Origin of the sequence: Pseudomonas sp. PS02288, assembly GCF_029959715.1 — a bacterium.
GTDB lineage: Bacteria > Pseudomonadota > Gammaproteobacteria > Pseudomonadales > Pseudomonadaceae > Pseudomonas_O > Pseudomonas_O kuykendallii.
Genome location: NZ_JASCPA010000001.1, coordinates 56,194 through 280,611, shown reverse-complemented (window position 1 = coordinate 280,611; position 224,418 = coordinate 56,194). Strand labels below are relative to the sequence as shown.

General features: G+C 64.7%; 212 protein-coding genes, 2 tRNA genes, 1 other RNA gene and 1 pseudogene (2 of these 216 cut by a window edge). 84 read left to right on the top strand and 132 right to left on the bottom strand.

The window, feature by feature from the left end:
* The 4 genes in view from QMX85_RS01335 to sdhC are tightly spaced (at most 11 nt apart) and all read right to left on the bottom strand, a layout consistent with a single transcriptional unit that may run on beyond the window.
* Positions 1-256: the beginning of a succinate dehydrogenase iron-sulfur subunit gene (locus QMX85_RS01335; protein ID WP_090229261.1), read on the bottom strand. The gene continues 449 nt to the left of window position 1, outside the view; the window shows 256 of its 705 coding nt (coding positions 1-256); the start codon lies at positions 254-256; its stop codon lies off the left edge, out of view.
* A gap of 11 nt (positions 257-267) precedes the next feature.
* Positions 268-2,040, bottom strand: a complete 1,773-nt coding sequence (gene sdhA, locus QMX85_RS01330) for a succinate dehydrogenase flavoprotein subunit (RefSeq protein ID WP_282338370.1) — start codon at positions 2,038-2,040, stop codon at positions 268-270.
* Positions 2,041-2,043: 3 nt separating this feature from the next.
* Complete coding sequence (gene sdhD, locus QMX85_RS01325) at positions 2,044-2,412, bottom strand: succinate dehydrogenase, hydrophobic membrane anchor protein (protein WP_090229264.1); 369 nt, start codon at positions 2,410-2,412, stop codon at positions 2,044-2,046.
* Positions 2,406-2,780: a succinate dehydrogenase, cytochrome b556 subunit gene (sdhC, locus tag QMX85_RS01320; protein ID WP_273229346.1), complete on the bottom strand. Its 375-nt coding sequence runs from the start codon at positions 2,778-2,780 to the stop codon at positions 2,406-2,408. The genes sdhD and sdhC overlap by 7 nt, the downstream gene beginning before the upstream one ends.
* A gap of 354 nt (positions 2,781-3,134) precedes the next feature.
* On the opposite strand from sdhC, the gene gltA reads away from it, so the two are divergent.
* On the top strand, positions 3,135-4,421 hold the full coding sequence (gene gltA / locus QMX85_RS01315) for a citrate synthase (protein ID WP_273229196.1): 1,287 nt from the start codon (positions 3,135-3,137) through the stop codon (positions 4,419-4,421).
* 63 nt (positions 4,422-4,484) lie between these two features.
* Here the strand turns inward: gltA and QMX85_RS01310 are convergent, their stop codons facing one another.
* Both QMX85_RS01310 and QMX85_RS01305 read right to left on the bottom strand, forming a co-directional pair.
* A complete protein-coding gene (locus tag QMX85_RS01310) occupies positions 4,485-5,090 on the bottom strand; it encodes an START domain-containing protein (protein WP_282338369.1) in 606 nt (201 codons plus the stop codon).
* Between the two features lie 58 nt (positions 5,091-5,148).
* Positions 5,149-5,400 (bottom strand): YkgJ family cysteine cluster protein, encoded by a 252-nt coding sequence (locus tag QMX85_RS01305; protein WP_273229198.1) that lies wholly within the window; start codon positions 5,398-5,400, stop codon positions 5,149-5,151.
* Between the two features lie 158 nt (positions 5,401-5,558).
* Between QMX85_RS01305 and QMX85_RS01300 the strand changes: the two genes are divergently transcribed.
* Positions 5,559-5,900, top strand: coding sequence for a DMT family protein (locus QMX85_RS01300; RefSeq protein WP_273229199.1), 342 nt, complete (start codon positions 5,559-5,561; stop codon positions 5,898-5,900).
* Positions 5,901-5,946: 46 nt separating this feature from the next.
* Here QMX85_RS01300 and QMX85_RS01295 read toward each other — a convergent pair whose 3' ends face one another.
* Positions 5,947-6,819: an NAD(P)-dependent oxidoreductase gene (locus tag QMX85_RS01295; RefSeq protein WP_282338368.1), complete on the bottom strand. Its 873-nt coding sequence runs from the start codon at positions 6,817-6,819 to the stop codon at positions 5,947-5,949.
* Between the two features lie 97 nt (positions 6,820-6,916).
* On the opposite strand from QMX85_RS01295, the gene QMX85_RS01290 reads away from it, so the two are divergent.
* From QMX85_RS01290 to QMX85_RS01270, 5 genes are all read left to right on the top strand, one after another.
* The gene (locus QMX85_RS01290) at positions 6,917-7,468 is read left to right on the top strand and encodes an exonuclease domain-containing protein (RefSeq protein ID WP_282338366.1); all 552 of its coding nucleotides are present in this window, start codon (positions 6,917-6,919) and stop codon (positions 7,466-7,468) included.
* Between the two features lie 61 nt (positions 7,469-7,529).
* Entirely contained in the window at positions 7,530-7,811 is a 282-nt protein-coding gene (locus QMX85_RS01285; RefSeq protein WP_282338365.1) for a pyrimidine/purine nucleoside phosphorylase, read from the top strand.
* 211 nt (positions 7,812-8,022) lie between these two features.
* Positions 8,023-8,562 (top strand): PAS domain-containing protein, encoded by a 540-nt coding sequence (locus QMX85_RS01280; RefSeq protein WP_282338364.1) that lies wholly within the window; start codon positions 8,023-8,025, stop codon positions 8,560-8,562.
* 8 nt (positions 8,563-8,570) lie between these two features.
* Entirely contained in the window at positions 8,571-10,028 is a 1,458-nt protein-coding gene (locus QMX85_RS01275; protein ID WP_282338363.1) for a methyl-accepting chemotaxis protein, read from the top strand.
* Positions 10,029-10,242: 214 nt separating this feature from the next.
* Positions 10,243-10,419 carry a PA1571 family protein gene (locus QMX85_RS01270; protein WP_175534360.1) on the top strand — a complete coding sequence of 59 codons (177 nt, stop codon included), beginning with the start codon at positions 10,243-10,245 and terminating at the stop codon, positions 10,417-10,419.
* A gap of 56 nt (positions 10,420-10,475) precedes the next feature.
* On the opposite strand, the gene pdxB is transcribed toward QMX85_RS01270, so the two are convergent.
* Positions 10,476-11,618: a 4-phosphoerythronate dehydrogenase PdxB gene (gene pdxB, locus QMX85_RS01265; protein ID WP_282338362.1), complete on the bottom strand. Its 1,143-nt coding sequence runs from the start codon at positions 11,616-11,618 to the stop codon at positions 10,476-10,478.
* 113 nt (positions 11,619-11,731) lie between these two features.
* On the opposite strand from pdxB, the gene QMX85_RS01260 reads away from it, so the two are divergent.
* The gene (locus tag QMX85_RS01260) at positions 11,732-13,120 is read left to right on the top strand and encodes an MATE family efflux transporter (protein ID WP_282338361.1); all 1,389 of its coding nucleotides are present in this window, start codon (positions 11,732-11,734) and stop codon (positions 13,118-13,120) included.
* On the opposite strand, the gene tusA is transcribed toward QMX85_RS01260, so the two are convergent.
* A complete protein-coding gene (gene tusA / locus QMX85_RS01255) occupies positions 13,117-13,356 on the bottom strand; it encodes a sulfurtransferase TusA (protein WP_282338360.1) in 240 nt (79 codons plus the stop codon). The two genes, QMX85_RS01260 and tusA, sit on opposite strands and share 4 nt — an antisense overlap.
* Before the next feature lie 48 nt (positions 13,357-13,404).
* The gene (gene rlmM, locus QMX85_RS01250) at positions 13,405-14,457 is read right to left on the bottom strand and encodes a 23S rRNA (cytidine(2498)-2'-O)-methyltransferase RlmM (RefSeq protein WP_282338359.1); all 1,053 of its coding nucleotides are present in this window, start codon (positions 14,455-14,457) and stop codon (positions 13,405-13,407) included.
* A gap of 256 nt (positions 14,458-14,713) precedes the next feature.
* On the opposite strand from rlmM, the gene acnA reads away from it, so the two are divergent.
* A complete protein-coding gene (gene acnA, locus QMX85_RS01245) occupies positions 14,714-17,389 on the top strand; it encodes an aconitate hydratase AcnA (protein ID WP_282338358.1) in 2,676 nt (891 codons plus the stop codon).
* A 48-nt stretch (positions 17,390-17,437) separates the two neighbouring features.
* Here the strand turns inward: acnA and QMX85_RS01240 are convergent, their stop codons facing one another.
* Positions 17,438-18,139, bottom strand: a complete 702-nt coding sequence (locus QMX85_RS01240) for an alpha/beta family hydrolase (RefSeq protein ID WP_282338357.1) — start codon at positions 18,137-18,139, stop codon at positions 17,438-17,440.
* Positions 18,140-18,192: 53 nt separating this feature from the next.
* Here QMX85_RS01240 and ccoN (QMX85_RS01235) point away from each other — a divergent pair, with 53 nt between their 5' ends.
* The 16 genes from ccoN (QMX85_RS01235) to QMX85_RS01160 all read left to right on the top strand — a co-directional run bounded on the left by ccoN (QMX85_RS01235) (position 18,193) and on the right by QMX85_RS01160 (position 33,463).
* Positions 18,193-19,617, top strand: a complete 1,425-nt coding sequence (ccoN, locus tag QMX85_RS01235) for a cytochrome-c oxidase, cbb3-type subunit I (protein ID WP_090229298.1) — start codon at positions 18,193-18,195, stop codon at positions 19,615-19,617.
* Between the two features lie 12 nt (positions 19,618-19,629).
* On the top strand, positions 19,630-20,241 hold the full coding sequence (ccoO, locus tag QMX85_RS01230; protein ID WP_273229210.1) for a cytochrome-c oxidase, cbb3-type subunit II: 612 nt from the start codon (positions 19,630-19,632) through the stop codon (positions 20,239-20,241).
* A gap of 4 nt (positions 20,242-20,245) precedes the next feature.
* Positions 20,246-20,431, top strand: a complete 186-nt coding sequence (locus tag QMX85_RS01225; protein ID WP_282338356.1) for a cbb3-type cytochrome c oxidase subunit 3 — start codon at positions 20,246-20,248, stop codon at positions 20,429-20,431.
* Positions 20,428-21,366 (top strand): cytochrome-c oxidase, cbb3-type subunit III, encoded by a 939-nt coding sequence (gene ccoP / locus QMX85_RS01220; protein WP_282338355.1) that lies wholly within the window; start codon positions 20,428-20,430, stop codon positions 21,364-21,366. Before QMX85_RS01225 ends, ccoP (QMX85_RS01220) begins: the two co-directional genes overlap by 4 nt.
* A gap of 326 nt (positions 21,367-21,692) precedes the next feature.
* Positions 21,693-23,120, top strand: a complete 1,428-nt coding sequence (gene ccoN, locus QMX85_RS01215; RefSeq protein ID WP_282338354.1) for a cytochrome-c oxidase, cbb3-type subunit I — start codon at positions 21,693-21,695, stop codon at positions 23,118-23,120.
* Between the two features lie 14 nt (positions 23,121-23,134).
* A complete protein-coding gene (ccoO, locus tag QMX85_RS01210; RefSeq protein ID WP_090229313.1) occupies positions 23,135-23,746 on the top strand; it encodes a cytochrome-c oxidase, cbb3-type subunit II in 612 nt (203 codons plus the stop codon).
* 6 nt (positions 23,747-23,752) lie between these two features.
* The gene (locus QMX85_RS01205) at positions 23,753-23,941 is read left to right on the top strand and encodes a cbb3-type cytochrome c oxidase subunit 3 (RefSeq protein ID WP_090230367.1); all 189 of its coding nucleotides are present in this window, start codon (positions 23,753-23,755) and stop codon (positions 23,939-23,941) included.
* Positions 23,938-24,894, top strand: a complete 957-nt coding sequence (gene ccoP / locus QMX85_RS01200; protein ID WP_282338347.1) for a cytochrome-c oxidase, cbb3-type subunit III — start codon at positions 23,938-23,940, stop codon at positions 24,892-24,894. Before QMX85_RS01205 ends, ccoP (QMX85_RS01200) begins: the two co-directional genes overlap by 4 nt.
* Before the next feature lie 115 nt (positions 24,895-25,009).
* Entirely contained in the window at positions 25,010-26,422 is a 1,413-nt protein-coding gene (ccoG, locus tag QMX85_RS01195; RefSeq protein ID WP_282338346.1) for a cytochrome c oxidase accessory protein CcoG, read from the top strand.
* Positions 26,423-26,434: 12 nt separating this feature from the next.
* A complete protein-coding gene (locus QMX85_RS01190; protein WP_282338345.1) occupies positions 26,435-26,932 on the top strand; it encodes a FixH family protein in 498 nt (165 codons plus the stop codon).
* 8 nt (positions 26,933-26,940) lie between these two features.
* On the top strand, positions 26,941-29,394 hold the full coding sequence (locus QMX85_RS01185; protein WP_282338344.1) for a heavy metal translocating P-type ATPase: 2,454 nt from the start codon (positions 26,941-26,943) through the stop codon (positions 29,392-29,394).
* The gene (ccoS, locus tag QMX85_RS01180) at positions 29,391-29,597 is read left to right on the top strand and encodes a cbb3-type cytochrome oxidase assembly protein CcoS (RefSeq protein WP_090229327.1); all 207 of its coding nucleotides are present in this window, start codon (positions 29,391-29,393) and stop codon (positions 29,595-29,597) included. Before QMX85_RS01185 ends, ccoS begins: the two co-directional genes overlap by 4 nt.
* Positions 29,590-30,297, top strand: a complete 708-nt coding sequence (locus QMX85_RS01175; protein ID WP_282338343.1) for a sulfite exporter TauE/SafE family protein — start codon at positions 29,590-29,592, stop codon at positions 30,295-30,297. The genes ccoS and QMX85_RS01175 overlap by 8 nt, the downstream gene beginning before the upstream one ends.
* 227 nt (positions 30,298-30,524) lie before the next feature.
* Complete coding sequence (gene hemN / locus QMX85_RS01170; protein ID WP_282338342.1) at positions 30,525-31,907, top strand: oxygen-independent coproporphyrinogen III oxidase; 1,383 nt, start codon at positions 30,525-30,527, stop codon at positions 31,905-31,907.
* Positions 31,908-32,071: 164 nt separating this feature from the next.
* Positions 32,072-32,806, top strand: a complete 735-nt coding sequence (fnr, locus tag QMX85_RS01165; RefSeq protein WP_090229335.1) for a fumarate/nitrate reduction transcriptional regulator Fnr — start codon at positions 32,072-32,074, stop codon at positions 32,804-32,806.
* Between the two features lie 108 nt (positions 32,807-32,914).
* A complete protein-coding gene (locus tag QMX85_RS01160) occupies positions 32,915-33,463 on the top strand; it encodes an adenine phosphoribosyltransferase (RefSeq protein WP_273229221.1) in 549 nt (182 codons plus the stop codon).
* 8 nt (positions 33,464-33,471) lie between these two features.
* On the opposite strand, the gene QMX85_RS01155 is transcribed toward QMX85_RS01160, so the two are convergent.
* Entirely contained in the window at positions 33,472-34,149 is a 678-nt protein-coding gene (locus QMX85_RS01155) for a TetR family transcriptional regulator (RefSeq protein WP_282338341.1), read from the bottom strand.
* 113 nt (positions 34,150-34,262) lie between these two features.
* On the opposite strand from QMX85_RS01155, the gene QMX85_RS01150 reads away from it, so the two are divergent.
* Together QMX85_RS01150 and QMX85_RS01145 are read left to right on the top strand one after the other, a co-directional pair.
* Positions 34,263-35,804: an NAD(P)/FAD-dependent oxidoreductase gene (locus QMX85_RS01150; RefSeq protein WP_282338340.1), complete on the top strand. Its 1,542-nt coding sequence runs from the start codon at positions 34,263-34,265 to the stop codon at positions 35,802-35,804.
* Positions 35,801-36,682, top strand: a complete 882-nt coding sequence (locus tag QMX85_RS01145) for an SDR family NAD(P)-dependent oxidoreductase (protein WP_282338339.1) — start codon at positions 35,801-35,803, stop codon at positions 36,680-36,682. Before QMX85_RS01150 ends, QMX85_RS01145 begins: the two co-directional genes overlap by 4 nt.
* Positions 36,683-36,690: 8 nt before the next feature.
* Here the strand turns inward: QMX85_RS01145 and QMX85_RS01140 are convergent, their stop codons facing one another.
* From QMX85_RS01140 to prmB, 3 genes are all read right to left on the bottom strand, one after another.
* The gene (locus QMX85_RS01140; RefSeq protein ID WP_282338338.1) at positions 36,691-37,314 is read right to left on the bottom strand and encodes a hypothetical protein; all 624 of its coding nucleotides are present in this window, start codon (positions 37,312-37,314) and stop codon (positions 36,691-36,693) included.
* Between the two features lie 165 nt (positions 37,315-37,479).
* Entirely contained in the window at positions 37,480-38,628 is a 1,149-nt protein-coding gene (locus QMX85_RS01135) for an acyl-CoA dehydrogenase family protein (protein WP_282338337.1), read from the bottom strand.
* 93 nt (positions 38,629-38,721) lie between these two features.
* Positions 38,722-39,642, bottom strand: coding sequence for a 50S ribosomal protein L3 N(5)-glutamine methyltransferase (gene prmB / locus QMX85_RS01130; protein WP_282338336.1), 921 nt, complete (start codon positions 39,640-39,642; stop codon positions 38,722-38,724).
* A 167-nt stretch (positions 39,643-39,809) separates the two neighbouring features.
* On the opposite strand from prmB, the gene QMX85_RS01125 reads away from it, so the two are divergent.
* The 3 genes from QMX85_RS01125 to QMX85_RS01115 all read left to right on the top strand — a co-directional run bounded on the left by QMX85_RS01125 (position 39,810) and on the right by QMX85_RS01115 (position 41,490).
* Positions 39,810-40,403, top strand: coding sequence for a cysteine hydrolase family protein (locus tag QMX85_RS01125; protein WP_282338335.1), 594 nt, complete (start codon positions 39,810-39,812; stop codon positions 40,401-40,403).
* 81 nt (positions 40,404-40,484) lie between these two features.
* Positions 40,485-40,802, top strand: a complete 318-nt coding sequence (locus QMX85_RS01120; RefSeq protein WP_282338334.1) for a hypothetical protein — start codon at positions 40,485-40,487, stop codon at positions 40,800-40,802.
* Between the two features lie 130 nt (positions 40,803-40,932).
* Positions 40,933-41,490 carry a Smr/MutS family protein gene (locus tag QMX85_RS01115; protein WP_282338333.1) on the top strand — a complete coding sequence of 186 codons (558 nt, stop codon included), beginning with the start codon at positions 40,933-40,935 and terminating at the stop codon, positions 41,488-41,490.
* Positions 41,491-41,545: 55 nt separating this feature from the next.
* Here QMX85_RS01115 and QMX85_RS01110 read toward each other — a convergent pair whose 3' ends face one another.
* The 6 genes from QMX85_RS01110 to QMX85_RS01085 all read right to left on the bottom strand — a co-directional run bounded on the left by QMX85_RS01110 (position 41,546) and on the right by QMX85_RS01085 (position 46,947).
* Positions 41,546-42,274, bottom strand: a complete 729-nt coding sequence (locus QMX85_RS01110; RefSeq protein WP_282338331.1) for a proteasome-type protease — start codon at positions 42,272-42,274, stop codon at positions 41,546-41,548.
* A gap of 117 nt (positions 42,275-42,391) precedes the next feature.
* A complete protein-coding gene (locus QMX85_RS01105) occupies positions 42,392-43,219 on the bottom strand; it encodes a transglutaminase family protein (protein WP_282338329.1) in 828 nt (275 codons plus the stop codon).
* Positions 43,216-44,169 carry an alpha-E domain-containing protein gene (locus tag QMX85_RS01100; protein ID WP_090229364.1) on the bottom strand — a complete coding sequence of 318 codons (954 nt, stop codon included), beginning with the start codon at positions 44,167-44,169 and terminating at the stop codon, positions 43,216-43,218. Before QMX85_RS01100 ends, QMX85_RS01105 begins: the two co-directional genes overlap by 4 nt.
* 4 nt (positions 44,170-44,173) lie before the next feature.
* Positions 44,174-45,583, bottom strand: a complete 1,410-nt coding sequence (locus QMX85_RS01095) for a circularly permuted type 2 ATP-grasp protein (protein ID WP_282338325.1) — start codon at positions 45,581-45,583, stop codon at positions 44,174-44,176.
* A gap of 216 nt (positions 45,584-45,799) precedes the next feature.
* A complete protein-coding gene (locus QMX85_RS01090; protein ID WP_282338323.1) occupies positions 45,800-46,516 on the bottom strand; it encodes a type 1 glutamine amidotransferase in 717 nt (238 codons plus the stop codon).
* 89 nt (positions 46,517-46,605) lie between these two features.
* Entirely contained in the window at positions 46,606-46,947 is a 342-nt protein-coding gene (locus QMX85_RS01085; RefSeq protein WP_282338322.1) for a ribonuclease E inhibitor RraB, read from the bottom strand.
* 321 nt (positions 46,948-47,268) lie between these two features.
* On the opposite strand from QMX85_RS01085, the gene QMX85_RS01080 reads away from it, so the two are divergent.
* Both QMX85_RS01080 and QMX85_RS01075 read left to right on the top strand, forming a co-directional pair.
* Positions 47,269-48,162 (top strand): DNA-3-methyladenine glycosylase, encoded by an 894-nt coding sequence (locus tag QMX85_RS01080; protein ID WP_282338320.1) that lies wholly within the window; start codon positions 47,269-47,271, stop codon positions 48,160-48,162.
* A gap of 2 nt (positions 48,163-48,164) precedes the next feature.
* Complete coding sequence (locus QMX85_RS01075; RefSeq protein ID WP_282338319.1) at positions 48,165-48,659, top strand: methylated-DNA--[protein]-cysteine S-methyltransferase; 495 nt, start codon at positions 48,165-48,167, stop codon at positions 48,657-48,659.
* A 2-nt stretch (positions 48,660-48,661) separates the two neighbouring features.
* Here QMX85_RS01075 and QMX85_RS01070 read toward each other — a convergent pair whose 3' ends face one another.
* The 5 genes from QMX85_RS01070 to aroC form a co-directional block, all read right to left on the bottom strand.
* Complete coding sequence (locus QMX85_RS01070) at positions 48,662-48,853, bottom strand: PLDc N-terminal domain-containing protein (RefSeq protein ID WP_282338318.1); 192 nt, start codon at positions 48,851-48,853, stop codon at positions 48,662-48,664.
* A 10-nt stretch (positions 48,854-48,863) separates the two neighbouring features.
* Entirely contained in the window at positions 48,864-49,058 is a 195-nt protein-coding gene (locus tag QMX85_RS01065; protein WP_282338317.1) for a PLDc N-terminal domain-containing protein, read from the bottom strand.
* Between the two features lie 107 nt (positions 49,059-49,165).
* Complete coding sequence (locus QMX85_RS01060; RefSeq protein ID WP_282338316.1) at positions 49,166-49,711, bottom strand: acireductone dioxygenase; 546 nt, start codon at positions 49,709-49,711, stop codon at positions 49,166-49,168.
* Between the two features lie 96 nt (positions 49,712-49,807).
* Entirely contained in the window at positions 49,808-50,962 is a 1,155-nt protein-coding gene (locus tag QMX85_RS01055) for an MFS transporter (protein WP_282338315.1), read from the bottom strand.
* Positions 50,959-52,050 carry a chorismate synthase gene (gene aroC / locus QMX85_RS01050; RefSeq protein WP_282338314.1) on the bottom strand — a complete coding sequence of 364 codons (1,092 nt, stop codon included), beginning with the start codon at positions 52,048-52,050 and terminating at the stop codon, positions 50,959-50,961. The genes QMX85_RS01055 and aroC overlap by 4 nt, the downstream gene beginning before the upstream one ends.
* A gap of 130 nt (positions 52,051-52,180) precedes the next feature.
* Here aroC and QMX85_RS01045 point away from each other — a divergent pair, with 130 nt between their 5' ends.
* The 3 genes and pseudogenes from QMX85_RS01045 to QMX85_RS01035 all read left to right on the top strand — a co-directional run bounded on the left by QMX85_RS01045 (position 52,181) and on the right by QMX85_RS01035 (position 55,203).
* Positions 52,181-53,152: an alpha/beta fold hydrolase gene (locus QMX85_RS01045; protein WP_282338313.1), complete on the top strand. Its 972-nt coding sequence runs from the start codon at positions 52,181-52,183 to the stop codon at positions 53,150-53,152.
* A gap of 43 nt (positions 53,153-53,195) precedes the next feature.
* The gene (locus QMX85_RS01040) at positions 53,196-53,966 is read left to right on the top strand and encodes a hypothetical protein (RefSeq protein ID WP_282338312.1); all 771 of its coding nucleotides are present in this window, start codon (positions 53,196-53,198) and stop codon (positions 53,964-53,966) included.
* Between the two features lie 104 nt (positions 53,967-54,070).
* Positions 54,071-55,203 (top strand): annotated as a pseudogene (locus QMX85_RS01035) (Fic family protein).
* Positions 55,204-55,239: 36 nt separating this feature from the next.
* Here QMX85_RS01035 and recR read toward each other — a convergent pair.
* From recR to QMX85_RS01005, 6 genes are all read right to left on the bottom strand, one after another.
* Positions 55,240-55,839 (bottom strand): recombination mediator RecR, encoded by a 600-nt coding sequence (recR, locus tag QMX85_RS01030; protein WP_090229400.1) that lies wholly within the window; start codon positions 55,837-55,839, stop codon positions 55,240-55,242.
* A gap of 277 nt (positions 55,840-56,116) precedes the next feature.
* On the bottom strand, positions 56,117-56,443 hold the full coding sequence (locus QMX85_RS01025) for a YbaB/EbfC family nucleoid-associated protein (protein WP_090229404.1): 327 nt from the start codon (positions 56,441-56,443) through the stop codon (positions 56,117-56,119).
* Positions 56,440-58,518: a DNA polymerase III subunit gamma/tau gene (gene dnaX / locus QMX85_RS01020; RefSeq protein WP_282338311.1), complete on the bottom strand. Its 2,079-nt coding sequence runs from the start codon at positions 58,516-58,518 to the stop codon at positions 56,440-56,442. The genes QMX85_RS01025 and dnaX overlap by 4 nt, the downstream gene beginning before the upstream one ends.
* A gap of 433 nt (positions 58,519-58,951) precedes the next feature.
* Positions 58,952-60,592, bottom strand: coding sequence for a methyl-accepting chemotaxis protein (locus QMX85_RS01015; RefSeq protein WP_282338310.1), 1,641 nt, complete (start codon positions 60,590-60,592; stop codon positions 58,952-58,954).
* Positions 60,593-61,296: 704 nt separating this feature from the next.
* An RNA gene (ffs, locus tag QMX85_RS01010) (signal recognition particle sRNA small type) lies at positions 61,297-61,393 on the bottom strand.
* Between the two features lie 128 nt (positions 61,394-61,521).
* Positions 61,522-63,156 (bottom strand): methyl-accepting chemotaxis protein, encoded by a 1,635-nt coding sequence (locus QMX85_RS01005; protein WP_282338309.1) that lies wholly within the window; start codon positions 63,154-63,156, stop codon positions 61,522-61,524.
* A gap of 211 nt (positions 63,157-63,367) precedes the next feature.
* On the opposite strand from QMX85_RS01005, the gene QMX85_RS01000 reads away from it, so the two are divergent.
* From QMX85_RS01000 to QMX85_RS00975, 6 genes are all read left to right on the top strand, one after another.
* A complete protein-coding gene (locus tag QMX85_RS01000) occupies positions 63,368-63,646 on the top strand; it encodes an HU family DNA-binding protein (RefSeq protein WP_090229412.1) in 279 nt (92 codons plus the stop codon).
* A 280-nt stretch (positions 63,647-63,926) separates the two neighbouring features.
* Positions 63,927-64,859: a LysR family transcriptional regulator gene (locus tag QMX85_RS00995; protein ID WP_282338308.1), complete on the top strand. Its 933-nt coding sequence runs from the start codon at positions 63,927-63,929 to the stop codon at positions 64,857-64,859.
* 118 nt (positions 64,860-64,977) lie between these two features.
* Positions 64,978-67,116, top strand: a complete 2,139-nt coding sequence (locus QMX85_RS00990; RefSeq protein WP_282338307.1) for an FUSC family protein — start codon at positions 64,978-64,980, stop codon at positions 67,114-67,116.
* The gene (locus tag QMX85_RS00985) at positions 67,106-67,300 is read left to right on the top strand and encodes a DUF1656 domain-containing protein (protein WP_282338306.1); all 195 of its coding nucleotides are present in this window, start codon (positions 67,106-67,108) and stop codon (positions 67,298-67,300) included. The genes QMX85_RS00990 and QMX85_RS00985 overlap by 11 nt, the downstream gene beginning before the upstream one ends.
* Entirely contained in the window at positions 67,293-68,222 is a 930-nt protein-coding gene (locus QMX85_RS00980; protein ID WP_282338305.1) for an HlyD family secretion protein, read from the top strand. Before QMX85_RS00985 ends, QMX85_RS00980 begins: the two co-directional genes overlap by 8 nt.
* A 10-nt stretch (positions 68,223-68,232) precedes the next feature.
* Positions 68,233-69,720, top strand: coding sequence for an efflux transporter outer membrane subunit (locus tag QMX85_RS00975; protein ID WP_282338304.1), 1,488 nt, complete (start codon positions 68,233-68,235; stop codon positions 69,718-69,720).
* Positions 69,721-69,818: 98 nt separating this feature from the next.
* Here the strand turns inward: QMX85_RS00975 and ligA are convergent, their stop codons facing one another.
* The 4 genes from ligA to QMX85_RS00955 all read right to left on the bottom strand — a co-directional run bounded on the left by ligA (position 69,819) and on the right by QMX85_RS00955 (position 77,450).
* Positions 69,819-72,224 carry an NAD-dependent DNA ligase LigA gene (ligA, locus tag QMX85_RS00970; protein WP_282338303.1) on the bottom strand — a complete coding sequence of 802 codons (2,406 nt, stop codon included), beginning with the start codon at positions 72,222-72,224 and terminating at the stop codon, positions 69,819-69,821.
* 88 nt (positions 72,225-72,312) lie between these two features.
* On the bottom strand, positions 72,313-73,119 hold the full coding sequence (zipA, locus tag QMX85_RS00965; RefSeq protein ID WP_282338301.1) for a cell division protein ZipA: 807 nt from the start codon (positions 73,117-73,119) through the stop codon (positions 72,313-72,315).
* 155 nt (positions 73,120-73,274) lie between these two features.
* Positions 73,275-76,763: a chromosome segregation protein SMC gene (smc, locus tag QMX85_RS00960; RefSeq protein WP_282338300.1), complete on the bottom strand. Its 3,489-nt coding sequence runs from the start codon at positions 76,761-76,763 to the stop codon at positions 73,275-73,277.
* A 27-nt stretch (positions 76,764-76,790) separates the two neighbouring features.
* Positions 76,791-77,450, bottom strand: coding sequence for a GntR family transcriptional regulator (locus QMX85_RS00955; protein WP_282338299.1), 660 nt, complete (start codon positions 77,448-77,450; stop codon positions 76,791-76,793).
* Positions 77,451-77,660: 210 nt separating this feature from the next.
* Here QMX85_RS00955 and QMX85_RS00950 point away from each other — a divergent pair, with 210 nt between their 5' ends.
* The 6 genes from QMX85_RS00950 (at position 77,661) to QMX85_RS00925 (ending at position 86,463) form a co-directional block, all read left to right on the top strand.
* Positions 77,661-79,196 carry a sigma-54-dependent transcriptional regulator gene (locus tag QMX85_RS00950; RefSeq protein WP_282338298.1) on the top strand — a complete coding sequence of 512 codons (1,536 nt, stop codon included), beginning with the start codon at positions 77,661-77,663 and terminating at the stop codon, positions 79,194-79,196.
* A 291-nt stretch (positions 79,197-79,487) separates the two neighbouring features.
* Positions 79,488-79,871, top strand: a complete 384-nt coding sequence (gcvH, locus tag QMX85_RS00945) for a glycine cleavage system protein GcvH (protein ID WP_090229438.1) — start codon at positions 79,488-79,490, stop codon at positions 79,869-79,871.
* A gap of 3 nt (positions 79,872-79,874) precedes the next feature.
* A complete protein-coding gene (gcvP, locus tag QMX85_RS00940; protein WP_282338297.1) occupies positions 79,875-82,721 on the top strand; it encodes an aminomethyl-transferring glycine dehydrogenase in 2,847 nt (948 codons plus the stop codon).
* 105 nt (positions 82,722-82,826) lie between these two features.
* Positions 82,827-84,203 (top strand): L-serine ammonia-lyase, encoded by a 1,377-nt coding sequence (locus QMX85_RS00935; protein ID WP_282338296.1) that lies wholly within the window; start codon positions 82,827-82,829, stop codon positions 84,201-84,203.
* 196 nt (positions 84,204-84,399) lie between these two features.
* Positions 84,400-85,524, top strand: a complete 1,125-nt coding sequence (gene gcvT, locus QMX85_RS00930; protein WP_282338295.1) for a glycine cleavage system aminomethyltransferase GcvT — start codon at positions 84,400-84,402, stop codon at positions 85,522-85,524.
* Positions 85,525-85,818: 294 nt separating this feature from the next.
* The gene (locus QMX85_RS00925) at positions 85,819-86,463 is read left to right on the top strand and encodes a response regulator transcription factor (protein WP_090229449.1); all 645 of its coding nucleotides are present in this window, start codon (positions 85,819-85,821) and stop codon (positions 86,461-86,463) included.
* Here the strand turns inward: QMX85_RS00925 and yegS are convergent, their stop codons facing one another.
* The 4 genes from yegS to QMX85_RS00905 all read right to left on the bottom strand — a co-directional run bounded on the left by yegS (position 86,464) and on the right by QMX85_RS00905 (position 92,365).
* Positions 86,464-87,399 (bottom strand): lipid kinase YegS, encoded by a 936-nt coding sequence (gene yegS / locus QMX85_RS00920; RefSeq protein ID WP_282338294.1) that lies wholly within the window; start codon positions 87,397-87,399, stop codon positions 86,464-86,466.
* Between the two features lie 212 nt (positions 87,400-87,611).
* Positions 87,612-89,171: an FGGY-family carbohydrate kinase gene (locus QMX85_RS00915; RefSeq protein ID WP_282338293.1), complete on the bottom strand. Its 1,560-nt coding sequence runs from the start codon at positions 89,169-89,171 to the stop codon at positions 87,612-87,614.
* 24 nt (positions 89,172-89,195) lie between these two features.
* The gene (locus tag QMX85_RS00910; RefSeq protein WP_282338292.1) at positions 89,196-90,773 is read right to left on the bottom strand and encodes a glycerol-3-phosphate dehydrogenase/oxidase; all 1,578 of its coding nucleotides are present in this window, start codon (positions 90,771-90,773) and stop codon (positions 89,196-89,198) included.
* The gene (locus QMX85_RS00905) at positions 90,770-92,365 is read right to left on the bottom strand and encodes an FAD-binding oxidoreductase (RefSeq protein ID WP_282338291.1); all 1,596 of its coding nucleotides are present in this window, start codon (positions 92,363-92,365) and stop codon (positions 90,770-90,772) included. The genes QMX85_RS00910 and QMX85_RS00905 overlap by 4 nt, the downstream gene beginning before the upstream one ends.
* Before the next feature lie 130 nt (positions 92,366-92,495).
* On the opposite strand from QMX85_RS00905, the gene QMX85_RS00900 reads away from it, so the two are divergent.
* The gene (locus tag QMX85_RS00900; RefSeq protein ID WP_282338290.1) at positions 92,496-93,545 is read left to right on the top strand and encodes an AraC family transcriptional regulator; all 1,050 of its coding nucleotides are present in this window, start codon (positions 92,496-92,498) and stop codon (positions 93,543-93,545) included.
* Here the strand turns inward: QMX85_RS00900 and glp are convergent.
* Positions 93,542-94,756 carry a gephyrin-like molybdotransferase Glp gene (glp, locus tag QMX85_RS00895; RefSeq protein ID WP_282338288.1) on the bottom strand — a complete coding sequence of 405 codons (1,215 nt, stop codon included), beginning with the start codon at positions 94,754-94,756 and terminating at the stop codon, positions 93,542-93,544. The genes QMX85_RS00900 and glp overlap by 4 nt on opposite strands.
* On the bottom strand, positions 94,753-95,292 hold the full coding sequence (moaB, locus tag QMX85_RS00890) for a molybdenum cofactor biosynthesis protein B (RefSeq protein ID WP_282338286.1): 540 nt from the start codon (positions 95,290-95,292) through the stop codon (positions 94,753-94,755). Before moaB ends, glp begins: the two co-directional genes overlap by 4 nt.
* Before the next feature lie 67 nt (positions 95,293-95,359).
* Between moaB and mobA the strand changes: the two genes are divergently transcribed.
* The 4 genes from mobA (at position 95,360) to QMX85_RS00870 (ending at position 97,976) form a co-directional block, all read left to right on the top strand.
* On the top strand, positions 95,360-95,965 hold the full coding sequence (mobA, locus tag QMX85_RS00885) for a molybdenum cofactor guanylyltransferase MobA (RefSeq protein WP_282338284.1): 606 nt from the start codon (positions 95,360-95,362) through the stop codon (positions 95,963-95,965).
* A gap of 79 nt (positions 95,966-96,044) precedes the next feature.
* Positions 96,045-96,121 (top strand) — tRNA-Pro (locus QMX85_RS00880).
* Positions 96,122-96,291: 170 nt separating this feature from the next.
* Positions 96,292-97,218, top strand: a complete 927-nt coding sequence (locus QMX85_RS00875) for an ABC transporter ATP-binding protein (protein ID WP_282338283.1) — start codon at positions 96,292-96,294, stop codon at positions 97,216-97,218.
* The gene (locus QMX85_RS00870) at positions 97,215-97,976 is read left to right on the top strand and encodes an ABC transporter permease (protein ID WP_090229473.1); all 762 of its coding nucleotides are present in this window, start codon (positions 97,215-97,217) and stop codon (positions 97,974-97,976) included. Before QMX85_RS00875 ends, QMX85_RS00870 begins: the two co-directional genes overlap by 4 nt.
* 64 nt (positions 97,977-98,040) lie before the next feature.
* Here the strand turns inward: QMX85_RS00870 and QMX85_RS00865 are convergent, their stop codons facing one another.
* Entirely contained in the window at positions 98,041-98,406 is a 366-nt protein-coding gene (locus QMX85_RS00865) for a histone-like nucleoid-structuring protein, MvaT/MvaU family (protein ID WP_282338281.1), read from the bottom strand.
* A gap of 343 nt (positions 98,407-98,749) precedes the next feature.
* On the opposite strand from QMX85_RS00865, the gene QMX85_RS00860 reads away from it, so the two are divergent.
* Both QMX85_RS00860 and QMX85_RS00855 read left to right on the top strand, forming a co-directional pair.
* Positions 98,750-99,199, top strand: a complete 450-nt coding sequence (locus QMX85_RS00860; RefSeq protein ID WP_090229476.1) for a PA2169 family four-helix-bundle protein — start codon at positions 98,750-98,752, stop codon at positions 99,197-99,199.
* A 658-nt stretch (positions 99,200-99,857) separates the two neighbouring features.
* Complete coding sequence (locus QMX85_RS00855; RefSeq protein ID WP_282338280.1) at positions 99,858-100,085, top strand: hypothetical protein; 228 nt, start codon at positions 99,858-99,860, stop codon at positions 100,083-100,085.
* A gap of 69 nt (positions 100,086-100,154) precedes the next feature.
* Here QMX85_RS00855 and moaA read toward each other — a convergent pair whose 3' ends face one another.
* A complete protein-coding gene (gene moaA / locus QMX85_RS00850) occupies positions 100,155-101,150 on the bottom strand; it encodes a GTP 3',8-cyclase MoaA (protein ID WP_282338279.1) in 996 nt (331 codons plus the stop codon).
* A gap of 201 nt (positions 101,151-101,351) precedes the next feature.
* Between moaA and QMX85_RS00845 the strand changes: the two genes are divergently transcribed.
* Together QMX85_RS00845 and QMX85_RS00840 are read left to right on the top strand one after the other, a co-directional pair.
* Positions 101,352-101,993: a TetR/AcrR family transcriptional regulator gene (locus tag QMX85_RS00845; protein WP_282338278.1), complete on the top strand. Its 642-nt coding sequence runs from the start codon at positions 101,352-101,354 to the stop codon at positions 101,991-101,993.
* 89 nt (positions 101,994-102,082) lie between these two features.
* Positions 102,083-102,922, top strand: coding sequence for an ion transporter (locus QMX85_RS00840; protein ID WP_282338277.1), 840 nt, complete (start codon positions 102,083-102,085; stop codon positions 102,920-102,922).
* On the opposite strand, the gene QMX85_RS00835 is transcribed toward QMX85_RS00840, so the two are convergent.
* The 11 genes from QMX85_RS00835 to ccmA all read right to left on the bottom strand — a co-directional run bounded on the left by QMX85_RS00835 (position 102,919) and on the right by ccmA (position 110,858).
* Positions 102,919-103,347 carry a hypothetical protein gene (locus QMX85_RS00835; RefSeq protein WP_282338276.1) on the bottom strand — a complete coding sequence of 143 codons (429 nt, stop codon included), beginning with the start codon at positions 103,345-103,347 and terminating at the stop codon, positions 102,919-102,921. The genes QMX85_RS00840 and QMX85_RS00835 overlap by 4 nt on opposite strands.
* A gap of 94 nt (positions 103,348-103,441) precedes the next feature.
* Positions 103,442-103,870 carry a hypothetical protein gene (locus QMX85_RS00830; protein ID WP_282338274.1) on the bottom strand — a complete coding sequence of 143 codons (429 nt, stop codon included), beginning with the start codon at positions 103,868-103,870 and terminating at the stop codon, positions 103,442-103,444.
* A gap of 32 nt (positions 103,871-103,902) precedes the next feature.
* Entirely contained in the window at positions 103,903-105,105 is a 1,203-nt protein-coding gene (ccmI, locus tag QMX85_RS00825) for a c-type cytochrome biogenesis protein CcmI (RefSeq protein WP_282338273.1), read from the bottom strand.
* The gene (locus QMX85_RS00820; RefSeq protein ID WP_282338272.1) at positions 105,102-105,590 is read right to left on the bottom strand and encodes a cytochrome c-type biogenesis protein; all 489 of its coding nucleotides are present in this window, start codon (positions 105,588-105,590) and stop codon (positions 105,102-105,104) included. The genes ccmI and QMX85_RS00820 overlap by 4 nt, the downstream gene beginning before the upstream one ends.
* Complete coding sequence (locus QMX85_RS00815) at positions 105,587-106,123, bottom strand: DsbE family thiol:disulfide interchange protein (protein ID WP_273229278.1); 537 nt, start codon at positions 106,121-106,123, stop codon at positions 105,587-105,589. The genes QMX85_RS00820 and QMX85_RS00815 overlap by 4 nt, the downstream gene beginning before the upstream one ends.
* Entirely contained in the window at positions 106,120-108,090 is a 1,971-nt protein-coding gene (locus QMX85_RS00810) for a heme lyase CcmF/NrfE family subunit (protein ID WP_282338413.1), read from the bottom strand. Before QMX85_RS00810 ends, QMX85_RS00815 begins: the two co-directional genes overlap by 4 nt.
* A gap of 14 nt (positions 108,091-108,104) precedes the next feature.
* Positions 108,105-108,557, bottom strand: a complete 453-nt coding sequence (gene ccmE / locus QMX85_RS00805) for a cytochrome c maturation protein CcmE (RefSeq protein WP_090229497.1) — start codon at positions 108,555-108,557, stop codon at positions 108,105-108,107.
* The gene (gene ccmD, locus QMX85_RS00800; protein ID WP_273229279.1) at positions 108,554-108,730 is read right to left on the bottom strand and encodes a heme exporter protein CcmD; all 177 of its coding nucleotides are present in this window, start codon (positions 108,728-108,730) and stop codon (positions 108,554-108,556) included. The genes ccmE and ccmD overlap by 4 nt, the downstream gene beginning before the upstream one ends.
* Positions 108,727-109,482: a heme ABC transporter permease gene (locus tag QMX85_RS00795; RefSeq protein WP_090229502.1), complete on the bottom strand. Its 756-nt coding sequence runs from the start codon at positions 109,480-109,482 to the stop codon at positions 108,727-108,729. Before QMX85_RS00795 ends, ccmD begins: the two co-directional genes overlap by 4 nt.
* 72 nt (positions 109,483-109,554) lie before the next feature.
* Positions 109,555-110,226 (bottom strand): heme exporter protein CcmB, encoded by a 672-nt coding sequence (ccmB, locus tag QMX85_RS00790; protein WP_090229505.1) that lies wholly within the window; start codon positions 110,224-110,226, stop codon positions 109,555-109,557.
* On the bottom strand, positions 110,223-110,858 hold the full coding sequence (ccmA, locus tag QMX85_RS00785; protein ID WP_282338412.1) for a cytochrome c biogenesis heme-transporting ATPase CcmA: 636 nt from the start codon (positions 110,856-110,858) through the stop codon (positions 110,223-110,225). The genes ccmB and ccmA overlap by 4 nt, the downstream gene beginning before the upstream one ends.
* 210 nt (positions 110,859-111,068) lie before the next feature.
* Here ccmA and QMX85_RS00780 point away from each other — a divergent pair, with 210 nt between their 5' ends.
* On the top strand, positions 111,069-112,628 hold the full coding sequence (locus QMX85_RS00780) for a flagellar hook-length control protein FliK (RefSeq protein WP_282338265.1): 1,560 nt from the start codon (positions 111,069-111,071) through the stop codon (positions 112,626-112,628).
* A gap of 10 nt (positions 112,629-112,638) precedes the next feature.
* The gene (locus tag QMX85_RS00775) at positions 112,639-112,965 is read left to right on the top strand and encodes an EscU/YscU/HrcU family type III secretion system export apparatus switch protein (protein ID WP_090229510.1); all 327 of its coding nucleotides are present in this window, start codon (positions 112,639-112,641) and stop codon (positions 112,963-112,965) included.
* On the opposite strand, the gene QMX85_RS00770 is transcribed toward QMX85_RS00775, so the two are convergent.
* The 15 genes from QMX85_RS00770 to flhA form a co-directional block, all read right to left on the bottom strand.
* Entirely contained in the window at positions 112,955-113,383 is a 429-nt protein-coding gene (locus QMX85_RS00770; protein WP_282338264.1) for a rhodanese-like domain-containing protein, read from the bottom strand. The genes QMX85_RS00775 and QMX85_RS00770 overlap by 11 nt on opposite strands.
* Positions 113,384-113,519: 136 nt before the next feature.
* On the bottom strand, positions 113,520-113,921 hold the full coding sequence (locus tag QMX85_RS00765) for a DUF2802 domain-containing protein (RefSeq protein ID WP_282338263.1): 402 nt from the start codon (positions 113,919-113,921) through the stop codon (positions 113,520-113,522).
* A complete protein-coding gene (locus tag QMX85_RS00760) occupies positions 113,921-114,400 on the bottom strand; it encodes a chemotaxis protein CheW (protein ID WP_090229518.1) in 480 nt (159 codons plus the stop codon). Before QMX85_RS00760 ends, QMX85_RS00765 begins: the two co-directional genes overlap by 1 nt.
* A gap of 94 nt (positions 114,401-114,494) precedes the next feature.
* On the bottom strand, positions 114,495-115,385 hold the full coding sequence (locus QMX85_RS00755; protein ID WP_282338261.1) for a CheW domain-containing protein: 891 nt from the start codon (positions 115,383-115,385) through the stop codon (positions 114,495-114,497).
* Between the two features lie 93 nt (positions 115,386-115,478).
* Positions 115,479-116,267, bottom strand: a complete 789-nt coding sequence (locus QMX85_RS00750) for a ParA family protein (protein WP_090229523.1) — start codon at positions 116,265-116,267, stop codon at positions 115,479-115,481.
* Positions 116,264-117,202: a flagellar motor protein MotD gene (gene motD / locus QMX85_RS00745; protein ID WP_282338260.1), complete on the bottom strand. Its 939-nt coding sequence runs from the start codon at positions 117,200-117,202 to the stop codon at positions 116,264-116,266. Before motD ends, QMX85_RS00750 begins: the two co-directional genes overlap by 4 nt.
* 3 nt (positions 117,203-117,205) lie before the next feature.
* A complete protein-coding gene (locus QMX85_RS00740) occupies positions 117,206-117,946 on the bottom strand; it encodes a flagellar motor protein (protein ID WP_090229528.1) in 741 nt (246 codons plus the stop codon).
* On the bottom strand, positions 117,946-119,070 hold the full coding sequence (locus tag QMX85_RS00735; RefSeq protein WP_282338259.1) for a chemotaxis response regulator protein-glutamate methylesterase: 1,125 nt from the start codon (positions 119,068-119,070) through the stop codon (positions 117,946-117,948). The genes QMX85_RS00740 and QMX85_RS00735 overlap by 1 nt, the downstream gene beginning before the upstream one ends.
* 39 nt (positions 119,071-119,109) lie before the next feature.
* Positions 119,110-121,335, bottom strand: a complete 2,226-nt coding sequence (locus QMX85_RS00730) for a chemotaxis protein CheA (protein ID WP_282338258.1) — start codon at positions 121,333-121,335, stop codon at positions 119,110-119,112.
* A 181-nt stretch (positions 121,336-121,516) separates the two neighbouring features.
* Complete coding sequence (locus tag QMX85_RS00725) at positions 121,517-122,311, bottom strand: protein phosphatase CheZ (RefSeq protein ID WP_282338257.1); 795 nt, start codon at positions 122,309-122,311, stop codon at positions 121,517-121,519.
* A gap of 19 nt (positions 122,312-122,330) precedes the next feature.
* A complete protein-coding gene (locus QMX85_RS00720) occupies positions 122,331-122,705 on the bottom strand; it encodes a chemotaxis response regulator CheY (protein WP_175534363.1) in 375 nt (124 codons plus the stop codon).
* A 79-nt stretch (positions 122,706-122,784) separates the two neighbouring features.
* Positions 122,785-123,534, bottom strand: a complete 750-nt coding sequence (gene fliA, locus QMX85_RS00715; protein ID WP_282338256.1) for an RNA polymerase sigma factor FliA — start codon at positions 123,532-123,534, stop codon at positions 122,785-122,787.
* Positions 123,531-124,364 (bottom strand): flagellar synthesis regulator FleN, encoded by an 834-nt coding sequence (gene fleN / locus QMX85_RS00710; RefSeq protein WP_282338255.1) that lies wholly within the window; start codon positions 124,362-124,364, stop codon positions 123,531-123,533. Before fleN ends, fliA begins: the two co-directional genes overlap by 4 nt.
* Before the next feature lie 52 nt (positions 124,365-124,416).
* Positions 124,417-125,742 (bottom strand): flagellar biosynthesis protein FlhF, encoded by a 1,326-nt coding sequence (gene flhF, locus QMX85_RS00705; protein ID WP_282338254.1) that lies wholly within the window; start codon positions 125,740-125,742, stop codon positions 124,417-124,419.
* Between the two features lie 12 nt (positions 125,743-125,754).
* Positions 125,755-127,878, bottom strand: a complete 2,124-nt coding sequence (gene flhA, locus QMX85_RS00700) for a flagellar biosynthesis protein FlhA (RefSeq protein ID WP_282338253.1) — start codon at positions 127,876-127,878, stop codon at positions 125,755-125,757.
* A gap of 219 nt (positions 127,879-128,097) precedes the next feature.
* On the opposite strand from flhA, the gene sodC reads away from it, so the two are divergent.
* On the top strand, positions 128,098-128,619 hold the full coding sequence (gene sodC / locus QMX85_RS00695; protein ID WP_282338252.1) for a superoxide dismutase [Cu-Zn] SodC: 522 nt from the start codon (positions 128,098-128,100) through the stop codon (positions 128,617-128,619).
* A 27-nt stretch (positions 128,620-128,646) separates the two neighbouring features.
* Here the strand turns inward: sodC and flhB are convergent, their stop codons facing one another.
* The 43 genes from flhB to QMX85_RS00480 form a co-directional block, all read right to left on the bottom strand.
* Positions 128,647-129,783: a flagellar biosynthesis protein FlhB gene (flhB, locus tag QMX85_RS00690; RefSeq protein WP_282338251.1), complete on the bottom strand. Its 1,137-nt coding sequence runs from the start codon at positions 129,781-129,783 to the stop codon at positions 128,647-128,649.
* A gap of 3 nt (positions 129,784-129,786) precedes the next feature.
* The gene (fliR, locus tag QMX85_RS00685; protein WP_090229558.1) at positions 129,787-130,563 is read right to left on the bottom strand and encodes a flagellar biosynthetic protein FliR; all 777 of its coding nucleotides are present in this window, start codon (positions 130,561-130,563) and stop codon (positions 129,787-129,789) included.
* Between the two features lie 2 nt (positions 130,564-130,565).
* Entirely contained in the window at positions 130,566-130,835 is a 270-nt protein-coding gene (fliQ, locus tag QMX85_RS00680; protein WP_282338250.1) for a flagellar biosynthesis protein FliQ, read from the bottom strand.
* Positions 130,836-130,878: 43 nt separating this feature from the next.
* On the bottom strand, positions 130,879-131,643 hold the full coding sequence (fliP, locus tag QMX85_RS00675) for a flagellar type III secretion system pore protein FliP (protein ID WP_282338247.1): 765 nt from the start codon (positions 131,641-131,643) through the stop codon (positions 130,879-130,881).
* On the bottom strand, positions 131,643-132,074 hold the full coding sequence (fliO, locus tag QMX85_RS00670) for a flagellar biosynthetic protein FliO (RefSeq protein WP_282338246.1): 432 nt from the start codon (positions 132,072-132,074) through the stop codon (positions 131,643-131,645). Before fliO ends, fliP begins: the two co-directional genes overlap by 1 nt.
* Before the next feature lie 2 nt (positions 132,075-132,076).
* Positions 132,077-132,535, bottom strand: coding sequence for a flagellar motor switch protein FliN (gene fliN / locus QMX85_RS00665; protein ID WP_282338245.1), 459 nt, complete (start codon positions 132,533-132,535; stop codon positions 132,077-132,079).
* 45 nt (positions 132,536-132,580) lie between these two features.
* A complete protein-coding gene (gene fliM, locus QMX85_RS00660) occupies positions 132,581-133,552 on the bottom strand; it encodes a flagellar motor switch protein FliM (protein WP_090229570.1) in 972 nt (323 codons plus the stop codon).
* Positions 133,553-133,562: 10 nt separating this feature from the next.
* Positions 133,563-134,090, bottom strand: a complete 528-nt coding sequence (fliL, locus tag QMX85_RS00655; protein WP_282338238.1) for a flagellar basal body-associated protein FliL — start codon at positions 134,088-134,090, stop codon at positions 133,563-133,565.
* Between the two features lie 251 nt (positions 134,091-134,341).
* Positions 134,342-135,664, bottom strand: a complete 1,323-nt coding sequence (locus QMX85_RS00650) for a flagellar hook-length control protein FliK (protein WP_282338235.1) — start codon at positions 135,662-135,664, stop codon at positions 134,342-134,344.
* Between the two features lie 112 nt (positions 135,665-135,776).
* Positions 135,777-136,130 carry an Hpt domain-containing protein gene (locus QMX85_RS00645; protein WP_090229576.1) on the bottom strand — a complete coding sequence of 118 codons (354 nt, stop codon included), beginning with the start codon at positions 136,128-136,130 and terminating at the stop codon, positions 135,777-135,779.
* Between the two features lie 29 nt (positions 136,131-136,159).
* Positions 136,160-137,848 (bottom strand): fused response regulator/phosphatase, encoded by a 1,689-nt coding sequence (locus QMX85_RS00640; protein WP_282338232.1) that lies wholly within the window; start codon positions 137,846-137,848, stop codon positions 136,160-136,162.
* Positions 137,849-137,854: 6 nt separating this feature from the next.
* The gene (locus QMX85_RS00635; protein ID WP_090229581.1) at positions 137,855-138,160 is read right to left on the bottom strand and encodes an STAS domain-containing protein; all 306 of its coding nucleotides are present in this window, start codon (positions 138,158-138,160) and stop codon (positions 137,855-137,857) included.
* A gap of 82 nt (positions 138,161-138,242) precedes the next feature.
* Positions 138,243-138,692 (bottom strand): flagellar export protein FliJ, encoded by a 450-nt coding sequence (fliJ, locus tag QMX85_RS00630; protein WP_273229305.1) that lies wholly within the window; start codon positions 138,690-138,692, stop codon positions 138,243-138,245.
* Positions 138,693-138,695: 3 nt separating this feature from the next.
* Positions 138,696-140,051 carry a flagellar protein export ATPase FliI gene (gene fliI / locus QMX85_RS00625; RefSeq protein WP_282338221.1) on the bottom strand — a complete coding sequence of 452 codons (1,356 nt, stop codon included), beginning with the start codon at positions 140,049-140,051 and terminating at the stop codon, positions 138,696-138,698.
* Positions 140,041-140,820: a flagellar assembly protein FliH gene (fliH, locus tag QMX85_RS00620; RefSeq protein ID WP_282338219.1), complete on the bottom strand. Its 780-nt coding sequence runs from the start codon at positions 140,818-140,820 to the stop codon at positions 140,041-140,043. Before fliH ends, fliI begins: the two co-directional genes overlap by 11 nt.
* Positions 140,821-141,834 (bottom strand): flagellar motor switch protein FliG, encoded by a 1,014-nt coding sequence (fliG, locus tag QMX85_RS00615; protein ID WP_090229590.1) that lies wholly within the window; start codon positions 141,832-141,834, stop codon positions 140,821-140,823.
* Positions 141,827-143,635, bottom strand: a complete 1,809-nt coding sequence (fliF, locus tag QMX85_RS00610) for a flagellar basal-body MS-ring/collar protein FliF (protein ID WP_282338215.1) — start codon at positions 143,633-143,635, stop codon at positions 141,827-141,829. Before fliF ends, fliG begins: the two co-directional genes overlap by 8 nt.
* A 19-nt stretch (positions 143,636-143,654) precedes the next feature.
* Positions 143,655-143,987 (bottom strand): flagellar hook-basal body complex protein FliE, encoded by a 333-nt coding sequence (gene fliE / locus QMX85_RS00605; RefSeq protein WP_282338213.1) that lies wholly within the window; start codon positions 143,985-143,987, stop codon positions 143,655-143,657.
* Positions 143,988-144,241: 254 nt separating this feature from the next.
* Positions 144,242-145,636, bottom strand: coding sequence for a sigma-54-dependent response regulator transcription factor FleR (fleR, locus tag QMX85_RS00600; protein WP_282338211.1), 1,395 nt, complete (start codon positions 145,634-145,636; stop codon positions 144,242-144,244).
* 2 nt (positions 145,637-145,638) lie between these two features.
* Positions 145,639-146,841: an ATP-binding protein gene (locus QMX85_RS00595; protein WP_282338209.1), complete on the bottom strand. Its 1,203-nt coding sequence runs from the start codon at positions 146,839-146,841 to the stop codon at positions 145,639-145,641.
* Between the two features lie 163 nt (positions 146,842-147,004).
* Positions 147,005-148,477 carry a sigma-54 dependent transcriptional regulator gene (locus QMX85_RS00590; protein ID WP_282338206.1) on the bottom strand — a complete coding sequence of 491 codons (1,473 nt, stop codon included), beginning with the start codon at positions 148,475-148,477 and terminating at the stop codon, positions 147,005-147,007.
* A gap of 162 nt (positions 148,478-148,639) precedes the next feature.
* Positions 148,640-148,933, bottom strand: coding sequence for a flagellar protein FliT (locus QMX85_RS00585; RefSeq protein ID WP_282338203.1), 294 nt, complete (start codon positions 148,931-148,933; stop codon positions 148,640-148,642).
* Positions 148,934-148,935: 2 nt separating this feature from the next.
* On the bottom strand, positions 148,936-149,340 hold the full coding sequence (fliS, locus tag QMX85_RS00580; protein WP_282338201.1) for a flagellar export chaperone FliS: 405 nt from the start codon (positions 149,338-149,340) through the stop codon (positions 148,936-148,938).
* Positions 149,341-149,549: 209 nt separating this feature from the next.
* Positions 149,550-151,049 (bottom strand): flagellar filament capping protein FliD, encoded by a 1,500-nt coding sequence (gene fliD, locus QMX85_RS00575; RefSeq protein ID WP_282338199.1) that lies wholly within the window; start codon positions 151,047-151,049, stop codon positions 149,550-149,552.
* A gap of 65 nt (positions 151,050-151,114) precedes the next feature.
* Entirely contained in the window at positions 151,115-151,483 is a 369-nt protein-coding gene (locus QMX85_RS00570; protein WP_282338197.1) for a flagellar protein FlaG, read from the bottom strand.
* A 73-nt stretch (positions 151,484-151,556) separates the two neighbouring features.
* Positions 151,557-153,002, bottom strand: a complete 1,446-nt coding sequence (locus tag QMX85_RS00565) for a flagellin (RefSeq protein WP_282338195.1) — start codon at positions 153,000-153,002, stop codon at positions 151,557-151,559.
* A 229-nt stretch (positions 153,003-153,231) separates the two neighbouring features.
* Positions 153,232-158,403 (bottom strand): glycoside hydrolase family 99-like domain-containing protein, encoded by a 5,172-nt coding sequence (locus tag QMX85_RS00560; protein WP_282338194.1) that lies wholly within the window; start codon positions 158,401-158,403, stop codon positions 153,232-153,234.
* Positions 158,403-159,698 (bottom strand): NTP transferase domain-containing protein, encoded by a 1,296-nt coding sequence (locus tag QMX85_RS00555; RefSeq protein ID WP_282338193.1) that lies wholly within the window; start codon positions 159,696-159,698, stop codon positions 158,403-158,405. The genes QMX85_RS00560 and QMX85_RS00555 overlap by 1 nt, the downstream gene beginning before the upstream one ends.
* A 26-nt stretch (positions 159,699-159,724) precedes the next feature.
* Positions 159,725-160,399: a TylF/MycF/NovP-related O-methyltransferase gene (locus QMX85_RS00550; RefSeq protein ID WP_282338192.1), complete on the bottom strand. Its 675-nt coding sequence runs from the start codon at positions 160,397-160,399 to the stop codon at positions 159,725-159,727.
* A gap of 95 nt (positions 160,400-160,494) precedes the next feature.
* Positions 160,495-161,736, bottom strand: a complete 1,242-nt coding sequence (locus QMX85_RS00545) for a methyltransferase domain-containing protein (protein ID WP_282338190.1) — start codon at positions 161,734-161,736, stop codon at positions 160,495-160,497.
* Between the two features lie 186 nt (positions 161,737-161,922).
* Positions 161,923-163,557: a flagellar hook-associated protein 3 gene (locus QMX85_RS00540; protein ID WP_282338188.1), complete on the bottom strand. Its 1,635-nt coding sequence runs from the start codon at positions 163,555-163,557 to the stop codon at positions 161,923-161,925.
* A 14-nt stretch (positions 163,558-163,571) separates the two neighbouring features.
* Positions 163,572-165,605: a flagellar hook-associated protein FlgK gene (gene flgK / locus QMX85_RS00535; protein WP_282338186.1), complete on the bottom strand. Its 2,034-nt coding sequence runs from the start codon at positions 165,603-165,605 to the stop codon at positions 163,572-163,574.
* A gap of 10 nt (positions 165,606-165,615) precedes the next feature.
* Positions 165,616-166,875 (bottom strand): flagellar assembly peptidoglycan hydrolase FlgJ, encoded by a 1,260-nt coding sequence (gene flgJ / locus QMX85_RS00530; RefSeq protein WP_282338185.1) that lies wholly within the window; start codon positions 166,873-166,875, stop codon positions 165,616-165,618.
* Between the two features lie 15 nt (positions 166,876-166,890).
* Positions 166,891-167,991: a flagellar basal body P-ring protein FlgI gene (locus tag QMX85_RS00525; RefSeq protein ID WP_090229636.1), complete on the bottom strand. Its 1,101-nt coding sequence runs from the start codon at positions 167,989-167,991 to the stop codon at positions 166,891-166,893.
* Positions 167,992-168,002: 11 nt separating this feature from the next.
* Positions 168,003-168,698: a flagellar basal body L-ring protein FlgH gene (gene flgH, locus QMX85_RS00520; RefSeq protein ID WP_282338183.1), complete on the bottom strand. Its 696-nt coding sequence runs from the start codon at positions 168,696-168,698 to the stop codon at positions 168,003-168,005.
* A gap of 20 nt (positions 168,699-168,718) precedes the next feature.
* On the bottom strand, positions 168,719-169,504 hold the full coding sequence (gene flgG / locus QMX85_RS00515; RefSeq protein ID WP_090229641.1) for a flagellar basal-body rod protein FlgG: 786 nt from the start codon (positions 169,502-169,504) through the stop codon (positions 168,719-168,721).
* A 44-nt stretch (positions 169,505-169,548) separates the two neighbouring features.
* Positions 169,549-170,292, bottom strand: a complete 744-nt coding sequence (gene flgF / locus QMX85_RS00510) for a flagellar basal-body rod protein FlgF (protein WP_090229644.1) — start codon at positions 170,290-170,292, stop codon at positions 169,549-169,551.
* Positions 170,293-170,471: 179 nt separating this feature from the next.
* A complete protein-coding gene (locus QMX85_RS00505) occupies positions 170,472-171,974 on the bottom strand; it encodes a flagellar hook protein FlgE (RefSeq protein WP_282338178.1) in 1,503 nt (500 codons plus the stop codon).
* Between the two features lie 25 nt (positions 171,975-171,999).
* A complete protein-coding gene (gene flgD, locus QMX85_RS00500) occupies positions 172,000-172,698 on the bottom strand; it encodes a flagellar hook assembly protein FlgD (RefSeq protein WP_090229648.1) in 699 nt (232 codons plus the stop codon).
* Between the two features lie 13 nt (positions 172,699-172,711).
* Positions 172,712-173,155, bottom strand: coding sequence for a flagellar basal body rod protein FlgC (flgC, locus tag QMX85_RS00495; RefSeq protein WP_282338175.1), 444 nt, complete (start codon positions 173,153-173,155; stop codon positions 172,712-172,714).
* Positions 173,156-173,157: 2 nt separating this feature from the next.
* The gene (gene flgB / locus QMX85_RS00490; protein WP_282338174.1) at positions 173,158-173,586 is read right to left on the bottom strand and encodes a flagellar basal body rod protein FlgB; all 429 of its coding nucleotides are present in this window, start codon (positions 173,584-173,586) and stop codon (positions 173,158-173,160) included.
* Between the two features lie 246 nt (positions 173,587-173,832).
* Positions 173,833-174,660, bottom strand: a complete 828-nt coding sequence (gene cheR, locus QMX85_RS00485; protein ID WP_090229656.1) for a protein-glutamate O-methyltransferase CheR — start codon at positions 174,658-174,660, stop codon at positions 173,833-173,835.
* A 42-nt stretch (positions 174,661-174,702) separates the two neighbouring features.
* Positions 174,703-175,635, bottom strand: coding sequence for a chemotaxis protein CheV (locus tag QMX85_RS00480; RefSeq protein ID WP_282338169.1), 933 nt, complete (start codon positions 175,633-175,635; stop codon positions 174,703-174,705).
* Positions 175,636-175,710: 75 nt separating this feature from the next.
* Between QMX85_RS00480 and flgA the strand changes: the two genes are divergently transcribed.
* The 4 genes from flgA (at position 175,711) to QMX85_RS00460 (ending at position 178,270) form a co-directional block, all read left to right on the top strand.
* Positions 175,711-176,469, top strand: a complete 759-nt coding sequence (flgA, locus tag QMX85_RS00475; protein WP_282338167.1) for a flagellar basal body P-ring formation chaperone FlgA — start codon at positions 175,711-175,713, stop codon at positions 176,467-176,469.
* A gap of 143 nt (positions 176,470-176,612) precedes the next feature.
* Positions 176,613-176,942 (top strand): flagellar biosynthesis anti-sigma factor FlgM, encoded by a 330-nt coding sequence (gene flgM, locus QMX85_RS00470; RefSeq protein WP_282338165.1) that lies wholly within the window; start codon positions 176,613-176,615, stop codon positions 176,940-176,942.
* Positions 176,943-176,993: 51 nt separating this feature from the next.
* Complete coding sequence (locus QMX85_RS00465) at positions 176,994-177,461, top strand: flagellar protein FlgN (RefSeq protein ID WP_282338164.1); 468 nt, start codon at positions 176,994-176,996, stop codon at positions 177,459-177,461.
* A 74-nt stretch (positions 177,462-177,535) separates the two neighbouring features.
* Positions 177,536-178,270, top strand: coding sequence for a flagellar brake protein (locus tag QMX85_RS00460; protein WP_282338161.1), 735 nt, complete (start codon positions 177,536-177,538; stop codon positions 178,268-178,270).
* A gap of 10 nt (positions 178,271-178,280) precedes the next feature.
* Here QMX85_RS00460 and QMX85_RS00455 read toward each other — a convergent pair whose 3' ends face one another.
* From QMX85_RS00455 to QMX85_RS00440, 4 genes are all read right to left on the bottom strand, one after another.
* Positions 178,281-179,579, bottom strand: a complete 1,299-nt coding sequence (locus QMX85_RS00455) for an MFS transporter (RefSeq protein ID WP_282338159.1) — start codon at positions 179,577-179,579, stop codon at positions 178,281-178,283.
* A gap of 53 nt (positions 179,580-179,632) precedes the next feature.
* Positions 179,633-180,874: a glutamine synthetase family protein gene (locus tag QMX85_RS00450; RefSeq protein WP_282338410.1), complete on the bottom strand. Its 1,242-nt coding sequence runs from the start codon at positions 180,872-180,874 to the stop codon at positions 179,633-179,635.
* Positions 180,875-181,134: 260 nt separating this feature from the next.
* Positions 181,135-181,209, bottom strand: a tRNA-Arg gene (locus QMX85_RS00445).
* Positions 181,210-181,294: 85 nt separating this feature from the next.
* Positions 181,295-184,762: an indolepyruvate ferredoxin oxidoreductase family protein gene (locus tag QMX85_RS00440; RefSeq protein WP_282338156.1), complete on the bottom strand. Its 3,468-nt coding sequence runs from the start codon at positions 184,760-184,762 to the stop codon at positions 181,295-181,297.
* Between the two features lie 166 nt (positions 184,763-184,928).
* Here QMX85_RS00440 and QMX85_RS00435 point away from each other — a divergent pair, with 166 nt between their 5' ends.
* A complete protein-coding gene (locus tag QMX85_RS00435; protein ID WP_090229680.1) occupies positions 184,929-185,396 on the top strand; it encodes an Lrp/AsnC family transcriptional regulator in 468 nt (155 codons plus the stop codon).
* 4 nt (positions 185,397-185,400) lie between these two features.
* Here the strand turns inward: QMX85_RS00435 and phnN are convergent, their stop codons facing one another.
* The gene (gene phnN, locus QMX85_RS00430) at positions 185,401-185,964 is read right to left on the bottom strand and encodes a phosphonate metabolism protein/1,5-bisphosphokinase (PRPP-forming) PhnN (RefSeq protein ID WP_282338149.1); all 564 of its coding nucleotides are present in this window, start codon (positions 185,962-185,964) and stop codon (positions 185,401-185,403) included.
* 317 nt (positions 185,965-186,281) lie between these two features.
* On the opposite strand from phnN, the gene QMX85_RS00425 reads away from it, so the two are divergent.
* Positions 186,282-186,608 (top strand): Arc family DNA-binding protein, encoded by a 327-nt coding sequence (locus QMX85_RS00425; protein WP_282338147.1) that lies wholly within the window; start codon positions 186,282-186,284, stop codon positions 186,606-186,608.
* 72 nt (positions 186,609-186,680) lie between these two features.
* Here the strand turns inward: QMX85_RS00425 and QMX85_RS00420 are convergent, their stop codons facing one another.
* The 3 genes from QMX85_RS00420 to QMX85_RS00410 all read right to left on the bottom strand — a co-directional run bounded on the left by QMX85_RS00420 (position 186,681) and on the right by QMX85_RS00410 (position 193,888).
* Positions 186,681-188,828 (bottom strand): ATP-binding protein, encoded by a 2,148-nt coding sequence (locus QMX85_RS00420; protein ID WP_282338146.1) that lies wholly within the window; start codon positions 188,826-188,828, stop codon positions 186,681-186,683.
* Positions 188,825-189,430, bottom strand: coding sequence for a biliverdin-producing heme oxygenase (locus QMX85_RS00415; RefSeq protein ID WP_282338145.1), 606 nt, complete (start codon positions 189,428-189,430; stop codon positions 188,825-188,827). The genes QMX85_RS00420 and QMX85_RS00415 overlap by 4 nt, the downstream gene beginning before the upstream one ends.
* A 63-nt stretch (positions 189,431-189,493) precedes the next feature.
* The gene (locus tag QMX85_RS00410; protein ID WP_282338144.1) at positions 189,494-193,888 is read right to left on the bottom strand and encodes a DEAD/DEAH box helicase; all 4,395 of its coding nucleotides are present in this window, start codon (positions 193,886-193,888) and stop codon (positions 189,494-189,496) included.
* A 141-nt stretch (positions 193,889-194,029) separates the two neighbouring features.
* Here QMX85_RS00410 and QMX85_RS00405 point away from each other — a divergent pair, with 141 nt between their 5' ends.
* Entirely contained in the window at positions 194,030-194,341 is a 312-nt protein-coding gene (locus QMX85_RS00405; protein ID WP_282338142.1) for a hypothetical protein, read from the top strand.
* 327 nt (positions 194,342-194,668) lie between these two features.
* Here the strand turns inward: QMX85_RS00405 and QMX85_RS00400 are convergent, their stop codons facing one another.
* A complete protein-coding gene (locus QMX85_RS00400; protein WP_282338140.1) occupies positions 194,669-196,132 on the bottom strand; it encodes an MFS transporter in 1,464 nt (487 codons plus the stop codon).
* 209 nt (positions 196,133-196,341) lie between these two features.
* Here QMX85_RS00400 and egtB point away from each other — a divergent pair, with 209 nt between their 5' ends.
* Both egtB and egtD read left to right on the top strand, forming a co-directional pair.
* A complete protein-coding gene (gene egtB, locus QMX85_RS00395) occupies positions 196,342-197,634 on the top strand; it encodes an ergothioneine biosynthesis protein EgtB (RefSeq protein WP_282338138.1) in 1,293 nt (430 codons plus the stop codon).
* 2 nt (positions 197,635-197,636) lie between these two features.
* Positions 197,637-198,599 (top strand): L-histidine N(alpha)-methyltransferase, encoded by a 963-nt coding sequence (egtD, locus tag QMX85_RS00390; RefSeq protein WP_282338136.1) that lies wholly within the window; start codon positions 197,637-197,639, stop codon positions 198,597-198,599.
* A gap of 53 nt (positions 198,600-198,652) precedes the next feature.
* Here the strand turns inward: egtD and QMX85_RS00385 are convergent, their stop codons facing one another.
* Entirely contained in the window at positions 198,653-199,030 is a 378-nt protein-coding gene (locus tag QMX85_RS00385) for a transcriptional regulator (protein WP_282338134.1), read from the bottom strand.
* A gap of 169 nt (positions 199,031-199,199) precedes the next feature.
* On the opposite strand from QMX85_RS00385, the gene QMX85_RS00380 reads away from it, so the two are divergent.
* Positions 199,200-200,942 carry a S8/S53 family peptidase gene (locus QMX85_RS00380; RefSeq protein WP_282338132.1) on the top strand — a complete coding sequence of 581 codons (1,743 nt, stop codon included), beginning with the start codon at positions 199,200-199,202 and terminating at the stop codon, positions 200,940-200,942.
* Between the two features lie 57 nt (positions 200,943-200,999).
* Positions 201,000-201,275: a hypothetical protein gene (locus QMX85_RS00375; RefSeq protein WP_282338130.1), complete on the top strand. Its 276-nt coding sequence runs from the start codon at positions 201,000-201,002 to the stop codon at positions 201,273-201,275.
* An 85-nt stretch (positions 201,276-201,360) separates the two neighbouring features.
* On the opposite strand, the gene QMX85_RS00370 is transcribed toward QMX85_RS00375, so the two are convergent.
* The gene (locus QMX85_RS00370; protein WP_282338129.1) at positions 201,361-202,683 is read right to left on the bottom strand and encodes a DEAD/DEAH box helicase; all 1,323 of its coding nucleotides are present in this window, start codon (positions 202,681-202,683) and stop codon (positions 201,361-201,363) included.
* Positions 202,684-202,769: 86 nt separating this feature from the next.
* Complete coding sequence (gene rarD, locus QMX85_RS00365; RefSeq protein WP_282338128.1) at positions 202,770-203,669, bottom strand: EamA family transporter RarD; 900 nt, start codon at positions 203,667-203,669, stop codon at positions 202,770-202,772.
* A gap of 354 nt (positions 203,670-204,023) precedes the next feature.
* On the opposite strand from rarD, the gene QMX85_RS00360 reads away from it, so the two are divergent.
* The 6 genes from QMX85_RS00360 (at position 204,024) to gloA (ending at position 211,507) form a co-directional block, all read left to right on the top strand.
* Positions 204,024-204,281, top strand: a complete 258-nt coding sequence (locus QMX85_RS00360; protein WP_282338127.1) for a type B 50S ribosomal protein L31 — start codon at positions 204,024-204,026, stop codon at positions 204,279-204,281.
* Between the two features lie 97 nt (positions 204,282-204,378).
* Entirely contained in the window at positions 204,379-206,343 is a 1,965-nt protein-coding gene (locus QMX85_RS00355) for a TonB-dependent receptor (protein WP_282338126.1), read from the top strand.
* 34 nt (positions 206,344-206,377) lie between these two features.
* On the top strand, positions 206,378-210,259 hold the full coding sequence (cobN, locus tag QMX85_RS00350; protein ID WP_282338408.1) for a cobaltochelatase subunit CobN: 3,882 nt from the start codon (positions 206,378-206,380) through the stop codon (positions 210,257-210,259).
* Positions 210,256-210,732, top strand: a complete 477-nt coding sequence (locus QMX85_RS00345; protein WP_282338125.1) for a MotA/TolQ/ExbB proton channel family protein — start codon at positions 210,256-210,258, stop codon at positions 210,730-210,732. The genes cobN and QMX85_RS00345 overlap by 4 nt, the downstream gene beginning before the upstream one ends.
* Positions 210,732-211,055: a DUF2149 domain-containing protein gene (locus QMX85_RS00340; RefSeq protein WP_282338124.1), complete on the top strand. Its 324-nt coding sequence runs from the start codon at positions 210,732-210,734 to the stop codon at positions 211,053-211,055. The genes QMX85_RS00345 and QMX85_RS00340 overlap by 1 nt, the downstream gene beginning before the upstream one ends.
* 65 nt (positions 211,056-211,120) lie before the next feature.
* Positions 211,121-211,507: a lactoylglutathione lyase gene (gene gloA, locus QMX85_RS00335; RefSeq protein ID WP_282338122.1), complete on the top strand. Its 387-nt coding sequence runs from the start codon at positions 211,121-211,123 to the stop codon at positions 211,505-211,507.
* Positions 211,508-211,624: 117 nt separating this feature from the next.
* Here gloA and QMX85_RS00330 read toward each other — a convergent pair whose 3' ends face one another.
* Both QMX85_RS00330 and QMX85_RS00325 read right to left on the bottom strand, forming a co-directional pair.
* A complete protein-coding gene (locus tag QMX85_RS00330) occupies positions 211,625-212,842 on the bottom strand; it encodes an argininosuccinate synthase (protein WP_282338120.1) in 1,218 nt (405 codons plus the stop codon).
* 117 nt (positions 212,843-212,959) lie between these two features.
* A complete protein-coding gene (locus QMX85_RS00325) occupies positions 212,960-213,907 on the bottom strand; it encodes an OmpA family protein (protein ID WP_282338118.1) in 948 nt (315 codons plus the stop codon).
* A 184-nt stretch (positions 213,908-214,091) separates the two neighbouring features.
* Here QMX85_RS00325 and pyrC point away from each other — a divergent pair, with 184 nt between their 5' ends.
* The 4 genes from pyrC (at position 214,092) to bfr (ending at position 217,003) form a co-directional block, all read left to right on the top strand.
* Positions 214,092-215,138 carry a dihydroorotase gene (gene pyrC, locus QMX85_RS00320; RefSeq protein WP_282338116.1) on the top strand — a complete coding sequence of 349 codons (1,047 nt, stop codon included), beginning with the start codon at positions 214,092-214,094 and terminating at the stop codon, positions 215,136-215,138.
* On the top strand, positions 215,135-215,809 hold the full coding sequence (rnt, locus tag QMX85_RS00315; RefSeq protein ID WP_090229730.1) for a ribonuclease T: 675 nt from the start codon (positions 215,135-215,137) through the stop codon (positions 215,807-215,809). Before pyrC ends, rnt begins: the two co-directional genes overlap by 4 nt.
* A 311-nt stretch (positions 215,810-216,120) precedes the next feature.
* Positions 216,121-216,336: a bacterioferritin-associated ferredoxin gene (locus QMX85_RS00310; protein ID WP_282338112.1), complete on the top strand. Its 216-nt coding sequence runs from the start codon at positions 216,121-216,123 to the stop codon at positions 216,334-216,336.
* Positions 216,337-216,532: 196 nt separating this feature from the next.
* Positions 216,533-217,003 (top strand): bacterioferritin, encoded by a 471-nt coding sequence (gene bfr, locus QMX85_RS00305; RefSeq protein WP_282338110.1) that lies wholly within the window; start codon positions 216,533-216,535, stop codon positions 217,001-217,003.
* A gap of 99 nt (positions 217,004-217,102) precedes the next feature.
* Here the strand turns inward: bfr and grxD are convergent, their stop codons facing one another.
* From grxD to QMX85_RS00280, 5 genes are all read right to left on the bottom strand, one after another.
* A complete protein-coding gene (gene grxD / locus QMX85_RS00300) occupies positions 217,103-217,429 on the bottom strand; it encodes a Grx4 family monothiol glutaredoxin (protein WP_090229736.1) in 327 nt (108 codons plus the stop codon).
* 94 nt (positions 217,430-217,523) lie between these two features.
* Positions 217,524-219,632, bottom strand: a complete 2,109-nt coding sequence (locus QMX85_RS00295; protein ID WP_282338107.1) for a molybdopterin oxidoreductase family protein — start codon at positions 219,630-219,632, stop codon at positions 217,524-217,526.
* A gap of 156 nt (positions 219,633-219,788) precedes the next feature.
* Positions 219,789-220,163, bottom strand: coding sequence for a response regulator (locus QMX85_RS00290; RefSeq protein WP_282338106.1), 375 nt, complete (start codon positions 220,161-220,163; stop codon positions 219,789-219,791).
* Positions 220,164-220,303: 140 nt separating this feature from the next.
* Positions 220,304-220,549: a hypothetical protein gene (locus tag QMX85_RS00285; RefSeq protein ID WP_282338105.1), complete on the bottom strand. Its 246-nt coding sequence runs from the start codon at positions 220,547-220,549 to the stop codon at positions 220,304-220,306.
* A 5-nt stretch (positions 220,550-220,554) separates the two neighbouring features.
* Positions 220,555-221,022 carry a response regulator gene (locus QMX85_RS00280; RefSeq protein ID WP_282338104.1) on the bottom strand — a complete coding sequence of 156 codons (468 nt, stop codon included), beginning with the start codon at positions 221,020-221,022 and terminating at the stop codon, positions 220,555-220,557.
* 297 nt (positions 221,023-221,319) lie between these two features.
* Here QMX85_RS00280 and QMX85_RS00275 point away from each other — a divergent pair, with 297 nt between their 5' ends.
* The 4 genes from QMX85_RS00275 to QMX85_RS00260 all read left to right on the top strand — a co-directional run.
* Complete coding sequence (locus tag QMX85_RS00275; RefSeq protein ID WP_282338103.1) at positions 221,320-221,670, top strand: hypothetical protein; 351 nt, start codon at positions 221,320-221,322, stop codon at positions 221,668-221,670.
* A gap of 90 nt (positions 221,671-221,760) precedes the next feature.
* Positions 221,761-222,063: a hypothetical protein gene (locus QMX85_RS00270; RefSeq protein WP_090229753.1), complete on the top strand. Its 303-nt coding sequence runs from the start codon at positions 221,761-221,763 to the stop codon at positions 222,061-222,063.
* A 348-nt stretch (positions 222,064-222,411) separates the two neighbouring features.
* Positions 222,412-223,332 carry an ornithine carbamoyltransferase gene (argF, locus tag QMX85_RS00265; protein WP_273228614.1) on the top strand — a complete coding sequence of 307 codons (921 nt, stop codon included), beginning with the start codon at positions 222,412-222,414 and terminating at the stop codon, positions 223,330-223,332.
* A protein-coding gene (locus tag QMX85_RS00260) for an ABC transporter ATP-binding protein (RefSeq protein ID WP_282338101.1) crosses the window boundary here: on the top strand, positions 223,329-224,418 show its 5' portion. The gene runs 8 nt beyond the window's last position; only the first 1,090 of its 1,098 coding nucleotides appear in the window; the start codon lies at positions 223,329-223,331; its stop codon lies off the right edge, out of view. Before argF ends, QMX85_RS00260 begins: the two co-directional genes overlap by 4 nt.

The following is a 224,418-nucleotide window of genomic DNA, read 5'->3' as shown; positions in this document are numbered from 1 at the left end:
GAGTGTCGCCTTTCACGACTGCGGACAGCGGCGTGATGCACGCAAGGCCGTTCTTGCCGTTGATGTTCATCCCGTCCGAGCCGCAAACGCCTTCGCGGCAGGAGCGGCGATAGGAGAAGGTCACATCCTGTTCCTTGATCAGCGCCAGAACGTCAAGGACCATGATGTCCTTGCCGTCGGTGTCGACCTGGAACTCCTGCATGTGCGGAGAGGCATCCTGCTCGGGGTTGTAGCGATACACACTGACTTTCAACATGGCAGCCACCCTTAGTAAGTCCGAACCTTGGGTTCGAATGGCGGAACGGTCTTCGGCGCGAAGTTCACCGCGCGCTTGGTGACACGCTTGTCACCCGGGAAATACAGCGAGTGGCACAGCCAGTTCTGATCGTCACGATCTTCGAAGTCCTCGCGGGCATGAGCGCCGCGGGATTCTTTGCGCTCTTCGGCGGCGATGGCGGTAGCTTCGGCCACTTCCAGCAGGTTCTGCAGCTCCAGCGCCTCGATACGCGCGGTGTTGAACGCCTGGCTCTTGTCGGCGATCTTCACGGTAGAGATACGCTCACGCAGGTCGGCCAACTGGGTAATGCCCTTCTGCATGTACTCGCCGGTGCGGAACACACCGAAGTAGTTCTGCATGCAGTTCTGCAGTTCCTTACGCAGCGGCGCAACGTCTTCACCCGAGGTGCGTTCGTTGAGGCTGTTGAGGCGGGAAAGCGAGGATTCGAGATCGGTTTCGCTGGCGTTGCGATAATCGATGCCTTCCTTGAGCGCTTTCTCCAGGTGCAGACCTGCGGCGCGGCCGAAGACGACCAGGTCGAGCAGCGAGTTGCCACCCAGACGGTTGGCACCGTGTACCGACACGCAAGCGACTTCGCCCACGGCGAACAGACCCGGGATCACGGTATCGACGCCATTGGCGTCCTGAGTGATCGCCTGGCCATGAATGTTGGTGGCAACGCCGCCCATCATGTAGTGGCAGGTCGGGACGACCGGAACCGGAGCGACGACCGGATCGACGTGCGCGAAGGTCTTGGACAGTTCACAGATACCTGGCAGGCGACTGTGCAGCACTTCCTCGCCGAGGTGATCGAGCTTGAGCATTACATGGTCGCCATCCGGACCACAGCCGTTGCCGGCAATGATTTCCTTGACCATCGAGCGCGCCACGACGTCACGACCGGCGAGGTCCTTAGCGTTGGGCGCATAGCGCTCCATGAAGCGCTCGCCGTGCTTGTTGATCAGGTAACCACCTTCACCACGGCAACCCTCCGTGACCAGTACACCGGCCCCGGCGATACCGGTCGGGTGGAATTGCCACATCTCGATGTCCTGCACCGGCACGCCAGCACGCAGCGCCATACCCACCCCGTCGCCGGTGTTGATCAGGGCGTTGGTGGTGGAGGCATAGATACGTCCAGCGCCACCCGTGGCAAGCACGGTAGCCTTCGAGCGGATGTAGGCGGTTTCACCAGTTTCGATGCATATGGCGATCACACCGACGATCACGCCGTCCTGGTTTTTCACCAGATCCACGGCATACCACTCATTGAGGAACGTGGTGTTGTTCTTCAGGTTGGCCTGATACAGCGTGTGAAGCAGGGCGTGACCGGTACGATCGGCAGCCGCGCAGGTACGAGCCGCCTGGCCGCCCTTGCCGAAGTCCTTGGACTGACCACCGAACGGACGCTGATAGATGCGACCCTGCTCGGTACGGGAGAACGGCAGACCCATGTGCTCGAGCTCGAACACGGCTTCCGGCCCTACGGAACACATGTACTCGATGGCGTCCTGGTCACCGATGTAGTCGGAGCCCTTGACAGTGTCATACATGTGCCAGCGCCAATCATCGTTCGGATCGGACGATGCGATGGCGCAGGTGATGCCGCCCTGAGCGGAAACAGTGTGCGAGCGAGTCGGAAAAACCTTGGTGACTACTGCTGTCTTGAAGCCGGACTGAGCGAGCTGCAGCGCAGCGCGCATACCGGCACCGCCGCCGCCAACGATGATGGCGTCGAACGAAAGCGTACGAATGTTAGCCATGAATCAGATACCCCAAAGAATCTGCACACCCCAGACGAAGTACGCGAACATGGCAATGCCGCAAACCGCCTGGAACAGGAAACGCACGCTGGTGGCCCATTTGCCGATGGCCATGGCGGTCAGGTAGTCGGTGGAGATCGTCCACATACCAACCCACGCATGAACCCCGAGCGCAACCAGAGCCAGCAAGCTGAAAATGCGCATCCAGTTATGGGAGAACAGACCGTGCCAATCCGCATAGCTCAGATTGGGATGGAAAAGCAGGTAACCAAGCAGAAAAAGAAAATAAGCCGCAAGAACAACGGCAGAAACGCGCTGCGCCATCCAGTCATAGAGACCCGAACGCGAAAAGTTCGTAACGTTAGTTACCATATCCACACCCCCGCCAGAACGATGAGCACCACCGAGACGGCGATGACAATCTTCGAGCCCGCTTTGCCGCCTTCCAGTGTCTCACCAACACCGGTATCCATGACCAAGTGGCGCACGCCGGCCACCAGGTGATACAACAAGGCTGACAGCAGGCCCCAAATCACGAACTTAGCCAGCGGACTGGTCAGGTACATCTTCACGTCGGCGAAGCCTTCCTCGGACGAAAGCGACTTGTCGAGCACGAAAAGCATGACGGCAAGGCCTACGAAAAGGATGACACCGGAGATGCGGTGAAGAATGGACGTATAAGCGGTGATAGGGAGTTTTATGGTCCTAAGATCTAGGTTTACAGGTCGTTGGCTATTCACGGCTGTTTTTTCACGCTGAGGCCCCAACAATCAGGGCAAGTTGTAGGGAAGTGCGCTGGTCAGGTCCCACTACCCAGGGAGTGACAACCCCAGAATACAGGCCTTAAAGCCCTGGCGGTCGGGCATCGAGTATAGACAGTTAGGACACTAATGACAACGCAATCACCTGCCCCAAAGAGCGGATTGCGCTGACCTCACAAAAGGCGTAAATAGCCGATTTTCAAGACCCTTAATCACCCTCAAAGCCGTCTACCGCCTAGCCTCCACGCAAATTGACTTTCGGATTTATCACTCTATAGTGATGCGGGCCCTGCATGGGGGCAGGATGATACCAAGCATAAAATAGGAGGCCTCATGGCTGACAAAAAAGCGCAGTTGATCATCGCAGGCTCTGACCCTGTAGAACTGCCCGTTCTGACCGGCACTGTTGGTCCCGATGTAGTTGACGTACGGGGCCTCACCGCCACGGGTCGTTTCACCTTTGATCCTGGCTTTATGTCCACCGCCTCTTGCGAGTCGAAGATCACCTACATCGACGGCGACAAAGGCATCCTTCTTCATCGCGGCTACCCGATCGAGCAGCTTGCCGAGAAGTCCGACTATCTGGAAACCTGCTACCTGCTGCTAAACGGCGAACTGCCGAATGCCGAGCAGAAGGCCCAGTTCGTCGGCACCGTGAAGAACCACACGATGGTTCACGAGCAGTTGAAGTCGTTCTTCAACGGTTTCCGTCGTGACGCTCATCCGATGGCGATCATGTGCGGCGTGGTCGGTGCGCTGTCGGCCTTCTATCACGACTCCCTGGACATCAATAATCCCAAGCATCGCGAAATCTCCGCGATCCGGCTGGTTGCCAAGATGCCCACCATCGCCGCCATGGTTTACAAGTACTCCATGGGCCAGCCGATGATGTATCCGCGCAACGATCTGAACTACGCGGAAAACTTCCTGCACATGATGTTCAACACCCCGTGCGAGATCAAACCGATCAGCCCGGTACTGGCTCGCGCGATGGACCGGATCTTCATCCTCCACGCCGACCACGAACAGAACGCGTCCACGTCCACCGTTCGTTTGGCCGGTTCTTCGGGTGCCAACCCGTTCGCCTGTATCGCTGCCGGTATCGCCGCCCTCTGGGGCCCGGCGCATGGGGGCGCCAACGAGGCCGTGCTGGCGATGCTCGACGAGATCGGTGACGTATCGAACATCGACAAGTTCATCGCCAAGGCGAAGGACAAGGACGATCCGTTCAAGCTGATGGGCTTCGGCCACCGCGTCTACAAGAACTTCGATCCGCGCGCCAATGTGATGAAGAAGACTTGCGACGAAGTCCTCGCCGAGCTGGGCATCCACGATCCGCAACTGGAACTGGCGATGAAGCTGGACGAGATCGCGCGAAACGACCCTTACTTCAAGGAGCGCAATCTGTACCCGAACGTCGACTTCTACTCGGGGATCATCCTCAAGGCGATCGGCATTCCGACCAGCATGTTCACGGTGATCTTCGCGCTGGCACGCACCGTGGGCTGGATTTCCCACTGGAAGGAAATGCTTTCCAGCCCGTACAAGATCGGCCGTCCCCGTCAGCTGTATACCGGCTATCCGCAGCGCGACTTCACCGGACTGGACAAGCGCGACTGACATCTGGCGAACAAGAAAAAGGCTGCCGAGGCAGCCTTTTTCTTTGCCCGGAAGAAAGGCTTACTACTTCTCGGCGCGCTCGCGTAGCCCTTTCAGGGTATTGAACGGCGCATCGACCACGAAGCTGTTGGCCAGCCACGAAGGCACGCTGCCACCCGGCTCGGTCTGCACCTGATAGGTTACTTCGGTCTGGCCAGGGCCTTTGGGCGTCAGCTTCCACAGGCCTTCAACCTTGGCTACGCGTACATAGCCCTTTTCCTCGGGCAGGTAATCGGCCACTCCCTCCAAGGTACGCGTCAGGCTACCGTCGGCATCCTGTGTAGTCGTGATGTGCAGGATCGAATCACGCGCAGTGACGGGCCACGGAGGCGTGAAGTAGGTGTGTGTCCAGGCCTGATCGCCCTCCTGCTTGAGCAGCTTCTGCTCCTTGCACTCGAAGATCCACGCGCAGGAACCGCTGACATCCTCTTGCAGCGCACGGATGGTGGCGATGTCCGCCTTGACCGTGGTGACGCCGCGATAAGCCTTGTACTTGGAGCCGGCTACCGGGCTAAGGTAGATGCTTATGCCCGCCTCTTCCTTCTCTAGCTTCCAGTCATCGGCATAAACGATCATAGGCAGTACGGCCGTGAATCCGCAGGCCAGCGCCAGTTGATGCAAAAGCCTCATTTATTTTTCTCCTTATCAAAGACTCGAGCGACTCGACGGCTCATCCGTCGAACGCACGTTAAGCGGTTGCCTGCTCCAGCCAGCCGAGCAAGCTGATCGCCTCTTCACGGTTGCTCCCGCAAACCGAGGGCTCGGCCTGGAACTGCGAGCACACGGGCGGCCTACCCGGAGCGCCGAACAGCGCGCACAGGTAGTCGACCGAAAGATGGATGCAACGTTCGCCCGCGGGCTTGCCCTGGGGCATACCTGGAATGGACGAACTTATCGAAGGGGCGATGCAGCAGGCACCGCAACCGGGACGGCATTGCATGGAGACAGGCGACCTCGTAAAACGGGACCAAGGGTTCTACGGGCGGCGATATTACCTGTACGCCACACGGATGGCAGCCATCCAATTGATGGTGGCAAGACTTGGCGGCGCGACAGGCAGGCAGTAGGCTCAGCGGCCGACATTCCGGAGCTTCGCCGATGCCGATCTGGTTGCAGACTGCTGCCTTGTTGAGCCTTTCCAACATCTTCATGACCTTCGCCTGGTACGGCCACCTGAAGACGCTGCACAGCAAACCATGGTTTATCGCCGCACTGATCAGCTGGGGGATCGCACTGTTCGAATACATGATCATGGTGCCAGCTAACCGGATCGGTTACACGACGATGTCGGTGGGCCAGCTGAAGATCATGCAGGAAGTGATCACCCTGTCGATCTTCGTGCCATTCAGCGTGTTCTACATGCAGCAGCCGCTCAGACTGGACTACCTGTGGGCGGGCCTTTGCCTGCTGGGCGCGGTGTACTTCATCTTCCGCGCCTAGAGCTCAGTGAAGTGGGCGGACGGCCGAACGGCCGCCCGCATCGCCATCACTTGGTCGGCTTGAGCCGCGCCAGCAGGCTCGAGGTATCCCAGCGGTTGCCGCCCATGGCCTGGACTTCGCCATAGAACTGATCGACCAGTGCCGTCATCGGCAATTGCGCGCCGTTGCGACGGGCCTCTTCCAACAGGATCGACAGGTCCTTGCGCATCCAGTCGACGGCAAAACCGAAGTCGAACTCGCCGGACAGCATGGTCTTGTGGCGGTTTTCCATCTGCCAGGACTGCGCGGCACCTTTGCCGATAACCTCCATCACCGCCAGGCCGTCCAACCCGGCCTGCTGCGAGAAGTGCACGGCTTCCGCCAACCCCTGTACGACACCCGCAATGCAGATCTGATTGACCATCTTGGTCAACTGGCCGCTCCCTGCCTCGCCCATCAGTCGCGACATCCTTGCGTAGCTCTGGATCACCGGCTCGGCGCGCGCGTAGGTCTCCGCTGCGCCACCGACCATTACCGTCAGCACGCCGTTCACCGCGCCCGCCTGGCCGCCGGAAACCGGCGCATCGAGAAAGTCCAGGCCGCGTTCTTTGGCGGCGGCTGCCAGTTCGCGCGCGACCGTTGCCGACGCGGTGGTGTGGTCCACCAGCACGCTGCCCACAGCCATTCCGGCAAAGGCACCCTCGTCACCGAGGACCACGCCGCGCAGATCATCATCGTTACCGACACACACCATTACCAGCTCGGCGCCTTCCGCCGCTGCACGGGGGGTGGCGCCGCTGGTGCCGCCATGTTCTGCAACCCACTGTTCTGCCTTGGCCGCCGTGCGGTTGTACACACGCACCTCGTGCCCCTTGCTTGCCAGATGCCCGGCCATGGGATAACCCATGACGCCCAAGCCGATAAAAGCAACTTTCGCCATGACACACCTCTAAATTTGCGGTGTCGAAGCCTAGCACGGCACCCCTGCCGTTCTGAACGCCCGATGAGCACGCCTACCCGATCACTGGAGAAAGCCTATGGGACATTGGCTGGTACTCGATCTGGAAGCCACCACGGAAGAAGGTGGCTGGCCGGTCGAAGAAATGGAAATCATCGAAATCGGCGCCTGCCTGGTAGACGCCAAGGGACGTGAAATCGACCACTTCCAACGCTTCGTGCGCCCGCTCCGCCGCCCATTGCTGACCACGTTCTGCCGCGAACTCACCCATGTAACGCAGAACGACATAGATGCCGCGCGGCCACTGAGCCAGGTCTGGCCCGCCTTCGAGCGCTGGCTGGAGCCGCATCACCCACGACTGCAGGGTTGGGCGAGCTGGGGCGATTACGATCGCCAGCAGTTGCACCTGGAGTGGCAACGTCAGCACCTGGACAGTCATCTCTCCAGCCGTGCCCACACCGATCTCAAGCGCCACTTCGCCAAGGTCCGTAAACTGAAACGTCCGGTAGGCCTGCATGCCGCGCTGGCGCTCGCCGGCATGAGCTTCCAGGGCCAACAGCATCGGGCCCTCGACGACGCCCGCAATACTGCGCGCCTGCTGCCGCTGGCGTTCGACGGCCGAACGGGATGACGCCCCGCAGCGGCTTGGGCATACTGGCCGCCCAATTTGAATCCCCCTTCGAGGAGCCCGCATGTTCAAGGTAAACGAGTACTTCGACGGTACCGTAAAATCCCTTTCCTTCGAGCTGAACCAGGCCCCGGCCACCGTCGGCGTCATGGCCCCCGGCGAATACGAGTTCGGCACCAGTCAACTTGAAGTCATGCACGTGATCGCCGGAGCGCTGACGGTTAAGCTGCCAGGCAGCGATGCCTGGGAAACCTTCGACGCCGGCACCCGCTTCACCGTACCGGCGAACAGCAAGTTCCAGCTCAAGGTGTCCGGGGATACCGCGTACCTCTGCGAATACCACTGACCCGCCCTCGACCCCGCAACCGGGCGGGGTCTCCCTCCCACCCTCGTCACCGCGCTCACCAAATCCTGAAACGCCGCCCTGCGGCTCCGCGCTAAAAAAGCAGCTCTGCACCCTATCCTTGAGCCCGTCTCTACGATGCCGAATTGATCCCGAGCATTCGGCGGCGTATTGGGGTGCGGCAAAGTACAGCACTCACCAGGGGAGTGCGCGGATGAAGAACAGCATCAAGCCGACGGGAAAAGAAGTCCGTTTCAATGATCGGGAAATGATCATCTCCAAGAGCGATCTCAGCGGGCGGGTGACGTACGCCAACCGCTGCTTCATGCGTGTCGCCAACTATTCCGAGACCCAGGTGCTCGGCCAGCAGCACAGCCTCATCCGCCACCCGGACATGCCGCGTGGCGTGTTTCGGCTGCTCTGGGACACCCTGCAGCAGAACCGCGAGTTCTTCGGCCTGGTGAAGAACATGAACTCGGACGGCGACTTCTACTGGGTCTTCGCCAACATCACCCCGGATCGCGACCTCCAGGGCAACATCACCGGCTACTACTCCGTGAGGCGCCCGGCGCCGGCCTCGGCGGTGCGCATCATCGAGCCGGTGTACCGCCGGATGCTGGAGATCGAACGCAGCGAACCGAAGAACGAGGCGCCCCTAGCCTCCCTTGCCTATCTGATGGAGCTGCCGGCGCAAGAAGGCCTCGGCTACGACCAGTTCATCCTCAACCTCTACCAGCAAGGGGAACGGCAATGAGCCAGGCCATGCGCAGTCAAACCAGCCGACACAGCCCCTTCCTCAATCAGAAATTCATCATCTGCTGCACGGTCTTCGTCACGCTCAACCTGCTGCTGGCCGGCTGGCAGATGCTGACCCTGGGTTTCAGCTGGCCGCAGGTCCTGGTGCCCTGCATCTCGATCGCCTTCAGCCTGTACGCCATCGCCCACAGCAAGCGGCCGATAGCGACGCTCAACCAGATGGCGCGGGTGATCCTCTCCTGCCGCGAGGGCGATCTGCACCAGCGCATCACCCACACCGCCGGCCTCGGCGAAATCGGCAAGGTCGCCTGGGAGCTGAACGAGTTCCTCGACCTGGTGGAAACCTACTTCAAGGAAATCAACACCTGCTTCGGCATGGTCGCCGAGCGCAAGTTCTACCGCCGCGCCCTGTCGGCCGGGCTTCCGGGTGAGTTCGCCACATCGCTCAGCCATATCAACCAGGCAATCACCGCGATGGAGGAAAACACCCGCTACGTGATGCGCAACCGGCTGTCCTCCAGCCTGCATGCGCTGAACACCTCCAACCTGCTGACCAACCTGCGCGGCAACCAGAACGACCTGAACGTCGTCGCCGCGGAAATCGAATCGGTTGCGGCGATCGCGGAGCGCAATCGCGACAACGCGCATGACAGCCGCCAGGAAGTCGATCAGCTCAACGACTCGCTGGCCCACATCAACGACCGCATGCAATCGATGGCCGAGTCCGCCGACGCGCTGGGCAACGCCAGCGGCAGCATCGGGCAGGCGCTGCGGATCATCGCGGAGATCGCCGAGCAGACCAACCTGCTGGCCCTCAACGCGGCGATCGAGGCGGCCCGCGCGGGCGATATCGGCCGCGGCTTCGCCGTGGTCGCGGACGAGGTGCGCGCCCTGGCACACCGCACCAAGCAGGCCACGGGCGAGATTTCCGGAATCATCGGCGGGTTCCGCGAGCGCGTGGGAGTGATGGTCGAACAGACGCTGAGCACCGGCCAGCAGAGCGCCCAGGTCAGCGCACAGGTGGACGCCTTCCGCAGTCGCTTCAGCGAATTCGCCAGCAGCTCGCAATCCACCATCGAGCAGCTCAGCCGCGCCAAGGACCTCTCCTTCGCCTCGCTGGTCAAGATGGACCACATCATGTTCATGCAGAACGCCTACGCGCGCGTCGAAGGCACCGACGGCCAGCACGGCATCGACGAGGGCAGCCCGCGGGACTGGTATCGCAACGGCACCGGCCAGGCCATGTTCGGCCAGACCAGGGCCTATCGCGACCTGGAGCGCCCACAGTCGGACATGCATCAGGCCGTGGCCAGGGCCATGGACCTGTCCGCCCAGGACTGGGAGAGCGACGAGCGGGTGCACGATGGCATCGTCAATGCCTTCAATAGCGCCGAAGGCGCCAGCCGCGAGGTGATCCGGCAGATCGGCAACATGGTCGACGAAAAGCACCGGGCTCAGGCGTGAGTGCCGGCCTGGCGCAGCGACCGCAGGTCGAGAACCACAGGTGCGCGCTTCATTTCGCGAACTCCGCGCCGACAAGCAAGGTCAACCACGAGAGCCGGGCGGACGCGATTGCGGATAAGCCGGCCTTCGTTTTCTGCGCCTCGACAGGTGCCCAATGTCACGGTGCGTTCATCTGGGTTGCCTAGACTGCGCGCGAACCGATGAGGAGACAGCGATGAATCAACCCCATGACGACAATGAACCCCGCGTGGTCCATGTCGACCCGCAACAGCCGGTCGGCGGCGCCATCATCGATGCTCACGGCCAGGAAGTGCCGATCACCGAGAAGATGATCCAGCACGCCTGCGAGGAGCTGGATGACGAATGGTTCCTGGCGCCCGCCAAGAACTGAGCCTCCGCACACAATGAAAAAGCCCGGCACGAGCCGGGTTTTTCATCGATGCCGGATCAATCCGGCGTGCAGCCCAGGGCCCGAACCCAGCGAGCCAGTTCGTCGGCCTCCCCGCCCACGGAAACCCGCAGGCCATCGATCTCGCGGCGCAGTGGGTAATGCTTGCGCAGCGCATCGAAGGCGCTGCGACGCGACGAGGGATCACCGTGCAGGCTGCGGCGGAAATCCGCGTCGTCCCGCCGGGGGTCGTACACGGCGCGACAGAGCGCAGCCAGTGCCCATTCGGGATCGGCGTCGGCCTGCAAGGCGAGTTGCGTCAGCCAGGGCGTGGGTAGCAGGGCATCCAGGCTCACTTCGACGGCAACACCCAGCCACTCGCAAAAAGCGCCATGGATCTGCGCCGTGCCACGCAGCTTGCCGTCCAGGCTGTAGCCGGCGATGTGCGGCGTAGCGAGGCGGCACAGCGCCGCCAGCTGCGGGTCGGCCAGCGGCTCGCCTTCCCAGACGTCGAGCACGGCGTCGAGATCCGCTCGCCGCTGCAGGATGTCGCTCAATGCCGCGTTGTCGACCACCGCGCCCCGCGCCGCGTTGATCAGCCAAGCCCCCGGCCTGAGCGCCGCAAGCTGCTCGCGCCCCATCAAATGATGGGTTGGCCAGGCGCCCTCGCGCGTCAGCGGCGTGTGCAGGCTGATCGCATCGCACTCGCGCAGGATGGTCGGCAGGTCGACGTAATCGCCGCCCTCCAGCGCCTGCCTGGGCGGATCGCACACCAGCACGCGCCAGCCCATCCCGCGCAGCACGTCGAGCAGGCGCCCACCGACCTGGCCGGCACCGACCACCCCGTAGCAACGCTCGCGCAGCGAGACGCCGTGGTGCTCCGCCAGGGCGAGCAGGCTGCCGAGCACGTAGTCCACCACGCCGCGTGCGTTGCACCCCGGCGCGCTGGCCCAGGCGATGCCGGCTTCATTGAAGTAGTCGAGATCGAGATGGTCGGTGCCGATGGTGCAGGTGCCGACGAAACGCACGGCGCTACCCTGCAACAACGCGCGGTTGACGTCGGTCACCGAGCGCACCAGCAGTATCTCGCTGTCGCCCAGCGCAGCGCGATCGATGCCGCGGCCGGGCTGACGGCGAATGGGGCCGAAGGCGCCGAAGAAGGCATCGACCAGGGGAATGTTTTCGTCGGCGAGGATTTGCATGCACTGGCTCCAGTTCGAGGCGGCCATTCTAAGCCATGCGACGACATCCGGGTTTTCCGGCCCTTCGTCGCTGCGTACACTACGCGGCCTTTCCGCACCCGCTCAGGATCACCATGTCGTTGAAATCCCGCTGGGGCCGGGTGCGCCAGGAGCTTGGCGCGCTGTTCCGCCTCGCCACGCCGATCATCATCGCCCAGTTCACCCATACCGCCATGGGCTTCACCGATGCGCTGATGGCCGGACGGGTGAGCCCACGCGACCTCGCCGCGGTGGCGCTGGGAAACTCGATCTGGGTGCCGCTGTACCTGTTCATGACCGGCGTGATCCTGGCGACCACGCCCAAGGTTGCCCAGCGTTTCGGCGCAGGCCAGCCGCAGGAGATCGGCCCGCTGGTTCGCCAGGCGTTGTGGCTCGCGCTGTTCCTCGGCTGCAGCGCCGCCACGCTTCTTTGGCATGCGGACGTGGTCCTGCGCGCCATGGGCGTCGAGAGCAGCCTGATGGAGCCCAGCATGGGCTACCTGCGCGCCATGGCCTTCGGTTTTCCGGCCGTGGCGATGTACCAGGCGCTGCGCTGCTTCAGCGACGGTATCGGCTATTCCCGGCCGAGCATGTTCCTCGGCATCTTCGGGCTGCTGATCAACATCCCGGCAACCTATGTATTCGTCTTCGGCAAGCTGGGCCTGCCGGCGATGGGCGGCGTGGGCTGCGGCTGGGGCACGGCGCTGGTGATGAACTGCATGCTGCTCGGCCTGCTGGGCTGGATCAAGCTGGCGCCGCGCTACCGCCCCAGCCAGCTGTTCGCTCACTTCGAGACCCCGTCGTGGCAGCCGATACGCGGCCTGCTGACGATCGGCCTGCCCATCGGCATCGCGATCTTCGCCGAGTCGAGCATCTTCGCCGTGATCGCGCTGCTGATTGGCGGGCTGGGTGCGACGGTGATGGCCGGCCACCAGATCGCGCTCAATTTCTCTTCGATGATCTTCATGCTGCCGCTGTCGCTGGGGATCGCCGTCACCGTCCGGGTCGGCCAGGCGCTGGGCCGCGGCGAGCCCCGCGAGGCGCGCTTCTGCGCCGGTGTCGGGATGTTCTCGGCGCTCTGCTATGCCTGTTGCTCGGCGACGCTGGTGATGCTGCTCAGCGAGCATATCGCACGCATCTACACCGAGGATTTGGCGGTGATCGCGGTGGCCGGCAGCCTGCTGTTCTACGTCGCGCTGTTCCAGTTCTCCGACGCCATCCAGGTCACCGCCGCCGGCGCGCTGCGCGGCTACCAGGACACCCGTGCGACGATGATCTTCACGCTGCTGGCCTACTGGGGCGTCGGGCTGCCGGTGGGTTACGCGCTCGGCCTGACCGACTGGCTGGGCGAGCCGTCCGGGCCACGCGGGCTTTGGCAGGGCCTGGTGGTCGGCCTGAGTTGTGCGGCGGTATTGCTGGCCACGCGCCTGGCACGCAGCTCTCGCAAGAGGATCTACAAGGCGGCGCGGCGCGCGAGGGCCTAGTCGGCCCTCTTGCGTATCCAGTAGAGGTAGGTGCCGCCCTCCTCCTGCTGTTCGATCAGATCGTGGCCGAGAAAGACGCAGAACTTGGGGATGTCGCGCCGCGTCGACGGATCGGTGGCGATCACCTTGAGCAGCCCGCCGGCGGGCAGGTCACGCACCTGGTTGTGCAGCATCATCACCGGCTCGGGGCAGTTGAGACCGGTGGCATCCAGAACGGCATCGTGTTGCAGAGACATCTAGGTACTCCAGAAAGGCTGGCGGTCATTGTCGCTGATGCGCCGCGCTCAGCACAGGCGGCGCAGATGGCAGGTCACTTCCTCGCGGTCGTGATAGAGCTGTTTGCAGGCAATCGAGACCTTGATCCGCCGCGCGGCGAAACCCTCTTCCAGGCGTTGCAGCAGGCGCCTGACCTCAGCGTAGCGCTGCTTCATCGGCAGTTTGAGGTTGACCACCGCCTCGCGGCACAAGCCCTCGCCGATCCAGGTTTCCAGCAGCGCCGCATTGCGTGCCGGCTTCTCGACGATGTCGCAGACCATCCAGTCGACCGGCCGCTTGGGTTTCCAGGTGAAGCCGTCGACCATCAGGTGCTGGACCAGTCCGGTATCCATCAGGCTTTGCGCCATCGGACCGTTGTCGATGGCGGTCACCAGCATGCCGCGACGCACCAGTTGGTAGGTCCAGCCACCGGGAGCGGCACCGAGGTCGACGCCGGTCATGTCGTCCGCCAGCCGCTCATCCCACTGCTCGCGCGGAATGAAGGTGTGCCAGGCCTCCTCCAGCTTCAGCGTCGAGCGACTCGGCGCCTCACGGGGGAACTTCAGCCGCGGGATTCCCATCGGCCAGAGCGCGCTGTTGCCCGCGTCGGCGATGCCGAGAAACACCTCCCGTCCGCTCCGGAACGTCAGCAGCAGGCGCGGCTTGCTCGCATCCTCGACCAGCCGACCGGCCTGCAGCAACGCCTTGCGCAGCGGCGCCTCGAACTTCCTGCAGAAAGTCGACAGTTCCTTGCCTTCGTTGGTATCGAACACTTCCAGCCACAGGCTGCCGCACACCGGGTAGCCTCGCAGTTGCTCGAGCAGCACCTCGATACGCTTGGCCTCGGGCAGTTGCTGGTACTCACCGCGCGCCCACTGGCGAGGAAAGATCAGCTCGGAAAACGCCAACTTGTGCATCAGCTTGGCGCTGCCGCCGGCCTCGCTGCAGACGAACTCGGCATAGGCGCTGTTCGGTTTCGCCTTCGAATAGCCCGCCACCTGCAGACGCGCCGCATGTTCGGCGATCTCGGCGCAGACTTCGTTCTCGAAACCGGGGCGGCAATGCAGCAACAGGGTATCCACGTGACGCTCTCCAGAAGCGGGCAACCGCGTGATGCGGCCCCCGGGCGGGGCGCGCATGATAGCCGACGCGGGAACCGGGGGCGTATCGGTCTGTCCAGTGAATGGCGGCGTGAGTAAAGCTGGCCCATCTTCCACAGTCGGCCGCACGCGGCTTCGACAGGCCAGTATTCGCCGCACCCGCTACCGTACTCAAGGCGCCGGCTCGATCCGGCACCACCGCAACGCCCTCGACCATGGGCCGCAAGGAGATACGCAAATGCCCTCCCTGGATAGCCTCAACTGCCGCCGCAGCCTCGATGTGGGCGGCCGTACCTACCATTATTTCAGCCTCCCGGAGGCAGCCAAGCGTCTCGGCGATATCAGCCGCCTGCCGGCGTCGCTCAAGGTCCTGCTGGAAAACCTGCTGCGCTGGGAAGACAACCAGACCGTGCGTGGCGAAGACCTCCACGCCCTGGTCGACTGGCTGAAGACACGCAGCTCCGACCGCGAAATCCAGTACCGCCCCGCGCGCGTGCTGATGCAGGATTTCACCGGTGTGCCGGGCGTGGTCGACCTCGCGGCGATGCGCGACGCGGTGTCCAAGGCCGGCGCCGATCCGCAGAAGATCAACCCGCTGTCGCCGGTCGATCTGGTGATCGACCACTCGGTGATGGTCGACCGCTTCGGCGACGACCAGGCCTTCGGCGACAACGTAAAGATCGAGATGCAGCGCAACGGCGAGCGCTATGCCTTCCTGCGCTGGGGACAGCAAGCCTTCGACAATTTCCGCGTGGTACCGCCGGGCACCGGCATTTGCCATCAGGTCAATCTGGAATACCTGGCCCAGGTGGTCTGGACCCGCGAGGAGAACGGCGACACCTACGCGTACCCGGACACCCTCGTAGGCACCGACTCGCACACCACCATGGTCAACGGCCTGGGCGTGCTGGGTTGGGGCGTAGGCGGGATCGAGGCCGAAGCGGCCATGTTGGGACAGCCAGTGTCGATGCTGATCCCGGAAGTCGTGGGTTTCCGTCTGGTCGGCAAGATGCGCGAAGGCGTTACCGCCACCGACCTGGTGCTCACAGTCACGCAGATGCTGCGCAAGCAGGGCGTGGTCGGCAAGTTCGTCGAGTTCTACGGCCCCGGCCTGGACAGCCTGCCCCTCGCCGATCGCGCCACCATCGGCAACATGGCGCCCGAATACGGCGCCACCTGTGGCTTCTTTCCCGTGGACCAGGTCACCATCGACTACCTTCGCCTCTCGGGCCGCGACGAGCAACGCATCGCGCTGGTGGAGGCGTACAGCAAGGCTCAAGGCCTATGGCGCGATGCGGACAGCCCGGAGCCCGTGTTCACCGCCAGCCTGGAGCTCGAACTGGACAGCGTGCAGCCGTCCCTGGCTGGACCGAAACGTCCTCAGGATCGCGTCAACCTGCCGGACATCGGTGCCAGCTTCGATCTGCTGCTGGAAACCAGCGGCCGCCTGCAGCAAACCGATACCGCCGTGCCCGTGCAGGGCGAGTCATTCAGCCTTAGGCATGGCGCCGTGGTGATCGCGGCGATCACGTCCTGCACCAATACCTCCAACCCCAGCGTGCTGATGGCCGCCGGCCTGGTGGCGAAGAAGGCCGTCGACCTTGGCCTGCGTTGCCAGCCGTGGGTGAAGACCTCCCTCGCCCCTGGCTCCAAGGTGGTGACGGACTATCTGGCGAAGGCTGGGCTCACCCGGTACCTGGATGAACTCGGCTTCAACCTGGTCGGCTATGGCTGCACCACCTGCATCGGCAACTCGGGGCCGCTGCCCGAGGCGATTGGCGAAGTCATCGTCGACAACGACCTGATCGTTTCCTCAGTGCTTTCGGGTAACCGCAACTTCGAAGGTCGCGTTCACCCCATGGTGAAAGCGAACTGGCTGGCCTCGCCGCCGCTGGTGGTCGCGTTCGCACTGGCCGGCACCACGCGGATCGACATGAGCAAGGACCCGCTGGGCGTGAACGGCGAAGGCAAGCCGATCTACCTGAAGGACGTCTGGCCCAGCAATGCCGAAGTGGCGGCAGCCGTCAGCGCGGTGGATGGCGCCATGTTCCGCAAGCAATACGCCGACGTGTTCAGCGGCGACGCGAACTGGCAGGCGATCGAAACCAGCGCCGGCGACACCTACGAGTGGGACTCCAGCTCGAGCTACGTGCAGAACCCGCCGTTCTTCGAGGACATCGGCCAGCCGCCGAAAGCCCCCGAGAACATCGCGGGAGCGCGAATACTGGCGTTGTTCGGGGACTCGATCACCACCGACCACATCTCGCCCGCGGGGAACATCAAGGCCAGCTCGCCGGCCGGGCTCTACTTGCAGGGGCTTGGTGTGGCGCCGGAGAACTTCAACTCGTACGGCGCCCGACGCGGCAACCACGAAGTAATGATGCGCGGCACCTTCGCCAACATCCGCATCCGCAACGAAATGCTCAGTGGCGAGGAAGGCGGCAACACGCTGTTCCAGCCCGAAGGCAGCAAGATGTCGATATATGACGCGGCCATGCGCTACCAAGCCGAGGGCACGCCCCTGGTGGTCCTGGCGGGCAAGGAATACGGCACCGGATCGAGCCGTGACTGGGCGGCGAAAGGCACCACCCTGTTGGGGATCAAGGCCGTGATCGCCGAAAGCTTCGAACGCATCCACCGCTCCAACCTCATCGGCATGGGCGTGCTCGCGTTGCAGTTCGTCAACGGCCAGACCCGCACGAGCCTGGGGCTGACCGGTTCGGAGGTGTTGTCCATCAACGGCCTGTCAGCCGACATCAAGCCGCATCAGATGCTGTCCGTGGGAGTTACCCGCAACGATGGCACATCGTTCGAATTCGACGTGCTGTGCCGCATCGACACGCTCAACGAGGTGAAGTACTTCAAGGCCGGCGGAATCCTGCACTACGTTCTGCGCGAATTGATCGCCAAATAGGGGACCCAATGCCGGCCGGCATCGAGTGGCCGGCGATTGGGCAGCCGGTCAATCAGCGACTGTCGCAGCGACGCGCTCCAGAAAAGCGGCGACTGCGACAGCCGTCCTCTCCAGATAGTCAGCGTGGGTGAACCCCGACACCTTCGTCGGCTTGAGATCGTGATCGCCGGACTCCAGCCAGAGCACCTCGACACCCGGCGCAAGTGCATAGCCTTCGACCTCCGCCGCCGCGCCCGTGCGATCGCGCGTCCCCTGCACAATCAGAGCCGGCGTTCGAAGCTCCTCCAGATGCGCAACACGCAGTTTGTCCTGCTTGCCTGGCGCATGGAATGGATAGCCCAGACAGATCAGCGCATCCGCACCCAGCTCGTCCGCCAGCATGCTCGCCATGCGCCCCCCCATGGACTTGCCACCTATTGCCAACACGCCTGTGACCTGGCGTCGCACACTGGCATAGACCTGACGCCACGAATCAAGCAGCTGTGCCTGTGGATAGGGGGGACGCCGGATCCCGTCCTGGCGGCGTGCAGCCATGTACGAAAACTCGAAGCGCACAACCGCCACACCCCGTACCGCTAAGTGCTGAGCCATCGACTCCATGAACGGGCTATCCATCGGCGCTCCCGCCCCATGGGCGAGCAGCAACGTCGCATGCGACGAGGCGCCCGAAAGCGTCCAGATCCAAGGCTCAGAAGCACCGTCCTGAAGACGTTGATCCGTATCAATACCCCTCCCGCCCCCTTTCACCATCCTTGCCCCGCTTTATTAGAAATCTGCCCAAAACCGTGGATGGAAGCCCATACATGAACACAGCAACCAGTACCGCCTACAACTACAAGGTGGTCCGCCAATTCGCCATTATGACGGTGGTTTGGGGAATCGTCGGGATGGGGCTCGGCGTATTCATCGCCGCCCAATTGGCCTGGCCGGAACTTAACCTTAATCTTCCCTGGACCAGCTTCGGTCGTTTGCGACCACTGCATACCAATGCGGTGATCTTCGCTTTCGGCGGTTGCGCATTGTTTTCCACCACCTACTACGCAGTGCAACGCACCTGCCAGACGCGCCTCTTCGCACCGAAGCTGGCGGCTTTCACATTCTGGGGCTGGCAATTGGTGATCGTTCTCGCAGCGGTAACTCTGCCGCTGGGTTACACGACCTCAAAAGAATACGCCGAGCTGGAATGGCCTATCGACCTGTTGATCACGGTAGTGTGGGTAAGCTACGCAATCGTCTTCTTCGGCACCCTGATCACCCGAAAAACCACCCACATCTACGTGGGCAACTGGTTCTTTGGGGCGTTCATCCTGACCGTCGCCCTGTTGCACGTGGTGAACAACCTGGAAATCCCGGTTACCTTCACCAAGTCCTACTCGCTTTACTCGGGTGCGACCGATGCAATGATCCAGTGGTGGTATGGCCACAACGCAGTAGGCTTCTTCCTCACTGCAGGCTTCCTCGGGATGATGTACTACTTCGTACCGAAGCAAGCCGGTCGCCCAGTTTACTCCTACCGCCTCTCGATCGTGCACTTCTGGGCACTGATCGCCGTTTACATCTGGGCAGGTCCTCACCACCTGCACTACACCGCGCTCCCGGACTGGGCCCAAAGCCTAGGCATGGTTATGTCGCTGATTCTTCTGGCTCCGAGCTGGGGCGGCATGATCAACGGAATGATGACGCTGTCTGGTGCCTGGCACAAACTGCGTACAGACCCGATCCTGCGCTTCCTGGTCGTATCGCTTGCCTTCTACGGCATGTCGACCTTCGAAGGCCCGATGATGGCGATCAAGACCGTCAACGCGCTCTCTCACTACACCGACTGGACGATCGGTCACGTACACGCTGGCGCTCTTGGCTGGGTAGCGATGGTCTCCATCGGTTCGCTCTACCACATGATTCCGAAGATCTTTGGCCGCGAGCAGATGCACAGCGTCGGCTTGATCAACGGTCACTTCTGGCTCGCAACCATCGGCACCGTACTCTACATCGCCTCCATGTGGGTAAACGGTATCGCCCAAGGCCTGATGTGGCGCGCAGTCAACGAAGACGGAACTCTGACCTACTCCTTTGCTGAAACGCTGGTAGCGAGCCACCCAGGCTTCGTAGTCCGCGTTATCGGTGGCGCGATCTTCTTCAGCGGCATGCTACTGATGGCCTACAACACCTGGCGCACCGTGCGTGACGCCGAGCCGGCGCAGATCGAAGCTTCGGCGAAGATGGCCTAAGGAGAGCTCGCGATGAAAAAGCATGAAATTCTTGAGAAAAACGTCGGCTTGCTCGCCCTGTTCATGGTTCTAGCAGTAAGCATCGGCGGCCTGGTTCAGATCGTGCCGCTGTTCTTTCAGCAGGAAACTACGCAGCCGGTCGAGGGCCTCAAGCCCTATACCGCACTGCAGCTGGAAGGCCGCGACATCTACATTCGTGAAGGCTGCGTAGGTTGCCATTCGCAAATGGTCCGTCCGTTCCGCGCCGAAACTGAGCGCTACGGCCACTACTCGGTCGCCGGTGAAAGCGTATGGGATCACCCCTTCCTCTGGGGCTCCAAGCGTACCGGCCCGGACCTGGCTCGTGTCGGCGCTCGCTACTCTGACGATTGGCACCGTGCGCATCTGTACAACCCGCGCAACGTCGTCCCCGAATCGAAGATGCCTGCATATCCCTGGCTGGTCGAAAACCGTCTCGACGGCAAAGATACCGCAGCGAAACTAAAGGCCATGAAAACCCTGGGTGTTCCTTACACCGATGACGACATCGGCGCCGCTGCCGACTCCGTCAAAGGAAAAACCGAGATGGACGCGTTGGTCGCCTATCTGCAGGTTCTGGGAACCTCACTGAAGAATAAACGGTAACGCTATGGATATCGGGACTCTACGCGGGCTGGGCACGGTGTTGGTGTTTGTAGCTATCGTCGGCGTCGTGCTTTGGGCCTACAGCAGTCGGCGTAAGCAAAGCTTCGATGAAGCCGCCAATTTGCCTTTCGCTGATGAGCCCAAAACCAAAGCGCACGACCAGCAAGATTCTAGGAGTAACAACGAATGACTTCTTTCTGGAGTTGGTACATAACCCTCCTGACCATCGGCACGTTAGTGGCGCTGCTCTGGTTGGTTTTCGCCACTCGCAAGGGCGAACAAAAAGGCAGTACCGATCAGACGCTGGGACATTCCTTCGATGGCATCGAGGAGTATGACAATCCGCTGCCGAAATGGTGGTTCCTGCTTTTCGTTGGGACTATCGTCTTTGCAATTGTTTACTTGGCACTCTATCCGGGCCTTGGTAACTGGAAAGGTGTACTCCCGGGTTATGAAGGCGGCTGGACTCAAGACAAGCAATGGCAGCGTGAAGTTGACAGAGCCAATGCCGAGTACGGCCCCATCTTTGCCAAGTACGCATCGATGAACATCGCCGATGTTGCTAAGGATGAGCATGCTCTGAAGATGGGTGGACGCCTCTTTGCAACCTACTGTTCGGTTTGCCACGGATCGGATGCCAAAGGCGCGGTTGGCTTTCCCAATCTCACCGATAGCAACTGGCGCTGGGGCGGCGACCCCGACACCATCAAGACCAGTATCCTGCAAGGTCGCATTGCCGCCATGCCAGCATGGGGCGAGATCCTCGGCGAAGATGGCGTGAAGAACGTGGCGGCCTACGTTCGGCAAGAGCTAGCCGGACAAAAGCTGCCGGAAGGTGTCCAGGTTGACATAGCGGCAGGCCAGCAGGTTTTCAATGGAAACTGTGCAGCTTGCCACGGGGCAATGGGCCAGGGTACGCCTGTGATGGGCGCACCTGACCTGACACACCCTGCAGGCTGGATCTATGGCTCGAGCCTCGCTCAAATACAGCAGACAGTGCGCTACGGCCGTAACGGCCAAATGCCGGCCCAAGCAGATCACCTTGGTAACGATAAGGTTCATCTGCTTGCTGCTTACGTGTACAGCCTTTCGCAACAGCAACCTGAACACGTAGCAGGTAAATAAGCCACGACCTGATGGCGGCGCGAAAGCGTCGCCATTTTTCTTTCACGAAACCAATATGCGACCAAGCGTCGCACTACCCATCTACTCTCTCCCCTCCTCCCCAAAGCCATCCGCTAAGCTAAGGCTCTTGCGGCGCCGGCTGCCCCCCGTGCTCATGGGCTATACCCACGAGCCAACCCCCTACTAAAGAGCAGATAGTCGGCCAACACAACGCCTAGCGGTAGATCAGGTTGCCGGCAACATCATTGCATTGGCTAGGGGCTTTCTACATACTGCCGCCGCTTTTTTGCCCCTTTGATTCCTCCATTAACCGTGGAACCCCTAGCATGAGCACAGCAATCCATCAAACTGCTTATAACTACAAGGTGGTCCGCCAGTTCGCCATTATGACGGTGATCTGGGGGGTCGTTGGAATGGGACTTGGTGTCCTGATTGCTGCGCAGCTAGTGTGGCCGGAGCTTAATTTCGACACGCCATGGGCCAGTTTTGGCCGCTTGCGACCGCTTCATACGAACGCAGTAATTTTCGCTTTCGGAGGATGTGCGCTCTTTGCTACGTCATATTATGTCGTGCAGCGGACATCGCAAACGCGCCTTGTTTCTGACGGCCTGGCTGCGTTTACATTTTGGGGATGGCAGGCGGTAATAGTACTAGCAGTGATAACCCTGCCGCTGGGTTACACTTCTTCGAAGGAATACGCTGAGCTTGAATGGCCCATCGACATACTGATCACAATTGTATGGGTCAGTTATGCGATCACTTTTTTCGGCACGATAGTCAAACGTAAGACTAAACATATCTATGTTGGAAACTGGTTTTACGGCGGATTCATTTTAACGGTCGCGTTGCTCCATGTCGTGAACAACATGGAACTGCCTGTAGGTGCCTTCAAGTCTTACTCCCTTTACTCGGGCGCTACCGATGCGATGATCCAATGGTGGTATGGCCATAACGCGGTCGGTTTCTTTCTGACTGCGGGCTTTTTGGGAATGATGTATTACTTTGTCCCCAAACAAGCCGAGCGCCCTATCTACTCCTATCGTCTCTCAATCGTGCACTTCTGGGCATTGATCTCTGTCTATATTTGGGCAGGTCCGCACCACCTGCACTACACCGCGCTGCCGGACTGGGCACAGAGCCTGGGCATGGCGATGTCGATCATTCTACTGGCGCCGAGTTGGGGCGGCATGATCAACGGGATGATGACCCTGTCTGGGGCCTGGCACAAACTGCGTACCGACCCGATCCTGCGCTTCCTGGTCGTATCGCTTGCCTTCTACGGCATGTCGACCTTCGAAGGTCCGATGATGGCGATCAAGACCGTCAACGCGCTCTCCCACTATACCGACTGGACCATCGGCCACGTGCACGCCGGCGCGCTCGGCTGGGTGGCGATGATCTCAATCGGCTCGTTGTACCACCTGATCCCCAAGGTTTTTGCTCGTCAGCAAATGCACAGCGTGGGATTGATCAACGCACACTTTTGGCTCGCAACGATTGGCACGGTGCTCTATATCGCATCGATGTGGGTTAACGGCATCACCCAAGGTTTGATGTGGCGTGCAATCAACGAAGACGGCACTCTCACCTACTCCTTCGTCGAGGCACTGGAAGCCAGCCATCCAGGTTATCTGGTTCGCATGATTGGTGGCGCGTTCTTCCTCAGCGGCATGTTGCTGATGGCATACAACACATGGCGCACTGTGCGCTCAGCCAAGCCGGCGGAATATGAAGCTGCCGCTCAGATTGCCTAAGGAGCCGACGTAAAATGAAGCAACACGAAATAGTCGAGAAGAACGTCGGTTTGCTGGCGCTGTTCATGGTCTTGGCGGTGAGTATCGGCGGTCTCGTTCAGATCGTTCCGCTGTTTTTCCAGGCCGAGACCAACACGCCCGTTGAGGGCATGCAGCCACGGACCGCCCTCCAGCTTGAAGGCCGCGACATCTACATCCGCGAAGGCTGCGTGGGCTGCCACTCGCAGATGGTTCGCCCGTTCCGCGCCGAAACGGAGCGCTACGGCCACTATTCGGTAGCAGGCGAAAGCGTATGGGATCACCCCTTCCTCTGGGGTTCCAAGCGCACCGGCCCGGACCTCGCTCGGGTAGGCGGACGCTACTCGGACGACTGGCAACGTGCGCACCTCTACAACCCCCGCAACGTCGTTCCCGAGTCGAAAATGCCGGCCTATCCGTGGCTGGTCGAAAATCGCCTGGATGGAAAGGACACCGCCCGTAAGCTGGAAGCTATGCGCACCCTGGGCGTGCCCTATACCGACGAAGATATCGCTGGAGCCAGGGATGCCGTTAAAGGCAAGACCGAAATGGACGCGCTCGTCGCGTTCCTGCAGTCCCTGGGCACCTCAATCAAGAACAAACGGTAACGCATGATGGACATAGGGACTATTCGTGGGCTGGGCACCCTGCTGGTGTTCGTCGCCTTTGTCGGCCTGGTGATCTGGGCCTACAGCAGCAAACGCAAAAGGAGCTTCGACGAAGCTGCCAACCTGCCTTTCGCCGATGAACAGACCCCGTCCGCAGAGCGCGACGAGCAAGCTTCTAGGAGTAAAAGCGAATGACCACTTTCTGGAGTTGGTACATCACTCTGCTGACCTGTGGGACGATACTGGCCCTGCTGTGGCTGATCTTCGCGACGCGCAAGGGCCAACGCCCCGAGGCGACAGAGGACACCGTGGGCCACGCGTTCGATGGCATCGAGGAATATGACAATCCGCTGCCGAAATGGTGGTTCATGCTGTTCCTCGGCACGATCATTTTTGCCATCGGCTACCTGGTGTTGTATCCCGGGATGGGCAACTGGAAAGGCCTTCTGCCAGGTTATACCGAGGTCAAGGAAGGCAAGCCGTTTGAAAATGGCCAAGCCGGTTGGACGGGCGTGCACCAGTGGGAAAAGGAGATGGACCGCGCCGATCAACAGTACGGACCGCTGTATGCGAAGTACGCGGCGATGCCGGTAGAGGAAGTCGCCAAGGACCCTCAGGCATTGAAAATGGGCGGGCGTCTGTTTGCCTCCAACTGCTCGGTCTGCCATGGTTCTGATGCGAAGGGAGCTTATGGCTTCCCGAATCTGACTGATAACGACTGGCTATATGGCGGCGAAGCGGCCACGATCAAGACCACCATTCTAAAGGGTCGCCAGGGCGCCATGCCGGCTTGGCTGGCAGTTATCGGTGAGGACGGCATCAAGAACGTGGCGGGTTACGTGCGTAGTCTTTCCGGGCTGAAAAATCCGGACGGAATCGACCTTGCCGCAGGTCAAGAGATATTCAAAGCCAACTGTGTAGCCTGTCATGGACCTGAAGGGAAAGGCACCCAAGCCTTGGGCGCCCCGAATCTCAGCGACAAGATTTGGCTGTATGGCTCAAGCTTCAATCAGGTTCAGCAGACTCTGCGCTATGGCCGTAACGGCCGCATGCCCGCTCAGGAAGAGCACCTCGGCAACGACAAAGTGCACCTTCTGGCCGCCTACGTTTACAGCCTTTCGCAACAACCTGCTGGCGCGGAGAAGTAACGCTCAGGCGCGATCCTGCCGGACATCGACAGGGCCACGCATGACATACGCGGCAGGAAAACTGACCCAGGCCGGCATGTACCGGTCTGGGCATCCTTAAAGCCGTGGTATGAGTATGACTGAGCAGATCCCCGTTCGAGATGTCACCCCACCGGTCAAAGCCGTCGACAACGTCGACCTTTACGCCAAGCGTGAAAAAATCTACACACGAGCCTTCACCGGGTTGTTTCGCAACCTTCGCCGTGTAGGCGGCGCGCTGCTCTTCCTTCTCTACTTCGGTACTGCGTGGATCAACTGGGGCGGCCATCAGGCGGTCTGGTGGAACCTGCCGGAGCGCAAGTTCTACATCTTCGGCGCCACTTTCTGGCCGCAGGACTTCGTTCTGCTCTCCTGGCTACTGATCATCTGCGCCTTCGGCCTGTTCTTTATCACGGTGTTCGCCGGGCGCGTATGGTGCGGGTACACCTGCCCACAGAGCGTTTGGACCTGGATATTCATGTGGGCGGAAAAGGTCAGTGAAGGCGACCGCAACCAGCGCATGAAACTGGACAAGGCGCCGATGAGTGCCAATAAGTTCTTCCGCAAGCTGGCCAAGCACAGCATTTGGATTGGCGTCTCGCTGATCACCGCCATCACCTTCGTCGGTTACTTCACACCGATACGCGAGCTCGTACCTGACCTGCTCTCATTCAACATAGATGGCTGGGCGCTGTTCTGGGTTGGCTTCTTTACCTTGGCGACTTATGGAAATGCCGGCTATCTGCGTGAGCAGGTCTGCGTCTACATGTGCCCCTATGCGCGCTTCCAGAGCGTGATGTTCGACAAGGACACCCTGATCGTGTCCTACGACCCACGCCGCGGCGAAACACGCGGGCCGCGCAAGAAAAGCGTCGACTACAAGGCCCAGGGCCTGGGCGATTGCATCGACTGCACCATGTGCGTCCAGGTGTGCCCCACCGGCATCGACATCCGCGACGGTCTGCAGATCGAATGCATCGGCTGCGCCGCCTGCATCGATGCCTGCGACACCATCATGGACAAGATGAACTACCCCCGCGGGCTGATCAGCTATACCACCGAGCACAACCTTTCCGGACAGAAGACCAACCTGCTGCGCCCTCGCCTTATCGGCTATGCGGTCGCGCTGGTGGCGATGATCGTTTTGTTCGCCTATGCGATCTCGGCGCGCCCGCTGGTTCAGATCGATGTGCTCAAAGATCGTGTGCTGTACCGCGAGAACGAGGAAGGCAGGATCGAGAACGTCTACACGCTGAAACTTATGAACAAGGCCCAGCATGACGTGACCCTGGTGATCGAAGCGGACGGTATCGAAGGCCTGCAGTATCAGGGCAAGGCGGAGGTCCGAGTCGCGGCAGGCGAGGTCCTCTCGATTCCCGTCGAGCTTTCCGTCGACCCAGAGAAACTGCCATCGAGCACCAACAAGGTCATGTTCCGCATCAGATCCGCCGATGACCCCACCCTCGAAAACGAAGCCGACAGCCGATTCATTGGCCCGAGCGTTCGCTAACTAAGGATTCTTATGCAAGCCGAAGTAGTAAGCAGTTGGTACAAGCAACCTTGGGCGTGGTTCGTCATCGCATTGCTGGCATTTTCCGTAGTTCTTGGGCTTTCCCTGCTGACGATCGCAATCCGCAACTCCGACAGTCTCGTGGTGGACAACTATTACGACGCAGGCAAAGGCATCAATACATCGCTGGACCGTGAGGTGCTCGCGCGCCAGTTGAAGATGAGTGCTGAGCTGATGATGGACGAAAACACCGGCGTCGCTGAAATCCATCTCAAGGGCATCAGCCAACCACAGCAGATCGTGCTCAACCTGATCTCGCCCACCCAGCCGGAAAAAGATCGGCGAATTGTGCTGCAACCGCAGGGCGACGGCGTCTACCAGGGGCAAACCCAGGAGCCGATCGAAGGTCGTCGCTTCGTTGAGCTGCTTGGCACGGAGGGCGGCAAGGACTGGCGCCTGTTCGAAGAAGAGGAAGTCGCTCCCGGTCGGCAAATCCTGCTCGGCGACTGAGCCGCCGCATGAGCAGTACGCCCGTATCCTGCTATCACTGCGGCCTGCCGGTCACCACCGGCGACCGCTTCCAGGCCCGCGTGCTGGGCGAGACGCGGGCCTTGTGCTGTCCAGGTTGCCAGGCGGTCGCCGAAGCGATCATCGCTGGCGGACTGGAGAGCTACTACAAGCACCGCAGCGAAACCTCGGCGAACCCGGAATCCCTGCCCCGCGCCCTCACCGATGAACTCGCGCTGTACGACCGCAGCGACGTACAGCAGCCGTTCGTGCGCCACGAGAATGATCTCGCCAGCACCAGCCTGATGATCGAAGGGATTAGTTGCGCGGCCTGCGGCTGGCTGATCGAAAAGCATCTGCGCGGTGTCGATGGCATCGCCGAGGTGCACCTCAATCTGTCCAACCAGCGTCTACAAGTGAGCTGGGACGATGCCCGAGTTCCACTGAGCCAGTTGCTTCAGGAGTTGCGTCGGATTGGCTATGCCGGCTACCCGTATCAGGCCGACGCAGCCGCCGAGCGACTCAATGAGGAAAACCGCCGTGCGCTGCGGCAGCTGGGACTGGCCGGGCTGCTGTGGATGCAAGTGATGATGGCGGCCATGGCTACATGGCCCGAGTTCAACCTCGATCTGTCGCCAGAGATGGACAAGATCCTGCGCTGGGTCAGCCTGTTCCTCACCACGCCGATCGTCTTCTACTGCTGCGGCTCGTTTTTCCGCGGCGCACTACGCGACCTGCGCACCCGTCACCTGACCATGGACGTCTCGGTGTCGCTGGCGATCGGTGGCGCCTACTTAGCCGGCATCTGGTCGACGGTGACTGGGGTCGGCGAGCTGTACTTCGATGCCGTTGGCATGTTCGCCTTGTTCCTTCTCTCCGGCCGCTATCTCGAACGCCGCGCCCGCGAACGCACCGCCGCCGCCACCGCGCAACTGGTCAACCTGCTGCCGGCCTCCTGCCTGCGATTGGATTCGGCGGGCCAGAGCGAACGCATTCTGCTCAGCGAGCTGGCGATCGGCGATCGGGTGCTGGTGCCGCCCGGCTCGCTGCTGCCTGCCGACGGGCGCATTCTCGAGGGTCAGTCGAGCATCGACGAATCGCTGCTGACAGGCGAGTACCTTCCCCTTGCACGCGCCCAGGGCGACAGCGTTACCGCCGGCACGCTCAACGTCGAAGGCCCCCTGAAGGTCGAGGTTCAGGCCTTGGGCGACGATACCCGTCTTTCGGCGATCGTCCGCTTGCTGGAGCGTGCCCAGGCGGATAAACCACGGCTCGCGGAACTGGCCGATCGTGTGGCTCAGTGGTTCCTCCTGATAGTGCTGGCCATCACGGCCGCAGTCGGCCTCTACTGGTGGCAGATCGATCACCAGCGTGCCTTCTGGATCGTCCTCGCCCTGCTGGTCGCCACCTGCCCCTGTGCTCTATCGCTCGCAACGCCTACCGCGCTGACCACGGCCACCGGAAGCCTGCACAAGCTCGGCCTGCTGCTTACCCGTGGGCACTTCCTCGAAGGCCTGAACCGCATCGACACGGTGATCTTCGACAAGACGGGAACGCTCACCGAAGGTCGGCTGACCCTCGGCGGGATTTACCCGCTGCGTGATCTCGATGCCGACACCTGCCTGGCCCTCGCCGCCGCGCTGGAGAACCGCTCCGAGCACCCGATCGCCAAGGCGTTCGGCCGCGCCCCCCAGGCCGCCGAACGGGTCGAAAGCGCCCCGGGGCTTGGGCTCGAAGGCTGGGTCGAGGGCCACCAGCTGCGCATCGGTCAGCCCGCCTTCGTCGCCTCGCTCTCGGCCGGGCCGCCTCCCGAGATACCGGGTGATCAGGGCCAATGGTTGTTGTTGGGTGACAACCTGGGGCCGCTCGCCTGGCTGGTGTTGAACGACCGTCTGCGCGCGGATGCTCCCGCGCTCGTCAACGCCTGCCGCGCGCGCAACTGGAAGGTACTGCTGCTCTCCGGCGACAGCTCGCCGATGGTAGGCGAGATCGCCGCTCAACTCGGCATAGACGACGCCCGCGGAGGACTTACCCCCGAAGCCAAGTTGACCGTTCTTCGCGAGTTGCGCGAAAACGGCAAGCATGTGCTGATGCTCGGTGACGGGATCAACGACGTACCGGTGCTCGCCGCCGCGGACATAAGCGTCGCCATGGGCTCGGCTACTGACCTGGCAAAGACCAGCGCCGACGCCGTGCTTCTCTCCAACCGCCTCGATAGCCTGGTTCAGGCGTTCCGTATCGCCCGGCGCACTCGACGCATCATCATCGAAAACCTCGGTTGGGCATGCTTGTACAATGGCTGCGTCCTGCCCTTCGCGGCGGTTGGCTGGGTGACGCCGCTGTGGGCGGCGTTGGGCATGTCGCTGAGTTCGCTGCTGGTGGTGCTGAATGCCTTGCGCCTGTCCCTCGCGAGCGACGACATCCGGCCCGCCCGGCCTGAGACCGTCCAAATGGAGCATCCATGACCGCGCTGTACGTAATGATTCCAATCGCCGTGATAGTCGTCGGCCTCGCCATCTGGCTGTTTTTCTGGGCCGTCGACTCGGGCCAGTACGACGATATGGAAAGCCCGGCACACAGCATTCTTTTCGACGACGAAGACCCACGCCACCAAGCGGGCATCGACGAAGCCGAAGGACGTCCTGCCAAGGAACGCCCGCTTGACTGAGTTGCTGCCACTACTGGTCTCCGCGTTCATCCTCGGCCTGCTAGGCGGCGGTCACTGCCTGGGCATGTGCGGCGGCCTCATGGGGGCGCTGACCATGGCCACCCCACCCGCGCAGCGCGGACGCCGGCTACAGCTGCTGATTGGCTACAACCTCGGACGGATACTCAGCTACGCCAGCGCCGGACTGCTGATCGGCAGCGCCGGCTGGGCAGTCGCGAACAGCCCGGTGGCCCTGGGCATGCGCATTGCCGCGGGCCTGCTGCTGATCGTCATGGGGCTTTACCTAGCCGGCTGGTGGAGCGGCCTCGTCCGCATCGAGGGCCTTGGCCGGCGACTCTGGCGCTACCTCCAGCCGCTGAGCAAACGCCTTTTGCCTGTCAACAGCCTGCCACGCGCGCTACTGTTCGGCGCGTTGTGGGGCTGGCTGCCCTGCGGGCTCGTCTATAGCACACTGCTGTGGTCGGCTAGCCAGGGCAACGCGCTGCATAGCGCGCTGTTGATGCTGGTCTTCGGACTTGGCACCTGGCCCGTGCTGCTCGCCACCGGCCTCGCAGCCGAGCGCCTGACCGCCCTGCTGCGAAAGCGCGGCGTGCGCATCGCCGGAGGGCTCTTGGTCATCCTCTTCGGCATCTGGACCCTGCCCGGCCCACACCAGGCCCTGCTGATGGGGCATGCTGGACACACTTCAAGCCAGCATTGACACAGCTTTGGGCACCATGTGTCAGCCGTGGCAGCGGCACCATCGCGCGCGCTGAACGCGAGGCAGCTCATCCCTGTATCGATAGCGAATCCAGACCGAAAGACCTCGCCAACCGACCGCTCGGAACGTACGAAAAGCCCACTGCCAGAGCAGGTTGATGCAGGTCAAGGAGGCCCATGGCCGCGCCTCCTAGACTTGCCCGACCTGAATGCTACGGTACCGCCGCAATGCACAACTCCATCTGCTGGGACACCAATCTGATCCGCCGCTACGACATGGCCGGACCACGCTACACCTCCTACCCAACGGCAGTGCAGTTCAACAACGGCGTCGGTTCGTTCGATCTGCTTCATGCGCTTCGCGACAGCCGCAAAGCCATGCGCCCGTTGTCGCTTTACATCCACGTGCCGTTCTGCGCCAACATTTGCTACTACTGCGCCTGCAACAAGGTGGTCACCAAGGACCGTGGTCGCGCACTGCCCTATCTCGAGCGGCTGGAAAAAGAGATCGAACTGATCGCCTGTCACCTAGACCCGCAACAGACCGTGGAGCAGCTGCATTTCGGCGGCGGCACGCCGACGTTCCTTAGCCACGACGAACTGCGTCGGCTCATGGGCCATCTGCGCAAACACTTCAATCTGCTGGATGACGACTCAGGCGACTACGGCATCGAGATCGACCCGCGCGAAGCCGACTGGTCGACCATGGGTCTGCTCCGCGAACTCGGTTTCAACCGCGTGAGCCTGGGTGTTCAGGATCTCGATCCTGACGTCCAGCGCGCCGTGAACCGTCTGCAGAGCCTCGAAGAAACGCGCGCCATCGTCGATGCCGCACACACCTTGCAGTTCCGCTCGGTAAATATCGACCTGATCTACGGCCTGCCCAAGCAGGACCCGGAACGCTTCGCCCGGACAGTCGAAGAAGTCATCGCCTTGCAACCGGATCGCCTGTCGGTGTTCAACTATGCGCACCTGCCGGAACGCTTCATGCCGCAGCGGCGGATCAACGCTGCCGAGCTGCCAAGCCCGGCGAAAAAACTGGAAATGCTGCAGACCAGCATCGACCAGTTGACCGCGGCAGGCTATCGCTACATCGGCATGGACCACTTCGCCTTGCCGGACGACGAGCTGGCCATAGCCCAGGAAGATGGCACCCTGCAGCGCAACTTCCAGGGCTACACCACCCACGGTCACTGCGATCTGATCGGTCTTGGCGTCTCGGCCATCAGCCAGATCGGCGATCTTTACAGCCAAAACAGCAGCGATCTGAACAACTACCAGCAGAGCCTGGACAGCAACCAACTGGCGACACTGCGCGGACTGCAGTGCAACGAGGATGACCGGGTCCGCCGGGCGGTCATCCAGCAACTTATCTGCGAGTTCCAACTGGACTTCGCCGACATCGAACGAGCCTACTCGATCGATTTCCGAAACTACTTTTCCGAAGTCTGGCCGCAGCTGCAGCAGATGGCACGCGACGGGCTGATCGACCTGACGGAGGAACGCATCGAGGTTCGTCCCTCGGGCCGCCTGCTGGTACGTTCCGTCTGTATGCTGTTCGATCATTACCTCGCACAGCAGAACACCCAGCGCTACTCGCGGGTCATCTGACGGCGCATGCCTCTGCGGCATCGCAGAGGCACGCTCGGCACGCTACACCTCCCTGCGCCCCCTGCCCCGACGCCCTTGTAGCGGGGGCGGACATCTGTCGACTGGCCCTTGTTCCCCGGCTGGAGTAACCTTGCCGCTGAATTCGTCAGACCAGGTACCCCCTCATGTCCGAGTCGATCAAGGTTCGTGGACAACATCAGGCTCACTGCAAGGATTGCAGCCTGGCTCCGCTGTGCTTGCCGCTATCGCTGAATATGGAAGACATGGACGCGCTCGACGAAATCGTCAAGCGTGGCCGTCCGCTCAAAAAGGGTGAATTCCTGTTCCGCCAGGGAGATGTCTTCGGTTCCGTGTTCGCGGTGCGCTCCGGGGCGTTGAAAACCTTCAGCGTGACCGACGACGGCGAAGAGCAGATTACCGGCTTCCACCTGCCCAGCGAGCTGGTCGGCCTCTCCGGCATGGATACGGAACTCTATCCGGTCTCCGCGCAAGCGCTGGAAACCACCTCGGTTTGCGAGATACCTTTCGAGCGTCTCGACGAGCTTTCGGTACAGTTGCCGCAGCTGCGTCGCCAGTTAATGCGCGTGATGAGCCGCGAGATCCGCGACGACCAGCAGATGATGCTGTTGCTGTCGAAGAAGACTGCCGACGAGCGCATCGCCACCTTCCTGGTCAACCTGTCCGCGCGTTTCCGCGCCCGCGGCTTTTCCGCCAGCCAGTTCCGTCTGTCGATGTCGCGCAACGAGATCGGCAACTACCTCGGCCTGGCGGTCGAAACCGTCTCCCGCGTGTTCACCCGCTTCCAGCAGAACGGTCTGCTGGCTGCTGAGGGCAAGGAAGTTCACATCCTCGACCCAATCGAGCTGTGTGCCCTGGCCGGCGGCAATCTGGAGGGCTGATCCTCCCCTCCGATCCGATTCAAACGACGCGCCTGCGGCCTCCTTGCCCAGGCGCGTTTATCTTGGCGCGCCATGGCGCCAGTTCCCACTCAAGTCACAGGTTCCTCGATGATCTTCGACGAATTCGCCATCAAATCCGTTATCCGTCCGGTCGTGGACTTCCCCAAGCCGGGCGTGGTGTTTCGCGACATCACGCCGCTGTTCCAGTCGCCGCGCGCGTTGCGAATGGTCGTGGACAGCTTCATCCAGCGCTATGTGGAAGCAGAATTCAGTCACGTCGGCGCCCTCGATGCCCGTGGCTTCCTGCTAGGCCCCATCATCGCCTACGAGCTGAACAAGCCGCTGATCCTGTTCCGCAAGAAGGGCAAGTTGCCGGCCGATCTGCTGGTGGAAACCTATTCCACCGAATACGGCGATTCGGTCATCGAAGTGCAGCGCGACAGCCTGTGCGAGGGCGACTCCGTGTTGCTGATGGATGACCTTATCGCCACCGGCGGGACGCTGATCGCCGCCGCCAACCTGGTCAAGCGCATGGGCGCCAGCGTCTACGAAGCCGCCGCGATCATCGACCTTCCGGAACTGGGCGGCTCGACCAAGCTGAGCGACACCGGTATCTCTACCTTCACCCTCACCGCATTCGCCCTCGACGAACGCTGAATCGCGGCTCAGGTGCGCCGTTCCAGGCCGTCGAGCAGGCTCGCGCCGATGAACAGATCGATGATCATCTCTTCCGCCTCGGCACTCAGCGCGGCGCGCCGATCCACCTGCTCCAGATAGTCCAGTGACGACTGGAACAGGTGGCGACTGACCAGCGAAGACAGCCGCAGCAGCGTTTCCCCCTCGAGCCCGCCAAGAAGCCCGAGCTCCAGCATATCCTCGGCCATGTCACGGGCGAACGCCTCCATCACCTCGCGCAACGCGGCGCGCAGGACCGGGGAAGCACCGTGCAACTCGCGGACACCCACGATGAAACCGCTGGGATTCTGCTCGACGAAACGGAAGTACAGGCGAACCGTTTCGCGGCACACCAGGCGACTGTGCCCCAGGTCGCCCCCCAGCACCATCGGCCCTATCGGTCCGTTCGCTTGCGCGCGCTGCGCGGCCTCCCGACGCAATTCGCGCAGCGGCTGGCGCAAATGCTCGGAGAGGTCCTGGATAAGCGCCAGCCCCAGCGCATCGAGACTGTCGAAATGCCGATAGAAGGTATTTGGATTGAGCCCCGCTTCGCGCGCGAGCTCGCGCAAACCCAAGCTGCCCAGGCTGCGCGACCCCGCCACCAGGCGTAGCGCCGCCTGCATCAACTGTTGCTTCCCCACTGCCCTTTCCTGCTGAAGCCGAACCATCGTTTGCCTCGCGACGTGCACCCAACGGAGGTTAGGTTGCGCTATAGGTATACAGTTGTCTACCTTTCGTGGAGTCGCTCTCGATGGCGACGAACTACAAGAGGATTCCAGCCATGACGCTCCCCGCGGCTACAACACCCATCACGCGCTGCAAGATCGCCATCATCGGCACCGGGTTTTCCGGCCTTGGCATGGCAATGCGCCTGAAACAACGCGGCGAGCAGGACTTCCTGCTGTTCGAGAAGGACCAAGGTGTCGGCGGGACCTGGCGAGTCAACAACTACCCCGGTTGCGCCTGCGACGTGCAATCCCACCTCTACTCGTTTTCCTTCGAGCCGAACCCGAACTGGACACGGATGTTCGCCCGCCAGCCGGAAATCAGAAGCTACCTGGAAGCCTGCTGGATGAAGTACGGCCTACAGGAGAAAACCCGGCTGAGCTGCGAAATCACGCGCCTGAGCTGGGACGAGCCCGAACAGCGCTGGCGGATCGAAGATCGCCATGGCCGACACTACAGCGCGCAATTCGTCGTTTCCGGCATGGGCGGCTTGTCCACGCCCGCTATTCCGACGTTGAACGGGCAGGAGAACTTCGCCGGCGCCCGGTTCCACTCGCAGCAGTGGGACCACGACTACAACCTCACCGGCAAGCGCGTGGCGGTGATCGGCACTGGCGCCTCGGCGATCCAGTTCGTGCCGCAAATCCAGCCGCGGGTCGCGCACCTGGACCTCTACCAACGCACGCCGCCGTGGATCATGCCCAAGCCGGACCGAGCGATCAGCGCGCGCGAGCAGGGGCGTTTCAGACGCTTTCCCTTGCTGCAGAAGGCCTGGCGCGGTGCGCTCTACGGCATGCTGGAAAGCCGAGTGATCGGCTTCTCCCTCAGTCCTCGACTGATGAAGTTCGCCGCGGAGATCGCCAAGCGACACCTTCACAAGCACGTCCAGGACCCGACGCTGCGGGCCACGCTCACGCCGGACTATGTGATGGGCTGCAAGCGCGTGCTCATTTCCAACGACTACTACCCCGCGCTGACCCGGCCCAACGTCACCGTGATCAGCAGCGGGATCCGCGAGATCCGCGCCAACAGCATCGTCGATCTGGACGGAACGGAGCGACCCGTCGACGCGATCATCTTCGGCACCGGTTTCACGCCCAGCGATCCGCTGCCGCGCGGGGTTATCTTCGGTCGCGACGGCGTCGACCTGCTCGACACCTGGCCGCTCGGCCCGGAGGCCTACAAGGGCACGCTCACCGCGGGCTTTCCCAACCTGTTCTTCCTGATGGGCCCCAACACCGGGCTCGGGCACAACTCGATGGTCTACATGATCGAATCGCAGATCGGCTACGTGCTCGGCGCTCTGGAACACCTGCAGCGCGACGGGCTGTCGAGCCTGGAGGTCAGGGCCGAGGCACAGCGCCGATTCAACGGAACGCTGCAGAACGACCTCGGCAATACGGTATGGAATTCCGGCGGTTGCAAGAGCTGGTATTTGCACCCCCTCAGCGGTCGCAATTGCACGGTGTGGCCCGGATTCACCTGGCGTTTCCGCCAATTGACCAGGCACTTCGACGCCGACGCCTACCACTTCGCGAAACCGCAGCCAGTCCTCGCGCCTCGGCCTGCCGTTCAACCGCAGGAAGTCGAAGCATGAAGACGTTCGCCAACAAGGTCGCCGCCATCACCGGCGCCGGTTCCGGCATCGGCCGAGCGCTGGCCCTGGACTTGGCGCGTCGCGGTTGCCACCTGGCACTCAGCGATGTGAACGAGGACTCGTTGCGACATACCGCCGAACAGGCCCGCACGCTTGGCGTGCAGGTGAGCGAATCCCGCGTGGACGTCAGCGATGCCGTCGCCATGCAGCTCTGGGCGGGCCAGGTAGCGGCCGAACACGGCAGGATCAACCTCATCTTCAACAACGCCGGGGTCGCCCACGGCGGCACGGTCGAAGGCAGCGAACTGTCCGATTACGAATGGGTCATGGGCATCAACTTCTGGGGAGTGGTGCACGGCAGCAAGGCGTTCCTGCCTCACCTGCGCGCCTCCGGGGACGGACATGTCATCAACGTCTCCAGCGTCTTCGGCCTCTTCGCCCAGCCAGGCATGAGCGCCTACAACGCCAGCAAGTACGCGGTGCGCGGCTTCACCGAATCCCTGCGCCAGGAGCTGGACCTCGCGGCCTCCGGTGTATCCGCCAGTTGCGTGCACCCCGGCGGGATACGCACCAACATCGCGAAAACCGCGCGGATGAATGACAGCCTGGCGGCGATCACCGGCCAGGACAGCGAGAAGGCGCGCCAGCAGTTCCACGACCAGTTGCTGCGAACCACACCTGAGCGGGCGGCGGCGGTGATCCTCGACGGCGTGCTGCGCGATCGCCGGCGTATTCTCATCGGTTCGGATGCCCGTGCTGCGGATTGGATGCAGCGGCTGCTGCCGGCGCTCTATCAGCGGCTGGTCACGGCGGCGACGCGCCTCGGTGCGCGCAGGTCGAGCAGGACGGGCAACAAGATCGGCGGCGTCACGGACTGATCGTTCGCTCAGAGCGGCGCGGCGATCCAAAACAGCGGACGCTCCAGCAACGGCACGCTGGTCTTGTGCTCGCTCTCGAAGACCTGCCGTACGCCCGCGCATTCGTGCACGAAGGCATAGGCGGCCAGACGATGGCTGCCGTCCACCAGGTAGGCGTTGCGCTGATCGCCGACCACAACCGGCGGCTCGGAAAAGTCGCCCGTCGAAAGCAGGCAGCGGACCTCGCGCCAGAAGCGTTGGCGGCTGTCCTCGCCAATGAAGCGACTGAGGAAGGTCTCCTCGTTTCCGGCGTGGGTCCGCACCAGATCGAGCAGGCCGTTGACGGTTTCCTCGGAGAACACGAAAGCCGATGGTCGCAGCGCCTCGCTCCGCCATTGGATACGGTTCCACTGCGCCACTGGCGCATTGAACACCCCTTCCAGCCGGGCAACCACCGTGGCCATTTCACTGCCCGGTAACGGAGGCCAGCCGTTATCGCCGGCGGCAAAGGGAATACAGGCGGAAATCACCGGCGCGGGGAAATTCGGCAACTCGGCCTGAACCATCGCCGCAAGTCTGTCGCGGATCATCGTCGAGTCGTTCGGCACGAAGGCCGTCCGATCCTGGGAGTGCGGGCTGGCGCTGAACATCATGGCTATCCGGATCGCTGGAATTGCATGACATCAGCAAGCTCCGAGCCAGCTTACAGAATCCGAGGCCCCCTTACGAAACAATGACTTGCATCGGACTGCCGGCATTGTCGAGTTTCAAACTGCATGAATGCCCCAGGGCCGGGTTGCAATTTGCCCGCCTGCCGACTAAAGCCCCATCTGCTTGGCGATGATCTCGTTCATGATCTCCCTCGAGCCGCCGCCAATCGAAAGAATCCGCACGTCCCGGTACAACCGCTCCACCAGGCTTTCGCGCATGTAACCCATGCCGCCCAGAATCTGCACCGCGTCATGGGTGATGCGCTCGGCGGCGTCGGTGGCGATGTTCTTGGCCATGGAGATTTCCTTGATCACCGACTTGCCCGCGGCCATCTTCGTCGCCTGGCGGTAGGTGAACTCGCGCGAGCCCTCCAGCTGCGTGGCCATTTCCGCGAGGCGGTGCTTGAGTACCTGGAACTTGCCAATCGGCTTGCCGAAGGCACTGCGCTCGCGCGCCCAGCGCATCGCCTCCTCCAGAGCCATCTGCGACGTCATGTTGGCCATGATCGCCAACGCCAGTCGCTCCGACTGGAAGTTCGCCATGATGCAGGCGAAGCCGGCATTTTCCACGCCGATGAGGTTTCCCCGGGGCACCCGGCAATCCTCGAAGAACAACTCGGCGGTATCCGATGCCCACCAGCCCATCTTCTTCAGCGGCTGCCCGACCCGGAATCCAGGTGTGCCCTTCTCGATCAGCAGCAGGCTTATCCCGCCAAATCCCACGTCGCCGGTGCGCACCGCCACGGTGTAATAGTCCGCGCGCGCGCCACTGGTGATGAAAGTCTTGCTGCCGCTGACCCGATAGAAATCCCCCTCGCGCACCGCGCGGGTCTTCAGATTGGCCACGTCGGAGCCGCCAGAAGGCTCGGTGACCGCCAGGGCGATGACCTTTTCCCCCGCCAGGACGGCTGGAACCACACGCTCGCGCAGCGCCGGAAGCGCCCAGCGCAATACCGGCGGCAAGCCGATGTCGAGCGAGCCCAGGCCGGCCACCAGGCCGCCAGAGCCGCAGCGCATCAGCTCCTCGCTGGCGGCCACCTTGGCGAACAGGTCGCCTTCATGGCTGCCGCCGAATGCCTCCGGATACCCGATGCCGAGGATTCCCGCCGCACCCGCCTGGCGATAAAGCGCCAGGGGAAAGCTGCCCTGCTCTTCCCAGACGTCGACCTGAGGGAGGATTTCCCTTTCGACGAAGCGCCGCACCGAATCGCGCACCAGTTGGTGGGAGGGCTCGAAGTATTCCTGGCAGGCAGACATGGCATCGCTCCGGTAGGGTCAGCGACGACCTTACCTAGCGCTTGCTTGGTTTTCAATCAGCCAGTTGTGCCACGCGCGATGGCATTTGCGCCGTCAGCCAGAAACCCGCGAGCGGAACAGGGCCTGGTGCTCGCGGCACTGGGCGGCGCCGAGAAGGAATACGCCGTGGCCGCCCCGGGCGAATTCCAGCCAGGTGAAACGCACTTCCGGATACAGCGCCTCGACATGCACCTGGCTGTTGCCGACCTCGACGATCAGCAGACCGCGCTCGGTCAGATGATCCGCCGCCTCGGCGAGCATTCGCCGCACCAGATCCAGGCCGTCATCACCGCAGGCCAGCCCCATCGCCGGCTCGTGGTGGTACTCGGCGGGCATGTCGGCGAAATCCTCGGCATCGACATAGGGCGGATTGGAGACGATCAGGTCGAAACGCTGACCCGGCAGGCCGTCGAAGCCATCGCCCTGGACCGTATGCACGCGCGCCTCGAGGTCATGCCGCTCGATGTTCTGGTTGGCGACTTCCAGGGCATCGAAGGACAGGTCCGCCAGCAGCACTTCCGCCTCCGGAAAGGCATAGGCGCAGGCGATGCCGATGCAGCCGGAACCGGTACAGAGGTCGAGGACGCGTTTCGGCTCATCCGCCAGCCAGGGCGTGAAATGCCCGTCGATCAGTTCGGCGATGGGTGAGCGCGGCACCAGGACACGTTCGTCTACCAGGAACGGCAGCCCGCAGAACCACGCTTCGCCAAGCAGGTAGGCGGTCGGCACGCGCTCCTCGATGCGCCGCCGCAGCAATTCCTGAAGGGCGTCGCGCTCGTCATCCTCCAGCCGACAATCGAGGTAGCTGTCGGCGATTTCGTAGGGCAGGTGCAATGCACCGAGGACCAGTTCGCGTGCCTCGTCCCAGGCGTTGTCGGTGCCATGCCCGAAGAACAGTTCCTCGGCATGGAAACGGCTGACGGCCCAGCGAATGTGATCGCGCAGGCTGCGCAGGCAGGAAGACGAAGCGGTCACGGCGGTGCTCCAAGGCAAAAAAGCGCAAGTTTAGCCCAAGGCCGGCGCTGAAACACCGCACGGGAAAGCCCTGAAACGGCGCGGACCGGGTGCCGGGGTTTTAACGATTCACTTCCGCGGGCCAGCAGGTGACAATTGGCAGATGTTGCATTAAGAGGATTCCCGCCATGTCCATGCCGCAAACCCTGTTCCAGCTCAGCGGCCGTGGTTATGCACCGGCCACCCTGAGTAACGCCACGCTGTTGATCATCGATGCGCAGGAAGAGTATCGCAGCGGTGCGATGGTCCTGCCCGGCCTGCAACCGGCGGTCGAGGAGATCGCCAGCCTGCTCGCCGCCGCGCGCCAGCTCGGTCGTCCGGTCGTCCACGTGCGCCACCTGGGCATTCCCGGCGGCCTGTTCGACCCGCAGGGGCCGCGCGGCGACTTCCTGCCAGGGCTGGCCCCGCAGGCCGGTGAAACCGTGGTCGAAAAACGCCTGCCGAACGCATTCGCCGGCACCGACCTGCATGACCGCCTGCTCGCCATCGGTCATCTGGATCTGATCGTCTGCGGGTTCATGACCCATTCCAGCGTCAGCACCACGGTGCGTGCCGCCAAGGATTACGGTTACCGCTGCACCCTGGTGGACGGTGCCTGCGCAACCCGCGACGTGCCCATGGGCGCGTCCTGCCTCTCCGCCGCCGACCTGCACAAGGTCGAGGTCGCCGCCCTCGCCGACAACTTCGCCACCGTGGTTGCCGACGCCAAGGCCCTGGTCTGAATCGGACGCGCTGCGGCGCGCCGAGGAACCCGACCGCCCCAGGCGAGTCATAGGCCGATATTCGAAAGGAAAGGGTTCTGAATGAAGTTAACCGATAGCTACGCCCGCACTCTGCGGCCACGCAAGCCCAGCCGCTGGCTGTGGCGCTTCGCGGCCTTGCTCGCGTTGCTGTTCGGCATCGTCGGCCTGCTGATGGGGTTCACCGGCGCGGCCACCCTGCTCGGCCATCCCTTGGTACTGGGCGAATTCAACGACACCACGAGCGAAGCCGGCGTGCTGCTCGGCGGCGGCCTGTTTCTCCTGTTGCTGGCGATCCAGCTCTGGCGCAAGTGCCGTCGCAGTCTGCAGGCCGGCAACGACCTGAGCATCGCCCCGCACCTCCTGAAGAAGCGCGGCTGACGTCGGTCACGCCAGGCGTGAGATCGCGGGCGCCTTCCGATCTCCGCAAGTGTTTCCAACCCTGGCGCCCGCGCGACGAGCGACTGGGCGAAGGGCCGCTGATAGACTGCGCCGTCCCAAGGAGGACGACATGCAAGACGACGACATCGACCTGTTCGCCGCGCAGATGCGCGGCGTCAGGCGCATCCAGGTGGACATCGCCGATACCGGCAAACCGCGGGCCGATCGCCTGCAGGTGGCCAGCCGGCGGCACAACGCGATCCAGCCCAACGACCGGGTCAAGGTGGACGGGCTGTCCGACCAGTTCGTCATCGATGTGGGCGCCGAGGACGAACTGTATTGGGCGCGCGACGGTGTCCAGGAAAGCCAGATGCGCAAGCTCAAGGCCGGACAGATCGAGTTCGAGGGCAGCCTGGACCTGCACGGCATGCGCGTGGAAAAGGCGCGGGAAATCCTCTGGGAGTTCCTCGCCGAAGCCGCCAAGCACGAAGTGCGCTGCGCCCGCGTCACCCACGGCAAGGCGGCGCGCGTCGATGGCAAGCGGCCGATGATCAAGAGCCACGTCAACACCTGGCTACGCCAGCATCCGCAGGTGCTCGGCTTCGCCTCGTGCACACCGCGGCATGGCGGAACGGGCGCGATCTACCTGCTGCTCAAGCGCACGATGATGGAAGGTCGCGACGAGTGAGGCCGCCGCGGCGGTGCTCACCCACCAAAAGGGCCGCAGCGCGGCCCTTTTTCATTCACTCGCGGTAGTCGTCCGGGGTTTCCGGCAACTGCCCAAGCAACTCGCGCAGGCCCTCGCCCCACTGCCCGCGCACGCCCTCGAAATAGGCGTCGCCCTCCTCCACGCGATAACCCTTAGGCACTTCCAGGCTGTCCGTCCGGTACACCAGTAGGTCCAGCGGCATGCCCACCGAGAGGTTGCTGCGGATGGTCGAGTCGAAGGAGATCAGCGCGCAGCGCAGGGCTTCGTCCAGCGGTGAGTGGAATGTCAGCGCGCGGTCGAGGATCGGCTTGCCGTACTTGCTCTCACCGATCTGGAAATAGGGGGTATCCGGCGTTGCGGCAATGAAATTGCCCTGCGGATAGAGGTTGAACAGGCCCGGCTCCTGACCTTTGATCTGCCCGCCGAGAAGGAACGAACAGCTCATGTCGACGCCGCCATCCTGGCGCGAATCGTGTTCGCTCATCTCGCGAATCGTCTGGCCGACCAGCCGCGCGGCGTCGAACAGCGTCGTCACGTTGTACAGGTGCGGGCAATCGCCATTGAGCCGCTGGCGCAGCAGGTTGACCACCGATTGCGAGGTCGCCAGGTTGCCGGCGGTCTGCAGCACGATCAATCGCTCGCCCGGCACGCCGAACACGTAGAGCTTGCGGAAGGTAGCGATGTGGTCGACGCCGGCATTGGTGCGCGAGTCGGAGACGAAAACCAGGCCATCGGCGAGGTTCATGGCGACGCAGTAAGTCATGAATGAGTGATCTCGAGTTGATTGAGCGCCAGGTTGTCGGTTTTGCACAGACAGCCTGGAGCACTCATTTTACAACTTGAGCAGCGCGCATCGTCGCCGATTGCGCGCGGCGGGCCCTCACTGCTGGGTCTGACCCTGCGATTGCCCCTGGGATTGCGATTGCGACAGGGTCGGCGACACCAGCACCTTGGCGTGCATCTGCTCGACGCCGCCGCCACGGCGCATGCCGCGTACCGGGCAGGCATCGAGGTAATCCAGTCCTACGGCGAGTTTCAGGTGGCGCTCCGGGCGCGACAGGCCGTTGGTCACGTCGAAACTGTACCAGGCGTCGTTCAGCCAGGCTTCCGCCCAGGCGTGACTGGCCAGGTGGCCGGCTTCCTCGGTGTAGATGTAGCCGGAGACGTAGCGCGCCGGAATGCCCAGGCTGCGCGCGCAGGCGAGGAACGCGTGGGTATGGTCCTGGCAGACGCCGCTCTTGCCGGCGAAGGCTTCGGCGGCGCTGCTGTCCACCTTGGTCGAGCCGGGGGTGTAGACGATCCGTTCGCTCAGTGCATTCATCAGGCGGATCAGCGCATCGCGATCGCGGTGGCTGTTGCACTGCTGGTGGGCGAACTCGCGCAGCGCCTCGTCCGGCTGGGTCAGTCGGGTGAAGCGCAGGTATGGATACGCCGACTGGTCGTCGTGCTCCGCTTCGCAGTGCTCGTCGATGTCGACTTCGCCGCTGGCGCTGATGATCAGGTCATCGTGCGGTTCGTCCACAGTCAGCACGTGAAGGATGTTACCGAAGGGATCGAGCTGCGCGCGCACCGGGCGCGGCAGGCTGAGCTGCCAGTTGAGTACGTGCTGGCGCTCGCTGTCGTGGGGCGTCAGGCGCAGGTACTGGATGCTGGTGCGCACCTGATCATCGTAGTGATAGGTGGTGTCGTGGCTGATGGACAGTCTCATGCCGCCTCCAGATAGGAAATATGGATGGCGCTTCCGAGCTGGCCCACCAGTTGGATGAACTCGGTGATCCAGCCGTGCAGGCCTTCCTCGCCGTTGAGCACTTCTTCGATGCTGCTGTAACGCAGGCGGGCGTCCATTTCCGCGGCCAGTCGTTGTGCGGGCCGGCCGTTGTCGCCGGGCAGGCTGGAAAGGATCAGGTTCAGCTCTTCCAGGCAGGCGCGCAGCGAGCGTGGCACGTCCGGACGCAGCAGGAGCAGTTCGGCGACTTTGCGCGCATGCGGCGAGCCGCGGTAGATCTCGGCGAAGGCCTCGAACGAGGACAACGCGCGCAGCAAGGCGCTCCACTGATAGTAGGCGCGCGCCGAGCGGTCATCGATGTCGTCTTCCTCGCCGAGCAGCTCATAGCGCGCATCGAGCAGGCGCAGGGTGTTGTCGGCGCGCTCGATGAAGGTTCCCAGGCGGATGAAGCGGTAGGAATCGCTGCGCATGATGGTGCCGAAGGTGGCGCCACGGAACAGGTGCGAACGCTCCTTGACCCACTCGCAGAACCGGCTGATGCCGTAGCCGCCAAGGCCCTGCTGGGCGATGCCGCGCATTTCCAGCCAGGTGGCGTTGATGTTTTCCCACATGTCCGCGGTGATGCGCCCGCGTACGGCATGCGCATTGGTGCGTGCGGCGCCCAGGCAGCTGTAGATGCTCGCCGGGTTGTTCGCATCGAAGGCGAAGAAGTGCAGCATGCGCTCGGCGTTGAGCTGGCCATGCAGCTCGAGGTAATCGTCGAAGGTGCCGGTGATCAGCAGCGGCATCGCCAGTTCGTCGAGGCCGTCGCCGCGTCCGTCGTGCGGCATCAACGACAGCGAGTAGCTGACGTCGAGCATGCGCGCGAGGTTCTCCGCGCGCTCCAGGTAACGTGACATCCAGTACAGGTCAGAGGCCGTTCTCGAAAGCATTCCCTTAATCCTCCACTACCCAGGTGTCCTTGGTTCCACCGCCCTGCGACGAGTTGACCACCAGCGATCCCTCGCGCAAGGCCACTCGGGTAAGACCGCCGGGAACCAGCTGCGTTTCGCGGCCGGTCAGGACAAAGGGGCGCAGGTCGATGTGGCGCGGCGCGATGCCCTTCTCGACGAAGGTCGGGCAGGTCGACAGGCTGAGCGTTGGCTGCGCGATGTAGGCCTCCGGCCGGGCGATGATGCGCTGGCGGAAATCCTCGATCTCGGCGCTGCTGGCAGCCGGGCCGACCAGCATGCCGTAACCGCCGGAACCCTGGGTTTCCTTGACCACCAGCTCAGGCAGGTTGGCCAGTACGTGGGACAACTCGGCCGGCTTGCGGCATTGCCAGGTCGGCACGTTCTTCAGGATCGGCTCCTCGCTGAGGTAGAAGCGGATCATGTCGGTGACGAACGGATAGACCGATTTGTCGTCCGCCACGCCAGTGCCGATGGCGTTGGCCAGCACCACGTTGCCCGAGCGATAGGCCGACAGCAGCCCGGGCACGCCGAGCATGGAGTCCGGGTTGAACGCCAGCGGGTCGAGGAAGGCATCGTCGAGGCGGCGGTAGATCACGTCCACCGGGCGCGCGCCGGCGGTGGTGCGCATGAATACCTTCTCGTCGCGGACGAACAGGTCCGCACCTTCCACCAGTTCCACGCCCATCTCGCGGGCGAGGAACGCGTGCTCGAAGTAGGCACTGTTGAAGCGGCCCGGCGTCAGCACTACGACGCTGGGGTTATCCAGCGGGCTGGAGCACTTGAGGGTGTCCAGCAGCATGTTCGGGTAATGGCCGATCGGGGCGATGCGTTGCGCCGAGAACAGCTCGGGGAACAGCCGCATCATCATCTTGCGGTCTTCGAGCATGTAGCTGACGCCGCTCGGGGTGCGCAGATTGTCTTCCAGCACGTAGTAGCTGCCGTCACCGTCGCGTACCAGGTCCACCCCGGCGATGTGCGCGTAGATATCGCGGTGCAGGTTCAGCCCGCGCATCGCCAGCTGGTAGCCCTCGTTCGCCAGCACCTGCTCGGCGGGAATGATCCCGGCCTTGATGATGCGCTGCTCGTGGTAGAGGTCGGCGAGGAACATGTTCAGCGCCTGGACGCGCTGAATGCAGCCCTTCTCGACGATGCGCCATTCGCTCGCGGGAATGCTGCGGGGAATGATGTCGAAGGGAATCAGTCGCTCGGTACCCTGCTCGTCACCGTAAAGGGTGAAGGTGATACCGGCACGGTGGAACAGCAGATCGGCTTCGCGGCGGCGCTGCGCCAGTTGCTCTTCAGGCGTTTCCGCCAGCCAGCGGGCGAACTCCCGGTAGTGCGCCCGGCAGTCGCCGTTCGCATCGTGCATCTCGTCAAAAAAATTGCGGGACATGCCGTACTCCTTGTCCGGTCAGCAAGAGCATCGCAAGCCTCATGCCAGCGGTAAAAACCAATTAATTCAATGAGTTGAAGAACAACTCAAATATCCTTGCACCAAACCTGCGCACGCACGGCAATACCTGATCAGCACGACGCCCCATTTGAAAGCGTCTGCGGCGGACGGGGCAGCTCCTGTTCATCCCCACCTTGCCGACCTATTTCCTCCCCATCAGACGGTTTCCCGCAGAGCCAGTTTCAACCAGTGACGATAGAAAACGTCGGCCACCCGATTGAGGGCGCCCACGCGAGCAGAAAGGTTTTCCAGCATCTGAGCGCCGCTTTGCTGACTGGGTTGGCGGCTGTCGAGCAGGTGGCCCCAATCGCCCACCCACAGGCGCACCAGTTCCTCGGTCATCTCGGGGTGCCCCTGCAGGCCCAGCACCTTGTCACCCCAGGCGAAACCCTGGTTGCCGCACCAGTCGCTGGCGAACAGCCGTTGCGCACCGGCCGGCAACTCGAAGGTGTCGCCATGCCACTGGAACACCTCCACAGAGTCGGCCAGCCCGTCGAGCCATGGGCTGGCACGCTCGCCATCGCAGCGGCGCAGGGTCTGCCAGCCGATCTCGCTGTAGGGCATCCGCATGACGCGGGCACCGAGCGTTTTCGCCAGCAGTTGCCCGCCCAGGCAATGGCCGATCAGAGGAATGTCGCGCTCGATGAAATGCCGCAACGCAACGTCTTCGGTGACCAACCAGGGCAAGGGGTCGTTGACGCTCATCGGTCCGCCCATCACCGCTACGGCGCGTGGACGGTCGAGGTCGTAGCCGTCCAGTTCGCCCTGATCGACGCGCAGCACGTCGAACGCCAGGCCCTGGGCATCGAGCGTTTCGGCCAGGTGGCCGGGTGAACAGAAATCAGCGTGGGTAAGAATCAGGATATCGCTCATGGCCCCTCCAGTTTGTCGCCAGTCTGGCGGAAGGGTCGCGACAGGTCGAGCGCGGGGCACCGACCGAGGCCGGCGCCCGCGTGCGTGGATCAGGCGCCGGGGGCGGACAGCTCCTGAGTCACGCCCCAGCCATCGAGTACGCCGCCCAGAGGCTCGACGACGGATTCGAGCCCCTGCTCGAAGTCGTCGATGCCCTCGTGGGTGGCGTACATCACCTTGCTGACCTGCAGGTGCCAGATACCGTCATCCAGCGGGGAAATCTGCGTATTCAGGGATTCGCCACGAAAATTCGTGGCGGCCGAACGGGCGCCGTCCTCGTCGGGGAACAAGGCGTAGAACTCGATCGGATGGACGCGGGCAAAGTCGAAGCCGCCTTCTTTCATGCGGCGCAGTACGGAGGTGCTGACATCATCTTGGAAGGTTGTGCTCATGCAATGAACTCCTCTCAGGCGATGGCTCGATTGACCTTCTCGTCGTGAGGCGAACGCCTCTCGGCACGCGGCGATGCCGTACGGAATCAAGCGGGGCGTGAAGCGCGGAGCGACCGGTTGGCGGACGTTCCCGGGTGGCATGCCGTGGGGCGCATGCCGAAGCCCGTTCCTGCAGGTTAGCGTCATCCCGCGAACCCTGCCGCCGCTTCATTTCAATGGACCTTGCGGCGACGCCGGCGTCCTCGCCTTTTGTCGGACGCGCGCAAGTATGAAAGCGCGTTTCGTTGCAGGCGAGCCGCGCCACGCTGCTACAGTCCGCCCATGAACGACCTCTCCAACCACCACCAAACGTTGCGCCTGCCCTATCTGCCCCCGTGGCACTGGCAGCATTTCCAACGCTTCTTCGCCCAGCGGCTGCTGCCGGGCGTCGAGCTACTGGACGAGCAACGCTACGCCCGCAGCTTTCGCCTGGGCGAGGTGCGTAGCTGGTTCGCCGTCAGCCCGCTGCCCGACGAGCACGCCCTGGCGCTGACCGTCGGCGCCGAAGCCCGCGAGCTGACCCAGGCACTGGTGCCCAAGGTGCGCCGGATGTTCGACCTGGACGCCGACCTCGGCAGGATCGCCGCGCACCTGGGCAACGATGCGCTGCTCGGCCCGCTGCTGGCGGGTCACCCGCCGCTGCGCCTTCCCGCCGCGTTCGATCCGTTCGAGCAGGCGGTGCGTGCCATCGTCGGCCAGCAAGTCACCGTCAAGGCGGCAGTGACCATCACCCGGCGACTGGTGGAACGTCTCGGCGAAACGCTGCCCGACGCGCCGGCTGACCAGCCACAGCGGCTCTTTCCCACGCCCGCCGCGATCGCCGACGCCGACCTCGCGCTCATCGGCATGCCCGGCAAACGGGTGCAGACACTGCAGCGCTTCGCCGCTGCAGTTGCCAAGGGTGCGCTGCGATTGCATGTGGAAGACGGCCCGGAGGATCTGGTGAGGCGCCTGCGCGAACTGCCCGGCATCGGCCCCTGGACCGCCGAATACATCGCCCTGCGCGGCTTCGGCGCGGCGGACGCCTTCCCCGCCGCCGACCTCGGCCTGCTGAACGCGCCGTTGTGGGGCGCGTCCGGCATCAGCGCCCGCCAGCTCCAGGCCCGCGCAGAGGCCTGGCGCCCCTGGCGAGCCTATGCGGCGCTGCACCTCTGGCACAACTATTCGGGAGCCTGACCATGCACTACCGCTACCTCGACAGCCCACTCGGTCGCTTGCTGCTGGTCGGCAGCGACGCCGGACTGAACCTTGTGCACATGGACGAGCAGACGCATCTGCCGCCGCAGACGAGCTGGACGCAAGCGGAACGCCAGCTGGATGAGGCGTGTCGGCAACTGGACGAGTATTTCGGCGGCCGGCGGCGCCGTTTCGACCTGCCGTTGGCGCCGCGGGGCACGACGTTTCAGCGGGCGGTGTGGCAGGCGCTGCTGGAAATCCCCTTCGGCGAAACCCGCAGTTATCGCCAGCAGGCCGAACGCATCGGTCGGCCCAGCGCCGTTCGCGCGGTCGGCACAGCCAATGGCGCCAATCCGCTCGCCGTGATCGTTCCCTGTCACAGGGTGATCGGCAGCGACGGAAGCCTGACCGGGTACGCCAGCGGGCTGGCGCGCAAGGCACTGTTGCTGGAGCTGGAAGGCGCCAGCCTGCCGGCGCAGGCCAGACTGGCGTTCTGAGGTCAGCGCGCGAGGCGATGCGCCCGCGGTCCCATCACGAACCAGTTGAACAACCCCAGGACGGGAAACAGGGCGATCAGCACAATCCATATCACCTTGACCCGTCGCGCCGAGTCGCTGCTCAGCACCTGGTAGATGGCCCACAGGTGCAACGCCAGGAGCACCGCACCGATGGCGCCGTAGGTCATTCCCATGTCGGGCTCCTCAGAGTCGCGCGGAGCCGCTGCCGCGCGGGCCGGCGACGGCCCAGATGATCAGCCCCAGCACAGGCAGGATCACGATCAGCAGAATCCAGAGGATCTTCTTGCCGGTATCCGTACCGCTGCGCAGCACGTTGATGATCGCCCAGATGTCCAGGGCAAAGATGATCAAGCCAAGCACACCACCAAACGCATCCATGAGATTTCTCCTAATGATCGGTCTCATTAGGATCGCGACAGGCGGTCAGAGGTTCAGCACAATCCACGAAGCAGGCGCCCTCACCCACCGGCAGTGGCCGCCCACCGTCAGTACTCCAGCGGCGGGAACTGGCTGGCAATCGAGTCGCCGGTGAAGGACGCCTGCCAACCCTGCGGGTCGTTGAACAGGCGAATGGCGATGAAATCCGGCTCCTCGCCCATGTCGAACCAGTGTCGGGAGCCGGCCGGCACCGAGATCAGGTCGTTCTTCTCGCAGAGCACGGCATAGACGTAGTCGTCGATATGCAGGTTGAACAGGCCGCGGCCGGCAACGAAGAAGCGCACCTCGTCCTCGGCATGCCGATGTTCCTCGAGAAACCGGGCGCGCAGCTCGGCCTTATGCGGGTGGTCACGGTTGACGCTGACCACGTCCACGGCGAGGTAACCGCGCTCGCTCATCAAGCGGTCGATCTGCACCCGGTAGGCGGCGATCACCGCGTCCGGTTCGGCGCCGGGGCGAACCGGCTGCGTGGCCTCCCAGCGCTCGAAGCGCACGCCGACCGCATTGAGGGTCGAGGCGATGTCCTCGAAGTGGCTGAGCACCTTGTTCGGCGACTGGGGATTCGACAGGTGGTAGACGGACAGGCGGCTCATGCAGTTCTCCAGCATCGGGGAGCGCTCGGCGCAGCAGCGCACGGGGCAGCCAGTGTAACGGCCGGAGCGGCGGATCAGGTAGACGGAGGGCCGGCCTCAGCCCGGCGTCGATCTGGTCGGCAGCGCGATGATCGCCGCCGCGCCCAGCGCCGCCAGGCTGGCGATGGCGAAGGTCCAGAACGCGCCCAGGGTGTTCCAGGTGTAGCCCGAATACACCGCGCCAAGCGCGCCACCGATGCCGGCAAGGGCAGCGTACAGCGCCTGGCCCTGGCCCTGCTGGCGCGGCCCGAAGCTGCGCTGGACGAAGTGGATCGCCGCGGCGTGGAAGGCGCCAAAGGTCGCCGCGTGCATCAGTTGCGCCAGCAGCAACACCCACAGGTGTCCGGCCAGCCCGCCCAGGAGCAGCCAGCGCAGCGCAGCCAGCAGGAAGCAGGCGAGCAGCACCTGGCGCAGCGAGAAGCGCCCGAGTATCCGCGCCATACCGATGAACAGAATGACCTCCGCCACCACGCCCAGCGCCCACAGCTGGCCGATGGTCGCGCGGCTGTAGCCGAGCGTTTCCAGGTGGATGCTGAGGAAGGTGTAGTAAGGGCCGTGGGACAGTTGCATCAGCCCCACGCAGAGGTAGAACGCAGCCACGCCGGGACGCCGCAACTGGGCGATGAATCCCCCCTCGCCCAGGCTCGGCCCGCGAAACTCGGGACGCGCATCCGGCACCCAGAGGCTGCTGGCGAGAATGCCGAGCATGATCACGATCAGCGCCCAGGGATAGCTGTCCAGGCTGAACCGGTCGAACAGCTCGCCCAGCCCGACCACCGTGCAAATGAAGCCGATGCTACCCCACAGGCGGATCTGGCTGTAGCGCGCCGCCTGCTCGCGCAGGTGCGCCAGGGTGATCACCTCGAACTGCGGCAGCACCGCGTGCCAGAAGAACGCGTGCAGCGCCATAACCAGCGCCAGCCAGGCGTAGCGCTTGTCGAACAGGATCAGCGCGAAGCCGGCCAGCGTGCACACCGCGCCGAACCGCACGATGGCCAGGCGCCGTCCGGTCACGTCGCCCAGCCAACCCCACAGGTTCGGGGCGATGCAGCGCATCAGCATGGGAATCGCCACCAGCTCGCCGATTCGCGCCGGAGAAAAACCCAGATGGGCGAAGTACAGACCCAGGAACGGCGCCGTACCCCCGAGCAGGCAGAAATAGAAGAAGTAGAAGCCTGACAGCCGCCAGTACGGCAATACGGCGGCGGTCACAGCTGGCCGAGTACCGGCGTGGCCACCCGGACGTCAGCGTTCTGCCCACGATGACGGAGCAGGTGATCGAGCAGCACGATGGCCATCATCGCCTCGGCGATCGGCGTGGCGCGTATGCCGACGCAGGGGTCGTGGCGGCCCTTGGTGATGACCTCGACCGGATTGCCGTCGACATCGATCGAACGGCCCGGCGTGGTGATGCTGGAGGTCGGCTTGAGCGCCAGGTGCGCGACTATGGGTTGCCCCGAGGACACGCCGCCCAGCACGCCACCGGCGTTGTTGGACAGGAAGCCCGCCGGCGTCAGCTCGTCGCGATGCTCGGTGCCGCGTTGGGCGACGCAGGCGAAACCGGCGCCGATTTCCACGCCCTTCACCGCGTTGATGCTCATCAGCGCATGCGCCAGCTCCGCGTCGAGGCGATCGAAAATCGGCTCGCCAAGCCCCGGCGGCACGCCTTCGGCGACCACGGTGATCTTAGCGCCGACGGAATCCTGATCGCGGCGCAGCTGGTCCATGTAGGCCTCCAGTTCTGGCACCTTGTCCGGGTCGGGACTGAAGAACGCGTTCTGCTCGACGCTTTCCCAACCCTTGAAGGGAATTTCGATGGGCCCCAGCTGGCTCATGTAGCCGCGCACCGAGATGCCCATCGTCGCCAGGTACTTCTTGGCGATGGCGCCCGCGGCGACGCGCATCGCCGTCTCGCGCGCCGAGCTGCGACCACCGCCCCGGTAGTCGCGGATGCCGTATTTGTGGTGGTAGGTGTAGTCCGCGTGGGCCGGGCGGAACAGGTCCTTGATCGCCGAGTAGTCCTTGGACTTCTGGTCGGTATTGCGGATCAGCAGGCCGATGGAGTGCCCGGTGGTCTTGCCCTCGAACACGCCGGAGAGGATTTCCACCTCGTCGGCTTCCTGGCGCTGGGTGGTATGCCGACTGGTGCCGGGCTTGCGCCGGTCGAGGTCGCACTGCAGGTCTTCCAGGCTCAGTTCCAGCCCCGGCGGGCAGCCGTCGACGATGGCGACCAGCGCCGGGCCGTGGCTTTCGCCGGCGGTGGTGACGGTGAACAGCTTGCCGAAGGTATTGCCGGACATGCAGGGCTCCTCGATGGCCTGAAACGAAAAAGGGCCGGCAGTATAACCGAGCCTGCGGCGGTTTCGCCGCCCACCCGGCTCGCGCATACTGCCCCGCCACGCCCTGACCACCCTCGCGGAACGGACCCCGATGCGCTCATTCCTCTGCCTGTTGCTGACCATGCTCACGCCTCTCGCCTTCGCCCAGACCATCCTCAACCGCAGCGTCGAGCTGGACACCCCGAGCGGCACGCTGCACGGCAGCCTGATGCTGCCCAAGAGCGACCAGCGCCTGCCCGTTGCGCTGCTGATCGCCGGCTCCGGGCCGACCGACCGCAACGGCAACAATCCGCAAATGCGCAACGACAGCCTCAAACGCCTGGCGCAGGTGCTGGCCAGGAACGGCATCGCCAGCCTGCGCTACGACAAGCGCGGGATCGCCGCCAGCCAGCCCGCGGGGCCGGACGAGCGCAGCCTGAGCGTCGAGCGCTACGCCGAGGACGCCGTCGCCTGGAGCCGGCAGTTGAAGGCCGACCCGCGTTTCGGCGCGCTTATCCTGATCGGCCACAGCGAAGGCGCCCTGATCGCCAGCCTCGCCGCGCAGAACGCTGGCGCCGATGCGCTGGTATCGATCTCGGGCAGCGGCCGACCGCTGGATGCACTGCTGCTCGAACAGCTGCAAGGCAAGCTGCCGCCCCCGTTGCTCGCCTACAGCCAATGGCTGATCGCCGAACTCAAGGAGGGTCGCGAGCACGACGATGTGCCGCAGCCGCTGCTGGTACTGTTCCGCCCCAGCGTGCAGCCGTACCTGATCTCGATGTTCCGCCAGGACCCGGCGAACGCTTTCGCCAGCGTGAAAGTGCCGGCGCTGATCGTGCAGGGTACGCACGATATTCAGGTCGCCGTGGAGGACGCCGAACGGCTGCAGGCGGCCAAACCGGACGCCGAACTGCTGCTGGTGCCGGGAATGAACCATGTGCTGCGCATCGTCCCGGCGGCTCGCGAGCGGCAACTGGGCTCGTACAACGACCCGCAGCTGCCGCTGGCGAATGCCTTGGGCAATGGCATCGTCGAGTTCATCAGGCGCACGCTCGCCTTAAGCAACGCGCAGAGCGGCCGATAACCCTCGCAGGCCAGAATCGCTGACAGCAGCCACGGACGCCGCGATGAACGACACCCCCTCCCAGCCGCCGGAGAACGAAACCACTAGGGCGCGGCCCTGGGCGGGCCTTGCGGCTGATCAGTTCCGTCTGCTGCGCCTGGCGCCCTTGCCGACCGACCGCCTCAGCGGCCCGCGCCCGCTACGCTTCGTCCAGCTCGGCCGGCTTGAACGGCATAGCCGCGAGCAAAGCCTGCTGCGGCTGACGCTGCAGTTGCCGAACCAGATCGTGCACAGCGATCAGAACGTACTGGAAGTCTGGGCCGACCATCAGCGCAAGGTGGTGTACCTGGGGCACGACGACCTGCAGGTCGAACCGCAGAATCGCGGCCTCGGTCGTTTCCTGCTCGCCCAGGCGATCGGTTGGGCGAAGCAGCGCTGGAGCCACTATCAGATCGCCGCCGGCACGCTGCCGCTCAAGGACGTGCTCAACGACGAGCTGCGGCAGCGCCGCGACCATTTCCTGCGCAGCCAGGGTGTAGACGTGCAGTATCCGGACGCGCTGCAGCTCAAGGCCGGCTACGCCGCCGCCCAGGTTGGCGATCTGCTCGGTGACTGGAATCAGGAAAAGGTCCAGATCATCGAGTTGCTCGACGCCGCGGCGATGCTCCAGCAGGCCGACCAGAACCTTCGCGAGCAGGATGTGAAGCTGCGCAAGCAGGAAGAAAACATCAGTGCGATGAAGCGCGAGGACGGCACCCTGCGGTTCACCGTTTCCTGCCTGGCCGTGTTCGTGGTCTTCCAGGCCGGCCTGCTGATCTGGATCGCCACCCACTAGCCTGCACGCGCGCTGGTCGGTGAGCCGAATAGCGACGACAATCGGCTCACCGTATGAGCCAATTAACCCCTCCAATCGGCTCGGCGCAACCAGGCAGAACCGCCATGAGTACCCCGCGCGGGATCTGGGAACAGCCCGATTGGCCGCATTTTCGCTGGCAGTCTGAGCGATTGACGCCGCTGCTGCGCGAATGCGCCCAGGCGCAGGGCAGGCTGCTCGGCATGGCAGGCGCGACGGCCAGTTCGCTCGGCGCCGAGAATGAACTGGATGTGCTGCTGCAGAACATCGTCACCTCCTCGGTGATCGAGGGCGAACAGCTCAACGTGGGCTCGGTTCGCTCGTCGCTGGCCCGCCGACTCCGCCTGGAGGCGGACCGGGACGGCCGCGTCAGCCCGCGCAGCGAGGGCCTCGCCGAACTGATGCTGGACGCCACCCAGCACGCCGGACAGCCCCTCGACGAGGCCCGCTGTTGCGCTGGCACGGGTTGCTGTTCAGCGAGCAGAGCGCCTCGCCGCGTATCCGTGGCCGGGTGCTGCGCGGGGACGAACCGATGCGGGTGGTATCGGCGCGCATCGACCGCCCCACCGTGCACTTCGAGGCGCCGCCGCGCGACGGCCTGGAACGGCAGCTAAGCGAATTTCTCGCCTGGTTCGCCAGTAGCCGGCAGGATGCGGGCCTCGATCCACTGCTGCGCGCCGGCATCGCCCACCTGTGGTTCGTTACGCTGCATCCGTTCGACGACGGCAACGGCCGCCTGACCCGCGCCCTCACCGACCTGGCGCTGGCGCAGGCGGAGAGCCAGGCCATCCGCTTCCACGCGATGTCCGTCAGCATCCTCGAGGATCGCGTTGGTTACTACCGCGCACTGGAGGGGCCCCAGAAGGCCGATCTGGATATCAGCGCCTGGCTCGACTGGTTCCTGCGTACCCTGCTCGCCAGCCTGCGACAGGCGCTGGCGCGCATCGACCGGGTGCCGGCGAAGTCGCGCTACTGGCAGCGCCACCGCCAGCACGCGCTGGGCGCAGAACAGCTCAAGGTGCTCAATCGCCTGCTGGATGGCGGCGAGCGCGGCTTCGAGAACGGCATCAGCGCCGCGCAGTACCAGAGCGTCGCCAAGGTTTCCAAGGCCACTGCCACACGCCATCTGGGCGATCTGCAGGAGAAGGGATATCTGCAACACCTGCCCGGCGGCGGGCGCAGCACGCGCTATCGAATCGCCGACGGGGAAATCTCGTAGCGTGGAGGGAATTGCAATCGAGCTACGAGAGCGGAGCTAGAGCGTAATGGCCTTGCGGCCATTGAAGGCATGCGCCAGGGTGCCGCCATCGACCAGGTCCAGCTCGCCACCCAGCGGCACGCCGTGGGCGATCCGCGAAACGGAGAGGCCCTTGGGAATCAGCAACTGGGCGATGTAGTGCGCGGTCGCCTCGCCTTCCACCGTCGGATTGGTAGCCAGGATCACCTCGCTGAACGCGCCCTCTGCGATGCGCGCCAGCAGCTCCGGCACGCCGATCGCCTCCGGGCCGAGCCCGTCCAGCGGCGACAGGTGCCCCTTGAGCACGAAGTAACGCCCGCGAAAGCCGGTCTGATCCACCGCGAACACGTCCATCGGCGCCTGCACCACGCAGAGCAGGCTGTCGTCGCGATTGGGATCGGCGCACTGCGGGCAGAGCTCTTCCTCGCAGAGCGTGCGGCAGCGTTTGCAATGCCCGACCCGCTCCATCGCCTCGTTCAACGCATGCGCCAGCCGCAGCGCACCGCTACGGTCGCGCTCGAGCATCTGCAGCGCCATGCGCTGCGCGGTCTTCTGCCCCACACCGGGCAGGATGCGCAGGGCATCGATCAGTTGGCGAATCAGCGGACTGAAGCTCATGGACATTACCGAAGTGAGTGCGAACGGACGAAAGAAGGTACAGCGCTGTAACAGCTCTCACGCAGGTGAACGACACCTTGCGTTACACCGGCAGCGCCGTGGTGGAGGGGTTAAGCGACATCCACCCCAGGTTCAGGCGAAAGAATGGAACGGGGCGCTCAGGGGCGGTAGCGGACAAGCCGCCGACGGACGAGGAACCGGAGTGTGCTGTTGCACATGAGGATTCCGAGTTCGTCGGCAACGCCGGCCGGTGCCGTCCATGGGTGGCACGAACAAACTAGAAGGGCATTTTGAAACCGGGGGGCAACTGCATCCCCGCCGTCATACCCGACATCTTCTCCTGGCTGTTCTGCTCGATCTTGCGCACCGCATCGTTCACCGCGGCGGCGATCAGATCTTCGAGGATGTCCTTGTCTTCCTGCATCAGGCTGTCGTCCAGGCTGACGCGCTTGACGTCATGGCGACCGGTCATCACCACGCTGACCAGCCCGGCGCCGGATTGCCCGGTGACCTCGGCATTGGCCAACTCTTCCTGCATCTTCTGCATTTTTTCCTGCATCTGCTGGGCCTGCTTCATCAGGCCGGCCATGCCACCTTTCATCATGGGGTCACCTCGGTATTCAGGGTTTCAACGGGTTCGATCGTACCGTCGCGGATCACCGCGGCGAATTGCTGGATCATCTGTTGCACCAGCGGGTCGGACTGGATCGCGACCTCCGCCAGGTGCTGGCGCTCGGCGCGCTTGCGCGCGGCCATTTGCGCGGGGGTTTCCTGCTCGGGCTTGCGCACCTCGACCTCGAGTTTGAGGGTGCGGCCCAGATACTGGTTCAGCGCATCGTTCAGCCGGCGCTGCTGGTTGGCGTTGAACAACGCGCTCTGCGTCGGCTCCAGGTGCACGCGCCAGACGTCGCCTTCCACCGCCACCAGGCTGCAGTTGGCGCCGATGCTGCCGGTCAGCCCGCTCAGGCCGAGACGCGGGAACAGTTCGAGCCACTCCGCCGCCAGCCCCGTGGCGGGTTGCACATCGGCCAGACTCTGCGCGTCGGTGGCGCTGTCGTCGGCCGCTTCGTCGCCGAGCGACTCCAGGTAATCGAACGCTTCGCCATCGACCTCGTAATACTCGTCGGCCGGCGGCGGCTCGTCGTCATCGTCATCCGCGTCGGTCTCGACATCCAGCACCTGGGCTTCGCTGGCGGCCGGATGGTCGACCGGTTCGCTCACTTCCGCCGACTGGATGACCGGCGCATCGGCGGCCCCGGCGCTGACGGATGACGGTGCCGCTAACGGCTCGGCGGCGACAGCGGTTTCGACCGGCCCGGATTCTTCCCAGGGAGGACTGATCTTTTCCGCGGCGGCGGGCGCGGCGGGCGCGGCAGGCGCAACCGGCGCGGGCGGAGGGGCGGCAACCGCTACCGGCGCAGGCTCGGCCGGCGCAGGCGGAGTCAGGTCCACCGGCGCTGGCGCAACGGCGGCGGGCACGGATTGCACGACCGGCGCGGCAATGGCGGCGCCGGCCACCGGGTTGGTCGTGGAATCAGTGGTGGCCCTGCTGATTCCCGGATTCTTTAGCGGCGTACTCGGCGCGCCGTCGGCATCCGCCGGACGGAACGCCAGCATGCGCAGCAGGGCCATCTCGAAACCACCACGCGGGTCTGGCGCCAGCGGCAGGTCGCGGCGGCCGATCAGGCCCATCTGGTAGTAGAACTGCACGTCCTCGGCGGCCAGCGCCTGGGCCAGATCGAGCACCCGTTCGCGGTCACCTTGGCCGTTGTCCACCGCATCCGGCAGCGCCTGGGCAATGGCCACGCGGTGCAACACGTTGAGCATCTCGGCGAGCACGCCGTTCCAGTCCGGGCCCTGCTCGGCCAGGTGGCGTACCGCTTCGAGCATCGCCCGCGCATCGCCCTCGATGAGCGCATGCAGGACACCGTAGACCTGGCCGTGGTCCAGCGTGCCGAGCATGGCGCGCACGTCGGCGGCCAGCACCCTGCCCTCGCCGAAGGCGATGGCCTGGTCGGTGAGGCTCATGGCGTCGCGCATCGAGCCATCGGCGGCGCGACCGAGCAACCAGAGCGCGTCGGCCTCGAACGGCACGTTCTCGGCGGAGAGCACGTGGGTGAGATGCTCGACCACCCGCTCAGGCGTCATGTTCTTCAGCGAGAACTGCAGGCAGCGCGAAAGGATGGTCGCCGGCAGTTTCTGCGGATCGGTGGTGGCAAGGATGAATTTGACGTAAGGCGGCGGCTCTTCCAGGGTCTTCAACAGCGCGTTGAACGAGTGGCTGGAGAGCATGTGCACTTCGTCGATCAGGTAGACCTTGAAGCGCCCGCGGCTCGGCGCGTACTGCACGTTGTCGAGCAGTTCGCGGGTGTCCTCGACCTTGGTGCGGCTGGCGGCGTCGATCTCGATCAGGTCGACGAAACGCCCCTCGTCGATCTCCCGGCACACCGAGCAGGTGCCGCAGGGCGTCGAGGTGATGCCGGTCTCGCAGTTCAGGCACTTGGCGATGATCCGCGCGATGGTGGTCTTGCCCACGCCACGCGTGCCGGTGAACAAATAGGCGTGGTGCAGGCGCTGGTTGTCCAGCGCGTTGATCAGGGCCTTGAGCACATGGGTCTGGCCGACCATTTCGCGGAACGAGCGCGGACGCCATTTTCGTGCAAGAACCTGATAACTCATCGAACCGTCGCAGGAGGGTAGCGGAAGGAGGGCTAATGCTAGCGGAGCACCGGGCAAATTGCATCCGGCTTGCCGATAGCGGATGTATCCACTCGCCAGGCGCGCACGGACGGAGGCAACCGCCGTCTGCAGCGGGAAACACCCGAGCGTCGCGGCGAAGGCAGCCTTGAGTATGCGCGCCATGGCACGCTGCGGGTCGAGCCGCGGTTGCTTTCCACCCAGGGCCTAAGGGTGCGACGGGTAACTGGGGGCTTCGCGACCTGCGCATCCCGGGCGGTGCCGGCAGATCAGTGCAAAAGCCGATGTTCAAAACACCGATACCAATCTTTAATGCCAGGGCCCTCGGGAAACATGAATGCGCCCTGGCTCAGCCGTCAACGACTCCGACAAGCCTTCGCTCCAGGCCGCGGATGACCCCGGCCAGCCGTTGCGGCTAGATTTTGAATCGGCCGATCAGAACGCCGAACGATGTCGCCAGACGTGACAGCTCGAAACTCGAAGCATTGGTCTGATTTGCCCCCGCCGCTGTTTGCGAGGAAAGATCCTGGATATTGACCAGATTACGATCGACTTCACGTGCAACCTGCGCCTGTTCTTCGGCCGCACTGGCGATCACCAGGTTCCTTTCGTTGATGATTGAGACCCCTTCCGTGATCCGATCGAGTGCCTGACCAGCCTCGACAGACTGGGCGCGCGTGTCGGCCGCCAGCGCTTTGCTTTTGTTCATCGCGAGCACAGCCTCTTCAGCGCCCGAGCGGACCTGCTGCATCATCGACTCGATGTCCGCCGTCGATGCCTGGGTACGGTGGGCAAGCGCGCGTACTTCGTCCGCCACGACAGCGAAACCTCGCCCCTGCTCACCCGCTCTGGCTGCTTCGATGGCTGCGTTCAGCGCAAGGAGGTTGGTCTGCTCGGCAATGGCCCTGATCACCTCGAGTACCTGGGTAATCTCGTTGACACGGGTCGCAAGCACCTCGACCTTGCCGGTTGAGTTTGCGATTTCATCCGCCATGGCCCCGACCGAAGCAACCGCTCTGCGCACCTGGTCGCGTCCTTGCACGGCACTGAGACTGGTCTGTTCGGAGGCTTCCGAGGCACCGGTGGCGTTCCGGGCGACCTCCTCCACGGCAGCCGTCATTTCGTTCACGGCTGTTGCCGCTTGCTGAATCTCATCGTTCTGCCGCGCCAGTCCGCGCGAGCTTTCCTCCGTAACGGCATTGAGCTCCTCGGAGGCAGAAGCCAATTGGTCAGCAGCGCTCCGTATCTCTTTTACAGTCACGCGGAGATTGCCCTGCATCTTACTCAGCGCATTCAACAGTACGCTGACGTCATCTTGCCCAGTGATCTCGATGTTCTTGGAAAGATCACCCTCCGCTACTTCCTCGGCGCTGCGTATCGCGGTGGAAAGCGGTCGCGTTATGGAGCGCGTGATAATTATTCCTAAAACAATAGCTGCTAGGAAAGCTATGCCTATACCTATGGCCAAAACCCAAGAGGCATTAGCAATGGCGATGTCCGCCGCGTCCGAGGATTCACCGCTTTGACGGTAGTTGGAGGTAACAATGTCTTGAAGATCATCAATGATACCTTGGAAAGCCGGCGAAACTTCCTGCTGCAATAAACGCGCTGCGCGATCGACGTCGCCGGCCCTCGCCAACCCGATTACTTTGTTTGCCCCTTGTACATAAGGTGGCCAGGCTTTTTCGAATCGATCGCCCGCCACGCGCTCATCATCGGCGAGAGGTGTCTGCCGGTAAGCCTTGAAAAGGCGATCGACCTCTTTCTGGTTATCGGCCATGGATTGCACAGCCGCTTCAAATTTGGCCGGGTCGCCCTGGGAGTATTTGTTTAGCAGGGCACCATGCATGGCCCTGGAAAATGCATAGGCGCTCGCGCGAGCGCTGCCGGTGTTGTAGACCGACAAAAGGTTGTTGCTGACTATGCCTTCGATCGTAGTTCCAAGCGTATTGATACCCGAGCGGCCGAGGAGACCAACTCCCAATGTGATGACTGCACAGACTACGAATGCGGCGATTAACCGGGTAGATAGTTTGATGCTACGCAGCATGTCCATGAGTCACCCACTTGATATTCGATTGGCATACCCAACGGATTTGGGCCTTAGGTATATCTGAAGCAAACACAATTACTTTAGTCGATCACGTATGTTTTTCTGGCGGCATGTTGTTAGCTGGCTTGCTAATAGTTATTAAGTAGGCTCGCCAGCCATAATTGGGGTGAATGCAGAAAAACGAGAAAGGGTAAAAAACTTATGAAGGAGCGCGGTAAGCGATATTTATGTCCGGCACGAGCCTGTCGAAGTCATCCGATTGTGGCAAAGAGTGCCGGGCGAGCGTCAGGGCAGACTGCCGTCTGGCTCCCTTCGTTGAAAGAACGGGCAAGCGCCCTCCCGCCCGGTACCATCGTTTCACTGCGCTCGGGCGTACAGCCACCTTCCAAATACCCCGAACGAGCGGCCATCGGCACGCAAGACGACACTGACTGAGCCCGCGCCAACAGCACCAAGCGAAGCCGGCTATCTGTGGCGACCTCAGAATGAAGACGAAGCCACGCCGGAGAATCACGCTTCGCGCCTGCGCAAACCTGCGAAGAACGTCGTGTTTCGACATGGGGAACAACGGACGCGTGACCGCCTGCCCTACGACCCTGAAAGGGAAGATCGGAGTGACACAGGGGAGTACGCAAGACACGCTGGATCACTGGCGTGATCAGAGCGAAAAACCGTTAAAAATCAATGATATACGTTATGGAGGTGGACCCTACCAGCCACACCCCGGCACACGATGTCACCGCTGCGGCTGCTCCCTTCCGGGCCTGACCGGGTTCACGGCTGATCGTTGCGGGGGGACCGGCAGGGCCACCATAACGACGCCCACCTGGCGATGGGCCGCGCCATTGTACCGACTCGCCGGCAACTTACAACCGGCAGCGGCCGTTAAAGAAAAACTATCCCGCACAAGCACTTGGCACGCGTCACCGGTCTCACACACGGAACCGGCCGACCAGTTGTGCAAGCCCTTCGGAGAGCGCCGAGAGGTGCTCGCTGGCCCGCGTGCTTTCCCCGGACGTCTGCGCCGCCTGGTTCGACAGGTCGCGAATTTCGCTGATGTTGCGGGCGATTTCCTCGGTCACGCTGCTCTGTTCCTCGCAGGCGGTGGCGATCTGCGCGGCCATGTCGTTGATCCGTTGCACCGACTCGCCGGTGCGCCCGATCGCCTGGTCGACGCCCGCGGCACGCTCCACGCTGTCGCGCGCCTGCTGGCTGCCGGCCTGCATCGCGGTCACGGCGTTGTGCACGCCCTGCTGCAGCCGTTCGATCATCTGCTGGATGTCGTTGGTCGAGTTCTGCGTGCGCCCGGCCAGCGCGCGGACCTCGTCGGCGACCACGGCGAAACCACGGCCCTGCTCCCCTGCCCTGGCCGCCTCGATGGCCGCGTTCAGCGCCAGCAGGTTGGTCTGGTCGGCGATGCCCTTGATCACCGCCAGCACCGCGCCGATCTGCTGCGCCTCATGCTCCAGGGTGCGAATGCGCTCGGACGCGCTTTCCACATCGCGCGCCAGCGTCCGGATCGAACCGATGGTCGAATCGACCACTTCGGCGCCCTGGCGCGATTGCTCCTCCGCCTGCTGCGCGGCCTCGGCGGCGTTCTGCGCACTACGGGCGACCTCGTTCACCGCCGCGCTCATCTGCGTGGCCGCGGTGCTGACCTGATCCACCGCCAGATGCTCGCGGCCGATCAGTTGATCATTCGCCGCCGCCATGCCGGAAAGCTGCCGGGCGGAATCGGCGACCTCGCCGGTCACCCGACCGACTTCGCGAATCAGCGGCTGCAGCTTGTCGAGGAAGCGGTTGAACGCCACGCTCAGGCGGCCCAGCTCATCGCGGGAAGACACCTCCAGGCGCGGTCGCAGGTCCCCGTCGCCATCGGCGATTTGCTCGATGCGATGCAGCAGCGACTGCAACGGCCGGGTGACCAGCGAGGGAAACGCCAGCACCAGCACCAGGCAGAGCGCCAAGGCCAGACCGACCACCAGACCCTGCTGCCAGAGGCCGCTTTGGCTGTTGGCGTCCGCCTGCTCGCCCTGCTGATTGGCCGCCTGCTCCTCGAGGTTGCCGAGTTCGTCGATCGCCTCGCGCATGCTCCCGAACTGGCTCTCGCTGTCGCCGAAGCTCAAGGCGCGCGCCGCGCCGGGATCGCTCGCCGCCAGTTGCACCACCCGCAGCGATGTCGCCTTCCACAGCGCGAAGCCCTGCTCGAAGCGCGTGATCAGCGCCTGGGCCTGCGCTGTCGGCTGCATGGCCGCGTAGGCATGCACGCGGTCGTAGCTCTGCTGCAAGTTTTCCGCGTGCGACTTGCGCAACGCGTCGCCCTGCTGGCCGTTTTCATCGCTCAGCAGGCTGCGCTCCGCGACGAAGGCCTGATAAAGGTCGCGGTCTGCATTCAGCAACAGGGTGATCGCCGGCAAGTGATGCCGGCTCAAGGTTTCGCCCGCCGACGCCACCGAGCGGATCGTCTGCATGCCCAGCGCACCGGTGATGATCAGCAAGGCCGCGAGCAGGAGAATGGGCAGTGCGATTTTCCAGCGGAAATTGAGGTCGGCGAAGGATTGCAACATGAACAGCTCCTTACTTTATTGTCATCGCGGGTCGCTATCGCTTCGGCCGGATGCCTCGTGCACCGGCATCACCGATGCGTTCAATCTAGCAGCGCCACGTAAGAGCCGCTAAACCGCGACACCCCCGCTGCGACCATCCCGCGATGGTTGGCGCGCGGCCTGGCGGGTTAGACTGCCGGCGCACTCACGCACCGCACTACGGAGCAGCACAATGGCCCTGACCAAAGACCAATTGATCACCGATATCGCCGAAGCCACCGACGCGCCCAAGGCAACCGTCCGCGCCGTTCTCGAGCAGCTCGGCGAAATCGTCAGCGACGCCCTGGAAAACGGCAGCGAACTGACCCTCCCGGGCATCGGCAAGCTGAAGGTCGGCGACCGTCCGGCACGCACCGGGCGCAACCCGCAGACCGGCAAGGCCATCGAGATCGCCGCGAAGAAGGTGGTGAAGTTCGTGCCGGCCAAGGCACTGAGCGACGCGCTGAACTGAGTGTCAGCGAAACGAAAGAACCGGCCGAGGCCGGTTTTTTCATTTCTCCAGCAGCACAATTTGCTGGGCGACCCGACGTAGGCCGGCGCGTTCCCGGAACCTTCCCATCCCTCGTGCGGCGGCTTCCCATGAGTCATCACGTGCTCATCAGGTCCGCCCTCGAACGGCGCAAAGCCGTGGCCGGCCTCGCGGAGGCTGAGTTCCAACCGCTCCTGCATGCTTTAGCCGTTATCCAGAAAGCCCTAGGATTGCATGCAGGTAAATATCAAGAGGGCAACCCGTGCCACGTCCCGATCTCAATCTCCTACTGGCGCTGGACGCCCTGCTGGACGAGGGCAGTGTCATCGGCGCCGCGCGCCGCATGCACCTGAGCGCGCCGGCGATGAGCCGCACCTTGAGCCGCATCCGGGAGGCGCTGGGCGACCCGGTGTTCGTCCAGGTCGGCCGCAAGCTGATGCCCACGCCCAAGGCGCTGGCACTGCGCGAGCAGGTGCGGATGGCGGTCGAACAGGCCTCGCAGGTGTTCTCGTCCGGCGCCGAGATCGACCTGAAGTCGCTGGAACGGCGCTTCAACGTCCGCGCCACCGATGAGTTCGTGAGCATCCATCTAGGCCATCTCCTCGACGCGATGGCGCGGGAGATGCCGCGCGCGATGCTGCGCTTCTCGCCGGAGGAAGACGACGTGGACGACGAGGCGCTGCGCAGCGGCCGCATCGATCTGTTCATCAGCGCCTCGCGCACGCTCGGGCCGGAGATTCGCGTGCAGTCGCTGTTCACCACGACATTCGTCGGCGTCGCGCGCGCCCACCATCCGATTTTCGACGACGAGATCACGCCCGAACGCCTCACGCGCTGGGAACACATCAACGTGTCGCGGCGCGGCAAGGCCGTCGGGCCGGTCGATGCCGCGCTGGAAGCGCAGGGGCTGCGCCGGCATGTCGCCCTGGTGGTGCCCAATCCGTACACCGCGCTGTTCGCGCTACAGGACTCGGACCTGCTGCTGCCCCTGCCCCGACACCTGGCCAGCAGCGCGCTGGCCGCTGGCCTGCACATTCGCCTGTTCGAGCTGCCGACGCCCCTGGAAACGGTGCTGCTGACGCAGGCTTGGCACCCGCGCCTGGAGAGCGACCCGGCCCATCAATGGCTGCGACAGACCATTCATACGCTTTGCAACGAAAGCCAGGCGCAGACGGCGAAGCGCGCCAAGCCATAGCGCACGGCCTGCTCCTATGCGTGCGTTTAGCGCACCCATGCGAGTGCAATAAATTCACTTTTCGGAATGGTTTGCCCTGCCTACGGTGATGCGCATCGGTCACTGCAGGAAGGGTTGAATGATGCATTCGGCGAATGTGCCTGAAGCGGATTCGGGCGACGTTCCACCCCGCTCGCGGCTTTGGGAAAGGCTGGCACGTGGGCTGCCGTATCTGGATCTGACGACACCCCGTGCAACCTATGTGATGCGTTCGCTGCTGGCCGCCTGCCTGGCCCTGGTGGTGGCCTATCTACTGAAACTGCACGCATCCTACGCGGCGGCTTCCAGCGTGCTGCTCGTCATCAACCCTATTCAGGGTGGCGTGATCGGCAAAGGAACGTGGCGGGTCCTGGGCACGCTGGTCGGCATGCTGGCGGCCTTCGTGCTGATGAGCGCCTTCGGCCAGATGCCCTGGCTGTTCCTGCTCGGCTTTGGCCTGTGGCTGGGAATCTGTGTGGCGGGCATGACGCTGCTGCGTCATTTCCGGGCCTACGGTGCGACGCTGGCCGGCTACACCGTGGGCCTGGCAGCTTACGGTGCCATGCAGCATCCGGAACTCACCTTCGACCAGGTGATGGGGCGCGGCGCTTCCGTGCTGATCGGCGTGGTCTGCCTGGCGCTGGTCTCGGCCCTGTTCAGCAGCCGCAGCGTGCACAGCCGCCTGGCCACGCTGCTCGACCGCCTGGCGACCACCACGGCGGGCGTGCTGGCGACGCATCACCAGGCCATGCAGGGCGGCGCGGAGCCGGGCGCCCGGCCCCTGGATGCCGCACGGCGCTCGCTCATCACCGAGGTGTATGGCGTGGACGACCTGCTGGCGCTGGGAAAGGCCGAGTCCGCCGATCTCGCCCACCGTGCCGGTACGGTGCGACACACGATGGTGTCGCTGTTCTCCGCCCTGGTGGGGGGCGCGCCGCCCCTGCGCGAACACCGCGCCGGCCTCGCTGCGCTGGGCGCATTGCAGCCGGACTGGGAACAGACATGGCGGGAGGTCGGGCAGGTGCTGGAGCGGGAACCCGGCCCGGCCGGAAGGGCGCTTGCCATCCTGCGGCTGGCCGAGTTGCGCGCCCGGCTGGTGGCCGCGCTCACCGCGACCTCGATGGACGACGCCGACGGGCAGGCCGCGCTGATGATCGCGGGCGATCGCCTGATCGAGCAGCTCGACGATTACCGCCAAGCCCTCGAGGGCATCGAGCGTTTCCACCAGCCCAGGCCGACGCCGGCGCGTGTCTCCGTGCCATTCCACCGCGACACCGCAGCAGCCCTGGAGAATGGCATGCGCGCGTTGCTGACCGTGATCATGGGCGGCGCCTTCTGGATCGCCACGGGCTGGACCGACGGCAACATGATGCTGGCTGGATTGGCAGCCGCCTGTGCACTGTTGTCCACCGCGCCCAACCCCGTGCTCGGCGCCATCGAATTCATCAAGGGCACGGCGGCCGCCGTGGCGATGGCCTTCCTGTGCACCTTCATCGTGCTGCCGCCGCTTTCCGGTCTGCCGCTGCTGCTGGTGGTCCTGTGCCTGTTCTGGCTGCCCGGCGTATATGCCACGACGATGCCGCGGCATGCCTTGGCCGGCGTGGCCTACCTGGTCGCATTCACATCGCTGGCGGCGCCGGACAACCCGATGCGCTACGACTTCGCGCTGTTCCTCAATAGCGCCGTGGCCTGGATTCTGGCGACCTGTTTCACCCTGCTGGGCTTCAGGATCGTGCTGCCGCGCAATCCGATGCGCGACATCACGCGCCTGCGCCAGCGCATCCGCGACGAAGCGCTAGGCACCTTGCGCGGCGAGCCGGCCGATGCCCAAGGCTGGCAATGGCGCCAGCAGCACCGTATCGCGCAACTCGGTGCCTTGCTCAGGACGCAGCCGCAGGCGATGGACCGCGCCATCGCCCAGGCACTGAACAGCCTGCATCTGGGTCGAGAAGTCCTGCGCCTGCGCCGCGGGCTGCGCGAGGCGCAACAGGATGCCGAATGGCCACGCGTGGTGGCGCGCACGCTGCGCCATATGCGCCAGCTGGCCGGCGATCCCGCTCGGGCCGCGCGCCATGCCCGTCGCGCGGCGACCTCCCTGGCGCGTTCGCCGGCGCGCGCCAACACCGCGACGGATGACGTGCGACGCGTAACGGTCGTGTTGCTCGACATCGCCGCGCTGCTGGAGCGCCATGTGGATGCCGTCGTACCGACCTCTGAAGGCCACGCCGATGCTCAGTGAGTTCTCCTTCGCCGGCATCTACCTGCCGCCCTTCTTCGTCTACGCCTGCCTGGCCCTGCCCATCCACCTGGGCCTGCGCTTCGTGCTCGCGCGCAGCGGAGTGCTGCGCCGGGTGTGGCATCCGGGCCTGTTCGAGTTCGCCATGTCCCTCTGCCTCGTTTCCCTTCTGGTGCTCTATGTCTGAACGCTCTTTCCCCGCCAAGCTGCTGCTACGGGCAGGATTCACCCTCGCGACGGCCGTCGCTGCCGGCCTCCTGGTCAGCGCACTGTGGCGCGCCTACGTCGTCGCCCCCTGGACCCGCGATGGCCGGGTCAGCGCGCAGATCGTGCGCATCGCCCCCGAAGTGCCCGGCACCGTCGCCGAGGTTCCGGTCACGGACGATCAATACGTCAAACAGGGCGACGTGCTCTACCGCATCGATAGCGCCAGCTTCGCGCTTGCCTTGGCCCAGGCCGAGGCGCAGTGGGCGGCGGCCGAGGTGTCCTGGCGCCAGAAGACCGAGGAGGCGCGGCGCCGCCGGGGCTTGGAACGCCTGGTGCCCGCCGAGGACATCCAGCGCACGAACCAGGCGGTGGCCATCGCCCAGGCGGACCTGCGCAGCGCGCAGGTCGCCGTGGACAGGGCGAAGCTGGACCTGGCGCACACCGTGCTGCGCGCACCGACCGATGGCTACGTCACGCACCTGCGCTTGAACAAGGGCGACTACGCCGTGGCGGGCCAGCCGAACATCGCTTTGATCGACGCCCGCAGCTTCTGGATCACCGGGTATTTCGAGGAAACCAAGCTGCACGGCATCCAGCCCGGCGCGGCGGCGCGCATCCGCCTGATGGGCTTCGACCCGGTGTTACAGGGGCGAGTGGCAAGCATCGGGCGGGGCATCACCGACAGCAACCAGCAGGCCGACGCGCAGGGCCTGCCGAGCGTGGAGCCCAGCTTCAGTTGGGTCCGGCTGGCGCAGCGCATTCCGGTGCGTGTCGAGTTCGAGCATGTCCCGCATGAGATTGTGCTGGCGGTCGGCATGACCGGCAGCATCGAGGTCACGCCCTCGGCAGGCGCGCCGGTGCCCCAGGGCCGGCTGATCTCGCTGCTGCACCGCTGGATGTGAGGGCGAGTCCATGCATGCATCCCTCCCTCGCACGCCGCCACGCCTTCGGCAGGCACTGCTGGCCTCGCTGCTGACCGTCCTGGCCGGCTGCAGCACCGTGGGCCCGGACTACCAGACGCAAGCGCCGGACGTGCCCGCGCACTGGATCGAGGCCGACGCCGCCCCGCCCGATGGCGACCACGACGACCTGCGCACCTGGTGGCGCGCCTTTCAGGATCCCTTGCTCGACCGCCTGGTCGATCAGACCCTGGCGCACAACCAGGACCTGGAAATCGCCCTGGCGCGCCTGCGCCAGGCCCGCGCCGAGCGCGTGCAGATCGCCGCGGCCGGCCTGCCCGAGGTCTCGCTTGGCGCCGCCGGCGAGGCCGTACGCGGCAGCGAGGCACTGGGCTCACAAACCGGCGGACAGGCGCGGACCTGGCACCTGGGCTTCGACGCCAGTTGGGAGCCGGACCTGTTCGGCGGCACGCGCCGCGCGGTCGAGGCCGCCGATGCCGGCATCCAGGCGCTGGCCGAGGACCGTCGTGCGCTGCAGGTGAGCCTGGTGGCCGAAGTGGTGTCCGATTACGTCGGGCTGCGCGCCGCGCAACAGCGCCTGCTCATTGCACATGACAACATCCGCACGCTGGTCGAAGCCGAGCACTTGGCCGAACAGGCGCAGCGCAGCGGTCTGGGAGCGCCGGCCGATGTCACCCAGGCTCGCGCCGAGCGAGAAATGGCCGAGGCGCAGCCACCTCTGCTGCATGCGGACGTCGCCCGCTTCAGGCATGCCATAGGCGTGCTGACGGGCGGGTTTCCCGGCGACTGGCACGCCGCCCTCGCCACGCCCGCGCCCGCCCCCGCGTTGCCCATGCCAGCCGATTTGCCGCTGTCGCTGCCTTCGGACGTCATTCGCCAACGCCCCGACCTGCGCGCGGACGAACGCCGCCTGGCCGCCGCCACCGCGCAGATCGGCGTGGCCGAGGCCCAACGCTTCCCCAGGTTCCGCATTCCCCTGGGGTTCGGCACCAGCGCCAGCGTCATCCACGACCTGTTCTCCGGCGCCAGCCTGGCATGGTCGGCGGCGATGCGGGGCGGCCAGTCCCTCTACGACGGCGGCCACGCGCGGGCAGGCATAACCGCGGCACAGGCCAACGCCGACGCCGTGCGTCGCGTCTACGAGCGGGACGTGAGTGTGGCGCTGCGCGACGTGGAGGACGCCTTGACCGCCTGGACCAGCGAACGTCAGCGGCAAGCCGCGTTGCAGAAGGCCGTGGCCGACAGCCAGCAGGCCCTGCAACAGGCCAGCCAGCTATATACGCGAGGACTGAGCGCCTACCTGCCGGTGCTGGTGGCGCAGCGCAGCCTGAATCAGGCGCGCGATACGCTGGCCCTCAGCCAACTGGCGCAACGGCGCGGGGAAATCGCCTTGTACAAGGCGCTGGGAGCAGGCGGGGCGGACAACGCGCAGGGTGTTACCGACCATCGCAACGCCGCGGAGACGACGGCGACTCGGTGACGCGCAGAAGGCGCCTGGCGGAGCGGCGTCATCGCCTTACGTGCAGCGGCCGAAGCCGTCACACCTCGCCCGCACATCGGGCAGCAACGACCACCGGCCTACTGCTGCAGCGCTTCCAGCTCGGCGATGAACTGCGCTTCGTCCAGCACCTTGAGTCCCAGCTCGTTGGCCTTGGTCAGCTTGGAGCCGGCGCCCGGCCCGGCGACGACGCAGTGGGTCTTCGCCGATACCGAGCCGGCGACCTTGGCGCCCAGCACCTCCAGCCGCTCCTTGGCCAGGTCGCGGCTCATCGCCTCCAGCGTGCCGGTGAGCACCCAAGTCTGGCCGGCCAATGGCAGCCCGGCGGCGGCTTTGCGCTCGCTGTCCCAGTGCATGCCGAATTCGCGCAGTTGTTTCTCGATGGCAAGCGCGCGCTTGGCGTTTTTCTCTATGGCGAACCACTCGCGCACCGACTGCCGAGCGCGCTCGTTGATGCCTTTGGTGGTCGACAGGTCGACCCAGTCGCGGGCCAGCGCGATCACCTCGGCAACGCCGGGCACGCCCTTGGCACGGGTGGCGGCTTTTTCGGCGAGCCTATTCGCACCAGTGGCGGCGATGAAGGCAATGTTCAGCTTGTCGATGAAACCGGCCAGGCTAGCGCAGGCAGCGAATTCGGCGTGCAGCTCGCCCTCCTCCTGGAACCTGACGCCGCGCTCGCGCAACTGGGCGATCACCTCGCGGTTGTGCGCGTCCCCGAAGAAGCTGTGGATCTCGTGGGCCACTTCGCCGCCCACGTCCGGCAGGTAGGTGAGCACCTCGGGCAACGCCTTGCCGATGCGTTCCAGCGAGCCGAGCGCGCGGGCCAGCAACTTCGCCGTCTCCTCGCCGACATCGGGAATGCCGAGGGCGAAGATGAAGCGCGCCAGGCTGGGCGTGCGGCTCTTGTCGATGGACGCCAGCAGGTTCTTCGTCGACAGCTCGGCGAAGCCTTCCAGCTCGACGACCTGTTCGTAGGTCAGCGTGTAGAGGTCCGCCGGCGACGCCACCAGGCCCTTGTCGACCAGTTGCTCGACGATCTTGTCGCCCAGGCCGTCGATATCCATGGCGCGGCGCGAGACGAAATGGATGATCGCCTGCTTGAGTTGCGCCTGGCAGGCGAGCCGCCCGACGCAGCGATAGATCGAGCCTTCGCTGACCGATTCGCGGCCCTTGCTGCGCTTGATCAGCTGGGTGCGCTCGACGGCCGAGCCGCACACCGGGCAACGCTCCGGGACATGCACCGCGCGCGCATCGGCCGGGCGGCGCTCGGCGATCACACCGAGAATCTGCGGAATCACGTCGCCGGCGCGACGGACGATCACGCTGTCGCCGATCATCACGCCCAGGCGCGCCACTTCGTCCATGTTGTGCAGGGTCGCGTTGGACACCGTCACGCCCGCCACCTGCACCGGTTTCAGCCGCGCTACCGGGGTGATCGCGCCGGTGCGGCCAACCTGGAACTCGACGCCCAGCAGCTCGGTGATTTCCTCGCGCGCCGGGAACTTGTGCGCGATGGCCCAGCGCGGCTCACGGGCGCGAAAGCCCAATTCACGCTGCTGGGCGAAGTCGTTGACCTTGAACACCACGCCATCGATCTCGTAGGCCAGCGCATCGCGTTTCTCACCGATCGCCTGGTAGTAGGCCCGGCATTCGGCGATGCCCTTTGCCAGCTTCAGCTCGCGGCTGATCGGCAGGCCCCAGCCCTTCAGCGCCTTGAGCATGTCGATGTGATTGCCCGGCAAACCGCCGTCGCTGCGCCCGACACCGTAGGCGCAGAGTTCCAGCGGCCGCGACGCGGTGATCCGGGGATCGAGTTGGCGCAGGCTGCCGGCGGCGGCGTTGCGAGGGTTGGCGAAGGTCTTGCCGCCCTTCTCCAGCTGCCGCGCGTTGAGCGCCTCGAAGCCCGCCTTGGGCATGTAGATTTCGCCGCGCACTTCCAGCACCGCCGGCCAGCCGCTGCCGTGCAGCTTGAGTGGAATGTTGCGCACGGTGCGCACATTGGCGCTGATGTCTTCGCCGGTGCTGCCGTCGCCGCGCGTGGCGCCGCGCACCAGCTGGCCGTTTTCGTAGAGCAGGCTCACCGCCAGGCCGTCGAGCTTGGGCTCGCAGCTGTACTCCACCTCGGCGCCGCCGCCGAACAGATCGCCGGCCGGCAGGTCCAGGCCTTCGCGCACGCGGCGGTCGAAGTCCAGCAGGTCCTGTTCCTCGAAGGCGTTGCCCAGGCTGAGCATCGGCACTTCGTGGCGCACCTGGCCGAACGCCGCCAGCGCTTCGCCTCCGACACGCTGGGTTGGCGACTCGGCGGTAACCAGTTCGGGATGCTCGGCCTCCAGGGCGCGAAGTTCCTTGAACAGGCGGTCGTACTCGGCGTCCGGAACGCTCGGCTCGTCGAGGACGTAATAGCGGTAGTTGTGCGCATCGATCTCGCTGCGCAGGGCGGCGATGCGTTCGGCGGCCTGCTGGGCAGGTAGGGCGGCGTCGGTCATTCTCGTGTCTCGAAAAAGCAAAAGAGCAGCCACGGCTGCTCTCTTTGACTGGCGGCGAGGAGCGCGAGGTCCCTGGCCAGGAAACGAATCAGCGTCTCATCGTCAGCCCGCGGCGCTCGAACTCGACGATGCGCTGGCGGTAGTGCTCGATGGTCTGCGCGGTCAGCACGCTGCGCTGGTCGTCCTTCAGCTCGCCGTTGAGCTCCTGGGACAGTTTCCGCGCGGCGGCGACCATCACGTCGAAGGCCTGCTTGGGATGACGCGGGCCTGGCAGGCCGAGGAAGAAGCTCACCGCCGGCGTGCTGAACAGGTCGATATCGTCCAGATCGAAGGTGCCCGGCTTGACCGCGTTGGCCATGGAAAACAGCACTTCGCCATTGCCGGCCATGCTTTCATGACGATGGAAGATGTCCATCTCGCCGAAGCGCAGGCCGCTTTCGAGGATGTTCTGCAACAGCGCCGGGCCCTTGAAGCCGAGCGCGTCGCGGGAAATCACGTTGATCACCAGCACTTCCTCCACCGGCGGCAGGTCGCGGGGTTCGCCTTTGCCGGCAGCGAGGTCTTCGTCGACGGGGCTGAGCAGGGTCGGCACCGGCTCTTCGCCGCCCAGCTCCAGGTCGCCCTGGCGCGGCTCGCCGCGACGCTTGCCGTCACGCGCGCTCATGGACGGGAGATCGCCTTCGTCCAGCTGCGGTTCGTTGTGCGCGTTGCGCTCGATCACCCGCGGCGGGCCGAGCAGTTCGGGGTCGCCTTCGTCATCGGGCAGGTTGGAGAAACTACGGTCGAGCTTGAACTTGAGTTTGCCTTTACCGCCGCGCATGCGCCGCCAGCCATCGAACAGGATGCCGACGATTACGATGATACCGACAACGATCAGCCAATAGCGCAGCTCCATGAAATCCTATGACCCCTACCTTGAAATATGAAAAATGAAGAAGGGCATCCTGCCCCTTGAAACGCGGCAACTGTATGTTCTTACAGGTGTTTTCCGCGCATACTGAAATGGGTCCCTAAGCTAGCACGACGAACGGTTAAAGTGCAGTGCCTCGCTCAGGCTTCGACCAACGCAACTGCCTCTTCGACGTCCACCGCCACCAGTCGCGAACAACCCGGCTCGTGCATCGTCACCCCCATCAGTTGATCGGCCATTTCCATGGCGATCTTGTTGTGGGTGATGTAGATGAACTGCACGGTTTCCGACATCTCCTTGACCAGCCTGGCATAGCGGCCAACGTTGGCGTCGTCCAGCGGCGCGTCCACTTCGTCGAGCATGCAGAACGGCGCGGGATTGAGCTGGAAGATCGCGAACACCAGCGCCAACGCCGTGAGTGCCTTTTCGCCGCCGGACAGCAGGTGAATCGTGCTGTTCTTCTTGCCCGGCGGGCGCGCCATGATCGCCACCCCGGTATCGAGTAAATCTTCGCCGGTTAGTTCCAGATAGGCCTGGCCGCCGCCGAAGACTTTCGGGAACAGCGCCTGCAACCCGCCGTTGATCTGGTCGAAGGTTTCCTTGAAGCGGTTGCGGGTTTCCTTGTCGATCTTGCGGATGACGTTTTCCAGGGTGTCCAGCGCTTCGACGAGGTCGGCGTTCTGCGCATCCAGGTAGCGCTTGCGCTCGGACTGCTGCTGGTATTCGTCGATCGCCGCCAGGTTGATCGGCCCGAGACGCTGGATACGCGCGGCGAGCCGCTCCAGTTCCTCCTCCCAGCCCTTTTCGCTGGCCTCGGCGGGCAGGCTGCCGAGCACGCCGTGGAGGTCGTAGCCGTCCTCGAGCAGCTGCTCCTGCAGGGCCTTGCGACGCACCGTCAGCGCCTGCCATTCCATACGCTGCTGTTCCAACTGGCCGCGCAGCAGTTGCGCCTGCTGTTCGGCTTGGGTGCGGCGCTTCTCGGCGTCGCGCAGCTCGCGGTCGGCGTCTTCCAGCGCCAGGCGCGCCTGCTTGAGCTCTTCCTCCACGCCCATGCGTCGTTCGAGCAGTTCCTCGAGCTTGATGCGCAGTTCCTCCAGCGGCGCCTCGCCCTCCTCAAGATTGAGGCTGAGCTGCTCGCGGCGTTCGATGACGCGCTCGAACTGCTGCTCCAGACGCTCCAGCGCCTGCCGGGTGGAATCGTGCTGGGCCCTCAGCGAGCCGGCTCGCACCGCCAGCTGATGGCTGTTGTCCTTGTGCTGGCGGGCTTCCTGGCGGACGCGGTCGAGGCGCTCGCGCAGGGCGTCGCGCTGCGCCAGCAGTTGCTCGCGCTGCTCGCTGTCCGTGGCCATCGCGTCCAGCGCGTCCTGCAACTGCAGGCGCGCTTCGCCGAGTTGCTCGTGCTCCAGCGCGCGCTGCTCGTCCAGTTCGCCGAGTTCTTCTTCGAGGCGCCGGCGACGCAGGGTCAGTTGTTCGAGCCTGGCCTGGCGCGCGGACAGCTGCGCCTTCAGTTCGCCCTGTTGGCGCGCTCCGTCCTGCAGCAAGCGACGCTGGCGCTCGCGGCTGTCCTCCTGGCTGCGTTGCTCGTCGCGCAGCTGCTGCAGGCGCTCGTCGAGTTGCTCCAGGCGCGCGTCGCGCTCGCCGCGTTCGGCCTGCAGGCGCTCCAGTTCCTGGCCGCGGGCGAGCAGGCCGCTTTCCGCCTCGCTGGCACGGCGCACGCGTAAAAAATGCCGGCCGACCCAGTAGCCGTCGCGGCTGATCAGGCTTTCGCCCTCGCCCAGCGCAGCGCGGCCGGCGAGCGCCGCGTCGAGGTTCTCCACCGGCCGCACCCGCGCCAGCCAGGGCGCCAGATCGACCGGCGCCTCGACCTTGTCCAGCAGGCTGCCCGGATGGCGTGCGGAGGGTTTGCCCGGATCGAGCAGGCGCAGGTCGCCCTGCTGAAAACCCAGCAGGTCAAGCCTGGTGAAGTCGTCCAGCAACACCGCCTGCAGGTCGGCGCCGAGCACGGTTTCCACCGCCAGCTCCCAGCCCGGCTCGACGCGCAGCCCCTCGGCCAGGCGCGGATGGCGATCCAGATGCTGCTCGCGCAGCCATTCGGCGGTGCCCTTGCCCGGGTCCAGCGCCGCCTGCTGCAGCGCTTCCAGGGATGCGATGCGACCGTCGAGGCGTTGCAGGTCGCCCTGCGCCTGCTGCTGCTCGCGCGTCGTCTGCTGCAGCTCGCCGCGCAGTTGCTCGAGCCGTTCGGCCAGCGCCTGCTCGGCGGCCTGGAGCTCCTCGAGGTGCATGTCGCTGACGGCCAGTTGCTCGCTCAGTTCGAGGATCGCCGCATCGTCCGGGTCGGCGGCAAGCAAGGCGCGCTCGTCATCCAGGCGACGGCGGCGTTCGGCGAGCCGTTCCAGGCTCTGCTCCAGCTGCAGGAGGCGCGCCTGCAGCACTTCGGCGGCACGGCGCGGCTCGGCGCTGCGCTGGTTGAAGCTGTCCCACTGTTCCTGCCAGCCGTGCATGCCGGCCTCGGCGTCTTCGAGCATCGCCGCTGACTCTTCGGCCGCGGCAATGGCCATTTCCTGATCGGGTTCGAGGACCGCCAGTTCTTCGCCAAGCGTCGCCAGCAGCGTGCGGTCGTGGCCCAGGTGGGATTCGGTTTCCAGGCGCGCGCGCTCGGCTTCGCGGAGGTCGTCCTGAAACTGGCGCAGGCGCTGCTGGCCGTGCTGGATGCTCTGCTCGACGCGGGCGATGTCGCCACCCACGGAATAGAAGCGACCCTGGACCTGATTGAAGCGCTCGGACAGCTCGTGGTGGCCGTCGCGCAGGCGCTCGATGCTGGCGTCGGCGTTGCGCTGCTCGGCGACCAGCGCCTCGAAGCCGACTTCCTGATCGCCGATCACCGCTTCGCGCTGGCCGACCTGTTCGTTCAGCGCACGCCAGCGCAGGCCGGCGAGCTGGGCCCTGAGCTGACGCTCCTCGGCCTTGTATTCCTGGTATTTCTCCGCCGACTGCGCCTGCCGGTGCAGGCGTTCGAGCTGGCGTTCCAGCTCTTCGCGCAGGTCGGTCAGGCGGGCGAGGTTCTCGTGGGTGCGGCGGATGCGGCTCTCGGTCTCGCGGCGGCGCTCCTTGTACTTGGAGATGCCGGCGGCTTCCTCGATGAAGTTGCGCAGGTCCTCGGGCTTGGCCTCGATCAGCTTGGAGATCATCCCCTGCTCGATGATCGAGTAGCTGCGCGGGCCCAGGCCGGTGCCCAGGAAGATGTCGGTGATGTCGCGGCGACGGCATTTCACGCCGTTGAGGAAGTAGGTGTTCTGCGCGTCGCGGGTGACCCGGCGGCGGATGGAGATTTCCGCGAAGGCGGCGTATTCGCCGGTCAGGCTGCCGTCGGAGTTGTCGAAGATCAGCTCGATGCTGGCCTGAGTCACCGGCTTGCGGGTGTTGGAGCCGTTGAAGATGACGTCGGTCATCGACTCGCCGCGGAGGTTCTTCGCCGAACTCTCGCCCATCACCCAGCGCACGGCGTCGATGATGTTCGACTTGCCACACCCGTTAGGCCCGACCACGGCGGCCATGTTGCTGGGAAAGCTCACGGTGGTCGGGTCGACGAAGGATTTGAAGCCCGCCAGCTTGATGCTTTTCAACCGCATGTGCCGCCTCGCCCCCCGGGGATTCGTTCAGCGCCTGGCCAGAGCGGCCAGCACCATTTGGCAATTATGCTGGCAATAGCGGGCGACTACCTCACGAATACGCGGCGGATTGCGATCGATCACCGCCTGAAACAGGTGGCCGAAGGCGTCCATCATTTCCTTCATCTCCTCCGGATGCCCGTCGATCGCCAGGTGATAGGTGCGCGCGATCGCCGGCTGCAGGTTCTCGATCACGCTTTGCAGGTAGGGGTTGTCGGCGAACGGGAAGGTGGCGGCTATGGCATCAATGCTGGCCTGGATGAATACATCGGCATCCTCGTGCTGCATGCCCCGCATCAGGCGCTGCTGCACCTCGACGAAGGGCTGCAGCTCTTCCGGGCGCCGCCAGCGATCGGCAACGGCGTCGCTGAGCAGGATGTACAGCTCGGTCACCAGCGCATACAGGGACTTCACGTGATGCGGAGTCAGCTCGCAGACCTGGGCACCGCGTCGCGGCAGGATGTCCACCATGTGCCGACGCTCGAGAATCAGCAGCGCCTCGCGCACCGAGCCGCGGCTGACATTGAGCGCCTTGACCACCTTGATCTCCTGGATACGCTCGCGCTCCTTGAGTTGGCCATGGATGATCCGCTCGGCGATATGCCGCGCTATCTGCTCGGACACGCTGTCCGGGGCTGTGAACGTCATGATTTTCCTTCGAAACAGAATGCCGAGCGACGGGGTACAAGGTGACTCGGGGAGGCAGGCATCGCCTGCAGACCGGCGCCTGGGAGCCGGCCGGGCGCCGATTGTAGCATAAGGCCACCCCCCACAAAGCCGCTCCCGATGGACTACATGGCGTCGCACCGGGGCGACGTAGCGGGCATAATTCGCGCTCGTTCACGAACCCGGATTTCCATGCGCATCCACGTCACCTTCATCGATCGCGTCGGCATCACCCAGGAGGTGCTGGCCCTGCTCGGCGGGCGCAACCTCAACCTCGACGCCGTCGAGATGGTGCCGCCGAACGTCTACATCGATGCGCCGACCCTGAGCGCCCAGGTGCTCGACGAACTGCGCGGCGCGCTGTTCAACGTCAGCGGCGTGCAGGCGGTGAACGTGGTTGACATCCTGCCCGGCCAGCACCGCCGCCTGCAGCTCGATGCGCTGCTCGCCGCCATGGCCGATCCGGTGCTGGCGGTGGACGCCAATTGCCGGGTGCTGCTGGCGAACCCGGCACTGATCGCGGTGTGCGGGCGTCAGCTCGAAGGCGAGACGCTGGGCGAGCTGTTCGCCGACGCGCAACTGCAACAGGCGCTGCTGGACGAGGACTTCCGCCTCCCGCTGCGCGAAGTCACCCTCAACGGCCAGGCGCTGCTGCTCGACGCGATGCCGATCACCGAGGCCGTCGAAGCCGACCAGCGCCATCTCGCCGGCGGCCTGCTCACGTTGTATTCGCCGAGCCGCATCGGCGAACGCCTGGCGGCGCTGCACCACGACCACGCCGAGGGCTTCGATGCCCTGCTCGGCGACTCACCGCCGCTGCGCACGCTCAAGGCGCGCGCGCAACGGGTCGCGGTGCTCGACGCGCCGCTGCTGATCCACGGCGAAACCGGCACCGGCAAGGAGCTGGTGGCCCGCGCCTGCCATGCCGCCAGCAGCCGGCGCAACGCCCCCTTCCTCGCGCTGAACTGCGCCGCGCTGCCGGAAAACCTCGCCGAGAGTGAGCTCTTCGGCTACGCCCCCGGCGCCTTCACCGGTGCAGCCCGCGGTGGCAAGCCGGGCCTGCTCGAGCTGGCCAACAAAGGCACCGTGTTCCTCGACGAGATCGGCGAGATGTCGCCCTACCTGCAGGCCAAGCTGCTGCGTTTTCTCAGCGACGGCAGTTTCCGCCGGGTCGGCGGCGAGCGCGAAGTGAAGGTCGACGTGCGCATCCTCAGCGCCACCCATCGCGACCTGGAAAGGATGGTCGGCGATGGCAGCTTTCGCGAAGACCTCTTCTACCGCCTCAACGTGCTCAAGCTCGACGTGCCGCCCCTGCGCGACCGCGGCCAGGACATTCTCCTGCTCGCCGGGCATTTCATGGCCCAGGCCTGCGCACAGATCCAGCGTCCGCCCTGCCGCCTGGCGCCCGGCACCTTTCCAGCGCTGCTGGCCAACCGTTGGCCGGGCAACGTGCGCCAGTTGCAGAACGTGATCTTCCGCGCCGCCGCGATCAGCGAGAGCCACCTGGTAGACATCGACGACCTGGACATCGCCGGGACCGAGGTGGCGCGCCAGGGCGAAGGCGAGATCGGCAGCCTGGAACAGGCGATGGGCGACTTCGAGCGTGCTCTGCTGGAAAAGCTCTACGCCAGCTATCCCTCCAGCCGGCAGTTGGCGCAGCGGCTGCAGACCTCCCACACCGCCATCGCCCAGCGCCTGCGCAAATACGGCATCCAGCGAAAGGGCTGACCACCGACGCCTCGTAGCGATTTCGCAACAGCGTATCGATATCGCTACAATCGGACCGCCCGACACGGCGCGCGCAGCCTCTGGTCCCTGAATTCTGTGAAAACCTCCGGCCATGTATCGATTTCGCTACAGCGCGGTGCATCCTGCCGCCCCACCAGTAATCTATCTTATTGATAAATAACGATATTTATATAATGGCACCGGGCTTGCTATGACCTGCCCAGCCGCGCCCCGTGCTTGGGCGCATCGTTTTTCCCGCACCGTAGCGGGAAGTCGCCAACAGGAGTTCACATGAGCGAGTTGCGTTTCACCGTCGATCACGAATGGCTGCGTCTGGACAGCGATGGCCTGGTTACCGTCGGCATCACCGCGTTCGCCCAGGACGCACTCGGCGACGTGGTCTTCGTGCAACTCCCCGAGTTGCAAGCCTATGAGGCCGGCGCCGAAGTCGCGGTACTGGAATCGGTGAAGGCGGCGAGCAACATCGTCATGCCGCTGGCGGGTGAAGTCGTGGAGATCAACCCGGAGCTGGAAGCCAGCCCGGAACGGGTCAACGAGCAACCGCTGGAGGGCGGCTGGTTTTTCCGCTTCCGCCCGTCCGATGTGGATGCGGTGGCCGGCCTGCTCGACCAAGCTGCCTACGACCGCCTGCTGAAAGCCAACGCCGAGGCCTGATCCATGACCGAACTGAGCACGCAGAACGAATTCATCGCCCGCCACATCGGCCCGCGCGAGGCCGACACAGCCGCCATGCTGCAGAGCCTGGGCTACGACTCGCTGGAAGCGCTGTCCGCCAGCGTGATCCCGGAAAGCATCAAGGGCACCAGCGTGCTCGACCTGCCGGCCGGCCAGAGCGAAGCCGCGGCCCTGGCCGAGATCAAGGCCATCGCCGCGAAGAACCAGCTGTTCACCCATTACATCGGTCAGGGTTACTACGGCACCCACACGCCGGCGCCGATCCTGCGCAACCTGCTGGAAAACCCGGCCTGGTACACCGCCTACACCCCGTATCAGCCGGAGATCTCCCAGGGTCGCCTTGAAGCGCTGCTGAACTTCCAGACGCTGATCATCGACCTCACCGGCCTGCCGATCGCCAACGCCTCGCTGCTCGACGAAGCCACCGCCGCGGCCGAGGCGATGACCTTCTGCAAGCGCCTGGCGAAGAACAAGGCGAGCAACGCCTTCTTCGCCTCCCGGCACTGCCTGCCGCAGACCCTCGACGTGCTGCGCACCCGTGCCGAGCCACTGGGCATCGAGGTGGTGGTCGGCGACGAGCGCGAGATCGACGACGCCAGCGCCTACTTCGGCGCGCTGCTGCAGTATCCCGGCGCCGACGGTGACATCTTCGACTACCGCGAGCTGGTCGAGCGCTTCCACGCCGCCAACGCGCTGGTGGCGGTCGCCGCCGACCTGCTGGCGCTGACCCTGCTCACCCCGCCCGGCGAGTTCGGCGCCGACGTCGCCCTGGGCACCGCCCAGCGATTCGGCGTACCGCTCGGCTTCGGCGGCCCGCACGCCGCCTACTTCGCCACCCGCGACGCCTTCAAGCGCGACATGCCGGGGCGCCTGGTGGGCGTCTCCGTGGACCGTTTCGGCAAGCCGGCACTGCGCCTGGCGATGCAGACCCGCGAGCAGCACATCCGTCGCGAGAAGGCCACCAGCAACATCTGCACCGCGCAGGTGCTGCTGGCCAACATCGCTAGCATGTACGCCGTCTATCACGGCCCGCAGGGGCTGACGCAGATCGCCAGGCGCGTGCACGGCCTGACCGCGATCCTCGCCGCCGGCCTGGTCGAGATGGGCTACGCCGTCGAGCAGGAGAGCTTCTTCGATACCCTGACGCTGGCCACTGGCGACAAGACCGCCGCGCTGCATGCCAAGGCGCGCGAGGCGCGGATCAACCTGCGCGAGATCGACGCCGGACGCCTGGGCCTGTCGCTCAACGAAACCACCACGCCGGCCGACGTCGAGGCGCTCTGGGCGATCTTCGCCGACGGCGCGCTGCCGGACTTCGCCGCCCTCGCTTCCGCCGAAAGCCGCCTGCCGGCCGCGCTGTCGCGCCAGTCGAGCTTCCTGCAGCACGCGGTGTTCAACCGCTACCACTCGGAAACCGAGCTGATGCGCTACCTGCGCAAGCTCGCCGACAAGGACCTGGCGCTGGACCGCACGATGATCCCGCTTGGCTCCTGCACCATGAAGCTCAACGCCGCCAGCGAAATGATCCCGATCACCTGGGCGGAATTCGGCAGCCTGCACCCGTTCGCACCGGTCGAGCAGAGCCAGGGCTACACCCAGTTGACCGACGACCTGGAGCGCATGCTCTGCGCCGCCACCGGCTACGACGCCATCTCGCTGCAGCCGAACGCCGGCTCCCAGGGCGAATACGCCGGCCTGCTGGCGATCCGCGCCTACCACCACAGCCGTGGCGACGTGCAGCGTGACATCTGCCTGATCCCCGCCTCGGCCCATGGCACCAACCCCGCCACCGCCAGCATGGTCGGCATGCGCGTAGTCGTGGTCGCCTGCGACACGCGTGGCAACGTCGACGTCGATGACCTGCGCAAGAAGGCCGAGGAACACCGCGCGCGCCTCGCCGCGCTGATGATCACCTACCCATCCACCCACGGCGTGTTCGAGGAAGCGATCCGCGAGATCTGCGCGGTGGTGCACGACAACGGCGGCCAGGTGTACATCGACGGCGCCAACATGAACGCCATGGTCGGCCTCTGCGCACCGGGCAAGTTCGGCGGCGACGTGTCCCACCTGAACCTGCACAAGACCTTCTGCATCCCCCACGGCGGCGGCGGCCCGGGCGTTGGCCCGATCGGCGTCAAGGCACACCTGGCGCCGTTCATGCCCGGCCACGGCAAGATGCAGCGCAAGGAAGGCGCGGTCAGCGCCGCGCCGTTCGGCAGCGCCAGCATCCTGCCGATCACCTGGATGTACATCCGCATGATGGGCGGCGAAGGCCTGACTCGCGCCTCGCAGATGGCGATCCTCAACGCCAACTACATTGCCCGTCGCCTGGAAGAGCATTACCCGGTGCTCTACAGCGGCAGCAACGGCCTGGTCGCCCACGAGTGCATCCTCGACCTGCGCCCGCTCAAGGAAACCAGCGGCGTCAGCGTCGACGACGTCGCCAAGCGCCTGATCGACTTCGGCTTCCACGCCCCGACCATGTCCTTCCCGGTCGCCGGCACGCTGATGATCGAGCCGACCGAGAGCGAATCGCGCGAGGAACTCGACCGCTTCTGTGACGCCATGATCGCCATCCGCGAGGAAATCCGCGCGGTGGAGAGCGGCGCCCTGCACAGCGACGACAACCCGCTTAAGAACGCCCCGCACACCGCGGCGGAGCTGGTCGGCGAATGGAGCCACCCGTACAGCCGCGAGCAGGCGGTGTATCCGCTGGCATCGCTGGTGGAGGCCAAGTACTGGCCGCCGGTCGGTCGCGTCGACAACGTCTTCGGTGACCGCAACCTGGTCTGTGCCTGCCCGTCGATTGAGGCGTACCAGGAGGCCTGATCGCCCTGCGCAATCGACGGTCTTCCGCCAGCAACCCTCTTCCACGGGAGAGGGTTGGCTAACGAGGTGTCCCGCGGCTCACCGGCCATAACCGAAGAGTGATTCATGTCCCTCAGCGTTTTCGACCTGTTCAAGATCGGCATCGGCCCCTCCAGCTCGCACACCGTCGGGCCGATGCGTGCCGCCGCGCGCTTCGCCGAAGGGCTGCGGCGCGACGGCCTGCTGGACGCGACCACCGGAGTAAAGGTCGAGCTGTACGGCTCGCTCGGCGCCACCGGCAAGGGCCACGGCAGCGACAAGGCGGTGCTCCTCGGCCTGGAAGGCGAACAGCCGGACAGCGTGGATACCGGCTCCATCGAGCGCCGTCTGGCGGTGATCCGCTCCTCCGGCGAGCTGAAGCTGCTGGGCGAGAAGCCGATCCGCTTCGTCGAGAAGGAACACCTGGCGATGATCCGCAAGCCGCTGCCGTTCCATCCGAACGGCCTGGTGTTCCGCGCGTTCGACGCCGCCGGCATGCAACTGCGCTCGCGTGAGTACTACTCGGTGGGCGGCGGTTTCGTCGTCGACGAGGAAGCCGCTGGCGCCGATCGTATCGTCGAAGACCGCACGTCGCTGCGCTACCCCTTCACCACCGGTGCCGAACTGCTCGCCCACTGCGCTGAATCCGGGTTGTCGATCAGCCAGGTGATGCTCGCCAACGAAAGCGCCTGGCGCCCGGAGCAGGAAACCCGCGCAGGTCTCCTGCGCATCTGGCAGGTGATGCAGGACTGCGTCGCCGCCGGCTGCCGCAACGAGGGCATCATGCCCGGCGGGCTCAAGGTCAAGCGCCGCGCCGCCGCGCTGCACCGACAGCTGTGCGCGAATCCGGAAGCCAACCTGCGCGATGCGCTGAGCGTGCTCGACTGGGTCAACCTCTACGCCCTGGCGGTGAACGAGGAAAACGCCAGCGGCGGCCGTGTCGTCACCGCCCCCACCAATGGCGCCGCCGGCATCGTCCCCGCCGTGCTGCATTACTACATGCGCTTCATTGCCGGCGCGGACGAGGACGGCGTGGTGCGCTTCCTGCTCACCGCCGCCGCCATCGGCATTCTCTACAAGGAGAACGCCTCGATCTCCGGCGCCGAAGTCGGCTGCCAGGGAGAGGTCGGCGTGGCCTGCTCGATGGCCGCCGGCGCGCTCTGCGAAGTCATGGGCGGCAGTGTCCAGCAAGTGGAGAACGCCGCCGAGATCGGCATGGAGCACAACCTCGGACTGACCTGCGACCCGGTCGGCGGACTGGTCCAGGTGCCCTGCATCGAGCGCAACGCGATGGGCTCGGTGAAGGCGATCAACGCCGTGCGCATGGCCCTGCGCGGCGACGGCCAGCATTTCATCTCGCTGGACAAGGTGATCCGCACCATGCGCCAGACCGGCGCCGACATGAAGAGCAAATACAAGGAAACCGCGCGCGGCGGACTGGCCGTGAACATCATCGAATGTTGACCTGCCTTCTCCCCTGGCCCCTCTCCGGTGAACGGGCGAGGGCAGAAAAGCCGCGACCAGCCCCTGACCGGTCGCCGGCAAAGGATGGGAAGGAACAGTCGAAGCAACACACCGATCAATCCCTTCTCCCGCTTGCGGGAGAGGGCCAGGAAGAGGGGTTCTCCCCTCCCACCACTCTTGTTCAGGAACACACGACATGACCAGTGAAACCCTGGCGAAAACCCCGCTACACGCCCTGCACCTGGAACTCGGTGCGCGCATGGTGCCGTTCGCCGGCTACGACATGCCGGTACAGTACCCGCTCGGGGTAATGAAGGAGCACCTGCACACCCGCGAGAAGGCCGGCCTGTTCGATGTTTCGCACATGGGCCAGATCCTCCTGCGCGGCGCGGATGCCGCAGCGGCGCTGGAAAGCCTGGTGCCGGTGGACATCCTCGACCTGCCGCAAGGCATGCAGCGTTACGCGCTGTTCACCGATGACAACGGCGGCATCCTCGATGACCTGATGGTCGCCAACCTCGGCGACGACACGCTGTTCCTGGTCGTCAACGCCGCCTGCAAGGAGCAGGACCTGGCGCACCTGCAGCAGCGCATCGGCGCGCGCTGCGAGATCGAAAGCCTGTTCGACGCGCGCGCCCTGCTCGCCCTGCAGGGGCCGAAGGCTGTGGACGTGCTGGCGCGCCTGGCGCCCGAGGTCGCGGGCATGACCTTCATGCAGTTCCGCCGCGTACAACTGCTGGGCGTCGACTGCCTCGTCAGCCGCTCCGGCTACACCGGCGAGGACGGTTTCGAGATTTCCGTGCCGGTGGAACACGCCGAAGCGCTGGCCCGCGCGCTGCTCGCCGAGGAAGAAGTACAACCCATCGGCCTCGGCGCTCGCGATTCGCTACGTCTGGAAGCCGGCCTGTGCCTCTACGGCCACGACATGAGCACCGCCACCTCTCCGATCGACGCCAGCCTGCTGTGGGCGATGTCCAAGCCACGGCGTGCCGATGGCGCCCGCGCTGGCGGCTTCCCCGGCGCCGAGCGGATCTTCGCCCAGCAGCGCGACGGTGCGCCGAACAAACGCGTCGGCCTGCTGCCGCAGGAGCGCGTACCGGTGCGTGAGGGCGCCGAGATCGTCGATGCCGAAGGCCAGGTGATCGGGCAGGTCAGCAGCGGCGGCTTTGGCCCGAGCCTGGGCGCGCCGGTCGCCATGGGCTACGTACAGAGCAGCCACGCGGCGATCGACACCCCGGTCTGGGCCATGGTGCGCGGCAAGCGCGTACCGATGCGCGTCGCCAGGACGCCCTTCGTAGCGCAACGCTACTACCGCGGCTGAGGCTTTGTCCGGCAGGTCCGCGACGCTCGTCGCGGGCCCTGTGTCCCCTGAAAATTCGCTCAAAATTGTCGACAATCGACACTAATTCCCCCCCAAAAGGCGCAACTCGGCGGCCATCCTGAACCACTCTGTCTATTATCAATCACTAGATAACAACCAGATCGACGCCACTGAGCAGTGATCCGTACAATCCGTGGCGCTTGCGACAACCCAGCCGGGAACGATGGACATGACTCTTGCATCCGCTGTTAGCCTCACCGCGTCCCTTTGCATCAGTGACGCCGGAGCAGGCCGATGACTTGCCGCCTGCTGCTGGCTGACGACCATGCCCTGATCCGCGCGGGCGTGCGGGTAATGATCAGCGATCTGGAAGGTTACGAGGTGGTCGGCGAGGCCGAGGATGGCGGCCAGGCTGTGGAGATGGCCCGCGAACTGGAACCGGACATCATCCTGCTGGACGTTTCGATGCGCGACGTCGGCGGCCTGGAAGCGCTGCAGCTGCTGACCAAGCACGCGCCCGGCTGCAAGGTGCTGATGCTGTCGATGCACACCGATCCTGAGACGGTCTTCCAGTCCTTGCAGAAGGGCGCCGTCGGCTACCTGCTCAAGGATGCCGCGATGGCCGAATTGCACCTCGCGCTGCGCGCGGTCGGGCGCGGTGAGCGCTACCTGAGTTCGGCGATCGCCCAGCATGTCATCGAGCAGGCCCTGGCGCGTACGCCGGTTCCGCCAAGCCTGATGTTGACCCAGCGGCAGATCGAGATCCTGCGGCTGATATCGCGTGGCGCCTCTACCCGCGCCATCGCCAACGGCCTCGGCCTGAGCGTGAAGACCGTCGAGGCGCATCGCTCGCAGATCATGAAGCGCCTGGAGATACACGACGTGCCGGGCCTGGTGCTCTACGCGGTGCGCGAAGGCATCATCAGCCCGGACGACTGATCACTCGGCCGTTGCCGGTGCCAGCGGCACGGTCTGCGCCTGGCTGCCGAGCAGCGGCGAATCTGCAGGCAAATGCACGCGCAATGCCTTCGGCCGGACGCTCAGGCGCAGCGTCCGGACCTCTATCGGCTCACCGTCCAGGTTCAGGTCCAGCCCTTCCGGCGCCTCGATCTCGACCCAGGGCAGCCGCGCACTGACCGACACCGACTCCAGGCCGCGAATACCGCCGGTGAGCATGGTGGTCAGCGTACCGACCACATCGGCCGGCGCCGGCACGATGCAGATGTCCAGCAGGCCGTCGTCCGCTAGTGCCTGCGGGCACAACTGGTGACCGCCGCCGGCCTGGCGGCCGTTGCCGATGCCGAGCGCGAGAAACTCGCCCTCCCAGCTGAAACCCGGCCCCTCGAAGCGGCCGAAGGCGGAGTGAACCTCGGGAAACTTGGTCAGGCCGGTGAGCAGATAGGCACTGCCGCCGAGGATCTTCTTCAGGTCCTCGGAGGTGTTGGCGGTGACCTTGGACCCGAAACCGCCGGTGGCCATGTTGAGGAACAACTGCCCGTTGGCATCGCCGATATCCACCGCACGCGGCGCGCTGTCCAACTGGCCGAGGGCTTCGTCCGGCGGCAGCGGCACGCCGGCGGCACGGGCGAAGTCGTTCGCCGTGCCCAGCGGGAGCAGCGCCAAGCTGGCGTCGGTCTCCTTCTGCGCCATCGCTTCGGCCACGTCGCGCACCGTGCCGTCGCCTCCGCCCGCGATGATGATCGGGTAACCGGCATCCAGCGCTTCGTCGACCAGGCGCTGAGCATCGCCGGGCTCCCAGGTCACCCGCACCGTCAGCTCCCAGCCTTCCTTGCGACGCGCCATCACCGCGGCACGAACCTCGTCGTTGGCGGCCTGCTTGCCATGCAGAATCAAGAACGCCCTGCGCTCGCTCATCACCGGTTCCCCTGGAATATCCACTGCGCGACGGCCGAATGGGCGCCCGCCTAGATCGGATCGACTGGCTCGGGGAAAGTTTCTGCGCGGATGGCCTGCGCGGCGGCCGGTTCGTCGCCAGATGGCCTCGGCTCAGAGCCGCCTGCTGCTCCCGGCTATCCGGTAGCCAACGCTGGCGCTTCGGCACGCCCGGCGAAGCATCGCCAACCCGTCTAGCCCGGATAGCCGGTGATCTCGCTGATGCTGCGGTACAGCGGCTCGAGCCGCCGGTACATGCGCTGGTAGACCTCGCGATACAACCGCTGGTAGATCGCCTGCGCCTGCGGGTCGGGTTGGAAGACCTGGCCCACGCGGGTCATCGCGGCGATCGCACTGGGGAAATCCGCATGCAGACCCAGGCCCACCGCGCAATCGATGGCCGCCCCCAGGCCGGAGGTCTCGTACAGGTGCGGGCGTTCCGCGGGCAGGCCGAAGATGTCGGCGGTCAGCTGCATCGCCGCATCGCTCTGCGAACCTCCGCCGGATACGCGCAGGCGGGTGATCGGCGTGCCGGAGCGCTTCTCGATGCGCTCACGGCCGTCGCGCAGCGCGTAGGCCAGCCCCTCGAGGATCGCCCGATACAGGTGCGCCCGCGTGTGCACGTCGCCGAAACCGATGATCGCGCCCTTCGCCTCGATGCCCGGCTCGCGGATGCCGGGCGTCCAGTAGGGTTGCAGCATCAGCCCCATGGAACCCGGCGGGACCGCTCTCACCAGTTCGTCGAACAGCGCCTCCGGCTCCACGTCCAGCGCCCTTGCGCGCTGGGTTTCCTCCAGGCCGAACTGCTGCTTGAACCAGCTGACCATCCAGTAGCCGCGGTAGATCATCACCTCGCTGTTGTAGTGATCGGGAATCGCCGCCGGGTAAGGCGGGATCAGCGACGTCACCTCCAGGTAGCGACTGCGCGTGGTGTTGATGGTGGCCGTGGTGCCATAGGACAGACAGGCGATGTTCGGTGCCACGCCGCCGGCGCCGATCACCTCGCAGGCCTTGTCCGAAGCCGCAGCGATCAGCGGCAGGCCTTGCGGAATGCCGGTGTGCGCACAGGCTTGGGCGCTGATCGTGCCGAGCGTTTCGCCGGGTTTGTAGAGCTCGGCGAGCTGCTCGCGGCGCACCGGCATCGCCTGCCACTTCCAGTCGCGCGGACCGGCCCAGCGCAGGCGCTTGTAGTCGAACGGCAGGTAGCCGACGGTGCAGCCCACCGAATCGACGAAACGCCCGGTGAGCCGGTGCGTGAGGAAGCCCGAAAGCAGCAGCAGCTTGTGCGTCTTCGCCCAGATGTCCGGCTGGTTCTGCGCGATCCAGTTGACCTCGGCCTGGGCACGCACGTGGTCCACCGTCGTCTGCGCACGCACCATCTTGAACAGCCAACCCCAGGGACCCTTGATGCGCTCACGGACCTCGGCGCGCCGCTGGTCGAGCCAGAGGATCGCCGGGCGCAGCGGCGTGCCCTGCTCGTCGACATTGATCAGCGTGCCGCGCTGGGTGGTCAATGCCACGCCGCGAATCAGCCGGCGGTCGATGTCCGTGCTGCTCCAGAGCTTCTGGCAGGCCTCGCCCAGGCTCGCCCAGAAGTAGTCCGGGTCCTGCTCGGCCCAGCCCGGCTGCGCCGAATAGTAGGGCTCCAGCTCGACCTTGCCCTTGCCGAGCAGGTTGCCGGACAGGTCGAACAGCAATGCGCGGACACTCTGGGTGCCGTTGTCGATGGCGAGCAGGTAGCTGGGTTCGTTCACGATGCGCTCACTCGTCTCATGTCTTTATTCCCGCCGCAGGCGATAGCAGCCCTGCCACAGGTGCAGGTAGTCGCCCACCTCGCGCTGCCAGCGCTCGTCGCTCCAGCCCAGCCGCGCCTGGCAAAGCGCGCGGATGCGCGGCAACTCGGCCTCGGCGCCGTTGGCGAGCAGCAGCCCGAGACGCGTGCGGCGCAGCAGCAGGTCGTCCAGATGCAGCACCAGCTCGTTCTGCGCCGCCCAGGCCAGCTCCGCCCAGAGCGTGTCGGTGGCGCCCACCCGCTCGGCGCCGACCTCTTCCAGCAACGCCAGCACGCCGGGCAGCTCGCGTCCGTGCCGGCCTGCCAGGCGCCGCTGCTGGGCCGGCGATAGCGCGGGCATCGGCTGCGCAGGCTGCGGGCGAAACACCGGCGCGCCACGGTCGTCCAGCTCACGACCGACGAAACCGGCGCAGGCCCGCAGCACTTCCAGCGCCAGCAGGCGGAAGGTGGTCAGCTTGCCGCCGGCCAGGGTCACGCAGCCGGGTTCGACCCACAGCAGGTGTTCGCGCTTCTCGTCCGAGGGCTTGAGCGTGGAACCGGCCGCGCAGACCACCGGACGCACGCCGGCCCAGGTCGACAACACGTCCGCGGCGGCGATACGCGCGCCGGGGAACTGCTGGGCACACGCCGCGAGCAGGTAGTCGGCCTCGTCGGCGCTGATCCGCGCCTCGCGATCCAGCGACTCGGCGTGGTCGAGGTCCGTGGTGCCGACCACGGTGGCGCCCTCCCAAGGGAAGACGAACACCGGGCGCCGGTCCTGGTCATGCAGGAAGCTGAACGCATGCGCCACCGGCAGCCGCCAGGCCGGAAGCAGCAGGTGGCTGCCGCGCAACGGGCGAATCCGCACGTCGTCGCCCTGACGGAACCGACCCGCCCAGGCGCCGGTAGCCTGCGCCACGGCACGCGCGCGAAACCGCAGGCGCTGGCCGCTCTCGCGATCCTTGCCGAGCAGGCCGACCACCCGGCCCTCCTCGCGCAGCAGCTCGACGGCTTCGATGCCGTTCAGCGCCTCGCCACCCTCGCCGCGCGCCTCGCCGAGCACGCGCATCACCAGCCGCGCATCGTCGGTCACCGCATCGAAGAAACGCGTGCCGCCGAGCAGGCCGTCCTCCTTCAGCCCCGGCGCCAGGTAGCGCAGCTGCTGCAGCGAATGGAACAGGTGGTTGCGCTTGCCGGCCAGGGCGTCATACACCGCGAGCACCCCGCCGAAGACCTTCGGCCCGGGAAAGGTGCCGCGGTAGTGCGCCATGATGAAACTCAGCGGGTCCACCAGCCCCGGCGCCTCGGCGAGCAGGCGCTGGCGTTCGCGCACCGAATCACGGGTCAGGCCGAACTGGCCCTTGGCGATGTAGCGCAGGCCGCCGTGGACCATCTTCGACGAACGGCTCGAGGTGCCCCAGGCGAAATCCCGCTGCTCCAGCAGCAGGCATTTCCAGCCGCGTCGGGCCGCTTCGCGCAGGATGCCGGCGCCGCTGATGCCGCCGCCGATGACGATCAGGTCCCACTCGCGGGCCGCCAGCTCGGGCAGCGCGCGCTCACGCCAGGCGGCGTTCCAGGCGCTCATTCCGGCAACAGCACGCCGGGAGCCAGGCGGCCTTCCGGATCGAAATGAACCGCCAGCGCACGCAGCGCGGCCATGCCCCGCTCGCCCTTCTCCAACGCCAGGTAGGGAGCATGGTCGCGACCGACCCCATGCTGGTGGCTGATGGTGCCGCGGTTGTCGACGATGCAGCGGCTGGCGGCGTGCTTGAGCCGTTGCCAGCGCTCCAGCGCCTGCGCGTAGCTGCCGCCCGGCCGATACACGTAGGTGGTGTAGATGCTGCAGCCCTCGCCGTAGACGTGGGACAGGTGGGTGAACACGTGGACCCGCTCGCCTGCATCGACAAGGCCGTCGCGCAGGCTGGCCTCGAGCATGTTCAGCAGCGTGTCGACGTTGCTCCAGTCGGTGGCGGTTTCCAGCGTGTCCACCAGGTAGCCGGCGCTCCACAGGCCGTGGCGCAGGTAGGGGAAACGGAAGCGGTTCTGCGCCCATTTGCGGCCCAGCAGCGTACCGGTGAACACGCCACCGAAGCCACGCAGGAGCTTCCTCGCCTGGCGCAGCGAAGCGGCGTTCTGCACGCGGCTGCCGGTGACGCCGAAGGTCAGCATGCATTTGTCGCCCCGCGCGCCGCGCAGCGCCAGGTACTTCTCCAGCAACGCGATCTGCCCCGGATGACCGGCCAGCGCCAGTTGGGTGCGGGTCTCGACGGCATTGGACAGGCGCAGCATCGACAGCGGCACCCGCGCCTGCGCCAGGCTGCGGATCGCCTCCAGCGCGCGCGGCCAGTCAGGCAGGAACACCGCGTAGAAGGTTTCCGCATCGGGAAGACGGCTGATGCGCACCCGGACCTCGGAGATCACCCCGAAGCGCCCTTCCGAACCCAGCACCATTTCGCGCAGATCGGGACCGGCCGCCGACGCCGGAAAACTCGGCAGCTGCAACGGGCCGGCGAAGGTTTCCAGCGTGCCGCCGGCGAACAGTTGCTCGATGCGCCCATAACGCAGCGACTGCTGGCCGCTGGAGCGAGCGGCCACCCAGCCGCCGAGGGTCGACAGCTCCCAGGATTGCGGGAAGTGACCGAGGGTGTAGCCCTGCGCACGCAGTTGGCTTTCCACCTGAGGGCCGTTGGTGCCGGGACCGAAGGTGGCGATCAGGCTTTCGGCATCGATTTCCAGCAGGCGGTTCATGCGCTCCAGCGAGAGCGTCAGCACCGGCCGTTCGCCGTGCTGGGGATTGATGTGGCCGGCCACCGAAGTGCCGCCGCCGTAGGGGATCAGGACCACGTCCCGCTCCGCCGCCCAGGCCATCAGCTCGCGGATCTGCCCGGCGGTTTCGGGAAAGGCCACGCCATCGGGAAACACGCCGAAGTCGCCCGAGCGCATCGCCAGCCAGTCCGGCAGGCTCTGCCCGCGGGCGTGGCGCAGGCGATCCTCGGCGTCCAGACTGACCCGCGGATGCGCCGGCAGTCGCGACGCGGGCACACGGGCCAGCACCTGTTCGAGCGTCGCATCGGCCAGCGGCTCGCCGGCACCGATCAGCGCGTGGAGAAATTCCGCCCCGTGCGCCGGCAATTCGACCTCGGTGGTGTCTTCGCCCCAGCCATTCCAGCGTCGCATTCCGCCCTCCCTCGTCCGGTATTCCGGAGCTTGTTGTTCGCTGCCTATACTAGCCGGCAGCCGCTCCGCGTCACTGTCGGATCGGGACAGACGAGCTCGCCAAACGCGCCATCAGAAGAACAAGAAACCCATGCGAAACCTCGGCTACACCTCCGTGCCGGTCCTGCTGAAATACCTGCGCTACGCCGAACACCTCGGCCTGGACTGCGCGCCCGCGCTCGCCGCCTCGGGCGTTTCCCGCCAGGCGCTGGCCGACAACGGCGGACGCTTCCCAAGCGAGGTCCACGAAATCCTCCTCGCCGAACTCGCCGAACGCTCCGCCGACCCGCTGTTCGGCCTGCATGCCGCGCGCTTCGTGCAGCCCGGTTCGTGGAGCGTGCTCGGCTACATCACCATGAACTGCGCGACCCTGGGCGAAGCCATGGCGCGTATCGTGCCCTACGAAAAACTGGTCGGAGACATGGGCACCAGCCGCATCGAAAACGACGGCGGGCAGATCCGGCTGAGCTGGAACTGCCGGCATCGGCACGGTGAGGTGCGGCGGCACATGGTGGAGAACGTGCTGGCGTCCTGGCTGCTCTACGCGCGCTGGATCGCCGACCTGCAACGCTCGCCGAGCGAAGTCTGGTTCGAGCACGGCCAGCCGGCCGGCACCACGCAGGCGGATTACCAGGCGGTGTTCGGCTGCCCGGTGCGCTTCGAGCAGCGCTGCAGCGCCCTGCTGGTCCCCTGCGAATACCTGGGCGTTCCGCTGCGCCAGGCGGACGCCAACCTGCTGCGCACCCTGGAGGCGCACGCGCTCGCCCTGATGGCCGAACTGGATGTGGACGAACCGTTGCCGCTACGGGTGAAGAACGTGCTGCGCCAGTCGCTGCGGGACGGGATGCCGAGCAAGGAACGCGTCGCGGAGAAATTCCACCTGAGCCTTCGCACGCTGCAGCGCCGGCTGCAGGAAGCCGGCACCAGTTATCAGCAGGTGCTCGACGAATTGCGTCGGGAGCTGGCCGAACGCTACCTGCTGGGCAGCGACCTGCCGATCCAGGAGATCGCCGTCTACCTCGGCTTCAGCGAGCCACGCTCGTTCCACCGCAGCTTCAAGGCCTGGACCGGACACACGCCGGGGGAATTCCGTGAGTGCCGGCGCGCCCCGCAGGAAACGGAGCTGCCGGCGCTCGACTAGCCGAGCAGCTCGCTGAACGGGATGAAACGGACCGGATCGCCCTCTTCCAGCATCTGGCCTTCGCGCACTTCCACCAGGCCGTTGGCCCAGGCGGCGCTGCTCAGCACCCCGGAACTCTGGTTCGGGTGCAACAGGGCGCGGTTGTTTTCCAGCCGCGCGCGGAGGAATTCCCGACGCGTGCCCGGCTTGCGCCAGACGAAACCGGCAGCCACCTTGAAGCCCAGTGGCCCGACCTCGACCACGCCCAGGCGCCGCAGCAGGTAAGGCCGCGCCAGCAGGGCGAAGGTCACCAGCGACGACCCCGGATTGCCCGGCAGGCCGATCACCGGGACGCCCTGGCAATGCCCGACGGTCAGTGGTTTTCCCGGCTTGAGGGCAAGTTTCCACAGGGTCAGCTCACCCTCTTCGCGCAGCACTTCGCCGAGGAAATCCGCCTCGCCCACCGACACGCCGCCGGTGGACAGGATCAGGTCGACATCGCCGAGATTTCGCAGCGTCTGCCGCGTCAGTTCGAGGTCGTCGGCGAGGATGCCGGCGTCCACCACGACGCAGCCCAAACGCTGCAACCAGGCGATCAGCAAGCGGCGGTTGCTGTTGTAGATCTGTCCGGCGCCCAGCGGCTGGCCGGGCTCGACCAGCTCATCGCCAGTGGACAGTACGGCGACGCGCGGACGGCGCCGAACGCTCAGTTGCGCGGCGCCCAGCGAGGCGGCAAGGCCAAGCTCGATCGGCCCGAGCCGGGTGCCGGCCGGCAGCACGCTGTCGCCGACGCGGGTCTCGTGGCCTTGCAGGCGGATGTTGCGATGGGCCCGCAGCGGCTCGACGAAGCACACCCGGCCGTCGTCCAGCACCTCGGCGTTCTCCTGCATCTCCACCGTGTCGGCACCCGCCGGCACTGGCGCGCCGGTGAAGATGCGCGCGCAGGTTCCCGGCTGCAGCGTCGCCGGAGCGCTGCCGGCGAGGATGCGCTGGCTGACGACCAGCGGTTCGCCGGTCCAGTCGGCAAGCGCCAATGCGTAGCCATCCATCGCGCTGTTATCCCACGGCGGCAGGTCGAGACCGGACACCAGCGCCTCGGCCAGCACCCGACCGTCGGCCTCGGCGAGTCCGACCTGCTCCACCTCGTTTATCGGGCAGGTCTCGGCCATCGCCAGCAGACGCGCCAGGGCGTCCTCCAGCGGCAACAGGCCGGGATGGTCGCAGCCACTCATCCGCGGCTCTCGCAGGGTTCGGCCTGTTTTAGATGCGGCACGAAATTGCAGGGACGGAAACGCGCGTCCAGCTGCTCGGCGAGGATGCCGTCCCAGGCGGTGCGGCAGGCGTTGGTCGAACCCGGCAGGCAGCAGACGAGCGTGCCGTTGGAGAGTCCGGCCAGGGCGCGCGACTGCATGGTGGAGGTGCCGATATCCGCCACGGAAATCTGCCGGAAGACCTCGCCGAAGCCATCCACCTGCTTGTCCAGCAGGCAGGCGACCGCCTCGGGCGTGCTGTCGCGCTCGGTGAAACCGGTGCCGCCGGTGATCAGCACCACCTGCACGCGGTCATCGGCGATCCAGGCAGCGACCTGGGCGCGGATCTTGTAGAGGTCGTCCTTGAGCAGCACGCGTTCGGCCAGGGCATGGCCGGCGCTGGTGAGGCGGTCGACGAACAGCTGGCCGGAGGTGTCGGTTTCCAGCGAACGGGTATCGCTGACGGTCAGAACGGCGATATTCAGCGGTACGAACACCGCGTCAGCCTTGTGGCTCATGGCAGTTTTCCAGTTGTCGGGGAAGAAGGGCCGGTGTTATATCACAGCCCCGTTTTGGAGGTCCCCGATGCCATCAATGCCGCCGGTTCCCTGCTCCGTACTGCTGCTTTCGGGCGGCCGGGGACAACGCATGGGCGGCCGCGACAAGGGCCTGATCGACTGGCGCGGTCGGCCGCTGATCGCCTGGCTGCACGCGTTGGTACGACCGCTGACCGACGACCTGATCATCTCCTGCAATCGCAACGCCGAGCGCTATGGCCGTTACGCCGACCAACTGGTGAGCGACGACAGCGCCGACTTTCCGGGCCCGCTGGCCGGCATCCGTGCCGGTCTGAAGGTCGCCCGCCACGATCACCTGCTGGTGCTGCCCTGCGACGCGCCGCTGCTGGATCGCGAGCTGCTCGACGCGCTGCTGGCGCAGGCCGGCGAACACCCGGTGATGCTGCATCGGGGCGGCTACTGGGAGCCGCTGTTCGCCGTGCTGCCGACCCGGCTGAAAGAGGTCGTCGAACAGGCCTGGCTCGCCGGCGAACGCAGCCCGCAGCGGATTTTCCGCGAACGCTCGCCCGTCGCGGTCGAGTGCGCCATCGACGATCCGCGCCTGGCCAACCTCAACAGTCCGGAACTCCTGGCGTCCGCCGCCGAAAACGGGGATCGGCCGCGCACCGATTGAACGGCACCCGCAGGCGCAAAAAAAGCCCGCCCTAACCCCTTGTGCGGCAAAACTTTTTCGGTACAATGCGCGCCATTCTCGGAGCGTAGCGCAGCTTGGTAGCGCGTCTCGTTCGGGACGAGAAGGTCGCTGGTTCGAATCCAGTCGCTCCGACCAACACAAGGTTTCCAGGCACATCGTCCCGCCTGAAACCACCGAAAAGCCCGCCTCGCGCGGGCTTTTTCGTTTCCGGTCGCCGGGCATCCTGCCCCGGACATTCCGCCAGGTCGGCTCCGGCAGCCGTTTGCGCCTACAATCGCGCATCCGCCCTCTCTCAAGGAGTCCCCGTGCAACCGGCGATCTCGATCCAGCAACTGACCAAGTCCTATGCCTCCGGCCACCACGCCCTGAAAGGCATCGATCTCGACATCCAGAAGGGTGAAATCTTCGCTCTCCTCGGCCCCAACGGGGCCGGCAAGACCACCCTGATCAGCATCGTCTGCGGCATCGTCAATCCCGGCGGCGGCAAGGTCAGCGTCGACGGCCACGACATCCTCGACGACTACCGCCTGGCGCGGGCGAAGATCGGCCTGGTGCCGCAGGAGCTGTTCAACGACGCGTTCGAAAGCGTCTGGGCGACCGTGAAGTTCAGCCGTGGCCTGTTTGGCAAGGGGCCGAACCCGGCGTATCTGGAGAGACTGCTGCGCGACCTGTCGCTGTGGGAGAAGCGCGAGGCGCGCATCTTCGAACTGTCGGGCGGGATGAAACGCCGGGTGATGATCGCCAAGGCGCTGTCCCACGAACCGGACATCCTCTTCCTCGACGAACCCACCGCCGGCGTCGACGTCGAGCTGCGCCGCGACATGTGGGAGATGGTCCGCGGCCTGCGCGAACGTGGGGTGACCATCATCCTCACCACGCACTACATCGAGGAGGCCGAGGAAATGGCCGACCGCATCGGCGTGATCAGCAAGGGCGAGATCATCCTGGTGGAGGACAAGGCCGTGCTGATGGACAAGCTCGGCAAGAAACAGCTCCGGCTGATCCTGCAGCGCCCTCTGCAAAGCATCCCGCCCGCGCTGGATGCCTACGCGCTGGAGCTGTCCGCCGATGGTAACGAGCTGGTCTACACCTTCGATGCGCAACGCCAGCACACCGGCATCGCCGAACTGCTGCGCCATCTGGGCGAGCACGGCATCCACTTCAAGGACCTGCAGTCCAGCCAGAGTTCGCTGGAGGACATCTTCGTCAATCTGGTAAGGGGCCGGGCATGAATTTCTATGCGATCCGCGCGATCTATCTGTTCGAGCTGGCACGCACCTGGCGCACGCTGATGCAGAGCATCGCCACGCCGGTGATTTCCACCTCGCTGTACTTCGTGGTGTTCGGCTCGGCGATCGGCTCGAGCATGGTGCAGATCCACGGCATCGATTATGCCGCCTTCATCGTTCCCGGCCTGGTAATGCTGGCGCTGCTCACCGAGAGCATTTCCAACGCGGCCTTCGGCATCTATATGCCCAAGTACTCGGGGACCATCTACGAAGTGCTGTCGGCGCCGATTTCCTCGTTCGAGATCGTCGTCGGCTACGTGGGTGCGGCGGCCACCAAGTCGGTGATCCTCGGCCTGATCATCATGCTCACCGCGCGGCTGTTCGTGACCTTCGAGATCGAGCATCCCTTGTGGATGCTGCTGTTCCTGGTGCTCACCGCGGTGACCTTCAGCCTGTTCGGCTTCATCGTCGGCATCTGGGCCGACGGCTGGGAGAAGTTGCAGATCGTCCCGGCCCTGATCGTCACGCCGCTGACGTTCCTCGGTGGCAGCTTCTACTCCATCAGCATGCTGCCGCCGGTGTGGCAGAAGATCACCCTGTTCAACCCGGTGGTCTACCTGATCAGCGCCTTCCGCTGGTGCTTCTATGGCGTGTCGGATGTGAACGTCGCGGTCAGCCTCGGAATGACGCTGCTGTTTCTCGGCGGTTGCCTGGCCATCGTCTTCTGGATGTTCAAGACCGGCTACCGGCTGAAAAGCTAGGTAACTGGAGCCAATAAAAAGCCCCGGCTTGCATGACAAGCCGGGGCCTTTTTATTAACGGCGCTTATTGCAGCCAGCTTTCCACGGTTTGTGCGCCGTGCTGTTCTTTCCAGGCTTTCAGGACTTTGTGGTTGCCGCCCTTGGTTTCCACCAGTTCGCCGGTTTTCGGATTCTTGTAAACCTTCAGCACGCGCTCCTTGCGCTGGCGTGCAGCCGCCTTGGGCGCACTGCGCGAGTTGCTGCTGGCGCCCACGTCGAGCAGCTCGACGATATCGCGCAGGCCTTTGTCATAGTGAGCCATCAGGGCCTTGAGCTTTTCCTCGAACTCCATTTCCTTCTTCAATCCGGCATCGGACTTCATAGATTCCATCTGCGCCAGTTGCTCGGCCAGTTTCTGTTCGAGCGCGCGAAATTCGGCAAGTTTTGACATGTTCATTAGTCCCCGGATTAGTTGTGGTGAGTGTTTTAATCCACCGGTTGTTTTTTTTCAAGTGAATTACGATCACCGCGGAACTAACGAATGCTCCTGCGCACTTATCGCGCTCGTTATAAACAGCCCGAGCTCATCTCAACTTCCCTTTGCCCTTTAGCGTTTCGCAGCATTGCAGGGTCGCTGTGTACCGTTCGAGTTGCCAGCCCCCACGAAAAAGTTCCGCCACAGTTGTCGAAAAACGCACGCCTACCGTTCGTAACCTTCCCTGAACTTTGCAAAAAAAACGTCCCTCCTAATCCATGCGAATTATGTAAATCCATGAACGAAGAGGAAATCCAGCATGGACAATAAAGAAGTCATCTCCGTACTCAACGACCTCATCGAAACCAGCAAAGACGGCGAAGAAGGCTTCCGCACCTGCGCCGAGGACATCAAGAACGCCGAGCTGAAGGCGCTGTTCGTCAGCCGCTCACAAGCCTGCGCCAGCGCGGCTGCCGAGCTGCAGCAAGTGGTCCGTTCCCTGGGCGGCGACCCGGAAACGAGCACCAGCGTCAGTGCGGACCTTCACCGCCGCTGGGTAGACCTGAAGTCGATCATCACCGGCAAGGACGAAGAGTCCATTCTCAATGAGTGCGAGCGCGGTGAAGACGTCGCGATGAAGAGCTACAAGAACGCGCTCTCCAAGGATCTGCCGGCGAATATCCGCTCGATCGTCGAGAAACAGTTCGAAGGCGTTCAGCGCAATCATGATCAGGTGAAAGCCCTGCGCGATATCGCCCGCGCCAGCTGATTCCCGACCGGCAGTTAGCGCTACGAAAATAACGCCACTTGCTGGCGTTATTTTTTTGGCCTTTTTTATCGGTCTAACACCATCGACACGCGTCGTCGGCGCGATTTGAATGGTTATCCGAAATGTTAAAAACCCTTCACGAAATTTTCACAGGGCCTGTTCTAAGGTGAATCTCAGCTGAAGGAACAGCGCCCCGTCAAAGCCCGCTCCGGCGGGCTTTTTCTTTACCGCACGGAAAGTAGCGATGCAGCATCGATCCAAATCCCTTTCATCGTTAACGAGCCGATCCATCGAACTCGCTACCGATGATCACCCCATCAGGACAGGCATCGCACCGGCTGTTACACTGCGCGCCTCCTTTCCTTGCGGGAGAGGACCCTCGGTAAGACCGCCCGCTGCACTCACAGGCAGCCGCAGCCCTTCCCCACTCCGATGTCTGGTAGCCACGTCTTCGCAAGAAGGTGTCTCGTTTGGCTCGTTACGGCTCATGGTCAATTCGAACCTGCCGATACACGTCAGCCAACCCCCTGCATCGGGCGGAACTTTCTCTCGCCCTTTCAGCTCCGATAAGGATCATTCGGCCACCCCATTTGGGCGGCGACTGCGGAGCTTCTAGTCAACGGCCCACGCCGTATTCGTTCAGGAACATATAAGAACCATGTCGATTCATCATCACGCACAAAACGCCATGAGCGCACTCACCGCGGCCTTCGCCCCGTTGAGCTGCCAGATCATGGCTCTCAGCTGCAAAGGCAACTTCAGTTTCACGCTGGTCAACGAGCACGGCATTGCCTGCCACACCGAACGCCTCTACCCCGATCAGTACATGGGCAACGAGCGTTTGCAGAACGTGATCGAGCGCACCCGCAAGGCAATGACTGCCTGACGCGGACGACGCGCACAAAAAAGGCGGTGGAGAAATCCACCGCCTTTTTTTATGCCGCCAATACCGTGATCAGCCGCCCGTGACGCTCATGAAGCGGACCACTTGGACCTGCTCGTCGTTGCGGAAGAAATGCCGCTCCGGCTTCAGATGCAGGGCCTCGACCAGCGCATGCCGCAGGCGTTGTGCGTCCCCCGGATGCCGACGCATCAAGGCCTTGAGGTCCAGTGCGCCCTCGTGGCCAAGACAGAGCACCAGCTTGCCTTCGGCGGTGACCCGCACCCGGTTGCAGTCGCCGCAGAAGTTGTTGCTATGCGGAGAGATGAAGCCGACCCGCGTGGCGCTGCCCGCCACCTGCCAATAGCGCGAGGGCCCGCCCGTGGCATGACTGGAGCGCACCAGCGCGTGGCGCTGCTCGATGCGTGCGCGCACCTCGTCGCTGGAGCAGAAGGTGATCTCGCGACTGTGGCTGGAAACGCTGCCCAGCGGCATCTCCTCGATGAAGCTGATATCGAGGTCGCGGGCCATGGCGAATTCCACCAGATCCAGCACCTCGTCATCGTTGCGGTCCTTCTGCACCACGCTATTGAGCTTGATCCGCGAAAAACCGGCGGCGCGCGCGGCGTCGATGCCGGCCAGCACCTGGTCGAGGCTGTCGCGCCGGGTGAACTCGGCGAAGCGCTTGCGGCGCAGCGAGTCGAGGCTGATGTTCAGCCGTTTGACGCCCGCGGCGCGCAGCTTCCCGGCCAGGTGCGGCAACTGGGATCCGTTGGTGGTGATGGAGAGGTCTTCCAGCTCGTTGCGCGCACCGAGCTTTTCCAGCAGCCCGACTACGCCCTTGCGCACCAGCGGTTCGCCGCCGGTGATGCGGATGCGTTTGACGCCGAGGCCGATGAAGGCATCGGCCACCGCATAGAGTTCTTCGAGCGTGAGTATCTGCGCCCGCGGGGCGAAGACCATGTCCTCGCTCATGCAGTAGGTGCAGCGAAAATCGCAGCGGTCGGTGACCGACAGGCGAAGGTAGGTGATGCGGCGCCCGAACGGGTCGACCAATTGTTCGTCCGACATGGCGGATACCTGATACGGCAGGAGTCTTCGGCTTGGCCGCCGATGAAACCAGAAATGAAGGTGCGGGTACACCATTAACCTCTGGCCGGCGCGCCCTCTTCAATCCGACTGCCCCCGCCTTGAGGGGTTCAGGAGGCCGGTGCTAGCATGCGCCGACCGGTTTGCCGCCATCTGCTGCGGCGGCCCTGGACCGAGAGCGCCATGAGCAGTATCCGCGAACGCAACAAAGGACTGATCCTGCGCGCGGCCAGCGAGGAGTTCGCCGACAAGGGCTTCGCTGCCGCCAAGACCAGCGACATCGCGGCGAAAGCCGGCCTGCCCAAGCCCAACGTCTACTACTACTTCAAGTCCAAGGAAAACCTCTACCTGGAGGTCCTGGAAAGCATCGTCGAGCCGCTGCTGCACGCCTCGTCGCCGTTCAACCAGCCCGGCCGCCCGGCCGAAGTGCTGCGCGACTACATCCGCTCGAAGATCCGTATTTCCCGCGAACTGCCACACGCCTCGAAGGTATTCGCCAGCGAGATCATGCACGGCGCGCCGCACCTCACCGTCGAACAGATCGAGCAACTGAACAACCAGGCGCGACACAACATCAACTGCCTGCAGGGCTGGATCGACGAAGGCCTGATGGCGCCGGTCGATCCTCATCACCTGCTGTTCAGCATCTGGGCCGCGACCCAGACCTATGCCGACTTCGACTGGCAGATTTCCGTGGTAACCGGCAAATCCACCCTCGACGACAGCGACTACGATGCCGCGGCGGACACCATCATTCGCCTGGTACTCAAAGGCTGCGAGGTGGACGAGCGAGACGCCCAGGCGAGCCTGATCAAGCGCGCCTGAAACGCAAAACGCGCCCGCGTCGCACCCACAGCGACCTGGGTGGTCCATCTGTGATGGACGAGCCGCAGGCTCGCAGCATCGAGAGAGCCATGGAAAACGTCAGCCGCCGCGAACGCCTCAATCAAATCATTTTCTTCAGCGATACGCCCGCCGGCAAGCGCTTCGACAGCTGGCTGCTGGGGATCATCCTTGCCAGCCTGGTGGTGGTGATGGTCGACAGCATCCAGCCGCTGCATCAACGCTTCGGCACGCTCCTGCTGACGCTGGAATGGGGCTTCACGCTGATCTTCGCCGTGGAGTACGTGGTACGCGCCGCCGTACATCCGAAACCGCTGCGCTACATGCTCAGCTTCTACGGGCTGATCGACCTGCTGGCCGTACTGCCGGCGTTCCTCACCCTGATCTATCCGGATGCCCACTACCTGATGATCGTCCGCGTGGTGCGCATGCTGCGGGTCTTCCGCGTGCTCAAGCTGACGCCCTATCTGACCCAGGCCAACTTCCTGCTGGTGGCGCTGCGCGGCAGCCGGCAGAAGATCGTCGTGTTCCTGCTCAGCGTGACCACGCTGGTGATCGTCTTCGGCACGCTGATGTACGTGGTCGAAGGGCCGCAGCACGGCTTCACCAGCATTCCCATCAGCATCTATTGGGCGATCGTCACGCTGACTACTGTAGGTTTCGGCGACATAGTCCCTCGCACCATAATGGGCCAGGCACTGGCGGCACTGGTGATGATCACCGGTTACTCGATCATCGCGGTGCCGACCGGGATCTTCACGGCCGAGCTGGCCAACGCCATGCGTGGCGACACCCTGCAGAAGCCCTGCCCGGCCTGCAACAAGGAGCTGCACGAAGCCAACGCGGCGTTCTGCAGCCGCTGTGGTAGCCAGCTGTTTACGCCGCAGCGCGAAAAGGACGACCGAGCCTAGCGTTCCGCGGGCAGCGAACCGGATAACGGCGTCACTGATCCCGCGGTATCCCGGTCGGCGGCGTTGGCGAAGCCGGTGGTCAGCACCCGCGGCCTGTTCGCCTGCGGATAGCGCGCAGCCAGCAGGTCCGGAACCCCCGCCCGGTCGACCTCGACCCAGGGCCCGCTCGGGCGATCGCTCCAGTGCCAGGTGTCGGCGAAGCGGTAATAGACCTGACCTCGGTAATAGAGATCGCGGTCATCATTCATGACGAACACCTTCAGCTGCGGGTCCCAGCGGCCCTGGCCGAAACGCGGCGGCGGGCCGGCCTCGGTGGGAAGTTCGACGGCCGCTGGATAACTCTGAGCGACGCAGCTTTGCCGATCGATCATCGAGCAGCTGGCCAAGGGCAGCAGCAATCCCAGGCCGAGAGAGCGAAGGTTCATGCGGAGTCCTCCTCGTCACGCCGCGCGCACATCCGCACGGCGTGAACATGGGACTGTCCGAAGCTCGCTAAAGGTCCGAGCGATTGGCGCCAGATCAGGGATGGCGGCTGCGCAGGCCCGGCGGGACGCTGGGGCCGTCGACGCTTTCCCAGGGGCCATCGATGCGCCCGGCGCAGTACCAGCCCTGATCCCAGCGGTAATAGAGCCGTTCGCGGTAGTACAGCTCCTTGTTGTCGACCACGTAGACGCCCAAGCGCGGGTCCCAGAAGGCGTCGCCCTGTGGCGGTGGAGCGTAGCGCGGGTGGGTCTTCATCACCGCCGGAGGCGCGGGAACCTTCGGTGCGGGCGGCGGCGCAGGCGCCTGGGTCGTGCCGGAAGGCAGTTGTTCCTGCGGCAGACGCGGCAACGGCTGGTCGTCAGAGGGGGCGTTGCGCCCGGCACAGGCGCCCAGCAGCAGGGCCATGCCCAGCACGCCGGCCAGGCGAGGCAGGCGGCTTTGCCGGCCTGGTGGAAACTCGTTCATCGTCACTCCACGGCCGGCTATTTCCGGCGGGTTCAGGGGCTATCGGGGCTGTCGACGGTCAACTGCTGCACGTCCCTGGTGGAGGTATCGAGCGCCTTGCTGCGACCGATCCACTCCCCGGCGGTGGCATTGCCGGCGCGGGAAACCCGCGCCACCAGTTCGACCTTCGGAAATTTGGACAATTGCAGTTGCGGCATCATTGCATCCGAATCGCGCAAAGTTACTTCGCTGGGCAGGTCGGCCACCGTCAGGCGCTTGGCCGCCAGCGGCATGGGCGGGCCGGATACCGCGCGGGCGAAGACGAACACGACGTCGCCCGGCTCGACCTTGGCCTTCAGCGCCTCTGACAGCTGCACGCGGACTTTCAGCGCCACGCCCGTTTCAGCCACCGCGGGAGCCCCTTCCTGCGGATGTTCGGCGAGCTGTTCGCGGGCACGCTGGATGCCGCCCTGCAACGCCGCACGCGAGGGGTCTTCGGGGGGAAGCACGTTGACCAGGCGCTCCCAGTAGCTGACGGCGTCCTGGAAGCGCTTGCCCTCGAACGCCGAGATGCCCAGCAGACCGAGACTGGTGACTTCGTTCGGATCGCTTTTCAGCGCTTCGTCGGTGAGGTCCTGGATCGACGCGCTCCATTGCTTGCCACCGGCGAAATACAGCGCCTGCGCCCATTGCCCAAGCAGCTCGGGCTGGCGGCCGGCCAGTTCGACGGTGCGACTGAAGGCTCTAACCGCATCGTCCGGGCGACTCTGCGCCATGTAGCTACGGCCAAGGAAGTACCAACCTTCGGCGGAATCCGGCTGCGCCTTGACCGCCTGTTCAAGGCGGGACGTCATCTCGGCGAGGCTGCGCGGCTGCTGGGAAAACTCGCGGGCCAGCTCGACCTTGTCGCTGGCGCCCCAGTGCAGGTACAGCGCGCCACCGAGCAGCGGCATCAGCACAGCCATCACCAGCGGCACCGTACGGCCAAGGCGGGCGCTGCGCGCGTGCTCGCTGCCCTCGGCATCGGCGAGCAGCTCGCGCCCGGCTTCGGCGCGGCCGGCTTCCAGTTGATCGTCGGTGAAGATGCCGGCCGCGTGCTGGGTGACCAGTTCGGCCTGGCGCTCCTCGTAGAGCGCGACGTTGAGCGCGGTGCGATCTTCTTCGGTCTGGGCGCGGCGGCCACGGATCGCGGGAATCAGAAGAAAAGCCAGGGCTACCAGCAACAGCAGGCCGGCGGCGAGCCAGAAATCGGTCATGGGGCGTTCTTATCCAGCGGGTCTTTGGTCATGAGGGCGGAAAGGCGCGCCTGCTCGTCGGCGGACAGCAATGCATCCTGCGGGCGGGCATCGACACGCCGGCGGCGAACCACGATCACCGTGATCGTCAGCAGGCCGCCGAGCAGCAGGGCCGCAGGGCCGAACCAAAGCAAGGCGGTACGCCCTTCCAGCGGCGGCTTGTAGCGGACGAAGTCGCCGTATCGGGCGACCATGTAGTCGACGATGTCGGCGTCGCTCTTGCCTTGCTGCAACTGCTCGTGGATCTGCTTGCGCAGGTCAGCGGCGATCGGCGAGTTCGAGTCGGCGATGTCCTGGTTCTGGCATTTCGGGCAGCGCAGCTCCTTGGTCAGCAGGCCGAAGCGCTCGCGTTGCGATTCGTCGGCGAACTCGTAGGTATCGATCGCCGCGTGGACGAAGCCGGCCAGCAGCAGGCCGACCAGCCCGATGAAGGATTCGCGCTTCATTGCCCGCCCTCCTCGCTGAGCTGCGCCCACAGCGGCGCCAGTTGCTCGCGCCAGACACGCTCGTTGATCTCGCCGACGTACTTGTGCCGGATGATCCCGTTGCGGTCGACGAGGAAGGTTTCCGGCGCGCCGTAGACGCCCAGGTCAAGGCCCAGGCTACCCTCGACATCGCTGACGTCGAGGCCGTAGGGGTTGCCGTACTGCGCCAGCCAGCGCTGTGCGGCCGCGGTGTCGTCCTTGTAGTTGATGCCGTGGATGGTCACGCCCTGCTCCGCCAGCTTGTTCAGCATGGCGTGCTCTTCGCGGCAGGTCGGGCACCACGTGGCCCAGACGTTGACCAGCGACGGCTTGCCCTTGAACACGGCTTCGGTCAGCGTGCTCTGGCCGTCCACCGAGGGCAGCGAGAACGCCGGGAACGGCTTGTCGATCAGCGCCGAAGGCAGCTCGGTGGGGTTCAGGAACAGGCCGCGGTAGAGGAACACCGCGACCACCAGGAAGATCGCCAGCGGAATCAGCAGCAACGCGCGCCTCATGCGGGAACTCCTTCGGTCTGCGCGCCACGCACCCGGGCGCGCACCTTGACACGGTAACGCTTGTCCAGCGCCGCGAGTGCTCCGCCCAGCGCCGTCATCAGGCCACCGAGCCAGATCCAGCGGATGTACGGTTTGACGTGCACCCGCACCGCCCAGGCGCCGTTCTCCAGTGGTTCACCGAGGGCGACGTACAGGTCGCGGGTGAAGCCGGCATCGATGCCCGCCTCGGTCATCATCGAGTTCTGCACGCTGTAGAGGCGCTTCTCCGGATGCAGGAGCGCGATTTCGCGGTCGCCGTCGAGCACCCGGATACTGGCCCGGTCGGACGTGAAGTTGGGACCCTGGAGGTGCTTGGCGCCCTCGAAGACGAAGCGATAGCCGCCCAGTTCGACGGACTCGCCCGGCGCCATGCGCAGGTCACGCTCGGCGTTGTACTGGCTGGATAGCACGATGCCGAGGGCGCAGAAGGCGATGCCGAAATGCGCGAGCTGCATACCCCAGTAGCTCCGCGTCAGGCCGCGCACGCCGGCGACGAGACCCTTGTGGCGGGTCTTGTCGAACAGGTCGCGTACGCCGGCGAGCACTACCCAGGCCGACAGCATGCAGGTGGCGAGAACCGCCCAATGGAAATCGCCGAGGAGAAACGCCGCCAGTGCGCCGACTACGGCGCTGCCGATCAGCACCGGAGTGAGCATGCCGACCAGCCAGTTCACCGGCGTGTCCTTCCAGCGCACCAGCACGCCGACCGCCAGGGTGAACATCACCAGCGCCATCAGCGGCAGGAACAGCGCGTTGAAGTACGGCGGGCCGACCGACAGTTTGGCGCCACTGATGGCATCCAGCAGCAACGGGTAGAGCGTGCCCAGCAGGATCATCGACGCGGCCACGATGAGGATCAGGTTGTTCGCCAGCAGCAGGGTTTCCCGCGACCACAGGGCGAAGCCCACCTGGCTCTTGACCACCGGCGCGCGAATGGCGAACAGCGTCAGCGAGCCGCCCACCACCGCCAGCAGGAACATCAGGATGAACACCCCGCGCTCGGGATCGGCGGCGAAGGCGTGCACCGAGGTCAGCACCCCGGAGCGGACCAGGAAGGTGCCGAGCAGCGACAGCGAGAACGCCGCGATCGCCAGCAACACCGTCCAGCTCTTGAACACGCCGCGCTTCTCGGTCACCGCCAGCGAGTGGATCAGCGCGGTACCGACCAGCCACGGCATGAAGGAAGCGTTCTCCACCGGGTCCCAGAACCACCAGCCACCCCAGCCGAGTTCGTAGTAGGCCCACCAGGAGCCGAGCACGATGCCGATGCCGAGGAAGGCCCAGGCGACGATCGTCCACGGCCTCGACCAGCGGGCCCAGGCGGCGTCCAGGCGCCCGCCGAGCAGCGCTGCGATGGCGAAGGCGAACGCCACGGAGAAGCCGACGTAGCCCATGTAGAGCATCGGCGGGTGCACGATCAGGCCGATGTCCTGCAACAGCGGGTTGAGATCGCGGCCGTCCGCCGGGGATTGCGGCAGCAAGCGGTCGAACGGGTTGGAGGTCACGATCAGGAACAGCAGAAAACCGATGCTGATGATGCCCATCACGCCCAGCACGCGGGCCAGCATGTCCTCCGGCAGTTGCCGAGAGAAGATCGAAACGGCGAAGGTCCAGCCGCCGAGGATCAGCGCCCAGAGCAGCAGCGAGCCCTCGTGGGCACCCCACACGGCGCTGAACTTGTAATACCAGGGCAGCGCGCTGTTGGAGTTGCTGGCGACATAGGCGACGGAGAAGTCGTCGTTCATGAATGCCCAGGTCAGGCAGCCGAAGGAGAACGCCAGGAAGGCAAACTGCCCCCAGGCCGCTGGCTGCGCCAGGCGCATCCACTGGCGATCGCCGCGCCAGGCGCCGATCAGCGGCAGGCTCGACTGCACGATGGCCATGCAAAGCGCCAGGATCAGCGCCAGGTGGCCCAGTTCGGGAACGATCAACGCAGCGCTCATCACTTGGCTCCCTCTGCGGACGACATCTGCCCGCTTTCCTTCAGCGCCTTCGTGACTTCCGGCGGCATGTATTTCTCGTCGTGCTTGGCCAGCACCTCGTCGGCGACCAGCACGCCATCGGCATCCAGCTTGCCGAGCGCGACGATGCCCTGCCCTTCGCGGAACAGGTCCGGGAGGATGCCGCGGTAGCGGATGGTCACGTTGCGGGCGAAGTCGGTGACGACGAACTGCACGTCCAGCGAGTCGCCGGAACGCTGCAGCGAGCCTTTCTCGACCATGCCGCCGGCACGGATGCGGGTATCCTTCGGCGCCTCGCCGTTGGCGATCTGGGTCGGCGTGTAGAATAGGTTGATGTTCTCCTGCAAGGCGGAGAGCGCCAGCGCCACGGCGATACCGACCCCGGCCAGGATGGCGAGGACGATGTAAAGGCGCTTCTTGCGCAACGGTTTCACTTGGATTCCTCCCGGCGCATACGGCGCGCCTCATCTTGCAGGTAACGCCGGCGCGCCAGGATCGGCAGGCCGAGGTTGAGCAACAGCACGCCAAGGCACACGCCGTAGGCCGACCAGACGTAAAGGCCGTGATGGCCCATGGCGAGAAACTCGCCAAACGAGGAAAAACTCATCGCACGCCCTCCACCCGAGCCCGAACTTCCGCCTTGGCCCAGCTGCTGCGGGCTTCGCGGCGCAGCACTTCCAGACGCATGCGCATCAGCAGCACACAGGCGAAGAAACAGTAGAAGCCGATCACCATGATCAGCAGTGGCACCCACATTTCCGCCGGCATCGCCGGTTTCTCTGTGAGCTTGAAGGTGGCGGGCTGGTGCAGGGTGTTCCACCACTCCACCGAGTACTTGATGATCGGGATGTTGACCACCCCGACAATCGCCAGCACCGCACAGGCCTTGGCCGCGCTGTCGCGGTTACTGATCGCCTGGCCGAGGGCGATGATGCCGAAATAGAGGAACAGCAGGATCAGCATCGAGGTCAGCCGCGCGTCCCAGACCCACCAGGCGCCCCAGGTCGGCTTGCCCCAGACGGCACCGGTGAACAGCGCGATGAAGGTCATCCAGGCGCCGATCGGCGCGGCCTGCTGCACCGCGACGTCGGCCAGTTTCATCTTCCAGATCAGTCCGACCGCGCCGGCCACGGCCAGCATGATGTAGCAGGACTGCGCCAGCAGCGCCGCCGGTACATGGATATAGATGATGCGGAAACTGTTGCCCTGCTGGTAATCCTGCGGCGCGAACGCCAGCGCCCACACCGTACCCACGACCAACAGCAACGCCGCGGCGCAGGCCAACCAGGGCAACCAGCGCCCGCTGATCTCGTAGAACCACTTGGGCGAGCCCAGTTTGTGAAACCAAGTCCAGTTCATCGCAGCACTCATCGGTCTTCGGGGTGGCAATCGAGCGTCGACTCGCGCCCCGCCAATCGGGTTGTTCTTTTCTTATTCGCCGACGCTGATGGTCAGGCCCGCGGCTATCGCAAAGGGTGTCAGGGTAACCGCCAGAGCGGTCAGGCTGGCCATCCATAGCAGGTAGCCGGTGGTCGGCAATCCTTGCAGGGCCGCCTGCAGCACGCCGCTGCCAAGAATCAGCACCGGGATGTACAGCGGCAGAATCAGCAATGCCAGCAGCAGGCCACCGCGTTTGAGGCCGACGGTCAGCGCCGCGCCCACCGCGCCGAGCAGGCTCAGCACCGGCGTGCCCAGCAGCAGCGAGACCAGCAGCACCGGCAGGCAGCGGCCGGGCAAGCCGAGCATCAGTGCCAGAAGCGGCGCCAACAGTACCAGCGCCAGACCTGAAAACGCCCAATGCGCGAGCACTTTGGCCAACACCAGGAGCGACAGCGGATGCGGCGAGACCACCCATTGCTCCAACGAACCGTCCTCGAAGTCGCTCCGGAACAGGCCATCCAGAGAGAGCAGCACGGCGAGCAGCGCGGCAACCCAGACCAGGCCGGGCGACAGTGTCTGCAGGAGCTGCGTTTCCGGACCGACGGCGAGGGGAAAGAGTGCGATGACGATGGCGAAGAACACCAGGGGGTTGGCCAATTCCGCCGGGCGCCGACACAAAAGGCGGGCTTCCCGGACCACGAGCAGGGTAAAGACGTTGCTCATGCGACGCGCTGCCCCAGGTCAAGGTCGCGATATCCGCTTGGCCGCAGCCCCAGAGTATGGTGCGTGGTCAGCACGACGAGGCCGCCCTGCTCGCAGTGCCGCGCCAGATGCGCCTCCAATTGGGCGACGCCATGCTTGTCCAGCGCGGTGAAGGGTTCGTCGAGAATCCATAGCGGTGGCGGCGCCAAATAAAGCCTGGCCAACGCGACGCGGCGCTGCTGGCCGGCGGAAAGCGTGTGACAGGGAACATCCTCGAAGCCCTTGAGTCCCACTTCGGCAAGGGCGGCCCAGATCGACGCGCGGGAAGCGGGATGGTGCAGCGCACTCAGCCAGGCGAGGTTTTCCTCGGCGCTGAGCAGCCCTTTGATGCCGGCGGCGTGACCGATCCAGAGCAGGTTGCGCGCCAGCTCGCCGCGTTGCGCATCGAGTGGCTGGCCTGCCAGGCGGACTTCACCGGATGTGGGCTGCATCAGACCGCAGAGCAGACGGAGCAGGCTGGTCTTGCCGCTGCCGTTGGGCCCGGATATCTGCAGCATCTGGCCGGCATGCAGTTGCAGGTCGAGGCGCTCGAAGAGCATCCGCCAGTCGCGCTCGCAGGCCAGGGATACGGCTTCAAGGAAAGGGCTGGTCACCACATCGCTACCATGGACGTTCAAGAAGGCGAGATCCTTGCCGCTATACTGCAGACCCGTCGCGACGGATCGCTGTCGTTCTGGCCAGGGATGTTCCGAACTCGACGCGCTACCGGCGGGACGCCGCACACGCTGGTCTGGACGGGGCGGCATTATACATGCGAGACCTGACCTCCAAAGCTGGCTTTTTCGACAGGTTGTAACCCGTTCATGACCGAGATCAGCGGACCGGCTGCCGTATCGACTGTTGCGCCCGCCGTGCGTCCAAACGCCACAGCCGGCGAAGTGGCCCTCAGGTTGCTGCAACCCCTCGAAGGCCTGCTGCTGCCTGGCGAAAGCGCCGACGCCGAAGTGCTCGCGGTCAAGCAGACCAGCGAGAGCTTCCAGGCCCTGCTGCGCCTGACTCTGGAAAGCGGTCGGCAGACCATCCTCGCCACCGCTACCAACCGTCCGCTGGAGTTGGGGAGCGCCTTCGGCGTCACCGCCCTATCCGAAACCAGCCTGACCGCCGCCTTGCAGAATGCCGCGAAGGGCGCCGCCGGGCAGCCGATGATCATGCTCGACCTCGACGAGCTGCCGCCGGGCACGCTGTTGCAGGGCAAGGTCACCGCGAGCCAGCCACTGCCGCAGACGGCCGGTGAACCGCAGGCGTTCAAGGTCATCGTCACCCTGCTCAACACCGCGCAGGCCGGCAGCAAGCTGGTCATCGAAACCAATCTGCACCTGGGTCTGGGCAGCCTGCTCACCGCCGAAGTCAAAGGCAGCCAGGAGCTGAACTTCCTGCCGCTGAGCGGCCGCCTCGACCAGCTCGAACTGGGCCAGCAACTGACCACTCAGGCCGCCCGCCAGGGTTCGCTGGACAATCTGGCGCGGGCGCTGTTCAACCTCAGCAGCCAGCCGGATCTGCCGGAAGCCCTGAATGCCAGCGTCGACAAGCTGCTGGCGAGCATGCCGGACATCCAGGAACTGACCGATCCGAAGGCACTGGCCAAGGCGCTCGACGCCAGCGGTCTGTTCCTCGAAGCGAAACTGCTGCAGGGCCAGGGCGGCGCCCTGCCCCTCGACCTGAAGGCCAACCTGCTGCGCCTGATCGCGCAACTGGCGCCGGGGCTGACCCCGGACAGCCCGCAATTGGGACCCAACAGCGGCGCGATGATGGCGCAGGCACTGCCCGCCTTCGTCCGCAATGCGTTGGGCGCACTGGGGCAGGCCGGCGCGCGCCAGCAGGCGACGGGCTTCCCGCTGCCCTCCGGCCTGCTGCAATCGCTGGAGGACGAGGACGACCTGGAAAGCCTGCTCAAGCTCGCCGCCGCTGCGGTGTCGCGGCTGCAGACGCATCAGCTGTCGAGCCTCGCGCAATCCCAGGTGCTGCCGGACGGCACGCACCTGACGACCTGGCAGCTCGAGTTGCCGATGCGCAACCAGCAGAACCTCGTGCCGCTGCAGATCAAGCTGCAGAAGGAAGAACTGCCGTCGCCGAAAGGTCGCCAGGAGGACGGGGAAAAAATCTGGAAGGTCGAACTGGCCTTCGACCTGGCCCCGCTCGGCCCGCTGCAGGTACAGGCGCAGCTGATTCGTGGCGCGCTCTCCAGCCAGCTGTGGGCGGAACAGGCACGCACGGCCGAACTGATCGACCACGAATTGGGGCATCTGCGCGAGCGCCTCGTCGAGGCCGGCCTGCAGGTCAGCGAACTGGCCTGTCGCAAGGGCCAGCCGCCCCGGGGGCCCCGCACCACGCTCGAACAACGCTGGGTGGACGACACCGCATGAGGACATCGAGATGAGCGGACGCCAGGCGATCGCGCTGAAATACGACGGTCAGAGCGCCCCGACGCTGAGCGCAAAGGGTGACGACGAGCTTGCCGAGGCGATTCTCGCCATCGCCCGCGAATGCGAGGTGCCGATCTACGAGAACGCCGATCTGGTGCGGATACTGGCGCGGCTGGAACTGGGCGATGCGATCCCCGAGGCGCTGTACCGCACCATCGCCGAGATCATCGCGTTCGCCTGGTACCTCAAGGGCAAGGCGCCGCAAGGCTTCGGCGAGCGCCGGGAGCGCGAGTTCAGCAATCCGCCGCTGCGCCTCGAAGGCCCCATCAGGGACTGAACGCGACCACCTCGCCCGCCAGGCCCTTGCCCTGCGGATAATCCTGCAGCATCCAGGCGAAGTAGCCTTCGCGGAAGTAGAACACCTGCTTGTATCCCCACTTGACCGCTAGCGCGGAGGCCACTGCCCCGCGCGGGCAGACATCGCTGTCGCAGTAGATCACCAGCGGGACCTCGCGCGGCCATTCGGGGCGTGCAAGACCGGCGAAACGCTCGGAGAGGTCGAGGTGCACGGCGCCATGCACATGCCCCCAGCTCCACTCGCTGACCGGACGCACGTCGATGAACACAGCACCTAGGTCGAAAAGACGCTTGGCCTGCCCCACGTTCACGGTCATAGCACCGGCGATGCGCTCGGGCGCCTCTTGCGCCTGCACGTAACCGGTCGTCAGCAGCATCAGCAGGAATATGCACAACATGGCGGCCTCCGAGGTTCTCGGACGAGAACCCTCAGCGAAAGAAACGCGCGCAAATGAACGCCGTGAGCATGAGCCGCGTAAATGTAGGAGGGAAAGCGTGCGGATGGGTTCCGGGGAGAGAGACGAACGGTGTGGCTCAGCCCTTGCGTTGCGACTGATGGAGCTTGGCGACCAGTTCCGCTTCGGCTTTCGACAGCCCGCAGGACTGGGTCAGGTCATCGACGCTCGCACCCAGCCCGACCAGCCGCGCCGCCTGGGTGAAGGAAAGGCTGGAGGGATCGCGTTGTTCGATCTGGGTGAGCTTGTCGGGCAACGGGGCGACGGTGCGGCGGAGCTCGTGCAGCTCCTCGCCCATGCGGATGCTGCCGGTGAGGTAGGCATCCAGACGCTTGTTCAGTTCCTTGATGCGCTGGTCGCGCGCATTATCGCGCTCGGCCTGCTGCCGCGCCTGTTGGCGCTGGCCCTGGGCCAGCCACCAGCAGACATAACCCAGCCCGACGCAGACCAGGGCGAGAAAGACCAGCGCGGCTTCCAGCATCAGATGCTCTCGAGCTCCGACCACTCTTCCTCGGACATCATCTTGTCCAGCTCGACCAGGATCAGCAGTTCGCCGTTCTTGTTGCAGACGCCCTGGATGAACTTGGCCGACTCGTCGTTACCGACGTTGGGCGCGGTCTCGATTTCCGACTGACGCAGGTAGACCACTTCGGCGACGCTGTCGACGAGGATGCCCACGACCTGCTTGTCCGCTTCGATGATGACGATGCGGCTGTTATCGGTGATGGAGGCCGAATCCAGGCCGAAACGCTGGCGCGTGTCGATCACGGTGACCACGTTGCCGCGCAGGTTGATGATCCCGAGCACATAGCTGGGCGCGCCCGGGACCGGAGCGATCTCGGTATAGCGCAGCACTTCCTGCACCTGCATCACGTTGATGCCGTAGGTTTCGTTATCCAGGCGGAAGGTCACCCACTGCAGAATGGGATCTTCGGAGCCTTGCGCAGATGTCTTCTTCATATCCCAGCCTCTTCAATCACCGCAGGCGCGGTATGCGCGGGTTGCTTCCCGCCGTTGTCGTTGTCGCTCGCGCCAATCTGCGCGAGCCGTGGAATCAATGCAACTGCCCGTTGTTCATGCGCTTCACCGCACCGCTGGCGATGAGTTCGGCAAGGGCCGATACGTCCAGCAAGGCGCACATGTGCTCGATCACCGTGCCGGCCAGCCAGGGACGCTGGATGCGCTGGCTGCGCCATTTTATCTCGCTCGGGTCCAGGCGTATCGAGCGACTCACCTGATGCACCGCCAGGCCCCACTCATACCCCTGCACCGAAATCACATACTGCAGGCCCCGGCGAAAATCGTCGCGATAACGGTCGGGCATCACCCAACGCGCGGTGTCCAGCACCTTCAGGTTGCCGGCCTGCGAAGGCAGGATGCCGAGGAACCATTCCGGTTGCCCGAACAGCGGCGTCAACTCCTGATCCACGAGCGGGTAGATCGAGCCCAGGCAAACCAGCGGCACCGCCAGGGTTAGCCCGGCAACGTCGAACAGCAGGCACTCGAAGGGCTCCTCTGCCCAATCGGGACGCTCGTCGAAATTCAGCGGCGCCGGTACACGCTCGGCACGCTGCTCTAGCTGCAGATCGACCACCGGCTCGACCACGATCACCGGTTCGATCACCGGCGTCTCGATCACCGGCGGCGCCTCCACGACCGCTGCCGGCGGGAGCAGCTCGACGGTCGGCAGCACCAACGGCCGAGGCTCGGCGAAGTCCAGACGCGCAATCGGCGCAGGTGCGCGGGCCGGAGCCACTGCGGGCGCCGGCTGGCGCGCATCGCGGACCTGCTCCTCGAGCACGGCCGCCTGGAATTCGTCGATGGCGACGCTGCTTTCCGGCGCCGTCCCAGGCTCCAACTCGAGCGTGGCTTCCTGCAACAGACCATCCAGGTAGGACTGGAGAGCCAGTTGGGAGCGTGTTGACGTGGCAGCCGAACGACTCATGAAAAGAATCCGGAGGAATGGGAATAGTCAGTAAAGCCTATCGGCCGCCCTGCCCGCCTACTTGAGCCGCGACGATGAATAAACCCTGGCATATCAGGCAACCTGCGCCGCCGCCTGATGCTCGAGCAGATGCTTGAGCAAGGCGCGATAGGCGATGACGCCACGACTCTTGGGGTCGAACTGCGACGGCGTGAGCCCCGCGCGACTGGCATCGCGCAGGCGCGTATCGACCGGAATGTAGGCGTGCCACAACTGCTCGGGATAGGCATGGCGCAGCGTGCGCAGCGTCGACATCGACGCCTGCGTCCTGCGATCGAACAGCGTCGGCACGATGGTGTAAGGCAACGCCTGCTTACGCGAACGGTTGATCATCGCCAGCGTATTCACCATCCGTTCCAGGCCTTTTACGGCGAGGAATTCGGTCTGCACCGGAATGATCAGCTGCTGGCTCGCGGCCAGGGCATTGACCATCAACACGCCGAGCAACGGCGGGCTGTCGATGATCGCGTGGTCGAAATCCTGAAAAAGCTGCGCCAATGATTTGGCGATCACGAGGCCCAAACCGCCCTTGCTTGGAGATTGCCGCTCCAGGGTCGCCAGTGCGGTGCTCGAGGGCAGCAGGGAAATGCGCTCGTGGCTGGTCTCCAGCAGCAGTTCGCGCGGCAATCCCTGCGGGACCGTGCCCTGATGCAGGAACAGGTCAAAATTGCTGCGATCCAGCGTGTCCGGATCATGCCCGAAGTAGCTGGTCATCGAGCCGTGCGGATCGAGGTCAACGACGACCACACGCTTGCCGGCGTCGGCCAGCAGGCCCGCCAGGGCGATGGATGAGGTGGTCTTGCCGACCCCTCCTTTCTGATTGGCTACTGCCCAAACTCTCATGGCTGATTTCCTCCCGGCGCGGCTTGCACCGCGCCGAGATTGGCACCGCCCGGTGGCGGCGACGAAGGATTGACGGCTTCACCAATGGAAGCCCGCGCGTCCTGAGTATTAGCAGGTTGCGTGCCAGCCCGCTTGAGCGCCGCATCCGGTTGCGCCTTGCCGCTGCCGGAACCACTGACGCTACGGCGCACATCGAGGTTGCGCGACACCACCAGAACCACCCGACGATTGCGCGCACGGCCATCCGCAGTGGCGTTGTCCGCGACCGGCTGGAACTCGCCGTATCCCACCGCCGCCATCCGCCCGGGCGCCACGCCCTCCATCGCCATCATCCGCACGATGCTGGCGGCGCGCGCCGCCGACAGCTCCCAGTTGGTGGGGAACTGCGCGGTACGAATCGGCAGGTTGTCGGTGAAACCTTCGACATGCACGGGGTTTTCGTAGGGCGCCAGGATCTTCGCCACCTTCTCGATGATGGAGAAGGCGGCGTCGTTGGGGATCGCATCGCCGCTCGGAAACAGCAGGCTCGAATTGAGGGTGATCTCGACCCACAACTCGTTGCCCCGCACGGTCAGCTGCTCGGTCTTCATCAGGTCGCCAAAGGCGTCGCGAACATCGTTGGCGATGGTTTCCAGGGGATCGGCAGGCCCGCGCACTGACGATGAGTCGCTGCCTTCGATATCGTCGATCAGCGAGCGATCGGGTTCGGTGGTGCGCGGGCGTTCGTCGCCGATCGGAATCGCCTTGATGGAGCGGTCCGGCTGATTGAACGCGCCGACCATGCTGTCCGAGAGCACCTTGTACTTGCCCTCGTTGATCGAGGAGATCGAGTACATCACCACGAAAAAAGCGAACAGCAGCGTGATGAAGTCGGCATAGGAAACCAGCCAACGCTCATGATTCGCGTGTTCTTCGGGGCGACGGCGGCGTGCCATGGGTCAATCCATGAAGCCTTGCAGCTTCAGTTCGATGGAGCGCGGGTTTTCGCCTTCGGCGATGGAAAGGATGCCCTCAAGGATCAGCTCGCGGTAGCGCGACTGGCGCATCGCAACCGAGCGCAGCTTGTTGCTTATCGGCAGGAGCAGCAGGTTGGCGAAGCTCACCCCATAGATGGTGGCGACGAACGCCACGGCGATCCCGCTGCCGAGCTGCGCGGGGTCCGCCAGGTTGCCCATGACGTGGATCAGGCCCATCACCGCGCCGATGATGCCGATGGTGGGCGCATAGCCGCCGGCGCTCTCGAAGACTTTCGCCGCCTGGATGTCGCGGTCTTCCTGGGTCAGCATGTCGACCTCGAGAATGCCGCGGATCGCCTCCGGCTCGGCGCCGTCGACCAGTAGCTGCAAGCCCTTGCGCGCATAGGGATCGGGCTCGGCATCGGCGATCGGTTCGAGCCCCAGCAGCCCCTCCTTGCGCGCCGTCATGCTCCAGCCGACCACACGATCGACGCCGCCGAACAGGTCGATGCTGGGCGGGAAAATGATCCAGCGCGACACCACCAGCGCCCGTTTGAGCACACTCATCGGGGTCTGCAGGAAGGAAGCGCCCAGCGTGCCGCCCACGACGATCAGCGCGGCCGGGCCGTTGAGCAGCGCACCGATGTGCCCGCCCTCGATGTAGTTGCCACCGACGATGGCCACCAGCGCCAGGACGATCCCGATGAGACTCAGTGCATCCATCAGATGACGGCCTCGGCCAGATGCCTGCCGATGTCGTCGAGGCCATAGACGGCGTCGGCCAGGTTGGCTTTGACGATCGCCATCGGCATGCCGTAGATCACGCAGCTGGCTTCGTCCTGCGCCCACACCTGACTGCCGGCCTGCTTGAGCATTCGCGCGCCTTCGCGACCGTCGGCGCCCATGCCGGTCAGGACCACGGCCAGCACCTTGTCGTTGTACGAGCGCGCGGCCGAACCGAAGGTGATGTCGACGCACGGCTTGTAGTTGAGGCGCTCGTCGCCCGGCAGGATTTTCACCGCGCCACGGCCGTCGACCATCATCTGCTTGCCGCCCGGTGCCAGCAGCGCCAGGCCGGGGCGCAGCAGGTCGCCATCCGCCGCTTCCTTGACGGATATCCGGCAGAGCTTGTCGAGACGCTCGGCGAAGGCCTTGGTGAAGGCCGCCGGCATGTGCTGAATGAGCACGATCGGCGCGGGGAAGTTGGCGGGAAGCTGGGTCAGGACCCGCTGCAGCGCGACCGGCCCGCCGGTGGAGGTACCGATGGCCACCAGCTTGTAGGAGCGCCGCTTGGGCGTCGGGCTGCTCGCGCTCGGCGCGGCGGGCGCAGAGTGCGCTGGCGCAGCGGACGGACGAGCAGGCGCCGGTGCGGGATGAGGATGCGCGGACGTCGTGGAGCCGGGTGCGTGGGAATGCACCGGCGCCTGGGCGAAACTGCCCAGCCGACGGTTGCTGCGCGAGATGGTGTGGATCTTCTCGCAGAGCATCTGGCGGATCTTCTCGGGGTTGCGCGAGATGTCCTCGAAGTTCTTCGGCAGGTAATCCACGGCACCGGCGTCAAGCGCATCCAGCGTAACCCGTGCGCCTTCGTGGGTCAGCGAGGAGAACATCAGAACGGGCGTCGGGCAGCGCTGCATGATCGTCCGCACCGCCGTGATGCCATCCATCATCGGCATCTCGTAATCCATAGTGATCACGTCCGGCTTCAGCGCCAGCGCCTGGTCGATCGCCTCACGGCCGTTCGTCGCAGTGCCGACCACCTGAATGTTCGGGTCCGCCGAGAGGATTTCCGTCACCCTCCTGCGGAAGAAACCGGAATCGTCCACCACCAGGACTTTTACAGCCATAACAACTCCTCATGGAACGGGCCGTGACCCGCCCCGAAATCAGATGCGCCGCGCGTAACGCTTGAGCATGCTCGGCACGTCGAGGATCAAGGCGATACGTCCGTCACCCGTGATGGTCGCACCGGCCATGCCGGGCGTTCCCTGAAGCATCTTGCCCAGTGGCTTGATCACCACTTCTTCCTGGCCGACCAGCTGATCGACGACGAAGCCGATCCGCTGAGTACCCACCGACAGGATTACCACGTGCCCCTCGACCTGCTCGTCCTGGGCGGCGCGCGGCACCAGCCAGCGCTTGAGGTAGAAAAGCGGCAGCGCCTTGTCGCGGACGATCACCACTTCCTGACCGTCGACCACGTTGGTGCGCGACAGGTCGAGATGGAAGATTTCGTTGACGTTGACCAGCGGGAAGGCGAAGGCCTGGTTCGCCAGCATGACCATCAGCGTCGGCATGATCGCCAGCGTCAACGGCACCTTGATGACGATCTTCGAACCCTGGCCCTTGGTGGAGAAGACGTTGACCGTGCCGTTGAGCTGGGAAATCTTGGTCTTCACCACGTCCATGCCGACACCGCGGCCGGAGACGTCGGAAATCTCGGTCTTGGTCGAGAAACCGGGGGCGAAGATCAGGTTGTAGCACTCGAGCTCGGTGAGCCGCTCGGAAACGTCCTTGTCCAGCAGGCCTTTCTCGACGGCCTTGGCGCGCAGGACGTTGGCGTCCATGCCTTTGCCGTCGTCGGTGATCATCAGCAGGATGTGGTCGCCTTCCTGTTCAGCCGACAACACCACTCGGCCGGTGCGCGGCTTGCCGGCAGCCTCGCGCTCTTCCGGGGTCTCGATGCCGTGGTCGACGGCGTTGCGCACCAGGTGGACCAGCGGATCGGCCAGCGCCTCGACCAGGTTCTTGTCGAGGTCGGTCTCTTCACCGACCAGTTCCAGGTTGATCTCTTTCTTCAGGTTGCGGGCGAGATCGCGAACCAGCCGGGGGAAGCGTCCGAAGACCTTCTTGATCGGCTGCATGCGCGTCTTCATCACCGAGGTCTGCAGGTCGGCGGTGACTACATCCAGGTTGGAGACGGCCTTGGACATGGCTTCGTCGCCGCTGTTGAGACCCAGGCGCACCAGGCGGTTACGCACCAGCACAAGTTCGCCGACCATGTTCATGATTTCGTCGAGCCGCGCGGTGTCCACGCGCACGGTGGTTTCCGCCTCGCTGACCGGGCCGGCCTTGTCCGGGTGCGCCGTGGCCGGAGCGGGAGCTGCCGCCGCGGCGGGCTTGGGCGCGGGCTTCTCGGCGGGCTTTTCAACCGGTTTGGCGGCAGGGGCCGCCGCGGGCGGCGGCGCGGGCTTCGCCGGCGCAGCCGCTACGGGGGCGGCCTCCACGGGCGGAACGAACTTGCCCTTGCCGTGCAACTGGTCGAGAAGCGCTTCGAATTCGTCGTCGCTGATGTTGTCGCTCGCGCCGGCGGGCGCGGCCTCTGGCGCAGGCGCAGCGGGTGCGGCATCGACGGGAGGCACGAACTTGCCCTTGCCGTGCAACTGATCCAGCAGGGCTTCGAATTCATCGTCGCTGATGTCGTCGCCCGATGGGGCGGCAGCGGATGCTACGGGCGCGCTCGGTGCGGCGGGCGCAACGGCGGAAACCGGCTTGTCGCCGTGTAGCTGGTCGAGCAGGGCTTCGAACTCGTCGTCGGTAATTTCATCGCTGGCGCTGGCGACCGGAGCCTGGGCGGGTTCGCCGATCGCGCTGAGCAGCTGCTCGAACTCGCTGTCGGTGATGTCGCCCGAAGGCTCTGCAGCCGACGCCTCGGCCTGAACCACGGGCTCGACTTCGGCGGCGGGCTCTTCAGGAGGCGCTTCGGCCGGCGCTGCGGCAGAAGCCGGGGCGGCCAGACGAGAAAGCGCGGCGAGGAGTTCGCGCGGCGCCGGCGTCGGCGCGGTTCGCTCGCGCACTTCGGCGAACATCGCGTTCACCGCATCGAGCGCCTGCAGCACCACATCCATCAGCTCGGCATCCACGCGGCGTTCGCCCTTGCGCAGGATGTCGAAGACGTTCTCGGCGATATGGCAGCACTCCACCAGCTCGTTCAGCTGCAGGAAACCCGCGCCGCCCTTGACGGTGTGAAAACCGCGAAAGATCGCATTCAGCAGGTTCATGTCGTCAGGGCGGCTTTCCAGCTCCACCAACTGCTCCGACAGCTGCTCGAGAATCTCGCCGGCCTCTACCAGGAAGTCCTGGAGAATCTCTTCATCGGCGTCGAAGCTCATTTCCACCTTCCCATAGGATCTGTTGACGTTTCGTCGCGAACCGCGTTGAGCCGCAGGGACGGGGCGCGTTTTTCGCAGGCCGGCGTCACTCGTCGTTCATCTGGAGCAACCAACTTCTCTCCTCCTTCCTTGCCCTGCGAAAACGCCTAGGTCGTGGCCGTAACCAAAACGTCGACGGGTCCTAGAATCCAAGACTGGATAGCAGATCGTCGACATCGTCCTGACCGGATACGACGTCATCACGCTTATCGGCATGAATCTGCGGACCTTCACCCCGGGAGGACTCTTTTTGTTGTTTTTCTTGCTCGGCACGCAGCCCTTCGTGGTCGTGCTTGATGCCGGCGAAACGATCGACCTGGCTGGCCATGAGCATCAGCTTGAGCAGATTGCTCTCGACTTCGGTGACCAGGGTGGTGACACGCTTGATCACCTGACCGGTGAGGTCCTGGTAATCCTGCGCCAGAAGAATGTCGTTCAGGTGGCCGGAGAGCTTGGCGCCGTCCCGCTCGCTGCGCGCGAGGAACAGCTCGACACGCTTGGCCAGCTCGCGAAAGGCGTCAGCCCCGATTTCGCGGCGCATGAAGCGCTGCCATTCGACGCTCAGGCTCTGGGCCTCGTCGGCCATGCCGTTGACCACCGGCGCGCACTCTTCCACCAGATCCATCGTGCGGTTGGCCGCACGCTCGGTCATCGTCACCACGTAGGAGAGACGCTCGGTGGCATCGGAGATCTGCGACACTTCCTGCGCGTGCGGAACACGGGGATCGAGCTGGAAGTTGACGATGGCATTGTGTAGCTCGCGGGTGAGCTTGCCGACTTCCTGGTACAGACCGCGATCGCGGACCTGATTCAGTTGATGGATGATTTGCACCACATCAGCGAAGTTGCCTTTTTCGAGGCTTTCGGTCAGCTGACGGGCATGGGACTTCAGGGTCGACTCGAAGTCATCGCCCATAGAGATGTTGTCGTGATCCATAGCGCCCTCGAGGCGAACATCAGCCGTTGACCCGCTCGAAGATCTTTTCGATCTTCTCTTTCAGTACCTGGGCCGTGAAGGGTTTGACCACATACCCGTTCACGCCGGCCTGGGCCGCCTCGATGATCTGATCGCGCTTGGCTTCAGCAGTCACCATGAGCACGGGAAGGTGCTTGAGTCGATCATCGGCGCGCACCGCACGCAGCAGATCGATCCCGGACATGTTGGGCATGTTCCAGTCGGTGACCAGGAAGTCGAAGCTGCCGCTGTGCAGCATCGGTAATGCCGTGGTGCCGTCGTCGGCCTCCGCGGTATTGGTGAACCCCAGGTCACGCAGGAGGTTCTTGATGATCCGTCTCATCGTGGAGAAGTCGTCCACGATGAGGATTTTCATGTTCTTGTCCAAGTCGACCTCCGTACAATCCCAAACGCCGCCTCGCAGCGCGCGCCTCGCAAGCGTGAAACCGGCTGCCTCAGTGCGCGCGCCATTCAACCAGACGTGCCCGCAAACGCGCGGCACACTGGCTGTGCAACTGGCTGACGCGCGACTCGCTGACCCCCAGCACCTCGCCGATTTCCTTCAGATTCAGTTCTTCGTCGTAGTACAGCGAAAGAACCAGCCGCTCGCGTTCCGGAAGATTGGCGATGGCGTCGGCCAAGGCCCCCTGGAAGCGGTCATCCTCCAGATCGCGAGCGGGTTCGTAATGGGTGAAGCTACCGTCCTCGTGCAGGCCCGAACCGTGCTCGCCTTCCTGCAGGAGGTCGTCGAAGCTGAACAGTCGGCTGCCCTGAGTGTCGCTCAGGATGCCGTAGTACTCTTCAAGACTCAATTTAAGTTCGGCCGCAACCTCTTGATCTTTAGCGTCTCTGCCCGTTCTCGCCTCGACGGCGCGGATGGCGTCGCTGACCATGCGGCTGTTGCGATGCACGGAACGCGGAGCCCAGTCGCCCTTGCGCACCTCGTCGAGCATCGCCCCACGGATACGGATTCCGGCGTAAGTCTCGAAACTGGCGCCCTTGCCCGAGTCGTACTTCTTGGCAGCCTCGAGCAGGCCGATCATTCCGGCCTGCATCAGGTCCTCCACCTGCACGCTGGCCGGAAGCCGGGCCAACAGGTGGTAGGCGATCCGCTTGACCAACGGTGCATAACGCTCGATGAGCTGAGTTTGCGAGTCCTTCGCCTGCGATTTGCTGTACATACGAAGTCCACTGGCGGCTGTCATACGGGTGAGTCTGCGGTAGTCGGTTTAACCAGACGCTCGACGAAAAACTCGAGGTGACCGCGCGGGTTGGCCGGCAATGGCCAGGTGTCGACTTTCTGCGCGATCGCCTTGAACGCCAGCGCACACTTGGAGCGCGGAAAAGCTTCATAGACAGCGCGCTGCTTCTGTACGGCTTTGCGCACCGACTCGTCGTAAGGCACGGCACCCACGTACTGCAGGGCGACGTCGAGGAAGCGGTCGGTGACCTTGGTGAGCTTAGCAAACAGATTGCGACCTTCCTGGGGGCTGTGCGCCATATTCGCCAGCACCCGGAAACGGTTCATGCCGTAGTCGCGGTTGAGCAGCTTGATCAGCGCGTAGGCGTCGGTGATCGAGGTCGGCTCGTCGCAGACCACCACCAGCACTTCCTGGGCGGCACGGACGAAGCTGACCACGCCGTCGCCGATGCCGGCCGCGGTGTCGATGACCAGCACGTCGATGTTGTCGCTGATGTCGCTGAACGCCTGGATCAGGCCGGCGTGCTGCATCGGCGTCAGCTGCACCATGCTCTGGGTGCCGGAAGCGGCGGGCACGATGCGCACGCCGCCAGGGCCTTGCAGCAGGACGTCGCGCAGGTCGCACTGGCCGTCGATGACATCGGCCAGGGTGCGCTTGGGCGAAAGACCGAGGAGCACGTCGACGTTGGCCAGACCCAGGTCGGCGTCGAGCAGCATCACCCGCCGGCCGAGGTCGGCCAGGGCCAGCGACAGGTTGACGGACACGTTGGTCTTGCCAACGCCGCCCTTCCCACCGGTCACCGCGATCACTTGAACTGGATGCAAACTAGCCATTTCTCTTACACCTTGTCTGCGACTGAGCAGGCAACTGTCTCTCGACGGTCAATTAGCCGACGCGACGCGCCGAGTTGTTGTAGAGGCCGGCGAACATGTCGGCCATTGCATCTTCACTGGGTTCTTCCGGGGCTTGCAGGGCGACGGCGCGGCTCACCAGCTGATGGCTGCGCGGAACGTGCAGATCATCCGGGATTCGCGGGCCATCGGCCAGATAGGCTACCGGCAGACGCTGGCTGATTGCCAGCCCGAGCACTTCGCCGAGGCTGGCCGCCTCGTCCAGCTTGGTCAGCACACAACCGACCAGGCCGCAACGCTTGTAGCTATGATACGCGGCCTTGAGCACCTGGCTCTGGCTGGTGGCCGCCATGACGAGGTAGTTCTTCGACTTCAGGCCGCGGCTGGCGAGTGCTTCGAGCTGCATGCGCAGGGCCGGATCGTTGTTCGGCAGGCCGGCGGTGTCGATCAGGATCACGCGCTTCTTCGCCAGCGGGGCGATGGCCTGGGTCAGCGAGCTGCCCGGATCGACCTGGGTCACCGAGACGTTGAGGATGCGGCCGAGGGTCTTGAGCTGCTCCTGGGCACCGATGCGGTAGCTGTCCATGCTCACCAGCGCCACATGCTGGGCGCCGTACTTGAGCACGTAGCGCGCCGCCATCTTCGCCAGGGTGGTGGTCTTGCCCATGCCGGCCGGGCCGACCAGGGCGATCACGCCGCCCTCTTCCAGCGGTTCCTGGGCCGGAGTCTTGATCGCGTGGGCCAGGTAGGCGAGAACCATGCGCCAGGCCTGACGCGGCTCCTGCACCTGGCCGACCTTGTCCAGCAGCGCGCGGGCGATTTCCGCCGGCAGGCCGAGGCGTTGCAGGCGACGCCAGAGGTTGGCCTGCTGCGGACGCTGACTCTGCATCTGGGTCCAAGCGAACGAGCCGAGCTGCACTTCGATCAGTTCACGCAGGCCATTGAGTTCGTGGCGCATGGCATCCAGCGCGCGCGAATCGCCGGCCGGAGCGGCGGTGACGGCGGCCGGCTGTACCGGGGCCTGCGGACGCGCGGTGACCTTCGAGGTCGGCAGCTCCGGGGCAACCAGCGGCTCGTTGGCGAACAGCTGGCGGTCCTTGACCACTTCGCCAGCGGCGCGCACGGCCAGTTCGGCGTGGGCCGACGCGATCTTCGCCTGGGTCTTGCGCAGCTCGGCCTCAAGCTCGGCGTTCGGCTGGCGAACCGGCTCGGACGGCATCTGGTAGTCGAGCGCGGCAGTCAGCTCCACGCCGCCGGCAACCCGGCGGTTGGCGATGATCGCGGCATCGGCCCCGAGCTCATCACGAACCAGCTTCATGGCTTGACGCATGTCGGCGGCGAAGAAGCGTTTCACTTGCATGGCCTGTTAACCTCAATTTTGTCCCACGGTGGCGACGATGGTGACCTGCTTGTTGTCCGGGATTTCCTGGTAGGCCAGTACGTGCATGTTCGGCACGGCCAGTCGAGCAAACCGCGAGAGCATCGCCCGGATCGGACCGGCCACCAGCAGGATCGCCGGCTTGCCCATCATCTCCTGACGCTGCGCCGCTTCCACCAGGGAACGCTGCAGCTTCTCGGCCATGCCAGGTTCGAGGAGGATGCCATCCTCGGAGCCCTGACCGGCCTTGTGAAGACTATTCAGCAATATCTGTTCCAACCTTGGGTCGAGCGTGATAACAGGCATCTCCGGCTCTAGTCCCACAACGGTTTGCACGATTGAGCGGGCCAGCGCGACGCGGACCGCTGCAACCATGGCGGCGGGATCTTGACTCTTCGCAGCGACGTTAGCGATGGCTTCGGCGATGGTGCGGATGTCGCGTACCGGAACCTGTTCGTTAAGCAGCGCCTGCAGCACCTTGAGCAGCGTGGACAGCGAGATCATCCCCGGCACCAGCTCTTCGGCCAGCTTCGGCGAGCTCTTCGCCAGCAGTTGCAGCAGTTGCTGGACTTCTTCGTGACCGAGCAGCTCGTGGGCATGCTTGTTCAGCACCTGATTGAGGTGCGTGGCGACCACGGTGCTGGCGTCGACCACGGTGTAGCCAAGCGATTGCGCCTGGTCGCGCTGGCTGGGGTCGATCCAGACCGCCTCCAGGCCGAACGCCGGATCTTTGGCGGCGATGCCGTTGAGGCTGCCGAATACCTGGCCAGGGTTGATCGCCAGTTCGCGATCGGGATAGATCTCCGCCTCGGCGACGCTGACGCCCATCAGGGTCAGGCGGTAGGCGTTGGGCAGCAGGTCGAGGTTGTCGCGGATGTGCACGGACGGCATGAGGAAGCCCATCTCCTGGGAGAGCTTCTTGCGTACCCCCTTGATCCGCGCCAGCAGCTGGCCACCCTGGTTGCGGTCGACCAGCGGAATCAGCCGATAACCCACTTCCAGACCGACCATGTCCACCGGGGTGACGTCGTCCCAGCCGAGCTCCTTGGTTTCCTGCGCGCGCTGGGCGGGGATCAGCTCCTGCTGGCGGGCGGTTTCCTGGACCTCGGCTTCTTTGGCCTTGTTGGCCTTGTTCCAGATCATGTAGGCGCCGCCGGCGGCGATCAGGCCCAGGCCTATGAACGGAACGTGCGGCATGCCGGGAACCAGACCCATGGCGACCATGATCAGCGCCGATACGGCCAGCGCCTTGGGCGAGGTGAACATCTGCCGGTTGACCTGCTGACCCATGTCCTCGGAGCTGGACACGCGGGTCACCATGATCGCGGCGGCGGTCGACAGCAGCAGCGACGGAATCTGCGCGACCAGACCGTCACCGATGGTTAGCAGCGCGTAGATGCGACCGGCGTCGCCGAACGACAGATCGTGCTGGAGGATGCCGATGCCCATGCCGCCGATCAGGTTGATGAACAGGATCAGCAGACCGGCGATGGCGTCACCACGCACGAACTTACTGGCACCGTCCATCGAACCGTAGAAGTCGGCCTCCTGGCTCACTTCCTGGCGACGCAGCTTGGCTTGCGCCTGATCGATGATGCCGGCGTTGAGATCGGCGTCGATGGCCATCTGTTTGCCCGGCATGGCGTCGAGGGTGAAGCGCGCGCTCACTTCGGAAATACGCCCGGCACCCTTGGTGACCACGACGAAGTTGATGATCATCAGGATCGCGAACACGACCACGCCGACCACGTAGTTGCCGCCGACCACCACGTCGCCGAAGGCCTGGATCACCTTGCCGGCGGCGGCATGGCCGTCCTGCCCGTGGAGCAGCACCACGCGGCTGGAGGCCACGTTCAGCGCCAGGCGCAGCAGCGTGGAGACCAGCAGGATGGTTGGGAATACCGCGAAATCCAGCGGTCGCAACGCGTACACGCTGACCAGCAGAACGACGATCGACAGGGCGATGTTGAAGGTGAAGAACACATCCAGCAGGAAGGCAGGCACCGGCAGAATCATCATGCCGAGCATCACCAGTACCAGCAGCGGCACCCCTAGGTTGCCACGGCCGGCGCCGATCGCATTCATTCGCATGTTGTTGAACAGCTGAGTGCGTTCCACCCGATTCTCCTAGCCCGATCCAAACAATCTTTTGACGCCAGTGGGCGTGCGCCAATGCCAGTGCAAGAGCCCGGCCAACTTGGAGAACACAATGAGGATCAACGGTTTGCGGCTGGTGCGAGCCGCTGGTGGGCGCTACGGAGAACCGCGCTGACGGCGGGGAGTCAGAACACTGTCGGCGGGCAACGACGCGCGCCGCAGGTTGCGAGGAGCCACTTCATGAAGAACTGGATGATCGCCGCACTCGTCGGCGGCTGCGTATTCAACGCCCAGGCGGAAAGCCTTTCGATTCCGATGAACATCGTTAGCGGCAACGGCATCGGAGAAAAGGTCGGCACGGTAAGCGTCGAGGAAACCCCGTATGGCCTGGTGTTCACGCCGCAACTGGCGGGGCTGGCGCAAGGCATTCACGGCTTTCACATTCACGCCAAGGCGAGTTGCGACGCCGCCCTGAAGGATGGCAAGCCTTCCGCGGCAGAAGCCGCCGGCGGCCATTGGGACCCGAAGGAAACCGGCAAGCACGGCACGCCCTGGGGCGATGGCCACCTCGGCGACCTCCCTGCCCTGCTGGTGACCGCCGACGGCAAGGCGATGCAGCCGGTGCTCGCCCCCCGCCTGAAGAGCCTCGCGGAGATCAAGGGTCACGCATTGATGATTCACCAGGCCGGAGACAACCACTCCGACCATCCGCAGCCACTGGGCGGTGGCGGCGCGAGAATGGCCTGCGGGGTAATCCAGTAACGCAATGAAACGTGGGAGCGGACTTCGTCACTCGTCGCGACGCAGGTCCGGCGGGATCGGCAGATCGGGCAACGGCGTCGGCCGCTTGCCCTTGCCGGAGCGGAACTGCTTGAGCTGGTAGACGTAAGCCAGCACCTGCGCGACCGCCAGGTACAGGCCTGCCGGGATTTCCTGATCGACCTCGGTGGAGTAGTACACCGAGCGCGCCAGCGCCGGTGACTCCATCAGCAGCACCTTGTGCTCCTGGGCGATCTCGCGAATCTTCAGCGCTAGGAAGTCGCCGCCCTTGGCCAGTACGACCGGCGCCGTACCCTTGGTCGGGTCGTATTTCAGGGCGACCGCGAAGTGGGTCGGGTTGGTGATCACCACGTCGGCCTCCGGCACCGCCTGCAACATCCGCCGCTCGGCCATCTGCCGCTGCATCTGGCGAATCTTGCCCTTGACCTCGGGCTTGCCCTCGCTGTCCTTGTACTCGTCCTTGACCTCCTGCTTGGTCATCATCAGCTTCTGCTTGTTGTCCCAGAGCTGAAACGGCACATCCACCGCCGCGATCAGGATCAACCCGGAAGCCATCCACAAGGCGCTGTTGCCAAGCACCTTGACCGCATGGCCAAGCGCCGCTTCCAGCGGCTGGCCGGACAGCGCCAGAAGATCGTCACGGTCGTTGGAAAGCACCACGATGCCGACCGTGAGGGTGATGCTGAACTTGGCCAGTGCCTTTACGAGCTCGATCACCGACTTCTTGGAAAACATCCGCGCCAGGCCGGGACCGGGATTCATCCGGCCGAACTTGGGCACCATGGTCTTGGTGGAAAACATCCAGCCGCCGAGCGCGATGTTGCCGACGATCGACGCCGCCAGCAGCACCGCCAGGATCGGCGCCAGCGCCTTGATCGCCATACTGCCCGCCTTGAGCAGCAGCAGCGCCATGCTGCCGGTGTCCATCAGCGTGTCGCGGTTGATGCTCAAGCAACCGCGCATGAGGTCGACCAGTGCGCTGGCCAGGTCGCCGCCGTAGATCATCACCGCGATCACCCCGGACATCACCACCACCAGCGTGCTCAGCTCCCGGGAGCGGGCGATCTGCCCCTCCTCCCGCGATTCGCGCAGGCGTTTCTCGGTGGGTTCCTCGCTTTTGTCGGCGCCGCTCTCGCTTTCAGCCATCGCTCACCTCGCCTGCGCCAGATCGCGCAGCATCGCCAGCGCCACGCTGGAGAGATTCTGGTACTGATTGAGGGTATCGGCCATGCCGATCCAGACCACTACCAGGCCGAAGGTCAAGGTCAGCGGAAAGCCGACGGAGAAGATGTTCAGCTGCGGCGCTGCGCGGGTCATCACGCCGAACGCCAGGTTGACCACCAGCAGCGCGGTCACCACAGGCAGGGAAATCAGCAGCCCGGCGCCGAGCACCCAGCTGAGCTTTCCGACCAGTTCCCAGTAGTGTCCGACCAGCATTCCGCTGCCCACCGGCAGCGTCACGAAGCTCTCGGTGATCACCTCGAAGACCACCAGATGGCCGTTCATGGCGAGAAACAGCAGCGTGGTGAGCATCGTCAGGAGCTGGCCCAGCACCGGCACGGAAATCCCGTTGGCGGGGTCGACCATCGCGGCGAAGCCGATACCCATCTGGATTGAGAGAATCTGGCCAATCACCGTGTACACATGGAAGAACAGTTGCAGCATGAAGCCGAACATCGCGCCGATCAGCACTTCCTGGGCGATCAGCAGCAGCGAGCGCAGGTTGAGCGCATCGACCTCCGGCATCGGCGGCAGGGTCGGCACGATGACCACGGTGATCGCCAGCGCCAGGTACAGCCGCACCCGGGTCGGGACCAGTTGGGTGCCGAAGATCGGCATCACCATCAGCAGCGATGAGATCCGGAACAGCGGCAGCAGGAAGCTGGAGATCCAGCCGCCGATCTGACCGTTGGAAAGCTCGAGCATCGCTAGCCGATCACCAAGGGAATGTTCTGGATCAGCGTCGTGGCGTATTCCATCAGTTGCCGGACCATCCACGGCCCGCCGACGATCAGCGTCAGCAGCATCACCAGCAGGCGCGGCAGGAAGCTAAGGGTTTGTTCGTTGATCTGCGTCGCCGCCTGGAACATGGCGACGACGAGGCCCACCATCAGGCTCGGCAGCACCAGGATGCCCACCATCACCGTGATCATCCACAGCGCCTCGCGAAAGATGTCCACCGCCACTTCGGGTGTCATGTGTGCCTCCTGGCCGCCGGGCGGCCGAAATGTGCCGCTGCCGCTAAAGGGTGCCGAAGCTGCCCGCCAGGGTGCCGATGATCAGGCCCCAGCCGTCGATCAGGACGAACAGCATGATCTTGAAGGGCAACGAGATGATCATCGGCGAGAGCATCATCATGCCCATCGCCATCAGCACGCTTGCCACCACCATGTCGATGATGAGGAACGGAATGAAGATCATGAAGCCGATCTGGAACGCCGTCTTCAGCTCGGAGGTAACGAACGCCGGCACCAAGATGGTCAAGGGCGCGTCCTGCGGGCTGGCGATGTCGGTACGCTTGGAGAGGCGCATGAACAGGTCGAGATCGCTCTCCCGCGTCTGCCCGAGCATGAAGTTCTTCAGCGGCCCCTGCGCCTTGGCAATCGCATCCTGGGCGGTCATCTGCTCGTTCAGGTAAGGCTGCAGCGCCTCGCGGTTCACCTGGTCGAACACCGGCGCCATGATGAACAGGGTAAGGAACATCGCCAGGCCGATGAGAATCTGGTTCGACGGCGTCTGCTGCAGTCCCAGTGCCTGACGCAGGATCGAGAAGACGATGATGATGCGGGTGAAGCTGGTCATCAGCATGACGAACGCCGGGATGAAGCTCAGCGCGGTCATGATCAGCAGGATCTGCAGGCTGACCGAATACTCCTGCTGCCCTTGCGGGTTGGTCGACAGCGTGATCGCCGGGACCGATAGCGGATTGGCGCTACTCACGGCCTCCTGACCGAACGCCAGGGGCGCCGCGATCAGCACGAACAGGGTCAGCAACAAACGCCACATCAATTCTTATCCTTGTCCTTGTCTTTACCGAGCAGTTCCATCAGGCGCTGGGCAAATTCCGGCGACGCCGGCTCGGCATCGGCGACCAGCACCGGCTCGGCGAGCACGTGCAGCGGCGTGATGCGGCCGGGCGAAATCCCCAGCAGCACCTGCTCGCGGCCGACCTGCACCAGCACCAGACGGTCGCGCGGGCCGAGCGCCTGGCTGGACACCAGCTTGATCGCCTGGCTGCCGCGCGGGCCGATCTGCTGCACGCGACGCAGCGCCCAGGCGAGCAGGAAGATCAGCCCGATCACCAGCAGCAGGCCAAGCAGCATCTGCCCGATCTGGCTGCCGAGGCTGCCGTTACCCGGCAACGCGGCGCTGCCCGTTTCGGCGGCCAGCGCTGAGAGTGGCAAGCCGAAGAGTACGGCGAGGGCGGTTCTGGTCATGCTCAGCTCAGCTTCTTGATGCGTTCGCTGGGGCTGATCACGTCGGTCAGGCGGATGCCGAACTTCTCGTTGACCACCACCACTTCGCCATGCGCGATCAGCGTTCCGTTGACCAGCACGTCGAGCGGCTCGCCCGCCAGGCGATCCAGCTCGATCACCGAGCCCTGGTTCAGCTGCAGCAGGTTGCGAATGGTGATGTCGGTGTTACCGACCTCCATCGAGATCGACACCGGAATGTCGAGGATCACGTCCAGGTTCGGACCGTCCAGGCTGACCGGCGCGTTGGAGCGCGGCACGCTGCCGAATTCCTCCATCTGCGCCCGCGGCGCGGGCGGCGCCGCGCTCTGCGCGAGCATGGCGTCGATGTCTTCCTGGTCGGCGTCGCCGGCCTCGGCAAGTGCCGCGGCCCATTCATCGGCCAGTGCTTTCTCCTCGGGGGAGGTATCTTGATCGTCTGCCATCGGTGTTCCTCGGCTGGCTCTGAAAAGGGAATGGAGACGCCCGCCTCAGCGGGCGCGGCCTATCGGCTCGAGCACCTGCAGGGACAGGTTGCCCTTGTGCGCGCCGATCTTGACCTTGAACGCCGGCACGCCATTGGCGCGCAGGACGATGTTTTCCGGCAGTTCCACCGGGATCACGTCGCCGGGCTGCATGTGCAAGATGTCCCGGACCTTGAGCTGGCGCCGCGCCACCGTGGCGCCGAGCGGCACGCTGACGTCGAGGATGTCCTCGCGCAGTGCCTTCACCCAGCGCTCGTCCTGATCGTCCATGTCGGACTGGAAGCCGGCGTCGAGCATTTCCCGGATCGGCTCGATCATCGAGTACGGCATGGTGATGTGCAGGTCGCCGCCGCCGCCGTCCAGTTCGATGTGGAAGGTCGAGACCACCACCACTTCGCTGGGGCTGACGATGTTCGCCAGGGCCGGGTTGACCTCGGAGTTGATGTACTCGAAGTTCACGTCGAGCACCGCGTGCCAGGCTTCGCGAAGGTCGTTGAAGGCCTGGTCGATGACCATCCGCACCACGCGCAACTCGGTCGGGGTGAACTCGCGGCCTTCGATCTTGGCGTGACGGCCGTCGCCGCCGAAGAAGTTGTCCACCAGCTTGAACACCAGCTTGGCGTCGAGGATGAACAGCGCCGTTCCGCGCAGCGGCTTCATCTTCACCAGGTTGAGGCTGGTCGGCACGTACAGCGAATGCACGTATTCGCCGAACTTCATCACCTGCACACCGCCGACCGCCACGTCCGCCGAGCGGCGCAGCAAGTTGAACATGCTGATACGGGTATAACGGGCGAAGCGCTCGTTGATCATCTCCAGCGTCGGCATGCGACCGCGAACGATGCGGTCCTGGCTGGTGAGGTCGTAACTCTTGACGCTGCCGGGCTCGACGTCGGTTTCGGTCTCGACGGCGCCATCGTCCACACCGTGTAGCAGGGCGTCGATTTCGTCCTGCGACAGCAGGTCTTGTACAGCCATGGACGGGCTCCTACTGCAATACGAAGTTGGTGAAGAGAACCTGCTCGATCACGGTCTTGCCGACCTCTTTCTGCGCCAGCTCCTGGACGCTGGCGGTCGCCTTCTGGCGCAGCATTTCCTTGCCGACGGCGCTGGTCAGGCTTTCGAAATCCTGGCTGGAAAACAGCATCACCAGGTTGTTTCGCAGGACCGGCATGTGCACCTTCAACGCGTCGAGGGCCCCCTGATCACGGGCCATCAGCGCCACCGTGACCTGCATGTAGCGCTGCCGGCCGTTGTAATTGAAGTTGACCACGAAGGCCGGCGCCAGCGCTTCGTAGATGGCCGGCTGCTTGACCGGCGCGGCGGCGTGCTCCTCGGCCGCCGGCGCCTCCTCCTTTTTCATGCTCTTGCTGAGAAAGAACCAGGTCGCGCCGACGGAGCCGCCTATCGCCAGCAACAGGGCCAGCACGATCACGATGATCAGTTTGAGTTTGCTTTTGCCCGCAGGTTTCTCGGCCCCCTCGGGGGCGGGCTGCGGTGGAGCTTTCTTCGCCATGCCAATATTCCGTCGCGCGTCAGGGATCTTTACAGCCATCAATGGCTTAGGAGCAAGTGCTATGCCAGCTTATAAGTAAAAGGTCTTCCCGGAAAACTCTTTCGCCGGGCATCTTCGACCTCGCGTCGCGCGCTGCATAGTCCCTGGGTTGGCCGACCGCCGAGAAACACCGCAGCGCCGGCGGGAGCGCAAACGAAAAAGGCCCGACGGGACAGAGCCGATCGGGCCTTTCACTTTTTCGAAACGCCGCGTCAGGCGTAGTAGTCGACCAGCCCGCGACCCGCCTTGAGCGGCGTGCTGGAGATCTCGACGCTGCCGATGACTACTTCGTCCTCGGAACCGCCCGAGCCGCCGCGCGACGATGAACCGCCGCGGCCCTGCCCTTCGCTCCCCTGCCCCTGCCAGCCGCGTGCCAGCGACTGGTCGGAAACGTTGACGTCGCCCAGGTTCATGCCCTGCTGGGTGAACATGTCGCGCAGCCGGTTCATCTGGCCTTCCAGCGCCTCGCGGACCGCGGCATGCGGGCTGGCGAAGGCGATCTGGGTCTGATCCTGGTTGAGGCTGATCTTCACGTCCAGTCGCCCGAGGTCCTGCGGGTCGAGCTGTATCTCCGCCGACTTCAGATTCTGGCTGGACATCCACATTACCCGATCGACCACCGCCTCGGACCAGCCGTTCTGCTGCATGGGCACCGGCTGCCCCGGCACCACCGCGGAACGCTGGGTCGCGTTGACCTGCTGGGTCATGGCCTGGTTGAGCGAATTCAGTTTATTGGCGAAGTTTTCCGCGCGCAGTTCGCTGACACTGTCCTTCAGGTCACCCGAATCGGCTTCGAGATCGCCTGGCTTCAGTGCGGCAAGCGCCTCGCCATCGACCGGCAACTGCTCGACCAGCGGAGCGGCGAGCGCCGGATCGAGCGGCGCCTTGGCGGCCTCGGTGCTCACGGTCTGGACCGCGACCGCCTTGGCCTGCTGCGCCAACACGGGCTGGGCGGCCTGGAAATCCTCCGGCAACGTCAGGCCGGGCGGCAGAAGGTCTTCGACACTGCCCGTAGCCTGCGGCTCCGGCTCGCCCTGCGTCGGAGCGGCCAGCGGAACGGCCGGCACCTCGACGGCGGCAACGTCCGTCGCCAGTACGGCAGGCGCCTCCACGGCCGGCTCCGGCACCGCCGGAACGACGGGCTGCGGCACCAGGCCCATCAGCACCAGCGGGTCGATCGGCTGGCCGGTCGGCTGGTCAGTCGCCTGCCCCTGCTCATCGGTTGGTTCCGCGTCGTCAACCGCCTTCTTGCTCGGCAAGGCTTTGCCGCTATCGGCAACCTCCGGCTTTGCCTTGGCGGTCGTGTCGTCACGCGCGTCGTTGCGCTTGTTGTCCGCGGCCTTCTCATGGCGCGCCTTCGCAGGCGCGTCGCTGCGGTCAGCGGACTTGGGCTGGCGTTCCTTGGCATAGACGTCGGCGAAGCTGGAAGCCTCGCGCTTGCTGGTGTCGTCGGTCTTTACCGGGGCTTTCACCGCGGGCAACTTCATCCGCGTATCGGACGCGGACTGAAGAAGCAGATCGGGGGCGACGGACATGGGGCACTCTCCGCTCGGATGGGTCGTGCCTGAAATAAGCAAGTTAGGGGCCAGCTTTGGTAAAGCGCCGGTTTACGCGGCTTTGCGTCGGGAGAAGGGTCTTCGCAGTCACTCAACCGCGAAAACGTTGACGCTCCGACTTCATCAGGATGCGAACAATGGCGAATTCACGGTTGATCTGCTCGACCAGAACGGCGGCGCTGTCAAACGACTGCCGCTCGCTTTGGTCTTCGAGCTGCTTGCACAGGTCCGCCAGCGACAGGGCGCCCATGTTGCTGCAGCTGCCCTTGAAGCTATGCGCGGTCAGACGCAGGAGCTGCGCATCCTTGACCTGCAAAGCCCCGGCCAGCAGGCGCACGCGCTCTTCGGAATCGGCCAGAAAGGTATCCAGCAGAACCGGGTACTCGGCTTCCATGAGGTCCTGCAGTGAAGCGAGGACAGTACCGTCGAGATGCGCGTCTGACACTTGCTCACTCCATGATCAAGGGGTGGGAATTATGCCTGAGCGGACCAGGAAAATTCCACGCTGACGCCCCGTCCATCGTTCTCCCAGTCACTCTTCTCGGCCAGTTGGCTGACCAGTTTCAAGCCACGCCCGTGCAGTTGTTCAGTGGATTGCTCGCAGGCCCTGGCCGCCGCCAGGTCGAATCCGCCGCCGCTGTCCTCGACCCGCATGATCAGGCGCCCGCCTCCGTGCTCGGGGCGCAGCTCCAGGTGAAAACGCACGAAGCCTTCCTCCAGCCGGGCGAGCCGCTCCCGGCGTTCGCCGTAGTACTGGGCGAAGCCTTGCACGTCGCGCTTGAGCGACGAGTCCAGGCGCAGCACGCCGTGCTCCAGGGCGTTGGAGTAGAGCTCGACCAGCACGGTGTAGAGCGCCCCGACCTGAGGGCGCAGGCCCTGCACCTCCAGCAGCAGTTGCAGCAGGTAGGGCAGCGGGTTCAAGTGCTTGAGGGTTTCCGCGCGGAATTCGAAACAGGCCGACCAGTCCAGTGGCGTGTCGTTACCGTCGTTGGAGAACGTCAACGGCGAGGACCTCGCCTCCTCAATCAGGCTGAGTTCGATCAGGCTGACGTCGTCCTGGGTTTCGCCGCGGAAGGCGCTCAGGGCCTGCTGCACCTCGTCGAACAGCTGGCCGCGCTGCTCGTTCGCCGCCATCAGGTCCAGCAGGCGCTGTTCGCCGAACAGCTCGCCGGCATGATTGCGCGTCTCCAGCAGCCCATCCGACAGCAGCAGCAGACGGTCGCCCTCCAACAGTGGGTAGACCTCGTACTTCTCGTCGAACACCGCCGGCTCCAGCACGCCGAGCGGCAGGTGACGGGAAACCAGCGGAATACGTTCGTTGCTCCCGCCGCGCAGCAGGTAGCCGTCCGGCAGGCCGCCGTTCCACACCTCGACCACGCGCCGGTGGAAACTCAGGTTGATCAGCGTCGCGCAGCAGAACACCCCGACCGGGAGGATGCGCTTGAGCTTGGCATTCACCTCGCGAAGGATGTCGGCAAGCCCGTAGCCCTTGGTGGTCATGCCGTAGAACACCTCCGCCAGCGGCATCGCCCCGATCGCCGCGGGCAGTCCGTGGCCGGTGAAGTCGCCGAGCAGCACATGCATGCCGCCAGAGGGTTTGTACGCGGCGAGCATCAGGTCGCCGTTGAACAGCGCGTAGGGCGATTGCAGGTAGCGGATATTGGGCGCGTTCAGGCAGCCCGAGTGCGCGACCTTGTCGAACACCGCCTTGGCCACGCGCTGCTCGGCAACCAGGTGTTCGTTGTGCTTGGCGATCAGGTCGCGCTGCTCCAGCACCGTCTGCTGCAGGCGGCGAAGGCGGTCCATCGCGCGAATCTTGGCGCCGAGGATCACCCGGTTGTAGGGCTTGGCGAGGAAATCGTCGCCGACCTCGAGACAATGCACCAGGGCGTCGTTCTCGGTCAGGGAGGTGAGGAAGATGATCGGGACGAGCGTCTCGCCAGCGGCGAGCTTGATCAGCCGCGCGGCCTCGAAGCCGTCCATCACCGGCATCAGCGCGTCCATCAGCACCAGCTGCGGCCGTTCGCGGCAGAACAGCTCCAGGGCTTCCTGCCCGTCGGCGGCGGTCAGCGCGCGATGGCCCTCGCGGGTGACGATGGCCGAGAGCAGCAGGCGATCGGCGGCGTTATCCTCCGCGATGAGGACCGACAACCGCTCAGACATACCGCCTCAACTGATCCGGAAGAGCTGTTCGAAATTGGAGATGGTGAGGATCTTGCGCACGTCCGGACTGCAGTTGATCAGGCTGATCGCGGCACTCTCGCCGCCGGCGTGATCGCGCAGCAGCAACAGCATGCCGAGCGCGGAACTGTCCAGATAAGTCGCACCCTTGAGGTCGATCACGTAGCGCTTGGGCGAGGTGCTTATGCGTTCGTAGGCGTCGCGGAATTCCTGGTGGGCACCGAAATCGAAACGCCCCTGGATGAGGATGGTCAGCTCCTGACCGTCATCGGAGGCTTGCGAGGTTATAGCCATGAATTCTCCTTATGCGCCGGGAAAGACTGCAGGCGGCGCCTGATCAAGATGTAGCACCGACTCGCCAGGGGAGCAACCGCAGTCAGTCGGTACGCCGCGCGGACAGCCGGGCGGCAAGCTCGTCGAGCTGCTTCTGCTCGCGCTTCTCGTCCGCCGCCCGCGCTTCCTCGATGTAGCGCTGGACCAGCTTGCGCAGCCCTTCGAGGCGCGTGTAGCAGGCCTGCCAGGCGTCACGCGCCTTGCGCAGGTTCTCGCGGTGAAAATCGACGTTGCGCTGCTGCTGGGCGACCGCCGTTTCCAGCTGCGAAAGAAAGCGCTGGTAGTTGATCAGCCATTGCCCGGAAACGCCCTGCTGCCCCTGATTGACCAGTTGCTTCTGGTAGTCGCCGCGATACCGGTGCAGTTCGTTGAGCTGGTTTTCCACCTGGCCGAGCTGCGTCTGGCAGCGGCCAAGCATGCGCGCGGCCTCGCGCTCGGCCTTTTCCGCCATGTCCACCACCGGCACCAGCCGGGCCGCTCTGCTCTGCGCCATCTATCAGCCCTTGCCGGCCTGCAGAACCGCAGCCAGGTTCGCCGACGCCTGCTCCAGGCTCTTGCTTTCGCGCAGGCCCTGGCGCAGGTAGGCGACCATCAGCGGCTGCTTGGCAATGGCCATGTCGGTCTCCGGATCGCCGCCGGCGACGTAGGCGCCGACGCTGATCAGGTCGCGACTCTGCTGGTAGCGCGACCACAGCTGCTTGAAGCGCTGGGCGTTGCGCAGGTGTTCGGGGCTGACCACCTGCGGCATCACCCGGCTGATGGAGGCTTCGATGTCGATCGCCGGGTAGTGGCCCTCTTCCGCCAGGCGCCGGGACAACACGAAGTGACCGTCGAGGACCCCGCGCGCCGAGTCGGCGATCGGGTCCTGCTGGTCGTCGCCCTCGGAGAGCACGGTGTAGAAGGCAGTGATCGAGCCGCCGCCGGCCTCGGCGTTACCGGCCCGCTCGACCAGCTTGGGCAGACGAGCGAACACCGAGGGCGGATAACCCTTGGTCGCCGGCGGCTCGCCGATGGCCAAGGCGATCTCGCGCTGGGCCTGGGCGAAACGGGTCAGCGAATCCATCAGCAGCAGGACGTTCTTGCCCTTGTCGCGAAAGTACTCGGCGATGCGCGTGCAGTACATCGCCGCGCGCAGACGCATCAGCGGCGCTTCGTCCGCCGGCGAAGCCACCACCACCGAGCGCTTGAGGCCTTCCTCGCCGAGGATCTCCTGGATGAATTCCTTCACCTCGCGGCCACGTTCGCCGATCAGCCCGACGACGATGATCTCGGCCTCGGTGAAGCGCGTCATCATGCCCAGCAGCACGCTCTTGCCCACGCCGGTGCCGGCGAACAGGCCGAGGCGCTGGCCGCGACCCACGGTGAGCAGGCCATTGATGCAGCGGATGCCGACGTCCAGCGGCTCATGGATGGGCTCGCGATTGAGCGGGTTGATGATCGGGCCGTCCATCGGCACCCAGTCCTCGGCCTTCATCCGGCCCTTGCCGTCCAGGGCGTTGCCGGCGCCGTCGAGCACGCGGCCGAGCATGCTCATGCCCATCGGCAGGCGGCCGGTATCGGGCATCGGCACCACGCGGGCACCGGGCGCGATACCGGCCAGGCTGCCAACGGGCATCAGGTAGATCTTGCCGTTGGAGAAGCCCATGACCTCGGCTTCCACCTGGACCGGCTGGTAGCTGCCGTCATTGATCACCAGGCAGCGACTGCCAATGGCGGCGCGCAGCCCCTCGGCTTCGAGGGTCAGGCCAACCATTCGCAGCAGACGCCCTTCCACCAGCGGCTGGCTGGGAAGCTGCACGGCCTCGACATAGCCTGCCAGACGCCGGGCGAGGCTGGTGCGCTCAAGACGCATCGGGCGTGCTCAGGTCGACGGCGACATCGGCAGCCGGCGGGTGCACCTTCTGCTCGCGCTGGTGTTCGAAAATCTGGTTCATTGCCTGGGCCAGGCGCGTCTCGATGCTGGCGTCGATCTGGCTGTGCTCGCTTTCCACCTTGCAGCCTCCGGGCAGCAGGTTCTCGTCTTCCAGAATCCGCCACTTCTCCTCGTTGCGTTCGCGCAACGCCTTGACCAGGTCGAAGTCCTGCGGATTGACATGGATACGTACGTTCTCGGCACCCATCGGCAGCAGTTTGAGGGACTCGCGGACGACCTGGCGCAACTGGCTGGAATCGGTCACCATCTCGCGCTGGATGACTTGGCGAACGACGTGGCCGACCATTTCCACGAGCGTAGCCTCGAGCTGCTGGTCCTGCTCACCGATGGGCTCGAACAGCTGTGACATCAGCTGTTCGAGCCGTTCGAGCTTGACGTTCAGCAGCGCGTCGGCCTCCTGCTTGGCCTTGATCTGGCCCGAATGGAAGCCGTCCTTCTCGCCGGTGGCGAAGCCTTCGTTGTAGGCGTCCTGGCGGATCGCCTCGAGTTCGTCGAGCGTCAGCGGCTTGACGGCCTGATCGGAGATGTCCTCGATCAGGTTCTGCGCGCTCTCCTCGCTCGGCTCCGGCACCGCGGGCTCGCTGCCCGGCAGCGGCGGCGGGTCGAAACTGGGCAGCGACCAGCTCTCGAAACCACTGCCACGAACGTCGCGCGCGCGGATCAGGTCGCTGGGCTCTTCCTTCGCCATTTAGATCATCTCTTCGCCGCCCTTGCCACCCAGGACGATTTCCCCGGCTTCGGCCATCCGGCGGGCAATGGTAAGAATTTCTTTCTGCGCGGTCTCGACGTCGCTGACGCGCACCGGGCCCTTCGCTTCCAGGTCGTCGCGCAGCAACTCGGCAGCGCGTTTGGACATGTTCTTGAAGACCTTTTCCTTGATCGCCTCGTCGGAGCCCTTGAGCGCCAGGACCAGCACGTCGGACGAGACTTCGCGCATCAGCGCCTGGATGCCGCGGTCGTCGACGTCGGCCAGGTTGTCGAAGACGAACATCAGGTCCTCGATTTGCGAGGACAGGTCTTCGTCCATCTCGCGGATCGAATCCATCAACTGGCCCTCGGACGAGCTGTCCAGGTAGTTCATGATATCGGCCGCACGCTTCACGCCGCCCATGGTAGCGCGCGAGGTGTTCGAACTGCCGGAGAACTGCTTCTCGAGAATCTGGTTGAGCTCCTTCAACGCCGCCGGCTGCACGGTGTTCAGCGAGGAAACGCGCAGGATGATGTCCAGGCGCACCTTGTGGTCGAAGTGGCTGAGCACTTCGCCGGCCTGGTCGGGGTCCAGGTAGGCGACCACGATCGCCTGGATCTGCGGGTGCTCGTAGCGGATCACGTCGGCCACGGCGCGCGGCTCCATCCACTTCAGGCTGTCCAGACCGCTGGTGCTGCCACCGAGGAGAATCCGGTCGATCAGGCTGCCGGCTTTGTCCTCGCCCAGCGCCTGGGTCAGCATCTTGCGGATGTAGCCGTCGGCGCCGACGCCGAGGCTGGTCTGGTCGCCGACGATGTCGACGAACTCGCCCATCACCTTCTCGACCTGCTCGCGGTGCACGTTGCGCATCTGCGCCATGGCCATGCCGACGCGTTGCACTTCCTTCGGTCCGAGGTGACGCAACACCTGCGCGGCGTCGGTTTCACCCAGGGACAACAGCAGGATGGCTGCCTTGTCGACCTTGTTCAGCTTGGTGGGGGCGCGCTCATTCATCGGCGTTGATCCAGTCTTTCACGACCTGGGCGACACGGCCCGGGTCTTCGGCCACAAGGTTCTTGATGGCGTTGAGCTGCGCATCATAACCCTCGGACGGGCTCGGCAGCATGATGCTCTGCGGGCCACCGAGGCTAACGCGATCGTCCGACAGCTCACCTTCAAGCCCACCGTTCAAGCCTCCGGCTACGCCACCCGCGGCACCAAAGGCGCCCAGCTCCTTGCCCTTGCCGCCGCCGCTGATGTTGTTCAGCACCGGACGCAGGACGAACCACACAAGGACCATGATCAGCAGTGCCGGGAACAGTTGCTTGAGCGTGCTCATCAACATGCTAAACCAGGTCTGCTCGTACCACGGAATGTCGATGGCCTCGATGCCGGTGTCCGGAGCGAAGGCGTTGTTGATCACGCTCACGCTGTCGCCACGGCTGGCGTCGAAGCCTACGGCGTCCTGCACCAGGCGGGTGAAGCGCGCCAGTTCGTCGGCGTTCCACGGTGTGTGGGTAACTTCGCCATTCTCAGGGTTGACCTTGATCTGGTCGTCCAGTACGACCGCAACCGACAGACGGCGCAGACGGCCCTGCTGCTGCTTGGTGTAGCTGACGGAACGGTCCAGCTCGTAGTTGCGGGTAGCCTGCTCGCGCTTGTCAGCCGGGAACGGCGCCAGCATCGGCTGACCGGTGGCCGGGTCCATGATCTGTGCGCCATTGGCGTCGAGCAGCGGCTGGCCGGCAGCAATCGGGCCGGCGGGTGCGGCAGCGGCCTGGCCGGTCTGCTGCGGTGCGCTGGCGGGGCCCGGAGGCTGGTTGGACAGCGCGCCCGGCACGCCACCGCTGCTGGAGCTGGTGCTGCGTTGTTCGTTGACCGATTGCTCGCTGCGCAGCGCCGGCTGATCCGGGTTGAAGGTTTCGGAGGTGGATTCCACCGCGCTGAAATCGACGTCGGCGGAGACTTCGGCCTTGTAGCGGCCGTTACCGACCACCGGCTGGAGGATGTTCTGCACGCGCTGGGTGAACATGCTTTCCATGCGGCGGCTGTAGTCGTACTGCTTGCCGGCCATCGACAGCTCGGACAGCTCCTGCTGGTCGGACAGCAGGTTGCCCTTCTGGTCGACGACAGTGACTTGCGACTTGCTCAGCTCCGGCACGCTGGTGGCGACCAAGTTGACGATCGCCATCACCTGGCTCGGCTCGAGGCTGCGCCCCGGATACAGCTCGACCAGCACCGAAGCGGTCGGCTTGCGCTCGTCACGAACGAATACCGAGCTCTTCGGGATCGCCAGGTGCACACGGGCAGCCTTGATGTTGTTGAGGCTGGCGACGGTACGGCCCAGTTCACCTTCCAGGCCGCGACGATAGTTGGTCGCTTCCATGAACTGGCTGGTGCCGAGGGCCTGCTCCTTGTCGAGGATCTCGAAGCCGACGTTGCCGTCGGTCTGCTGGATGCCGGCGCCGGCCAGCTTGATGCGGGCGCGGGCGACGTCGTCGGCCTTGACCAGCAGCGCGCCGGAGTTCGGCTCGATCTTGTAGGGGATGTCGGCGGTGGTCAGCGCTTCGATCACCTGATTGGCGTCCATGCCGGTCAGGCTGCCGTACAGCGGGCGGTAGTCAGGCTGTTGCGACCAGAGCACCACGGCGAAGCCGATGGCCACGCTGGCGGCCAGACCAACCAGCAGCCCGATCTGGCGCAGCATGCTCATCTGCGACAGGTTGCTGAGGAAGGCGAGACCCAGCAGCGGCTTCTTAGGCTCCGAAGCGTCGGCGGGGTTGCGGGCGGGAACGTTCATAACAGCATCGGCCATGTCTTGATCCTACCTGCCCTTAAACCGGCATCTGCATGATGTCTTGATACGCCTGAACCAGTTTGTTACGCACCTGGGTCATGGCCTGGAAAGAAACGCTCGCCTTTTGGGATGCGATCATCACGTCGGTGATGTCCACTCCGCTCTTGCCTATCTCGAACGCATTGGAAAGCTGGCTGGAGGCTTGCTGGGTTTCATTCACCTTGCCGACGGCCTGACCGAGCATGTCGGCGAAGCTTGGCGCGCCCACTGCGGCGGGCTCGCTGGCCGCCGGTTTGGCGCGGGCCATCGCTTCCGTCTGCATGGAACGCATTTCCAGCATCAGTCGATTGAATTCAATACCCTGGCTCATCGCACTCTCCGGCTTCCGCAGCTTTTTTGACGCTTGGCGGCTTCTTGAACAGGAGATTGCAACTAGGGTGCCAAAACCTGAACGGCGTTGGCATACGGGCTGAGGCGCGCGGGAGACGTGGCCTGCAGCGATGCAGGCGCTTTCATCAGGTCAGTTTTTCGATACCCGCGCGAACGAAATCCGTCGAGACGCTCGACGGGTTCGACAGTTGGACGCGCCGCCGGCGGATTACTGGCGGGATGCTGCGGACGACCTCAGCTGGCGTAGAGATAAGCCTCCACATCCATCCCGGCGTCGCGCATCTGGGCCAGCTTGTAGCGCAGGGTGCGCGGGCTGATCCCCAAGCGCTCCGCCGCCTCCTTGCGTCGGCCGCGCTCGCAGCGCAGCGTCTCGATGATCATCTTGAACTCCCGCCGGCGCAGGTCTTCGCTCAGGTCGCCAGCGGCCTGCGCCGCGGCGGGCGGCGGACTGACCAGCATTGGCGCGGCCACCGGCACCGGCACCGGCACCGGGGCATAGCCGATGGGCGAGGTCAGGCACAGGTCATGCGGCTGGATGATGCCGCCCTGCTGGAGGATCAGCGCGCGCTGGATGGCGTTGTCCAGTTCGCGCACGTTGCCCGGCCAGGGGTGCGCGGTCAGGCAGGAGCGCGCCTGCTCGGAGAAGCGCACGGCGGCATGGTTCATTTTCTTGACGTGCTTGCCGAGCAGGCGTTCGGCCAGCGGCAGGATATCGGCGATCCGTTCGCGCAGCGGGCGCCAGGCCAACGGAAATACCGAGAGCCGGTAGTAGAGATCTTCACGGAAGCGCCCCGCCGCTACTTCCGCTTGTAGATCGCGGTTGCTGGTGGCGAGCACGCGGATGTCCAGGGCGATCGGCTTGCGCGCACCGACGCGTTCCACTTCGCGCTCCTGCAGCACCCGCAGCAGTTTGGCCTGCAGGCCAAGCGGCATTTCGGAAATCTCGTCGAGCAGGAGGGTCCCGCCCTCCGCCAGCTCGAACTTGCCCGGCTGTGCGCTGACCGCGCCGGTGAAGGAACCCTTCTCATGGCCGAACAGCGTGGCCTCGAGCATGTTGTCGGGAATCGCCGCGCAGTTGATCGCGATGAACGGCTTGGCGGCACGCGGCGACTGCTGGTGGATGTAGCGTGCCAGCACCTCCTTGCCGGTGCCGGATTCGCCGGTGATCATCACCGTCGAGTCGCTGCGGGCCACACGGGCCGCCAGGTCGAGCAGTTGCAGGCTGGCCGGCTCCAGTGCGACCGGACCTTCGTCGCTGACACCAGGGCGGCCGAGCGCGTGGCGCCCGACGAGCTCCAGCAGCGTGTTCGAATCGAACGGCTTGACCAGGTAATCGACGGCGCCCTGGCGCATTGCGTCCACCGCGCGCTCGACGGCGCCGTAGGCGGTCATCAACAGCACCGGCAATTGCGGATAGCGCGAACGGATGAGACCGAGCAGGTGATGGCCATCCATGCCCGGCATGTTCACGTCGCTCAGCACCAGGCTGAAGGCGTGCTCGTGCAGCGCGGCGAGCGCCGCTTCGGCGCAGTCCACGGCGACGAAATCGTGACCGGCCAGCGCCAGGGTGTCGGCCAGGGCCTCGCGCAGGGCGCGGTCGTCTTCGACGAGCAGGATGTTCGCGGTCATGGTCACTCCGGAAAAGCAGTGGGCGCCGCAGCGATCAGCGGCAGATCGAGAATTGCGCAGGTACCGAAGCCAACCCGCGAACGCAGTTGCAGCGAGCCGCGATGCGCACGCGCCACGGCCTTGACCACCGCCAGCCCGAGCCCGGTGCCGGTGGTCCTGGTGGTGAAGAACGGTTCGCCCAGTCGCGCCAGGGTCGACGCATCGATGCCAGGGCCGTTGTCGCTGACACACAGGCGCAGGCGGTCGCCGCGCACGTACAGGTGAATCTTCAGGGCGACACCGCGCCCGGCGGCCTGGAGAGCGTTCTCGATTAGGTTGATCACCGTGCCGACCAGGGTGTCGCGGTTGCACAACAGTTCGCCCACCCGCGCGTCGCACTGCCAGCGCACATTCATCCCATCGATATGGGTCTCCGCGGCGCGGCGCAACGCGTCGAACAACGCCACCGGTGCCAGTCGATCGGTCATCGGCAGCTCGCCACGGGCGAACACCAGCATGTCGCGGACCTGGTGCTCCAGCTCATGCAGCCGTTCCTTGAGACGCCCGGCGAAACGTTGTTGCTGCTCGGGAGGCAGCACGCGCTCGTTCAGATGGCTGGCATAGAGCATCGCCGCCGCCAACGGCGTACGCACCTGATGCGCCAGCGAGGCGACCATCCGGCCGAGCGCGGAAAGCCGCTCGTGGCGGGCCAACTGGTCCTGCAAGCGGCGGGTTTCGGTAAGGTCGGTGAGCAGCACCAGCTGGCCCGGCTCCCCATTCAGCGAACGCGTCGCGATGGACAGCCGCCGGCCATCCTTGAGCGACACTTCATGGCCATCGTCCTGGCGCGGCGCGAAGCAGCGGACGATCACCTGGCGCCAGAGCACCCCGACCAGCGGCTGGCCGAGCAGTTGCCCGGCGACCGGATTGGCTTCGCGGACCAGGCCCTGGCCGTCGATGACCACGACCCCGCCGGGAAGCAGGTCGAGCAGGCTCTGCAGACGCTGCGCCAGACGCTCCTTTTCCGCCAGTTCCTGCATGCGCTGGGCGCTGATCAGTTCCAGTTCGCCGGTGAGCTGATCGACGCGGGCCTGCAGCGATTCGTAGGAGTCGCTGAGCCGTTCGGACATCTGCTCGAACAACGCATACGCCCGGCCGAGCTCATCGGCGGAGCGATCGCTCGGCGGAACGGGGTCGATAGCGGCGCTCTGGGCGACTGGCTTCATGTGAATCTCTCGCGTGGCGACCGTCAGAGAACGGTCGTGTTGAGAGACGAATAGCAATCCCCGTGCCCATAAAAAAACAGCCCGCTTTTCAATGAGTTGAGAAGCGGGCGTCAAACTTTTGGAAGGGAAACCCGTGAAGCGGGCATGAGAGACGAGAAGCGCGTCAGCCCTCGTCTTCATCCTCGCGGCGGCTCATGCCGTACTTGCGCATTTTCTCCACCAGCGTCGTGCGGCGGATGCGCAGGCGCTCGGCGGCGCGTGCGACCACGCCGTTGGCGTCGTCCAGCGCCTGCTGAATGAGACCCTGCTCGAGGTTGCCCAGGTAATCCTTGAGGTCCAGACCCTCCGGCGGAAGCATGCTGCCGGAGTCGATGCCCACCGGAAGCTGGCTGGTAAGCGCGGCACGCTCTTCGAGTTCCTCGCGCAGGCTGGCGGTGAGGTTCTCGTCCTCGTCGTCGACGTAGCGGAATTTCTTCGGCAGGTCAGAAACGCCGATCACCCCGTACGGATGCATGATCGCCATGCGCTCCACCAGGTTGGCCAGCTCGCGGACATTGCCCGGCCAGTCGTGCTGACACAGCGACATGATCGAGCCAGAGTTGAAGCGGATCGAGCCGCGCTTCTCGTGCTCCATGCGCGAGATCAGCTCGCTCATCAGCAGCGGAATGTCCTCGACGCGCTCGCGCAGCGGTGCCATCTCGATGGGGAAGACGTTGAGGCGGTAGTACAGGTCCTCGCGGAAGCTGCCCTCCTCGATCATCTTCTCGAGGTTCTTGTGGGTGGCCGCGATGATGCGCACATCGGCGCTCTGGGTCTTATTGCTGCCGACTCGCTCGAAGGTGCGCTCCTGCAGCACGCGCAGCAGCTTGACCTGCATCGGCAGCGGCATATCGCCGATTTCATCGAGGAACAGCGTGCCCCCGTTGGCCAGCTCGAAGCGCCCCGCCCGGCTGGTGATGGCACCGGTGAACGCGCCCTTCTCGTGGCCGAACAGTTCGCTTTCCAGCAGCTCCGCCGGGATCGCCCCGCAGTTGACCGGCACGAACGGCCCTTCGCGACGCTTGGAATGGTAATGCAGGTTGCGCGCGACCACTTCCTTGCCGGTGCCCGACTCGCCGAGGATCAGCACGCTGGCCTCGGTGTCCGCGACCTGCTGCATCATCGTCCGCACGTGCTGGATGGCGCGACTGGTGCCCACCAGGCTACGGAACAGGTTCGGCTCGCGCTGACGGCCCCGCTCGCGGGCCTCGTCGTACATTTCGCGATAGACCTGGGCGCGGTGCAGCGAGTCGAGCAGCTTGTTGTAGCTGGGCGGCATCTCCAGCGAGGCCAGCACGCGGCGGCGCAGCTCTTCGGGGCAATCCGCGGCGAGCGACTCTCCGATCATCAGCACCGGGAGGAACTCGTCCCAGGCACCGATCTGCTTGAGCAGCTCGCTGCTACCGCCCTTGGCGCTGACTTCGCCGAGCAGTACGCCAAGCACGTCCCGACTGGAGTTCAGCGGTGCGATGCAGTCCCGCCACTCCTGGCTGCGACAGGCCAGGTGGTCCTCGCCAAGAAAATTGAGGATGACCGCCAGGTCGCGACGACGGTCGTCATTGTCATCAATCAGGAGAATCTTGGTTTCACGCCACATAGAGGTTGGCTTCTAGGTCGGACGGAGAAAAGGCCACACGGCTCTAACGCGGTAGCAATATGCCGCTAGTAAAGTCAAAAAACGGTCGCCAGTCAAATTTATGGCACAAAAAAAGCCTGGATTTGACTCAGGCTTGCTTTGTGTCACTTCACCAGCGAGGTCTCAGCCAAACATCTTGTATATCTTGGCGCCCTGATGGGCCTTGTTGACCTGCGCCATTTCCTCGCCGAGGCGCTCTCGCACGCTTCTGCAGGAAGTGACCAGATCACGGTAGATCGCCAGGATGTCCTGCAGCGTCATCTTCAGGTCGCTGTCGCGCTCGACTTCGCGCATGGCGTCATCGACCGCTTCGCGGCACTGCTGATCGAGCAAGCCGATAGCCGCCCAATCCTGATTGGTCAGCGCATCCCGCAAAGCTATACCGGTAGTTTCGAGACGCTTAACGGCAGTGTTCATGATCACGCACCTTGAATGGGAGCAGGAGCCGGCGCGATGCCGTCCCAGCCATCTTTGACCTTGCGCAGCAGGGAAGAAACCAGTTCCAGGGAGGTGGGGTCGTTCTTCAGGTTGGCCTGAAGCAGACGCTGGCTCATGAATTCGTACAGGCCCTCGAGATTGTCGGCGTACTCGCCGCCCTTGTCCTTGTCCAGTGCCTGACGCAGGCCATTGATGATATTGATGGCCTTTCCGATCAGCGCGCCTTTCTCCCCGGTCTGCCCGCGCGCCATGGCACCCTGGGCTTGGGCGATCCGGTCCAAAGCTCCCTCGTAGAGCATCTGGATCAGACGGTGAGGACTTGCTTCAGCCAGTTGCGACTGGGTGCTGACTTGCTGGTAATTCCTGAGGGCAGAGGCTGAGTACATGCCGGCGGCTCCTAAATGAGACGAATGAAACCTTCTGATTTAGTTATCGGGTCAGCCGGTGGAATCTTTAGCGTGGAACGCAAATTTGCTCGGAGAAAGCGGGGCGGGAAGACACAAGGCGACGCCAGTACGGAGCGTGCCGATCGCGGCAAATGCCCCGATACGCGTGCTCCGTTTCAGGTGGCGGGTGGGGTGGTATCCCCGGGACATCAGTTGTCCTTGTTGTTCAACGCGTTGAGCGTTTCGAGAATGCTCGAGCTGGTCGCGTTGAGCTGGGCCACCAGGGCATCCATGGTGTTGTACTTCTTGTAGAGGCTGGTCTGCAACGTCTCGATCCGCCGATCAAGCGATTCCTGCTGGTCATCCAGTTTGTCGAGCGTACCCTGCAGCGAGTTTTGCTTGCTTTCAAGAAGGCCACCCTTGGCGGTGTACACCGAGGTGACATCGCCGAGACGCGAAATCAGCCCGTCGTCTCCCGTGAAAAAGGACTTGACCGAGTCGTAGTTGGCTTCGACGCCGGCGGTCAATGCCTTCTCATCGAGCTTCAGGGTGCCGTCCTTGTTCGTCGATACGCCCAGCTGGGCCAGGATGCTCAGGCTGCCACTGCCCGTGGACGGCTGGACCATTGCACTGCGGACCGAGTTCATCATGGTCCGCATCGTCGCATCACCGACCAGAGCGCCTGCGTCCGTGGTGCTGCCATCGGCGGACACGGTGACCTTGGTGAGCGCGTTGGTCACCGTCATCAAGGTGTTGTAGGCGTTGACGAAGGTCTCCACCGACGACTTGATGCCATCGGTGTTGGTCGACATCGAGATCGTCGACTCGCCCTTCCCCTTCAGGGTGATGGTCAAGCCGCTGAGGGCGGACGTGGTGTTGGTCGAGCTGGACATCTCCAGCCCGTCGAGGGTGAACTTGGCATCCCCGGAAAGGGTGATGTAACCGGCACCGGTACCGCTCTGTTTCTGCAGGTTATGCGACACGGTGGTGACGCCGTCGTCGTCGGTGGTCGACGTGACGTTGACATTCAGCGCGGCCAGATCGCCGGTCCCAGACATGAAGATGTCGGTCTTCTCGCCGGTGGTCTCCGACGACAGTACGAGGCGTGAACCCGTGGAGTCCGTAACGATGTTCGCGGAGATACCCGCACTCGAAGACAACTGCGAGTTGATCGAGTCACGGATGCTGCTCAGCGAGGCGCCAGCAGACACGTTCACCGAATAGTGGGCATTGTCACCCACGTCGATCTTCAGCTTCCCACCGGACGCAAAGGTGGTGGCGCTGCCGCCACTGAGACTCGCGGTAGCAACCTTCGAGGCGGTGGCAAGACTGGTGACGTTGAGCGCGTAGGAACCCTCCACCGCACCCGACTTGGAAGTGACGGTGGCGACCGTCTCGGTGGACGACTTGGCACTGAGCCCGTCGAAGCTGGTGCTCTTCGATGTCAGCGCGGTCAACGAGGCCTCGAAGGCCTCCATTGCCGCCTTCAAGGTGCCCACGGCAGACAAACTGGTTTCGGTCTTCGCGGTAAGGCGATCGATCTGCCCCTGCTTGGGCGCCTTTTCGGCATTGACGGTGGCTTCTACCAGCGCATCGATATCCAGCCCGGAACCCAGGCCGGTGATCGACGTTTTGGTGGACGACGAGCTGGTGGTGGTAGCCGGCGTCGGCGTAGACGTCGTTCCCGTCGTAGAAGTTGTAGTCACCATCGTTGCTATCCCCTATGCCATTTTAGTGGCGCTGATACGTCCCTTTTAGCAAAAACCGCGCCAGATCAAGCCTGTTCGCGAAACAGCAAGCTGCGCATACCGTCCAGATTAGCCGCCAGTTCCAGCGCTTCCTCCGAGGGAATCTGGCGAATCACTTCACCGGAGTCGCTGGCGACCACCTGCACGACCACACGGCCACTGGAGTCGTCGAGGTGGAAATCCAGATTGCGTTTAATCGACTGGGCGTAGTTCTGCATGCTCGCTACCGCCGAGTCCAGCTCGCCACGATCGATCGATTCATCCGCACTCACCGCGCTTTCGGCCTTCCCGGTCGCCACGCTGGTTACCGCCTCCGACGAAGTCTTGCCCGACGTAGCGGACGTGGACGTGGTCGTGGACGGGACATATTGCACATTCGGAGTCGTGATGTTCATTTGGAAATCACCTCACAACGGGAAAAGGGGGAAGGCATCAATGCACTTCCCCCTCCACCCTATTTGGTATCGATTACTGGAGCAGGCTCAGTACAGCGGACGGCAGCTGATTGGCCTGGGCCAGGATCGCTGTCGACGCTTGTTGCAGAGTTTGCTGCTTGGTCAGCTCGGCAGTTTCCGATGCGAAGTCAGCGTCCTGAACGCGGCTACGTGCAGCCGTGGAGTTCTCGGAGATGCTCTGCAGGTTGGAAACCGTGCTGTCGAAGCGGTTCTGTACGGCACCGAGGTCGGCACGCTGGGCATCGATGTTGGAGATCGCCTTGTCGATGACCGAGATCGCTTTCTGCGAGCCGCGAGCCGAGGTGATGTCGGTATCGGTGACGCTGGTCAGCTCGGACTTGGTGGTGCCGCTACCGAACACGGTGGCCGCTACAGTACCGGTCTTGTCGGTGAGGCTGTAAGCCTTGGCCGAGTTCAGATCCACGGTACCGCGGACGGTCTGGCCGTCGGCCACCTGAGTCCCAGCACCGAACTCGCCGTCGGAATCCTGCACCGCGACCTTCACGCCCGCTGCGGAAGCCGTGTTGCCTGCGGCCACGTCGAAGGAGATGTTCTCGCCGGTGCTGGAGGTGATCGACAGCTCGCCGCTTTCTTCGTTGTAGTTGACGGAGATACCCAACGCCGAGGCGTTCGAGCTGAGCTGGTCGGCCAGGTCGGAGGTCGAATGGGCACCCACGATGCTCGCCGAGGCAGTGCCGACGTTGACGGTGAACGAAGCACCGCTGGTTGCCGCGCCGCTACCGGTGTCGATGCTCAGTTGAGCGGTCGTGGAAGCGGTGGCGCTCAGGCCGGTGATCGAGTTGTTCAGGCCCTTGGCGATGTCCTTGGCGGATGCGCCGGCTTCGATATCAACGTCTTTGGTCTTGCCGCCACCAGTAACGGTGATGGTGCCTGCACCGGCAGCCGAGCCGCTGGCGACGACGGCCGCGTCGGCGGAAGCCTGCTGCGAACCGATCTTGTTGGCCGAAACGTTACCCAGAGTCAGGTTGATGGTTTCGTTGGCGTTGGCGCCGACCTGGAAGCTGGAAGTACCGAAGGAGCCGTCGAGCAGGTTACGACCACCGAAGGTGGTGGTGCTGGCGATACGGGTCAGTTCAGTGGTGAGCTGCGAGTACTCGGCCTGCAGGGAGTTGCGGTCTTCGTCGCTGTTCGAGCCGTTGGCCGATTGCAGAGCCAGCTCACGCATACGTTGCAGGATGTTGGTGGATTCCTGCATGGCGCCTTCGGCGGTCTGTGCGATGGAGATGCCATCGTTGGAGTTCTTGACCGCTACGTCCAGGCCGTTGATCTGGCTGGTCAGGCGGTTGGAGATCTGCAGGCCAGCCGCATCGTCTTTGGCGCTGTTGATTTTCAGGCCGCTGGACAGACGTTGCATGGTAGTCGACAGAGCGTCAGAAGACTTGTTCAGGTTCTTCTGGGTATTCAGTGCGGCAATGTTGGTGTTGACGGTAAGAGCCATGACGAGAACCTCGTGGTGTGGGCTTGTACGACTCCCGGCCTTGGCAACCGCCGGGATTGGCCTAGAGAGCTTTCGTGATGTTTATCGTCGTGCCGGCAGAAAGCTTTAACGTTTTTTAAAACTTTTTTGCTGTAGGGCTTGACCGCCCTCGCGAGACTCCGAACATCACCACGGAGCCACGTCTTCAGGCATCCGGGTTATCGGTTCGGGCTCGCGAAACTTTAACGGTTCAGTCAGGCAGCCAGGCATTGCGCCATGCAAGCAGATTGTCGCCTTCGAGCATCCATTCGGTACGCACCTTGGTCTGCAATGCCGCACCCATCGCCGCCGCCGCATCCAGGTCCTGCAGGTGTGCCCGGATCGCATTGAGCCAGTCCTTGTAGCGGTTCTTCACCAGCGTCACCGGCAGGTCGCACCGATAGGGTTCGATATCGCTGCAGACGACAGGGAAACCACAGGCGCCGTACTCCAGCAGGCGAAGATTGCTCTTGCACTCGTTGAAGCGGTTTTGCTCGAGCGGCGCGAGGGCCAGGTCGAGGTCGAGGCTTGCCAGTCTTTCGGGATAGCGGTCGAACGGAACACCGGGGTGGTACTCGGCCATGAACGGCAACAGCTCGTCCGGGCACATACCCATGAAGACCCAGTCCACCTCGCCAGCCAGCGCCCTGACCAGGTCGGCGATCATTTTCAGATCGCCGCCATGACCGAGCCCGCCAGCCCAGCCCACCCGGGGCTTCGGACCCGACCGGCGCTGCCCCTGCAAACCTTTCCACGACTCGGGAGCGAGCGTGTTCCTGACGACGCGAATGTCCGAATGCATGCCGGCCAACGCCGCCGCCAGCGGCTCCGTCGATACGACGAAACGGTCGCACAGGGAAAGGACCTTGCGCAGCGAACGCACGACTTCACGGGAAAAGTCGGCACGGTGCTGGCTGCCGAGCGGAAGTTCGATGATGTAGTCGTCCAGCTCATAGACCTTGAGCGCCGTTGAGAAAGCCTTGAGTCGGCTGACGTAGTTGATCTGCGGTTCCAGCAACTGCCGCTGGAGGATCACCGAGTCCGGCTTGAAGCGCTCGACCTGTGCAGGCGTCAGCAGATAGCGGCTGTATCCGCCCTGTGCGAGCCCCGCCTGCGCCAACGCGTTGTACGGCTGGAGAACACGGTACTGCCCGCCGCCATACGCATCCGCGGCATGGCACAGAATCGACGGCACGGCTTTCTCCGCGAACGGCTGCCAATAGAATCGCTCGCTCTCGGCAGCCAGGGAAAAGCCTCCCGCGTACAGCGTGAGGTTCTTGTTGTAGGCGGGGTCTTCCGCAATCTGCGGGAGCCAGCGGGCATACATCGCCAGTTGCTCGCTGTTGAAACGCTCCTTCTTCGACGACGCGTACTGCGAATCCAGATTCCTCTGGCTGACGCTGCCCTCGTGCACCAGGACCGCATAGGGCGTCCACACCGTCAGATAGCCGGCGTAACGCACCTTGAGGCCAAGATCGACATCGTTGTACGAGACCTTGAAATCGTCTTCGTCCAGGCCACCGACCTCGGCATAGACCGAGGCACGGATCATCAGGCAGGCCGCGGTGACCACCGTGTAGTTCTGATCGACCAGCAGCCGATGCATGTAGCCGGGAGCGTCGGCCGGCTCCCCGATGAACGGATGATCGGCAGGGCCACCCAGGCCCAGAACGACGCCGCCGTGCTGGATGGTCCCATCCAGGAAGTGAAGCTTCGCACCGACGATTCCCACTTCAGGGCGCCGGGCGTGGTTCAACAGGGCATCCAGCCAACCGGCTTCTATGATCGCGGTGTCGTTGTTCAGCAGAACCAGGTACTCGCCCCGCGCCTGCTCCGCGGCGAAGTTGTTGATCGCCGAATAATTGAAAGGCTTGGGATAACGCAGTATGCGCACCTTGTCGCTACCGAGCTGCTCCATGCCGGCCAGCCAGGCGATGGCCTCGGGGGTCTCGCTCGCGTTGTCGACGATCAGCAGTTCGTAGTTCGCATACCGCGTCTTCTCGATGAGGCTTTCGACGCAGCGCTGCAGAACGGGAAGTTGGTCGCGGGTGGGAATGATGATGGAAACCAGCGGCTGGCTGGCGTTGTGGTAGGCCACCCGATTGATCATCGGCAAGGCGCCCTGGGTAATGCTGTGGGCAATGCCCAGGCGAGTCAGGTGATTGGACGTCAGCCGCGGTGCGTTCGCGATCACCTCATCCTCGGCCAGCCAATGCCCCATATGCCTGTCGCAGTGCACCAGCACTTCGGCGATATGACCAATCGAGCCCAGCCCCCGGTTTTCCACCAACCTGAACATCACATCGTGCGGGCTCAACTCGCCAAAGGAAGAATCGAATCCGCCGACGGCCAGGAAGGCGTCCTTCTCGAAAGCCAGCGTGCGGCCGCAATAGGGATAGCTGCGCAGGAAGTCGAGGTTGAAATCCGGTTTGAAGAAAGGATCGCGATAGTGCGCGCCGTCCAGCGCGTCCTCATCGGCATAGATACTCGATAACGAGGGCTCGGCGTTGAGGCGGTCGTTCAGCAACACCAGTGCGTGCGCGTCCAGTACGTCGCCCGCACGCAGCAGATAGAACCAGTCGGCCTCGACGGACGGAATGACGTCGTTGATTCCCGACCACACGGAATCACTCTCGAGCCAGAGGATACGATCGGACAGCTCGCCCGGCCTTCTCTGCGCGGAAAACACGATGATGGACCCGGCGTGATAGCACTGCTCATCCACGCTACGGAGGGTTCGACCCAGAAGCTCCGGCGAGCCGTCGTGATCGCTGATGACGACAGCGAAGCGCAAGGCGGCTGCATAGCCTTCGATGCGGGCGGGCAGATTGTCCGCCTCGCCGACCGACAGCGTTCTGCCGGCGACCCAATGCCCGTAATCGGCTACGAACGAATCAAACGCCGGATCGGGCCGCACTGCTATCTCTCCGGCTACGCTGGCGGCTTCGTTGACGGCCTCGCGGGTTGCCTCGAGGTAGGCCAGGCCGTGCTTGACGTCGGGCTCGAGGTGGCAGCCCTCGCCCCACTCGTTCCAGGCGTTGATGAAGACCAGACGCTCGTCACCCTCGAATTCCTCCAGGGTCTTTCTCAGCGTAGTGCCCAGCCAGTCCTTGTAGGCCTCGGGGCTCGCATTGACCAGCATGGTCGCCCCACCCTTGCGGCGCCGCGCGCTGTTGTCCCAGCTCGGCACCAGCCCGCGGAAGCGCTTGTATTCCGCGCGAGGGCGGGACGACCAGAAGTCGGCAAGCTTTTCGTAATCGCCGATGGACTGGATGTGCTGCCGGGGGTGCGTCAACGGGCCTTCCGGCGCGAGCACGGAAAAATCGACCTGGTGCGGCAGGAACTCGCAGTTGGCGTCGAAGCCAGCCTCGCTGGGGGAGAAGAACTTGAAGCTTTCCACGCCGACCAGATAGGCCTCGCCAATCCCCGCGTCCCGCCAGGTCTGGCGCCAGGTTTCGAGCGTCGTCTGGAGGTCCGGGATGATGTCGCTTCGATAAACGAGAAGCACCGGCTTGCCCTCGACCCGGATGTAGCGCGGATCGGAGAAGTACGGAATCAGGTCTTCGGCGAACTTCTCGCTCAACTCCGGCGAGTAGCTCTGCGCGATCAATATCTCCTTGTCTCCGCCATCCCAGCGGCGGGTCCAGTTTTCATTGGCCCAGCACAGGCAGAACGGCAGATCGATGTCCGGATTGGCCAACAGCAAATCCACGGGCTTTTCGAGAAGCCGTTTCCTGTCGAACCAGTAGTAGTAGAAACAGAAGCCATACACGCCGTGACTGCGAGCCAGTTCGGCCTGGCGACGAAGGGTTTCGACATCGAGAAGGTTGTAGTAGCCCAGGTCCTCGGCAGGGACATGCGGCTGGTAATGCTCGTCGAACAACGGCCGCCCGAGCTTGACGTTGTCCCACTCGGTGAACCCCTTGCCCCACCAGGTATCGTTCTCGGGGATCGCGTGAAACTGCGGCAGATGGAATGCGATCAGGCGCAACAGATCGTCGGCCCTGGGAGCCGGCTTGCCGGGCGCCACCGGGGCCAACGCGGTTGACTTGGATTCGGGCGCCTGCCGGTCGATTTCGACCGCCGCGCTCGCCACCACCGCGGCGAGCGTCGAGCTTTCCCCCAGGCTGCCACGCAGGACACCTTCCAGGTTCGGCTTGTCACCTGTGAGATAGGCATCGTGAAGTTGCGCCAGCGTGTAGACGGGACGCTCCTCGTCGAAAACGCCCTGCCCTACGGACAGGCAGAACGACTTGAACCAGTCGCCGTCGTAGATCGATTCGAACAACACGTAGTAATGGCTGAACAGCCAGTACAACGCATGATCACGCGCCGCATCGAAGCCCTTGGCCAGAACGTCGTCCAGGCATTCGAGGCGATGGGCATCGGCGAACGGCGTCATGTAGGAGTCACCCAGCGCAATCAGCGGGCGCTGGTAAAACAGGGCATGCATGCCGACCGAAGAGGTGACGGTAACGACGGCATCGCACAACAGCAGGACCAGCTGCGAGCAGGCGTAGATATCACGACCGCGCGCATCCCAGATCAGGTTGGGATGCCTGGCTTTCAGGTAGCTGTAAATCTCGTCCGTCACCGCCGGGTTCTCGGGGTGCTCGGTGACCACCACCGCGATATCGGGAGATACGTTGCGCAGGACGTGCTGCAGGTAATCGAACTGCGAGGAGAACTCGCAGTTGGCGTCGAAGGCGTAATAGTCGGAGAACTGCAGCGGCAGCAGAACGCTGCGGGAAAACGCGTTCAACCGCTCGCCGTAGATGTCCTCGGCGATCGGCAGCAGCTTCCTGAGTCCGTCGTCCAGATAGCGTTCGCGCAGTTGCGAAATGAAATGCAGCGCCTCCGGCCCGGCACGAAAGGCGTTGATCGCAGCGGCATGTCGGCATAGGTAGCTGTCCCGGAACATCCCGCAGGCATCGAAATACAGCGTCATCGGGAAGGGCTTGCGGGAAAACATCCCCACTTCGATGTTCAGAATCTGCGCGTCAGGGAACACTCCCTTCAGAAACGGCGCGGGCGAAAAGGAAAAAATCACATCGGGCTTGTAGTCGCCCAGAAGACGCTCGGCATACGCCGCGAATACGTCGAGGACGTCACCGTCCTCTCCGTTGTACCAGCGGGAGGTGATATCGAGATAATCGCGGCCGACCTTGCCAATGAATGGCTGATAGTCGGCGATATACAGCTCTTCCCGGGCAAACCCTCTCTTGAGCGCCTCCGACTCCAGAGGCTCGCCGATCAACAGGCGAAAATCGCCCCCCACTTCCTTGAGCGGTTTGGCGAAGGTTTTCGCGAAGTCCAGCCAGCCCGCTTTCCAAAAGGGCCTCTGCCGTTCGATGAAGGGTTCGAGGTAGTACAGAAAATTCATCAAAACTCCCCAATCGAACTGAAGATTTCCTGGGCCGGAAGCCCCATCGCTACCGCCCTGCCGACGCGCCACTCCTTGTCGATGCCCTGCAGCACGGCGGCCTTGACCTCAGCCCATTTCTCCCGCGGAACCACGACGATTCCGTCTTCGTCGCCGAACACGTAGTCGCCGTTGGCCACGCGTACTTCACCGATCAGAACCGGCTTGTTCATCGAACGGACGACCCCGCGATACTTGATGTCGGAGCAGTAATGGCCCTGGGAGAACACCGGAAAATCCAGGTTGCGGACGGCGTTCACATCGCGGGTCAGGCCGTTGATGACGGCGCCGACCGAGCCGGCGCGGGACGCGAGCCCAGCGTTCAGGTTGCCGAAATAGGCGCTGTCCGGAACCGGATTGTTGACCACGATGACATCGCCCGGACGGACGAACTCGTAACTGCCCAGGGCGTCATAGATGCCCTCCCAGGACTCGCCGGGCTTGCAATGATCGAGCTGCAGGGTCTTCGCCAGGCCGAACACGCGCCGGCCCATGTTGGGCTTCAGCTCTTTCGGCAGCGTGCAGTCGAACCCAAGTTGCCGGGTGATATCGGAGAGGATTGCGGACGACAGGAAGGGTTTGAGCGCCTGCATCGCCAGGTTCTCCTGGGCGCGCTTGCCGGCGGAGACGGTCTCGGCCAACTGCAGGTCGGCGGGCCAGTTCACATCCAGGCTTTCTTCGGGGCTGAGCTCGAAAAACGTCGGCTTCTCGGTGAAACGCCGGGTGATGGGGGCGTCACCTCGCTTGACCATGTACAGGCTCATCGCCTCGATGTAGGTGGGCGGCAGATCCACGCTGTTGGGAATGCGCCCCGTGCCGTAGTGAGGGCCGTCCTCCCCCCAGGTGTATTGCTTTTCCTTGCGGATGGCGATCAGCGAATCCGCCCCGCTCTCGCGCAACTGGCGAAGCGCGCGGCCGATGCACTCGGCATCGACGAAGGGCGCGGTGCAAAGCGTCTGGATGTAGATGTCGGCCTCGACCTGGGCGCATTCGTAGGCGAACAGCTCATGCCCGTCGGTTTGATTGCTCGCCAGCTCGCTCGGGCGTTTCAGGAACTTGACGGGCAGATCATCGACCAGCGCCGCCAGCTCGTCCGAATCGGTGTCAAGATAGACCTCGTCGATCTCCTTGCAGTCGAGCAGTTGGCGAAGCTTTCTCTTGAAGAGGTGCTCACCGTCCAGAACGGCCAGGTTCTTGTTCTTGATTCGTTCGCTGCTGCCCTTCGCGGGCATGATGGCGACCACTTTTCCGGACATATCTGGCTCCTGTACCGAGCATTCGCTCAGAGGCAATCGAATACGAAGGCACGCCCGTGCCAGCCGTAGGATGAGAGTTCGTTCAATTCGAATCCGGGATTGGCATTCAGCCATTCCGCGGTGGCCCGGCGCTCGCCAAAGCGGTTGGAGGCGTTGAAGCAGTTCCAGTCGTCGAACAGCATCACCACGCCGGGCCGCACGTGGCGGGTGACGGCCTGCAACACCCAGCTGCAGGACTCGTAGAGGTCGACATCGACATGGATGACGGCCACCGGTGAGTCGCCCAGCGCACAGGTGACTTCGTCGGCAGTATCGGGTCCGAACCAGCCTTTCACGAACGAGACGGGTGCGGCATCCGCCACCCCGTAGCGTTCCAGGAAAGCCTCGACGGCGGGCTGGTCGAACGCGTAGTCGCCGCGCTGGAACTGGCGGGAGCCCACGTCGACGCCGGTCAGCTCGGGCAGGCCCTCGAAGGAATCGCAAAGGATGTAGCGGTCGCACACGTTTTCACGACGATAGGCCCGCAGCGCCGACACCGCCGAGCGGCCCTTGCCGACGCCGAATTCCAGATAGGCCCCATGGATGCGACTGTCGGAGAGGAACTTCGCCGCCAGACTGTGTATGTCGACCCGCCCCGTCACCGAAAGCAGACTGGGATAGCCCTCCGCGTAGGGCAAGGGATCCAACTCATCGCGACGCATGTTTCCTCCGGACGTCAAGGCAGCCCACCTGTTTTTCATACCCATTGCGTGGCGCCTTGCGGCTGCCCCGACCCGCCCATGAAGCCATATGTCGATCAGGCATGTTCGAATACTCGTTCATTGCGGCGCAGAACGAAAAGCGCCTGGGGCAGACAGGAACGGCTGTCGACGAAATCCACCAGGTCGAAATACTTCAGCCAGTGCTTCTCGATATGCCCCTTCGGCACCAGCGTTTCGCCGTACGTACCACCATACTGGCCGAAGCCCGCATGCAGCAGCACGCCGTTGTCGTAATCCCGGTAGCTCGCCTCAACGTCGACGAACGAATTGATGAGGGATACGAACCACTCGTTGGAACGGTCGTTACGCCGTCTTATGTCAGCGCAGTAATCGATGAACGAGCGCCCCTGGGTCGTCATCATGACCAGGCCACCCGGCCGGGTAATACGCGCGAACTCTTCGATCCAGGCGTTCGCGCAGTCCGGCGCCAGGTGGGAAAACACCGAGTAGCCGAATGTGAGATCGAGCAGCCCGTCGCGCAGATCGCAGGGCGGGAAAGCCTCGACTTTCAGGAAGTTGCCCAGGCCGAACGCCTTGCGACAATGTTCCACCATGCCCCTGTTCACTTCGAGGCCGTAGATGTTGTCCGGGCTGGCGTACTTGAGCAGGAAACGCGTGTAGCGGCCCCAACCGCTGCCGAAGTCGGCGATCTTGGTCTTGTCGTCGAAGGCGATGCCATTCGTCCTGGCGTACCGGAGCACGACCCGCATGAAGCGCATTGCCTCCTGAAGTGCCGCCCCGCCCGAAGATCCTACGAAGACCGCCTGATCGGTCGCGCTGATGAAGCCGGGGAGAAAATGGTCCAGCTGAACGGGATCATCGACGCTTTTCAGAATGACCTTGAACCACTCCTCGTCTTCCAGCGCGGCGGCGGCCCTGTGCAGCGCGTACGGGCTGTCCTTGCGCCAGATTTCGAGGGCTTGGCCGGTCAGGCTGCGGCCCAGATCGGCGAAGGCGGATGAGACGGCGGATATCGGCGTGGGCGCGGGCGCGGGCGCAGCGGGCTTGAGGGCCGCGCTCTTCACCTGTTCGTCGAGGATTTCGATCGCGTTCACCGCGAGGAAATCACCGCCGCCCAGGCTCAGGGAATGACGAAACTTCTCGACGGCCTTTTCCGTCTGCCCCAGGCGGTAGAGAACGACGGCAATGTCGTTCGCCAGTTCGGCGTCCTCCGCTTCGCTCTCCAGTTGCCGGAAAAGCGTCAGCGCCTCATCGAAGTTGCCCTGGCTGAAATGCTCATACGCTTGCTGCCGAACGGCTTGTGCCTCTTCCATCATCGTCGCTGCCTCTATGCGCTCAACCGCGTGGCGGTTTTTTGGCGGATGCTTAGGTTGTGCCTGAGGTTTGCAAGCTTGATGCCTGTTTCCACCGGGCTTGCTCGTCAAAACAGCATAGAACGAACGAAAGCGCGCCGTTTCGGGCGCGCTTTTTCGTAAGCGAGGAAGGGAATTGCCGGCGAAGGCTTACATCTTGTCGAACAGGCTCAGCTGGCTGATCTTGATGAAAGAGGCCTGGGCGGCTTCGAGCATGGTTTGCTGCAGGACCAGTTGGGTGGTCGCGGCGGCCATGTCGGTGTCGCGGATGTCCGACTGGGTGGATTTGTTGGTGATGGAGAGGGTTTCGTTCTCGGTGCTCAGCACGTCGATGGTGTTCAGTCGTGCGCCGATCGAGGCCTGTGTGGCGAGGACCTGGTTGGAACCCTTGTCGAGGTTGGTGATCGCCGAGGCGACGGCGTCGCGCAGGGCGAGCTGCGCCGCGGTATCGCCCGAGGTCGGCGTCTTCAACGCGGCGGTCAGGTTGGAGATGGTTTCCAGGATGCCCTGGGTTTCCTGCGACTTGGGCTGCAGGGTGAACTGGTCGCCGTTGGCCGGCACGGCGCTGATGGTCATGTCCACGCCGCCCGCAGTGATGGTCTGCGGGAAAGCTGCGCCAAGGGTGCCGGTGGAAATTGCCGCATCGCCCGCCTTCATCGGCTGCGCGTACACCGAGTACGCGGTCGCGCTGCTGAACTGGACGATCACGCCGTTGGCCGGGAACTGCGTGGTGTAGGTGCTCTGGTTGGCGACGCTGGCGGTCATCTGCGCGCTGGAGGTGTTGGTCGCGCTGCGGGTCACGGCGAACTCGTCGGGCGCCATGCCGAAGTCGAAGCTGTAGCCGGTCAGCAGGTTGTCCAGCGAGGTGTCGGAGGAGTTGTCGTTCTCCTTGAGGGCGACGTCCAGCTCAAGGCTGACCCCGCGGAAGGTCACGGTGTTGCCGTCGATCGCGGTCGGATCGAAGCTGCCGTTTGTGGCGGACGCCTCGGACGTGACATCTACGCCGGCGCTGTCGGTGATCCTGAACTGCGTGCTGCTGACCAGCTCCAGGGTGTACGGCGAGCCGGCGCGGAAGCTGTCGTTGTACTTGCTGTCGTTTTGCACCAGCCCCTGGGAAAGGAACACGCGCTGATCGCCCGCGGCGACGGGGCCGGTCACGGCCACGCCGGTGTCCGGATCGGTGTAGTCGCGGGTGGGCGCATCCGAATAGGTCCGACTGGCGTTGGTGACGTTCTCGAACACGCTCCAGCCGCTGTCGTTGATCGACATCCGCGTCGAACTGGCCACCTGCAGGCCCAGCGCGCCCTGGTCGCCCTGGTAGGTGTAGGTGCCATCGGGATTCTGGATGTAGGGCTGGGTGCCGCTGTTGGAACCACTGAACAGGTACTGCCCGCTGGAGTCCTTGCTGTTCATCAGGTTCATCAGCTGGGTCTGGATCTGCTCCAGTTCGCTGGAGATCGAGGTGCGGTCGTTGTCCGACAGCGAGCCGTTACCGGCGCGCACCGCCAGCTCGCGGGCGCGCTGCAGCACGTTGGTTACGGAGGTCAGTACGCCCTCCTCCTGGGTCAGGCTGTTGGTTGCCGTGGTCAGGTTGGTGCTGTACTGGCCGAGTTCGGAGCTTTGCTGCTCGAGCTGCAACAGGCGCGCGGCGCCCACCGGGTCGTCCGCCGGGGTCTGGATGCGCACGCCGCTGGACAGCTGCTGCTGGGTCTTGACGATCTCCGAGTACCCTTTCTGGTAACCGGAGACGTTGGAGGTGAACACCTGCGAGGTGGAAAGACGCATTTCTCAGCCTCCGCTTAAAAGCTGTTGATCAGGGTATCGAAGGTACTGCGCGCGATCTGGATGATCTGTGACGACGCGTTGTAGTACTGCTCGAACTTGATGAGGTTGGCGGCCTCCTCGTCGAGGTTGACCCCCGAATAGGAATCCCAGCTGCCCTTCGCCTGGGTCAGGATCGCCGAGGTCGCGCTGGCATCCAGCTTGGCCTGGTTGGTCTTGGCGCCGACCTGCTCGATCAGCGAACTGTAGGCGGCGACGAAACTCTTGCCCGAGCTGCTGCCGCTGGAACCGATGGTGGCCTTGGTCTGAAGGTCCAGCAGGCTCTGCGCATTGCGGTTGTCGGCGGTGCCATTGGCGTTGAACGAGAAGGTGAAGCTGTCGCCGGCACCCGGCTTGCCGCTGATGGACGTCTCGAAGCTGAACGCGGAGGGCACGCTGGGCGGGTTGGCCGCCACGTTGACCGTCACGGTGTTGTTGTTGCCCGGCACGATGGTGCCGGTGCCGATGTTGTTGCCGGCCGAATCGTAGAGGTTGTAACCCTGGGTTCCGGCGCCGGCGGCGTCGAACACCATCTTCACCGGCATGCCGCTCTTCAGGCTCGCCTGCATGTTGGCCTGGGCGACGGGGTCGGTGATGTCGATCTTGGTGGTCAGCGTGGGCTGGGTGATCGCCCCGGAACCGTAGTTGCCGGTGGTGACCACGCCGGCCAGCGGCGCGGCGAACGCCAGTTGCCCGGCATCGGTCAGCGAGGTGCTGATCGAACCGGCCGCGGTACGCGTGGGAATGATGGTGAAGGTGTCGCCCGCTGCGGCGTTGCCGCCGGTGAGCTGCAGGGAAAATCCATCGACCACCGGCGCGGGATTCGTCGCGGTGTCGAAGGTGCCGTTCCCGGACGGGAACTTGGCGCCGTCGGAGGAGCGGGTCACCGTGTAGTGCGTGCTGTCGGTGAAGGTGACTTCGTAGTCGCTGGTGGTCAGCGCGCCGGAGTCCTTGATGGTGACGTTGAAGTTCGACGTCGCGCTGCTGTTGCCCTCCTGCGCGAGGCTGCGCTGGGCGATCAGCGTGGCGCTGTTGATGTCGCCGAACAGCGGAGCGCCGAACTCGCCCTTCAGGTCCAGGCCCTGGCCGAGCTGGCTGTTGACCGCATCGGAAACGACCAGCGCCATGCGCCCGAGCTCGTTCATCGTCGAGTCGAGCACGTCGGTGCGGTAGCGCAGCAGGCCGCCGATCTCGCCGCCGGTCACCGCGGAGGTCACGTCGCGGGTCGCCGAGCCCTGGGTCAGGGTCAGCGCGTAGCGTGTCGGGTCGTCCTGGCTCGGCGTGGCGTTCAGCGTCGAGGCGCTGTTGCCGACGACCAGCGGCTGGCCGGAGCCGATGTACAGGTTGTAGTTGCCATCCTGGTTCACCACGGACACGCCAATCAGCTCGTTGAGCTGGCGAACGGTCTCGTCGCGGGCATCGAGCAGGTCGTTGGGCGTGGCACCGGTGGACGCGGCCTGGGTGATCGCCAGGTTGTACTGGGCGACGTTGGAGGCCAGCTTGTTGACCTGGTTGGTCATGCTGCCGAGCTGCTCGTTGATGTAGCCGTTCTGGTCGGCGAGCTGGTCGTAGATGGCGTTGAAACGGCTGGACAGCGCGTTGCTCTGGGTCAGCAGCAGTTGCCGCGAGGCGGCATCGGTCGGGCTCGCGGCAGCGGTCTGCAACGAGGTGAAGAAACTCTGCAGCACGGTGCTGATGCCCGTGGTGCTGTCGGCCAGCAACGAGTTCACCTGCTGGATCTGGGTGTAGTACGACTGCGAGTCGCTGCTCAGCGAGGTGCTGGTGTTCACCTGGGTGCCCAGGTAGCTGCTGTACATGCGTCGCACGTCGGTGAGCGTGGTGCCGCTGCCGATGTAGACGTTGCCGCTGCGCTGCGACGGCGCCGCCACCTGCTCGGTGGTCTTGCGCGTGTAGCCGGCGGTGTCGGCGTTAGTGATGTTGTTACCGGTGACGTTGAGCGCCGCCTGGCTGGCAGACAGCCCGGAAAGACCGATGGAAAGTAGGTTCGCCATGGCTCAGGCCTTATATACGAGTGGTGCCGGAGCCGACCGAGGCCAGCGTCTGGATCGAGTGATAGGTGTCCATGCTGCGTGCGATCTGGTTCACCTTGCGGGCGTAACGCGGATCGGTGGCGTAGCCGGCTTCCTGCAGCTCGGTCATGAATTTCTCGGAGTTGCCGTTGGTCTTCAGGGCGTCGCCGTAACGCTCGTTGGTCTGCAGAAAGTCCACATAGTCGTGGAAGCTGTCCGCGTAGGAGTCGTAGGTGCGGAACTTGGCGACTTCCTTCACTTCCTTGCCGCCGACGTACTCGTTGGTCACCGCGTTCACCGAACCGCCCTTCCAGCCGTGCGACTTGATGCCGAACAGGTTGTTGGCGTTGCTGCCGTCGGCCTGGCGAATCATGTGCTTGCCCCACCCGGTTTCCAGCGCGGCCTGGGCGACCAGGTAACGCGGGTCGACGCCGATGCGCTTGGCGGCGGCTTCGGCCATCGGCAGCATGGTCTGGATGAAGTCTTCCTTGCTGCTGAAACGGGTCTTCTCGCTGGTGGCGGCGACTGCGTCGGCCTTGCTGATCGACGCCGGCGCGGCGCTCTTGTCGAGGCCGGCGATGCGGTTCTGGAAGGGGTTGGCGGCCGGGGTCTGCGCGCGCTGCTGAACCTGCTTCCAGTCGCTGCCGATCTGCTCGGCGATGCTGGCGACCGCAGCGGTCTTCTCGGCGCTGTCCGGGACGATGCCGGCGGCGATGCGCTGGGAAATCGACGCGGGCAGCGACAGGCGACGCTGATTGATCAGCTTGGAGTCGTCGCGGGTCGGATCGACGGCGGCGAGCTTCTTCGAGGACGACGGCCACACCGCGCTGTTGGGCTGGGTCTTGCCCTTCTCCGCGCTCGCCGCAGCGGTCGTGCTCTCGCCGGCCTGCGCGAACGGATTCTTCCGCCCGGCGTTGCTGGTGGTGTGGCTGAGTTGGCGCTCGAGCACGCCCGCCAGGCCGATGCCGCCCTCTTTGGACAGGTTCATCGCCAGCTGCTGGTCGTGCATGTCCTGGTACTGCTTGCTGGTCTGGCTGGAGAACGGGCTGTCCTTGTCGGCCAGCACTTCGTTCGCCGAGCGCATGGACTTCATCATCTGGCTGAGGAACAGCGACTCGAACTCCTGGGCGACTTTCTTGACGTTTTCCGCGCTGTCCCGGTTCTTGCCTTTCATGGCAGCGAGACGGTTCAGATCGGTGACCGAGCCCGAGTCGGTGTTGCTGCTGTAGTTTCCGCCCAGGCGTGAGTCCATCGCTGTAATCCCCGCTTAGATGACGATCAGATCGGCCTGCAAGGCGCCGGCCTGTTTCAGAGCTTCGAGGATGGCCATCAAATCCCCCGGTGCCGCGCCGACCTGGTTAACCGCACGGACGATCTCGTCCAGCGTGGTACCCGGGCCGAACTTGAACATCGGCTTGGCTTCCTGTTCCGCCTTGATCTTCGAATTCGGTACCACCACCGTTTCGCCGCCCGCCAGCGCGTTGGGTTGGCTGACGATCGGGTCTTCGCTGATGGTTACGGTCAGGCTGCCGTGGGTCACCGCTGCGGGTGAAACCTTGACGTTCTGGCCGATGACAATGGTGCCGGTACGCGAGTTGATGATGACCTTGGCAACCGCCTGACCCGGATCGATGTCGAGGTTCTCGAGAATCGATATGTAGTCGACGCGCTGGTTCGGATCCAACGGAGCATTGACGCGTACAGAGCCTCCATCAATGGCTGATGCAACGTCCGGGCCAAGCAGCTCGTTGATCTTGTCGACGATGTGCTTCGCGGTGGTGAAGTCCGAACGGTTGAGGTTCAGCGTCAGGCTGTTGCCCTGGTCGAAGCCGCTCGGCACCGGCCGCTCGACGGTCGCGCCACCCGGAATGCGTCCGGCCGACGGAACGTTGACGGTGATCTTCGAGCCGTCGCGGCCTTCGGCGTCGAAGCCGCCGACCACCAGGTTGCCCTGAGCCACCGCGTAGACGTTGCCGTCGATCCCCTTGAGCGGGGTCATCAGCAGGCTGCCACCGCGCAGGCTCTTCGAGTTGCCGATCGAGGAGATCGTCACATCGATGGTCTGGCCCGGCTTGGCGAACGCCGGCAGGTCGGCATGGATCGACACGGCGGCAACGTTTTTCAGCTGTACGTTGCCGCCAGCCGGCACTTTTATGCCGAACTGCGCGAGCATGTTGTTGAAGGTCTGGATGGTGAACGGGGTCTGCGTGGTCTGGTCGCCCGTACCACTGAGGCCGACCACCAGGCCGTAACCGATCAACTGGTTGCTGCGCACACCCTGGATGCTGGCGATGTCCTTGAGCCGCTCGGCGTGAGCGGCGGTGGCGGACAACAGCAGAGCGATCCCGACGAACATCGACTTGAACATGATCATGCGCCTCAGAAGGGCCACAGCGGACTGGTGAAGAACTGGCTCAGCCAGCCCGGCTGACTGGCATCGGCGAACGCGCCGGTGCCGGAATAGGTGATGCGGGCGTCGGCCACGCGGGTCGACACGACGGTGTTGTCGGTGGCGATGTCATCGGCGCGAACCAGGCCGGAGATGCGCATCAGCTCGTTACCGGTGTTCAGCGTCAGCCATTTCTCGCCGCGGACGGCAAGCACGCCGTTGGGCAGCACTTCGGCGATGGTCACCGTCAGCGAACCGGTCAGGCTGTTGCCCTGCGCGGCCTGGGAGTCGCCCTTGTTATCGCGACTGCCGGAGAACTGGGCACTGAGGTCCATGCTGTTCTTGGTCAGCGGGTTGGTCCCGGACACCGCGCCGCCGAACAGCGAGGTCAGGCCGAGGTTGGCCGAGCTGTCCTTGGAGATGTCGGAGCTGGCGTTCTTGCTCGCCTGGGTACGTTCCTGCAGCGTGATGGTGATGATGTCGCCGACGCGGAACGCCTTGCGGTCGCTGTACAGGTTCTGCTCGAAACCCGGCTGGTAGATCGAGCCGTTGGTGGCGGCGGCCGGCATCGGCGTGCGCGGCATCACCGGCGCGTAGTACGGGTCGTTGGGCTTGGCCGCCGGGGCCACGCATCCTGCGAGAAAAAGCGCTCCGAGCACGGGGACGATAACGGTAAGGCGGATCATGGAGCGCTACCTCGCGGGTATTACAGGTTCTGGGTGACGAAGCCGAGCATCTGATCGGCGGTGGAAATGACCTTGGAGTTCATCTCGTAGGCACGCTGGGTGGTGATCATGTTCACCAGTTCCTCGACCGTGCTGACGTTGGAGTTCTCCAGGGTGTTCTGCAGGACGGTCCCGAGGCCGTTGAGGCCCGGTGTGCCGGTCTGCGGCGCACCGCTGGAGGCGGTCTCCATGAACAGGTTGTTGCCGGTGGCCTGCAGGCCGGCCGGGTTGATGAAGTTGGCGGTCTGGATGTTGCCGATCACGGTCGGCGTCGAGCTGCCGGCCACGGTGACGGAAACGGTGCCGTCCTCGCCGACGGTGAAGGTCTGGGTTTCCGGCGGAACGACGATCGCCGGCTCCAGCGGGAAGCCGTTGGCGGTCACCACCTGGCCATCGGAGTTCAGGTGGAAGGTGCCGTCGCGGGTGTAGGAGACGGTGCCGTCGGGCATGGTCACCTGGAAGAAGCCGTCACCATTGACCGCCATGTCGAGCGGCTGGTCGGTGGTCTGCAGGCTGCCTTCGGTGAAGTTCTTCTGCGTGCCGACGATGCGCACACCGGTACCCAGCTGCAGGCCGGACGGCAGCTGGTTGTCCTGGGTCGCCTGGGCGCCCGGCTGACGACGAACCTGATAGAGCAGGTCCTGGAACTCGGCGCGGTCACGCTTGAAGCCGGTGGTCGAGACGTTCGCCAGGTTGTTGGAAATGGTCGTCAGGTTCATGTCCTGGGCGGACAGACCGGTCTTCGCGACCCAAAGTGCAGAAAGCATGTGGCTTCTCCTCGCGTCGGTTTTTCGACGCCTCAATCACTTATTCAGCTGAATTGCAAAACCTTGGCCAAGGCGGCCGAGTCGTCCTCGGCGGTTCGCATCATCTTGATGTGCAGTTCGAATTGGCGGGACAGCGCCAGGATCGAGGTCATCTCCTCGGCGGCGTTGACGTTGCTCGCCTCGACGAAACCGGAGGCCACGCGCACGTTGGCATCCACGTCCGGCGCGGGCTGGCCGGCCTTCATGTGGATCAGGCCGTCGGTGCCCTTCTCCATCTGCTTCTGGTCCGGGTTGACCAGCTTGAGGCGGTCGACCTGGGCGATGACGTTGGCGCTCTGGCCCTGGGAGCGGATGCTGATGCTGCCGTCCTGACCGATCTCGATCTTGGTCGCCGGCGGTACGGAAATCAGTCCGCCGTTGCCCAGGACCGGAAAGCCGCTGGCGGTACGCAGGATGCCGACGGCGTCGACCTCGAGGCTGCCGGTGCGCACGTAGGCCTCGCCACCGCTGGGCGCCTGCACGGCCATCCAGCCATCGCCTTCGATGGCGACGTCGAGATCGCGGCCGGTTTCCTGCAGCGCCGCCGGGGTGAAGTCAGTGGCCGGACGTTCGCTCATGGCGTAGACCCGCGACGGCATGCTCTCGCCGAAGACCTGCATGGAGCGCGCTTGCTCCAGGTCCTTGCGGAAGCCGGACGTCGAGACGTTCGCCAGATTGTTGGCGTGCGCGCGCTGGGCCATCTCGTTCTGGCTGGCACCGGTCATGGCGACGTAGAGAAGTTTGTCCATGAATCACCTCGAAGCGACGGAGGAGCGCCGTCATTGAATCGTTCGAGAGTGATAAAGCAAGCGCTATGCCAAAAACAGAATAGCGCTTTAGGCAATTGATTTTAAAAGAAAAAGCCTCGAAAGAGGCTTTTGTGCAGCGAAGCAAGCGGCAGTTATCTGCCGCCTGCTGCTGAAGCGGATCAGGTCATCTGGATAATGGTCTGATTGATCGTGCTCTCGGTCTCGATGGTCTTGGCGTTCGCCTGGTAGTTGCGCTGGGCAACGATCAGGTTGACCAGTTCGGCAGTCAGGTCGACGTTGGAGTCTTCCAGCGAACCGGACGCCAGCGTGCCCAACGTGCCCGAACCCGGCACGCCGATCACCGGCTCGCCCGAGGCGAAGGACTCGGCCCAGTCGGTGTTGCCGACCGGCGTCAGGCCCTGCATGTTGGCGAACGTCGCCAGCACGGTCTGGCCGATCACCTTGGACTGCCCGTTGGTGTAGGTGGCGAACAGGCTGCCGTCGTCGGCGACTTCCAGGCCGGACAGCTGACCGGTGGTGTAACCGTCCTGGCTCACGCTGTTCACCGCGAAGTTAGTGTTGGTCTGGGTCGAACCGCGCATGTCCAGGGTCAGGCCCGTGGCGTTGGCGGTAGCGCCGTTGCTGCCCCAGGTAACCGGATTGGTGTTGCGGTTGGTGATGGTCGCAGGCACCCAGTCGGTCAGCGAAAGAACGCCGGCCGGAGACGTGGCGACACCGTCGAAGCCGGTTGCGCCAACCAGGTTCCCGGAGGCATTGAAGGTCAAGTTCGAAGCGTAGGGCGCGGTGCCCAGCGCTTCGGAGGCCGCGGCCACGGCCGAAGCGACGCTGGCAGCAGTGGCGCCGGTGGCGGCGGCGGCAGCGTTGGCGGCCGCGGTCACGCTGGCGTCGGTGCCGGCAGGCAGCGAGGCGACCACGCTGGCCGGCGTCGAGCCGGCGGCGTTAGCGGCGGTCTGCGCGGCGCCTACGGCAGCGCTGTCACCGCCCGGGTTGCTCGGGTTGCGTCCGTCGACGGTCACGTACATGGTCCAGCTGTTCGCGTCGTTCTTCACGAAGTACTGCGACATGGTGTGCGAGTTGCCCTGGGAGTCGTAGACGTCGACCGAGGTGGACCAGTTGTAGCTCGCCGAGACCGACGGATTGAACGGCGTGGTGGTCGGAACGGCCGCGGTGGAGTTCAGCGCGACGACCTGGTCGATATCGGTGGTGGCCTTCGGCAACTGGTTGGTGGTATCGATCTTCAGGTCGGTGATCACCCCGTTGACGATGTTGCCGCTGGCATCGACGCCGTAGCCCTGCAGCCTGTTGCCCGAGTTGTCGATGACGAAACCGGCGCTGTCCGAATGGAAGGTGCCGTTACGGGTGTAGACCCGGGAGCCATTGTCGCTGAGCACGAAGAAGCCGTTGCCGTTGATCGCCAGGTCCAGGCTGCCACCAGTGGAGGTGATGTTGCCCTGGGTGAACTGCTGCGAGACGTTGGCGGTGAGTACGCCGCTGCCGGTGGTGTTCTTGCCGGAGCCGAACATCGAGGTGGCGTATACGTCGGCGAACTCGGCGCGGGAGGCCTTGAAGCCGGTGGAGCCCACGTTGGCAATGTTGTTGCCGGTCACGTTGAGGTTCTTGCTGGCGGCGTTGAGGCCACTCAGGCCGATATTGAAAGACATGAATTTCTCCTTCCGGCGCGCCGGCTTACTGGCCAATCACCTGGACTTGCGACAGCTTCACGCTGCCCATCCCGGCTAAGTTGAGGGTCATTTCTCCGCCGTCCTGTCCCAGCGTCACGCTGCTGACAGTCGCCGGCATGTAGGTCGAAAGAGCGGTCTTGGTGTCATCGATGGTGGCGGTCGCCTTGAACGTGTAAGTGCCGGCCGCGAGCTTCGTGCCATTGGTGTCGGTACCGTCCCACTCGAAAGTGACGTTGCCGGCCTCCTGGGCGCCGAGATTGATCTTCTTCACCACGGCGCCGGCGGAGTCGTACACGCTGACGGTGGTTTCGGTGCCGGCCTCAGGCAGCTTCACCGCGCCGGTGATGCCGGTAGAGGTATCCACGACCGCCTTGTCGGTTTGCGCGATCACCGAACGACCGACCAGCGACGAGGCCTGCAGCGCCTGCGAGGACTGGAAGCCGCTGGTGATGGTGTTGACGGACGCGTTCAGGTTCTCCATGCCCTCGACCTGGCTGAACTGCGCCAGCTGGGCGACGAACTCGCTGTTGTCCTGGGGATCGAGCGGGTTCTGGTTGTTCAACTGGGTAACCAGCAATTGCAGGAAGTCGTTCTTGCCCAGCGAGCTGGAGCTGCTGGACGAACTGGTGCTGCTGGAATCTTTCGGCTTCGTGGTACTGGACAGTCCGGCCAGTACGTCGGAGGCGCTATTGACAGTGCTCATTGAAGTTCTCCGCTTACTGACCCAGCGTCAGTACTTTCTGCATCATTTGTTTGGCGGTGTTCATGATTTCCGCGTTGGTCTGGAACGCACGGCTGGCGGAGATCATGTCGGCCATTTCCTCGACGACGTTGACGTTGGGGTAATACACGTAGCCGTCCTTGTCCGCGGCCGGATGGTTGGGCTCATAGCGCGCCTGCAACTCGCTCTGGTCCTCGACGATTCCGGTCACCTGAACGCCTACGCCGGCCTGGCCCTGGTCCTCGAACAACGAACCGCCACCAGCGCCCTGGGCGCCATCGAGCATGGTGGCGAACACCGGATGCCGCGCGCGGTAGGTCTGATCGACGCTGGAGGAAACGGTGTCAGCGTTGGCGATGTTGCTGGCGACGGTATTCAGGCGCGTGTTCTGCGCACTCATGCCGGTACCGGCGATATTGAACAGGCTACTGAGTGACATGCTTATTCTCCGCGAATGGCCTCGATCAGCCCTTTGAACTTGCTATTGAGAAGCGTGAAGCTGGCCTGGAATTCCAGAGAGTTCTGGGCGTAGGCGGCCTGCTCGACCTGTTCGTCGACGGTGTTCTGGTCCAGCGACGGCTGGGTCGGAATGCGGTAGCGCAACGACGCGTCGGTGGTGGTCATGGCAATGCCTTCCGCCTCGATGTGGCGACTGCTGGTGGTCGTCAGCGTCGGCATGTTCGAGCTGGAGCCACCCTTCGCCATCTTGTCCGCCTGCTCGGCGAGCACCGCGCTGAAGTCCAGGTCGCGGGCCTTGTAGTTGGGCGTATCGGCGTTGGCGAGGTTATTGCCTAATACCTCGGCGCGTTGTGCACGGAAGGCCAGGGCTTTCTCGTGGATACCGAGGGCGTTGTCGAAACTGATGCTCATGGTCACGGGACCTATGCGGTGTGCTGTATCAGCGATAAAGCAAGCGCCATGCCATGAATTTTCTTGCTTATAGATCAGCGAGTTGCAAAGCCGCGACAAAAACCGGATGCGAAAACGGCAATTAATTTCCGCTTTCGGAGGTTCTCTTCCGGAGGGGGCGGCAAAACTTTGGCGCCGTGGGCGGCAAGCCATGCCAGGGAGCGGCAAGCGCTTTCCGCCGCGGAAAGCGCTCAGGAGGAAAAGGCCTTACTTGACCTTGTAGATGATGCCGGGGCTGCACTGAACCATCTGGTAGAGGTCGGGCAGCCCGTTCAGCGCTTCGGACGCGCCGAGGAACAGGTAGCCACCCGGTTTCAGCGTGGCGTGGATGCGCGTGAGGATGTCCTTCTTCACTTCCGCGGAGAAGTAGATCAACACGTTGCGGCAGAAGACGATATCGAACTTGCCAAGCACCGAATAGCTGTCCAGCAGGTTCAGCGCGCGGAACTCGATCCGGTTGCGGATCGGCGCCTTGACCGCCCAGCGGCCCGGCGCCTTCAGGTCGAAGTAACGCTGCAGGCGCTCCTGCGAGAGGCCCCGCCCCATCGCCAGGCTGTCGTACTCGCCGGACTTGCAGGCGGTGAGCATGGTCCCGGAAAGGTCGGTGGCGACTATCTGCACGCCGGCCTTGAGCTGCCCTAAGTTGGTCCGCTCGAACTCGTCGATCGCCATGGACAGCGAATAGGGCTCCTGCCCCGACGAACAGGCGGCCGACCAGATTCGCAGCCGTTGCCCACCGGCGTTCTTGATCATCTCCGGAAGAATCCGGGACTTCAGCACCTCGAACGGGTAGGCGTCGCGAAACCAGAGGGTCTCGTTGGTCGTCATCGCGTCGACCACCTGCTCGCGCAGGCCGCTGCGCGGCTGACTTTCGATACGCTGGACCAGCTCGCTCAGGGAACGGATGGATTGCTGCTCCATCAGTTTGTTGAGGCGGCTGGATACCAGGTACTGCTTGTTGCTGCCGAGCAGGATGCCGCAGGTTTTCTCCAGGAAAACCCGAAACTGCTCGAAGTCCAGATTGCCTGAAGACACGGGTGCTGCCTCTCCGATCCGATGGGCTGCCAAGAGTATTCCTTAGCCGTTGGCTGATTGTTTGACACGCTCGACGACCCGCGAAGCGAGGTCGTCGGGGCGGAACTTGGCGAGAAAATCGTCGGCGCCCACTTTCTTCACCATGGCCTGGTTGAACACGCCCGACAACGAAGTATGCAGGAGAATGTGCAGCTTCTGCAGGCGCTGATCGGCGCGGACCTCCGCGGTGAGCGTGTAGCCGTCCATCTCCGGCATCTCGATGTCGGAAATCATCATCAGCAATTCGTCTTCAGGGTGACGACCCTCGTCGGCCATGCTCTTGAGATAGTCCAGCGCTTGGCGACCGTCGTTCAGCGCAGTCACCTCGACGCCGACGCTTTCCAGACAACGGCTCACCTGCTTGCGTGCCACCGACGAGTCGTCGACGATCAGCACGCGCTTGGTCACCGCGCGCTGCTGGGTCTCGACGTCGATCACGCCCTCGGAGATGACCTCCGAGGTCGGCGCCACTTCGGCAAGGATCTTCTCCACGTCGATGATTTCCACCAGCTGGTTGTCGACCCGCGTCACCGCCGTCAGGAAGTGGTCGCGACCGGCACCCTTGGGCGGCGGATGGATCTCCTCCCAGTGCATGTTGACGATGCGCTCCACGGAACGCACCAGGAAACCCTGCACTTTGGTGTTGTACTCGGTGATGATGACGAAACTGTCTTTCAGGTCATCGAGGCCCGGTTTACCGGTGGCCATGGCCAGGTCGAGGATCGGAATGGTACCGCCGCGAATGCTGGCAACGCCGCGAACGACCGGGCTCGATTTCGGCATGATGGTGAGTTTCGGGCACTGCAGCACCTCCTTCACCTTGAACACGTTGATGCCGTACAGCTGTTTTCCGTCCAGGCGGAACAGCAGCAGCTCGAGGCGGTTCTGCCCCACCAGCTGAGTTCGCTGGTTAACCGAATCCAATACACCGGCCATGCCAGATTCCTCTAAATGAATGTCCCGCGTCTGCTTAGGGTAGCAGGCGGCACGACCCTTGCTATCTCACCTGTCATGAAAGAACTCACGACATTTTTTCGACGCATGATGTCAAAACGACAGCGCATGTCTCGTGTTTTACCCACTTTGTGCGGGCTCGGCTACACCGGTCTGGTGTTGGCCCAGCAAACCATGCCTGAGCAACTTATCGACACGACCCAGGGATTTCTTGAATTCGCCGTGGAAGATTATCTGCGTACCGTGGACATACCGGGCCGCTACGAAATCCAGGTCAACCGGCTCGATCCGCGCCTGCGCCTGCCGCTGTGCGACCAGGAGCTGAACGCCAAGCTGGAAAGCCCGGCCCAACCGATCGGGCGGGTCACGGTGAAGGTCAGCTGCGACGGCAGTTCGCCGTGGAGCGTGTTCGTTCCGGCCCAGGTGAAGGTGTTCCGCGACGTCGTGGTGGTCAAGCGTCCGCTGACCCGCGGCAGCATTATCGGCGAGACCGATGTAGCGCTGGCGGAACGGGACACCGGAACCCTCGGCCAGGCCTTCCTCGTCGCTACCGAGCAGGCGGTCGGCAGCAAGCTGACACGACCGGTGGTCGCCGACCAGGCGATCCTCCTGACGATTCTGGAAAAAGCCGACGTGATCGCCAAGGGCGACCACGTGGTGATCAAGGCGCAAAGCGGCGCCATCAACGTGAACATGCCCGGCGAAGCACTTTCAGCGGGCGCTCCAGGCGAGCAGATCCGGGTCAGGAACCTGCAGTCTCAACGAGTGATCAAGGCACGGGTGACCGGCCCGGGCGTGGTAGAAGTGGCTATGTAAGGCATGAAACGGCTGGCGTGCAGACAGGACGGTTCTTTACACTGGCGGACGGCGCAAATCTTTTTGCTCTGTCTCGCTAAAGTTATCGGCGTGAACGCCGAAAAGCTGGGCAAGCGTCCAGACACCGTCCGAGGTTTTGCATCATGGTTATCGACTTCAACCGGCCCAACAATGCCGTTACGCCGTCTTCGACGACGCGTACCAGCAGCAGCCAGCCCGGCAGTCGCACCGAAGCCGCCGCCGACAGCAAAGCGAGCGGTACCGTCGAGCAGACCCCAGCCAAGGGCGGCGAACCCGTGCAGCTCAGCCAGGAGGCACAGCAATTGCAGTCCGTTAGCGACAAGCTGCGTGACCTGCCCACCGTCGATAGCGAGAAGGTCGCCCGGCTCAAGCAGGCGATCACCGACGGTAGCTATCAGGTCGATAGCAAACGCGTCGCCAGCAAACTGCTCGATTTCGAGTCCCAGCGTTAGCTTCAGGCCGCGCTGGGGATTTTGGACGCTTGATTCCCAGAGCCCGCCGCCATGAACGACACGACCCTGCTGCAACTGTTCAGCGAAGATATCGGCAACGCCGAGCAGTTGCTTGAATTGCTCGAAAGCGAGACCCAGGCCCTGACAAGTCAGGATCTCACCTCCCTGGAAACCATCCTCACCCGCAAGCAGACCCTGCTTGCTCTGCTCGACCAGCATGGCGGGGCGCGGAGTCGCGTGCTCGTCTCGCTGAACCTGAGCGCCGACCGCGCGGGGCTGCAGGCGCTCGCCAAGGTCTCCGCGCAGGGCGAGGAACTGCTCGCTGCCGGCGATCGGCTCAGCGCGCTGCTGCGTGAATGCCAGGACACCAACCTGCGCAATGGGCGACTGATTCGCGCCAGCCAGACCAGCGTCACCAAGCTGCTTGGAATCCTTCGCGGCGCAGAGGTGCCCAACCTCTACAATAATCGCGGAGCGACGTCGCGCGTCGGCTATCAGCGTCCCTTGAGCCAGGCATAAATCCCTGAAATAAGAACGACATGCAGCCGTGATGCCCGTATGCTAGCGCAGCCTATTGCCGGGAGAACGCTGGAGTGCCGAACCCCTTCATCGAGGAGAATGGTCCGCAAGAGCCCAGGCTGCTTAGAGCTCCGCTGGAGATCTTCGCCAACCTGCGCCTGCTACAGCAGAACCATGACCCTCTCGTCATCACCTTCGAAGGCCGCTCGCAGCGTTTCCAGAGTTTCGTTGTCCAGGTCGACCGCGAGCGCAACCTGCTGGCCCTCGACGAACTGATACCCAACGACGGCGAGCGCTACCTGCTGGCCGGCGAGTCCTTCCACGTCGAAGGTTTCCATGAGGGCGTGCGCATCGCCTGGGATTGCGAGCAGAAGCTCTACATCGGCGAGCTCGAAGGCGCTCGCGCGTACTGGGCGACGCAACCCGAGGAGATGCTCTACCACCAGCGCCGGGGCGCCTTCCGCGCGGTGCTGAAACTGACGCAGCCGGTCCAGGTGGGCCTGGACGGCGACAAACTCAGGGCCTCGATCGTCGGCCAGATGCTCGACATCTCCGCCACCGGCTGCAAGCTGCGCTTCGCCGGTGACGTCACCGACCGCCTCAATCCGGGAGAAGTCTACGAGCGCCTGACCGCCGAATTGCCGTTCGGCGCAGTCACCACGTCGGTGGAGTTGCGTCACCAGCGCTATGACGCGAGGCTCGACGTGACCTTCTGCGGGCTGCGTTTTTTCAGCCTCAGCGGGCTTGAGCAGCGCGCGGTCGAGCGCTTCGTCTACCAGTTGCAGCGCGAAGCCCGTCGCCTCGACTGAGCGGCGCCGATCAGCCGTTCGCCGGCGCCTCCGGTGACCCGGCCCCTTCCCCGCCCTGCATCTGCGCTTCCACCACCTGCCCATCGACCCGCGGATCGAGCGCCGCCGTCAGCGGCGAGCTGGCCGTGCTGTCGGGCATCGGGATGTGCTGCAGCGGCGCATCGTCGACCTGATGCAGATTGGTCACCGCTTCCGGGCGAATCCGCCAGACCAGGATCAGCGCGCAAAGGCTGACGAAGGCATACAGCATGTTCGCGCCCAGGTACTTCATCAGCACGCCGGCGAGCAGTGGACCGACGCAGGCACCGATGCCGAAGGTGACCAGCAGCATGGCGCTCAGCGACACCCGGCGCTCGGCCTCCACATGGTCGTTGGAAAACGCCACCGCCAGCGGATAGAGACTGAATTGCAACAGGCTGACGACGAAGCCGAGGGGCAGCAGCACCGCCAGCGGCACCTCGCCCAGCAGCGCCAGCGGAAGCGCCGCCACGCTCAGCAGCAAGGCGCAGACACGAATCAGCCAGGCGCGGTCGCGACGGTCGGAAATCCACCCCAGCGGCCACTGCACCAGCAACGCCGCGAGGATGCAGCTGCCCATGAACACGCCGACCTGCTGCGTCGACAGCCCCAGGCGCGTGGCATACAACGGCGCCAGGCCATAGAAGGAGCCGATCAGCAGCCCCGAGACCAGCACGGTGGTCAGCGACTGCGGCACCCGGCGGATGAAGAAACGCGGTTCCAGCGGCGCCGGATGCAGCGCGGCGGGGTGAATCTTGCGAGTCGCCGCCACCGGCACCAGGCACAGCGCAAAACACATCGCCACCAGCATCAGCAGCTCGATGCCGAGACCCGGGTGGACCACCAGGACCATCTGTCCCAACACCAGCCCGAGGTACGAGGCGATCATGTAGCCACCGAATACCCGCCCACGCTGGCTGGCCTCGGCCTGATCGTTCAGCCAGCTTTCGATCACCATGTACTGGCACATCATGCCCAGGCCCACCAGCATGCGCAGCACCAGCCAGGCGGGCAGCCAGTCGATCAGGCCATGCCCCAGCACCGCGGCGGTCACGATCGCCGCGCAGGTGGAATAGGCGCGAATGTGGCCGACCCGGGCGATCAGCCGGTGGCCGGTCTTGCCGCCCAGCGCCAGACCGAAATAGTTGGCGGCCATCAAGGCGCCCACCCAGAGCCCGTCGACGCTCTTCGACAGACGCAGGGCCAGGTAGGTGCTGAGCAACCCCGAGCCGAGCAGCATCAGGGTGGTGGCCAGGTAAAGCGGGCCGAAAGACTTCCAGATCCTGGACATTGAAACGGGAAACTCCTGCTGGGGCCGGACCGCCTGAGCGGCCCGGCGGAGGTTCACGCCTGGGCGGCGAGAACGCGGCGTTCCCAGGGCGTGATTTCATCGAAGAAGCTGGTCAGCTCCATCGCCTTGCTGGCGATGTAGCCTTCGATGAACTCGCTCCCGAACAGTTCCCGCGCCAGCTGGCTGCGGCGCAGACGCTCAAGCGCGGCGTGCATGGTGCTCGGCAGGGTCAGTTCGTCCGGCACCACGAACTCGCCCTGGATCGCCGCGCTCGGCTCCAGCTCCCGCTCGATGCCGTGCAGCCCGGCGGCCAGGCTGGCGGCGATGGCGAGGTACGGGTTGGCGTCCGCGCCGGGCAGGCGGTTCTCGACACGCCGCGCGACCGGCGAGCTGGCCGGGATGCGCAGGCCCGCGGCGCGGTTGTCGTGGGACCAGCAGGCGTTGTTCGGCGAAGCGAACGGATGGCAGAGGCGCTGGTAGGAATTGACGTTCGGCGCGAACAGCAGGGTGAAGTCCGCCAGCGCCGCCTGCTGGCCGCCAATGAAATGGCGAAACGCGGCGGTCGGCTCGCCCTGCTCGTCGCTGAAGATGTTTCTACCACTGCCCTGCTCTACCAGGCTCTGGTGGATGTGCATCGAGCTGCCGGGGGTTTTCGCCAACGGCTTGGCCATGCACACCACGGTGATGCCGTACTTGAGCGCGACCTCCTTGAGCAGGTGCTTGAAGAGGAACGTCTGATCGGCCAGCAGCAAGGGATCGCCGTGCAGCAGGTTGATCTCGAACTGGCTGACGCCCATCTCGTGCATGAAGGTGTCGCGCGGCAGGCCGAGCGCCGCCATGCAGCGATAGACCTCCTCGAAGAACGGCCGCAGACCGTTATTGGAGCTCACGCTGAACGCCGAATGGCCATCCTCTCGCCGACCGTCCAGCCCCAGTGGCGGCTGGAACGGCTGGTGCGGGTCGCTGTTCGGCGCGAAGACGAAGAACTCCAGTTCGGTCGCGACCACGGGCGCCAGACCGCGCTCGGCATAGCGGGCGATGACCTGCTTCAGCAACCCGCGGGTGGACAGCCCCGAGCAGCCGCCTTCCAGTTCGTCGGCATCGCAGATCGCCAGCGCGCGGGGCGTCTGGCTCCATGGCAGGCGGTGAATCTGCGCCGGGTCGGCAACCAGCGCGAGGTCGCCATCGTCACTGCCGTAGAAACGCGCCGGCGGGTAGCCGCCCATGATGCATTGCAGCAACACGCCGCGCGCCAGCTGCAGGCGACGGCCTTCGAGGAATCCCTCGGCCGTCATCACCTTGCCGCGAGGCACGCCATTGAGATCGGGCGTAACGCACTCGATTTCGTCGATACCGGCCAATCGTTCGGCAAGAGAGCTGCGGCCGCTGCTGGTCATCACGTCTGTTCCTTGATCATTCTGAAAGCCGGGATTCGGCAAGGTGGACAAAATACGCATCAGCCGTTCGAAATATCAAGCACCGGGCAATCGCCAAGCGCGCGGGTGTCGCATTGATATCGGGAGTGGCAGGCAAAGCGGCGCGAATGCGCGAAAGATGGCGTCCCCTACTGGAGTCGAACCAGTATCTAGCCCTTAGGAGGGGCTTATTCTATCCATTGAACTAAGGGGACAACGCCGCGGCGAAGCTTGCCGCCGCGACGGGGCCGCATGTTAGCGAGGCCGGCGCGGTTTGTCATGCGGCGGCACGCGCCGCGATCAGGCCGCTGGCTCGTAAAGACGCAGCACCTGCACCTCCCCCGCCTGCAGCTGCGCCAACAAACGGCGTTTCTCCTGTTTCGCCGCCTCCAGTGCGTGCTGCTTGACGTGACCGTAGCCGCGAATCTGCTCCGGCAACTCGGCGATCGCTACCGCCGTGCGGTAGTTGCCCTCGCTCAGGACGCCAAGCAGGTGGTCGACATCCGCCTCGTAGTCGGCGATCAGCTCGCGCTCCAGACGCCGCTCGGCACTGTGCCCGAACGGATCGAGCACGCTGCCGCGCAGGAACTTGAACCTCGCCAGAACGCGGAAAGCGCTGAGCATCCACGGACCGAACTCACGCTTGCGCGGCTCGCCGGTGCGCGGGTCCGGGCGACTCAGCCAGCTCGGTGCCAGGTGGAACTGCAGGCGGTAGTCGCCCTCGAACTGCGCCTCCAGCTGCCGGCGGAACGTCTCGTCGCTGTACAGACGCGCCACTTCGTACTCGTCCTTGTAGGCCAGCAGCTTGAAGTAGTAGCGCGCCACCGCTGCGGTGAGCGCCTGCTGCGGACCACGGTCGACGCCGCGCACGCGCTCCACCAGTGCCTGGTAGCGCTCGGCATAGGCCGAATTCTGGTAATCACGCAGCAGCGCCATGCGGTGGGCCATCACCTCGTCGAGGCCCTCGCAGCGCGGCGCCGCCATCTCTTCCGGCTGAACCAGGCGCTCCACCGCGGCCAGATCATGGGCGGCGCGCCGACCCCAGAGGAACGCCTGGCGGTTCGCCTCCACCGCTACCGCGTTCAGCGTGATGGCCTGCTCGATGGCTTCGGCGGAAACCGGCACCAGGCCCTTCTGATAGGCGTAGCCGAGCATGAACAGGTTGCTGGCGATGCTGTCGCCGAGCAGCCGGCTGGCCAGTCGCGTCGCATCGATGAAATGGATGCGCCCGCCGCCGACCGCCTCCGCCAGCGCCTCCCGCATCGCCGCACCGGGCACATGCGCATCCGGGTTGCGGGTGAACTCGGCCGTGGGCGACTCGTGGCTGTTGATCACCGCGTGAGCGATGTTCTCGTTGAGCTTGGCCAGGGATTCCTCGCTGGCGGCGACAACAAGGTCGCAGCCCAGCAGCAGGTCGGTCTCACCGGCGGCGATGCGCACGGCGTGGATGTCCGACTGCCGCGCGGCGATGCGGATATGACTGATCACCGGGCCGAACTTCTGCGCCAGGCCGGCCTGGTCGAGCACCGTGCAGCCCTTGCCTTCCAAGTGCGCCGCCATTCCGAGCAACGCGCCGACGGTGGTCACGCCGCTGCCGCCGACGCCCGGCAGGAGGATGTTCCAGGGCCGCGTCAGCGTCGGCTGGCGCGGTTCGGGCAGCGCCTCGAACAAGGCCTTGGCGCCCATTGCCGCCGGTTTGCGCAGGCTGCCGCCATGCACGGTGACGAAACTCGGGCAGAACCCTTCGACGCAGCTGAAATCCTTGTTGCAGGCGCTCTGGTCGATCTGCCGCTTGCGTCCCAGCTCGGTTTCCAGCGGCAGCACCGACAGGCAATTGGATTTCACGCTGCAGTCGCCGCACCCCTCGCACACCGCCGGATTGATGAATGCGCGCTTGGCCGGATCGACCAGCTTGCCGCGTTTGCGCCGACGGCGTTTTTCGGTGGCGCAGGTCTGGTCGTAGATGATCACCGAGACGCCCTTGAATGCGCGCAACTCGCGCTGCACGGCGTCCAGCTCGCGGCGGTGGTGGAAGCTGACGATAGGCGCGAAGCCGGCGCGACTGGGGTACTTGTCCGGCTCGTCGCTGACCAGGGCGATGCGCTTCACCCCCTCGGCGAAGATCTGCTGGCTGAGCTGGTCGACGCGCAATTCGCCGTCGATGGGCTGGCCCCCGGTCATCGCCACCGCGTCGTTGTAGAGGATCTTGTAGGTGATGTTGACCCCGGCCGCCACGGCCGCGCGCACGGCCAGGTGGCCGGAATGGAAATAGGTGCCGTCGCCGAGGTTCTGGAACACGTGGGCGGTTTCGGTGAACGGCGCCTGGCCGATCCAGGTGGCGCCCTCGCCGCCCATCTGGGTGAAGGTGTCCGTGCTGCGGTCCATCCACTGGGTCATGTAGTGGCAGCCGATACCACCCTGCGCGCGACTGCCTTCCGGCACCTTGGTCGAGCTGTTGTGCGGGCAGCCGGAACAGAAATGCGGGGTTCGCTGGGTATGGTGGCGTGGCGCGGCGAGGGCTTTTTCCTTGGCGTCGAGAAAGGCCAGGCGCTCCTCGATGGCCGCACTGCTGTAGATCGGCGCCAGACGCCGGGCGATGACCCGCGCGATCATCGCCGGGGTCAGCTCGGCCAGATTGGGCAGCAGCGAGACGCCCTGCTCGTCGAACTCACCGACCACCCGCGGGCGCTTGCCCACCGGCCAGTTGTAGAGCTGCCCGGTGAGCTGGTCCTCGATGATGCTGCGTTTCTCCTCCACCACCAGTATCTCGTCGAGCCCTTCGGCGAATTCGTGCACCGAGACCGGCTCCAGCGGCCAGCTCATGCCGACCTTGAGCACCCGCAGGCCGACCTGGGCGCACAAGGCTTCGTCCAGACCGAGGTCCTCCAACGCCTGGCGCACATCGAGATACGACTTGCCGGTGGTGATGATGCCGAGGCGCGGGCTGGGCGAATCGAGCATCACCCGGTTCAGCCGGTTGGCGCGGGCGAAGGCGCGCGCGGCGTAGATCTTGAAGGTGTTGAGGCGTTTTTCCTGGGCCAACGGCGGGTCCGGCCAGCGGATATGCACGCCGTCCTCGGGCAGCGCGAAATCCTCCGGCAAAGCGACCTGGATGCGCAGCGGGTCGACGTCCACCACCGCCGAGGAGTCGACGTTCTCGGCGATGGTCTTCAGCGCCACCCAGCAGCCGCTGTAGCGCGACAGTTCCCAGCCGAGGATGCCGTAATCGAGGATTTCCTGGACGTTGGCCGGGTTGAGCACCGGAATCGACGCCGCGATGAACGCGTGCTCGCTCTGGTGGGCGATGGTCGAGGATTTGCAGCCGTGGTCGTCGCCGGCCAGCAGCAGCACGCCGCCATGGGGCGAGACGCCGGCGGAGTTGCCGTGCTTGAACACGTCGCCACAGCGATCGACGCCCGGTCCCTTGCCGTACCAGAGGGAAAACACGCCGTCGTAGCGGGCGCCGGGGAACAGGTTGGTCTGCTGGCTGCCCCACACTGCGGTGGCGCCCAGCTCTTCGTTGACGCCGGGCTGGAAGTGGATGGCGTTCTGCTGGAGAAACTCGCGTGCGTCCCAGAGGCTCTTGTCGAGCCCGCCCAGCGGAGAGCCGCGGTAGCCGGAGATGAAACAGGCGGTGTTGAGGCCGTGGGCCAGGTCGCGCTGGCGTTGCAGCATCGGCAGTCGGGTCAGGGCTTGCGTGCCGGTCAGGTACAAGTGACCTGTGGCGAGGCGGTACTTGTCGTCCAGACGGATTTCGGCCAGGGACATGGCGGTATTCCTCTTGTTCTTATTAGTAGGCACCGGCGGCCGAGACCGCTGCGGATCACTGCCTAGAATATGACCGAGCGGTACCGGAGTTTTCTTCCTAAATGGAGGGAGAAATGCCGATACTTCGCATGATCCTTGCGCCCATAACAAGAATAGGGAAACGAACATGCAGGTTTCGCTGAGCGGCATCGACCGCAAGATTCTTCGCCTGCTGCAGCACGACGCCGACCTCTCCGCCGCGGAGATCGCCGAGCGGGTCGAGCTGTCGCAATCGCCGTGCTGGCGACGCATCCATCGCATGCAGGAAGAAGGACTGATCGAACGCAAGGTCGCCCTGCTCAACCCGAAGCTGCTGGGCCTGAGCATGACGGTCTTCGTCAACATCAAGCTCTCGGCCCACGGGCGCAACAACCTCGCCGAGTTCGAGCAGGCCATCGTCGGCTACCCCGAAGTGCTGGAGTGCCACACCATGGCCGGGAGTTCGGACTACCTGCTCAAGGTGGTGGCGCGCGACATCGATGCCTACGAACGCTTCCTGCGCGATCAGCTGCTGCGACTGCCGCACGTGCAGGAAGCGCACTCGAACATCGCCATGAGCGAAGTCAAACGCACCACCGAGTTGCCGCTGGATTGAACCCTCAGTTGCGCGGCGGGGGCGCTTCGCCGAGCAAACCCAACAGCGCTTCCAGGGTCTGGACCAGGGCGTCCGAATTGTCGAGGCGCAGCACGCCCTGCTCTTCGCTGCCGGACTGCAGCATCAGGCTGCGGGCCAGGCGCTGCTCGATTTCCGCAGGGTTCTCGCGTCCACGCGCCACCAGGCGCTGGCGCAGGACCTCGGGACGGACGCTGAGCAGGATCGCCAGCATCGCCGGGTAGTGCCGCCGGGCATCCGGCAGATAGCCGCGCGAGCCGTTGACCAGAACGTCCTGACCGGCCGCCAGCCATTCATCGATCTCACGCGGAATGCCATAGGCCAGGCCATTGGCGCGCCAGCACATCGCGAACGCGCCCTGCGCTTCGAGCTGGGCGAAACGGTCCGGGGTGACCGCGTGCGCGTCCTCGCCGACCGCTTCGGCCGAGCGGGTGATGACTCGCCGCGCAATCCGCGCGCCACGTTCCTGCCACGGATCGCGGATGGCATCGAGCAGGCTGTCCTTTCCGGAACCGGACGGACCCATCAGATAAATCAGCCTGCCTGCCATCGAATCCCCTGCATTTGTTCGATCAAGCCAATGAATATAACCCGCGCGCCTTCATCACAACCCAATGAGCGGATCAACAGCGGCAACGAGGTTGTCTAACAAAATCACGTGCAATTTGCATGGCGTGCTGGCAAAAAGCCTGTATATTGTAAAAAACTGACGCATAATTGGCGTCAACGAAACGTTATGCATAGCTTCGTCGGTATGCAGTACACTGTTGCGATGGTTGAACGACTCGCAATTACGGAGGTCCAACCGGTGGATGCTCCTGCCCATTGTGCCAGTACTGCCCTCTTGAACTAACCGGTCTCTAATGTATGCGCCCTATGAAACAGGCTATTTATTCCAGTCGTACAGCTGACAAATTTGTCGTCCGACTTCCGGACGGAATGCGTGAGCGCATCGCCGACGTAGCACGAAACCATCATCGCAGTATGAATTCCGAGATCATCGCCCGTCTTGAGCAGAGCCTGATCCAGGAAGGCGCGCTGAGCGATGATCTGACGATGCGCCTGGACAGCCCCGAGCTTTCCCTGCACGAACGTGAACTGCTACAGCGCTTCCGCCAGTTGTCCGGACGCCAGCAGACCGCGCTGGTCGCCCTGATTGCCCACGATGCGGAAATGGCCAGCGAAGACGCCTGATTCGCTCGTGCGATGCAAAGAAAAGCCGGCTAGAAGCCGGCTTTTCCGTTTCAGACGTCCCGCGGCGCCACTTCAGCCAGGCAACCGCACCCGGAAGGCGATCACGCCATCCTGATACTGCACATCGATGCTGCCCTGGTGAGCCTGGACAATGGCCTGGCTGATATACAGTCCGATGCCCAGTCCGCCCTTGTTGTGCAACGAGCCCGAAGCGTTCTTGAACGGACTGAACAGCTGCGACAGGTCATCCAGCGCGATCGGTTCGGCTTCGTTGCGCACCGTCAGCTCGAGCTCCTGTCCTTCGCGCCTCAGTGTCAGCTGCACCTGGCGGCCCTGCCTGCCGTGGTGGCGCGCGTTGCTGAGCAGGTTGGAGACCACCTGTGCGTAGCGGTCCGGGTCGATCACCGCGCACAGGTCGGCCTCGATGTCGCTGTCCAGCGGCATTCCCGGAAACGCCATGAGCATCTCCCTGACGGAATCGGCGACCAGTGCGGACAGATCCACCTCCTGCATGCGCATCGCCAGCCCGAGACCGGCCTGCAGCCGGCTCATTTCGAGAATCTGGCTAATCAGCCGCTCCATGCGCCCACTGGAATAGGTGATGTGCTTGCGCAGCTCGGCGCTGCGGGTGTCGCTGGACGACATCATGGAAGCGGCCATGGAAATGGATTGCAATGGATTGCGCAGATCATGGCCAAGTACGGCGATCAGGCGCTGGCGCATGTGGTCGATTTCCGCCGCCCGGTTCAGGCAGACCTCGACCAGCTCGCCCCGCAGCTTCTCGGCGATCGCGAGCTCGGCCGCCGACCAGCCAACGGCGCGGTCTCGCACCACTTCCTCCCAGGCCTCGAAGGACCCGCGCGGGGTCAAGCGCGAGCCGGAAGGTCCGACACGCTCGATCTTCTCCGGCTTGCCGGCCCAGGTGATGGTCTGCGACTGCGGCTGGCGCAACCAGAGCAGCCAGCCGGATTCCTGGCGATGGAAACGGACCGCCAGCACGCCGCAGAAGGTGGCGCCACGCGAATCGGTTAAGGGCTCCTCGAAACGCGAGGTCTGGTAAAGATCGAGTTCGGGATCGGCTTCCAGCGAGGCAACGATGCGCACGGCGAATCCGCCCAACTCGGGATTGTCACCCGCCTCCACGCGGCCACCGAGCATCACCACCACGCCGGAACAGTCGAATAACTGGCCGATGTGGGCCGTTCCCTTGATCAGCGCGGCGATCAGGTCGTCTGAATCGCGCGCCTGCTTGGCCAACTGCAACTGCAGGTAGGCGGCCTTACGCACCTGCTCGGCGGCGATCTGAGTCTCCAGGCGCGCCACCGCGGCGCTGCACACCTGCGAGAGCACCTGGAACGCCAGCCGCGTCGGATATGGCAGGACCTTGGGCGCCATGTGGTGGCAGGCGAACATCCCCCACAGCTGCCCGGCCACCACGATGGAAATGCTCATCGAGGCGAACACGCCCATGTTGCTCAGGTATTCGCAGTGAATCGGCGACACGCTACGCAGGTGGCTGTAGCTCAGATCGAAGAGGGTTCCGTCGGGACAGCTCGACGGCGTCAGCCGGACCGGCGCGTAGGCGATATCGGCGATCATCCGCGTGGGGTTCTCGATGAACAGCCGGCGCGCCTGGGCGGGGATGTCCGACGCCGGATAATGCTGCCCGACATAGCTGACCAGGTCCTTGCGCCGCGCCTCGGCCACCACTTCGCCGGAAAGGTCCGGCTTGAAGCGGTACGCCATCACCCGGTCGTAGCCGGAGAACTCGCGGATACTCAAGACCAGGCTCTCCAGCATGACCTGGATGTCCTGCTGGTATTGCAATTGGCTGACCAGCCGATAGATGGTGTGGGTGCCCAGCGACGGACTGGTCACGCCGGCCTCGCGGCGCTCGAACTCCAGATAGAGAATGCCTTTGTGGGCATGCGCGATGACATCGAAGAGCGCGTCGCCGAAGCTCGCCTCCAGAACGTCCATCCAGGGCTCGTCGCTGCGCAGGCCGCATTCGAGCATCTCCCGTACCGCGCGCGGCAGGCCGACCTGCCACAGTGGCTGGTCGGGAAGCACCTTCAGCCCAAGCATCGCCTGGGTGTTCTCGCTGGCACTGAGCACCAACCCCTGGCGGTCGAAGGCGATCAGCGCGCCGTGCGGCTGGATCGCCGCGGGAATGTGGATCGGCTCGTCTTCGCAGGTAGCCAGCGTCACCGATTGGTTCATGCGGACTCCCCCCGTACGACCCAGCGATTGAACGATTCAAAGGCCTCGCAGGCGGCGGCGGAAGCGGCCTCGACCTGCGCCGCCTCCGCCAGTTGCTCCTCGAGGCGACGGGTGAAGGACTTCCACAAGGGCCCGGTGGCGGCTCCGTAGCCGAGCAGCCAGTGCAGCGGCAGCGGCGCCAGGCGCGGCTGCAGGCGGCGGAAAAGGAAGCTCGAACCGAGCGTCGAGCCCTCGATCACATAGGCGATGCCGAAACGACGGGCCTCGTCGCTGGCCTGCGGCACATACGGACAGACCGGGATGGCATCGACCTGCGCACGGATCCAGCCGCCCTCGAGCAGGTCCGCTTCGATCCAGGCGAGCTTGCCGGCGCGCTGCCCGGCATCCGCCAGCGACGGCCACGGCGAAGACCACAGCGTCGCCTCCAGCGGCTTTAGCCATCCGAAGATGCGGGCGATGTAGTTTAGGTAGTCGGAACGGCCGAAGTCGTCCCGCTGTAACGGAAGAGCCTGATCCAGCGCGGCGTGCTGGGCCTGCGTAGCCTGACGCAAGGCGTTCAACGGCGAATTAACGTGCTGTTCGGATTCAGTTGTTACGGGCATATCCCTCGGGCCAGGCAACGCAGTGCAGCAAAAAAGCCGAGCATCGCGGCTCGGGGTGTTCGATCAGCCGCTGATTAGACAGCGGCGAAGATGTTCCGCATTCCCTGCGTCGAGTTCAACCCAGAATACAGGTTTTCCGGCGAGCAGTGCGCCGGCGGGGGCGCCATCCTGATACAAGACGCGATTGCCGGCAATAGCCGGTATTTTGGCACCTGGCAGCAGGCTACCTACCAGATTCAACGGATCGCTGGCGGACAGGCTGACCAGGTTGCCGTCACGCGGGCGCTTGCGTACCTCGCGCAGCAACCCCACCGCCTCCGGCAGGGCGAACTGCTCGCCGGCGAGCCCCGCGACGAAGCGCCCGCCGCGGATGTCACCACGCGCCTCCAGCCGGTGATAGACCCTCAGCAACTCGCGCCACGGCGGCAACCAGTCCGCCTCGCGGTCGAGCAAGCGCCAGAACACCACGCCATAGCGGCGCAGAAGGGTCATGGCGATGTGTTCCAGCGCCTGGGGATCGGTCTGCGGGCGACGCTTCGGGGTGCTTTGCGCAACCTCCGGAGCGGACGGGCGGCGCACCAGCGACCAGCGCCCGGCGTCCGCCATGCCGCCGATCAGCGACCCACCGCGCCCGCGCCGGCCGGCGCGTGGCTGACGCTTCGCCGCCGGCATCAGCAGCGCACGCAGCCCGGCGAAGCTGTCGGCATTCACCAGGCCGACCGCGACCAGCTCGCCAAGCGCGTTTTCCAGCTCGGTGCGCAGCAGGCGCACCTCCTCCAGCAGCTCGTCGAAGAACAGCGCGCCGTGCCTGGCCAGCGCATCGCGAACCAGTGCGGCGCGGGACGACAACTCGGGCTCCGGGGCGTCCATCGCCAGTGCGTTCCACTCCGCCAGGTGCCGGCGCGGCAGCAGCACGATGGGCGTGCCGCGAACCGGCCCGCCACTGGCGCGCAGGCGGCCGGCAAGGCGAGTCCAGACGACACGTCCGGAGCGGCAGAGGTCGTCGAGCCAATTGATGCCGTAGTCGCGCACCCGCGCCGGCAACAGCTCGCCCTCCCAGGCAGCGGCGGCGGCCTGGAAACCCTCCAGTTGGCTGATCACTCCGCCCAGGGCCTCGGCGCCGCGCGTGCGGGTGTCCGCCGAAACATGCTGCCAGTCGAACAGGAAGCGCATGAAATCGCTGAGTTCGACCGGCTCGATCTCCCGGCGCAGCCGTTTCACCGTGTAGCGATGAATACGCGCCAGCAGGTGCCGCTCGCACCACTCTTCGTCCGGCGCACCCGGCGTGAAGCGCCCGCGCAGCACGTAGCCTTCGGCCTCCAGGCGGGTCAGAGCCAGCGCCACGGCGGAGGCCGGCTGCGCCAGGCCGCGGGCGATGCGGTCCAGCGGCAACGGGCCGAAACCGGTCAGGCGCGCGCGCACTACCTCGCGCAGCGCGTCCTCTTCGCTGCAGTCCTCCTCGAAGCCGGGCAGCACCTGCAGCGGCGGCTCGGGCAACGCGGTGGGATACAGGATGCGGAACAGCGCCAGGCGCTCCACCGGCAACCACAGCCCGTCGCGCTGCGTCACCGGTATCCGCTCGGCGCGGCCGGCGCGGGCGAGTTCGGCGAGCAGCACCGGCCAGCGTTCGTCGCGCTGCGCTTCGGCGTCGCCGAGGCAGGCCAGTCCCATCAGCGCTTCGTGCATTTCGTCGGCGTTACGCGCCTGCGGCCAAGCCTCCTCGCCCACCGCCTGAATGGCGCCGATATCCAGCGCGCCGAGGTCATCGCTGGATTCGGGGTCCGTCCAGCGTCGATTGAGCACGGCCTGGGTACGGCGTTCCTCCAGCGGCGCGTCGTCGAGAAAGGCATACGGCCGCGCGCCGAGGGTCTCCATCGCAAGCGGCGACGGCGCCGGCAGATCGCGGGCGAGCAAGCGCACCTCGCCGCTCTCCATGCGCCGCAGCAGCTCCAGCCAGGCGTCCGCGTCCATCGCCTCGTGCAGGCAGTCGTCGAGGGTCTGCGCGACCAGCGGGTGCTCCGGCACTTCGCGTTCGCCGACGATGTTCTCCAGGCAGGCGACCTGATCGGGAAACACCGTCGCCAGCAGGTCCTCGCTCTTCATCCGCTGCAACTGCGGCGCGACCTTGCGCCCCCCGGCCATGCGCGGCAGCGCCAGCGCGGTGGTGGCGTTCCAGCGCCAGCGCACGCCGAACAGCGGAGCGTCGAGCAGCGCCTGGATCAAGACGTGCTCGGCGGAATTGGAATGCAGATAGCGCCACACCTCGTCCAGCGGAAAGCTGTGACTGGTGGACAGCGATAGCACGATGGCGTCCTCGGTGGCCGCCGCCTGCAGCTCGAAGTTGAAGGTGCGACAGAAGCGCTTGCGCAGCGCCAGGCCCCAGGCGCGGTTGAGGCGGCTGCCGTAGGGCGAATGGATGACCAGCTGAGTGCCGCCGGATTCGTCGAAGAAGCGCTCCATCACCAGCGTGCGCTGGCTCGGCAGCGTACCCAGCGCGGAGCGCGCGCGGGCCAGGTACTCGACGATCTGCCGCGCCGCCGGCTCCGGCAGGCCGAGTTCGTCGGTCAGCCAGTCCAGCGCCAGCCCCAGGCGCGAGGGCTCCTGATCGTCACCGGGCAGGCTGCGTGAGGCCTCGGCAAGGGCCAGGCGACGGTCGATTTCCTCGCGCAGGCGCGCCACGCCGGCCGACAGTTCGTCGCTGCGCCCCGGCGCCTCGCCGAGCCAGAACGGGATGTTCGGCGGCTGACCCTGGGCATCCTCGACACGCACCCTTCCCGGCTCGATGCGAATGATCCGGTAGGAGGCGTTGCCCAGCTGGAAGATGTCTCCGGCCAGGCTTTCCACCGCGAAATCCTCGTTCACCGTACCGATGTTCAGCCCGGCCGGTTCCAGCAGCACGCCATAGTCGGCGTTGTCCGGAATGGTCCCGCCGGACGTCACCGCGGTAAGCTTGCCGCCGCGCCGCCCGCGCAGGGTCCGGCTCACCGCGTCGCGGTGCAGGTAGGCGCCGCGCGCGCCGTGGCGGCTGGTGTAGCCCTCGGCGAGCATCGCCAGCACCGACTGGTAATGCGCCCAGTCCAGCCCGGCGTAGGGTTCGGCACGGCGGATCAGGGCGAACAGCGCATCCTCGTGCCACTCCTGGCTGCCGACCTCGGCGACGATCTGCTGCGCCAGCACGTCGAGGGGCGCTCGCGGGATCATCAGCGTATCCAGCTCGCCACGGCGCACGCAGTGCAGCAGCGCGGCGCACTCGATCAGGTCGTCGCGGGAATTGGGGAACAGCCGGCCCTTGGGCGTACCGCCGACATGGTGGCCGGAACGCCCGACGCGCTGCAGGAAGGACGAGATCGAACGCGGCGAGCCGAGCTGGCAGACCAGTTCGACCTCGCCGATATCGATGCCCAGCTCCAGCGACGCGGTGGCGATCAGCACGCGCAGCTCGCCGCGCTTGAGACGCTGCTCGGCGTCCAGCCGCGCCTCCTTCGCCAGGCTGCCGTGGTGCGCGGCGACCGCGGCGTTGCCCAGGCGCTGGGTCAGGTGGCGGGCGGCGCGCTCTGCCATCCGCCGCGTGTTGACGAACACCAGCGTGGTGCGGTGCTGCTCCACCAGCGCGGCCAGGCGGTCGTAGACGCCTTCCCAGACGTCGTTGCTCATCACCGCCTCGAGCGGCACCGGCGGGACTTCGATGGCCAGATCGCGGGGCCGGTCGTGACCGATATCGACGATGGCGCAGGGCCGCGGCGCGCCCGCCTCCGCGGACGCAGGCTCGGCTGCCCGGCGACCGGCGAGGAAACACGCCACGGCCTCAATGGGCTTTTGCGTGGCCGACAGACCGACCCGCACCAGCGGCCGCTGGCAGAGCGCCTCGAGGCGCTCCAGCGACAGCGTCAGGTGGCTGCCACGCTTGCCGTCGGCGATGGCGTGGATCTCGTCGACGATCACGCTGCGCGTACTCGCGAGCATCCGCCGCCCGGATTCCGAGCCGAGCAGCACGTAGAAGGACTCCGGAGTCGTCACCAGGATATGCGGCGCGCGCTTGCGCATGGCAGTGCGCTCGGCCTGCGGGGTGTCGCCGGTACGCACCGCGGTGCGGATATCCACCTCCGGCAGACCGAGGGCGGCCAGCTCGGCTGAGATCCCGGCCAGTGGCGTTTCCAGGTTGATGCGGATGTCGTTGGACAGCGCCTTGAGCGGCGACACGTAGACCACGCGGGTCTCGTCGGGCAAATGGCCGCCGTTGGCCAGCGCCTCCTGGACCAGCTCATCGAGGGCGGCGAGGAACGCCGTCAGGGTCTTGCCCGAACCGGTGGGCGCCGCCACCAGCGTCGACTGTCCGCCACGAATCAGCGGCCATGCCGCGTGCTGCGCCGGCGTAGGTGTGGGAAACCGGCGCTGGAACCAGGCCACCACCGCGGGATGGAAACCGGCCAATGCCTCGATCGGGGAATGCTCGTTCATCCAACGAATATGGTGGCGCGCCGGGCCGGTCGCAAGCACCGCGCGGAACGCTTCGTCGGTTGACGACGCTCCGTCGGCGCTGCGGAACCCTTAGGCAGGCACAGGTTTCTACCCTACTCTCGCCGCAACCTGGAGGCTGCCATGACCACCACCCCCGTGGAAATCGACAACGCCATGAAACTCGCGACCGAGGCGTTCCTGCCGCTCGGCTGCGTGACCAGCGTAAACACCGAGGACGACAGCTTCGGCTTCACCGTGATGAGCGAAGGTGGCAGCGAACTGCTCGGCGTGCCGCGCGTGCCACGCACCCAGTACTCCGACCCGATCCGCCTCGCCGGCGTGTTCATGCAGGCGCGCCAGGACCTGAAGAAGAAGGGCGTCGAGCTGGAAGACTGGGAGATGCCCTTCATCACCGACGACAGCGCCATCCCGGAAACGCCGCCGAACTATTGAGGCTCATCGGCCAGGTTTTTCCGATGCAATGGCTGGTGGGTAACGCCGCTCGGGCCTTCTCGCTTGATCGAATCACTCGAGTCGCGGCTTAACCCACCCTACGAAGCCCCGACCGTAGGATGGGTTAGCGGCCCCACTCGACACCGGCAACGCCGCCAATGCCATTGCCGCGTAACCCACCAAGCGCAGTCCCGGCGAAACACCGCCCCCCGAAACTCCGAACCAGGCCGTAGGGTGGGTTAGCGGCCCCGCTCGATATCTGCAACACCGCCAATCCCTACCGCCGCGTAACCCATCAGGCGGCATCCCGCCAAAGCACATTCCCCCTCACACCTGCGACAACGGCGCCGCGACGCTTTCCAGCGATTTGCGCTCCGCCGCCACGCCCCACACTGCCTGGACCACACCGCCCGCCAGCATCAGCAGTGCGCCGATGGCGTAGCCGATGAAGACGTTCTCGCGGCTGGCGCTTTCGATCAGCTGGCCGAACAGCAGCGGGCCGACGATACCGCCCAGGCCGGTGCCGAAGGCGTAGAACACGGCGATGGCCAGGGCACGGATTTCCAGCGGAAAGGTTTCCGCCACCGTGAGATACGCCGAGCTGGCCGCCGCCGAGGCGAAGAAGAAGATCACCATCCAGGCGATGGTCTGCTGCGTGGCGTCCAGCAGGCCCTGGCGAAACAGCCAGCCGCTGATCAACAGCAGGACGCCGGAAAGGATGTAGGTGGCGCTGATCATGATCCGCCGGCCGATTACGTCGAACAGCCGGCCGAGCAGCAGCGGCCCGCAGAAGTTGCCCAGGGCGAACGGCAGGATGTACCAGCCCACCCGCTCGCTGGGCACGCCGTAGAAATCGCTGAGCACCAGGGCGTAGGTGAAGAAGATCGCGTTGTAGAAGAACGCCTGCGAGGTCAACAGCGTCATGCCTACCAGCGCGCGCTGGCGATGGCGGGAAAACAGCGTATGCACCACTTCGCTCAGCGGCGTGTGATCGCGGCCACGCAGGCGCAGGCGCTGCTCCGGTGGCACCGGGGCCAGCCGATGGCCGTGCCGGCGAAAGCGCTGCTCGATGCTCTCGACGATCCGCGTGGCTTCGTCCGGCTGGTTGTGGATCAGCAGCCAGCGCGGGCTTTCCGGCAGCCACAGGCGCATCAGCAGGATCAGCAAGCCCAGCGTGGCGCCGAGGCCGAAGCAGAGCCGCCAGCCGAGATCGCCGCCGACCACGCCGGCATCGAGCAGCAGCACCGAGGCCATCGCGCCGAGTGCGGCGCCGATCCAGAACGTGCCGTTGATCGCCAGGTCGACCCAGCCGCGAAAGCGCGCCGGGGTGAATTCCTGGATCGTCGAGTTGATCGCCGAGTATTCGCCACCGATGCCGGCGCCGGTGAGAAAGCGAAACGCCAGGAAGCTCCAGAGGCTCCAGGAAAATGCCGTCGCCGCGGTCGCTCCGACGTAGACGATCAGGGTGATGAAGAACAGTTTGCGACGGCCCAGGCGGTCGGCGAGCCAGCCGAAGAACAGCGCGCCGATCACCGCGCCGGCGATGTAGGCGCCGCCGGCGAGGCCGACGTCGGCATTGCTCAGGCGCAGCGCCGGGCTGTCCTTCAGGGCGCCGGCGACGGAGCCGGCGAGCGTCACCTCCAGGCCGTCCAGCAGCCAGGTGATACCCAGCGCTATCACCAGCAGGGTGTGGAAGCGCCCCCATGGCAGGCGGTCCAGCCGCGCCGGCAGATCGGTCTCGTAGACGCGCTCGGCGTGGGTGCTTTCGGGGAGGGGCTGGGTTGACGTCATGCGAACTCTCGCTGGCGGACCGACGCGACAACCGCCCGGCTGATGAAGCTCAGAGCCGCCCGGCGCCCCAGGAGTTCGACGGCCATCGGAAAGCACGCCCGGCGTGCGCGTCGCCTAATAACCGCTGAAACTTTCGTTATGCCAACCGGTCGGTTCAAGAGGCCACACGCGATTCGAGCGTCGGCCGAACGCTCCCTGGAGGGACCAGCATGAGCAACCTGGCTCGACCGATTGCCGCCCTACCCATCCGTTTCGATGACCTGCTCGCCCGCTTCCGGCAGGTCCGCACCCTCAGCGAATTGATCTGCGCGCCCTTGCAGGTCGAAGACCACGTCATCCAGAGCATGCCCGACGTCAGCCCGCCGAAATGGCACCTGGCGCACGTCAGCTGGTTCTTCGAGGCATTCCTGCTCAAGCCCTACCTGAAGGGATACCGCTCACCGGACGCCGCCTACGACCACCTGTTCAACTCCTATTACGAAACCCATGGCACGCCGTTCCCGCGCGCCAGCCGCGGGCTGATCTCGCGGCCGGGCGTCGCCGACGTCTATCGCTTCCGCCAGCATGTCGATCAGTGCATGGGCGAACTGCTGAGCAACCCGCCGGCGGAGTTCGCCACGGAGATCGCCCGGCGCGTCGAGCTGGGCCTGCAGCACGAGCAGCAGCACCAGGAGCTGCTGCTGATGGACATCAAGCACATCCTCGCGCAGAACCCGCTGCACCCGGTCTACCGCAGCGATCTGCGCCCGGCGCCCGGCGCCACGGCAGGCTCGGTGCAGCGCTGGCACGACTATCCCGGCGGCCTGCGGCAGATCGGCCATCCCGGCGGCGAATCCTTCGCCTTCGACTGCGAGCTGCCGCGCCATCGCCAGTTCCTCGAGGACTTCAGCCTCGCCAGCCGCCCGGTGAGCAACGCCGATTACCTGGCCTTCATGCTCGACGGCGGCTATTCGCGCTCGGACTTGTGGCTCTCCGACGGCTGGGCGCAGGTCAAGCAGGCCGGCTGGAACGCGCCGCTGTACTGGCTGCGCCACGAGGACAGCTGGCACGAGATGACCCTCGGCGGGCTGCGCACGCTGGACCTGCACGCCCCGGTCTGCCACGTCAGTTTCTTCGAGGCTGACGCCTACGCGCGTTGGGCCGGCGCTCGCCTGCCCAGCGAAGCGGAGTGGGAGATCGCCGCCGCCGAACAGCCGGTGCGCGGCAACTTCCTCGACAGCGACCACCTGCAACCGTTGGCCGACCTTTCCGGCGATGGTCCACGCCAGTTGTTCGGCGACGTCTGGGAATGGACCGCCAGCGCCTTTCGCCCGTATCCCGGTTTCCGCCCGCTGGAGGGCAGCCTCGGCGAATACAACGGCAAGTTCATGTCCGGCCAGATGGTCCTGCGCGGCGGCTGCTGCGCGACCCCGCCCGACCACGTGCGTGCCACCTACCGCAATTTCTTCTACCCCCACATGCGCTGGCAATTCGCCGGCTTCCGCCTGGCCAAGGAGATTTGAGCATGGCTCTCGCCGTTCGTTTTCACGATCAACGACAGTGCGAGGCCGGTGCCTCGCTGCGCGACGAGGCCCTGGCCGGCTTTGCTGCGAAGACCAAGCAGATTTCGCCGAAATTCTTCTACGACCGCCGCGGCTCCGAGCTCTTCGAGCAGATCTGCAAGCAGCCGGAGTATTACCCGACCCGCACCGAGGAGCTGATTCTCAGCCGCGCGGCCAACGACATCGCCGAAATCGCCGGCCAGGACGCCAACCTGGTCGAGCTGGGCAGCGGCGCCAGCCGCAAGGTGCGCCTGCTGCTCGAGGCGATGCACCCGGCCAGCTACCTGGGCATCGACATTTCCGAGGATTTCCTGCTCTCCAGCACGCGCCGGCTGGCGGCGGATTACCCCTGGCTGGAAGTGCACGCCTCCTGCGCCGACTTCTCGCTGCCGATGACCCTGCCCGACGGTTTCGACGGCGCGCATCCGCTGGCGTTCTTTCCAGGCTCGAGCATCGGCAATTTCAGCCCCGAGCAAGCCCTCGCCTTCCTGCGCAACCTGCACGAGCTGCTCCCCGCGCAAGGCGGCCTGCTGGTGGGCGTCGACCTGGTGAAGGACAAGGACCTGCTGGAGGCGGCCTACAACGACGAAGCGGGCGTGACCGCCGCGTTCAACCTGAACCTGCTGCAGCGCATCCGCCAGGAACTCGACAGCGACATCGATCCGGATCGCTTCATCCACCACGCGTTCTTCAACGAAGCGGAATCGCGCATCGAGATGCACCTGATCAGCCCGCAGGCGCAGGACGTGACCATCGAAGGCCGGCGCTTCCACTTCGAGCGTGGCGAGAGCCTGCACACCGAGAATTCCTACAAGTACACCCCGGCCAGCTTCCGCGACCTGGCGGGCAGTGCGGGATTCAAGGCGGTGGCGATGTGGACCGACCCACGCGAGCTGTTCAGCGTGCATTACCTGCAGCGCGACTGAGGCACGACGTTGGGAAGCAGGGTGCACGGCGGCACCCTGCAAAGCTGCGGTTATCAGGCGGCGAGGCTGTCGAAGACTTCCGGCACCAGCGCCGCTTCGCCCTTGGCGTCGAGTTGGTTGCGTGCGCCCTGCGGGTCCGGGCCATCGCTGTCGAGCAGATCCAGCAGTCGCATGCCGCGCTCGGTGAGGATGAAATTCACCCCGTTGCCGCCCGCCTCTTCCGGGCGCGGTTCGATGAAACCGCCCTTCAGCAGTACGCCTTCGAGATCGCCCGCTTCTTTCTTCAGCGAGTCGACATTGCCCACCGCTTCGCCCTGATTGGCCTTCTCGCCGGCGAGTTCTTCGGCGTAGACGCGGGGCGCGAAGTTCTTCCCGGAGGAGTCCTGTACCTCCAACAGCAGCCGTTCGATCAGGTCCCAGTTGTAACGCATAGCCACCTCTCTTGGCGGATGTGCCATCGGGTTCATTACCTAATTCCGACTCGCGCCCACGGCCGATGGTTCGCGGCGCGCTCAGGAACAATGGTCGCAGCGCACCGGTCAGAGGCTAGGGTTCGCGCCGCCTGCAGCCCTGCCTTCCGTTCCCGGCGCGCCTTCGATCATGGAGTTTTCGATGCTGCGCCCCCTGCTTCCGCTGCTCGTGCTGTCCGCTCTCGCCCAGGCCGACGAACCGCTGCGCATCGACCGGCTGCAACGTTGCGAGGACCTGCTGAGCCAGCGTCAGGTTTTCTGCGCCGGCACCCGCGGCCTGGCGGCGGGCGAGGTGAAGGTGTTGCTCGGCGGCAAGGCACTGCCCGCCTCCGCCCTGCGCCGCGACGGGAGTCGCCTGCGGCTGGACCTGGACGCCCGGCCCAGCGCGCCGCTGTGGATCGAACAGGGCGACCGGCGCAGCAATCCGGTATGGCTGAGCATGGCCGGTAGCCATGTATTGGCGGCCAGGCCGAACGAAGTGGCGAAGAACATGGACGGCCTGACCACCTATGTCGATCTCGTCAGCCTGATCATCGAGGAGCGCTTCGACGGGCGTAAGGAAGCCGAGCGACTGGCGCAGAAGTACGGCGCCAAGGTGGTGGGTGCCATCGCGCCCCTGAATACCTACCAACTGCGCCTGCCTGCCGCCGACCTGGTGCAGCGCGACGCCCTCGTCCTGCGCCTGGGCAGCGAGGTCAGCGTCGACGCGGTTGTGGTGGAGGAATCCGCCGCCGAGGCCAGCGAGGCTGGCGCAGCCACCGAGCAGAAACCGGACAAGGACGAATGGGCCGCCAACCGCTTCCTCGACGCGGTGAACTACTACCAGCGCCGCGTTCCGGCGAAACAGGCGCCGATCCAGGCGACACCGATCCGCATCGGCATCATCGAACGCGACGTCGATTTCGACGCCGCCGACTTTTCCTCCTACCTCGCCCCCTGCGACCCGCAGCGGCGCACCTGCCTGTACGCCCGCGACGCCGACAAGCCCGACGGCCACGGCAGCACCGTCGCCGGGATTCTCGCGGCGAGCTGGAACCAGGGCGGCAACACCGGCTTTCTCAGCGGCCTGGACGGCGCCAGCCGAGGCTTCGAGGTGATCGTCGAGCGCAACTCGGACGCCGGCATCACCGCCAACGTCGCCGCGTCGGTGAATCTGGTCGAGGACGGCGCGCGGGTGATCAACTGGAGCTGGGGCATCCACCGGGTCGGCGCGAAGAACGTCGATGGCGATGAGGTGGACTCGCTGATCCGCTCCGGCCTCGCCATGGGCGGCTATGAGGAACTGCTCGAGGAGTTCTTTCTCTGGCTGCGCAAGGAGCATCCCGACGTGGTGGTGGTGAACTCGGCTGGCAATGGCTCGTCGTTCTCCAGCACCGACGAGTACCGGCTGCCCTCCTCGTTCGTCACCGACCAGTTGCTGGTGATCGGCGGGCACCAGCGCAGCGAACGCGACGACGTGGCGGTCGATGATCCGGCCTACGTGGTCAAGCGCGCCTCGTCGAACGTCGACATGCGCGTGGACATCACCGCCGCGGCCTGCACCCACGGCTCGACTCTGCGCGCGGACGAAGTCGGCGAGGTGCATTGCGGCACCTCCTACGCCACGCCGATGGTCAGCGGCGTCGTCGCCGCGATGCTCTCGCTGAACCCGAGCCTGACGCCCGCGCAACTGCGCATGCTGCTGCGGCGCAGCGCCATGACCATCGGCGGAAACTATGATTTCGAGCCCATGGACGCCGACGACCTGACCGCGCCGATCCTCCCCTCGGAGCGCAACTACGAGCTACGCAACAAGGACGTCGGCCGCTCCGCCCGGCTGGACATGCAGAAGGCGCTGGACCTGGCGGTGCAAAGCCGGGATCGGGTGCGCTGAACTTTACCCGCGCGGTGACGATCCATTTTTTGGGACCAGACCGAAAAGGAGTTGCCCATGAAAAGCCTGATTTGCCTGACCGCCAGCGCGGCCCTGTTCGCCGCGACGCCGATCTTCGCCGAGTGCACACCCGAGCAGGCGACTGCGAAGGCCGAACAACTGGCACAGAAGGTCAGCGCGATTACCGAGAGCAATCCGCAGAAGGCCAAGGAGATCAACGACGAGCTGCAAGCGATGAAACTCAAGAACACCACCGACGGCATGCCCGACGAGTGCGCGACCTATGACCGTCGCCTGAAAGAGTTCGACGAAGCGGACCGCAAGACCGAATAACGCCGCGACACCGCCTTGCGTGCACAAGGCCCTCCCGATCACGCAGCGCCGTTGCGGCGCTGCGATCAAGCAACTCCAGCCCCCCTTATTCTTCCGCCGGCTTGCGCTTTTTCAGCGGCGCCAGGCCGTCATGGCTGACCAACGTCGATGCCGCCGGGCGCTTGGCCGCCGGCTTGCGTTTCGCCGGAGCCTTGGCCGCGCCCTTCTTGTCGTCGGTCTTTTTCTTCTTCACGCCGACCGCCTTGCCGGACGCCTTGACCTTCTTCGGTCCCTGGTAGACGCCCTTCAGTTCCTTGATCACGCGGCGTTCGAAGCGCTGCTTGAGGTAGCGCTCGATGCTGGACATCAGGTTCCAGTCGTTATGGCAGATCAGCGAAATCGCCAAGCCATCATTGCCCGCACGACCGGTGCGGCCGATGCGGTGCACGTACTCGTCGCCCGAACGCGGCATGTCGAAGTTGATCACCAGATCAAGGCCCTCCACGTCGAGCCCACGGGCGGCGACGTCGGTGGCGACGAGGATCTTCACGCCGCCCTGTTTCAGGCGGTCGATGGCCAGTTTGCGGTCCTTCTGGTCCTTCTCGCCGTGCAGCACGAAGACCTTGTGGTCGCTGGCCACCAGGCGTCCGTAGAGGCGGTCGGCCTGGGCGCGGGTGTTGGTGAAGACGATCGCCTTCTGGTACGTCTCGTTGGCCAGTAGCCAATGCACCAGGCGTTCCTTGTGACCCGGATCGTCGGCCGTGATGATCTGCTGGCGTGTGCCTTCATTGAGCTCGCTGATGCTGTTCAGGCGCAGGTGCTGCGGATCGCGCAACACCGCGGCGACCATCTCGCGCAGGCCGTTGCCGCCGCTGGTGGCGGAGAACAGCAGGGTCTGCGCGCGGTTCGCACATTCGTTGGCCAGGCGCTGGACGTCATCGGAAAAGCCCATGTCGAGCATGCGGTCGGCTTCGTCGAGGACCAGCAGCTCGACCTCCTTCAGATCGAGGTTGCCGGCGTTGAGCTGCTCGATCAGCCGCCCCGGCGTGCCGATCAGCACGTCCGGCACCTTGCGCAGCATCGCTGCCTGGTACTTGAAGTCCTCACCGCCGGTGACCAGCCCGGACTTGATGAAGGTGAACTGCGAGAAACGCTCCACTTCCTTCAATGTCTGCTGCGCCAGCTCGCGGGTCGGCAACAGGATCAGCGCGCGAATCCGCACGCGCGGCTGCGCATCGCCGATCAGACGGTTGAGCATCGGCAGCACGAACGCCGCGGTCTTGCCGCTGCCGGTCTGCGCCGTCACCCGCAGGTCGCGTCCTTCCAGGGCCGGCGGAATGGCCGCCACCTGGACCGGCGTCGGTTCGACGAATTTCAGCTCGGCGACGGCTTTGAGCAGGCGTTCATGCAGGGCGAATTGGGAGAACACGGGGCGTAACCTCGAAAAAAACGGAAAATCAGGCGCATAGCCTAACGGTTGTCGCGGCAAAAGGCCGCTTTTCTTCAGCGTCCCGCCTACGCGCGGTTGAGCCGGGCCTGCCTGCGCAGCACCCGCGCGCTGTCGGCGGCGCTCAGCAGCACGGCCAGCCAGATCGGCAGGTAGGTCCACAGCTTCGCCTGGTCGAAGGGTTCGCCGAGCAGCGCCAGCGATACCGCGAACAGCAGCACCGGCTCGCTGTAGCTCAGGATGCCGAACAGCCCGAGCGGCAGCAGCCGGCTGGCCGCCATCATCGCGGCGAAGGCCAGGGTGCCGAGCAGCGCGAACCCCGGCAGCAGCCAGATCAGCGCCGGCGCCTGGGTGAAGAGGTCCTGCGGGCCGTGGTCGACGATCAGCCAGATCGCCAGCGGAGCCAGCACCAGCATTTCCAGCAGAAAGCCGGACAAGGCATCCAGCCGCATCCAGCGACGCAGGATGAAGTACGGCGGGTAGCCCAGCGCCGTTACCAGCGTCACCCAGGAAAACGCCCCTGTGACCCACAGCTCATGCAACACCCCCAGGCCCGCGCAACAGACGCCGAGGCGCTGCAACGGGCTCAGGCGCTCGCCGTAGAACAGCCTGCCCACCAGCACCATCGCCAGCGGCAGGAGGAAGTAGCCGAGCGACACCTCCATCATCTGCCCGGCCAGCGGCGCCCAGACGAACAGCCCCCACTGCACGCCCAGCAACGCCGCCGCCAACGGGCAGGCGAGCACCAACAGCGGCTCGTTGCGCAGGCGCACCAGCACCCCGCGGAAGGTCGTCCACTGCCGCGCCAGCAACACCAGGGCGAACACCGCCGGCAACGACCAGAGCACCCGCTGGGCGAACACCTGCACGCCGTCCAGCGGCGCCAGTTGCTGCACATAGCCCGGCATCAGGGCGAACAGCACCGAGGCCGACAGGGAAAACGCAACGCCTTTGCCGGAGAGATTCACGAAGGAGGATCGACCAGGAAATGCAACGGGAAGCGGACGTCGGAGGCGTCCGCGGGGGCGAATCGGCAGCGCGCTCGCGGAACCGTTCTTCGTCAATGATAACAGTCAGTTGAGGATCCGCCGCATGCCATCGGCAGCGCATCCCCGATGCGCCGATCGAATCACTGAATCCGCAGCGCTGGAGCGCCGCCGAAGACGATTTACGCCGCAGCGCGAAGCGACGCAATGGAGAAACCCCGGTTGACCTCGGTTAAAATGTTACGTTATAACTATTTAATCGCGATCGACGGCTCATCCCGGTCAACCGCCATACCGGACTGAAACCGCGTCGCCCACACTGAAAGGAGTTCTCCGATGAAGCCCGATATCCATCCCGAGTACCGCCCCGTGCTGTTCCATGACACCTCGGCCGACGCTTTCTTCCTGATCGGCTCGACCGCGGAAACCAGCCGCACGCATCAGCACACCGACGGCAACACCTATCCCTACATCGCGCTCGACGTATCCAGCGCATCGCATCCGATCTACACCGGCCAGCAGCGCCAGACCAAGGTCGAAGGCCGTATTGCCGGCTTCAACAAACGCTTCGCCGGGTTCACCGCGAAGCGCTGATCCGCCCCCTCTCCTCCACCTGCAACGCCCGCTTGGTTCGCCGAGCGGGTTGCGCCTGCGCGCACCCTTCGCAATTTCATTCAGGGAAGTCCGATCGATGTCCTGCTGCACCCCCATTCCCCTCGCCGCGACCAAGCCGGCGCGGCTGTTACCCGTGTTCGCCTTCCTGCCGCTGTTCGCCGTCGGCGCCGAAGAACCCCTGGGCCTGCAGCCGCTGGTGATCACCGCCACCGCCACCGAGCGCCAATTGAAAGACGCCCCGGCGAGCATCACCCTGATCACCCGTGACGACCTGGAAAAACGTCCGGTCCAGGACCTCGAGGATGCTCTGCGCGGCACGCCGGGCCTGCAGTTCACTGGCATTGGCATGACCCGGCGCGGCATCAGCATTCGCGGTATGGACAGCGAGCACACGCTGATCCTGGTCAACGGCCAGCGCATCAACAGCGCCGCGGGCGCGGTGGCGCATGCCGATTTCGACCTTGGCTGGGTGCCGGTGGAAGCCATCGAGCGGATCGAGGTGGTACGCGGGCCGATGTCCTCGCTGTACGGGTCCGAGGCGCTGGGTGGCGTGGTCAACGTGATCACCCGGCAGGCCACCGATGCCTGGCACGGCGCCGCGCAACTCGACGGCGGCGTGCGCGAAGATGACCGCGGCGGGCAGACGCATCAGCTCGGCGCCTACCTCGGCGGCCCGCTGATTCCGGGGTTGCTCGGCCTGTCGCTGAGCGGCGAGAGCCGTCGCCGCCAGGACACCCCGGTCCACGGCGACGCCAGCCAGTCGGAAATCGAGGGCCGCGACGCGCACAGCGGCAATGCCACCCTCAGCTGGACGCCGGATGCGGCGCAGCGCATCGACTTCAGCTACGGCAACGGCCTGGAAGACCGCTGGCGCAACACCCGCAGCGGCGGCAGCGCGCCGGTGAACTACGAGTCCGCCGACCGCATCGAGCGCGAGCAATTCTCCGTCGCCCACAGCGGCGACTGGAGCTGGGGCAGCAGCTCGCTGCGCGCCTATCGCAACAGCCTGGAGCGCACCAATCGCTATACCAACGGCGTTGTGCCGACCTCGCCGCATCAGCAGCTTACCGACGACATCGTCGACGCCAGCCTGAGCCTGCCGTTCGCCGGCTGGCATCTGTTCAGTCTCGGCGGCGAATGGCGCAAGGAACAGCTCGACGACGGCGGATTCGTCGGCGGCGACGCGCAGAGCATCCACCGCGCACTGTTCCTGCAGGACGAAATCGCCTTCGATCCGGCCTGGTCGCTGGTGCTCGGCAACCGCTTCGACCAGCACGAGCAATACGGCTGGCAGAACAGCCCGCGCGCCTACCTGGTCCATCACGTCAACGACGCGCTGACCCTCAAGGGCGGCGTCGGCCGCGGCTTCAAGGCACCGACGCTGAAGCAGCTGGCGCCCGGCTACTCGGCCATCGGCGGTGGCGGACAGTTCACCATCTACGGCAATCCGGACCTGGAGCCGGAGATCAACACCACCTACGAATTCAATGCCGACTACCAGGGCGGCGGCTGGTCGCTGAACGGCGGGCTGTTCCAGAACAACCTGCGCGGGTTGATCCAGACGGTTTGCGTGGCGAACTGCGGTATCCGTCGTCGCGAGATCCGCAACTACGAGAACGTGGACAGGGCACGCATTCGCGGCATCGAACTCGGCGGCGGCGTCGACCTGCCCGCCAACCTGCGCTGGGATCTCAACTACACCTACCTCGATGCCATCGACCGCAGCGCGGACCAGCGCCTGGGCGACCGCTCGCGGCACCTGGCCAACACGTCCCTGCAATGGACGCCGAATGCCGACTTCTCGGCGCAACTGCGCGGCGAATACGTTGGCAGCCAGTTGACCTACTCCAGCAATGTCGCCTACGCCGTGCCGGCTTACAGCCTCTGGCACCTGGAGCTGACACGGCGCCTCAGCGAGAACCTGAGCATCCGCGGCGGTATCGAGAACCTCACCGACGAATCCTTCGGCGACGACAGCGACTCGTTCACCTTCGCCGAGCCGGGACGCACCTACCACGTCGGCCTGAGTTTGAGCTTCTGACGTGGGCGTACTCATCAATACGACGCTCGCCTGGCTGGCTCTGAGCGCCGGGAGCGCAAGCGCGGCGACCAGTGTGCCCCTGGCCGAGATGCCACGGGTGAAGGTGCTGACCGGCAGCTTCACCCTGCAGGGCAAACTCGACCGGCTCGCGTCCTGGGCCGCGGAAGAAGGCGTCAGCCTGCACGGCGTGCGCGAGGTTTCGCCGACGCAAGGGATCGACGACGATGACCTGCTGATTCTCGATACGCCGCGTCCGACCGACCTCGCCGAGCTGCAACAACGCCTGGGAGAACGGCTCGCCCAGGCGAAAACACCGTGGATACGCGTCGGTGGTGGTCCGCCGGCCTCCGGCAATCTGGCGCCGGCGGTGGCCTCCCGGCTGATCGGCTATTACGGCAACGGCGGCGAGGCCAACTTCCGCCATTTGTTCGCCTACCTGCGCGCGCGAAGCGACGGCCAGGGCACCGACGCAATTCCGCCTCCTACCGAACTACCCAGAGCCGGGCTCTACCACCCCGACGCCCCGGACACCTTCGCCCGCGTCGACGGCTACCTCGCCTGGGGCGCCACGCGCTGGAAAGCCGATGCACCACGCGTCGCCTTCGCCATCCCGCGCGGCATGCTCGTCGATGGCCAGCTGCGCCTGATCGACGAGCTGATTCGCCGCAGCGAGGCACGCGGCCAGGCGCCGTTGGCGTTCTGGCTCGACGACCGCGACCCGAAGGCATTGAGCAGTGTGCTCAAACCGGCGCATGCCGATGTGCTGGTCAACCTGCAGCACCTGCAGAACGGACCGGCGCGCCAGGCCGAACTGCTCGCCCTGGGCATTCCGGCGATCACCACCTTCACCGCGCGGGACGCCGACCGGACGCAGTGGCGCGCGGCGCAGAGCGGCATTCCCGCGCGTACCGCCGCTGCGCTGCTGACGGTGCCGGAAAGCTGGGGGCTGGGCGATCCGCTGGTGATCGCCGCGCTGGAGGACGGCGAACCCCAGCCCATCGATGAACAGGTCGAAGCGCTGTTCGGCAAGGTCGACAGCCTGGCCCGATTGCGCCGGCTGCCGGCGGAGGAAAAACACCTGGCGCTGATGTTCTGGAACCATCCGGACGGCGAAAGGAACATCGCCGCCTCCCACCTGAACGTGCCGCGCAGCCTGGAACGGCTGACCGGCGCCCTGCACCAGGCTGGCTACACGGTGCCGCCGCGCGACGAAGCGCAGTTGATCCAGACCGCGCAACGCCTGCTCGGCGGCTACTACCACCCGGAAACCCTCGACGCACTGCTCGCCGGCGGTCTGGCCATGCATTTCCCACTGTCGCGCTACCAAGCCTGGCTGGACGGGCTGCCCGAGGAGCGCCGTCAGGAACTGCTCGCACGCTGGGGCGATCCGGCCAACCACTGGGCGCTGCGCCAGATCGATGGCCAGCCGCAGTTCGTCATTCCCGGCGTGGCACTGGGCAACCTGCTGCTCCTGCCGCAACCGCCGCGCGCAGGCCGGCCCGGCGAGGCCTATCACGACGCCAAGGTGCCGCCGGACCACCTCTACCTCGCCGCCTACCAGTTCGTCCGCGAAGGTTTCCGGGCCGATGCGCTGATCCATTTCGGCACCCACGGCACCCAGGAATGGCTGCCCGGAAAGGACCGCGGCCTGTCGGTGGACGACTACCCGTTCCTCGCCCTCGGAGACCTGCCGGTGTTCTACCCGTACATCCAGGACAACATCGGCGAGGCGATCCAGGCGCGCCGGCGCGGACGCGCGGTGACCATCAGCCACCAGACGCCGCCGTTCGCGCCGGCCGGGCTGTACGACGAGATGCGCGACCTGCACGCGCTGATCCACCAGTACCAGCAACTCGACCAAGGCGCGGTACGCGAAACCACCGCCGAGCGCATTCGCCAGCAGGCACTGGACAGCCACCTGCAGGACGACCTGGGCTGGGACGCCGCGCGCATGAGCGAGGACTTCCCAGGTTTCCTCGCCGCACTGCACGACCATCTGCACGACCTCGCCCAAGCCAATACCCCACTCGGCCTGCACACCTTCGGCGAGCCCGCGTTGCCGGAGTACCGCCTGGCCACCGTGCTGCAACAATTGGGCGAGCCCTATCTGCAGGCGCTGAGCCTGCACGAGCATGATCGCGAGCCGCTGGTCAGCGACTTCGCCGGCCTGCAAGCGAGCCTCCCCTATCGCACGCTGCAGCATTACCTGCGCGAGGGCGAAGACCCCACCGACATCGATGACCTCCCGCTGCGCCAGCAGATCCTCAGGGCGCGCCAGCTGGATCGCCACCTCAGCGACACCGGCGAAATCGAAGCGCTGCTAGGCGGCCTCGCCGGTGGCTTCGTCGCGCCCGGCCCCGGAGGCGATCCGCTGCGCAACCCGGACGTCCCCAGCGGCCGCAACCTGTACGCCTTCGAGGCGGACAAGCTGCCAACCCGCGCCGCTTTCGAGGCCGGCGGCAAGGCGCTGGAGCAACTGACCGCCAGCTACCGCGCCGAGCACGACGGACGAGCGCCGGAAAAACTTGCCTTCAGCCTCTGGTCGTCGGAGGCCATGCGCCACCTCGGCATCCTCGAAAGCGAGGTGCTGCACGCGCTCGGCCTGCGTCCGGTATGGGATCAGGGCGACCGCATTACGGCGCTGGAGATCGTCCCCAGCGCCGAACTGGGCCGGCCGCGCATCGATGCCGTGGTGCAGGTCACCAGCGTCTATCGCGACCAGTTCGACGGTTTCATGCGCCTGCTCGCCGACGCCGTGGAGCGGCTCGCGCAGCTCGACGAGCCCGGCAATCCGCTGGCCGCCAACAGCTACGCGCTGGCCGAGCGGCTGCGCCGGCAGGGAATCGAGCCGGCGCGCGCCGAACGCCTGGCGCGGCTGCGGCTGTTCGGCAACGAAGCGGGCGACTACGGAACCGGTTTGTCCGCGCTGACCCTCGATTCGACGCGCTGGGAGGACGACTCGGCCCTCGCCGAGCAGTTTCTCGCACGCCTGCAATACGGCTACGGGACCGACAGCTGGGGCGAGAAGATCGCCGGGCAGAACCTCTTCGCCGAGCAGCTCAAGGGCGTGCAGGCGGCGGTGATGGCGCGCTCCAGCGAGCTGAACGGGGTTCTTTCCACCGACCATCCGTTCGAGTTCCTCGGCGGCCTCTCCCTGGCGGTGCGGCATCTGGATGGCGCCAGCCCGTCGCTGTACATCGCCGACTTGCGCCAGGCCGAGCCGCGCACCAGCGGCGCCGCGCAGTTCCTCGCCAGCGAACTGCGCGGCCGCTACTTGAACCCGCAGTGGATCCAGGCGATGCAGAAGGAAGGCTACGCCGGCACGCTGGAGATACTGAACGTCGCCAACAACCTGTGGGGCTGGCAGGCCGCCGACCGCAGCATGGTGCGTGACGATCAATGGCAGGCGCTGCACGAGACCTTCGTCAACGACCAGCGCCAGCTCGGCGTCAATCAGTGGTTCGAGCAACACAACCCGACCGCCCAGGCGCAGTTGATCGAACGCATGGCCGAAGCCATCCGCAAGGGCTACTGGGACGCCTCGCCGCAAACCCGACGCGAACTGGCCGAGCGCTGGCAGGCGCTGATCCATGAGCACGGCGCCGATGCCGGAGAACCGGTCACCCGCGCGTTCATCGAGCGGATGGGCGCCGGCTTTGGCCTGGACGCCATGGCACCTGCCGCCGAATCGCCCCCCTCCAGCGCCACCGGCGCCACCACCGGTGACACAGTGAGCGGCCAGGTCATGCATGAAGTGACCGACGAAACCGGCGAGCCGCGCTTGCCCTGGCAGCTCTGGCTCGGCGCGGCGGCGATGCTCGCCGCCCTGCTGGCCGGCGCCGCCCGACAGGCACGAAGCAACCGCCGCCGCGCATCACCCCTCACTACTTCCAGCAACGTCTCGGGAACCCCATGAACGCCCTCGAATCAAGCCTCTACGAACTCACCCGCCTGTTTCTCGTGCCGGTCCTGCTGCTGATTCTCGCCGCGCTGCTGCACGCCTTTCTCGCCCTTGGCAGCTTCGCCATGGAAGCCTGGCAACGCCACCGTGGACGCTACCGTTCGGTCCTGGCCGCGCAGCAGCGAACGCACGGCGGCAACAGCGATGACCTCGAACTGTGGATCATGCAGCGCCTGGAATGGCTGCGGGTGACCTCGCGCAGCGCGCCGATGCTCGGCCTGGTGGCGACCATGATCCCGATGGGGCCGGCGCTGCTCGCGCTCACCGAAAGCGATGCCAGGGGCATCGGACAGAACCTGGTGGTGGCCTTCTCGGCGGTGATCCTCGCGCTGATCGCGGCGAGCATCACCTTCTTCATCCTCACCGTACGCCGCCGCTGGCTGCTGCAGGAATTGCGCGCCATCGAGCGCGTGGCGGAGATCGGCTGATGCGCTTTATCGAACACGACGACGCCGACGACCCGATCCTCTCGGTGGTCAACCTGATCGACCTGTTCCTGGTGGTGATCGGCATCCTGCTGCTCGTCATCGTGCAGAATCCGCTCAACCCGTTCAGCCAGGAGCACGTCGTGGTGGTGGAAAACCCCGGCGAGGCAAACATGCGCATGCTGATCAAGGACGGCCAGGAACTGAAGCGGTACGAGTCCAGCGGCGAGATCGGCGAAGGCCAGGGCGCCAAGGCCGGCGTCACCTATCGCCTGGATGACGGACGAATGATCTACGTACCCGAAGGTGCCACGAAGACGCCCTAGACCGGGTGCCACGCAGATGCGGCTGAACGCCGTATAATCGCCGGCCAGCCTGATGAGGAACCACCATGCGACTTCTACACACCATGCTTCGAGTGGGCGACATGGACCGCTCCATCGACTTCTACACCCGCGTACTGGGCATGACGCTGCTGCGCCGCAACGACTACCCCGAAGGCCAGTTCACCCTCGCCTTCGTCGGCTACGGCAACGAGGCCGAACACAGCGCCATCGAACTGACCCACAACTGGGGCGTGGAAAGCTACGAGATCGGCACCGGCTACGGCCACATCGCCATCGAAGTGGATAATGCGGCGAAAGCCTGCGACGACATCCGCAACAACGGCGGCAGTGTCACCCGCGAAGCCGGCCCGATGAAGCACGGCACCACGGTGATCGCCTTCGTCGCGGATCCCGACGGCTACAAGATCGAGCTGATCGAAAAGTCGACCTGATCCACGATTGCGATGCCCTGAAACGCAAAAACCCCGGCGCGAGGCCGGGGTTTTCTTATGCGTTGCCGTGCACCTGGGGGACCTGGCAGGCCCGCCGGTGGCCGGATTGCCGGCCGCTCAGAACAGCGTGCGGCCCTTGCCGGCGGCGATGCGCATGCGCAGGGCGTTGAGCTTGATGAAGCCCGCCGCGTCCGCCTGGTTGTAGGCACCGCCGTCTTCCTCGAAGGTGGCGATATTGGCATCGAACAGCGAGTCGTCGGACTTGCGCCCGGTGACGATGACGTTGCCCTTGTACAGCTTCAGGCGAACCACGCCGTTCACGCTGGCCTGGGACGCATCGATCATCTTCTGCAGCATCAGACGCTCAGGGCTCCACCAGTAACCGGTGTAGATCAGGCTGGCGTACTTGGGCATCAGCTCATCCTTGAGGTGAGCGACTTCGCGGTCCAGGGTGATCGACTCGATGGCGCGGTGCGCCTTGAGCATGATGGTGCCGCCGGGGGTTTCGTAGCAGCCGCGGGACTTCATGCCCACGTAGCGGTTCTCGACGATGTCCAGGCGGCCGATGCCGTTCTCGCCGCCGATGCGGTTGAGTTCGGCGAGCACGGTAGCCGGGCTCATTTCCTTGCCGTCGATGGCAACGATGTCACCGGCCTTGTAGGTCAGTTCGATGTAGGTCGGAGTATCCGGCGCCGCTTCCGGCGACTTGGTCCAACGCCACATGTCTTCTTCGTGCTCGGTCCAGGTGTCTTCCAGCACGCCGCCTTCATAGGAGATGTGCAGCAGGTTGGCATCCATGGAGTACGGCGACTTCTTCTTGCCGTGGCGCTCGATCGGGATCGCGTGCTTCTCGGCGTAGTCCATCAGCTTCTCGCGGGACAGCAGGTCCCACTCGCGCCACGGAGCGATCACTTTCACGCCCGGTTTCAGCGCGTAGGCGCCCAGCTCGAAACGCACCTGGTCGTTGCCCTTGCCGGTGGCGCCGTGGGAAATGGCATCGGCGCCGGTCTCGTTGGCGATCTCGATCAGGCGCTTGGCGATCAGCGGACGGGCGATAGAGGTACCCAGCAGGTACTCGCCTTCGTAGACGGTGTTGGCGCGGAACATCGGATAGACGAAATCGCGGACGAACTCTTCGCGCAGATCGTCGATGTAGATTTCCTTGACGCCCATGGCCTGGGCCTTGGCGCGGGCCGGCTCGACCTCTTCGCCCTGACCGAGGTCGGCGGTGAAGGTCACCACTTCGCAGTTATAGGTGTCTTGCAGCCACTTCAGAATCACCGAGGTGTCCAGGCCACCGGAATAAGCCAGGACTACCTTCTTCACGTCCGCCATGCCATCGCTCCACGGGGTTGTACGAAAACCGTGGATTCTACCGACCGCGCGGTCCGATTTACAGGGGCGCGACAGGCAAAGACAGCTCGGCGACAGAGGAGCGCCCCGCCGCAGGACTCAGGACGTACCGGCGGCAGCAGGTGGCGTCGGCGCAGGCGCCGCCGGCTCGGGCGGCTTGCTCGGCGCCGTTTCGCGCGACAGGTGCAAGGTCACGCGGCGGTTCTTCTCGCGATTGGCCGCGCTGGTATTGGGCACCAGCGGATACTGTTCGCCGTAGAAGCGCACGGTGATCTGCTCTTCGCCGATGCCGTTGGCCTTGAGGTACTCCTCTACCGCCAGGGCGCGGCGCCGCGAGAGGTCGCGGTTGCTCAGGCGGTTGCCGCTGTTGTCGGAGTAACCGTCGAGGCTGAAGCGGTTGATGCTCGGGTCGGCCTTGACCAATTGCAGGATGATGTCGAGCTTGGCGCGGGTGGTGTCATCCAGTTCGGCACCGCCGCCGGGAAAGCCCAGCGTCGCCTGCTTCACCTGGTCATAGTTGACCGGCAGAAGCTTGGCGGTACAGCCGAGGTAGTCATTGTAGGCCTTGCTGAAGTTGGTCGGCAGCAGGCGGACTTCCAGGCTGTCGCCGCCCTGCAGCGTGCGATGGCGAACCAGCGGGCTGCGCCCTTCCAGCAGCCCGGTGAGCAGGCGTCCGGCCTGCTGCTGGGTGCTGCTGAACGGCACGTCGCCATTTCCCACCGTCACCGCACCGAGGTTGATGTCGCCGCGTCCCGGCTGCCAGGGCGCCGCCGCAGCCAGCAGCGTCGCAGACCCTCTGTCCAGCCAGTGCTCGCGGGCATTCAGACGGAACACCGCCTGCTCGCCGGCCTTGCGCACGAACTCTCCGCTGCCGAAGTCGGTGATGGGTTGCGACAGGCGGCATTCGAACTGATCGCCCAGCACCTGCCACTCGGCCTTTTCCAGACGCGTCTGGAAAGAAACGGCGGCGGCGGGCGCGCAGGCGAACGCACAGAGCAGGGCGAAATAACGCTGGCGCACGGGAGGCTCCACGATGAAAAACCACATTCCCGATGGGTATCGGTGCCTTGGCGGAAAACTTGAAGGTCGCGACGCGCTTCGGCGAATGGCCAGCATGGCCTCGCCAACCCTGCGAATCGGCGTCCCAGGCGGCGGCGCACGGAACTGCGGCGTGCCGCCACAGCGCTTTTCCGGTAGCATTCCCGACAGCTTTCACCGTTTGGAAACCTTCATGTCCGACCGCCTTACCCTGCTGCGCCCCGACGACTGGCACATTCACCTGCGCGACGGCGCGGCGCTGCCGTTTACCGTCGGCGATGCGGCCCGCAGCTTCGCGCGCGTGATCGTCATGCCCAACCTGGTGCCGCCGGTACGCAATGCCGAAGAAGCCGCCGGTTATCGCGCACGCATCCTCGCCGCGCGGCCGCAAGGCAGTCGCTTCGAGCCGCTGATGGTGCTCTACCTCACGGACCGTACCCAGCCCGAGGACATCCACGCGGCCAAGGCATCGGGATTCGTGTACGCCGCCAAGCTCTACCCGGCCGGCGCGACGACCAATTCGGACTCCGGCGTGACCAGCATCGACAAGATCTTCCCGGCGCTCGAAGCCCTGGCCGAATGCGGCATGCCGCTGCTGGTGCACGGCGAGGTGACGCGGGGCGAGATCGATGTGTTCGATCGGGAGAAGGTCTTCATCGACGAGCACCTGCGTCGCGTGGTCGAACGCTTCCCCACGCTGAAGGTGGTTTTCGAGCACATCACCACCCGGGAAGCCGTGCAGTTCGTCGAGTCCGCGCCGGCCAACGTAGGCGCGACCATAACCGCCCACCACCTGCTGTACAACCGCAACCACATGCTGGTCGGCGGCATCCGCCCGCACTTCTATTGCCTGCCGATCCTCAAGCGCAACACGCACCAGGAAGCCCTGCTCGGCGCGGCCACCAGCGGCAATCCGAAGTTCTTTCTCGGCACCGACTCGGCGCCCCACGCGCAGCATGCCAAGGAAAACGCCTGCGGCTGCGCGGGCTGCTACACCGCCTACGCCGCCATCGAGCTGTACGCCGAAGCGTTCGACCAACGCAACGCGCTGTCGCGCCTGGAGGCCTTCGCCAGCCACTTCGGCGCCGACTTCTACGGCCTTCCACGCAACCAGGATCGCATCACCCTGGTTCGCCAAGACTGGAAAGCCCCCGCTACCCTGCCCTTCGGCGAACATGCCGTAGTACCCCTGCGCGCTGGGGAAACCCTGCGCTGGCGCCTGCTGGAGACCAATGCGTGAGTGAAGATCAGTACGACGACGAACTCGACGGCAGCCTGCCGAGCGGCCCGCGCCATCCGATGGCGCTGCGCTTCCGCGGCTATCTGCCGGTGGTCGTGGACGTGGAATGCGGGGGCTTCAACGCCGCCACCGATGCGCTGCTGGAAATCGCCGCGGTGACCATCGGCATGGATCAGGACGGCTTCCTGTTCCCCGAGCACACCCATTTCTTTCGCGTCGAGCCGTTCGAGGGCGCGAACATCGAAGCGGCCGCGCTGGAATTCACCGGCATCAAGCTCGACCATCCGCTGCGCATGGCCGTCAGCGAGGAAACCGCGCTCACCGACATCTTCCGTGGCGTGCGCAAGGCCGTGAAAGCCAATGGCTGTAAACGGGCGATCCTGGTCGGGCACAACAGCGCCTTCGACCTCGGCTTCCTCAACGCCGCGGTGGCGCGCACCGGCATCAAGCGCAACCCGTTCCATCCGTTCTCCAGCTTCGATACGGCTACGCTCTCCGGCCTCGCCTACGGGCAGACGGTGCTGGCGCGCTCCTGCCAGTCCGCCGGAATCGATTTCGACGGCCGCGAAGCCCACTCCGCTCGCTACGACACCGAGAAGACCGCCGAGCTGTTCTGCGGCATCGTCAACCGTTGGAAACAGATGGGCGGCTGGGAAGACTTCGACGACTGATCGTTATCGCCCCAGAAAATAGCCCGGTAGGACCGGGCTTTTTTACGCCTGCGAATAGTGCGATCTACCACTACGCCCCCGCGTTACCCGCGGCTGCCTCCCGGCCAGCACGCTGGCACTGAAATCAGGCAACCGCTCATCGCCAGCCCTGCATTATCTGGCGCAAGGCCCTGATCTCGAGCCTCATGATCACGTAACCAATTGATTCTTATCGACTATCTTCGAACGTGAATGCGAGGCCCGATCCTTTGACTATCATTCTCATTTAAATTAGTATCGCTCCATCGACTCAACCTGATGAGCCCTTATCTATGTATGTCTGCCTCTGCCAAGGTGTCACCGACGGACAAATCCGCGATGCGATCTACGAAGGCTGCTGCAGCTACCGTGATGTGCGCGAGACCTTGGGCGTAGGCAAGCAATGCGGCAAGTGCGCCTGCCTCGCCAAACAGGTCGTACGCGACACAATCGGCGAGGCTCAAAGCCAGGCCGCGACGAATTTCTCGGGTAATTTTGTTGCCGCCTGAAGACCCGAACCTCAAACAACCGGACGCTCTGTCCGGTTTTTTTATGCCTGAATTCAACGGTTTAGCGTCGCGATGCGGAACTCAAACATTCTCATTCGGATTTTAATATTCTTGAAATTCAATAACTTAGGTTTGACTTAACCTTTTCACCGCGACAAACTTCGAGCCTGCCCTCACCTTGCGACAGGACCCGGCCATGAAAGGCGACAAGCAAGTCATCCAGCACCTGAACAAAATCCTCGGCAACGAGCTCATCGCCATCAACCAGTATTTCCTGCATGCGCGCATGTATGAGGACTGGGGCCTGGAAAAACTCGGCAAGCACGAGTACCACGAGTCCATCGACGAGATGAAGCATGCGGACAAGCTGATCAAGCGCATCCTCTTCCTCGAGGGCCTGCCCAACCTTCAGGAACTGGGCAAGCTGCTGATCGGCGAGAACACCAAGGAAATGCTTCAGTGTGACCTCAACCTGGAGCAGAAGGCACATGCGGATCTGAAATCGGCCATCGCCTACTGCGAGAGCGTCGGTGACTACGCGACCCGCGACATGCTCGAGGACATCCTCGAGTCCGAAGAAGAACACATCGACTGGCTGGAAACCCAGCTGGGCCTGATCGACAAGGTAGGCCTGGAGAACTACCTGCAGTCGCAGATGGACGAGTAATTCGCAGCGATTGAAAGAGGCGGGCCTAGGCCCGCCTTTTTCATGCCTGCAGAAACAGAAAACCCCGCCGAGGCGGGGTTTCTGCTTACGGGGCACTGATCAGGCGTCGGCTTTGCCGGTGGCAGCCTTGATCAGTTGCTGCAGCTCGCCCTTCTCGAACATCTCGGCAAGGATGTCGCTGCCGCCAACCAGCTCACCACCGACCCACAGTTGCGGGAAGGTTGGCCAGTTCGCGTACTTCGGCAGGTTCGCGCGGATTTCAGGGTTCTGCAGGATGTCCACGTAGGCGAATTTCTCGCCACAAGCCATCAGCACCTGGGTAGCGCGAGCCGAGAAGCCACACTGCGGGGCGTTCGGCGAGCCTTTCATGTACAGCAGGACGGTGTTGTTGGCGATCTGCTCTTTGATGGTTTCGATGATATCCATGGGGTCACCTCGGCTGACTATCCGACCCAATGGCCGGCACGGTGGCGGCATTGTAACGGAAAGCCGCCGCCGACGCTCAACCCCGGCATTGCGCTCAGGCGGCCTCCACCCGCACGGGCACACCATTCAACGCGGCATTGCCGGACAACGCATCGAGTTCGCGTTCATCGGTGAGGTCGTTGGCGCTGGCGCCCGGTTGCGCGCTGGCGATGCGGGCCTGCACGCCGGGGCGCGCGTGTCCCCAGCCATGCGGCAGGCTTACGACGCCGGGCATCATGTCCTCGCTGGCGGCGACCTCGACCTCGATCAGCCCCACCCGCGAGCTGACCCGCACCCGCTGCCCATCGGCCAGACCGCGCGAAGTCAAATCCTGCGGATTCATCAGCAACTGATGGCGGGGCTTACCCTTCACCAGCCGGTGATAGTTGTGCATCCAGGAATTGTTGCTGCGTACATGGCGGCGACCGATGAGCAGCAGCTCGCCCGCCACCGGCTGTTCGACCGCCGCGAAACGCGGCAGGTCGCTCAGCAGCAAGGCTGGCGCGGCCTCGACCTTGCCCGACGGCGTCTTCAGCCTCGCCGCCAGGTTCGGTCTGAGCGCACCGAGGTCGAGGCCGTGCGGGTAGTCACGCAGGCGTGCGAGGCTCAGTTGCCGGGGCGAGCGATCGCCGTGCGGGCCGTAGCGCAGGCCCATGTCGATCATCTGCTGCGGCGGCATGGTCGGTTTCAGTTCGACGCCGGTCTTCTCCGCGAAGGCCTCGGCCAGGCCGACGAAGATTTCCCAGTCGTCCAACGCGCCCTGCGGCTTGGCCAGCACCGGCTCGTTGAAGCGCGTGACGTTGCGCACAGCCAGCAGGTTGAAGGTGGAATCGTAGTGGTCGTGCTCCAGCGGCGAGGTCGGCGGCAGGATCAGGTCGGCGTAGCGGGTCGACTCGTTGATGTACAAATCGACGCTGAGCATGAACTCCAGTCCGTCCAGCGCCTGCTCCATCTGCCGGCCGTTGGGTGTGGAAAGCACCGGGTTGCCGGCCACGCTGATCAACGCCCGAACCTGCCCTTCGCCGGGCGTGAGGATTTCCTCGGCGAGCGCTGAAACCGGCAACTCGCCACCGTACTCGGGAAGACCGGAGACGCGGCTCTGCCAATAATTGAAATGCCCGCCGGACGTGCTCGCCACCAGGTCGACCGCGGGCTCCGTGCACAGCACGCCGCCTTCGCGATCGAGGTTTCCGCTGACCAGGTTGATCATCTGCACCAGCCATTGGCAAAGCGTGCCGAACGCCTGGGTGGAGACGCCCATCCGGCCGTAGCACACCGCCTTGTCGGCGTTGGCGAAGTCCCGTGCCAGTTGGCGGATCTGTTCGGCCGGGATGCCGCAACGCGGGCCCATGAGTTCGGCATTGAAGGGCGCCACGGCGCGGCGGACTTCATCCAGGCCCGCCACCGGCAAATGGGTGCCGCGGGTGAGGTTTTCCTCGAACAGGGTGTTGAGCAGGCCGAACAGCAGCGCCGCGTCCTGGCCGGGCCTGACGAACAGATGCTGGTCGGCTATAGCCGCGGTCTCGCTGCGCCGGGGGTCGACCACCACCAACTTACCGCCCCGGCTTTTGATGGCCTTCAGGCGCTTTTCCACGTCCGGCACGGTCATGATGCTGCCATTGGAGGCCAGCGGGTTGCCGCCGAGGATCAGCATGAAGTCGGTGTGATCGATGTCCGGAACCGGTATCAGCAAGCCGTGGCCGTACATCAGGTGACTGGTGAGATGGTGCGGAAGTTGGTCGACCGAGGTGGCCGAGTAGCGGTTGCGGGTTTTCAGCAGGCCCAGGAAGTAGTTGCTGTGGGTCATCAGCCCGTAGTTATGCACGCTGGGGTTGCCCTGATACACCGCCACCGCGTTGCGCCCGTGGCGCTGCTGGATATCGGCCAGGCGCTCGGCGGCGTAGGCGAACGCTTCGTCCCAGGCCATCGGTTCCCATTCGTTGCCCACCCGGCGCATCGGTTGGCGCAGTCGGTCGGGGTCGTCCTGGATATCCTGCAGGGCAACGGCCTTGGGACAGATATGCCCGCGGCTGAAACTGTCTTCAGGGTCGCCCTTGATCGAGAGGATGCGCTGAGAACCGTCGGCCTGGGTCTCGGTTTCGATGTTCAGACCGCAGATGGCTTCGCACAGGTGGCACGCACGGTGATGGAGGGTTCGGCTCATGGGCACGCCTCGTCTTGTTGTTCTAGCCGACCGGTCGGGTCGGCGGATGACGAGACTATGGCGCTAAATGAAGGAGTCCACCATGAGCCTTCGCGGCATGAATCGACCGGCATCATGTACGCCGATTCCCGCGCCGGGGTCTGGTGCGTGGCGCCGTCACTCGGAGACGGCGAGCAACTCGTCGATCGAATGATCGAGCTGGTCGAGCATGAAAGGCTTGCCGAGCAGCAGCGCGTTCATCTGCTTGAAGCTCTCGGCTTCCCACACTTCGTAGGGGTGCCCGCTGATGAACAGCACCTTGATGTCCGGCAGCGAGCGCAGCGCCGCCTCAGCGACCATCAGACCGTTCATGCCGTCGTTCAGACGGAAATCCGAGATCAGCAGGTCGACTGAATAGTGACCATCCAGCAGGGCAATCGCCTGCTGCGCGGTCTCGGCACCGAACGCTTCATAGCCGCTCCCCTCCAAGTGCTCCACCAGAAGCGAAAGGATCGACGGTTCGTCATCAACAACGAGGATGGACTTAGGCAAAACGGACACCGCTAAAGTTTGTTGGCATTTTCATCGAGACCACGTACCGCTCATTTTTTACAGACCCGGCCGGGCGGCGTTAATTCCGGCGAGTGACGTATGCGGACAAAAGGAAGAGTGCAAAGTCGAGCGAGGAAAACTCAGCGCCGGGTGAGCCGCTCAAGTATCTGCGCGGTGGTGCGCTCCGCCTTGGATTCAGCGGACAGTTCCCTGGTCAGAATGCCCAGAACCAGCATCAGTTGGCCACGCACGGCGGGGCTCAGCTCATCCCAGTTGTCCAGTAGCGTGTCGAAGAGCAGCGCCCCGGTCACCGAGGGCGTGAAGTCCGGCAGGTCGTCCGTTGCGATCAGGCGTGTCAGCGCAGCGAGCAGCTCCTTTTCGGTCATGCGACTCAGGCCCCGAAGTCCGGCGCCGGTTGATCCTCGATGTGCAGTTCACGACGGACCACGGCGAGCATGTTCTGCAAATCCACCGGCTTGAGCAGGAAGTCGATGACGTTGAGGTGCATCGCATCGATCGCATCCTGCATGTCCGCCTGGCCGGACATGATCACGACGGGCAGCTCAGAACGTGACGACTCGCGCACCCAGCGCACCAGCTCCAGGCCCCCACTGGGCCCCATGCGCAAATCGGTGACGATCAGCGAGATGGTCGCGCGTTTTTTCAGCAGGCGAATGGCGGACTCGACGCCATCGGCCGGAAAACAAAGAATTCCGTGGATATGGAAGACTTCGGCAAGCAGTTCACGGAACGCTTCGTCATCGTCGACCAGAAGCACCGCGGGCCGCGAGATCTCCGGTTCGTGAACCACCTCGGACAATGCTTTCTGCTCCTCCTTGCTCAACAAATCTTCGTCCATACATCTCTCTTGATATCGATGGAATAGCCGCTTTCGGAGGAAGAACCCGGCAAAACAGCGGCTCTCAATGACCGGTTACAGTACGTGGCGATTGGCCACTTGGCGTGCCAGCGGCGACGAGCGGCATCTCCAAGACGCCGACTGCGCAGGGTCGATGGCAGGCAGACACGTGCATTCGTGCAACGTTTGACCACCGGTCCGGGCTTACACAACCTTTACCTATGACCACTCCACGACGCGCTTGTTTAGCGGTCAGATATATCGCCCCGGAACCTATTCCCCGGGCAGGAGGAACACATGTTTGGTCGCATCCCCCAGGTCGCTCTCCTGGTCGGCAGCCTCGCTCTCAGCGGACAGGCCGCAGCTCATGGGCATGGCTCGGACAACGCGGTAATGGGAGCCGTAGTCGGGGCTGTGGTAGGCGGGGTCTTAGTCGCTTCACAAAGACCGCCGGAACGGGTCTACGTCCAGGCGGCACCGCCGCCCGTCACCTACTACCCGGTTCAGCCGGCTTATTATCCACCGCCGCCGCCCGTCTATTACCAGCCGGTGCCGGTGTACTACCAGGCGTATCCCGTGGTGCGCATGCCGCCGCACTACGGCCCGCCGCGGGGCTACTACTATGGTCCGCCACGCCCGCGCTGGTAGTCGCGGGTGAAGCAAAAGCCCGCTTCGTGCGGGCTTTTCGTTGCTGCGCCTCTGCGTTAGCATCGCCCCGTCCCTCAAGGAGCGAATGCCATGGCAATCCGCCTTTCCCGCACCTTCAAGATCAGAGTTCTGAGCGTCGCCGGCGCCCTGGCCATCGGCACCGCCGGTTACCAGATCAGTCTCGCCCTGATAGACAGTTACACCGCGCGTCAGGTTGCCGAGGCGCAGGCCGCCGCCGAGCGTGTCCGTACGCTGGAGGCTGAACGAGTCGCCCTCGAGAAGACCTTGCAGGACCGCAGCGCCCAGGACGAGAAGCTCGAGGCGATGGTCATCGCCGTATCCGAAATGCGCCGCGAAGCCGAAAGCAAGGGGATGCAGCAGACCTCTTGGTAGACCGAAAGCCCCTCCCACGCCTGCCGTTGCGTTCATTGCCAAGCGACGCAGGCGCAGTGTACAAATGCTCCCTTCGCGCTTCGCGCTGGCGCTTTTTCACCTGGAAAAGGCTAGCCGTCGGTCCTGCCGGGATTGGCAAACCGGGGAGTGCACAAGCCCTCGCCCGCCAAGCCGCAACAGGCCGCAAACCCGGCGGTGACAGGTTCCAGCATGGCGTGAAGCGACATTTTTTTATAACATCGCGCCTTCCCCGTTTCGTCGCACCGTGCGGCCTCAAGCCGTAGGTCGTCGTATTTTTCGTGAAAACAGGATGTCCGGACAGCGTCCGGTGCAGTCAAGGTAATGAACATGAGCGTCAGGCACTTCCTCTCGATGATGGACTTCACCCCCCAGGAACTGGTCGGGCTGATCCGCCGAGGCAGCGAGCTGAAGGACCTGCGCGACCGCGGCGTGCTCTTCGAGCCGCTGAAGAACCGCGTCCTCGGGATGATCTTCGAGAAGGCCTCGACGCGGACCCGGCTGTCCTTCGAAGCCGGCATGATCCAGCTGGGCGGCCAGGCGATCTTCCTTTCGCCGCGTGACACCCAGCTCGGCCGCGGCGAGCCGATCGCCGACAGCGCCAAGGTCATGTCGCGCATGCTCGACGCGGTGATGATCCGCACCTTCGCCCACGACACCCTGACCGAATTCGCCGCCAACTCGCGGGTGCCGGTGATCAACGGACTGTCCGATGACCTCCACCCCTGCCAGTTGCTCGCCGACATGCAGACCTACCACGAACACCGCGGCAGCATCGCCGGCAAGACGGTGGCGTGGATCGGCGACGGCAACAACATGTGCAACAGCTATATCGAAGCGGCCCAGCAGTTCGACTTCCAGCTGCGCGTCGCCTGCCCAGAAGGTTACGAGCCGAGCGCCACGCTGTTGGCCCAGGCCGGCGATCGCGTGCAGGTGATGCGCGACCCGCACCAGGCCGTGGCCGGCGCGCACCTGGTGTGCACCGATGTCTGGGCGTCCATGGGCCAGGAAGATGAAACCGCCGCCCGCCTGGCGCTGTTCCGCCCCTATCAGGTCAACCGCGAACTGCTCGCCGGTGCCGCCGAAGACGTGCTGTTCATGCACTGCCTGCCGGCGCACCGCGGCGAGGAGATCAGCGAAGACCTGCTCGATCAGCCCTTCTCGGTGGCCTGGGACCAGGCGGAGAACCGGCTGCACGTGCAGAAGGCGCTTCTCGAATTCCTCGTCGAACCGGCTTACCACTACGCATGAAACACGACCTCCTGCTCGACCTGCGCGACCTCGCCTGCGGCTACCAGGAGCAGCGCGTGGTGACGACCCTCAACCTGCACCTGAATGCGGGCGACATCGGCTGTCTGCTCGGCCCGTCCGGCTGCGGCAAGACCACCACGCTGCGCGCCATCGCCGGCTTCGAGCCGGTGCAGGAGGGCGAGATTCGCCTGGCGGGCGAGGTGATTTCCCGCCCCGGCTTCACCGTCGCGCCGGAGAAACGGCGCATCGGCATGGTCTTCCAGGACTACGCCCTATTCCCCCATCTGAGCGTGGCGCAGAACGTCGCCTTCGGCATTCGCCAGAACCCCGACCGCGAGCGCATCACCGCCGAGTTGCTGGACATGGTCAACCTCGGTGTGCTGGCCAAGCGCTATCCGAACGAACTGTCCGGCGGCCAGCAGCAACGTGTTTCGCTGGCCCGCGCGCTGGCGCCGGAGCCCCAGCTGCTGCTGCTCGACGAACCCTTCTCCAACCTCGATGGCGAACTTCGCCGGCGCCTGAGCCATGAGGTGCGCGACATACTCAAGGCGCGTGGCACCAGCGCCATCCTGGTCACCCACGATCAGGAAGAAGCCTTCGCCGTGAGCGATCAGGTCGGGGTGTTCAACCGCGGGCATCTGGAGCAGTGGGATACGCCGTTCAATCTCTACCACGAGCCGGCGACGCCCTTCGTCGCCAGCTTCATCGGCCAGGGTTACTTCATTCCCGGCCGGATGACCGGTCCGGACTGCGTGCACACCGAACTCGGCGAACTGCGCGGCAACCGCGCCTATGCCTGGGAAAGCGGGACGCAGGTGGACGTGCTGCTGCGCCCGGACGACATCACCCTCGATCCGGGCAGCGCGCTGAAAGCGCGTATCCTCGGGCGCACCTTCCTCGGCGCGGCGACGCTGTATCGCCTGCAACTGCCGACTGGCTGCCAGCTGGAATCGATCTTCCCGAGCCAGACCGAGTTCCTGCCCGGCCAGGACGTCGGTATCCGTGTCGCCGCCGAGCATCTGGTGCTCTACCCCGCCCAGGGCGAGACGTCCTCAGAGCAGATAGGCGTGCGCCGCTGCGGCGGCA

What these genes read in the sequence shown, in the direction of transcription:
- QMX85_RS00285 (WP_282338105.1), bottom strand. Translation starts at nt 220,549, where the DNA reads ATGACCGAAAAGGAGCTGCTCGCTGCGCTGACACGCCTGATCGCAACG.
- QMX85_RS00750 (WP_090229523.1), bottom strand. Translation starts at nt 116,267, where the DNA reads ATGAGAGTTTGGGCAGTAGCCAATCAGAAAGGAGGGGTCGGCAAGACC.
- QMX85_RS01110 (WP_282338331.1), bottom strand. Translation starts at nt 42,274, where the DNA reads ATGACTTACTGCGTCGCCATGAACCTCGCCGATGGCCTGGTTTTCGTC.
- QMX85_RS00425 (WP_282338147.1), top strand. Translation starts at nt 186,282, where the DNA reads ATGCGCCCTATGAAACAGGCTATTTATTCCAGTCGTACAGCTGACAAA.
- mobA (WP_282338284.1), top strand. Translation starts at nt 95,360, where the DNA reads ATGCCATCAATGCCGCCGGTTCCCTGCTCCGTACTGCTGCTTTCGGGC.
- QMX85_RS01270 (WP_175534360.1), top strand. Translation starts at nt 10,243, where the DNA reads ATGAATCAACCCCATGACGACAATGAACCCCGCGTGGTCCATGTCGAC.
- fliH (WP_282338219.1), bottom strand. Translation starts at nt 140,820, where the DNA reads ATGGCGAAGGAAGAGCCCAGCGACCTGATCCGCGCGCGCGACGTTCGT.
- flgK (WP_282338186.1), bottom strand. Translation starts at nt 165,605, where the DNA reads ATGGCGAACCTACTTTCCATCGGTCTTTCCGGGCTGTCTGCCAGCCAG.
- QMX85_RS00355 (WP_282338126.1), top strand. Translation starts at nt 204,379, where the DNA reads ATGTCCTGCTGCACCCCCATTCCCCTCGCCGCGACCAAGCCGGCGCGG.
- fliR (WP_090229558.1), bottom strand. Translation starts at nt 130,563, where the DNA reads ATGCTCGAGCTTTCCAACGGTCAGATCGGCGGCTGGATCTCCAGCTTC.
- hemN (WP_282338342.1), top strand. Translation starts at nt 30,525, where the DNA reads ATGCACAACTCCATCTGCTGGGACACCAATCTGATCCGCCGCTACGAC.
- fliQ (WP_282338250.1), bottom strand. Translation starts at nt 130,835, where the DNA reads ATGACACCCGAAGTGGCGGTGGACATCTTTCGCGAGGCGCTGTGGATG.
- QMX85_RS00330 (WP_282338120.1), bottom strand. Translation starts at nt 212,842, where the DNA reads ATGGCGGACGTGAAGAAGGTAGTCCTGGCTTATTCCGGTGGCCTGGAC.
- QMX85_RS01080 (WP_282338320.1), top strand. Translation starts at nt 47,269, where the DNA reads ATGAACGACCTCTCCAACCACCACCAAACGTTGCGCCTGCCCTATCTG.
- QMX85_RS00540 (WP_282338188.1), bottom strand. Translation starts at nt 163,557, where the DNA reads ATGCGTCTTTCCACCTCGCAGGTGTTCACCTCCAACGTCTCCGGTTAC.
- QMX85_RS01295 (WP_282338368.1), bottom strand. Translation starts at nt 6,819, where the DNA reads ATGGCGAAAGTTGCTTTTATCGGCTTGGGCGTCATGGGTTATCCCATG.
- QMX85_RS00565 (WP_282338195.1), bottom strand. Translation starts at nt 153,002, where the DNA reads ATGGCTCTTACCGTCAACACCAACATTGCCGCACTGAATACCCAGAAG.
- QMX85_RS00840 (WP_282338277.1), top strand. Translation starts at nt 102,083, where the DNA reads ATGGAAAACGTCAGCCGCCGCGAACGCCTCAATCAAATCATTTTCTTC.
- QMX85_RS00340 (WP_282338124.1), top strand. Translation starts at nt 210,732, where the DNA reads ATGCGCTTTATCGAACACGACGACGCCGACGACCCGATCCTCTCGGTG.
- aroC (WP_282338314.1), bottom strand. Translation starts at nt 52,050, where the DNA reads ATGTCCGGCAATACCTTCGGCAAGCTGTTCACCGTCACCACCGCCGGC.
- sdhA (WP_282338370.1), bottom strand. Translation starts at nt 2,040, where the DNA reads ATGGCTAACATTCGTACGCTTTCGTTCGACGCCATCATCGTTGGCGGC.
- fliD (WP_282338199.1), bottom strand. Translation starts at nt 151,049, where the DNA reads ATGGTGACTACAACTTCTACGACGGGAACGACGTCTACGCCGACGCCG.
- QMX85_RS00860 (WP_090229476.1), top strand. Translation starts at nt 98,750, where the DNA reads ATGGACAATAAAGAAGTCATCTCCGTACTCAACGACCTCATCGAAACC.
- gcvT (WP_282338295.1), top strand. Translation starts at nt 84,400, where the DNA reads ATGACCAGTGAAACCCTGGCGAAAACCCCGCTACACGCCCTGCACCTG.
- flgM (WP_282338165.1), top strand. Translation starts at nt 176,613, where the DNA reads ATGGTTATCGACTTCAACCGGCCCAACAATGCCGTTACGCCGTCTTCG.
- QMX85_RS00985 (WP_282338306.1), top strand. Translation starts at nt 67,106, where the DNA reads ATGCTCAGTGAGTTCTCCTTCGCCGGCATCTACCTGCCGCCCTTCTTC.
- QMX85_RS00925 (WP_090229449.1), top strand. Translation starts at nt 85,819, where the DNA reads ATGACTTGCCGCCTGCTGCTGGCTGACGACCATGCCCTGATCCGCGCG.
- QMX85_RS00760 (WP_090229518.1), bottom strand. Translation starts at nt 114,400, where the DNA reads ATGAAGAAGACATCTGCGCAAGGCTCCGAAGATCCCATTCTGCAGTGG.
- fliE (WP_282338213.1), bottom strand. Translation starts at nt 143,987, where the DNA reads ATGAGCCAGGGTATTGAATTCAATCGACTGATGCTGGAAATGCGTTCC.
- QMX85_RS00870 (WP_090229473.1), top strand. Translation starts at nt 97,215, where the DNA reads ATGAATTTCTATGCGATCCGCGCGATCTATCTGTTCGAGCTGGCACGC.
- fleR (WP_282338211.1), bottom strand. Translation starts at nt 145,636, where the DNA reads ATGACCGCGAACATCCTGCTCGTCGAAGACGACCGCGCCCTGCGCGAG.
- QMX85_RS01225 (WP_282338356.1), top strand. Translation starts at nt 20,246, where the DNA reads ATGGATATCGGGACTCTACGCGGGCTGGGCACGGTGTTGGTGTTTGTA.
- QMX85_RS01310 (WP_282338369.1), bottom strand. Translation starts at nt 5,090, where the DNA reads ATGAGGCTTTTGCATCAACTGGCGCTGGCCTGCGGATTCACGGCCGTA.
- QMX85_RS00740 (WP_090229528.1), bottom strand. Translation starts at nt 117,946, where the DNA reads ATGGATGCACTGAGTCTCATCGGGATCGTCCTGGCGCTGGTGGCCATC.
- QMX85_RS00545 (WP_282338190.1), bottom strand. Translation starts at nt 161,736, where the DNA reads ATGATGGAAGAGGCACAAGCCGTTCGGCAGCAAGCGTATGAGCATTTC.
- tusA (WP_282338360.1), bottom strand. Translation starts at nt 13,356, where the DNA reads ATGTCTCTGCAACACGATGCCGTTCTGGATGCCACCGGTCTCAACTGC.
- QMX85_RS00640 (WP_282338232.1), bottom strand. Translation starts at nt 137,848, where the DNA reads ATGTCTGAGCGGTTGTCGGTCCTCATCGCGGAGGATAACGCCGCCGAT.
- ccoO (WP_273229210.1), top strand. Translation starts at nt 19,630, where the DNA reads ATGAAAAAGCATGAAATTCTTGAGAAAAACGTCGGCTTGCTCGCCCTG.
- ccoS (WP_090229327.1), top strand. Translation starts at nt 29,391, where the DNA reads ATGACCGCGCTGTACGTAATGATTCCAATCGCCGTGATAGTCGTCGGC.
- QMX85_RS01185 (WP_282338344.1), top strand. Translation starts at nt 26,941, where the DNA reads ATGAGCAGTACGCCCGTATCCTGCTATCACTGCGGCCTGCCGGTCACC.
- QMX85_RS00770 (WP_282338264.1), bottom strand. Translation starts at nt 113,383, where the DNA reads ATGTTGTGCATATTCCTGCTGATGCTGCTGACGACCGGTTACGTGCAG.
- QMX85_RS00830 (WP_282338274.1), bottom strand. Translation starts at nt 103,870, where the DNA reads ATGAACGAGTTTCCACCAGGCCGGCAAAGCCGCCTGCCTCGCCTGGCC.
- QMX85_RS01070 (WP_282338318.1), bottom strand. Translation starts at nt 48,853, where the DNA reads ATGGGAATGACCTACGGCGCCATCGGTGCGGTGCTCCTGGCGTTGCAC.
- QMX85_RS00755 (WP_282338261.1), bottom strand. Translation starts at nt 115,385, where the DNA reads ATGAGTCGTTCGGCTGCCACGTCAACACGCTCCCAACTGGCTCTCCAG.
- QMX85_RS01025 (WP_090229404.1), bottom strand. Translation starts at nt 56,443, where the DNA reads ATGATGAAAGGTGGCATGGCCGGCCTGATGAAGCAGGCCCAGCAGATG.
- flgH (WP_282338183.1), bottom strand. Translation starts at nt 168,698, where the DNA reads ATGATCCGCCTTACCGTTATCGTCCCCGTGCTCGGAGCGCTTTTTCTC.
- QMX85_RS00400 (WP_282338140.1), bottom strand. Translation starts at nt 196,132, where the DNA reads ATGACGTCAACCCAGCCCCTCCCCGAAAGCACCCACGCCGAGCGCGTC.
- acnA (WP_282338358.1), top strand. Translation starts at nt 14,714, where the DNA reads ATGCCCTCCCTGGATAGCCTCAACTGCCGCCGCAGCCTCGATGTGGGC.
- QMX85_RS00935 (WP_282338296.1), top strand. Translation starts at nt 82,827, where the DNA reads ATGTCCCTCAGCGTTTTCGACCTGTTCAAGATCGGCATCGGCCCCTCC.
- QMX85_RS00720 (WP_175534363.1), bottom strand. Translation starts at nt 122,705, where the DNA reads ATGAAAATCCTCATCGTGGACGACTTCTCCACGATGAGACGGATCATC.
- yegS (WP_282338294.1), bottom strand. Translation starts at nt 87,399, where the DNA reads ATGAGCGAGCGCAGGGCGTTCTTGATTCTGCATGGCAAGCAGGCCGCC.
- flgA (WP_282338167.1), top strand. Translation starts at nt 175,711, where the DNA reads ATGAAAGAACTCACGACATTTTTTCGACGCATGATGTCAAAACGACAG.
- QMX85_RS01040 (WP_282338312.1), top strand. Translation starts at nt 53,196, where the DNA reads ATGAACGACACCCCCTCCCAGCCGCCGGAGAACGAAACCACTAGGGCG.
- QMX85_RS01085 (WP_282338322.1), bottom strand. Translation starts at nt 46,947, where the DNA reads ATGAGCACAACCTTCCAAGATGATGTCAGCACCTCCGTACTGCGCCGC.
- ccmB (WP_090229505.1), bottom strand. Translation starts at nt 110,226, where the DNA reads ATGAGCAACGTCTTTACCCTGCTCGTGGTCCGGGAAGCCCGCCTTTTG.
- QMX85_RS01125 (WP_282338335.1), top strand. Translation starts at nt 39,810, where the DNA reads ATGTCCATGCCGCAAACCCTGTTCCAGCTCAGCGGCCGTGGTTATGCA.
- QMX85_RS01150 (WP_282338340.1), top strand. Translation starts at nt 34,263, where the DNA reads ATGACGCTCCCCGCGGCTACAACACCCATCACGCGCTGCAAGATCGCC.
- fliN (WP_282338245.1), bottom strand. Translation starts at nt 132,535, where the DNA reads ATGGCAGACGATCAAGATACCTCCCCCGAGGAGAAAGCACTGGCCGAT.
- QMX85_RS01100 (WP_090229364.1), bottom strand. Translation starts at nt 44,169, where the DNA reads ATGCTTTCGAGAACGGCCTCTGACCTGTACTGGATGTCACGTTACCTG.
- ccmI (WP_282338273.1), bottom strand. Translation starts at nt 105,105, where the DNA reads ATGACCGATTTCTGGCTCGCCGCCGGCCTGCTGTTGCTGGTAGCCCTG.
- QMX85_RS00905 (WP_282338291.1), bottom strand. Translation starts at nt 92,365, where the DNA reads ATGCGACGCTGGAATGGCTGGGGCGAAGACACCACCGAGGTCGAATTG.
- moaA (WP_282338279.1), bottom strand. Translation starts at nt 101,150, where the DNA reads ATGTCGGACGAACAATTGGTCGACCCGTTCGGGCGCCGCATCACCTAC.
- dnaX (WP_282338311.1), bottom strand. Translation starts at nt 58,518, where the DNA reads ATGAGTTATCAGGTTCTTGCACGAAAATGGCGTCCGCGCTCGTTCCGC.
- QMX85_RS00730 (WP_282338258.1), bottom strand. Translation starts at nt 121,335, where the DNA reads ATGAGCTTCGACGCCGATGAAGAGATTCTCCAGGACTTCCTGGTAGAG.
- QMX85_RS00360 (WP_282338127.1), top strand. Translation starts at nt 204,024, where the DNA reads ATGAAGCCCGATATCCATCCCGAGTACCGCCCCGTGCTGTTCCATGAC.
- QMX85_RS00990 (WP_282338307.1), top strand. Translation starts at nt 64,978, where the DNA reads ATGATGCATTCGGCGAATGTGCCTGAAGCGGATTCGGGCGACGTTCCA.
- bfr (WP_282338110.1), top strand. Translation starts at nt 216,533, where the DNA reads ATGAAAGGCGACAAGCAAGTCATCCAGCACCTGAACAAAATCCTCGGC.
- QMX85_RS01140 (WP_282338338.1), bottom strand. Translation starts at nt 37,314, where the DNA reads ATGATGTTCAGCGCCAGCCCGCACTCCCAGGATCGGACGGCCTTCGTG.
- QMX85_RS00560 (WP_282338194.1), bottom strand. Translation starts at nt 158,403, where the DNA reads ATGAATTTTCTGTACTACCTCGAACCCTTCATCGAACGGCAGAGGCCC.
- flgD (WP_090229648.1), bottom strand. Translation starts at nt 172,698, where the DNA reads ATGAGCACTGTCAATAGCGCCTCCGACGTACTGGCCGGACTGTCCAGT.
- QMX85_RS00280 (WP_282338104.1), bottom strand. Translation starts at nt 221,022, where the DNA reads ATGGACGAAGATTTGTTGAGCAAGGAGGAGCAGAAAGCATTGTCCGAG.
- QMX85_RS00380 (WP_282338132.1), top strand. Translation starts at nt 199,200, where the DNA reads ATGGAGTTTTCGATGCTGCGCCCCCTGCTTCCGCTGCTCGTGCTGTCC.
- QMX85_RS01000 (WP_090229412.1), top strand. Translation starts at nt 63,368, where the DNA reads ATGGCCCTGACCAAAGACCAATTGATCACCGATATCGCCGAAGCCACC.
- QMX85_RS01120 (WP_282338334.1), top strand. Translation starts at nt 40,485, where the DNA reads ATGAAGTTAACCGATAGCTACGCCCGCACTCTGCGGCCACGCAAGCCC.
- QMX85_RS00295 (WP_282338107.1), bottom strand. Translation starts at nt 219,632, where the DNA reads ATGAGCCGAACCCTCCATCACCGTGCGTGCCACCTGTGCGAAGCCATC.
- QMX85_RS00795 (WP_090229502.1), bottom strand. Translation starts at nt 109,482, where the DNA reads ATGAACTGGACTTGGTTTCACAAACTGGGCTCGCCCAAGTGGTTCTAC.
- QMX85_RS00585 (WP_282338203.1), bottom strand. Translation starts at nt 148,933, where the DNA reads ATGAACACTGCCGTTAAGCGTCTCGAAACTACCGGTATAGCTTTGCGG.
- QMX85_RS00815 (WP_273229278.1), bottom strand. Translation starts at nt 106,123, where the DNA reads ATGAGGCGCGCGTTGCTGCTGATTCCGCTGGCGATCTTCCTGGTGGTC.
- QMX85_RS00550 (WP_282338192.1), bottom strand. Translation starts at nt 160,399, where the DNA reads ATGCGTCGCGATGAGTTGGATCCCTTGCCCTACGCGGAGGGCTATCCC.
- QMX85_RS00405 (WP_282338142.1), top strand. Translation starts at nt 194,030, where the DNA reads ATGACCACCACCCCCGTGGAAATCGACAACGCCATGAAACTCGCGACC.
- fliJ (WP_273229305.1), bottom strand. Translation starts at nt 138,692, where the DNA reads ATGGCGCAGAGCAGAGCGGCCCGGCTGGTGCCGGTGGTGGACATGGCG.
- QMX85_RS00345 (WP_282338125.1), top strand. Translation starts at nt 210,256, where the DNA reads ATGAACGCCCTCGAATCAAGCCTCTACGAACTCACCCGCCTGTTTCTC.
- QMX85_RS00525 (WP_090229636.1), bottom strand. Translation starts at nt 167,991, where the DNA reads ATGTTCAAGTCGATGTTCGTCGGGATCGCTCTGCTGTTGTCCGCCACC.
- QMX85_RS01135 (WP_282338337.1), bottom strand. Translation starts at nt 38,628, where the DNA reads ATGTCTGCCTGCCAGGAATACTTCGAGCCCTCCCACCAACTGGTGCGC.
- fliP (WP_282338247.1), bottom strand. Translation starts at nt 131,643, where the DNA reads ATGTGGCGTTTGTTGCTGACCCTGTTCGTGCTGATCGCGGCGCCCCTG.
- QMX85_RS01275 (WP_282338363.1), top strand. Translation starts at nt 8,571, where the DNA reads ATGCGCAGTCAAACCAGCCGACACAGCCCCTTCCTCAATCAGAAATTC.
- QMX85_RS01190 (WP_282338345.1), top strand. Translation starts at nt 26,435, where the DNA reads ATGCAAGCCGAAGTAGTAAGCAGTTGGTACAAGCAACCTTGGGCGTGG.
- QMX85_RS00820 (WP_282338272.1), bottom strand. Translation starts at nt 105,590, where the DNA reads ATGAAGCGCGAATCCTTCATCGGGCTGGTCGGCCTGCTGCTGGCCGGC.
- QMX85_RS00765 (WP_282338263.1), bottom strand. Translation starts at nt 113,921, where the DNA reads ATGCTGGAAGCCGCGCTGGTCTTTCTCGCCCTGGTCTGCGTCGGGCTG.
- QMX85_RS00325 (WP_282338118.1), bottom strand. Translation starts at nt 213,907, where the DNA reads ATGTGGTTTTTCATCGTGGAGCCTCCCGTGCGCCAGCGTTATTTCGCC.
- zipA (WP_282338301.1), bottom strand. Translation starts at nt 73,119, where the DNA reads ATGGAGCTGCGCTATTGGCTGATCGTTGTCGGTATCATCGTAATCGTC.
- motD (WP_282338260.1), bottom strand. Translation starts at nt 117,202, where the DNA reads ATGGCACGCCGCCGTCGCCCCGAAGAACACGCGAATCATGAGCGTTGG.
- QMX85_RS01015 (WP_282338310.1), bottom strand. Translation starts at nt 60,592, where the DNA reads ATGGACATGCTGCGTAGCATCAAACTATCTACCCGGTTAATCGCCGCA.
- QMX85_RS00505 (WP_282338178.1), bottom strand. Translation starts at nt 171,974, where the DNA reads ATGTCTTTCAATATCGGCCTGAGTGGCCTCAACGCCGCCAGCAAGAAC.
- fnr (WP_090229335.1), top strand. Translation starts at nt 32,072, where the DNA reads ATGTCCGAGTCGATCAAGGTTCGTGGACAACATCAGGCTCACTGCAAG.
- gcvH (WP_090229438.1), top strand. Translation starts at nt 79,488, where the DNA reads ATGAGCGAGTTGCGTTTCACCGTCGATCACGAATGGCTGCGTCTGGAC.
- QMX85_RS01060 (WP_282338316.1), bottom strand. Translation starts at nt 49,711, where the DNA reads ATGAGCCGCCTGTCCGTCTACCACCTGTCGAATCCCCAGTCGCCGAAC.
- QMX85_RS01155 (WP_282338341.1), bottom strand. Translation starts at nt 34,149, where the DNA reads ATGGTTCGGCTTCAGCAGGAAAGGGCAGTGGGGAAGCAACAGTTGATG.
- QMX85_RS01285 (WP_282338365.1), top strand. Translation starts at nt 7,530, where the DNA reads ATGTTCAAGGTAAACGAGTACTTCGACGGTACCGTAAAATCCCTTTCC.
- glp (WP_282338288.1), bottom strand. Translation starts at nt 94,756, where the DNA reads ATGAGTGGCTGCGACCATCCCGGCCTGTTGCCGCTGGAGGACGCCCTG.
- QMX85_RS01045 (WP_282338313.1), top strand. Translation starts at nt 52,181, where the DNA reads ATGCGCTCATTCCTCTGCCTGTTGCTGACCATGCTCACGCCTCTCGCC.
- fliS (WP_282338201.1), bottom strand. Translation starts at nt 149,340, where the DNA reads ATGTACTCAGCCTCTGCCCTCAGGAATTACCAGCAAGTCAGCACCCAG.
- egtD (WP_282338136.1), top strand. Translation starts at nt 197,637, where the DNA reads ATGGCTCTCGCCGTTCGTTTTCACGATCAACGACAGTGCGAGGCCGGT.
- QMX85_RS00595 (WP_282338209.1), bottom strand. Translation starts at nt 146,841, where the DNA reads ATGAAGCCAGTCGCCCAGAGCGCCGCTATCGACCCCGTTCCGCCGAGC.
- QMX85_RS00455 (WP_282338159.1), bottom strand. Translation starts at nt 179,579, where the DNA reads ATGTCCAGGATCTGGAAGTCTTTCGGCCCGCTTTACCTGGCCACCACC.
- phnN (WP_282338149.1), bottom strand. Translation starts at nt 185,964, where the DNA reads ATGGCAGGCAGGCTGATTTATCTGATGGGTCCGTCCGGTTCCGGAAAG.
- QMX85_RS01095 (WP_282338325.1), bottom strand. Translation starts at nt 45,583, where the DNA reads ATGTCCCGCAATTTTTTTGACGAGATGCACGATGCGAACGGCGACTGC.
- gloA (WP_282338122.1), top strand. Translation starts at nt 211,121, where the DNA reads ATGCGACTTCTACACACCATGCTTCGAGTGGGCGACATGGACCGCTCC.
- QMX85_RS00950 (WP_282338298.1), top strand. Translation starts at nt 77,661, where the DNA reads ATGCGCATCCACGTCACCTTCATCGATCGCGTCGGCATCACCCAGGAG.
- QMX85_RS01280 (WP_282338364.1), top strand. Translation starts at nt 8,023, where the DNA reads ATGAAGAACAGCATCAAGCCGACGGGAAAAGAAGTCCGTTTCAATGAT.
- QMX85_RS01300 (WP_273229199.1), top strand. Translation starts at nt 5,559, where the DNA reads ATGCCGATCTGGTTGCAGACTGCTGCCTTGTTGAGCCTTTCCAACATC.
- QMX85_RS00775 (WP_090229510.1), top strand. Translation starts at nt 112,639, where the DNA reads ATGAGCGGACGCCAGGCGATCGCGCTGAAATACGACGGTCAGAGCGCC.
- fliO (WP_282338246.1), bottom strand. Translation starts at nt 132,074, where the DNA reads ATGACCAGAACCGCCCTCGCCGTACTCTTCGGCTTGCCACTCTCAGCG.
- QMX85_RS00635 (WP_090229581.1), bottom strand. Translation starts at nt 138,160, where the DNA reads ATGGCTATAACCTCGCAAGCCTCCGATGACGGTCAGGAGCTGACCATC.
- QMX85_RS00270 (WP_090229753.1), top strand. Translation starts at nt 221,761, where the DNA reads ATGGCAATCCGCCTTTCCCGCACCTTCAAGATCAGAGTTCTGAGCGTC.
- QMX85_RS01305 (WP_273229198.1), bottom strand. Translation starts at nt 5,400, where the DNA reads ATGCAATGCCGTCCCGGTTGCGGTGCCTGCTGCATCGCCCCTTCGATA.
- sodC (WP_282338252.1), top strand. Translation starts at nt 128,098, where the DNA reads ATGAAGAACTGGATGATCGCCGCACTCGTCGGCGGCTGCGTATTCAAC.
- QMX85_RS00420 (WP_282338146.1), bottom strand. Translation starts at nt 188,828, where the DNA reads ATGAACCAATCGGTGACGCTGGCTACCTGCGAAGACGAGCCGATCCAC.
- QMX85_RS00275 (WP_282338103.1), top strand. Translation starts at nt 221,320, where the DNA reads ATGTTTGGTCGCATCCCCCAGGTCGCTCTCCTGGTCGGCAGCCTCGCT.
- QMX85_RS00725 (WP_282338257.1), bottom strand. Translation starts at nt 122,311, where the DNA reads ATGGATCACGACAACATCTCTATGGGCGATGACTTCGAGTCGACCCTG.
- QMX85_RS01260 (WP_282338361.1), top strand. Translation starts at nt 11,732, where the DNA reads ATGTCGTTGAAATCCCGCTGGGGCCGGGTGCGCCAGGAGCTTGGCGCG.
- QMX85_RS00650 (WP_282338235.1), bottom strand. Translation starts at nt 135,664, where the DNA reads ATGTCCGTCGCCCCCGATCTGCTTCTTCAGTCCGCGTCCGATACGCGG.
- ccoP (WP_282338355.1), top strand. Translation starts at nt 20,428, where the DNA reads ATGACTTCTTTCTGGAGTTGGTACATAACCCTCCTGACCATCGGCACG.
- QMX85_RS01115 (WP_282338333.1), top strand. Translation starts at nt 40,933, where the DNA reads ATGCAAGACGACGACATCGACCTGTTCGCCGCGCAGATGCGCGGCGTC.
- smc (WP_282338300.1), bottom strand. Translation starts at nt 76,763, where the DNA reads ATGCGGTTGAAAAGCATCAAGCTGGCGGGCTTCAAATCCTTCGTCGAC.
- fliF (WP_282338215.1), bottom strand. Translation starts at nt 143,635, where the DNA reads ATGGCCGATGCTGTTATGAACGTTCCCGCCCGCAACCCCGCCGACGCT.
- ccmD (WP_273229279.1), bottom strand. Translation starts at nt 108,730, where the DNA reads ATGAGTTTTTCCTCGTTTGGCGAGTTTCTCGCCATGGGCCATCACGGC.
- QMX85_RS00590 (WP_282338206.1), bottom strand. Translation starts at nt 148,477, where the DNA reads ATGTGGCGTGAAACCAAGATTCTCCTGATTGATGACAATGACGACCGT.
- QMX85_RS00735 (WP_282338259.1), bottom strand. Translation starts at nt 119,070, where the DNA reads ATGGCTGTAAAAGTCCTGGTGGTGGACGATTCCGGTTTCTTCCGCAGG.
- argF (WP_273228614.1), top strand. Translation starts at nt 222,412, where the DNA reads ATGAGCGTCAGGCACTTCCTCTCGATGATGGACTTCACCCCCCAGGAA.
- QMX85_RS01290 (WP_282338366.1), top strand. Translation starts at nt 6,917, where the DNA reads ATGGGACATTGGCTGGTACTCGATCTGGAAGCCACCACGGAAGAAGGT.
- recR (WP_090229400.1), bottom strand. Translation starts at nt 55,839, where the DNA reads ATGAGCTTCAGTCCGCTGATTCGCCAACTGATCGATGCCCTGCGCATC.
- QMX85_RS01075 (WP_282338319.1), top strand. Translation starts at nt 48,165, where the DNA reads ATGCACTACCGCTACCTCGACAGCCCACTCGGTCGCTTGCTGCTGGTC.
- fliG (WP_090229590.1), bottom strand. Translation starts at nt 141,834, where the DNA reads ATGAATGAGCGCGCCCCCACCAAGCTGAACAAGGTCGACAAGGCAGCC.
- ccoP (WP_282338347.1), top strand. Translation starts at nt 23,938, where the DNA reads ATGACCACTTTCTGGAGTTGGTACATCACTCTGCTGACCTGTGGGACG.
- sdhD (WP_090229264.1), bottom strand. Translation starts at nt 2,412, where the DNA reads ATGGTAACTAACGTTACGAACTTTTCGCGTTCGGGTCTCTATGACTGG.
- QMX85_RS01090 (WP_282338323.1), bottom strand. Translation starts at nt 46,516, where the DNA reads ATGAGCGATATCCTGATTCTTACCCACGCTGATTTCTGTTCACCCGGC.
- QMX85_RS00980 (WP_282338305.1), top strand. Translation starts at nt 67,293, where the DNA reads ATGTCTGAACGCTCTTTCCCCGCCAAGCTGCTGCTACGGGCAGGATTC.
- QMX85_RS00375 (WP_282338130.1), top strand. Translation starts at nt 201,000, where the DNA reads ATGAAAAGCCTGATTTGCCTGACCGCCAGCGCGGCCCTGTTCGCCGCG.
- fliA (WP_282338256.1), bottom strand. Translation starts at nt 123,534, where the DNA reads ATGACAGCCGCCAGTGGACTTCGTATGTACAGCAAATCGCAGGCGAAG.
- QMX85_RS01205 (WP_090230367.1), top strand. Translation starts at nt 23,753, where the DNA reads ATGGACATAGGGACTATTCGTGGGCTGGGCACCCTGCTGGTGTTCGTC.
- QMX85_RS00480 (WP_282338169.1), bottom strand. Translation starts at nt 175,635, where the DNA reads ATGGCCGGTGTATTGGATTCGGTTAACCAGCGAACTCAGCTGGTGGGG.
- QMX85_RS01065 (WP_282338317.1), bottom strand. Translation starts at nt 49,058, where the DNA reads ATGGATGCGTTTGGTGGTGTGCTTGGCTTGATCATCTTTGCCCTGGAC.
- QMX85_RS01145 (WP_282338339.1), top strand. Translation starts at nt 35,801, where the DNA reads ATGAAGACGTTCGCCAACAAGGTCGCCGCCATCACCGGCGCCGGTTCC.
- QMX85_RS01105 (WP_282338329.1), bottom strand. Translation starts at nt 43,219, where the DNA reads ATGAGACTGTCCATCAGCCACGACACCACCTATCACTACGATGATCAG.
- QMX85_RS00835 (WP_282338276.1), bottom strand. Translation starts at nt 103,347, where the DNA reads ATGAACCTTCGCTCTCTCGGCCTGGGATTGCTGCTGCCCTTGGCCAGC.
- QMX85_RS00415 (WP_282338145.1), bottom strand. Translation starts at nt 189,430, where the DNA reads ATGCCCGTAACAACTGAATCCGAACAGCACGTTAATTCGCCGTTGAAC.
- flgF (WP_090229644.1), bottom strand. Translation starts at nt 170,292, where the DNA reads ATGGACAAACTTCTCTACGTCGCCATGACCGGTGCCAGCCAGAACGAG.
- QMX85_RS00385 (WP_282338134.1), bottom strand. Translation starts at nt 199,030, where the DNA reads ATGCGTTACAACTGGGACCTGATCGAACGGCTGCTGTTGGAGGTACAG.
- ccoN (WP_090229298.1), top strand. Translation starts at nt 18,193, where the DNA reads ATGAACACAGCAACCAGTACCGCCTACAACTACAAGGTGGTCCGCCAA.
- fliL (WP_282338238.1), bottom strand. Translation starts at nt 134,090, where the DNA reads ATGGCGAAGAAAGCTCCACCGCAGCCCGCCCCCGAGGGGGCCGAGAAA.
- QMX85_RS00910 (WP_282338292.1), bottom strand. Translation starts at nt 90,773, where the DNA reads ATGAGCGCCTGGAACGCCGCCTGGCGTGAGCGCGCGCTGCCCGAGCTG.
- QMX85_RS00310 (WP_282338112.1), top strand. Translation starts at nt 216,121, where the DNA reads ATGTATGTCTGCCTCTGCCAAGGTGTCACCGACGGACAAATCCGCGAT.
- QMX85_RS00570 (WP_282338197.1), bottom strand. Translation starts at nt 151,483, where the DNA reads ATGAACATCACGACTCCGAATGTGCAATATGTCCCGTCCACGACCACG.
- QMX85_RS00855 (WP_282338280.1), top strand. Translation starts at nt 99,858, where the DNA reads ATGTCGATTCATCATCACGCACAAAACGCCATGAGCGCACTCACCGCG.
- QMX85_RS00410 (WP_282338144.1), bottom strand. Translation starts at nt 193,888, where the DNA reads ATGAACGAGCATTCCCCGATCGAGGCATTGGCCGGTTTCCATCCCGCG.
- QMX85_RS00865 (WP_282338281.1), bottom strand. Translation starts at nt 98,406, where the DNA reads ATGTCAAAACTTGCCGAATTTCGCGCGCTCGAACAGAAACTGGCCGAG.
- ccoO (WP_090229313.1), top strand. Translation starts at nt 23,135, where the DNA reads ATGAAGCAACACGAAATAGTCGAGAAGAACGTCGGTTTGCTGGCGCTG.
- QMX85_RS00450 (WP_282338410.1), bottom strand. Translation starts at nt 180,874, where the DNA reads ATGACGGCCGAGGGATTCCTCGAAGGCCGTCGCCTGCAGCTGGCGCGC.
- ccoG (WP_282338346.1), top strand. Translation starts at nt 25,010, where the DNA reads ATGACTGAGCAGATCCCCGTTCGAGATGTCACCCCACCGGTCAAAGCC.
- QMX85_RS00555 (WP_282338193.1), bottom strand. Translation starts at nt 159,698, where the DNA reads ATGTCCGGAAAAGTGGTCGCCATCATGCCCGCGAAGGGCAGCAGCGAA.
- ligA (WP_282338303.1), bottom strand. Translation starts at nt 72,224, where the DNA reads ATGACCGACGCCGCCCTACCTGCCCAGCAGGCCGCCGAACGCATCGCC.
- QMX85_RS00465 (WP_282338164.1), top strand. Translation starts at nt 176,994, where the DNA reads ATGAACGACACGACCCTGCTGCAACTGTTCAGCGAAGATATCGGCAAC.
- egtB (WP_282338138.1), top strand. Translation starts at nt 196,342, where the DNA reads ATGAGCAACCTGGCTCGACCGATTGCCGCCCTACCCATCCGTTTCGAT.
- gltA (WP_273229196.1), top strand. Translation starts at nt 3,135, where the DNA reads ATGGCTGACAAAAAAGCGCAGTTGATCATCGCAGGCTCTGACCCTGTA.
- gcvP (WP_282338297.1), top strand. Translation starts at nt 79,875, where the DNA reads ATGACCGAACTGAGCACGCAGAACGAATTCATCGCCCGCCACATCGGC.
- flgJ (WP_282338185.1), bottom strand. Translation starts at nt 166,875, where the DNA reads ATGGACTCACGCCTGGGCGGAAACTACAGCAGCAACACCGACTCGGGC.
- fliM (WP_090229570.1), bottom strand. Translation starts at nt 133,552, where the DNA reads ATGGCTGTACAAGACCTGCTGTCGCAGGACGAAATCGACGCCCTGCTA.
- pdxB (WP_282338362.1), bottom strand. Translation starts at nt 11,618, where the DNA reads ATGCAAATCCTCGCCGACGAAAACATTCCCCTGGTCGATGCCTTCTTC.
- QMX85_RS00900 (WP_282338290.1), top strand. Translation starts at nt 92,496, where the DNA reads ATGCGAAACCTCGGCTACACCTCCGTGCCGGTCCTGCTGAAATACCTG.
- flhB (WP_282338251.1), bottom strand. Translation starts at nt 129,783, where the DNA reads ATGGCTGAAAGCGAGAGCGGCGCCGACAAAAGCGAGGAACCCACCGAG.
- fliI (WP_282338221.1), bottom strand. Translation starts at nt 140,051, where the DNA reads ATGCGTCTTGAGCGCACCAGCCTCGCCCGGCGTCTGGCAGGCTATGTC.
- QMX85_RS01240 (WP_282338357.1), bottom strand. Translation starts at nt 18,139, where the DNA reads ATGGTGAAAGGGGGCGGGAGGGGTATTGATACGGATCAACGTCTTCAG.
- pyrC (WP_282338116.1), top strand. Translation starts at nt 214,092, where the DNA reads ATGTCCGACCGCCTTACCCTGCTGCGCCCCGACGACTGGCACATTCAC.
- fleN (WP_282338255.1), bottom strand. Translation starts at nt 124,364, where the DNA reads ATGGCTAGTTTGCATCCAGTTCAAGTGATCGCGGTGACCGGTGGGAAG.
- ccoN (WP_282338354.1), top strand. Translation starts at nt 21,693, where the DNA reads ATGAGCACAGCAATCCATCAAACTGCTTATAACTACAAGGTGGTCCGC.
- moaB (WP_282338286.1), bottom strand. Translation starts at nt 95,292, where the DNA reads ATGAGCCACAAGGCTGACGCGGTGTTCGTACCGCTGAATATCGCCGTT.
- QMX85_RS00845 (WP_282338278.1), top strand. Translation starts at nt 101,352, where the DNA reads ATGAGCAGTATCCGCGAACGCAACAAAGGACTGATCCTGCGCGCGGCC.
- flgG (WP_090229641.1), bottom strand. Translation starts at nt 169,504, where the DNA reads ATGCTTTCTGCACTTTGGGTCGCGAAGACCGGTCTGTCCGCCCAGGAC.
- grxD (WP_090229736.1), bottom strand. Translation starts at nt 217,429, where the DNA reads ATGGATATCATCGAAACCATCAAAGAGCAGATCGCCAACAACACCGTC.
- QMX85_RS00955 (WP_282338299.1), bottom strand. Translation starts at nt 77,450, where the DNA reads ATGACGTTCACAGCCCCGGACAGCGTGTCCGAGCAGATAGCGCGGCAT.
- flgB (WP_282338174.1), bottom strand. Translation starts at nt 173,586, where the DNA reads ATGAGCATCAGTTTCGACAACGCCCTCGGTATCCACGAGAAAGCCCTG.
- flgC (WP_282338175.1), bottom strand. Translation starts at nt 173,155, where the DNA reads ATGTCACTCAGTAGCCTGTTCAATATCGCCGGTACCGGCATGAGTGCG.
- flhF (WP_282338254.1), bottom strand. Translation starts at nt 125,742, where the DNA reads ATGCAAGTGAAACGCTTCTTCGCCGCCGACATGCGTCAAGCCATGAAG.
- QMX85_RS00780 (WP_282338265.1), top strand. Translation starts at nt 111,069, where the DNA reads ATGACCGAGATCAGCGGACCGGCTGCCGTATCGACTGTTGCGCCCGCC.
- QMX85_RS00975 (WP_282338304.1), top strand. Translation starts at nt 68,233, where the DNA reads ATGCATGCATCCCTCCCTCGCACGCCGCCACGCCTTCGGCAGGCACTG.
- QMX85_RS01160 (WP_273229221.1), top strand. Translation starts at nt 32,915, where the DNA reads ATGATCTTCGACGAATTCGCCATCAAATCCGTTATCCGTCCGGTCGTG.
- QMX85_RS01005 (WP_282338309.1), bottom strand. Translation starts at nt 63,156, where the DNA reads ATGTTGCAATCCTTCGCCGACCTCAATTTCCGCTGGAAAATCGCACTG.
- QMX85_RS00435 (WP_090229680.1), top strand. Translation starts at nt 184,929, where the DNA reads ATGCAGGTTTCGCTGAGCGGCATCGACCGCAAGATTCTTCGCCTGCTG.
- QMX85_RS00440 (WP_282338156.1), bottom strand. Translation starts at nt 184,762, where the DNA reads ATGTCCCTGGCCGAAATCCGTCTGGACGACAAGTACCGCCTCGCCACA.